Source organism: Duganella sp. Root1480D1 (assembly GCF_001427305.1).
In the GTDB taxonomy this organism is placed as follows: domain Bacteria; phylum Pseudomonadota; class Gammaproteobacteria; order Burkholderiales; family Burkholderiaceae_D; genus Rugamonas.
On record NZ_LMFZ01000048.1, the window covers coordinates 112,452 to 343,137 of the forward strand.

A 230,686-nucleotide genomic window follows, 5' to 3' on the forward strand; every position below is an offset into this window, starting at 1 on the left:
CGAAAATGCACGCGGCATCCACGCGGTGCGCGTGCTGCAAGGGAAAAAGGACTTCACTATCGACAGCCTGATCGCAGCCGCTTACGACAGCCAGTTGCCGGCCTTCGAACCGCTGCTGCCGTTGCTGGTGCGCGCCTATGACGAAGCACCGGCCAGCGACCTCAATAAGGCTGCCGTGATCGAGCAAATCACGCTGCTGCGCGACTGGGATATGCGCTATTCGCTGACGTCGGTGCCGACTTCGGTGGCCATCTACTGGCTGCAGGACCAGGTCAAGCAATATGGGCCGGAGGCGAAGGAAAAGGGTATGCCGGTCCTCGACTACCTGGCGACCCAGCTTACGCCGAAGCAACGGCTGGAAGCGCTGGTGCGCGCCTCGAACAAGCTGGCTTCCGACTTTGGGAGCTGGAAAACGCCCTGGGGTGAAATCAACCGTTTCCAGCGCCTGACCGGCGACATTGTGCAGCCGTTTGACGACAACAAGCCAAGCATCCCGGTGCCTTACGCTTCCGGAAATTTCGGCGCGCTGGCCGCCTACGGCATGACCTCGCAGCAGCGCACCAAGCGCATTTATGGCGAGCGCGGCAATAGCTTCGTGGCAGCCGTTGAATTCGGCCCGAAGGTGAAGGCCAAGAGCATCCTGGCCGGCGGCGAAAGCGGCGACCCGGCGTCGCCGCACTTCAATGACCAGGCCGAGATGTATGCACGCGGCGAATTCAAGGATGTGCTGTTCTATAAAGAAGACATCGAAAGGAACCTGGAGCGCAAGTACCATCCGGGCGAATAAGGTACACGTTTGAGATAGCGCAAAGTCTTCCCCGCATTAGCTGGCGCACAATGAAGTGACAAACTGCTAATGGGAGGCGGCCATGTCTTCCGATCCTGACGACAACGGCAGCACTGCATGCCAGCGGATAGAAGAATTCATCTTCGTTCGCGAACTGAATGAAGTCTTCCTGCTGCTTGACCACATCTCCGGACGCTGGGACAAGAGCCTTTACAACTTCCACGACCACGACGATGGCGAACCGCACATCGATGAATTGTGCGCCATCGGCTTGTCGCCGCCCGGAAGCGACGAACAGCGCGTGGCGCAGGCGGTCAAGGTGCTGTGCGCCAAGGACAAGCTGAATGCCGCCGCGCGCCCGGCGACCGGGCTGACCATCGCCTTCACCTTGCTGGTGGTGGGCGAGGACAACCGGCGCGACTGGCGTAACTGGCTGCGCGACAAAATGTTCGGCAGCGGGGCCGGCGAGAACGGCTCCGCGCACAGCCCTTACTGGGACAAGCCAACGCGCCTTACCTTGGCCCGCAATGCCTTCCCGGGCCTGGTTCGGGTGGCCTCCAGTTTCAACTTCCGCATGAAGCTGGTGGTCTACCTGCTGCTGGTTGGACTGGTGTTGACCTGCGTCATGTCCTGGCACGTTGCCGGCGGCAGCGCAATCCTGCAACACCTGGATGCGGTCCAGGCGGCGCAAGCCGCACTTTCCAAGGAAATCGAGGAAGCGGAATTCAAGCACGCTGCCAGTGCCACTGCATCGCCCATGCAGTTTTGCACCGAAGGCGAACGCGCCGGCGTGCCGCAATACCGCAGCACGGACGAGTACCAGCTTTGTACCCGGCGCAGCCAATTGACGGCGCAGGCCGCCTCGATCAGCATGAACCTGCGCGACTGGCTGGTGCCCTGGCAGGCCTGCTATAGCATGTTGGCCCGCCCGTTCGGCCGCATGCCGGAAGGCGGCGTGGTGCAGGCGGTTGCCGCGCCCGCCGAGAAAGAAAGCCGCGTGCAGCGCGCACTGGAAGAACAGGCGCGCTTGGTCACGCTGGTGGTGGGAACGGCCGTGCTGCCGCTTTGCTACGGCGTGTTGGGCGCAGGCGCCGCCGTGGTGCGGGGCTTATGGGCAAAGATGCGCGAAAGCCTTCTGTCGCCGCGCGACTTCACGCTGGCGTTGTTGCAGCTTGCGCTCGGCGCCACGATCGGTGCCTGCATCGCGCTGTTCGTGAACCCTTCCGGCCAGACGCCAGGCAGCGAAATCGGCTTGCTGGGCAATTGGGCGCTCAGCACGTCGGCGCTGTCCTTCATCGCCGGCTTCGGTGTGGAAGGCGTGTTCGTGGCGCTGGAAAGCCTGGTGCGCCGGGTGTTCAATATTTCCGATCCAGCGCGGCGGCCAAGCGATTAGCGGGCTTCCAGCACCTCGATGATGTGAAAGCCATCTTCCGCCAGGATTGGCGGGCTGATTTCATGGACCGGCAGGCAGAAGGCGGCGCGTTCTACGGCGGCTAGCGCTGTGCCACGGCGGAAGAAGCCCGGCGGCATGCTGCTTGGGGTTGCGAAAGGATTGCTGAATTGGGGTTCCAGCAATTCAAAGTCGATGCCGTTTTTCCAGTCGTTGCGCAAGGTCACGGCACGCTGGTAGGCCAGGCGCAAGGCGCCGTAGCTTGCGGTGGCCGGGCCGGGACCTGGTGCGCCTGGCATCACAATCAATTGGCGTATCCTCACTTCGCGGCGTACCGCGGAATGCAGGTCGCATTCCATTCGATCCTCGCGGAAGCGTGGGCTGTATGAAATCACGGGAGCCACTTGCATGATCCCGTCGATCGGTTGCGTTGACCGCCAATTCCAGGCGCCGATCCAGAACGCAATCGCCGCCACCAGGAAGCCGACCGCGATCCGGAACGCCCGGTTGATTCCGCGCTGCGATCCACGCTCCGAGCTGAAGTCGACCATCGCCAGGTCTGCTGCCGTCATCGGTGCGCGGCCGGTCGCCGCCTGGTGGCGCTCATCGGCGGTCGGCACAAAACGGGGCGCAGCCGCGGTGGCATCGGCCGTCTCGGGGACTTCATGGCGCAGCACCGGCGCATGGCAATGCGGACACCGGATATCGTGGGTCGGGTCGACAGCGCCACCACAAGCATGGCATTTGTGCTGCCGGACCTCGGTCGCGACATTCCTGACGATAGTGCCGCCGTCGGCAGCGTGGGTTGCGATGGCGAGGCGCGCCGGATCGATTACGCCCATCGCCGAATGGCAAGCGGGGCATGCCTCGGCCGGCCGGGCCGGCAAGGGAAAGCCGCAATCGGCGCAAAACAACTCCTTGCCGGCGCCGGCCAGGGAACGGATGTCGGCCCAGGCCAAAGGGCGGACGAACCCTTTCTCGGCCAAGTACAGGATATAGGTCTGGTAATAGCCGTGTCCATGAGGGCAATCGAGCTGGCTGGTACGGCCGAAGCGCGTCATATTGACGACGGGCTTCAGGGCGGCGCCGCAAACCGGGCAGGATTGCACACTCGCCAGCGAAACGGCATGCGCGTGATCGCCATCCGCCTGCATCGCCCCATGGATTTCGCGCACGAATTCGCTGATGCCGGCGCCGGCCAGCCTCACCGATTCGGTGTCGTCGAACCACACCAGGCAGCAGTGCGAACAGGTGTCGATCTGCACCCGCCGCTGGTAGTGGCCGGACAAGTCAAGCACCCGCATCGGGCGCTTGCAGTTGCTGCAATGACGTTCAGATGGCGTCAAGTGCATTGCGCAGGTCTTGGCGCAAGTCCTCGATATCTTCGATGCCGACGGAGAGCCGGATCAGGCCATCGCCGATGCCCAGCGTGGCGCGCTGTGCCGCGGGAATCGATGCATGGGTCATCAGGGCAGGGTGCTCGATCAGCGATTCCACCCCGCCCAGGCTTTCCGCCAGCGCAAACACCTCGCAACGTTCGAGGAAGCGGCGGGCGCCGGCCAGGTCGGTGTCGAGGTCGATCGAGATGATGCCGCCAAAACCGTCCATTTGCGCCTTGGCCAGCGTGTGCTGGGGGTGCGACTCCAGGCCCGGATAGAACACCTTTTTCACCTTTGGCTCGCGTTCCAGCCAGCGAGCAAGTTCCAGGGCGCTCTTGCAGTGGCGCTCCATGCGGATCGCCAGCGTCTTCACGCCGCGCAGGGCCAGGAAAGCGTCGAACGGGCCGGCAATCGCGCCCACGGAGTTCTGCAGGAAACCTAGTTGCTCGCGCCAGGCCGACTGGCGCTCTTCGCCGCCGACCACCGCGATGCCGCCGATGATGTCGGAGTGCCCGTTCAGGTATTTTGTCGCCGAGTGCACCACGATGTCGAAGCCCAGCTCCAGCGGGCGCTGCACGATCGGGCTGGCGAAGGTATTGTCGGCCACCGCCAGGATGCCGCGTTCGCGGCAGATGCGGGCGATTGCCGCCAGGTCGGCCAGCTTCAGCATCGGGTTGGTCGGGGTCTCGACCCACACCATCTTCGTTTCGGGGCGCAGGGCGGCCAGCAGGTTTTCTGGATTGGTCAGGTCGGCGTAGGTGAACTCATGCCCTGCGCTGCGGCGGCGCACGCGTTCGAACAGGCGGAAGGTGCCGCCATACATATCGTCGCCGGCGACGATGTGCGAACCTGCATCGAGCAGTTCCAGCACGGTGGAAATGGCGGCCAGGCCCGAAGCGAAGGCGAAAGCTTGCGAGCCGCCTTCCAGGTCGGCCACACAGCGCTCCAGCGCCCAGCGCGTCGGATTATGCGAACGGCCGTAGTCCAGGCCTTTGTGGACGCCCGGGCTTTGCTGGACGAAAGTGGAAGTGGCATAGATCGGCGGCATGATGGCGCCGGTCGATGGGTCCGGGTGCTGGCCCGCGTGGATGACGCGCGTGGCCAGGTGGGCTTTGGTCTTTTTGTCGGTCAAGATAAGGTCCTGCGCAAGTGGTTGAGTAAGTCGTAGCGGGTGATCAGACCATAGAATTTGCCGCCTTCCGCGATCACGGCGGTCAAGCCGCGGTCCAGGGTATCACGGAGGGCGGGCATGCCGGCAGAGGGCGCCAGGGTTTCGACGCGGCTGGTCATGGTGGCGCCGACTTCGCCCTTGAACTGGGCGGCGTCGTTTTCCACCTTGAGCAGGATGTCCGATTCATCGATGATGCCTGCCAGCTTGCCGTTGTCGATCACCGGCAACTGCGCCAGGTCCGCTGAACGCATGCGGTTGAAGGCGATCAGCAGGGTGTCGCCCGGCGCTACGCTGACCACGTCGCCGTGCTCGAACAGGCGGCCGATCAGGTCGCGCATGTCGCCCAGTTTCTGGCGCTGCAGCAGGCCCTGGTCGAACATCCAGCTATCGTTGTAGACCTTGGACAGGTAGCGGGTGCCGGTGTCGCAAACGAAGGTCACCACGCGTTGCGGCTTGGCCTGTTCGCGGCAGTATTTCAGTGCCGCGGCCAGCAAGGTGCCGGTCGACGATCCTGCCAGAATGCCTTCAGCGCGAAGCAGGGCGCGTGCACTGTCGAAGCTTTCCTGGTCGGTGATGGTGTAGGCCTGCGAGATCGCATCCATGTTGGCGATGGCGGGAATGAAGTCTTCGCCAATGCCTTCCACTGCCCAGGAGCCGCTGGTGTCGGACACTTTGCCGGTGTCCACGTATTCCTTCAGGATGGAACCCTTGGGGTCGGCCAGGATGAATTTGACGTGCGGCGCGACCTTGCGGAAGTAGCGCGCCAGGCCGGTCAGGGTGCCGGAAGAGCCGACACCGACCACAATGGCGTCGATCTCGCGCGCCATCTGCTCCCAGATTTCCGGACCGGTAGTGGTTTCGTGGGCCAGCGGGTTGGCCTGGTTGTTGAACTGGTCGGCGAAGAAAGCGCCGGGGATCTCACTGGCCAGGCGGGCCGCGTAATCCTGGTAGTACTCGGGGTGGCCTTTGCCCACGTCGGAACGGGTGATGCGCACGTCTGCGCCCAGCGCCTTCAGGTGCAGGATCTTCTCGGTCGCCATCTTGTCCGGCACCACCAGCAGCACCTTATAGCCTTTGATGGCGCCGACCAGGGCCAAGCCAAGGCCGGTGTTGCCGGCGGTGGCTTCGACAATGGTGCCGCCCGGCTTGAGCAGGCCATCGCGTTCGGCCGCCTCGATGATGGACAGGCCGATGCGGTCCTTGATGGAGCCGCCGGGGTTCTGGGATTCGAGCTTGAGGAACAGCCGGCACGGGCCGGTGTCGAGACGAGTGACTTCGGCAAGCGGTGTATTGCCGATCAGGCTGAACAAAGCTGCAGGACGGGTATTCTGCATTTTCTCTCCTTGCGAAAAACGCGCATTGTGTGGCGATCCGATTAAACCAAGAAGGAATATCTTTGCGCTAGCTTATACCTTTTTTGGTGGATGGCGGCTCGCGTATAATCCTGCAGCGACTTTTAAATTAATTTCCACCGTGGCAAAACTCTACTTCCGCTATTCTGCGATGAACGCAGGCAAATCGACCTCCATGCTGCAGGTCGCCCATAACTACGAAGAGCAGGGCCTGATCGTGCGCCTGTTCACCGCGGCTATCGATGACCGCTATGGCGTGGGCAAGGTGACGTCCCGCCTGGGACCGCAGCGCGAAGTCGAGCTGTTCTCCTCCGAAACCAGCTTCCTGCAGGATATGCAGAAGGTCGCTTGCGTGCTGGTGGACGAGGCGCAGTTCCTGTCGCCGGAGCAGGTCAAGCAGCTGCACCAACTGGCGCAGGCCAAGGGCGTGCCGGTGATCTGCTACGGCTTGCGCAGCGACTTCCGCGGCGAGCCGTTCCCAGGTTCGGCCTACCTGCTCGCGCTGGCCGACGACATCGAAGAAATCAAGAATATCTGCACCTGCGGCAAAAAAGCCACGATGAATATCCGGGTGGACGAGAAGGGTGAGCGTATTCGCGAGGGCGAGCAAATCAGCATTGGCGGCAACGAGGCCTACCGCCAGGCTTGCGGCCGTTGTTTCTACACGGGCTAATTGGATAAACTGTTTTACCTGACGCCGTCGCTATGCCTGGCGGTGGCAATCTGGGTGCTGTCGCGGCGCTATGTGGTATTCACGCTGCTGCAGCTTCCTGGCACCTTGTGTCATGAACTGGCTCATTTCCTGACTGGGCTGCTCACGCTTGCGCGGCCGGTTTCAATGTCGATCGTTCCGCGCCGCGAGGGCAAAGGGTACCGCTTGGGGGAGGTCCAGCTCGCCAACGCCAGCTGGTACAACTCCGCGCTGACCGCGCTGGCGCCGATGCTGCTGGTATTGATCCCGTGGTGGATTGCGGTGCTGCGCACGCGCGGCGCGTGGCACTTTACGCCCCTGGACGCCGGCCTGGCTTTCCTGATCGCGCCGCAGTTCCTGGCCTGCTGGCCGTCTGCGGCGGACTGGAAACTGGCCATGCGTTCATGGCCATTGGCGATTATTGCAGGCGCAGGGTGGTACGTCTGGATGACATACCCCGGGCTGCATTCGTGGCTGTCGTGGCATTGGCCGGCAGCTTGAAGGCGCGCACTTCGCGCGCCAGCGCTTCCGCCTGGTCCTGCATGGCTGCCGCCGCAGCCGCAGCTTCCTCGACGAGGGCGGCATTCTGTTGCGTCACCTGGTCCATCTGGCCGATAGCCTGGTTGACCTGGTCGATGCCCGCACGCTGCTCTTCGCTGGCGGCGCTGATTTCACCCATGATGTCGGTCACGCGGCCGACGCTGTTGACCACTTCTTCCATCGTCGCGCCGGCCAGTTCGACCAGCCTGGCGCCGGCTTCGACCTCGCCGGTGGAGTTGGCGATCAGGCCTTTGATCTCCTGCGCTGCCGCGGCACTGCGCTGGGCCAGGTTGCGTACTTCGGTGGCCACCACTGCAAAGCCGCGGCCTTGTTCGCCGGCGCGCGCCGCCTCGACTGCCGCATTCAAGGCCAGGATATTGGTCTGGAAGGCGATGCCGTCGATGACCGAGATAATGTCTTCGATCTTGCGCGAAGCTTGGTTGATGGCGCCCATCTTTTCAACCACTTGCGCCACCTGGGCGCCACCGCGCGAGGCCACGTCCGATGCTTCGCGCGCCAGCGCGTTGGCCTGGCGCGCGTTGTCGGCGTTCTGGCGCACGGTGGAAGTCAGTTCTTCCATCGATGCTGCGGTTTCTTCCAGGCTGGAGGCCTGCTGCTCGGTGCGGGCCGACAAATCCTGGTTGCCGGCCGCGATTTCCGACGATGCGGTGGCGATCTGGTCGGCGCCTTCCCGCACGCCGCCAACCACATTGGCCAGGCGTTCGCTGATGCCGTTCATGGCGCCCAGCACCTTGCCGATTTCATCGCCGGTGGTAACGTCAAGGCGCACGGTCAGGTCGCCGCCGGCAATACGGCCGGCGGCATCCTGTACCTGCACCAGCGGGCGGGTCACGATGGCGCGCACCAGCAGCAACAGGCTGGCGGCGAAGGAGAGCAGGGCGACGATGCCGCAAACCGCATAACGGTTGCGCGCGGTAACGGCGTCCCTGGTGATTTCATGGACGTAGGTGCCGCCGGCGACAATCCATTTCCAGTCGTTGAAATGGCGGTACACCAGCAGTTTTTCCTGAGCGGCGGCTTTGCTGTCGGCATCGGCCCACATGTAGCGGATCTCGCCCGTTTTCTTCTCCAGCATCTCCTGGATGAAGGACTTGCCGTTGCTGTCCTTCGAATCGAGCATCGAAGCGCCTTCCTTGGATGGGTGGACCAGCAGCGTGCCGTAATCCTTGCCTGCAGCAGCATTCAGCACGTAGACATAGCCGGTTTCACCAATGCGTATCCCCTTGATCTTCTCTTTCAGGGCGGCGATGTTCTTACTGATATCGAGGCCGATGAACAGCACGCCAACCACCTTGCCTGAGGCATCCTTGACCGGGTCGTACTGGGTGATGTAGGGCTTGCCGAACAACTGGGCCAGGCCGGTGTAGGAACGGCCTTCGCGCAGCAGGGCGTAGCTTGGGTTGTTGTGATCGAGCTTGGTGCCCACTGCGCGCTGTCCGTCTTCCTTCTTGACCGAGGTGGTCACCCTTACGAAATCCGCGCCATCGGCGGCGAAGATGGTGGCAATGGCGCCAGTCTGCGTGGTGAAGTCGTCGGGGATGCTGAAGTCGTTGTTGACGGCCTTGCCGTTGGCGGACAGTTGGCTGCCATCGAGCGCGAAGGGGCCGGGCACGTGGGCCGCAAACTGGCGCGCATAGTTGCCGGCATCGTTCACCATGGCTGCATTGAACACGTCCAGCATGTTCGCCACGCCATTCAGGTCCGCCGCGACCTGGTCGCGGGCGCGTTGCTCCAGCATGGTGGTGCTGTTCCAGTTGATGAAGGCGATAAGTAGCGCTAACAGCGTGCTGACAAGGACAAAGGTGAAGGCGGCAATCTTGGTGCCGACGCTCCAGCTGCGCGCAGGGGACTTTGGATGGGCCATGGTTTCTTGATCTTTTCGGGGAAGGGCCGATATGATAACTCGTTGCCGCATGGAAATTCCACTTGTTACAAAATGTTTCTCAGTAAATTCAATGACTTAGCGTAAACCTTGCCAGGAAGCTCAGCCTTCAGTCTGGCTTAAGTGAAGCGCAGCACACTGGCCATCATCCCCTCTCCTATAGAGTGTCCTATCCTGTAGAATGGGATTAGCACTATCCTTATAGAATCACTACGTTCGGAGCAAGCCGATGAAGAAGCACACCCTGTTGGCCACCATGTCCCTGGCACTGATCACCGCTTACGCAAGCGCGGCCCAGGCAGACAAGGCGACAGATGTAACCGTCAAGCCTGCAGCACAGCAGACCCAGGCCGCCCTGTGGGCGTCCCGCGTGCTGTCGCGCTACCATTACAAGGCCATGCCGCTGGACGATGCGATGTCGGAGAAGATCTTCGACCGCTACTTCAAATCGCTCGACGGCGAAAAATTGTTCTTTACCCAGGCCGATATCGATTCCTTCAATAAGGAAAAGTCCCGCCTGGACGACGCGATCACCAGCGAAAACCTGCAAACGCCTTTCGCCATCTACAACCTGTACCTGCAGCGCTTCACCGATCGCATGGCCTATGCCCGCGAGCTGCTGAAATCCAAATTCGACTTCGCGCAGGACGAGAGCTACCAGTTCGACCGCGAGAAGGCGGAATGGCCGAAGTCCGAAGCCGAGGTGAAAGACCTGTGGCGCAAGCGCGTGAAGAATGACTGGCTGCGCTTGAAGCTGGCCGGCAAGGACGACAAGGCGATCCGCGAAACCCTGGACAAGCGCTACGAAAACTACGTGACCCGCTCGCGCAAGCTGAATAGCGAGGACGTGTTCCAGATCTTCATGAATGCCTATGCCATGTCGATCGAGCCGCACACCAATTACCTGGGCCCGCGCGCTTCGGAGAACTTCGACATCGCCATGCGCCTGTCGCTGGAAGGCATTGGCGCCGTGCTGCAGAACCGCGACGAATACACCGTGATCCGCGAAATCGTGCCGGGCAGCCCGGCCGGCCTGTCCAACAAGCTGAAGGTGGGCGACCGCATCGTCGGCGTGGCGCAGGGCGAATCCGAAAAGTACACCGACGTGCTGGGCTGGCGCATCGACGACGTGGTGCAGTTGATCCGCGGTCCGAAAGATTCGACCGTCAAGCTGCAGGTGCTGGGCGCCGATGCCGGCCCGGACGGCAAGCCGATCATACTGTCGCTGGTGCGCAAGAAAATCAGCATGGAAGAACAGTCGGCCAAGCGCTCGATCCTGGAAGTCAAGGACGGCGCCGTGAAGCGCCGTATCGGCGTGATCTCGCTGCCGACCTTCTACCAGGACTGGGATGCGCGCCGCAAGGGCGACAAGGACTACAAGAGCGCCACGCGCGACGTAGCCCGCTTGCTGGGTGAGCTGAAGAAAGAGAAGGTCGACAACGTGCTGATCGACCTGCGCAACAACGGCGGCGGTTCGCTGACCGAGGCGGTCGAGCTGACCGGCCTGTTCATCGATCGCGGCCCGGTGGTGCAGCAGCGTAATGCCGAAGGCCGCGTGGAAGTGGAAGCGGACAACGTGCCGGGCCTGTCGTGGGACGGTCCGGTCGGTGTGCTGATCAACCGTGGATCGGCATCGGCTTCCGAGATCTTCGCAGCGGCGATCCAGGATTACGGTCGTGGCCTGGTGATCGGCGAGCCTAGCTTCGGCAAGGGCACCGTGCAGACCCTGGTCAACCTGGACCGCTTTGGCCAGAGCGACAAGACTCGCTTCGGTGAACTGAAGATGACCATTGCCCAGTTCTTCCGCATCAATGGCGGCACCACCCAGCTGCGCGGCGTTACGCCGGACATCAAGCTGGCCTCCACCAGCGATGCCGACAACTTTGGCGAATCGAGCTACGACAATGCGCTGCCATACACCCAGATCAAGCCTGCGGTGTACATTCCGGCCGGCGAGTTGAAGGAAATCGTGCCGATCCTGGACAAGAAGCATGAGGCACGCGTTGCCAAGGATAAGGACTACCAATACCTGCTGGACGACATCAGCTACGTCAAAAAGCAGCGCCAGGACAATGTGGTCTCCCTGAATGAAGCCGTGCGCCGCAAGGAGCGCGACCAGCAGGAAGCCCGCGCCAAGCTGCGCGAACAGCGCCTGGCCGCCGGCCCGTCGCCGGATGATCCTATCCTGGTGCCGGACCCGAAAGACGCGCTGAACAAGGCAATTGCCGCCAAACCTGCCAACCCGCGCGCCGCCCAGCGCCAGGCCAACCAGGTACGTGGCGCGATCCGCACCGACGATGGCTTGCAGGCGGATGAACGTTCCCTGTCTGCTGAACTGGATGCCGAAAAGGCCGCCAAGAATGCCAAGGACGTACTGCTGAACGAGGCAGTCCACATCCTGGCCGACGAGGTAAGCGTGCTGCGCACCGATACCCGCCTGGCCAGCCGTGTGCTGCCTTACGTCAGCGACAAGTGATATAGCGGTTGGTTATATCTAGTATTACTACAATAAAGTAGACAGATATACCGCGCCGCAGCATACTTACACCTGTCTCCTCTATTCTCCTCCAAGGAAATAGACTTCAGCCCGCTCTTGAGCGGGCTTTTTTTTTCTTAAGCCATCTGGTGGGGCAGAGTTAAACTTTGCTCGGCATCCGTAGAATTTCCCGGAATCCGTCTTTGGTTGTCACTTGACAACCGCTGTGGATATTTCTAGAATCGGAGACTAGAGATGGCTCGCCGGAACCACCCAAACAAAGAGGTCGAGGAAGCACTTAAACACGCGGAGGAACTGGGGTGGCGTGTTGAAGTTGGCGGAAGTCACGCTTGGGGGAAACTATACTGCCCTTACAACGACGACGAATGCCGCTGCGGAGAGTTCTGCATCACGTCGATCTGGAGTACTCCCAAGAACCCGGGGAATCACGCCCGTGCCATTAAGCGAGTAGTTGGAAATTGCACGACTCGCAAAAAGCAAAATGAGGATTCCGCAAAGGAATAATCATGGAATTTACCTTTAAACTCAAATATCAATTAACGTCAGATGACTCGAATCATGACGAACTCATCGAACGGCTTGGTGAGGCCGGCTGCGACGACGCGTTGATTGGTATTGGACAGCCCGGTCGAGTCGCGCTGGAATTTACGCGAGAAGCAGAGAGCGCATTTGCTGCGTTGATTAGCGCGTTAGCAGATGTAAAGCGAGCAGTGCCCGCTGCAAAGCTGATCGAAGTTGGCCCAGACCTCGTAGGTTTGACGGACGTTGCTGATTTCGTCGGGGTCACCCGCCAAAACATACGCAAGCTTGCTGTCACAAATTCGACAAGCTTTCCCACCCCAGTCCACGAAGGTAGCTCCTCACTTTGGCATTTGGCCGATGTGCTTGGATGGCTAATGAAGAAGGGGACATACAAACTGGCGCCAGGCACGATCGAAATTGCTAAGACCGCCAAGCAATTGAACATTGCCAGGCAAGTCTTGCATCTTGAGCAAAACATCTCGGATGAGTTGCGGATGCTGATTGCCTAGTTCGGTTTATCGTTACCCCTATGCGTCCCACAGGACGGTAAAATCCTGTCCGTGCATACATCTATCAAATTGACCGTTATTGGAGCTGCGGTGCTGGCGATTGCCGGCGGGGGCAGCTATTTCTACTATTCTTCGCCGGAGACCAGTGTGGCACCGCGTTTGCCGGAGCTGGTCAAGCGCGGGCCGGTGCCTACTGAGCGGGCGTGGCCGGCGCGGCTGGAGACTTTGCTGGAGGGCGGGCTGGCGGATCCATACGGCGTGGCTGCCGACAAGCAGGGCAATGTCTACTACTCCGATGGCGGCGAAAAGAATACGGTATCGGTGCTGGCGCCGGATGGCAGGGTGCATGTGCTGGCTGGAGGGATCGAGGGCTACCGCGAGGGCATCGGCGCGGCCGCCGCCTTCAACACACCTTCCGGCATCGCTTTGGACAAGCAAGGCAATGTCTACGTCGCCGATACAGGCAACCATGCCATCCGCAAGATTGCCGCGGATGGCACGGTGTCGACCCTGGCCGGCAATGGCGTTGCCGGTTTCGCGGACGGGCAGGGCGCACAGGCGCAATTCAATGGGCCCGTGGCCGTGGCGGTCGATGAGGCGGGTGTGGTGTACGTCGCCGATACCTATAATGACCGGATACGCAAGATCGCTCCCGATGGAACCGTGACCACGCTGGCAGGCAGTGGAAAGCCAGGCTTCATGGACGGCATCGGCGAGGCCGCGCAGTTCGATACGCCATGCGGCATTGTCGTCGGCAAGGACGGCATCTATATTGCCGACACCAGCAACGACGCCGTGCGCCGCATTAATGCGGACGGTTCGGTAGTGACCCTTGCCGTAGCGCCCGAACTGGAAAAAGAGCCGCTCCTGCGCCGTCCGATGGCGCTGGCGGTGACGCATGATGGTTTTATCTACGTGGCCGTATCGTCCCGCGGCCGTCTGCTGCAACTGGCGCCGGATGGCAGCCTGGCTGGAATGCCTGATGCTGCGCGGCCCGCCGACCCCGCAACGGGCATCGATGGCAATATCCAGGTCTACGGACCGCGAGGACTTGCGCTGGCATCGAACGGCACGCTGATCCTCTCCGACGGCGCTGCACAGCGCCTGCATCGCGTGGTGCACGCCAGTGCGGGCCAGACTCCGGCCATGGCGCAGCCAACGGCAGTTAACGGTTCCGCACCCGGAGTCACGGCGCCATTGATCGCCACCGCGCACGCAGCGGAGAAGGCGCCGGTGGCCGGCGCGCCGGCGCTCGCCCCAAGCGAAATCATGACCCTACGCACCCAAGGTGCGATGCCCTGGCCCGTCCTGCCGCAAAACCAGCCGCACGAAGTGGTTGGCCTGATGGGGGAGGTGAGGGGAAGCTACGACGGCGACAGTCGCCACCACTTCCACGCCGGTCTGGACGTGCAGGCCGATGTCGGCAGCTCCGTGCACGTGGTGGAAAAGGCCAAGGTCAGCGACCCGCTTCCCAACTGGGCGTTTGCTTCGCTGGGCGAAGGCATCAACCTCGGCACGACCAGCTACATCCACATGAAGGTTGGCCGGGACAAGAAGAACCGGGCGCTGGACGAGCGCTTCCAACTCCTGTTGAACGACAAAGGCAAGCCTGAGCGCGTGCGCGTTCGCCGTGGCACGCGCTTTTATGTAGGCGAACAACTGGGGGTGGTGAACCAGATGGCCCACGTCCACCTCAACCTGTACGACCGCGGCCGCGTGGTGAACCCGCTTGCGTTGCCATTCCCCGGCCTGCGCGATAGCATTGCACCGGTGATCCAGGGCATCACCCTGTACGACGCCAACGACAAGCGCTTGCCGGGCAAGAAAGGCAAGCGCCTGGAAGTGTCGCGCAGCCTGGGGGAAGTGAACGTGGTGGTCGACGCTTTCGACCAGATGGACGGCAACCTTGCGCGGCGCCGCCTCGGCTTATACAAGCTTGGCTACCAGTTGCTGCAAGCGGACGGCACGCCACTGGCGGGCTACGAAAAGCCTCGCATCATGCAAACCTATGACGAGCTGCCAAAACAGCGCGAAGCGGTGAAAGTGGTGTACTCCGCCGATAGCGGCATTACCGTCTATGGCAGCAAGTCCACGCGCTTCACCTACTCACTGTTAAGCCACCTGTCGCAAGGCGAAGTCACGCCCGGCCGCTGGCAGGTCAGCGAGCTCGCGCCGGGCGACTACACCTTGCGCATTTACGCGGCAGACTACGCCGGCAATACCGCCGCAACCGGCCGCGACCTCGCACTGACGATCAACTAACAAGTCGGGGTCAGCTCCGGCAATCGGACATTCGCTGCGCGAATGTCCGATTGCCGGAGCTGACCCCGACTTTCATTATTGGATCGAGGTGTTGCGGCCGTACAGGCTGCGTTGCGATGGGTTGCCGGTAACGGCGATGCGTCCGGAGCCGTTGGCGCGGGCTTCGACCTTGTGCTGCACCCACGCTTGTACGCCACCGGAGCCGTTGCTGGTGATATTGGCTTCATCGGCGCGCAGGTCGTTCAGTTGCGCGCTGCCCGAGCCTTGCACCTGCACATCGAGCGTGTGCACGATGCCGCGGGCGTAGAAGCTGCCGGAGCCCGAAGACGATACGCGCAGCGAATCGCCGCGTACCGAGCCGATATTCACGCGGCCAGAGCCCACCATGTCCACTGCGGCGGATTTGCTTTCCAGCCCGTCCCCATACAATTGGCCCGAGCCAGCGTGGTGCACGTCAAGGCGGTCCACGTGGCCGCGCAGTTCGAGGTAGCTGGACCCAGTGTGGGAAACGCTTAGCGGACCGCCTGCCAGGCCTTGCACGTCCGTGCGCACGGAGCCGTTCGACTCCAGGTTGTCCAGCCGCTGTACCGTGTAGCGCACATGGATCGGTGTGCGGCTTTCGATGCGTTCGTCGGTCCACACGCGCAGCGTATCGCCGCGCACTTCAGTATGCACCAGCGGCACCAGGTTGTTGTCGCCCTCGATGACCAGCGATGGCGCGCCCCCTACCTTGACCTCAACGTCCATGTCGACACGATGGCGGTTTTCGATGCGCAATCCAGTGGCGCTGGCGATGCTGCGGGTCTCGGTGGTAGTGGTTCCATTGCCCTTGACGTAGTCGCCGCTGTCATTCAACACCACCACGCAGCCGGCCAGGCTGAGTGAGATCAGGGCAGCGAGAGTAAGCTTGGTGTGCATGTTGTGTCCTTGTTGTGCGGGCTGTGGGATGTGAGCATCCTAGCGGCCCACGCCCAAGCGTATGGCAGGAATGCGACGAAATGCAGAAATTGGGTGCTGGGTTGTAAAAATTGATAAGATGAAAGTGTCGGCTTCGTGCCGGCCCGGCAGCTCCGCTGCTGAGAACAATCTAGTTACATACCCCTTATTTACGCCGCGGATAGGCCATCTGCGGCGTTTCTTTTTGCATGGCCGTGCTTTTCCCTCCCTTCCAGGCTTGTGCCCGCACAAACCCGCAACTGCCGGGCTACCTAAGCTGTTGAAAGGTTCGGTCTTTTTCAGAAGGGAGGACGACATCATGTGCGCAATTGCAAGAAAGCTGGCCCTGACCGCCACCAGCCTGGTAATGGCGGCAAGCGCTTTTGGCGCGACGGGCATTGGCAATACATCGGCCGACGATGTCCAGCTCGGTGGTTTCGATGCGGACGCTTTTGTATTTTCCGCAGGCTGGAACCCGCATGCGGGCTTGAACGGCGACACCAGTGGCTTCGGTACCGCCTTCGATGCGTATGGCAGCGGGCCGTGGAGCCTGCTCGATAAATATGACCTGAACGCTGTCTTCGGCGGCGTCGGCGTGCTGCAGTTCGGTTTTGCGATGAGCAGCGGCACGGCGGGCACCTGGTCCGTGCACAACACGGGTGCGGCGAATATGGTGCTTGACCTGGTCTTCGCCATGCATGCGGCAGATGCCGGGGCGGGCTTCCTGTTCGATAACCAGGCCATCAACGCCGGCCAGACCTTGAACGGAACCTGGCGCATCGAATGGTTCACGGGGAATAACAATGCCTATCCGGACTTTTCCAATCTCGCCCTGTTTGCGCGCGATGTGTCCGCGGTGCCCGAGCCGGGCGAATATGGCATGCTGCTCGCGGGCCTTGCAGGGCTTGGTCTCCTTGCCTGGAGGCGCAAGGAACAGTGACTATATTTCGGAAAGGTAATGAACGCCGTCGAGGTCGCTTAACCGCTACAGTGAGGTGGCAGTCTTAACTTCACAAGAAGGGGAATCGGAATGGAACCAATTGCAAAGAAGTTTGCATTGGCTGCCAGCAGCATGCTCCTGGCGGCAAGCGCCTTCGGCGCTACAACCATCGGTAATACCTCTGCAGACGACGTCACGCTCGACGCGCAAAGCGCCGACGCCTTCGTCTTCACTTCAGGCTGGAACCCGCAAGCCGGGCTGAACGGCAACACCAGCGGCATGGGCAGTACTTTCAACAGCTATGGCAGTGGCGACTGGACGTTGCTGGGCAAGCAGGAGGGCGGTTCCAGTACGGGCTTCAGCCTGTACAGCGGGCTGAACTTCAGCTTCGACGTCGGCGACGGCAAGACCGGCACCTGGACCATCGCCAATACCAGCGCGAACCAGAACGTCTCCCTGGACCTGGTGCTGTCGCTCAAGGCTGCCAATGGTGCCGCTGCGTTCCTGTTCGATAACCAGACCATCAACGCTGGCCAGACCCTGAGCGGTACCTGGAATATCGATTGGTTCACCGGCAATAATCAATCGACTCCGGGTTTCTCGAACCTGACCATTTTCGGGCGCGAAATGGATACCATTACTACGCCTGTCCCCGAGCCTGGGGAATACGCCATGCTGCTGGCTGGCCTGGGCCTCATCGGCTTTGTAGCGCGGAGACGCAAAGCGCTGTAGACTCTTTGAAACGGTCGTGCTATTTTGCTGGCGCGACCTTTTCGAGGAGATAGCATGGACCTGAATTACTCTGCCGGGGAAGAAGCCTTCCGCGCCGAAGTGCGTGCTTTCCTGGCAGCGAACCTGCCAGCCGACCTGCAAGCCAAAGTCCGCAAGCACTTGCGCCTGAAGCGCGAAGACTATGTGCTCTGGCATAAGATCGTCGCCAAACAAGGCTGGGCTGCACCGGCCTGGCCAATTGAATTCGGCGGCCCTGGCTGGGATGCTACTCAACGCCACATCTGGGAAGAGGAGTGCGCCATTGCCGGCACCCCGCCCATCCTGCCGTTCGGCGTCAATATGGTGGCGCCGGTCATCATGGCTTTCGGCAGCCCCGAGCAGAAAGCCTATTACCTGCCGCGCATCCTCGATTGCACCGATTGGTGGTGCCAGGGCTATTCCGAGCCGGGCTCCGGCTCCGACCTGGCCTCCTTGAAAACCACGGCAGTGCGCGAGGGCGATCACTACGTCGTCAACGGCCAGAAGACCTGGACCACGCTGGGCCAGCATGCCGACATGATCTTTTGCCTGGTACGCACCGACCAGAACGTGCGCAAGCAGGAGGGTATTTCCTTCCTGCTGATCGACATGAAAACGCCTGGCATTACGGTACGGCCGATCATCATGCTGGATGAAGACCATGAAGTGAATGAAGTCTTCTTCGACAATGTGCGCGTGCCGGTGGCCAACCTGGTCGGCAAGGAGAACAAGGGCTGGACCTATGCCAAGTACCTGCTTGGCCACGAGCGCACCGGCATTGCCGCGGTGGGACGCTCCAAACGCGAACTGCTGTTCCTGAAGAAGGTCGCGAACCAGCAGCAGAAGAACGGCAAGCCCTTGCTGGAGGACCCGCTGTTTGCGGCGCGCGTGGCGAACCTGGAAATCGAGCTGATGGCGCTGGAAGTCACCGTGTTGCGCACCATCGCACAGGAGGCACATGGCCCGGGGCCGCAGGCGTCGGTGCTGAAAGTGCGCGGTTCCGAGATCCAGCAACTGCTGACGGAGCTGATGCTGGAGGCCCTTGGCCCGCAAGCCTTGCCTTTCGATCCCGCTTACCTGGACGGCGAACGCGAACATGCATTGTCAGGCGATGACGATGCGGCGCCGTTGGCGGGATATTACTTCAACTTCCGCAAGACCTCGATCTACGGCGGTTCGAACGAAATCCAGAAGAACATCATCACCCAGATGATCCTGGGGCTTTAAAGGGGGCGGCATGGACTTCACATTCAAGGAAGAGCAACAGCAATTCGCCGATGCACTGCGCCGCTGGATCGACAAGGATTACAGTTTTGAGGCGCGCAAGAAGATCATCCATTCGGAGGCTGGCGTTTCCGAGCAAGCCTGGGCCACGCTGGTGGAACTGGGAATGCTGGCGCTGCCGGTGCCTGAGGAGCAGGGCGGTTTCAATGGCAGTACGGTCGACATGTTGGTCGTGATGCAGGAACTGGGGCGCGGCCTGGTGGTTGAGCCGTACTTCGCCACCGTGCTGGGGGCGCAGTTGCTCAAGCTGGCCGGCGGCCACGAGGGCGCGCTGGAGCGCGTCGCGGCGGGCGAGCTGAAACTGGCATGTGCACTGGGTGAGCAGCAGTCGCGCCACGCGCTGAATGACGTACTGGCAACGGATAGTGCCGGCGCCGGCCGGATTTCCGGCCGCAAGACGGTCGTGCTGCACGGCGGCCAGGCCGGTGCGTTCATCGTGTCTGCACGCAGCAGCGATGGCCAGCGCGCTACCGATGGCATCTCACTATATCTGGTTGCGCGCGATGCTGCAGGCGTGCAGGTCACCGACTATCGAACCATAGACGGCCAGCGCGCCGCGACGATTGAATTCAATGATGCCCAGGGCACGCTGCTTGGCGAGCAGGGCAAAGGCTGGCCGCTGCTGGAAGCTGCCGCCGACTACGGCGCTGCGCTGCTCTGCGCGGAAGCAATTGGCGCCATGGATGCCATTTTTGCCGCCACGCTGGAATACCTGAAAACCCGCCAGCAGTTCGGCGCCCCGATCGGGAAGTTCCAGGCATTGCAGCACCGCATGGCCGACATGTTCATCCACCTTGAGCAGGCGCGTTCGATGGCCATGCTGGCCGCCGTTAAAGTGGGCTCCAGCGACGAGGAAGAACGCCGCCGCGTGGTGTCCGCCGCCAAGGCAAGGGTTGGACAGGCTGCGCGCTTTGTCGGCCAGCAGGCGGTCCAGCTGCACGGCGGGATGGGCGTGACGGACGAACTGCCGGCGGCACACTATTTCAAACGCCTGGCGATGATCGAAGTCACGCTGGGCGATGCAGACCATCACCTGGAGCGCTTTATCGCGCAGCCAGGATTCACGGAGGCGGCTTAATGGCACGATTGGTACGCAACGTAGCAGAACTGGAAGCTTTGGCAGGTCAGGAAGTCGGCGTCTCCGGCTGGGTTGATATCACGCAGGAACGGGTCAACACGTTCGGCGTCTCGACCAACGACGAGCAGTGGATTCACACCGATCCTGCGCGTGCCGCCGCCGAATCGCCCTACGGCGGCACGGTGGCGCATGGCTTCCTGACTTTGTCGCTGTTGCCTGGCCTGCTGCAGGACGCGGTGTTCATGGAAGACATGCGCATGGGCGTCAATTATGGCCTGGACAAGGTGCGCTTCCCGGCGCCGGTGCCGGTCGGCAGCCGCGTGCGCGGCCGTGTGATCCTGCGCAGCATCACGCCCGTCGCGGGCGGCCATCAATTGGCATGGGAAGTGACAGTGGAATGCGAAGGCAGCGAAAAACCTGCCTGCGTGGCCGAATTCCTGATGCGCCGCTACCCCTGATCGCAGTCCTCGACGCAGAAACGGTTGCGGCCATCCTTCTTGGCCCGGTATAGGGCATTGTCGGCGCAGCGTACCAGCGCTTCCGGATCGCTGCCTTTTGCCGGCATCAGCGTGGCGATGCCGAGGCTGACGGTCACCGTATCGCCGGCCGAGGACATGCGGTGCGGGATCGCCAGCGTGCGCACGCTGGCCAGGATGCGTTCGGCCACGGTCTGCGCTCCCGTCTCGTCGACCTGGGGCAGCAGGATCACGAACTCCTCGCCGCCGTAGCGCGCCAGCAGGTCCGGCGAACGGCCGGCGCATTGCAGCATGGTGTCGGCCACTGCTTTCAGGCAGGTGTCGCCGGCCTGGTGACCGTAAGCGTCGTTGTAAAGCTTGAAGTGATCGATGTCGATCATGATGACCGACAGCGGCGCGGCCGAACGGGCGCAACGCCGCCACTCGTTCTGGATCGCGTCGTTGAAGCTGCGCCGGTTGGCAATGCCGGTCAGCGCATCGGTCAGCGTCAATTCACGCATGGAGTCGGACTGGCGCTTCAGCGTAAGATGGGTGCGTACCCGGGCGCGCACCACGGCGACATTGAATGGCTTGGTGATGAAGTCGACCGCACCGGCTTCCAATGCCCGCGTCTCGTCTTCCGGCGTGGTCAGTGCGGTGACGAAGATGATCGGGATATCGCGCACGTCCGACGAGGCGCGCAGGGCGGCGCAGACTTCATAGCCGTCCATGCCCGGCATCACGGCGTCCAGCAAGATCAGGTCGGGCTGGTGCTGGTGGGCCAGTTCCAGCGCCTTCTCGCCATTCATTGCAAACAGCACTTCATGCTCTTCGCCCAGCACGTGGTTGAGGATCTGGATATTCTCCATTGCGTCATCGACGATCAGCAGGCGCCCGTTGCGCGCCTGGTCGGTCCAGGTCATGCGGTTTCCTCCCGCTTCATGATTTCCTGCAGCCGTTGATCTGCGCTGCTGAAGTCGAGCGTTTCGATGGCATTGGCCAGGCCGGGCAGCAGGTCGGGGCAGCGCTGTTCGAGGACGGGGCTGAGCGCCTTGAACGCCGCCAGCGCGCGCATATTGCTGTTCCTGAGCAGCGCCTGCAGGTCAGCCAGGGCTTGCGGCAGGTTGGATACTGCCGCACTGCTGGCGGCCGCGAGTACCGGCAGCGGCAGTTCGCGTGCAGCATTGATGACTACGGCCAGCGCCTGTTCCAGCGACAGCAGCAGGGCGGCGGCCGAGCTGTCCTGCCCTTCCGCCAGGGCGGCTTCGGCCTGGGCGCTAAGACGCGCGACATCGGTTGCGCCAAGGTTGGCTGCCACGCCCTTCAGGCGGTGCAGGACGCGCGTGGCGGCATAGCGTTTATCCTGCGCCAGGCAATCGCGTACTTCCCGCACGGCGTCGCCCTGCGAGTTTTCGAAGCGTTTGAGCAGGCCGGCGAAGGCGGCATAATTGCCTGCCACGCGCCGCAGCGCCGCTTCCAGGTCGATGCCGGGCACCGAGGATGGGCGCCCGTCGCTGCGCGGCTCCCCGCGCGCAAGGGCGGCCTGCCCATTGGCGGCCAGTTCAGGGTGCAGCGGAGCGAGGCGCGTCAGCGTGGCGATCATTTCATCGACGTCGATAGGCTTGGCGATATGCGCGTCCACGCCTGCCTCGATGGCGCGGATGCGGTCTTCCGGCATGACGTTGGCGGTCATGGCGATGATGGGCAGGGTACGCAGGCCCATGGAGCGAATCGACTCGGTGGCGCGGTAGCCGTCCATCACGGGCATCTGCAAGTCCATCAGCACGGCATCAAAGCGCTGCGGGTCGTCGCGCAGCATGTCCAGTGCAATCTCTCCGTTGGACGCCACTTCCACCAGCGCGCCGCAGTGGAGCAGGATGTAGCGCGCCATCTCCTGGTTGATCTCGTTGTCTTCCACCAGCAGCACGTGCATGCCGGCCAGGCTGCCGGAAAGGGCCGCATGGCTGCTGCGGTGCTCGGGCTGGCTGGTGCCGGTGACGGCCGCCAGGACGGCATCGCGCAGGCGCGATGGCGTAAATGGCTTGGCCAGCACGGCGTCGATCTGCAGGCTGTCGGCCAATTGCTGCAAATCGTCGCTGGAACGTTCCGGCGCCATCATCACGACTTTGGGCACGGCCAGGTTTTCGTCGCGCGCCTGGACCAGCATGGCAATGCCGTCGGTGGCCGGCATCGCACTGTCTACCAGCAGCAGGTCATACTGCCGCTGGCGCAGTGCCTGCAGGCAGTCGCCCGCATTGGCGACTGCCGTCATGGTCCATTGCAGGGACTTGCCGGCCCGCTGCAGGGCCTGGCGCACGGTGGCGTTGTCGTCAACGGCCAGCACGGCCAGGCTGCGCAGGCTGGCCGGCGCCTCCGGTTGGCCGATGCCGGCAATACGCTGCAGGGGGCAGGTGAAGCGGAAGGTTGAACCGCGGCCCAGCGTGCTCTCCACCTCGATGACGCCGCCCATCAGGTCCGACAGGCGGCGCGCGATGGCCAGGCCCAGTCCTGTGCCACCGTAGCGGCGGCTGGTGCTGCTGTCGCCCTGCGAGAAGGCGTCGAACATATGGTGCTGCTGTTCGACCGGGATGCCGATGCCGGTGTCGCGCACGGTGAATTCCAGCGTCAGCGAATTGGCGCTGCCTTCGGTTTCGCGCACTGTCAGCACCACTTCGCCGCGCTCGGTGAATTTGATGGCATTGCTCAGGAGGTTCAGCAGTACCTGCTGCAGGCGCATGGCATCGCCTACCATTTCCGGCGGCAGCGCAGGGGCAATATCGAACACCGGTTCCACGTCTTTGTCCCAGGCGCTGTTTGCGACCAGCACGGCGGTCCCGGCCAGCAACTGTTCGAGATTGAAACGGGCCTGTTCGAGCTGAAGCTGTCCTGCCTCGATCTTGGAGAAATCGAGCACGTCATTGACCACGCCCAGCAGGCTTTGCGTTGCAAGCTGGATCTTGCTGACATAGCTGCGCTCGCGCCGTTCCAGCGGCGCTTCTTCCAGCAGGCGGGCCAGGCCGGTGATGGCATTCATCGGCGTGCGGATCTCATGGCTCATATTCGCCACGAATTCGCTTTTGGCCCGGCTGGCCGCTTCGGCGCGGTCGCGTGCCCGCATCAGTTGTTCATTCAGCTCCTGCAATTTCAATTCGCCGCGCTTAAGTTCAGTAACATCGGAGCCTAGGGCATAGAAGCCGCGCACGGCGCCCGATTCGCCGCGGTCGGGAATGAAGTTGATCCATGCATAGCGCGGCTCGCCCGACGGCAGCTCCAGTTCGCGCAGGAAGTGCTGCGGGCTGCCCTCCAGCACGGCATTGATGTGGGGCCGGATCTGCTCCAGCAGCGCGGCCGGCAGCACGCGCTCGATCGGCTCGCCCATGGCCTGTTCCAGCGTCTTGCCGAACCAGGCCAGGAAGTACTTGTTGGCGAAGTGGCAGCGCAGCTCGGCGTCCCAGTAAGCGACCAGGCCCGGCAGGTTCTCCGTCACCGTGTGCAGGAAGCTGGTGCTGCGGGCCAGGCTCAGGGAAGTTTGTTGCAAGGCTTCGTCGGCACGCTTGCGGTCCGTTACATCGAGCGAAATGCCCAGCAGGTGGGTGGCGATGCCTTGCTCGTCGCGCAGGGCCACTTTGCGGGTAGTCAGGTAGCGCATTTCGCCGGCGGCAATGCGTACTGCTTCCTCGGGGATTTCCATCACCTGCTCGGATGCCAGCACCCGGCGGTCCGCTTCCTGGAAAGCCGCAGCCTGCTCGGAAGGGAAGAAGTCGCGGTCGCTCTTGCCGAGCAAGTCCTCGCGCGGGCGCCCGAGCAGCAATTCGCCCTGGCGGTTAAGCAGTTCGAAGCGCAGGTGCTGGGCGTCCTTGACGAAGACCATGGCTGGCATGTTCTCCAGCACGGACTTGAACAGGGTCCTGGACTGGCGCAGCGCCGCTTCGGTCTCCTTCTGCTGGGTGATATCCATCAGGACCGCGGTGATGCCGACCATGGCGCCGTCGGCGCCGAAGACCGGGTAATAGCCGGCGAGGAAGTGGCTGCCGCGGCCGGGCCGTGAAGCGGTACTGCCAGTGATCTCCGTGCTTGGAACGGCCTCGCCGGTCGCCAGCACCTTGCGGTAGGCCTGGTTCACCTGCGCTACCAGGCTGCGATCGCTGATCACTTCATCGAAGCGGCGGCCGATATGGTCGTTGACAGCCATGCCGTTCATCGAGGCCAGGTAATCGTTGATCATCAGGATGCGCAGGCGGGTGTCGACAAAACTCAGGCCGACCGGAGCAGTAGCGTAGATGGTTTCCAGCAGGGCGTTGGAATTTTCCAGTTGCTGCGTGCGTTCCTCGACCACGCGCTCCAGGTCTTGCCGGTGGCGGGTCAGGTCGCGGTCGAGCCGGAGCAGGGTGTCGCCGATCTGGCGCGCCTCCTGGAACGACACGCGCGGCGCTTCAATGGGCGCGCCGCTGCCAATGGCCTGCGCTGGCGCATGCAAGGCTTCGATCGAGTTTGCAATGCGCCGCGCCGCCAAAGCCGCTGCAGCAAAGCCGGCCAGGACCAGTGCCGCCAGCGCGGCGGCAAGGCCAGGGAACAAACCGTCGAAGGCAAGCAGCGTTCCGGGCTCGGGCGTGGCGACGGCCACGCTCCATGGGCTGTCGGCGCCACGCAGGTAGCCTACCTGCAGCGCCAGGCCATGCAAGGCATCGGCCCCGGGCTGGCCACTGGACCGGCCATCGTCATTGCTGCGCGCCGCAACGTTTCCATCGGGCGTCAGGACGGCGATGACGGTGCCGGATGGAAGCTGCATCTCCTCGGCCACCTTGTCCAGCACGTCGCCGGGCAGCAGGACGCTGAGGGCAGCCGGCTGCTTGCCGGGGCGCTGGACCGGCACGTCGATTGCCAGGTGGGCCGGCTCCTTGCCATTCGCCCGCAGCAAGCTGACGGCGGATCGGGCGCTTGGCGACAACCTGATGCGGGCTGCGTTGGCGGCGCGGTCGATCGGCAGGACACTGCCGGCAATGACTTGCGTGGCGCCGTTTTCGGTGAAAAGTACGTGGGAGTGGTAGGGCAAGGTTGGCGGCAGGGCGCCGGCAGCCTGGCTGCGCAGGGCCACCAGGTCGCCACTGCGGGCGCTGGGGCTGCTGGCCAGTGTGATGGCGACTGCTTCCGCCGCCAGCAACTGGCGATCCACGATGGCCGCGGCCGCGCGTTCGATGCGCTGGACCTGCAATTCCGCCCGCCCCAGGTCGCGCTGCTGGAAGTACACCAGCAGCAGCGCCAACGCCAGCAGCGCCGGCGCGGCGCAGGCCGCAGCCATCAGCGCGATCTGCGACCGCAACGGCGGCAAGGGCTTGCTGGATTCGTCCTGCACGGCACATCCTTTCGGAAGAGTGACTGCAGGATGATGATAGCTTAGCTTGACTTGGACGAAAAGCGCGCAATCTCCAGCTTGGCAATGGCGTTGCGGTGCACTTCATCCGGGCCATCGGCCAGGCGCAGCGTGCGGTTGCCTGCCCACTGGTAGGCCAGCGGGAAATCGTCCGATACGCCGGCCGCGCCATGGGCCTGGATGGCCCAATCGAGCACCTGCTGCGCCACATTGGGCGCCAGCACCTTGATCATGGCAATTTCGGACTGGGCGACCTTGTTGCCCACGGTGTCCATCATATAGGCGGCTTTCAGGGTGAGCAGGCGCGCGGTATCAATCCTGATGCGCGCTTCGGCGATGCGTTCGCGCCACACACCCTGGTCGGAAAGACGCTTGCCAAATGCAACCCGTGAGGTCAGGCGCTGCACCATCAGTTCCAGCGCCCGTTCGGCCACGCCGATGGCGCGCATGCAGTGGTGGATGCGGCCCGGTCCCAGGCGGCCCTGAGCGATTTCGAAGCCGCGCCCTTCACCCAGCAGGATATTCGACACCGGCACGCGCACATTCTCGAACACCATTTCGCAGTGGCCGTGCGGCGCATCGTCGTAGCCGAACACCGGCAAAGGACGCAGCACGGTCAGTCCGGTCGCATCGGCCGGCACCAGGATCATCGATTGCTGCGCGTGGCGTGGCGCTTCGAAGTCGGTCTTGCCCATGGCGATATAGACCTGGCAGCGCGGATCGCCGGCGCCGGAAATCCACCACTTGCGGCCATTGATCACGTAGTGGTCGCCATCGCGCTCGATGCGCGTTTCGATATTGGTGGCATCGGACGATGCCACCGCCGGTTCTGTCATCGCAAAGGCCGAGCGGATCTCGCCGCGCAGCAGCGGTTCCAGCCAGCGCTGCTTGTGTTCTTCCGTGCCGTAGCGCTCCAGCGTTTCCATATTGCCGGTGTCCGGCGCAGAGCAGTTGAACACCTCCGCAGCCCAGGGCACGCGGCCCATGATTTCGCACAGCGGCGCGTAATCGAGGTTGCTCAGGCCTTCCGGTGCGCGGCTCGAACGCGGCAGGAACAGGTTCCACAAGCCCTGGTCCCGGGCCAGCGGCTTGAGGCGCTCAATCAGCTCGGTGGGAATCCAGCGGTTGCCTTTCTCGCGGCCGTTGCGCTCCACCTCTTCGTGGAATGCCTTTTCGTTCGGGTAGATGTGCTGGTCCATGAAGGCCAGCAGGCGCGCCTGCAATTCCTTGGTGCGCGCGGAGTAGTCGAAGTCCATGCCGGTTCCTTATTCGATTGACTTGCCCTGGGCGTAAGCCCAACCCATGGCCGCCATCGGGCGCGCCAGCTTGCCCGACTCCAGCGCCTGCGCACTCGAAGCCGTCCCGTCCACATAGCGCTTCATGATGCCCTGCATGATGCTGGCCAGGCGGAACATATTGAAGGCGAGATAGAAGTTGAAGTCTTCCAGGCGGATTGCCTTGCCGGTGCGTTCGGCATAGCGCGCGATGTATTCGCGCTGGGAAGGAATGCCGAGCGCTTCCAGGTCCAGGCCTGCGATGCCGCGGAACTTGCCCGGCTCGATGTGCCAGCTCATGCAGTGGTAGCTGAAGTCCGCAAACGGGTGGCCCAGCGTGGATAGTTCCCAGTCCAGCACCGCCAGGATGCGCGGTTCGGTGGGGTGGAAGATCATGTTGTCCAGGCGGTAGTCGCCGTGCACGATGGCGGTGTCTTCGCCGGGCGGGATATTGGCCGGCAGCCAGGCAATCAACTGGTCCATCGGTTCGATGGTTTCGGTTTCGGAAGCCTTGTATTGCTTGCTCCAGCGTTCGATCTGGCGCTGGAAGTAGTTGCCCGGCTTGCCGTAGTCGCCAAGGCCGATGGCGTTGTAATCGACGCTGTGCAATTGCGCGATGACGCGATTCAGTTCATCGTAGATCGCTGCACGCTCGGACGGTGTCATGCCGGGCAGCGCCTGGTCCCACAGCACCCGGCCTTCGACAAATTGCATGACGTAGAAGGCACGGCCGATAACGTCTTCGTCCATGCACAGGCAGTATTGGCGCGCGGCAGGGAAACCGGCCTTGTACAGCGCATCCATCACGCGGAATTCGCGTTCGATCGCATGGGCGGACGGCAGCAGCTTGGCTGCCGGCGCAGGCTTGGTGCGCAGCACATAATCCTGTCCGCCTATCGACAGCTTGAAGGTGGGATTCGATTGGCCGCCCTTGAACTGCGCGATCTTCAATTCGCCTTGCGGATAATCCTCTACGTGCCGGCGCAGGTATGCGTCCAGTGCGGCCGTGTCGAAACGGTGGCGCTCCGCCACCTCCTTGGTGCCCATGAATTCTTCGAACATAATGCCTCCTTCCGAACGATCGTACTATTTTTGTGGGCGGGAAAGCAAGCGTGATTTGGAATATTCGTTAAACAGCTGTTCCATCGTGGTAGTGCGGGTCGCCGCTTGCAGGGGAGCGGGCGGGGCGTAGTTTGAAAAGCGCACGATCCAGTCATGTCGCTCCTTGCCCACGTCAAGGGCGTTGATGCAGCCGGCGGCCTGCGACAGGTTACCGAGGAACAGGCGCTGGCCGCCGGTCAGGGCATAGGACAGGATGGCGCGATTGACGCCGCCATGCAGTACCAGGAGCACGGTGTCCCAGCCATCGTCGGCAAGCAGATTGGCGATGGCGGGGTGGATGCGGTCCATCAATTCACCCACGGATTCGCCGCCGAGGAAGCGGCGCTGCTCCGGCACCACGCCTTCGAATGCGCCGGTGAAGGCCTCGCGCAGCTTGTCATCCGGGATGCCGGACAGCTTGCCGCCCCGGATTTCGGCCAGTTCCGGCCAGGTTTCGAGCTGGACCTGCTGGCCGGTTTCCGCCAGCACGCGCATCGCGGTTTCCACGGTGCGCGGCAGGCCGGAGACGATGACGCGGTCGAATTGGATGCCGTCGACGGCAAAGGCCTGGCCGGCGGCTGCAGCTTGCGTGCGGCCGGCTTCGTTCAGGGGTACGGCTTCCGGGAGATGGGGTTTGCCGGCTTGGTCGAAGTAGGTGACGCTGCCATGCCGCATCAGGAAGACGCGGCGCCGTTCAGGGTTTGCTGTCATAGGCTCTCAGAAGAAGATTGCTAGGCGCGTGATGATGGTTCCATTATTAGTATAAGGCCCAGTTGCCCGCACGTTGCCGGAATCGGGTTTGCCGTCATCCAGCTTGGCGTCGATCTGCTCTGCAAACGTGTCGGGCAGGTTGTCGAAGCGGATGCCGTTGCCGCCCCGGCCGCCCACCACGTCGTTGTAGATATACACTGCGCCACCCTGGGCGCTGGTCATGAAGTCCGTGGTGCCGTTGTAGGAGCCGGTGATCAGGCCCGCCAGCGCCAGGTGCTGCGGCGCCAGCTGGTATTCCGTGATCTGGCCATCGCCGTTGCCGTTGCCGGCTGCACCGGGGACATGGGTGGTGGCGAGGACATCGTCGCCGGGCAGGGCGCGGAAACGGTCCTGGTAGGCGTTGACTGCCGCCTGCAGGGCGGTGGCCTGCTGGATGATGCTTTTGACCTTGGCGCTGTCGATCAGGGCCTGGCCTTTCAATACGCCGCCGAGCAAGAGGCCGATGATGACCAGGACGATGGCGATTTCAACGAGGGTAAAGCCGCGGTGTTTCATGGCGCTCTCCTTTGCTTGCATGTCATGGCAGCCTCTGGGCTGCGAGCATTCGGTTGAACAGGATATTGGGCGATAGCCAGACTACGATGTCGTCATAGGCGCCGCCCGCAGCGGCGGGGTTGTCGGCACGGTCGCGCGCGATGAACATGCGGCCGTCGGCCTGGAAGTTGGCTTTTTCGTCGACATTGCCCTGGCCCATGTCGGCGGCCTGCACGCCGACGTCGCTGAAGGCGCCGAAGCCGTTGCGGCCTTGCGACAGCACCACGGCGGGAATATCGTTCTGGGCGCTGGCCGGCACAATGTTGCCGCCCGCATCGCGGCTGGTGATCGTGATGTCGCGCGGAGTGTTGAGGCGGAACGGGGCGCCGCTGTCGCTGAAGGCCGGCGTCACGCTATACAGGTAGATATGCTGCCAGGCGTCGAGCTTGGGCAGGCCCAGGGTCGCCCACGGCAGGAAACCGAGGCGGCGCTCGTTGCTGCAGCGGGTGCCGCTTCGGTCCTCCAGGCCGTTCGATGCCGAGATGGCGGGACAGGGCAGGTAGCCGTTGCGGGCCGCGAATCCGGCCAAAGCGTCGCGCGCTTCTTCCAGCGCCTTGCTCGTATCGGCGGCGCGGCGCTGTTCCATTTGCGCCGACAGCGGCGCCAGCATGCCGCCCAGCAGCAGGCCGACGATGACCAGCACGATCGCCATTTCAACCAGGGTAAAGGCCGTTTGGTTTTTCATGGCAGGGTCTTGGCGGCGGCCATCCTTTCGTACAGTGTGTTCAGCGGGACGATGGCAAGCAGGTCGTCAAAAGCTCCGCCGGGGGCGCCCGCTTCCGCGCTGCGCGGGCGCTGCATGAAGTCGGTGCTTGCCAGCAGGTTGCCGGCTTCGTCCTGGCTGTCGGGCGTATCGCTGCGGCCGCGCGAGAGGATGACGGCCGGTGCACATTGGGCGGCCAGCGAACAGGCTTCCTGGCCGGCGACGAAGAACAGTGTGCCGCTTGCGTCGCGCGAGAGCACCCGTTTGCTGGCGACGAGCGCTGTCCGTGCCAGGGGCGCTACGGTGAATGCGGGCGTTACGCTATAGCGCAGTTGGTGGCCCCAATTGTCCTGCGCCGGGAGCCCGAGTTCGGTCCAGGGCAGCAGGCCGGTGCAGTCGGCCTCGCTGGTACAGGGCGCAGCCCGCTCCCGTCCCGCCTGGTCCGAGGCAGTGTTGGCATCGGCGCCTGCCGCAGGGCGCGGCAGGCGGCCGTGGGTCGCCGCAAAGCCGATCAGCGCTTCGTTGGCTTGCGCAAGCAGGGCGAAGGTGCGTTGTTCGCGCGCGCGCTCCACGCCGCTGCCGCTGAATGCCGACAGCAGGACCGCCGCCATTGCCACCGTCGCAATCAGGAGGAGCGTCAGCAGTGCCGCACCCCGCTGTTTAGCGTGCGGCTTCATGGACTTCCCCGGTAGCGGGATCATAGCGCTGCCCTGGCTTCAGCACGACAGAGCGGCCGTCGGCCTGCAGGGTGACCGTGCCGCGCATTACGCCACCCGGCGGTGCCGGTTGCGCTTCGCCATTGACGATGATCATGGCCGGCCCATTGCTGCGGCGGATAAAGCCGCCCAGGCGCAGTCCCGGCGGCTCGGGCTCCCCCACGTCCGGCGTTCCCGCCATGCCTGCGGCGCCGGCAGACCCGCCGCCGGCTTCCGCTGCGCCGCCCGCACCGGGCGTGCCTGCCGGCAGGCATCCCGGTGCCGCCCCGGGAGGGCAGCCCGTTGAGGCGTCCATTGCCGGCGCTGGCGCAGCGCCGACCGTGCCGGGCGCAGCGCCTGGCACGCCTCCTGCCGGTGCCAGGCTGGCTGTCGTTGGAGCCAGGTTGCGCTGCGCATCAAGTTGCGTGCGTTCATCCGGCGTGGTGAACAACCTCCCCATGCTGATAAAACTCTGCGCGCCAGCCTCGAACGCCAGCAGCAGAAGCAGCGCTGGCAGGCCGACCTTCACAATGCCCCTCGCATCGGTTTGCCCGGCGCAGGGACAGGCGTCAAGGTCAGCCAGTTTAGGGTGCAATCGGCATTCAATGTCGGCGCCAGCACCCCAGCCACCGGCGCTGCGCCCGCGGTGCGGCGGATCACGCAATCCTGTACCGCAAAGGTCCCCGCCAGCCGCAAATCGGCAAGGAAGTTCAATAAATCCAACTCATGCAGCAAGTCCATATGCAAGGCCATGCGGCTGCCGAGCAAGGCGTAATCGCCGGTCGGCAAGGTAGTCTCCAGCCGATACGGCTGCTGGACTTCGATCTCGTATGTCAAAGGCAGCAAGCGGCGCTGTTCCTGGATCTGGCGGATCGCTTCCACCCAATCCAGCCGCCGCTCCGGACCGACCAGCCCACGGCGGCGCAATTCCACGAATTGCGGCTGGTACTGCCGGATTTCTTCCTTCTCCGTCTCGGCATGGGCCAGCCGCAGCCGCGCGGCGTCGCGCTCCAGCAAAGCCGCCGCCTCCTCGAAATGAGCGCGTTTCAAATGCCATGAACTCGCAAACACCAAGGCCAGCGAAGCTGCCAGCGTCGCAAGGAACACCAGCACCGCATTGCGCAGCAATGAGAACTCGCGAAAGAGAATCATGGCGCCCACCTGAGATTCAAAGTAAATTTCGACCGCTCGCCCAAGCCGGCCGGCGAGCCAGCCTTGCCACTCAGCTTGACGTTCGGCCTGATATCGAACGGGAGCTGCTCGATCTCCACCGCCATGCCGGGCGTGCGTGCCAGTTCCTGCGCAAAACGGTTCATGCTCAGCAGGACGCTGCGATAGTCGTCCTGCTCGACCAGTACCTCGGCCTGCAACCGCACCTGCTGCGGCGGCGCCTTGGGGATCCCGATCAGCATGGACGATTGCGGCGCCACCAGGGCTGGTGTGGTGGCGGCCCCCGGAAAGGCGCTGCTTGCGTTCACCGGCAGGACGCCGGGAGCATTGGCCCGCCAGTCGAGCTGCGTGAGGCGGATTTGCGGCGAACGTTCAAGCGCCTCGCTCAAGATGGCCAGTACCGCCTGCGGCCAGGGGCCCTGGCGCGCCACCATTTGCGCAATCTGCACCGCGGCCTTCATATTGGCAGTCTTGTCGACGGCTGGCGGCATGCTGGACATGCTGCCTTGGTACGCCGTCGTGAACCCATGCGCCTCTTGCTGCAATTCCCGCGTGTGCCCGCGCGCCAGCGAGTAACCGATGATATTTGCACCGGTCCACAGCAGGCAGCACGCCGCCATGACCGCGCTCGATGCATATAGGGATTTGCGCGCGCGCCACAGGCTGTAATAGCGCTGGCGCGGGCCGAGGGGATAATGGCTGGCCGGCGAAGCGCGTGCCGCCAGGCCGAGAAACAGCTGATCGGGATTGTCGGAAGCGGCCAGCCGCTGCCGGGCCGCTGCTTCTTCCAGCGGCATGACACGCCAGTCAAGCAGTGGCGCAATATTGGCTGCCGCCGGCGGCGAAGCAATGCGCGCAAGCGGCAGCAGGGCCAGAACCTGCAAAGGCACGTCGCGTTTCAACAGGTGCGCGCCGACCAGGAACTGGCGCGTGCGTTCCGCTTCCTGCTCGGCGTTTGCCGCTGCCTGCGCCAGCCGCGAAAAGCGTACTTTGCCGTGCTGGAAAAAGGTCTGCCGTATACCGCTGGCGTGCTCCGTCACCAGCAACAGCTGCGGTTCCTGCCGCGCCTCTTCGGGCAGCAACGCGGCGCTGAGCAGTGCAGGCGTATAGAGCGCTGCCAGCGGAATGCGCTGGCCTTCCAATGCTTCGAGCCAGGGCGCCAGGATGACCGGATTGGTCAGGGCCGCCAACAGCACGATATCGTCACGCCGCCCCTCGTCCTCGCGGCCCTGCACATGCGCGCAGCGGAAAGGCGTGTCGCGCCAGGCCTGGGCCAGGCGCCGGTCGCGCATGGTCATGCCGGCGCGGCCAGCCACATGGGGCAGCAGGTGGCGCTGGAAATCTTCCTCCACCAGGTCGGCCAGCATCAGGGCCGGCGTATCTTCGCGGCCTTCCAGCCAGGCGGAAAATTGCTGCAAGCCGCCGGGCGTGTGGTCGAAACATGGCCCGGTCCCGAGGCTGGCGCGTTCCCAGAGCCAGCAACAAAGCCGCTCGCCGGTCAGGTGCAGGAGAAGTTTGCGGGTCATGGCCTCAGATCCTGATTGAACTGATGGTGTCGTAAATCGGCCCGAGCACGGAAAGCATGATCCAGCCCAGCAGAATGCCCAGGACCACCGTCATCGCCGGTTCGATCATGGACTGCATGCGCTCGATCCGCTCGCGTACTTCGCGGTTGTAGAAGTAGGCCACGTTGCGCAGTGTCGCATCGAGCGCGCCGGTCGATTCCCCAACCCGCAGCATGCGCACCACCAGCGGCGGGAACAGTTCGACCTGTTTGAAAGCGGCAGCGACGGTGTGGCCTTCGGAAATCAGTTCGCGCGCCCGGCGCATGGCGGCCGCCACCACGCGGTTGCCGGCAATGCCCTCCGACAGGCGGATGCACTCGAGGACCGGAATGCCGGCGGCGTACATCAGCGCGAAGTACGTCGCAAAGCGGGCCATGATCAGCTTGTGCAGCACTGGCACGGCGCGCAACATCAGGCGGTCGAAGGCAAAAGCGCTGCGTTCATTGTGCCGCAACTGCCAGCGTAGCACCTGCCAGGCGGCCACGGGCGCAGCCAGCAGCAGATACCAGTAATGGATGAAGACATCCGACAGCGCGATCAGGGCGCGCGTATGCATCGGCAGTTCCTGGCCCATATTCTTGATGAAGGCCGTCAGTTGCGGCACCAGGTAGATCATCAGGAAGAACAATACGCCGCTGACGATCAGCAGCACAAAGGCGGGGTAGGTGATGGCCTTGCGCGCCTGGGCAGCCAGCTCGTCCTGCCATTTGAGGTTTTCCGCCAGGTCGCGGAACACTTCATTGACTTTGCCGCTTTGCTCGCCCGCGCGTACCAGGCTGGTAAAACTCTGGTCGAAGACTTCCGGGTAGGCGGCGAGCGCGCTGGAGAGCTGCAAGCCGCCCTCGATCTTCTCTACCAGGTCGGTGATGATTTCCCGCAGCCGCAGGTTATCGGCGCTATCGCGCAGGTCGCGCAGGCCGTCCAGCATCGGGACGCCGGCGCTGCTCATTTGCTCCAGGTGGAAGCAGAAGTTGATCAGGTCGCGCCGCGTGACGCGCTGGCTGCCAATGCGCAGGCTGCGCTGGCGTGTTTCGCGGTAGTCGATCAGGTCCAGCGCCATGCGCTGCAGGCGCAGTTCCAGGTCCGGCGCGTTATGCGCGTCCATATTGCCCGGCACGATGCTGCCGTTGGCGTCCATGGCGCGGTAAATGAACTGTGGCATGTCAGGTCAGCCTGTCCGTGAGGTCCACCACGCGCGATACTTCGTCCAGCGTGGTCAGGCCTTCCATCACGCGGCGCATGCCGTCGTCGACCATTGTGCGCAGGCCGGCGGAACGCGCGGCATTGCGCAGCTCCCGTGCCGGGGCGCGGCGCGCCACCATCTCATCGAGTTCGCCGGTCATGCGCAGCAGTTCCATGATGGCCATGCGGCCCTTGTAGCCCTGGTGCGCACAGCGGTCGCAGGCGCTTGCCCGGTAGATCGTGGCAGGCGGGTGCTCGGCCGGAAGCCCCAGCAGCCGCCGTTCCAGTTCATCGGCTTCCACCGCTTGCCGGCAGTGGGGGCACAGCTTGCGCACCAGCCGCTGGGCAATGATGCCGATGATATTCCCGGCCAGGACGTCGGCGACCACGCCCAGGTCCAGCAACCGCGGTATGGCCCCGACGGCGGAATTGGTATGCAGGGTGGAATAGACCTGGTGGCCGGTCATGGCTGCGGCCAGCGCCATGTCGGCGGTTTCCTTGTCGCGAATCTCGCCGACCAGGATCACATCGGGGTCCTGGCGCATCATGGAGCGGATGCCGTCTGCAAATCCCAGCTTGGCGGACTCGTTGACCGACGTCTGGCGGATCATATGCATCGGGTATTCGACCGGATCTTCCATCGTCATGATGTTCACCGATTCGGTATTGATGTGGTTCAGGACCGAATACAGGGTGGTGGTCTTGCCGCTGCCCGTGGGGCCGGTGACGAGGATCAGTCCATCGGGACGCGCGATCATCAATTTCAGTACATCCAGTTCGTGTTCGGCCAGTCCAAGCATGTCGAGCGGGACGATGCCTTTCTGGCGGTCCAGCACGCGCAGCACAATGTTTTCGCCGTGGGTAGTGGGCTGGCTGCTGGCGCGGAAGTCGATCTGGCGGCCGGAAAACTGGATCGAGATGCGGCCATCCTGCGGTGCGCGCGTCTCGGCGATATTCATCTGGCTGATCACCTTCAGCCGTACCGCCATGGCCGGCCAGTAGGAGCGGTGCAGGCTGCGGATCTGGCGCAGGATGCCGTCGATGCGGTAGCGTATGCGCAGGAAGCTGTGTTCCGGTTCAAAGTGGATGTCCGAAGCGCTGTTCTGCACCGCATCGGCCAGCAGGGCGTCGATCAGGCGCACCATGGGCTGGCTGTATTCGTCGGAGGAGGCATCCAGCGTCACCTCGCCGGTTTCGATCTCGTGCAGGATGCCGTCGATCGACAACTCGAAGCCGTAGTAGTGGTCGATCGCGTGCGCGATGTCGGAGTCGTTGACCAGCAGCGGCACCAGCGTAATGCCCTTGACCAGCATGGCGCTGATCTGGTCCAGTGCCACGATATTGGTGGTGTCGGACATGGCCAGCACCAGTTCATCGGTGGCGCGTTCGTACACGATGGGGAAGACGCGATAGCGCTTGGCCACCTCCTTGGGGATCAGCTTGAGCGCGACGGCGTCGACCACCAGGCTTTTCAAATCGGCCGAGCGGGTATTCAGCTTTTCGCTGAGAGCCTGGCGCATTGTCGCTTCGGTCACGAAGCCGAGCGCGATCAGCAACTTGCCCAGGGGTTCGTTGTTGCGCGTTTGCTCGGTCAGTGCGATCCGGAGCTGGTCCTGGCTGATGACACCTTTCTGGATCAGCAGTTTGCCGAGCGGGATTTTCTGCGTGTCGGCCATTGTGCTTTATTCGGGCGGCGTGTCGAGGACTTGTAATCGCTTGCGGACGGTGTCGATGTTGAAGCTTGGAGGGCTGGCTTGGGCCAGTTCCAGCGCGCGGCGGTAATAGGTTTGCGCCAGGCGCGGTTGGTTCATGCGGTCCAGGCCGACACCGAGGTTGAAGGCGTAGTCTGCGTTTTCGGGCATGGCGCTGAAGGCGCGGAAGTAGCTTTGCTGGGCTTCCGGCCAGCGGCCCTGGCGCGCGAACAGGTTGCCGAGGGCGAATTGCACGGGGCCGGAGTCGGGATGCTGGCGCGCCAGGCCGCGCAGCCTGATTTCGTTGGATTGCAGGTCGCCGGGGCGCAGTTCGGCCAGGCCGGCCAGTGCGTCCGGGTCGTTCGGGTCCAGCTCCAGCAGGCGCAGGTAGTTGTCGGACGCCTGCCGGCCATCGTGTTCGCGCAGCGCCACCGCCGCAGCGCCGAGCAGGGCGTCGCGATTGTTGGGTTCCTGCAGCAGGGCGAGGTCGTACTGCTGGTGCGCCCTGGCCAGGTCGCCGGATTGCAGCGCGGCGTAGCCATTCTGCACTGCGGGCGCCACCTGAACCGAGGCTGCGCCGCGCACGAACTGGACGTTGCCGGTGTCGCCGATTGCGGTCTTCAGCGCAGGCGAACTTGCGTTGCGATTGGCGTGCGCGATGGCCTGTTCCGTCGGAGCCGAACGAAGCGTCTTTGGCGATGGCGCGGGCGCCTGCGCCACTGGCGTTGTTGTGGCTGGCGGCGCTGCGCCTTCCGCACGCACTTGCCGTGCTGCGCGCTCGCTGGCATCGCGCATGGCTTCTGCGCGTATCGCCGGATCGGTGATCGCAGCCAACTGCTCGGGCGTTGGAATTGTCACGTCGACATTCGGCCGGGAGGGGGCAGCTTTTGCAGTTGCCGCCCCTGAGGCTGCCCCGGCGCCGACCAGCCCCGCAGTCCCGTTGGCACCGGCAGAGCCAAGCGCAGCTGCGCCACTCGCGTCGCTTGCTGCCACAGCTGGCGTGCCGCCCGCACCCGTGGCCCCGGCGCCGGCCATCGCTCCTGTAGCGGCGCCTGGCCCCGTTCCACCCCCTTCGGCAGCGCCGGCAGCGCTGCCCGGTGCCGTGGCCAACGGACCTGGATCATTGCCGGGCGGTGTAACGTAAGGCGTCACCGGGATCGGCACTCCTTGCTGCGTGCCGCCTTGCGCCACTGGCGATGCTCCGGGCGCCGGCATGGGCACCATAGGTAGCGCAGCACCTGACCCCGGCGCAGATACGGCGCGCCAATAGATAAAAGAAAACAGCGCAAGCAAGGCAGCCAGCGTCGCTCCCAGGATCGCGAGCCGGCGTTGCGGCGAGGCGATCGCCCGCTGCAATCCCGGCCTTCGTGAAGCTCCAGTCTCCGGTCCCAGGCTGCTGGCCGCCGTGCGGGAGGATGCCGATGCGCGGGGAGTGCCCGTTGTACTGCCGGGTGGCAGTTCATGGTTCCCGGCAGGCGGAAGGGGCGCGGTACGCGTGCTGGCTTTAGGCGGAGCGGCCGGCGTGGGCCTCGGCTCGTGGCGTGCCTGAGGCGGAACCGGGTCATGCGCCGCCTCTTCAGCCGCGACAACCGGCGGCTCCGCATCGAGAGGCTCAAGCCGCCATGCATCGGGCATCACGGCAAACGCCGGGCCGCCCTCGACTGGTGGAGGCGAAGGGACGGACTCGGCGCCAAACTGCGGTGGTTCCTGGTCGCCATCGTGCCCGGCCTCGTGCCCATTCTGCGCACGGGCGCGTTCAGCCTTGCGCAAAGCCTGCATGAGCAAACTCATAGTCCCCCCGCCGGCCGCGCGGGCATCAGGTAGCGATAGTTGCGGTAATCGCCCGCCAGGCTGGCATCCTTCACAACTACCGGGCGCAGGAAGATCACCAGCTCGGTTTTGCTGGCCGTCTCGTTGCGGTAGGAGAACAGGTTGCCCAGTACCGGGACGGAGCCGATCAGCGGAATGTTGTCTTTCTTGTTGTCGACCGAGTCCTGCATCAAGCCGCCCATCACGGCTACCTGTCCGCTCTGGACTTTCAGGATGGATTCCATTTCGCGCGCCTGGATCACCGGTACCCGGCTCTTGACGCCTTGCTTGCTCAGCTCGGGGTTGGGATCATCGACGTAATCGACAATGCGCGTAATCGTCGGCCGCACGTTCAGCGTCACTTCATCTTCCGCGGAAATCTGCGGCGTCACGCTCATGACGAAGCCCACGGGCACGGTCTCCACCTTGGACTCATAGGTCGCCGGCGTTGCGATGGTGCCGGTGGAGGTGAGTACGGCGGGCGTCACTTTCAGCGTAAAGAAGATGCTGTTGTCGACCACCTTCAGCAAGGCGGTCTGGTTATTCAGCACGCTGATCTTGGGGCTGCTCAGCACCTTGACTTTGCCGAACGATTCCAGCAACTGGATGGTGGCGGTGATATTGCCGAAGCGTGTGGTCGGGTTGGCGTAATCGAAAATGAAGATTCCCGCCGAACCGTTTGGCGCGACGCCGGAAGGCAACGGCGCAGTGCCGACCTGACCTTGTCCCAGTTTGCCGTTGCCATTGATGCGCGCCCAATTGATGCCTTGCTGGTACTGGTCGCTGAGCTTCACTTCGATGATGGTCGCCTCGATCAGCACCTGCCGCTTGGCGGTGGACATGATGATATCGAGGAATTCCTGCACTTTTTCATGCTGCCGGCTGGTGGCGCGCACCGACAGCAGGCCGCCTTCCGGATTGGCGATCACGGATGGCGAGCTGCGTCCCTGCGGGGCGCCGCCGGCGCTGCCGAACGCGGTATTTGCCGCCGGTCCGCCGACTGGGGCACGTGCTTGCACGGCGGCGGCCTGCGCGCCGGGATAGTTGGCCTCAGCCGGCGCCGCCCCGCCGGCCACCTGTATCTGCTGCACCATGGCATTGGCCTGCTCGCGCATCTGCGCCAGCGGATCGGTAAGCTGGTCATTGAGCGTGGTTGGGCGCAGCATGTCGCGGATATTTTTTTCCAGGCTGTACCAGAAATTGTTATCCGAGCGATTGGCAACCGAGGTCGTCGAATTATTGTTGCCGCCATTGCCCAGCGCACTGCCGGCGGACGGCACCGGGTTGGAAGGCGTGCCGCCACTGCCATACGCCGAGCCGCCGGTAGTGGAGATCTGCGTCGCGATGTTCACGCTGCTGTTGGTGCTGCGCGCAATATTGACGTAATCGATCTTGTAGTGATTCCAGTAGGGCTGGTCGGGCAGCACCACCAGGTTATTGCCCTGCAACTCATAGCGCATATCGACTTGCTTGCCGATGCGTGCAAGCAACTGCGGCAAAGTCTGATCCAGCGCATTGAGCGTCACTGTTCCCTCGATCGCAGGATGCACGTCGACGTTCAGGCCGGCGTCGCGCGCCAGCGCAAACAACACGGACTGCACCGGCACGCGGTGCACCGACACGCTATAGGTCTCCTGCCGCGCAACTGGACGAGGCGGCGGAAGCGCGGCGCTTTGCTGCACCGGTTCCGGAATCGCACCAGCCACCGGCTCGGGTTCGGCCACATGGCTGGGAGACAAGGGGAGTTTCGGTGCAGCGCAAGCCGCAAGCAGGACGCATAACAGGGAAGCCGCAAGGTTCTTCATGTCGTTCGCCGCCTGAAGCAAGTTGCCAGGAGTTTATCGAAAACGATCATACTGCGATTGCCCGGAACCGCCGCGCACGAATAACGGCTGTCCTCAATTGCCTGGCGCACATGGTAGGAATTTACAAAAGGCAAATCTTCGGCATAGGCGGCCATCAGCGATTTGTCGGCCAGTACATTGATGCGCCGGACGATGCCCTGCGAGCCTCGCGCGATCAGCTTCACCGCGCCACGGCTGAATAGTTCGGGCCCATGGTAGCCGGCAGCGCGCAGGCGGTGCGAGAGGAAGTAGGGGATCTGCTCGCGTGGCATTGGCGGCACATTGAAGCTGTGCGTGATGCGTTCCCGCAGTTGGCGCATGCGCGGCAGCGCCAGGTGCTGATCAAGTTCGGGCTGGCCGAACAGCACGATTTGCAACAGCTTGCTGCTGGCAGTCTCGAGATTGGTCAGCAGGCGCACTTCTTCCAGTGTTTCAAGCGGCATGGCCTGGGCTTCTTCGACCAGCAGCACCACGCGATGGGCGGCCGCATGGCGGGCGATCAGTTCCGTGTGCAAGGCGCGCAACACTTCATCGGCGCGTTGGCCCCTGGTGTTGAGACCCAGCTCGGCGGCAATGGCATGCAATACTCCCTGCGGGCCGAGCGTGGGATTGACGAGGTAGAGCACGTCGACGCCGCGCGGCAGGCGCGACTCCAGCATGCGGCACAACATGGTCTTGCCGCAGCCAACCTCGCCAGTCACCTTGACGATGCCTTCGCCTTGGGTGACAGCGTAGAGCAGGGCGGACAGGATCTCCCCGCGCGTATTCCCGCTGTAAAAAAAAGCGGGGTTCGGCGTGATGCCGAATGGGGCCTCGTGCAGGCCAAAATGTTGCTGGTACATGGCGGCGTGCAGGCAGTGGGTGGCTAGGAATGGGCCCTGCAATTGGAGCACGTATCGCAAGAATTCGTCGCCCTCCAGCCACGCGTTTGCGCCGTGGTGAATCTGACAACTGGATTTGCTATGCTTGCACGATTCGTTCGCATACAATGCCAGCAAATAATGGATGCGGGGAAGCGGTATGACGAGACCGGAAAAGGTTCGTTTGGGTGAAATCCTGGTGCAGCAGAAACTGCTGTCGGAAGAACAGTTGGGCATGGCGCTGGCGGAGCAAAAGCGCAGCGGCCGCAAGTTAGGGCGCGTGTTCGTTGAGCATGGCTTTGTCACCGAAGAACAGATTTCCGGCGCCCTGGCGCGCCAGCTCAACATCCCCTACATCAACCTCAAGTTCTACCAGATCAGCTCCGATCTGGTGCGCTTGCTGCCCGAGACGCAGGCGCGCCGCTTCCGCGCCCTGGTGCTGGAAGACCGCAAGGGCACGATGCTGGTCGGCCTGTCCGACCCGACCGACCTGTTTGCCTACGACGAGATTTCGCGCCTGCTGAAGCAGACCATCGAACTGGCCGTGGTCAACGAGACCGAGGTGCTGGCCGCGATCGACCGCATCTACCGCCGCACCGAAGATATCTCCGGCCTGGCGCGCGAGCTGGAGCAGGAGATGGGCGAGGGCTCGGTGGACTTTGGCGCGCTCGCTGCCGCCAGCCCGGGGCTGGAAGAAGCGCCGGTGGTCAAGCTGCTGCAGTCGCTGTTCGACGATGCCGCCCAGGTGCGCGCGTCCGACATCCACATCGAGCCGCAGGAAGGCCGGCTGCAAATCCGCTTCCGCATCGACGGCGTGCTGCACCTGCAGACGGAAGCCGATATCAAGATCGCGCCGGCACTGGCGCTGCGCCTCAAGCTGATGTCCGACCTCGACATATCCGAGAAGCGCTTGCCGCAGGACGGCCGCTTCGCCGTGCGCGTCAAGAGCGCGCGGATTGACGTTCGTATCTCCACCATGCCGACACAGTACGGCGAATCGATCGTGATGCGTTTGCTGAACCAGAGTGGCATGACCTTGCGCCTGGACGCCATCGGCATGCCCAAGCCACTGCTGGACCGCTTCCGCGCGATTGTGGCGCGTCCGAACGGCCTGGTGCTGGTGACCGGCCCAACCGGCAGCGGCAAGACCACCACGCTGTACTGCGCGCTCGCTGAACTCAATTCGATGGAGAAGAAACTGATCACCGTCGAAGACCCGGTCGAATACCGCCTGGCCGGCATCAACCAGGTACAGGTCAACGAGAAGATCGAGCTGGATTTTGCACGCGTGCTGCGCTCCGCGCTGCGTCAGGACCCGGACATCGTGCTGGTCGGCGAGATGCGCGACCAGGAGACCGCCCAGATCGGCCTGCGCGCCGCAATGACCGGCCACCTGGTGCTGTCGACCCTGCACACCAACGATGCCGCCAGCACGCCGCTGCGCCTGATGGACATGGGCGTGCCGCGCTATATGGTGGGCAGTTCGCTGCAGGCGGTGCTGGCGCAACGATTGCTGCGCGTGATTTGCGAGTCCTGCACCACGCCCTATACCTTGACGCCAAACGAACATGAATGGCTCAGCCTGGAATTGAAGGACAAGGTCGACATGGGCCACTACTTCTACGGCAAAGGCTGTTCCCATTGCAATGGCCTTGGCTATCGCGGGCGCACCGGGATTTACGAATTGCTGGAGATGACGCAGTCGGTGGTCGATGCGGCCAATGACCCGGATCCCGCCACCTTCCTGAAAGCCGCTACCCAGCAGATGGCGGGACAGACCTTGCGGCGCCAGGCGGTGCAACTGGTGGTGCAGGGTCGAACTACCGTCTCGGAGGCGATGCGTATCAGTAACCAGTTAGAGGATTGATTTGCCTTACTTCGCGTACAAGGGCCGAAATGGCCGTGGTGAATTGCTGGCCGGCGTGCTGGAAGGCGCGGACAGCGGGGCTGTTGCCGACCAACTGTTTGCAACCGGGGTGACCCCGGTCGAAATTACCGAAACAACCGACCGGGCACCGGGCAAGTCGGCCTGGAGCCAGTTGTGGGAACGGCTGACCGAAAAAAGCGTCACTTCGATGGACGTCCAGTTATTCAGCCGGCAGATGTACACCTTGCTGAAATCGGGGGTGCCGATCATGCGCGGCCTCGCCGGCTTGCAGGAGTCGGCAATCAGCAAAGCCTTTGCCCGGGTGATCGCCGACCTGCGCGAGTCGCTCGATGCCGGTCGCGAGCTGTCGGCGTCCATGCGGCGCCATCCGGAAGCGTTTACGCCGTTTTACCTGTCGATGATACGGGTCGGCGAAATGACCGGCCGGCTGGACGAAGTTTTCCTGCGCCTGTTCGATCACCTCGAGTTCGAGCGCGACATGAAGGAGCGCGTGCGCACGGCATTGCGTTATCCGACCTTCGTGATGATCGCCATGGCAGTGGCCATGGTGGTGATCAATATGTGGGTGATCCCCGCCTTCGAGGGTGTGTTCCGCAGCCTGAATGCGGAGCTTCCGCTGATGACGCGCATCCTGCTGGCGACGTCGGGCTTCACTGTCAAGTATTGGCCCTTGTTTGCGGGTTTGCTTGTGGTTGCGGGCTTCGGATGGCGCTCCTGGATCGCAACCGAGCCGGGGCGCTATGCCTGGGACCGATGGAAATTGCGCCTTCCGATCGCCGGCAAGATCATCCACAAGGGAACGATGTCACGCTTTGCCCGCAGCTTCTCCCTCTCGGCCCGCAGCGGCGTGCCGATCGTGCAGGCGCTGACGGTGGTGTCGCAGACGGTCGATAACGCTTACCTTGCAGCGCGTGTCGAGCAGATGCGCGACGGGGTCGAGCGCGGCGAAAGCATTCTGCGCACTGCTGTTGCGGCAAACGTCTTTACGCCCGTAGTGCTGCAGATGATCGCCGTCGGGGAAGAGACCGGCTCGCTCGACGACCTGATGGAAGAAATTGCCGGGATGTACGAGCGCGAAGTCGATTATGAACTGAAGACCTTGTCGTCGCAGATTGAGCCGATCCTGATTACGTTCCTGGGCATCATGGTGCTGATCCTGGCACTTGGCGTGTTCCTGCCGATCTGGGACCTGGGGAAAGTCGCCTTCAAAAAATGACAAAGCCAAGCAGGTTCCGGCGTTTCGAGGCATTGGTGTGGCTGATTGTTGGTTTGGTGCTACTGACGGTTTTCCTCAGCAAGGTTTCGTTCTACACTAAAAGTGCAGAGGAGCGGGCAATAGATGTGACGCTGTCACAACTGCGCGCCGCAGTGGAAATGCATCGCCTAAGATCAACTGCAGCAGCTACTACTCTCGAGGGTAGCAATCCCATGCAATTGCTGGCGGTGAAGCCTGCCAATTACCTGGGAGAGTTCGCGAGCCGTGACAGCGCTCCGGTCCAACCGGGGACGTGGTTTTTCGACAGGCAGTCAGAAGAGCTGGTTTATGTATTACTTGCTCCAGAGAAATCTTCATTGAAGCAACAACAAATGCTGTATTTCAAGTTAGAATTGCGGCGCTTGCCCGAACCAACCGTCAGGCCTTCAGAGCCGCCCGCAGCAAATGCCGGTGTTGTTCTGAATCAACTAGATGACTAGCCACGCTGCTGGTCCGTATGATTTTTGAACTCATGGGAGAAGTGATGAAAAAGTTTTCTAATTCGATGCGCCGCTCGCAGCAAGCAGGTTTTACCCTGATCGAATTGATCGTAGTGATTGTGATCCTCGGCATCCTGGCCGCCACCGCACTGCCGCGCTTCATGGACGTAGGCACCGAGGCCCGCGCTGCAAGCGTATCTGCAGTACGTGGTTCGCTGAACGCGGCAACCGCGATGGTCCACAGCCGCTGGCTGATCTCCCAAACGTCTCCAGTGAAGATGGAAGGCCTGGACGTCACGGTAGATGCTGCGGGCTACCCGACTATCGCGACTACCCAGATTGCAAGCATGGCGGGCATCAACAGTACCGATTACACGACCATTGCCCCAAATTCGTCGGTAGCCACTGCTCCTACGACCGGTGCTTCTGAGACTGCATTTGTACCGATCAGCGTAGCGGGTACGAGCAAGGCGGCCAAGTGCTACGTGAAATATGCGGCAGCCGTGATCAGCTCAGCAACTCCACCTGTCGTGACGCCGCCGGTCATTTCGCAGGACACGTCCGGCTGCTAAGCCGCCAGGCACCATAAGGGAGCGATGACAACCGGCGGAGCTTCGCCTGGGCGCGGCTTCACAATGGTCGAACTGATCATTGTGCTGGTTGTTATCGGCATCTTGTCGGCGGTTGCGTTTGGCCGCTTCTTCATGCGCGGCGACTACGATGCCGCCGGTTTTGCAGCGCAAGCCAGGGCAACGCTGCGCTACGGCCAGCAGCTGGCCATCGCGCAAAACCGGCCGATCTATGTGTACCTCGACAGCACCAGCGTGGCCCTTTGTTTTGCCGCCGACTGCAGCGCGGCCAATCATGTCCGCGATCCCGGGGGCGGTAATAGCTTTAACGGCGGCCAATGCGGCAGCGACCGCTCGTGGGCCTGTGTTGCGCCACCGACCAATGTCACCCTGGCACTGTCGCCAGCCGGCGCGGCAAATAACCACTTCTTTTTCGACGCTTCCGGCAAACCGCAGCTGTCTTCGGGGGCGGAGTTCAACTCCCTCAACCTTCAGGTGAGTGCCGGCAGCGTACAGCAGGCGGTCAGGGTCCAATGGGAAACCGGCTATGTCTATTAGACGCCAACGCCAGTCCGGCCTGACTTTCATCGAACTGATCCTGTTCATCATCATCGTTGGCATCGCAGCTGCTGCCGTCCTGCGCACGCTGGCCAATACCAGCAACGCCAGTGCGGACCCGCTGCGCCGCAAGCAGGCATTGCTGATCGCCGAAGGCTTGCTGGAGGAAGTCCAGCTTGCGGCGTTCACCTTCTGCGAACCAAGTGACACCACCGAAAACCCCGCGGCGCCTGCCAACTGCGTCACGCCGGAGGCTGTCGGTCCTGAGACCGTGCTCGGTAATTTGCGGCCTTTCGACAACATCAACGATTATGTGCTGAACCTGGGCGTACCGTATGCCGCCTTCAATAACGCAGCGGGCAAGCTGGTCGATGCCGCCGGCAACGAGCTCGGTGTGAGTGGCTACGCGGCCACGCTGACGCTGCGCGCGGAACCGCTGAACGGAATCCCGTCGACCGCTGCCGTGGCGACGCAGGAAGTGTTGCGGCTGACTGTGCGCGTGACGCACGGCCCGCTGGCGAACGACTTCGTCGAACTCGATACCTACCGCACCCGTCACTCACCGCAGGTGGCGCAATGAGGCGGGCAGGGGGCTTCACGCTGATCGAGATGATCGTCGTGATCGTCCTGACCGGCATCGTGGCAGGCATGGTGGCCGTCTTCCTGCGCGCGCCGGTGCAGGCCTATGTCGACAGCGCAGCACGCGCCGAGTTGAGCGATGCCGCCGATATCGCCGTGCGCCGTATCGCCCGCGAGGTGCGGCGTGCACTGCCCAATAGCGTGCGAGTCACCGGCGGCGGGAGCACGGTGGAATTCTTTCCGACCAAATCCGGCGGGCGCTATCTTGCCGAAGAGGATGACGAGGGCGCCGGCTATCTCGATTTTACCGACAGCACCGACCTCACTTTTACCGTGGTCGGGCAGATGCCGTCGCCTGCGATCGTGCCGGGTACCGACTCCATCGTGGTGTACAACCTGGGACCAGGCATCGACCGTGCGGACGCTTATGCGGGCGACAATATCGCCCTGGTCAGTTCGGTGGCAGGCAATGTCGTCACCCTGGCCAGCAATCCGTTCGCCAGTACGGGTGCCACTGCGGCGGTGCTGAGTTCGCCGGCGCGCCGGTTCCAGGTGGTGACCGGCCCCGTCAAGTTCGTCTGCGACCTGGCAAATCGCCAGCTGGTGCGGCAATGGAACTACACGCCGCCATCGACGGCACCGGCTACGGCAATACTGGCCAGCAACGTCACCGCCTGCCGCTTCGCGTATGACGCGAATATCGCCAACACGCGCTCCGGCTTGCTTGGCATTAGCCTGACGCTGGCACGGCCGGATATGCCGGCCGAATCGGTGCAACTGTTCCACCAGATCCACGTGGACAATCCGATATGAAGAGCATGCGCCAATTTTCGCGGCAGCGCGGCGTGAGCCTGGTAGCGGCCATTTTCCTGGTCGTGGTTTTGGCCTTCCTGGCCGTTGCGATTGTCACCGTCACTTCCACCCAGCAGGCTGCCTTCGGGCTCGATGTACAGGGAACCCGCGCCTACCAGGCGGCCCGCTCAGGCGTGGAGTGGGGCCTGCACCGCCAGTTGCGCAGCGCCGCTTTGTGCCCGGCAGCGAGCGGCGCTTCGTCCACGTCGAGTTTCGCCATGCCGGCCGGCACCACCCTCAGCCCCTATACTGTTACTGTGAGCTGTACCACCACGGTGCTGGGGGCGATCAGGCGCTATCGTATGCGTTCGGTGGCCTGCAACCAGCCTGCCGCAGGCGCGTGCCCGAATGCGAACAACAGTTCCGATTATGTGCAGCGGGTCATCCAGGTCGATTTCGGAGAATGAAGAAGTGAATAGCCTGTTGCGCCTCTGCCGCTTCCTGCTGGCTGCCGCCATGTGCGTGGCGCTGGTGGCGCCTGCGCAAGCGGATACCACCATTTCTCTGTTCAAGAGCTTTGCCGGCAATGTCAATTTCGTCGGCGCGGAAAGGACGCTGCGCAAGGCATCCAATACGACCGATCCGTGCAGCGTCTATTCCGCCAGCGATACCACGGACCTGACGCTGAGCGGCATTCCGACGACCGCCAAGATCCTCAGCGCCCAGCTTTACTGGGCCGCGTCCGGTACCACTACCGACTATGCCGTGGTATTTGAAGGCAAGGCGGTTACGGCGCCGACTGCACGCCAGTACAAGAGCGCGACCGTGGGCTACGACTTTTTCAGCGCTGCCTACGATATCACGGCCGAGGTCACCGCCAAGCGCAATGCCAAATATACGTTTTCGGGCCTGACCATCAACAATTCATCGAAGTGGTGCGACGTGCAGGCCGTGCTTGGCGGCTGGGCAATCATGGTGGTCTATTCCCTGCCGAGCGAAACCTTCAGGGTGCTGAACATCTATGAAGGCTTCCAGTACATTCAATACAGCAGCGTGAGCCTGTCGCTGTCGAACTTCAAGATTCCACCGTTGACGACCCAGACCGGGCGCGTGGCCCATATCACCTGGGAAGGGGATGCAACGCTGAGCAGTACTTCGAGCGGCGAATTCCTGACTTTCAACGGTTATTCGATGTCGAACAGCGTGAACCCACCGGGCAACCAGTTCAACTCGGTCAGTACCATTGCCGGAACGGACTCAGCCTCCTATGGTATCGACTACGATGCGTACACGGTCAGCAGCCCGGTGATCCAGGCCGGGCAAACCAGCGCGACGACGGTGTACCGCTCCGACCAGGACCTGGTTTTGCTGAGCGCAGAGATCATCGCGGTGCCGAATACGCCCGTGACGGACCTGGGCATCACCATCTCCCGCGACCAGGCGCCGACGCTTGGCCAAACCATGGTGTACACGGTGAACGTCACCAACTATGGGCCCGCAGCCGAGCCGGGGACCGTCCAGGTGGTTGACAACCTGCCGTCGCAAGTGAGCCTGGTGTATGCCGGCGGCGACGGCTGGAGCTGCACCCAGTCTGGCCAGAAAGTCACGTGCAACTACAACGCGCCGCTGGACGTCGGCGCCAGCGCGCCGCCGCTGCAGCTGACTGTCATGGTCAACGCTGTCACGAATTCGCTCAGCAACACGGTCACCGTCAGCGGCAGCGAGTTCGACAACCAGATGGCGAACAATACGGCGACAGATACGGCTTCGGTGGACGTGGCGCCTTATGTGTTCACGCAATCGAAATGCACCAAAGGCGTGGCGTTCGGCAGCACCGGGCAATGCCTGTTCATCGACTGGAAGAGCGTGGTTGCGGGTGATGACATCCCCGTGTACGTCACGCTGGTCAACGCTTCCGGCGTCCCGACCGCCCCAAGCGCGACCTTGCCCACTACGGTGTCGATGCGCTTTGGCATGTCCTGCCAGAATCCCGTCAAAGGATCGTCGGAGTTTGCGTCCTTCCCGGACCGTTCTTCGCTGCTGCCGAAGTGCGCCGAGAGCAGTGCCACGCCGAGCGGCGCGCAATGGTCGTCGTACCGCGCGCTGGTGGTCGCTGCCAACCAGGCCAGCATCAGCACCCCTCTGACGTTCAATTATTTCGATGTTGGCCGCATCAAGCTGTTCATGCAGGATTCAACAGGCAAGACCGGAGCCAGCGGGCCGGTGGTCATGCGTCCATACATGCTAGAGATGGAAGTTTTCAAGACCGCTGCAGACGGAACGCGCACCGATAATCCCGGCGCCAGCGCCGCCACTGGCGCAATGTTCGCTGCCGCCGGCGAACCGTTCACCATCCGCGTAGGTGTCCGGACGCGCGACAAGACCCCTGGCACCAAGTACTTCGCTCAGAACTTCGGCAACGAGACATCGCCGCGCAGCGTGAATTTCGACCCGAATCCCAGCGATGGCCTGAATTTTGCCGACATGGTGGCGCAACCGGACCTGGAGGGCAGCCTCAATCCATTCTCGCTGGGCCGTTCAAGCGGTACGTTCAATTATCCGGAAGTGGGCATCATTACCGTAAAGGCGACCCTCGCCGGCAACGATTACCTTGGCAGTGGCGGTATCAGCCCGGCCACCACCAACATCGGCCGCTTCGTGCCCGATCATTTCAATACCAAGCTCGAAGCTCCGGATTCGCTGGGCCCCATCCTGCCTTGTCCGTCCGACGTGCCTTGCTCCGCCAGCAGCGGCATGGTGTATTCGGGACTGCCGTTTGCCACCACGGTGACGGCCCATGATGTCGACGGCAACCTGCTGAAGAACTACCGCGGCGCGTTTTCCAAGGCGCTGTATATGTGCGGCGCAGGCAACCAGACGCTCGCGCCGCCAAGCGGAGGCGTGTGCCCGGCACTGGTCTTTGGCGCCAGCGCACCCGATAACTCGCTGCGAAGGGACAAGAAAGCGGCAATGGTGAAAGACAGTGGCGACATCGATTTCGATAACGACGACGGAACCTTGTCCCTGTCGGTCGACTACAAACTGGCGAACCCCTATTCGATCGCCGGCACCGCGAACGCCGGCCGCCAGGCGCCTGTCCTGGTGTACGTGCGCGCGACCGATGCTGACGGAGTCAATTCGCTGTATGGATACAACGCCGCGCGCGAACTGGTGGAGGGCCAGGTGGTGCTGGTCAATGCGCGGCTGCAGCTGCCGAATCTTTTCGGCTCGGAGCTGCAGTACCAGCCGGTCAACGCGCGCGTGCAATACTGGAACGGTACGCGCTGGGCCACCAGCGCCGGCGACTCGATGGCCGACGTGGTCAACCCTGCCTTGCTGCGATTCACCAACTGCAAGAAAAACCTGCTGTCGGGCGGCGCCTGTAAAGCAGCGGTATTGGGCGCCACCTCGAACGCGCTGCGTTCCATCAGCAGTGGCCAGACGCGCTTCCTGCTGAAGGCGCCGGGCGACGGCAATAGCGGCACGACGGATTACTACTTCGACCCTCTGCTGGCGCCGGAATGGCTGCCAAGCACAGTGGGCAGGGCGACGTTTGGCATTTATCGCAACACACCTGTCACCTATATAAGGGAATTGTACTGACAGTGAGGCTGAACAATGGCAAAATATGGCATATTAATCAAACAATTACGATTGTTTCTTCATCTAAAAGTTTGAAGACAGGGCGCAATGCGATTCTTTTCGAAAGCTAAAAAAGAGAAAGACGCCTGGCTGGTGTTTGCGCCTATGCCGCAAGGCATGGCCCTGGCGACGATGCGCCGCCACGGCGCCAGCACGCCCGTACTGCTTGGCTGTGTCGAGGCGGTACTCGAAGGCCAGGGCGCAGACGACGCGCTGGCGCGCGCTGCGCGTTCGCGCAATGCCGCGCGATTCCGTTGCAGTACGCTGCTCGCGCCGAGCGATTACCAATTGCTGACGCTGGAGGCACCCAACGTTCCGCAAGACGAATTGAAAACGGCGGTGCGCTGGCGCATGAAGGACATGCTGGACTTCCACGTCGACGATGCGACCTTCGACGTGATGGCAATTCCAGTTGAGCGCGCCAGTGGCCGCACACCGAGCATGTTCGTGGTCGCTGCACGCAACAGCGTGATTCGCCAGCGCCAGGAACTGTTCTTCGGCGCCGGCATCGACCTGGAAGTGATCGAAATTCCTGAGACTGCCCAGCGCAATGTATCGGCCTTGCTGGAGCAGGACGGGCGCGGCCTGGCCATGCTGTCGATCGGTCCGCAGGGGGGCTTGCTGACCGTAACCTATCAGGGCGAGCTTTACCTGGCGCGCCGTATTGATGTCACGCCGGCAGTGCTGGACGAAGGCGATGCCGATCGCCGGCATGCCGCACTGGACCGGTTGATGCTGGAAGTGCAGCGTTCGCTGGACCACTTCGAGCGCCAGTTCGGCTTTGTTTCAATCTCCAAAATGGTACTGGCTCCCGGCTGCAGCGAGTCGCTGCTGAACTACCTGTCGTCAAATATGTACATGCCTGTTGTCCAGTGCAACCTGGCGGAAGTGATCGACCTGTCGGCCGTGCCTGAACTGCAGGACAGCGCGCAGCAGGCGCAGTATTTCTTCGCCCTTGGTGCAGCATTGCGCCAGGAGGTGATCGCGCCATGAGCCAGCAGATCAACCTGTTCAACCCGATCTTCATGCGGCAGCGCCACAGTCTCGGCGCGCGCGGCATGGCGCTCGCCCTGCTGGCTTTGGTGGCCGGCACTGTTGCGATCGTCCTGTTCGCTGGCCAGCAGCTGCAACCCTTGCGCAACCAGGCTGCGCTGCAGGAAACCCGCTTGAAGGATCGGCAGGTCCGTGTACAGGCGGTAGCGGTGGAGTTCGCACCAAAGCCCAGCGACCCGCTGCTGAAAGCAGAGCTTGAAACGAAGGAAGCGCGCCTGAAATCGCTGCAGCAGGCGATGCAGATGCTGCGCCAGGCGGAAGGCGAAGGTGGGCAGGGCTTCGCCGAGTATTTCCGTGCGCTTGCACGCCAGAGCGTCAACGGCTTGTGGCTGACGGAAGTGGCGGTGCAAGGCGAACGGCGCGAAGTGAGCATGCAAGGCCGGGTGCTGCAGGCGGCGCTGGTCCCTGCCTACCTGTCCCGCCTTGGCGGCGAGCCTGTCCTGCGCGGCAAATCCTTCCAGACCCTGGAATTGGGGCCGGCGGCAGTGCAACTGCCGGCCGCCGACGCGGCTGGACGCATGCCGCTTGCAGCGTTATCGCCCGTCGCGGGCAGTACGGCCGCCAGCGCAGTTGCCGCCGCTACGCCAGCCGAGCCGCCGCAGGCGAATTTTCTTGAGTTCAGGCTGCGCAGTACGGCCTCCGCGACAAGCGGGGTGAACCCATGAAGGCCGCGCTGCTGAAGCTGGAACAACGCATCGATGCCATGCCGCTGCCGCGGCGTATCGCCTTGTTCGCAGCGGGGATCGTGCTGGTCGCAGGCATTGCGTGGTTCGGGAAATTCGGACCCATGCTGGCTGAACGCCAGTCCCTGCATGCCTCCGTCCAGCAAGGGCAGTCCCAGGTCGATACGCTCGATAGGGAAATTGCTGCCACGCTGAAGGCCTACGAGTCGGACCCGAACGCCGCCATGCGGCGCCGCCTGGCCACAGTGCAGGAACAGGCTCGTGCGACCAGCGAAGACTTGCTGAACCGCAAGCAGGGCATGGTGCAGCCACAGCGCATCGTGCCGCTGTTGCAACAAATGCTGGCCGGACATCCCGGGTTGAAAGTGGTCGGCATGAAGACCTTGCCGGTCAGCGGCTTGCGCGACGGGCAGTTCGACCAGGGCAGCTCAGCGGCGCCGGGCACGGCGCCGCAGTCGGCCAGCCAGGCGCCAGCGATCCTGTACCGTCATGGGGTCGAGGTGGTAGTGGAGGGCAGCTATGCCGACCTGCTGGGCTACATGGCAACGTTAGAGAAAGTCACGCCGCGCCTGATATGGGGCAGTGCGCGCCTGAGCGTCATCAAGCATCCTCAGACCAGCTTGACGTTGACGGTGTACACATTGAGTCTCGACGAAACCTGGGTGCAGTTATGAGAAAGATCCTGGCCGCCCTGGCGGTATTTGCCGCAATCCCGGCGCTGGCGCAAACTGCGCTGCCCGACCCGACCAGGCCGCCCCCGGAAGTGCTGGCGCCGCAAGCCGAGCGCAACGGGCCGGCAGTGGCAGTCGCCGCCGCCGGCCCTCAGCTGCAGTCGGTGCTGGTGGCGCGCCGCCCGGGCGGGCGCAAGCTGGCCGTGATCGACGGCGCAATTGTCCCCTTGGGCGGGAAGGTAGGCGGCGCCGTTCTGGTGGAAGTGCGCGAGAGTGCCGTTGTCCTGCAACGCGGGAAGCAAAAACAAGTATTGAAATTGGTATCATCGGGACAGGATAAGGCGCGACAGCCATGACAGAGAAAACGAGCATCTCGAAAGCTTCACAAATTTGGCGGCTGGCGGTGGGCGGCGGCGCATTCGCGATGCTGGCCGCATGCACCCAGACACCGATGCGCGACACCTACAGCAGCATCAGCAACGAGGTGAAATCCGCGGCGCAATCGGCGGCTGCCGCGCCGGTGCCACACCAGGTGTCAGACGCCTTGTTGCCGTCCGCCGAACAACTGGCAGGACAACTGCCGAAAGCACGTCCGGTGCTGGAAGAACGCTTCAACGTCGCCTTCAACGATGTGCCGGCGAATCAGTTTTTCAATTCGCTGGTGGCGGGTACGCGCTACAACATGCTGGTGCATCCGGAAGTCAGCGGCAATATCACAGCCAACCTGAAGGACGTCACGATTGCGGAAGCGCTGGAGGCGGTGCGCGAGATGTATGGCTACGATTACCGCATCGAGGGTACCCGCATCACGATCAAGCCGCTGACCATGCAAAGCCGCATGTTCCAGGTGAATTACCTGACCGGGTCGCGCCGCGGCTCGTCGAACCTGCGCGTGACGTCGACTTCCGTGCAGAATGCGGGCAACAACGGTAACAGCAATAACAACGGTGACTCCAGCAATAACAATCGCCAGAACCGCAACAACAATAATGGCGACCCGAATTCACCGAATGCCAATGTGCTGGATGAAGCGGCCAACGTCACCACGCGTTCGGAATCCGATTTCTGGGCCGAATTGAAGATGTCGCTGGAAGCGATTGTCGGTGCCGGTAAGGATGGCCGCGTGGTGGTCATCAGCCCGCAATCGGGCCTGGTGGTGATCCGTGGCATGCCGGAGGATTTGCGCAACGTCGACCGCTACCTGAAGGCGACCCAGCTGGCGGTGGCGCGGCAGGTGATCCTGGAGGCGAAAATCCTTGAGGTGGAGCTGAGCGAAAAAGCACAGTCCGGCATCAATTGGGCTGCATTCGGATCGCGCATTTCCGCCGGCATGGTTGGCCCAGGCACGGCGCTGGCGCCGCGCATCAATGGCGCCACCTCCCTGATGGGCCAGCCAAATGGCTTGTTGGGCACGCCTGGCAGCGCACTGGCTGCGGCCACCGGCGCGCCCGGTTCGCTGTTCGGACTGGCGTTCCAGAACTCCAATTTTGCGGCACTGATTTCCTTCCTCGAGTCGCAGGGCACGGTGCACGTGCTGTCCAGCCCGCGCATTGCCACGCTGAACAATCAGAAGGCGGTGCTGAAGATCGGCACCGATGAATTCTTCGTCACCGGCGTCAGCACCACCACCAATACCAATGCGACCGGCAATGGCACGGTGTCGCCGAACGTCACGCTGCAGCCGTTCTTCTCCGGCGTGGTGCTGGACGTCACGCCGCAGATCGATGAAAAAGGCAACATCATCCTGCACGTTCACCCATCGGTGAGCCAGGTCTCGACGGTGAACAAGAATATCAACCTTGGCAATGCCGGCAGCCTGAACCTGCCGCTGGCGGCATCCGCTACTTCGGAAATGGACAGCATGGTGCGCGGCGAGAACGGCAGTGTGGTGGCAATCGGCGGCCTGATGCGCCAATCCACCAGTGCCGACCGCTCGCAGATCCCGCTTGCCGGCCGGATTCCCGTGGTCGGCAGCTTGTTCCGCAGCACTGCCGACTCCATCCAGAAGCGCGAGCTGGTGGTCCTGATCAAGCCCACCATTGTCGATACCGCCAGCGACTGGAGCCAGGACCTGATGGAAAGCAGCCGACGCATCGAGCTTCTCGATCCGAAGAATTCGACGGGGCGCCGCTGATATGTACGAGAGCCACTTCGGCTTGCGCGAGGCGCCGTTCGGCATTACGCCGGACACCAGCTTTTTCTTCAAGAGCCCGCACTCGCAGGAGGCATTGAACACCTTGCTGGTTGCGGCGCGCAGCGGCGAGGGATTCATCAAGATAACCGGCGAGGTCGGCACCGGCAAGACCTTGCTCTGCCGAACGTTCATGAAAACGCTGGGCGACGATTTCGTCACGGCCTATTTGCCCAATCCACTGCTTGAGCCGCGCACGCTGATGCTGGCTTTGGCTGACGAACTGGAACTGCCGCTGCCAAGTGACGTCGACCAGCACCAGTTATTGAAGTCGCTAACGGCGCGCCTGCTGGAGCTGGCGGCGCAGGGCAAGCGTGTCGTGCTGTGCGTCGATGAGGCGCAGACCATCCCGCGCGACAGCCTGGAAGCGCTGCGCCTGCTGACCAACCTGGAAACCGAAAAGCGCAAGCTGCTGCAGATCGTGCTGTTCGGGCAACCGGAGCTCAACGAGCACCTGCAGGCGCAGTCGATTCGCCAGCTGGCGCAGCGCATAACGTTTCAGCATGACCTGGGCGGCCTGACGCGCGACGATATGGAGTATTACCTGGCGCACCGCCTGCGGGTGGCCGGCTTTACCGGAGCGCGCCTGTTCAGCAAAGGCGCGGTGCGCAAGCTGTTTACTGCCAGCCGTGGCATCCCGCGCCTGGTCAACATCATCGCGCACAAGGCCATGCTGGCCGCCTACGGCGAAGGGCGCCAGCGCATTGATACGCACCACGTGAAGCTGGCCGCCAGGGATACCGCAGTGGCAAGCCGGCGCGGCTGGCCGTGGCTGGCTACGGGGCTTGCCCTGGCAGCGCTTGCTGCCGCGGGCGCATTGCTGTCTTATCGTTTGAGCTTATGAGCCTGATTAACAAAATGCTGCAGGACCTGGATGCCAGGGGCGGCGCTCCAAAAGGGAGCGGCCTTTCCGATTCCGTGCAGGCAGTCCAGTACGGGCCTTCACGCAACCGCATCGCCTTGCTGGCGGTTGCGGCGGTTATCGCCATCGCAGGCGTGGCCGCTTTTGCCGGCTGGCGTTATTTGCGCAGTGCGCCCGTGGAGGCGGCCTCGGGGCCTGCCGCAGGAGTTATCCGGCAAGCGCAAGTCGTGGAAAAACCGCAAGCGACGCCGCCTGAACAAATGGTCGATGGCTTGCAGCTGCCGGGCGCGAACGAGGTTCCGGCTGTTGCTGCACCTGCTCACGACGGCAAGACGGATGTGGCGGCGCCGGTTGCATCGGTGCCGGCCAAGCAGACTGGCGAAAATCAGGCGAAGCGCGAAGCTGCCAGTGGCGGCGCCAAGGCTCCTGCTAGCAAGAGCGACAATGTCGCCAAGGCGGCTGCCAAGGCGCAACCGCGCGCCGCAGCCAATCCTGGCGGCGCAGTGTCTCCTGCATCGCGCGAACCGGGCGCGCAGGCATCGGCGACAGCGCTTTTCCAGCGTGCGCAAGACAGGCTGGCGTTCGGGCGCGTGGCGGAAGCGATTGTCGACCTGGAAGCGGCGCTCGAGCTGGACCAGCGCTACCTGGCTGCGCGCGAGACACTTGTAGGTGTGCTGGTGGAGACCGGCCAGCAAGCCGATGCAATGCGCCATTTGCGGCATGCGCTGGCGCTGAATCCGGAACAGACCGGCATGGCCATGCTGCTGGCGCGCCTGCAACTGGAACATGGCAACGGTGCCCTTGATACATTGGAAAAGAGCCTGCCTTACGCCCAATCGAACGCAGAGTATCGGGCGTTGATGGCGGGCGTGCTGCAGCGGGCGAACCGCCACAAGGAAGCAGTCGAGCATTACCAAGCGGCGGTACGCCTGCAACCGTCCAACGCGGTGTGGTGGATGGGAATGGGCATTTCGCTGCAAGCCGATAAGCGCAATGCGGATGCAAAAGCCGCGTTCCAGCGCGCTGCCGAAAGCGGCCGCCTGACGCAGGAGTTGCAGTCCTTCGTCGAGCGTCGCTTGCAGCAGTTAAATTAAGTGCAGAGCCTTGCACCCGACTGAATCCGCTGCCAGTGGCCGACGAAGATGCCCAGTGCGTGGGCGACAGTACGAGCAAAAGGCAACTACAAGTCAAAGCGCGGCCTGGGCGCCCCAGATCTGCTTCATGCTGAAGCGCAGTTCCGCCTGGTCCTCGGTGAGTGCTTCGAGGATTGCGCATTCCGGCTGGTCGGTGCGGCGATGGAGCCAAGTCGGCAAGGCCTTGCCCGCGCCATCGCGCATGCAGTGCACCTCCAGCACGCCGTCGCCACTGTCACGGCCCGTCACCACGCCCAGTTCGCCGTTCGCCAGGCGCACCAGCACGCCGGGAGGGAACTTGCCGAGCTGGCGGTGGAATTGTTCCTGCAAGGCCGGATCGGCTGGATGCAGCGGATCATGCAGGAGCTTTTCGAGCGCTTCGTCCGGCAGCATGGAGCAGCGGTAGTTGCGCGCCGAAACTCGGGCGCAATAGCGGTCGGCCAGGCTTAGCAAGCGCGCATTGTGCGTGATCTGTTCGCGCGTCATGCCGGCGGGGTAGCCGGTGCCGTCGTCATTCTCATGGTGCATCAATACGCAGGAAATCCATTCATCGTCCTCGATGCCCGCGTACTTCAGCATTTCCGCGCTGTCTTCAGGGTGGCGGCGCACGATCGCCATTTCCTCGCTATTCAGCGTGCCCGGCTTGCACTGGAAGTTATCGTGGTGGCGCAGCATGCCCACGTTCATGGTCAGTGCGGCCGCTGTCAGCGAAATCACTTCATCGGAAGCCTTGTCAAGGCCGCGCGCCACCAGGATCACTACAATGGCGGTCTCGATGCAATGGCGTACCGCGTAAGTACCGGCAATCTGGTTCAGGAACAGGCAGGCCAGCGCGATCTCGGGGTTCATTTCGACCGCACGCACCACTTCGCGGGCGATATTGCGCAAGTCGGCGTCAGCGTTGCGTTCGTTGCGCAAATCGCCCAACAGCTTTTCCAGACGCTTGTTGGCCAGGTTGAGTTCATGCAGCACGGAGGGCGGCGGCTCCAGCCGCGATCCGCCTTCCGAGCCAAGGTCCTGCAAGCTGTTGAGGTACTGGTTCATGTTTTGCTCCCCTCGTATTACACGCGCGCAAGCCGCTCCAATGCGAGCGCCAGCGTCTCGTCTTTCTTGGCAAAGCAGAAGCGCACAATGCCCGAATCCTTGCCGTTGCGGTAGAACGCCGATACCGGGATGGCAGCGACCTTGATCTCGCTGGTCAGCCATTCGGCGAAATCAGCTTCCGAATGCGACGATATGCGGTCATAGCGCACGCACTGGAAGTAGGTACCATCCGCCGGCAGCAGTTCGAAGCGGCTGCCCTCCAGGCCTTTGCGGAACAGGTCGCGCTTGCGCTGGTAGAAGGCGGGCAGCCCGATGTACGGCGCGGGATCGGCCATATAGCTGGCAATCCCATGCTGCATGGGCGTATTCACGGAGAACACGTTGTACTGGTGGACCTTGCGGAATTCGAGCGACATCATCGCCGGCGCGGCGACATATCCGACCTTCCAGCCCGTGACGTGATAAGTCTTGCCAAAGCTGGAAACGACAAACGAGCGCTCGGCCAGGTCCGGGTAGCGGCACATGGATTCGTGGTGCTGGCCGTCGTAGACCATGTGCTCATAGACTTCGTCGGACAGGATCAGGATTTCGGTGTCGCGCACGATCTCGCGCAGGGCTTCCATGTCGGTGGCACGCAGCACGCTGCCGGTTGGATTGTGCGGCGTGTTGATAATGATCATGCGGGTGCGCTCCGTGACGGCAGCGTCGACCCGCGCCCACGGCACACTGAAGCCGCCGTGCGGAGACACTTCCATCTGCACCAGCACGGGCACGCCGCCAGCCAGTTCAATGGCTGGCAGGTAGCTGTCGTATGCCGGTTCGATGACGATTACTTCGTCGCCCGGATGGACGCTGCACAGGATGGCGGTGGTCAAGGCCTCCGTCGCGCCGGGCGTGACGGTGATCTCGGTGTTGACGTCGTAATGGTGGCCATAGATGCGTCTGACCTTTTCGACGATGGCCTGACGCAGTTCCAGCGCACCGACGCCCGTCGGGTATTGGTTGAACCCCTCGCGCATGGCAACGGTGACCATGTCAACCAGCTTGGGGTCGCAGGCGAAATCGGGAAAGCCCTGGCCCAGGTTGACCGCGCCGTACTGGCCAGCCAGGGCCGACATGCGCGAAAAAATGGTGGTGCCGATATGCGGCAAGCGGGAAGTCAGTTGTTTCATTCTGCTTAGGAAAAGGACATTTTTTCCATTCTAGCGCAGCCGAATAAAACAAGTGTTGCCCCGAGGGTAAAACTGGAAAGTCAAGCGTCCAGGCTCCATTTTTCCGGTTGCATGACTTTGAACATGCCGGCTTTCGCCAGCCGCTTGGCCAGCTTGAGCAGGGCCTTGTCCTTGGTGATCAGGATGTCGGCCTGCGCGTCGCGCGCCAGTTCGAGGAACTTCTGGTCGTCGCGGTCAGTGCAGACCGGAAGCCGCGCGCCGGATTCCGGCGGCTGCACTACCTTGATGTACTGGTCGAAGCGGGCCGCACTGGCGGGACGCGTGCTTTCGTCCAGTGGCAGGTGAGGGTAGTTCAGCACGAACAGGTATTCGGCGCGGCAGTCGGCGCGGGTGATCGCTTCGACCGCACCGCTTTCAATCGCCGCCAGCAGGGGAGCCCAGCGCGGGTCCTGGAAAACGAACAGGTCGAGGCAGACATTGGTGTCGATGACGATGCGCTTCGGTGCAACTTGTGTTGGAACAGGTATCATATCGGGGTTTTTCGTTTTGAATTTTGAATCTTATGCTGATTGTGCTGTCGCCTGCAAAAAGTCTTGACCTGGAAACTCCGCCAACCACCAAACTGGCAACACAGCCAGCGTTCCTCGATCATTCGGAGCAGTTGATTGAGCGCCTGCGCGATTTTTCACCAAATGAGCTGGGTGAATTGATGGACCTGTCCGATGCCTTGTCGACGCTGAATGTGGCACGCTACGCATCCTGGACCAAAGACACCAGTGAAGCGCGGCAGGCAGTGATGACCTTCAACGGCGACGTTTATGATGGCCTGGACGCGCGTTCCATGTCGGCCAGGCAGCTCGATTACACCCAGTCGCGCATTCGTATCCTGTCCGGCCTGTACGGCATGCTGAAGCCTTTGGACCTGATCCATGCGCACCGCCTGGAAATGGGCACCCGCCTGCAAAACCCGCGCGGCAAAAACCTGTACGAGTTCTGGGGCGACATGATTACGGAAGCGCTGAACAAGGAAGGTTCGCCAGTGCTGGTCAACCTGGCTTCGGACGAGTATTTCAAGTCGGTCAAGCCGAAGAAGCTGGATATGCCGGTCATTACGCCGGTCTTTGAGGACTGGAAGGGCGGCAAATACAAGATCATTTCCTTCTTCGCCAAACGCGCACGCGGCATGCTGGCGCGCTTTGCGGCGGTGAATAACATCACCGATCCGGCAAAGCTGAAGAAATTTGATGTGGATGGCTATAAATTCGAAGCCGACGCCTCGAACGATACTACCTGGGTCTTCCGCCGCAAGATCGCAGCCTGATGAAGGGTTGGGGTCTGACCCTGTGGGTCGGACCCCGCTTTACCGGTTTACCAGATGTTGTACCAGGCCTTCTTCTTGATGCCGTCGTCTTCCAGCATCTTGCTGTCAGGGAAGTTTTTCGCGAACACGCGCTTGGCATCGTCGCGCAGGGTCACGTTACCCATCTTGTCGTAGCCACGGTACATGATGGACAGCGCTTCTTCGATCGACGGCGAATCGGCGTAATCGGTCAGGACGGCCTGGGCACGATTGATTGCTGCCAGGTAGGCGCCGCGGCGGTAGTAGTAACGTGCCACGTAAACTTCATACTTCGCCATTGCATTGATCAGGTACTTCATGCGATCAATCGAATCCGGCGCGTATTTGCTGTCGGGAAACTTTTCAACCAGTGCCTTGAAAGCGGCGAACGCTTCGCGGGTCGCTTTCGGATCGCGCTCTGCCGGGTCTTGCTCGTAGAGGAAGTTCAGCAAGCCGATCGAATCGTTGAAGTTCACCAGGCCACGCAGGTAGTACATGTAGTCAACGCTCGGGTGGTTCGGGTGCAGCTTGATGAAGCGCTCCACGGCAGCCAGGGCCTGGGCCTGGTCTTGTGCCTTGTAGTGGGAATAGGCGATTTCCATCTGCGCCTGCTGCGCATACGTACCGAACGGGTAGCTCGATTCAAGGCGTTCGAAGAGCTGGACGGCACGTTCATAGTTGCCACTAGCCTGTTCTTCCTTGGCCTCCGAGTATAATTTCGTTGCGGACCAGCCCCGAGTCTCGTCTGCACGTTCTGGTAACAGGCCACAAGCTGACAAACTAAACAGTACGACTGTTGCTGCAACTACTGATAATTTTTTTTGCATGTTGATGTGCAAGGAATCGTTAACCAAAATACTAAACTTGGCTGATTATAGCCGATGGGAATGCTGTGATATTGAAACCTGAGATGAATTCGGCAGAACAATTGCCTGATAACGATTTTGACGCCGATTTTGAAGGTGATTTAACGGCCGATCCCCTCGCGCCGATCGAACTGCAACTGAGCAAATCAGACTGCGGCGAGCGCCTGGACAAGGTGGTGGCACGCATGGTGCCCCAGTTTTCGCGCGGCCGCCTGCAATCCTGGATCGAAGAGGGCCATATTACCGTTGATGGCAAGCCGGCCAAAGTCCGCGCCACCGTGTATGGCGACGAAAAAGTCCTGGTAAACCCCCAGCCGGCCCCGGAAGACGTGGCATTCGCCCCGGAAGACGTGCCGCTGGATATCGTTTTCGAAGACGACAACCTGCTGGTGATTAACAAGCCGGCTGGCCTGGTAGTTCACCCGGGGGCCGGCAACTGGTCCGGAACCATGCTGAATGGCCTGCTGTTCCGCTGGCCGCAACTGGGCGGCGTGCCGCGTGCCGGCATCGTGCACCGCCTGGACAAGGACACCAGCGGCCTGATGGTGGTCGGCAAGGACCTGCCGACCCAGACCGACCTGGTGCGCCAACTGCAATCCCGTACCGTCAAGCGCGTTTACTGGTGCATCGTATGGGGTACCCCGCGCATGAGCGGCACCATCGATGCTTCCATGGGCCGCGACCAGAAAGACCGTGTGAAAATGGCGGTGTCGACCAGCATGGGCTCGAAACCTGCAATTACCCATTACCAGCGCCTGGCGGAAGGTGTGCTGGACGGCCGTCCGGTCTCGCTGGTGCAGTGCCGCCTGGAGACTGGCCGCACGCACCAGATTCGCGTCCACATGGCGCACCTGGGCTTCTCCCTGATCGGCGACCAGGTGTACGGCAAGCAGCATATGGCCAGCGTATTCCCGCGCCAGGCGCTGCAGGCGCGCCGCCTCGGCCTGGTGCATCCTGTGACCGGCCAGCAGGTGGAGTGGCTGGTGCCACTGGCGGACGACTTCAAGGAATTGATGGAGCGCGCAGGCATCGAGGAGCCGGATGAATCGGTCCTGTCGGCCGCCGCCGCCGAGCACGGCGAGTACGAAGACTACGATATCTACGACGACGAATTCGACGACGAATAAATGCAGCAATCTTTCCAAGGGGCGCAATGGCTGGTGCCTTACTGGCCCAGCGCGCCGGCCAATATCGGTTTTGTCTGCACCACGCGGCGCGGCGGCGTGAGCCCGGAGCCTTACGGGCCCGGCCCGCAGGCTATCGCCACTACTGGCGGCGGCCTTAATCTCGGCGTTCACGTTGGCGACGATCCATCCAATGTGGCGTTCAACCGGGCCATCCTGCGCGGGCGTTTGCCGACCGAACCGGCCTGGTTGTCGCAGGTCCACGGTACAGCCGTGGTGCGCGCCGACCGGCTTGGCCGGGGCGAAGTGCCGGAAGCCGATGCCAGCTTTGCGGCCATGCCGGGTGCCGTGTGCGCCATCCAGACGGCGGATTGCCTGCCAGTCCTGCTGGCAAATCGCGCGGGAAGCGTGGTCGGCGCGGCCCACGCGGGCTGGCGCAGCCTGGCGGGAGGCATCCTGGAGGCGACAGTGGATGGCATGCGCGCCGAGGCCGGCACCGGCGGGGATGGCAGCGAAATCATCGCCTGGCTTGGCCCGGCGATCGGCCCGCAGGAATTTGAGGTTGGCGAAGATGTTTTGGCGGCCTTCCTGGACGGGGCGGTCGCAGCGGGCGAGGGCGGGGCGGGCGAATCCGCAGTGCGCGCAGCCTTCGTTGCCAGACCCGGAAAGCCTGGTAAATACCTTGCGGACATTTACGCGCTGGCACGGCTTGCGCTGCGGAGGGTGGGCGTGGGCGACGTGGCGGGCGGCGATTTATGCACGGTTACCGACGCCAGCCGCTTCTACTCCTACCGCAGGGACAAGGTCACGGGACGCCAGGCGACTTTGATCTGGATCAAGGAGTAGGTGGTTCATTACGACGGGCGGCTTCGGCTGCCCGTTTGCGTTTGCGGCGTTTGCCGCCAGTTAGATAAAATAGTATTCCTAATGGCAACAAGCCATACAGCAGGAAAGTCATGATCCCGGCAACCACGGTCGGTTCCGTGAACGCCATCAGGATGGTGACGTAGAGCCAGGCAACAGCAACAATCAACATAAGTAGTCTTTTTAAATTCTGAATGGACTCAACAATGAACATGCCCGACCCGCAAGCCTTCGCAAACGCATGGATGGCGCAAATCAGCGATCCGAACCAATGGCAATCCTGGATCAAGATGATGCCCGAAATGGATGCTGTCCCAGGCGCCGCACTGCTGCGCGATGCAGGTGCTACCGTCCGCCCTGAGGCGATGGAGCAGCTGCGCAACGAGTACATGGGCGAGTTCGGTGCGCTGTGGCAGGAATTCCTGACCACCGGTAAAGCGCCGTCCCTGAAGGACCGCCGCTTTTCGTCCGAAGCCTGGCAGGGCAATCCGGTGTCCGCGTTCAATGCGGCATCATACCTGCTAAACAGCAAGTTCCTCATGCAAATGGCGGAAGCCGTTGACGCGAGCCCTCACCAGAAACAGAAAATCCGCTTTGCCGTGCAGCAGGTGGTTGACGCCATGTCGCCGGCCAACTTCCTGGCTACGAACCCGGAAGCGCACCAGAAACTGATCGAAACCAAGGGCGAAAGCCTGACCAAAGGCCTGGCCAACCTGCTGGGAGATATGCAGAAGGGCCATATTTCGCTGTCTGATGAAAAGGCGTTCGAAGTGGGCCGCAACCTGGCCACGACCGAAGGCCAGGTGGTGTATGAGAATGAGCTGTTCCAGCTTATCCAGTACACCCCGCTGACCAAGACCGTGCACGAGCGCCCGCTGCTGATGGTGCCGCCTTGCATCAACAAGTACTACATCCTGGACCTGCAGCCGGAGAATTCGCTGGTGCGCTATGCGGTGGAGCAGGGCAATACCGTGTTCCTGGTCTCCTGGCGCAATCCGGACCAGTCGCTGGCCGGCACGACCTGGGACGACTACATCGAGAAGGGTGCGATCAACGCGATCAATATCGCCCGCGAGATTACCAAGCAGGACAAGCTGAATGTGCTGGGCTTCTGTGTCGGCGGCACCTTGCTGTCGACCGCGCTGGCCGTGCTGGCTGCGCGTGGCGAACAGCCCGCGGCCGGCATTACGCTGCTGACCACCTTCCTGGACTTCAGCGACACCGGCGTGCTGAACGTATTCGTCGACGAGCCGCAGGTGCAACTGCGCGAGCAGACCCTGAAGTCCGGCGGCCTGATGCCGGGCCGCGACCTGGCCAGCACCTTCTCCAGCCTGCGGCCGAACGACCTGGTGTGGAACTATGTGCAGTCCAACTACCTGAAAGGCAACGAGCCACCGCCGTTCGACCTGCTGTACTGGAATTCCGATTCGACCAATTTGCCGGGGCCGATGTTCTGCTGGTACCTGCGTAACACCTATCTGGAAAACAGCCTGAAAGTGCCGGGCAAGCTGATCGTGGCAGGCGAGAAAGTCGACTTGACGAAAATTCACGCGCCGGCCTTTATCTACGCTTCGCGCGAAGACCATATCGTGCCGTGGAACGCGGCCTACCAGTCGACCAAGCTCCTGAACAACAAGAATCCGGAGCTGAACAAGTTCATCCTGGGCGCCTCCGGCCACATCGCCGGCGTGATCAATCCGGCCGCCAAGAAGAAGCGCAGCTACTGGACCAACGATGCCCGCCCAGCCTCGCACGACGAATGGTTCAGCGGTGCGGTCGAACATCCGGGAAGCTGGTGGGGGGAATGGTCCGAGTTCCTGGCTGCGCATGGCGGCAAGGACGTGAAGGCGCGCAGCAAGCTTGGCAGCGCCAAATACGAACCGGTCGAGCCGGCACCTGGTCGTTATGTAAAAGCTAAGGCTGATTGATTTTTGGTAATGTTAAGTTGCAATGCAATATTGTCGTGCCAAAAGCTTTTTTTTCGCCCTATAATGGGCTTGCAAATATTATCAACGGGACACAGCGATGAGTAGTGCAAAAAAAAGTACAGAACGTTTGATTAAGAAATATCCAAATCGCCGTCTTTACGATACCCAGACCAGTTCCTACATTACCCTGACGGACGTGAAGCAACTCGTGCTCGATGCCGAGGAATTCACTGTCGTTGACGCCAAGACAAATGAAGACCTGACTCGCAGCATCCTGCTCCAGATCATCCTGGAAGAGGAAGCGAGTGGCGTTCCGATGTTCTCTACCGATGTACTGGCACAAATCATCCGTTTCTACGGCCATGCAATGCAGGGCATGATGGGCTCTTACCTGGAAAAGAATATCCAGGCATTTACCGATATCCAGCGCAAATTCACGCAAGGCGCCGCAACTTTCGATGGCAAGACTTTTAGCCCCGAAATGTGGACGCAGTTTATGAATGTGCAAGCGCCTATCATGCAGGGCATGATGAATAATTACATCGACCAGTCGAAGAGCCTGTTTGTGCAAATGCAAGAGCAAATGCAGAACCAGAGCAAGAATATCTTCGGCAGCTTCCCGTTTGCTGCACCGCCAACGGATAAAAAGTAAGCGAAAAATAGGGACGTACCCCGTTTTTCGCAATGCGGAAAAATGGGGTACGTCCCCATTTTTTTTGTCCTTGATTTTGCTATAATGGTGGATTGCCCTGAATCATCATCAGCTCTCTGCCATGCAATCCAAGCAAATCACCCGCATCACTCCCGCCGACGGCGCACCAGCTCCAAAAGTAGGTTTTGTTTCCCTCGGCTGCCCGAAGGCGTTGGTCGACTCCGAACAGATCCTGACCCAGCTTCGCGCTGAAGGCTACGAGACCGCCAAGTCTTACGACGGCGCCGACCTCGTGATCGTGAACACTTGCGGCTTCATTGATGCGGCAGTGCAGGAATCGCTGGACGCGATCGGCGAAGCGCTGGCCGAAAACGGCAAGGTCATCGTGACCGGCTGCCTGGGCGCCAAAAAGGACAAGGACGGCGAAGACATCATCCAGAAGGTGCACCCGAAGGTGCTGGCCGTGACCGGACCGCACGCTGTGGGCGAGGTGATGGCACAGGTCCACACCCACCTGCCTAAGCCGCACGAGCCGTTCATCGACCTGCTGCCGCCACAGGGCATCAAGCTGACCCCCAAGCACTACGCTTACCTGAAGATTTCCGAAGGCTGCAACCATCGCTGCTCGTTCTGCATCATCCCATCGATGCGCGGCGACCTGGTATCGCGCCCGATCGCTGAGCTGATGCTGGAAGCCGAAAACCTGTTCAAGGCCGGCGTGAAGGAACTGCTGGTGATTTCCCAGGATACTTCTGCCTACGGCGTGGACGTGAAGTTCCGTTCCGGCTTCTGGAATGGCCGTCCAGTGAAGACCCATATGACCCAGTTGACCCAGGCCCTGGGCGAACTGGCCAAGCAGTATGGCGCCTGGGTGCGTTTGCACTACGTCTATCCTTACCCGCACGTGGATGAGATCATCCCGATGATGGGCGACGGCCATATCCTGCCTTACCTGGACATCCCGATGCAGCACGCACACCCGGAAGTGCTGAAGCGCATGAAACGGCCGGCGTCCGGCGAGAAGAACCTGGAGCGCATCTTGAAGTGGCGCGAGATGAATCCGAACCTGACGATCCGTTCGACCTTTATCGCTGGTTTCCCCGGTGAGACCGAGGCGGAATTTGAGTACCTGCTGGACTTCCTGAAAGAGGCGCAGATCGACCGCCTGGGCTGCTTTGCCTACTCGCCGGTGGAAGGCGCAACCGCCAACGAACTGGCAAACCCGGTGCCGGAAGAAGTGCGTGAAGAGCGCCGCGGCCGTGTGATGCTGCTGCAGGAAGAGATTTCGCGCAATCGCTTGAAGGCGAAGGTTGGTACCACCGTGAAGGTGCTGATCGATGAGCTGACTCCTAGCGGTGCGATTGGCCGCTCGGCTGCGGATGCGCCGGAGATTGATGGTGTGGTTCACGTCAAGCGTCCGTTTGATCCGAAGAAGAAGCTGGCGGTTGGGCAGTTCTACGACGTTGAGATCACGACTGCCGATGCCCACGACCTGTGGGGCGAGGCTCAGTAAAACCGGTAAACCTGTGTCAGACCCACGGGGTCTGACCCCGCACTACCGGTTTTGGTTAGAATAGGTGCCATGACCAAAAAGCACCTCCAAACCCAAATCATCCACACGGACTACGTGCCGCCCGAAGGCTTCGCCGCTTTCCCCAGCGCCATCCACCACGCGTCCACCGTCCTGTTCAAGAACGTCGCCGCGATGCGTTCAGGCGACTGGAAAGAAAAGAACGCCTATACCTACGGCCTGCACGGCACGCCGACCACCTTCACCCTCGAGGCGCGCCTGTCCGAAATCGAAGGCGGCAACCACTGCCTGCTGGCGCCCAGCGGTCTGGCTGCCATCGCCATGTGCGATTTCGCGCTGCTGAAGTCCGGCGACGACGTGCTCTTGCCCGATAACGTCTACAGCCCCAACCGAGACCTCGGCAAATGGCTGACCGCCGATTTCGGCATCACCGCACGCTTGTATGACCCGATGATCGGCGCCGGTATCGCGGAACTGATCCAGCCCAACACGAAACTGATCTGGACCGAAGCTCCCGGCTCGGTTTCGATGGAGGTTCCCGACCTGCCTGCGATCTGCGCTGCAGCAAAACAGAAGGGTGTGCTGGTCGCACTGGACAACACCTGGTCCGCAGGCCTGGCCTTGCGCGGTTTCGACCTCGGCGTCGATATCGTGATGCAGGCGCTGACCAAATACCAGTCCGGCGGCTCCGATGTTCTGATGGGCGCCCTGGTCACCCGCGACCCGCTCCTGCACGAGCGCCTCAGCATGGCCCATATGCGCCTGGGCATGGGTGTCAGCGCCGACGATACCTACCTCGTGCTGCGCAACCTGCCCACGCTCAAGATCCGCTTCGAAACGCACGATGCCTCCGCGCGCAAGGTAGCGAGCTGGCTGAAAGCGCGTCCTGAGATCCGCAAAGTCCTGCATCCAGCTTTTGACGATTGCCCTGGCCACGACAACTGGAAGCGCGACTTCACTGGGGCCGGCGGCCTGTTCTCCGTTCTGTTCGACGAGAATTTCACTGAAGAGCAGACCGACCGGTTTGTCGACTCGCTCAAGCTGTTTGGCATCGGCTATAGCTGGGGTGGTGCGCACAGCCTGTGCATTCCATACCGCATCCAGGCCATGCGCAAGAGCTGGAAGGAAAAGGGCACGCTGGTTCGTTTCAACATCGGCCTCGAAGATCCCGACGACCTGATCTCCGACATCGAGCGCGCACTGGCAACGATGTGAATCGGGCTCACTTTCATCCTGAAGCCCGAAAATTCGCCTGGCACGACAGAGCAGTGGCTGGGAAATCTTTGGAACAACTGCGACTGGTGCGACGATAGCTGGACTCATGAAAATTCCCCATCATTAGTCGATGAGGGGCGAAGGGTCGCGGCATTGCTCGCGAAGCGCTAGTTAGCTATCTATGCGATTGATCAATACAATGGCGTGCGCGTATTGATCGATCTTCCCTGCTTGCTTACATTGGTCGGACATTTAGCAGGGGAGACCGACATGCAAATTCTGAAAATTGCTGCAGGCGCCGTGCTGTGTGGCGCTACGTGCTTGATTTCAGCGGCGCCGCCAACAAGTTACATGCCCGTGGTGGCGAAGGAAGACTTCCAGGCCACGTTTGAAAGGATGAAGGCAGCGCGGGCGGGTCTGTTACGCGAGCAGGCCGCCTTCCTCGAAAGCCGCTATGACCTGTCGAACCGGCCAGCGGCTGGCGTTACCATGTTCCGCGGCAAGCCGGTGCAAGAAGGAATCCGGGTCAAGCTGCCACGCGGCACAAGCTGGGACAAGCTCGGCGCAATGAGCCCTGATGAGATCCGCGAGAAGGGCTTGTATCCGCAAGGCTTCCTGCCGCTGCCACACCCGAATCATCCCGAAGGCGGCATGCTGTTCCCGCAATTCCACATCGATGAAATCAAGAAGCAGGAACAGCGCGATCTTAATCGCTTCGACCTTGCGTTCGACTTTCCCGATCACCTGCTGCCGGAATTCCCGGCGCCGATGTTCCTGACCACGCGCCCCGACCTCGGCGATGTTTCGAAGGGCAAACTGCTGACCATCGATAACTTCCACCAGATGTTCAACGGCATACTGAATCCCAAGCAGCTTGAAGGCTTGCGGCTGTTGCTGACGCCTTTCCCGCAGCAGCAATTCAACCAGACCGAGGATCGCCGCTCGGAACGCCCTAGCCGCGGCGTCACCTGCTTCGACTGCCACGCGAATGGCCACACCAATGCCTCAACCCATTTGGCAGGGGATGCGCGGCCGCAGGCGTTCCGGCACCGCATTGACACGCCTTCGTTGCGCGGCGTGAACCTGCAAAGGCTATTTGGCTCGCAGCGCGCATTGAAGTCGGTGGAGGATTTCACGGAGTTCGAGCAGCGTGCCGCCTACTTCGACGGCGACCCGGTGATCGCGACCAAGAAAGGCGTCAACGTATTGGAGCGCGGCAGTCAGGTGCATTTCATGGCCGAATTCCAGGAACTGCTGGACTTCCCGCCTGCGCCAAAGCTGGGTGTTACCAGCAAGCTCGATCCGCGCAAGGCGAACGAACAGGAGCTGCGCGGCCAGGCGCTTTTCTTCGGCAAGGCCCAGTGCGCAACGTGCCACACGCCGCCACACTATAGCGATAACTTGATGCACAACCTGCATACGGAGCGGTTCTTCAAGCCGCACGAAGTGAAGGGCGCGATGATGGTGGGCGATGGCCCGATCAAGACGTTCCCTCTAAGGGGGATCAAGGAATCGCCGCCCTACCTGCATGACGGGCGGCTGCTGACGCTCGAGGATACGGTGGAATTCTTCAACCTGATTCTCGAGACGAAACTGACAACGGCAGAGAAGGCCGACCTGGTGGCCTTCCTTCGCACTTTATGAGTCGCCGACCGGGACGTTGTTATTGAGGGCGGTAATGCCGCGAATCAGGCGATAGATCTTCCACAACCAGGCGCCGCCCCATACCATCCACGCGAACAGGATACCGATGAAGGTGATGAAAAGAAGCCAACCGACGACTATCCACACCAGGTACCACCAGAACGAGCGGATCATCCAGCCATGGTGGCTGTGGACGAAGGTGCCGGCACTGTCGTCGCGTTTGATGTAGTTCAGGATCAGCGGGATAAATGACGCGGCGCCGAGCGTAAAAAAAATGCTCAGCCCGTGGCCGAGGTAAAGCCAGAAAGCCCAGTCTTTGGCGGAGCGGGTCTGGTTGTCCAATACGAGTTCTTGTGCCATCTTGGCCCCTTACAGTTTGCGTCCGTCGTAATGCTGGACAGGGTGGGGTTCCAGTTCAATGTCTTCCAGCACGCGGGCATTCACGGCTGCCATGGCATTGCCTTTCGGATCCGTGCCTTCGCCGTAGGTGTGGATGCCGCACTTCGGGCAGAAGCGGTGTTTGATCACGTGCTTGTTGAAAACGTAGGTCGCCTGGTCTTCTTCGGGCGTCAGCAGTTTCAGGCTGGCACGCGGAATGAACCACATCAATGCGCCTTTGCGCTGGCAAATGGAACAATTGCAGGCTACCAGGCCTTCGATCGTGCCTTCTGCTTCAAACTTCACATTGCCGCAATGGCAGCTTCCCTTGTACAGCATTTTTCGCCTCCGGTTAGAATAATTGGCTTGGCGCTAATGATAATGTAATTGCAAGAGGAGTGGGCAAAATGGCGGGTCCGTTGCAGGGAATTAAAGTTATCGAAATTGGGACGCTGATCGCAGCGCCGTTCGCGGCGCGGCTGATGGCGGAATTCGGGGCGGAGGTCATCAAGATCGAGGCACCGGGCGAGGGCGATCCGATCCGCAAATGGCGCAAGCTGCATAAAGGGACTTCGCTGTGGTGGTACCTGCAGTCGCGTAACAAGAAGTCCATTTCCATCAACCTGAAGGCGCCGGAGGGCATCGCACTCGTCAAGCAGTTGTGTGCCGATGCCGATGTGCTGATCGAGAATATGAAGCCGGGCGCGCTGGAGAAGCTGGGGTTGGGCTGGGATGTGCTGCACGCGCTGAACCCGAAGCTGACGATGGTGCGCATTTCCGGGTACGGGCAGACTGGCCCTTACAAGGACCGCCCGGGCTTTGGTGCTATCGGCGAGGCGATGGGAGGCATTCGTTACACCACGGGCGAGGCGGGTGGCGTGCCGGCTCGTGTCGGGGTGAGCCTTGGGGATTCTCTGGCCTCCCTGCATGCAGTGATGGGCGCGTTGATGTCGGTGTTGCGCGTGAAGATGGGGAAGGGCGATGGCCAGGTGGTTGACGTGTCGCTGGTCGAAAGCGTGTTTAACCTGATGGAATCGCTGGTGCCGGAATATGACTTGCTGGGACACGTTCGGGAACGTAGCGGCGGCGCGTTGCCGGGCATCGCGCCATCCAATACCTATCCGACCCGCGACGGTTCATATGTGGTCATCGCCGGCAACAGCAACCCGATCTACAAGCGTTTGATGCACGCAATCGGCCGCGCTGACATGGCGGAAGACCCTCAGTTCGCCCAGAACGACGGCCGTGCCGCCCAGGAAAAGCTGATCGACGCCGCAATCGCCGGCTGGACCTCGGCGCACACTATCGACGAAGTGCTGTCGGTGCTGGAACGCGCCGAAGTACCGGCGGGCCGGATCTATTCGGTCAAGGACATTGTCGCTGACCCGCATTACCAGGCGCGCGATATGCTGCTGGATACCGAGCTGCCAGACGGCGTACACGTGAAGATGCCGGGCATCGTGCCAAAGCTGTCCGAAACGCCGGGCGAGGTGCGCTGGCAGGGGCCGACGCTGGGCGAACACACAGATAGCGTGTTGTCAGCCTTGGGTGTCGCCGCCGCCGCAATCGCGGCGTTGCGCGAACGCGGGATCGTGGCCTAAGACCCAGGGCCGAATCTGTCTTTGCCACCAAGCCAGGCAATTGCCCTGAAAATTAACCACAATAGAGAACATCAAGTTGCAAAAGCCTTTCCCGTATCTTAAGGCCCTGAAGAAGATCTCCTTTGTTTTCTTGTTCGGCACTCTTTCCGCGTGTGTCACCAGCTTCTCTGTAATGGATGAAACCTTGCCCAAGCTCGTTGGGCAGAATTCGTCGGAAGCAGTGAAATATCTTGGATTCCCATCCGAGGAGCGGTCGATCATGGGTAGAAAAGTCTATGTCTGGTCGAATCGAGTCTGGATGCCGGACTCCGCTACCACAACCAACATGACCGGAAAGGTTGGAGGAAAGCCTTTCACCGCCACGTCAACGACGTATGGCGGCAATGGTGGGCACGATGTCATTTGCGAGCTAAGGCTCATCGTACATCGGCTGCTTCGTGCGCGTGCGCGCATTGATGCAAATATGGTGGACGAAGACGATTTTGATGAAGATCGGGAAGGCTGGACGGCAGAACAAGTTTGGGATGCGATGCGAGGCTCGCTGCCGCTAGTCCCCGATCTGGTGGCCAGCCATGGAGATTTTTCGTTGGATAATGTTCTTATTTGTGATGGTGAGGTGGCAGGCTGTATCGATGCCGGGCGAGTCGGCATTGCCGATCGCTACCAGGACCTTGCGGTCGCCTGGAATTGCCTCGGCGAGTTCGGCGCGTCACTTCAGGAGCGATTCCTGGCGCAGTATGGGATCCATGACCTGGGCCGAAGAAAGCTGCAGTTCCATTTGATGCTGGATGAACTGTTCTAAATGAATGAGGAAAGATGTTCAACGCAACCAGCTTGCTTACAAATGATAATCGCGAGTGCCTAATGCGCTCGCTGGAAATGCCTGGCGCAAGCATCCTGGACGTTTGCGCCGTTCAGGCGAGCTACGGTCATTTGCTGGTGCTGAAATCCGATGGCGAGATATGCGGCGTGAACCTCGACGACGGGTTGATGACGAGTTTGTGCTCAGTCGAACTGCCCGAGTTACCAAGTGATGCGGGGCATAGTCATTTTGGTGCCCCGGCTTGGCGGTTGCACTCGAATATAAGCGGAAGGTATTGCGCAATCGTCGTTGACAGGGGGCGCAAGGGCCTCGTCGTGGACACGTCATCCGGTGTGATAACAATGATGCTCGATGGTGGGGATTACTACGAAGAGACGGTCCCTTTTAGCGCATGCTTTCTTCTTGTAGACGGCAAGGACGTTCTTGTCCATCGCAGCGCTTGGAACCGGCTCGATGCCGCGGATCCTGCGACTGGAATTCCGCTCACCGATCGACATATCGCACCGTATGAGGAGGCAGGTGCAAGGCCAGCGCACTATCTGGACTATTTCCATGGCCGGCTATGGCCCAGCCCCGATGGGGGGCGGGTTCTTGATGATGGGTGGGTCTGGCATCCAGTTTCCGTTCCGCGCATCTGGTCTGCTTCGGATTGGGTTCGTCTCAATCCCTGGGAAAGTGAAGACGGTGCGTCCGTTGTTGATCTCGTGTTTCGGGACGATTGGAATACTTCCACTTGCTGGATTGACGACAGCCATGTCGCGATGTGGGGACTGGTGGATTCGGACGACCCGGAAGAGAGCGGGAAACGACCCGGCGTTCAAATTTCTGATGCGGCGTCGAAGGACCGTTCGTCGGATGTACAGTGGCCGATAGAGGCGGACCAGGCGCCGCGAGACCTATTCAGTGATGGAAAGCGTCTCTTCATCGTTGATGAAAAGAGTTTCGCAGTTTGGGATATCGCGTCGCGTACAAGGATTGCCACCTTGCCCAATATTTCGCCCCGAATATACGATGCGAAGCGCGGAACGCTTGTTGCAATTGGAGAAAGCGCCGTGGCTGAAATTGCGCTTCCCTGGCTTGCGGATCAATCTGATTAAAAATGTTCATATCTGACGACGAAATTTCGGCGCTGCTATCGGAGCGCTCAATCTCGCAAGAGTATCCCTGGGTAACAAATGATTTTCAGGAGATCGAGAAATTCTTTAAGTTTCTTTTTGCCGAGACGAGACGGAAGACTCAAGTCAAGTCTCTGGTCGAATGGCAGAACTACGGATCCGGTTATGCTTCTTTCGTAGACGCTTGGTTCTACAGGGAGTCCCCTGATTTTTCCGCCAGCTTTGAACCAGATCGAGGAGAGTCCTACACTGGCTTAGTGGTGGTTCTAAGCCGCCTTTCTCCATACTTCGTTCTGATGGAAGGTGAAAAAAGCTGGAATGCCGAAGGCGGAGGAAGTAGTTATCTGCCGAATCTGGGTTCAGTCGACAAATTCCGAAGCCAGGCGGTGCTTGATCTTGCGAGCGAAGTTCAGGCTATCCTCGAGATACATGGATTAATTCGCTTGAGCCATGAGATGTTGGATAAGCCTATCGACCCTGAATTCGATGTACCTACTGTGCTGTCAGACAGGCCGTTTACCCTATTTGATGCGCTGTTTCATTGGGAGGACTGAGGCCGGGGCCCTTTAAGACGGCCTGACAAGCGAACAAAATGTCCGATTGCCGGACCTGACCCCGACTTTTAATGCGCTAGCAGGTTGAGGATGCCGTCCAGGCCGACGAAGTTGAGGGCTACGTTGGCTTGTTCGCGCACCACTGGCTTGGCGCGGAAGGCGACCGACATGCCGGAGATGCCCATCATCTTCAGGTCGTTGGCGCCGTCGCCCATCACGATGGCTTGCTCCGGCAAGATGCCAATGGCGGCGCAGACGTGTTCGACGGTGTTGCGCTTGACGGTGGCGTCAATGATTTCGCCGGTCACTTTGCCGGTCAGCTTGCCGTCGACGATTTCCAGTTCATTTGCACGGGTGAAGTCGAGGCCAAGGCGCGTTTTCAGGCGCTCGGTGAAGAAGGTGAAGCCGCCCGATACCAGCAGGGTTTTCAGGCCGGCGGCTTGCACCGCTTTCAGCATGTTCTCGGCGCCCATCGACAGGCGCAAGCGTTCTTCGTAGACGCGCTCCAGGGCCGAGGCTTCCAGGCCTTCCAACAGCGCCACGCGGCGCTTCAGGCTTTCGGAGAAATCAAGTTCGCCGCGCATGGCTGCTTCGGTGATTTCCGCCACCTGAGGCTTCAGGCCTTGCATGTCGGCGATTTCGTCGATGCACTCGATGGTGATCAGGGTCGAATCCATATCCATTGCCACCAGCTTGAATTCGTCCAGGCGGCGCACGCCCATCATGTAGGTGGCGTCGAGCTGGGCCGCCTGGGCTGCAATCTCGATGGTCTGGCGCAGGGCCGGTGTGAAGCTGATTCCTTCGCAGCGCACGGCGTTGTCGGAAATCGTCACTACATTCTTCGGCGCGGTCAGGGCGGCAATGCGCTGCAGTCGTGCGGCGCATTCGCCGACGCCTTGCAGCACAAGGTTCATGGTCATGTCGTTGTTCATGTCAGTTGTTTGATGGCGGTCTTGATCTGATTCACGCGGGCCGCCAGGTCAGGCATGTTCGCTGTGATCTTGAGCTTGTCCTGTCCATTCAGCTTGATGTGACGCTGGTTCTGGATCAGGTGGATGATGCGCATCGGGTCGATCGGCGGCTGGGGCATGAACTGCAGGTTGACCGCTTCCGAGTGGGCATCGATCTTGATGATGCCGACGGTCTTGGCGGCGATGCGCAGGCGGTGGGTTTCCACCAGTGCCTTGGCCGGATCGGGCAGTTTGCCGAAGCGGTCGATCAGCTCCTCTTGCAGGTCGTCGATTGCGTTCTGGGTTTCGCAATTGGCCAGGCGTTTGTAGATCGACAGGCGTTCGTGCACGTCGCCGCAGAAGTCCGCTGGTAGCAGGGCCGGCGTGTGCAGGTTGATTTCGGTAGTGGTGGCCAGCGGGGCGGCCAGGTCGGGCTCTTTGCCCGCCTTCAGCGCCCGCACGGCTTCGTTCAGCATATCGGTGTAGAGCTGGAAGCCGACTTCCAGCATTTCGCCGGACTGGTTTTCGCCCAGCACCTCGCCGGCGCCGCGGATTTCCAGGTCATGCATGGCGAGGTAGAAGCCGGAGCCCAGTTCTTCCATCTGCTGGATGGCGTCGAGGCGGCGTTGCGCCTGCTTGGTCAAGCCTTGCACGTCGGTCACCAGCAGGTAGGCATAAGCCTGGTGGTGCGAACGGCCGACACGCCCGCGCAACTGGTGCAACTGCGCCAGGCCGAACTTGTCGGCGCGGTGCATGATGATGGTGTTCGCGGTCGGCACGTCGATACCGGTTTCGATAATCGTGGTGCAGAGCAGGATGTTGTAGCGCTGCGCCACGAAGTCGCGCATCACTTTTTCCAGGTCGCGCTCGTGCATCTGGCCGTGGGCGACTGCGATGCGCGCTTCCGGCAGCATTTCGGTCAGCTTGGCCAGGCGGTTCTGGATGGTTTCGACTTCGTTATGCAGGAAGTAGACCTGGCCGCCGCGTTTCAGTTCACGCAGGACTGCTTCGCGGATGATGGAGTCGTTTTCGCTGCGCACGAAGGTCTTGATGGCAAGGCGTTTTTGCGGCGCCGTTGCGATCACGGAGAAGTCGCGCAGTCCTTCCAGCGCCATGCCCAGGGTACGCGGGATCGGCGTTGCCGTCAGGGTCAATACGTCGACTTCGGCGCGCAGGGACTTCAGCGCTTCTTTCTGGCGCACGCCGAAACGGTGTTCTTCGTCGATGATGACCAGGCCGAGGCGGTCGAATTTGACATCGTCGGACAGCAGCTTGTGGGTGCCGATCACGATGTCCAGCGTGCCGTCCTGCATGCCTTTGATGGCGTTGGCGATCTCTTTGCCGGTGCGGAAGCGCGACATCTCGGCAATGCGCACAGGCCAGTCGGCGAAGCGGTCGGCGAAGGTCTGGGCGTGCTGTTCTGCCAGCAGGGTGGTCGGTGCGAGGATGGCGACCTGCTTGCCGCCCATGACGGCGATGAAAGCTGCGCGCAGGGCGACCTCGGTCTTGCCGAAACCGACGTCGCCGCACACCAGGCGGTCCATCGGCTTGCCGGAGGTCATATCCTTGATCACGTTCATGATCGCGGCTGCCTGGTCGGGTGTTTCGTCGAAGCCGAAGCTGTCGGCGAAGCGTTCGTAATCGTGCGAGGAGTATTCGAATGAGTGGCCCTGGCGCGCGGCGCGGCGGGCATACAGGTTGAGCAGCTCGGCGGCAGTGTCGCGTACCTGTTCGGCAGCCTTGCGCTTGGCCTTGTCCCATTGGCCGGAGCCGAGGGTGTGCAGCGGGGCGTCGTCGGGCGAGGCGCCGGAGTAGCGCGAGATCACATGCAGCTGCGAGACCGGAACATACAGCTTGCTCTCCTTGGCGTATTCCAGGTGCAGGAATTCGGTCTCGCCTTCGCCCAGGTCCATGCTGACCAGGCCCATATAGCGGCCAATGCCGTGGTTGATGTGCACCACCGGGTCGCCGATCTTGAGCTCGGACAGGTCGCGCACCATCGATTCGACTTGCGTGACCGCTTCCTGTTTCTTGCGGCCGGCGCGGCGGCCGGTGCCGGCATACAGCTCGGTCTCGGTGATGAAGGCAATGCCTTCATCCAGTTCGAAGCCGGCGTGCAGCGGCGAAACTCCCAATACAAACTTGGCGTCGCTGGCGAGGAAGCCGTCGAAGCCTTCGATCAGGGCCGGCGACAGGTCGAATTCGGCGAAATACTGTTGCAGGGTCTCGCGGCGGCCGTTGGTTTCGGCGCAGATCATCACGCGGCGGCCGGACTTCATCAGGTAGGCGCGCAGGTTGGTCAGCGGGTCGTCCAGGTGGCGGTTGACCGCGATGTTCGGTACCGGTGCCGACAATTCGGACGAAGGCAGCGACATGTCGCGCGAGATGGCGATCCTTGGGTGCGGCTTGGCCAGTACGAAGAACTGCTCGTCGCCAAGGAAGATGTCTTGCGGCGGCAGGATCGGGCGCTCGCGGTCCGCCTTCAGGAATTTGTAGCGCGATTCGGTATCGGCCCAGAAACGCTTGATGGCGGCGTCGATGTCGCCAACCATCGCCACGCTGGCCTCGGCCGGCAGGTAGTCGAAGAAGGTGGCGGTTTCGTCGAAGAACAGCGGCAGGTAGTACTCGATGCCGGCGGAGGCGATGCCGCTGCTGATGTCTTTATACACCACGGCACGCGACGGGTCGCCTTCGAATGTCTCGCGCCAGCGGCTGCGGAAAGCCGTGCGCGAGGCTTCGTCCATCGGGAACTCGCGGCCAGGCAGCAGTCGCACTTCCTTGACCGGGTACAGCGAGCGCTGGGTATCGGCGTCGAAGGTGCGGATGGTTTCGATGGTGTCGCCGAACAGGTCAAGGCGGTAAGGCAGGGCGGAACCCATCGGGAACAGGTCGATCAGGCCGCCGCGCACCGAATATTCGCCGGGCGACATCACCTGGGTGACGTGGGTGTAGCCGGCCAGGGTCAGTTGCGACTTGAGCCTGGCCTCGTCCAGCGACTCGCCCTGCTTGAAGAAGAAGGTGTAGGCGGCCAGGAACGAGGGCGGCGCCATGCGTACCAGGGCGGTGGTGGCCGGGATGATGGCGACGTCGCACTGGCCGGTCTGGATCTCGTGCAGGGTTGCCAGCCGCTCGGACACCAGGTCCTGGTGCGGCGAGAACGCATCGTAGGGCAGGGTTTCCCAGTCGGGCAGCAAATGGCAGCGCAGGCCGCCGTTGGCAAACCATGGGATTTCGGCCAGCAGGCGCTGGCCGTCGCTGGCCTGCGCTACCACTACGGCCAGCATCTGGCCGCGTGCTTTCAATTCGAGTGCCGCATGCGCCAGCGCGTAGGCGTCACCGGAGCCGAACAGGTTGGGCAACGCGAAGCGGTTGCCGGGCTTGGGAAGTGCTTTTTTGAAGTCGAAAGGCATGCAAACGTGGCGCTAACTGAGGAGACACTAATATGCTGGCCCCACATTATAGTGCAAGCACCTATTCGTAGGCGCCCAGCCGTTTTTGCTCCGATGATGTAAAAAGATTATCGCGCAGTTGCTGGACGGCGGCCTGGTATTCGCTCAGGCCGGCGCTTGCAGAACGGTAGGCAGCGACCCTGCGCAGCCATGCGGCCTGCTCCTGGTCCAGCAGGGCCAGACGGCTGGCGGCTTGCGGGTCGAATGCCGCTGCGCGCAGGCGGAACACGTCATCGTCGCTGGCGCCGCTGCCGCGTGCTGCCGAGACCTGCTGCTCGACGCTCAGCACCCGCAGCGGGGCGCTGCGTTCTTCCCGCAGCGCGGGCGGCAGGTTGCGGTCAAGCTCCGCCATCCGTTGCAGGCGTTGGGCGGGCGTCAGGTTTTTATCGTCCATTAGCGCAAGGCGGGCGATGGCGTCCTGGTCGCGGGCGTCGGTATCGCCGAACAGGCCGGCGGCTTCCGCAGCGGAGAAATAACGCTTGCGCAGCTCCTGCATGGCGAGCAGGCGGCTGCGGGCGGCGGCTGAGAATGAGGCGCTGGATGCTGGGGCACCCTGGCTCCGCTCCGCCTCGGCCAGGGCACGCTTGTAGGCCAGGTATTGGCCGAGCAGGCGCTTGGCTTCGGCGGCAGCGGCGGGTTTCAGGCGCCGTTCCAGCTCCTTCTCGATACCGGCACGGATGGCAGGCAATTGGGCCTCGCCTAGTGCCGACAGGTAGTAGTCGAACAGGTGGCGCAGTTCTGCGTCGACATTCAGCGCGCCACCTTCAGCGGCAACCAGGCGCCCGTCGGGCTGGGTGCCGGCCATCGAGGGGACGAATGGGAGCGCGGTGACTGGCGCCGGCGCTGGCAGCACCGGCTGGGCGCCGGAGCTGGGCGGCTGCGCTCCTGCCACATAAGCCCAGAGGGCCAACGCGCCGGCTGCCGCCACGGCGCACGCGGTCAATCCCGCCCGTCCCCGGGCGTTCACAGGCCCATTCCCTGCAGGCGGTTGGCGTGCTGCCGGAACAGCGTCACCGGACTGGTTTCGAACAGGTGCGTGATGCCGACCATCTGGTTGACCTCATCGAGATGGTTCATCCAGTAGTCGTCGCGGATCACGCGGCCCAGGTGGGAGGAGCAGCTCGCCACCAGGCCGTCGTTCCTGGCGCCGCCAAATGCGATCGAGGTCACGGCCAGGAAGGGATCGGCGGGGTCGAAGATGTTGGTATACGGCGTGCCGCCGCTCCAGGAGAAGTAGTACACGCCATTGGCCTGGTGCGCGCCTTCGCCGCAGGCAGTCGAAGGCAGGCCGGCGGGATGGCGCGCGTTGAAGGCAGCGGTGCCGGCAGTGCTGAGCGATTGTGCCGCGGCGTAGGCATCCTGGGGCAGCGAAGAGCTGCCGGAAATCAGACCGAGGAAGCCGCCCAGCGCGTTGCCAATACTGTACACCAGGTCCGGCGCAGCACCGACCAGGACATCGGCCACCCTGGAGCCTTTATTCACGCCGCCAATGCTGGTCACGGAGGCCACCAGGTCCGGCCTCACCGAGGCGACATAGCGCGAGGTCGGGCCGCCGTGGCTATGGCCAATCAGGTGGACCTTTTCCGCGCCAGTGGCGGCAAGGACCTGGCGCACCTGGAACAGAAGCTGCTCGCCGCGCACTTCCGTACTGTTGGCCGCTGAAACGGAGGTCACATAAACCTGCGCGCCGCCGCTGCGCAGCGCACCCGGGATGCCATAAAAGTATTCGAGTGGCCCCAGGCTGTCGAACCCGAACAGGCCGTGGACCAGGACGATGGGATAGCGGGTCTGCGTGTAGCCGGTTGCGGAAGCGGGGAGTGCGGTGATCGCGATGAACAGTACCGATAGCAGCTGCCAGACGAACTTCTTCATAAAGCCTCCTGTGCTGATTGGTTGTTGGAGAGTCCAATCTAGCACCGGCGACGCGCTGCGCGACAAGATTGCGGAATTAGCACGGTGGGTTCCTTCAGTGCCAAATCACTTTGTTGCACGAATGGCGCACGGGCATGCGATTCCGTTGACGCACGGGAATTTAAGTCCGATGCCGGGAAAAGTTTCAGGCTGGGCAGAGCAGCAGGATGGCCGTGATGTTGTCGCGGCTGCCATCCAGCTTGGCTTTTTCGATCAATGCGGCACAGGTTTCAGGCAAGTTATCCGGGCCGGCGTTTGCCAACAGTGCGGACAAATCCTCCTGCGTCGAGGCCCCGTACAAGCCATCACTGCATAGCAAATAAAGGTCGCCGGGCGCCAGCTTGTGGGTGAACACGTCCGGACGCACCTCTTCGCCTGGTCCAATGGCCTGCAGCAGCAGGTTCCGCGGCGGCAGAATGCCTTTCATGCCAGCCTCCAGCGCCTGCTGGTACAGCGTCTGATCGTGGGTGAGCTGCGCCAGGTGCCCGTCGCGATAGCGATAGATACGGCTATCGCCGACGTGGAAGATGAACGCGGGGCCGTCTGCCTGCGGCTGCCACATGCCGGTCAGCGTAGTCCCCATCCCATAGCCGTCTGCCAGGCCGGCGGCTGAATTGTTGCGGAACAGGGTACTGTTGGAAAACAGGACCGCTTCATGCAACTGGCGCAGCGCCTCCGTATCGCTGCCCGGCACGTGCTGGGCGCGCAGGTGCTTCCACACCAGCAGCAAGGCTTCGGTGCTGGCGATATCGCCACCGACATGGCCCCCCATGCCGTCGGCGACGGCGACCAGGTTCGATTCCGGCAGCAGCAGCAGGTTGTCCTGGTTGCTGGGGCGTACTGTGCCCACGTCAGTCAATCCATAGGCCAGGCCCATGGCCATCTGCTGCAATACCGGCGGCGACAGCGGGATCATTTGATTTGCTCCGCAAACTGCAGCACGCGGGCCGGCGGCATCATGCCGAGCTGGCGTGCCACGTCCATGTTGACGAGGTAAGAGTAAGTACCCGGCGTTTCAATCGGAAGCGCGGCGGGCTTGACGCGATGGTACAGGATCTGGGCCGCCTTATGGGCGGTCAGGCGCCCGACATTCTTATAGCCGGCCACCAGGCCAAACAAGGCGCTGCCGTCGCGCAGCGCTACCTCGGCGGCGGAAAATACCGGCAGGCCGAGCGCCAATGCGGTTTCCGTGACCAGGATGCGCTGGGAAGCGATGAAGCTGTCGGGGCCGATATAGATCAGTTGCGTCTTGCGTTCCGCGAACTCCTGCAGCATTTCAGGAATTGCGTCGGGGCGCGGTTGACCGGTCTCGTCCAGCGGTACCGCATGGGCTGTGAATTCAACCCCGATGTGTTCCGATTCCGCGCGCATTTCGCGCATGGCGACTTTGGCATTCACTTCGTTCGGGCTGAAGATGGCGCCAATGCGGTCGAAACGGCGGTAAGTCTGGATCGCGTTCATTTGCTGGCGCGCCGGCACCACGTGGCTGACACCCGTCAGGTTGCGCCGGGAAGTGGCCAGGCCTGGCACCAGGCCGGCCGCAATCGGCGCGGAAACCATGGTGAACACGATGGGAATTTCAAACTCCTTGGCAGCCACTGCCAGGCTGACCGGAGTGCCCCAGGTGTAAATCAGGTCTGCGTGCCAGGCGCGGGCTTCATCCAGCAAGGCTGGCACGCGGCTGGCGTCCATGTCCACGCTGCGCACCATGATCTCCGCGTCAAGGTGCTTGTCCCTGAACCATTGGTGAAAGCCGGCTTCAACGTCGGTCTCGCCGCGGAACAGGATCATGTAGATGCGCGGGACATGTGGGCTGGCACCGTAGGCGCTGGCGGCCGGGGCGATGGCTGCCAGCGGTGCAAGCACCGCGGCAGCGCCGAGCAGGCGCCGGCGCCGGAACGATGGAGCCCGTTGGCCCGGCATGCTCAGGTACCCACCGGGGCTTGCTGTTGCGGGACTTGCTGAAGCGCAGGCTGGCTTGGCGGCATGGGTTGCGCTGGCGCCGCCGGCGTGGCTGGCGGCTGCTGCGTGCCGTCGGCCGGCACTGGCGGCTCGCCTTCGGCAGGCACGTCGCCCATGTCGATTGCCAGTACGGTCGGATCGTTGGCGTATTCCTCCAGCAGCCAGTCGCCGTTCATCTGCACCACACCTTCCGGTACTGGACGGTCGATCGGCGGATGCTTTGGCAGCGCCGAGCGCATATAGTCCATCCAGATCGGCAGCGACAGGGTGGCGCCGAACTCGCGGCCGCCGAGCGACTTCGGTTCGTCGTAACCCATCCAGGCCACGGCTACCACGCCGCCGCCATAGCCGGCGAACCAGCCGTCGAAGGAATCGCTGGTGGTGCCGGTCTTGCCGGCCAGGTCAGGGCGGCCAAGGCGGCCGGCCGCAGCGCCGGTACCGCTGCGGGCGACATCGCGCATCATGCTGTCCATGATGAAGACATTGCGCTCGTCAAGCACTCGCTCGCCGGAAGTGGCCGGCGCCGGCGGCTGGATGTCCATGATCGGCACGCCCTTGGAGTCGGTCACGCGCGAAATCAGGAATGGCGTAGCCTTGTAGCCGCCATTGGCAAAGACCGCATAAGCGCCCGCCAATTGCAGCGGTGTGACAGCACCGGTGCCCAGCGCCATGGTGAAGTTCTTCGGATGGCGCGACAGGTCGAAGCCGAAGCGGGCCAGGTAGGTGTGGGTATCGTCCAGGCCCGAGGCGCGCAGGATACGCACCGAAGGCACGTTTTTCGACGCGGCCAGCGAGCGGCGCATGGTGACCTGGCCGTCGAACTTGCCGTCGTCGTTCTGCGGTTTCCAAGGCTGGCCAATCGAACTGCCCGGCAGTTCCAGCGGTTCGTCGGCGACCACCGTGCCAGGGCCGAAGCCCTTGGCAACAGCGGCGGAGTAGATGAATGGTTTGATCGAGGAACCCGGCTGGCGCCAGGCCTGCGTCACGTGGTTGAACTTCTGCAGGCCGTAGTCGAAGCCGCCCACCATGGCCTGGTAGGCGCCAGTGTTGGCGTCCAGCGCCACGAAAGCCGCGGCAACTTGCGGCACCTGGGTGATGGCCCAGGCCTTCTTTTCGTTTTGCATGACGCGGATCACGGCACCGGGACGGATCGCCGAAGCCGGCTTGGCCTTGCTGGACAGTGCCGCTGCGGCCAGCTTCAGGCCGTCGCCGCTGATCGACAGCACGTCGCCGTCCGAAGTCTCGGCCTTGACCTGGGTAGGGCTGGCATCCAGCACCACGGCCGGGATCAGGCCATCGCTGACCACGCGCTTGCCCAGCACCTCATCGATTGCGTCGCCGCGTTCTTCCTCGTCGGCAGGCAGTTCGATATAGGCTTCCGGGCCGCGGTAGCCGTGGCGCTGGTCGTAGGCCACCACGTTGCGGCGCACGGAATCGTAGGCCGCTTCCTGGTCGCGCGACTGGATGGTGGTGTAGACGTTGATGCCCTTGGTGTAGCTCTCTTCCTTGTACTGCGCGAATACGGCCTGGCGCGCCAGTTCGGCCACATATTCGGCATGGACGTCGAATTCCTGTCCGCGGTGGTTGACGTGAAGCTGTTCCTTCTTCGCTTTTTCGTACTGCGCTTCAGTGATGTATTCGAGCTCGAACATGCGTCGCAATACGACCTGCTGGCGCGAGCGGGCTTTCTTCGGATTGACGGCAGGGTTATTGCGCGAAGGGTTTTGCGGCAGGCCGGCCAGCATCGCCATTTCGGCAATCGACAATTCCTTCAGCGACTTGCCGAAGTAGGCCTGGGATGCGCTGGCAAAGCCGTAGGAGCGCTGGCCCAGGTAAATGTTGTTCATGTACAGCTCGAGGATCTTGTCCTTGTCCAGCGCGGCCTCGATGCGATAGGCCAGCATCGATTCGGCGATCTTGCGCGTGATGAACTTGTCCTTGCTGAGGTAAAAATCGCGCGCTACCTGCATCGTGATGGTCGAGCCGCCCTGGCGGAAGCTGCCGCGCAGGTTGGCACGCGCCGCGCCCAGCACGCGCCGCCAGTCGATGCCGCCGTGTTCGTAGAAGCGCGAGTCTTCAATTGCCAGCACGGCTTGCTTCATCAGCTCAGGCACTTCGGCGATCGGGGTGAAATCACGGTGCTCTTCGCCGAATTCGCCGATCAGCACCTTGTCCGCCGTGTAAATGCGCAGCGGGATCTTGGGCCGGTAATCGGTGACCGCTTCCAGCGTTGGCAGGTTAGGGCGGATCACGAAGGCGGCATAACAGACCAGGGCGATGCCGCCAGCGACGGTGGCGAGGCCTGCGCCGACACCGGCGCGGATAACGTTGCGGCGGTTCAGCCAGGAAGGACGATTGATCAAATCAGCTCTCTCGGTTGCTAAGTCGGGGAATTATAGACTACTCGCCAGTTGCTACTTCATTGCTATATATGCCATAGTCCTAGGTGTTTTAGTCTAAAAGGATTTACGTGTTCCGTCCCTATATACCCGACGAGGCGCGGCTGCCGGAGATGACTTTCCGCGCCTTGTTCCTCGGAACCCTGCTTGGCATGGTGTTTGGCGCTTCTTCGCTGTACCTGGTCCTCAAAGTCGGCTTGACTGTCAGCGCATCGATTCCCGTAGCGGTAATTGCGATCACTTTCTTCGGCCTGGCAAAAAAAATGGGCGGCAAGGATGCCAGCATCCTGGAGAACAGCATTGCGCAGACTGCCGGATCGGCGGGCGAATCGATTGCCTTCGGCCTTGGCGTAACCATGCCCGCCATCCTGATCCTGGGCTTCGAACTGGAAATCTGGCGCGTGATGCTGGTCGGTGTGCTGGGCGGCCTGCTTGGCATCCTGATGATGATCCCGATGCGCCGCACCATGATCGTGGACCAGCACCATGAGCTGAAATTCCCGGAGGGGACTGCGTGCGCCGAAGTGCTGAAGGCGGCAGCCAGCGATTCTTCGCGCCAGGCGGCAGGTGAGCCGGTACAGGGCGAATCGGAAGCCGCGCGCGATGCACGGCGCCGCGCGCGCCTGATTTTCGGCGGCTTTGGTATCGGGTTGCTGTACAAGGCGCTGAACGTCTCGTTCAAAGGCTGGAAGGATACGCCGGAAGTAGTGCTGGGGGCGCCGCTGAAGGGGGGCTCGATCGGGGCCGAAGTATCGCCGGAGTTGCTGGGCGTGGGCTATATCATCGGCCCGCGCATTGCGCTGACGATGACGGCGGGCGGCGTGCTGTCCTACCTGCTGCTGATCCCGATGATCAAATTCTTCGGCGACCCGCTGACCACCATCCTGGCCCCGGCCACCATGCTGATTTCCGACATGGGGCCGGACGATGTGCGCGGCGCCTACATCCTGTACATCGGCGCGGGCGCGGTGGCGGCAGGCGGCCTGATTGCACTGCTGCGTGCCATGCCCATGATCTGGCGCAGCCTGGCCGCCGGCCTGGCCGGTGTCGGCAAGGGCAGCAAGGCCGATGCCGCGCGCCGCACCGAGCAGGATATTCCGATGAAGTGGGTGGTGATTGGTTGCCTGGGACTGATTGCAGTGATCACGGCATCCGCGCCCTTGCATATGAATCTGCTGGGGGCCTTGCTGATCCTGGTGTTCGGCTTCCTGTTCTCCACTGTTTCCTCGCGCCTGACTGGTGAAATCGGTTCGTCTTCCAATCCGACTTCGGGCATGGCCGTGGCGACCCTGCTGTTCACCTGCCTGATCTTCCTGATGGTCGGCTGGACCGGCGGCCAATATTACGTGACGGCGCTGTCGGTGGGCGCGATTGTCTGCATCGCGTCGGCCAATGCCGGTACGGTGTCGCAGGATTTGAAGACCGGCTTCCTGGTCGGCTCCACGCCACGCCTGCAGCAGTACGCCATGCTGGTTGGCTCGCTGGCTTCGGCCTTGCTGCTTGGCCCGATCCTGCTGCAACTGAATAGTTCCAGCACGGTCTACGTGCCGGCGGCCCAGGTTGCACCGGGACTGGCGACCGATGCCGCACGGCTGACCGCTACGGCACGCCTGGATGGCCCGCAGGCGGCCAGCGACACTGCCACCTACAAGGTGTGGCAGAAGCCGGACGCTCAGGGCGGCCCGGAAGGCAAATACCTGGTCGCGCCGGACGGCAAGGCGGTCTGGTTCGTCGATCCCGGGATTAACGGCACCCACCACAAGCGCCCCGACGGCACCGAGGTGCGCAAATACGATGCCCCGAAGGCAGTGCTAGTGTCTTACATCATCAAGGGCATCCTCGACCAGCAATTGCCGTGGACGCTGGTGATGCTGGGCGTAATGATTGCGGTGGTGCTTGAAATGTCGGGCGTGCAGTCCTTGTCGTTTGCCGTAGGAGTCTACCTGCCGCTGTCCGCCACGCTGCCGATTGCGGTGGGCGGTGTCCTGCGCTGGCTGGCCGACCGCCGCAACAACAAGCTACCGGAATATGCCGGCATGAACGAGGAAGAATTGCAGGCGGCAGGCGACCGCAGCGAGGGCGTGCTGCTGGCTTCGGGCTATATCGCAGGCGGCGCGCTGGCCGGCATCGTGATTGCGATCACCGCCGGCGTCATGACCAACTTCGATGCAGCGGTGACTGCGTGGGCAGAAAGCAGCAATCCATTCTTCAGCGGCCCGACGGCCGATTTGCTGTCCTTGCTGCCTTATGCTGTAATCATGGCGCTGCTGCTGTGGGCAGCGCGGGAAAAATCCACACGTTAAAGGAGGCTGGGCGATGAGGAAACTGGGTGCGGCGGGCCTGTTGTTGACAATGGGAGCGGCAAGTGCCGCCACGCAAACGGTCGACTGCGGCCGGCTGCTGGACGTCAAAGCCGGCATCTGGCGCGAGAAAGTCACGGTGCACATCGAGAATGGTTCCGTGAAGGCGATCGAGCCGACCAGAGGCAAAGGCGACGTGGACCTGAGCGCCATGTCCTGCATGCCCGGCTTCATCGACATGCATGTGCACCTGACCAGCCAGACCCAACCCCAGGTCGAAGCCCTGCGCGGCCAGATGACGCTGGACGCTATCGACCGCGCCTATGATTCGGTGGCCTTTGCCGAGCGCACGCTCAAGGCCGGCTTTACCACGGTGCGCGACCTGGGCGCCAACGAAGGGCTGAACATCGCCATGAAGCGCGCCATCAATACCGGTGCGATCGTTGGCCCTCGCATGTTCACGGCCGGCAAGTCCATTGCCACCACCGGCGGCCATGCCGACCCAAGCAACGGCCAGTCGCGCGAACTGCGCCACCTGCATGGCACGCCTGGCCCGGACGAAGGCGTGGTCAATAGCCCCGACGAAGCCCGCCAGGCCGTGCGCGCCCGCTATCAGGAAGGTGCGGACGTGATCAAGATTACCGCCACCGGCGGGGTCCTGAGCCAGGCCAGCAGCGGCATGAACTCGCAATTCGTTGAGGCGGAACTGAAAGCGCTGGTCGCTACCGCCAGGGACTACGGCTTCAAGGTCGCGGCGCACGCCCACGGCGCTGAAGGCATGAAGCGCGCCTTGCGGGCCGGCGTGGACTCGATCGAGCACGGCACCTTCATGGACGACGAAGCGATTGCCCTGTTCAGGAAAACCGGTGGCTGGTACGTGCCAACCATCAGCGCCGGCCGCTATGTCGCAGACAAGGCGAAGGAAGCGAATTATTATTCACCACTGGTACGTCCGAAAGCTGCCGCCATCGGTCCTCAGATCCAGGGGACTTTTGCCCGTGCCTACAAGGCGGGCGTAAAGATCGCTTTCGGTACCGATGCCGGCGTCTTCCCGCATGGCGAAAATGCCAGGGAATTCGCCTATATGGTGGAAGCGGGCATGCCGGCGCTCGAGGCAATCCGCTGCGCCACGCTCAGCGCCGCGTCGCTGCTGGGCCAATCCAGCCGCCTTGGCTCGCTGGAGCCGGGCTTCGCGGCCGACATTGTGGCGGTGGCGGGCGATCCATTGAAAGACATCACCCTGCTGCAGAAGGTAGGATTCGTGATGAAGGAAGGCGTTGTTTATAAACAGTAGTCGGGGAGCGCATGGCGGACGTAGATTGCGATGTACTGGTAGTTGGCGGCGGGATTAATGGGGCGGGCATAGCGCGCGATGCTGCGGGCCGCGGCCTGTGTGTCGTCCTGTGCGAGAAGGATGACCTGGCCTCGCACACCTCGTCGGCCTCGACCAAGTTGATTCATGGTGGCTTGCGCTACCTCGAATACTATGAGTTCCGGCTGGTGCGCAAGGCGCTGGCCGAACGCGAAGTGCTGCTGCGCAGTGCGCCGCACATCATGTGGCCATTGCGCTTTGTGATGCCGCACGATGCTGGCCAGCGTCCGGCGCTGCTGATACGCGCCGGCCTGTTCCTCTACGATATGCTGGCCAAGCGCGAGCTGCTGCCTGGTTCGCGCGGCATCAACCTGCGTTCTCATCCGGCGGGACGGCCGTTGAAAGAGACCTTCAGTGCCGGCTTCGAATATTCCGATGGCTGGGTCGACGATGCCCGGCTGGTGGTGCTGAATGCGATGGACGCTTGCGCCAAAGGCGCTTGTATCCTGACCCGTACCACCTGCGTTGGCGTCGAACGCCTCGCCGATCATTGGGTAGCCACGCTGCGCAAGGCCGATGGCACCGAAAAGCGCATCACAGCGCGCACCATTGTTAACGCGGCCGGTCCGTGGGCGCAGTCTTTCATCCAGTCCGCGGGGGCCAGGCAGGAGTCGCGGCACCTGCGGCTGGTCAAAGGCAGCCATATCGTGGTACGCCGCATATTCGAGCATGACCAGGCCTATATTTTCCAGAACAGGGATGGCCGTATCGTGTTTGCCATCCCGTATGAACGGGACTTCACGCTGATCGGCACCACCGATCTGGAATACAAAGGCGATCCGCAGCGGGTCGCAATCGACGAAAGCGAAATCCGCTACCTGTGCGAACTGGCCAGCGATTACTTCCGCGAGCCGGTGCGTCCGGCCGACGTGGTGTGGACCTACGCCGGGGTGCGTCCGTTGCTGGAAGATGCCGCAGCCGACGCCAAGGCCGTGACGCGCGACTACTTCCTGGAGCTGGACAAGGAAGGCGCGCCGCTGCTGAATGTCTTTGGCGGCAAGATCACAACCTTCCGCAAGCTGGCGGAAGATGCGGTGGACATCCTTTGCAAAACGCTCGGCAGGCCGGAGCAAGGCTGGACCGAGAGGGCATGCCTTCCCGGCGGCGACCTGTTCGGCGCCATGCCGCAAAACCGCTCGGTGCTGGAGTTTTGCGACTGGGCCGCGGCCGTGCAGGTGAAATATGCCTGGCTGCCGCAGGAGCTGGTGAGGCGTTATGCACGCGCATACGGCACGCGCGTGCACACGCTGCTCGAAGGCTGCGCGTCGCTGGCCGATATGGGAGAGGAAATCCTGCCAGGCCTGTACGCTGCGGAAGTAAGCTACCTGCGCCGCAAGGAGTGGGCTGTTACGGCTGCCGACATCCTGTGGCGGCGTTCCAAGCTCGGCCTGCACTTGCCGGCAGGAGCAGAAGCCAGGCTCGATGCCTGGCTTGCAGCAAATTAAAAGAAAGGCAGCCGAAGCTGCCTTTTTTGTTGCTTGAAAAATGGGGACGTACCCCATTTTTTTATTTCACGCCGTGCATCAGTTTCTGGATGAACGGGGCCAGGACGAAAAGCAACACGCCGCCACCGATCAGGATCCAGAAGCCCTGGGTGTAGCCGATCAGTGCCGATTCGACGGTCATGCCGTGCTCGCCGGACATCATCGAAGCCACGATACCCGACAAATTGTTGCCGATGCCGGTGGACAGGAACCAGCCGCCCATGCCCATGCCAACCAGTCGGGTCGGAGCCAGCTTGGTCACCATCGACAGGCCGATCGGGGACAGGCACAGCTCACCAATGGACTGGATCACGTAGACCATGAACAGGGTCCAGAACGGGATCATTTTCTTGTCGTCGACCAGGTGGGTCAGCGCGTACATCAGCAAGCCGAATGCCAGGCCATTGCCGATAATACCCAGTGCGAACTTGCGCGGGATCGATGGATTCTGGCCGCGCTTGCCCATCCAGACCCAGATCGCCGCCACTACCGGCGCGAAGAAGATGATGGCGAGCGAGTTGACGGACTGGAACCAGGCAACCGGGAAGTTCATGAAGCCCAGGTCGCGGTTCACGATCTGGTCGGCCAGGAAGGTGAAGGAGGAACCGGCCTGCTCGAAGAAGCACCAGAACATGATGTTGAAGGCGAAAATCACCATCATGGCGATGGTCTTGTCGCGCGCCACAGGGCCGTTACGAACGCCTTCGACGATCAGCATTACCACCAGGATCAGGAACAGCACGGTCAGCACGCCTTGCAGTTTTTCTGCGCCCAGCGCCAGCAGGCTGTACACGACAGGGATCATGACCAGTGCGCCCAGTGCCACGTAGGCAATGCGCATCGGGTTCTTGGCTTCCGGTGCTGGTTCGCCAATGCCCTTCAGGCCGCGGCGGCCCAGGTAGAACCAGAACAGCGAAATGATCATGCCGATACCGGCGGAGATGAACACGATCTTGTAGGCAGGGATGTCGCCGTCGGAGAACACTTTCTGTGCCAGCAACTGGGTCAGGATCGGGGCTACGAAGCCGCCGACGTTGATGCCCATGTAGAAGATGGTAAAGCCGGAATCGCGGCGGGTGTCGCCCAGCGAATACAGCTTGCCGACCATGGTCGAGATGTTCGGCTTGAACATGCCGTTACCGACGATGATGGTCGCCAGGCCGAACTTGAAGATCGTCGGATCCGGTATGGCGATCATGAACAGGCCGGCCGCCATGAAACTCGCACCGACCAGGATGGAACGCTGGTAACCCAGCACGCGGTCAGCGACATAGCCACCGAACAGTGCTCCGGCATACACCAGCGCCAGGTAGGAACCGTAAGTCAGGTTGGCCGCTGCCTGGCCCGATGCGTCGCCGTGATAGAACTGCGAAACGATGTACAGCACCAGTGCCCAGCGAATCCCGTAAAACGCAAAGCGTTCCCAGAACTCCGACATGAACAGCATCCAGAGCGGAGCAGGGTGACCCATGATCTGCCTGAACTCAGGGATTTTAACCTCGGTGGTTTGCGTGGTAGGACCGCTCATGCGGTTTCTCCTGGTCGAAAAAAAGTCGCATTTTAATCTACCCGCGCGGTTGAAGGGCAATTTCGCGTGCTGCACAGCAGCATTGTGGTATGTTTGCCAAGCTTGCGTCTGTGAATCGGCATAGCAAGAGCGTATATTGAAGGTGCAGTCCCCCAAAAGTTAAATAAAAGGATTTATGTATCATGGACAGCAACGTTGTCGATACTCTCATTGCTCCGGAGGGCAGGCTGGAAGTCCTGTCCAAGGCGGAGGTGGTCCAATTGCTCGACTCGGGCAAAGGCGGCCTCTATAACATCTTTCGCAACTGCGCCCTGGCGGTGCTGAATTGCGGCAGCACGATCGACGATGGAAAGGAATTGCTGGATCGCTTCAAGTCGTTTGACATCAACATCCTGCAGCGCGAGCGCGGGATCAAGCTGGAAATCAAAGGTGCGCCGGCCATCGCTTTCGTCGACGGCAAGATGATCAAGGGTATCCACGAGCACCTGTTTGCGGTGCTGCGCGATATTGTCTTTGTCAGTAACGAAGTCACGGGGAATCCGAAGTTCGATCTGGCCCGCAGCGAGGGTATTACCGATGCGGTGTTCCATATCCTGCGCAATGCGAATGTGCTGAAGCCGCAGCTCAATCCCAACCTGGTGGTGTGCTGGGGCGGACATTCGATCAACCGCGCTGAATATAATTATTCGAAGGAAGTCGGCTACCAGCTTGGCCTGCGGGGGCTGGACATCTGTACCGGTTGCGGGCCGGGCGCGATGAAGGGGCCGATGAAAGGCGCCACCATCGGCCATGCCAAGCAGCGTTTTACCGGCGGGCGTTACCTGGGCATTACGGAGCCGGGCATCATCGCGGCGGAGTCGCCGAACCCGATCGTGAATGACCTGGTGATCATGCCGGACATCGAGAAGCGGCTGGAGGCCTTCGTGCGCGTCGGCCATGGCATCTGCGTGTTCCCGGGCGGTGCCGGCACGGCGGAGGAGATCCTGTACATCCTCGGCATCCTGCTGCATCCGGATAATGCGGAGATCCCGTTCCCGCTGATCTTTACCGGTCCGGAAACGGCGCGCGAGTATTTCGTGCAGATCAATGAGTTCATCGGCCTGACCCTGGGCGCGGAAGCGCAGAAGCGCTACAAGATCATCGTCGACGGTCCGGAACTGGTGGCGCAGGAGATGCAGGAAGGGATGAAGCAGGTGCGCGAATTCCGCAAGTCGCGTTCGGACGCCTATTACTTTAACTGGGCGCTGAAGATCGATGATGAATTCCAGCGCCCGTTCGCGCCGACCCACGAAAACATGCGCAACCTGAGCTTGCACAAGAACCAGCCGGTGCATGTGCTGGCAGCTAACCTGCGCCGGGCGTTTTCGGGCGTGGTGGCGGGGAATGTGAAGGAAGAGGGCATCCGTACCATTGAGAAGTACGGCCACTTCGAGATCCACGGCGACAAGGAAATCATGGGGCCGATGGATGCGCTGCTGGCTTCTTTCGTGGCGCAGAGCCGGATGAAGCTGGCGGGCAAGGCATACACGCCTTGCTACCGCGTGATCCAGTAAAACAGTTGAGCCCGTGTCACACTTGGGGTGTGACCCCAGGGTGTGACACGGGCTCGGCCGTATGGCTGTTTTTAGTCTTCTTTACGCAGGTGCGGGAACAGCAGCACGTCGCGGATGTTTGGCGAGTCGGTCAGCAACATCATCAGGCGGTCGATGCCGATGCCGCAGCCGCCGGCTGGCGGCATGCCGTATTCCAGGGCACGGATGAAGTCTGCGTCGTAGTACATCGCTTCGTCGTCGCCGGCTTCCTTGGCCTTCATCTGGGCCAGGAAACGGGCCGACTGGTCTTCGGCGTCGTTCAGCTCGGAGAAGCCGTTGGCGATTTCGCGGCCGACCATGAACAGTTCGAAGCGCTCGGTGATGCCTTCGCGGGTGTCGGAAGCGCGGGCCAGCGGCGACACTTCGATCGGGTAGTCGATGATGAAGGTCGGTTCCCACAGTTGCGCTTCGGCGGTTTCTTCGAACAGCGCCAGTTGCAGCGCGCCCAGGCCGGCGGTGGCGAATGGCTTCACGCCGAATTTCAGCAGTTCGGCTTTCAGGAAGTCCATGTCGTTCAGCTGCGCTTCGGTGTAGCCTGGCGCATACTTGTTGATGGCGCCGCAGATGGTCAGGCGCTGGAATGGCTTGGACAGGTCAAGTTCGCGGCCGCCGTAGGTCAGCACGGCAGTGCCCTTGGCGTCGACTGCGGCCTGGCGGATCACCTTCTCGGTGAAGTCCATGATCCATTCGTAGTCGGTGTAGGCCGCGTAGAACTCCATCATGGTGAATTCAGGGTTGTGGCGAACCGACACACCTTCGTTACGGAAGTTGCGGTTGATCTCGAACACGCGGTCGAAACCGCCCACCACCAGGCGCTTCAGGTACAGCTCGGGAGCGATGCGCATGAACATCTGCATGTCCAGCGCGTTGTGGTGGGTAATGAAAGGCTTGGCCGATGCGCCGCCCGGGATCGGGTGCAGCATCGGGGTCTCGACTTCCATGAATTCGTTGGCTTCCATGAAGCGGCGGATCGAGGAGATCGCGGCGGTACGCGCCTTGAAGGTGCGGCGGGTTTCTTCGCTGGTGATCAGGTCGACGTAGCGCTGGCGGTACTTGGTTTCCTGGTCGGCCAGGCCGTGGAACTTGTCCGGCAGCGGGCGCAGGGCCTTGGTGATCAGGCGCACTTCGCTGACTTTGATGGTCAGTTCGTCGGTCTTGGTCTTGAACAGGGTGCCGGTCACGCCCAGGATGTCGCCCAGATCCCAGCCGCGGAAGGCTTCCATTGCTTCTTCGCCGCTGGTGTCCACGGTGACGTAGATCTGGATGCGGCCGTCGGCTTTCTGGCCGGAGGAGTCCTGCAGGGTTGCGAAGGCGGCTTTCTTGCCGGCTTCGCGGCGCAGCATCATGCGGCCAGCCAGGACCACGGTCACAGGCGCGGCTTCCAGTTCTTCGCGGGTCTTCTCGCCATACTGTATGTGCAGGTCGGCGGCCTTGTGCTGAGGGCGGAAATCGTTAGGGAAGGCGACGCTCTGTTTTTCGCGGATGGCAGCCAGCTTGGCGCGGCGCTCGGCGATGATCTTGTTGTCGTCCTGGCCTGGTGCCTGGTCTTGCACTTGGTTTTCCGTAGTCATGGTTTGATTAGTTTGTCAGTGTATTGATATTGATTTCGCTGAAGTCGCGTGCAATGCAGATCACATTGTCGAAAGTACTGAACGCTTCAGCAGGCAAAGTGGTTGTCAGGACGACGCAGCGCATGCCGGCTCGGCGCGCTGCTTCCACGCCCAAAGGCGCGTCCTCGAACACGATGCAGTGCGCCGGATCGGCGCCGCAGCGTTCGGCTGCCAGCAGGAATACGTCGGGTTCCGGCTTGCCGCGTTGGACGTCGGCGGCGCCGACGACGGTGTCGAACAGTTCGCGCACACCCAGGCCATCCAGCGTGAAGTCCACGTTGGATGGCGGCGCGGCGGTGCCGACTGCCAGGCGGATGCCGGCAGCCTGCGCTGCGCTCACCAGCGCGCCAAAGCCTTCGGCAGCGCGCAGGTGTGGCGCGTAGATTTCGCGGTACAGCACTTCCTTCTCGTCGATCAGCGCGGTCACGTCGTCATGCGCCAGGCCCTCGCCGAGGTATTGGCGCATGATTTCGTGGCCGGTGCGGCCGGCGGTGGCGGCAAAGAATGCCGCTTCGTCGACAGCATGGCCGCGGCGGCCGAAGAACTCCAGCCACGAGCGGGTGTGGAAACCCATGTTATCGACGATGGTGCCGTCCATGTCGAAGATGAAGGCGCGCTGCTGCGTCATGCTTTAGATGCCTTGCTTCAGGGACGCGGAGATGAAGTCGTCCAGGTCGCCGTCCAGCACGCCCTTGGTGTTGCCGGTCTCGAAGTTGGTGCGCAGGTCCTTGATGCGGGACTGGTCCAGCACGTAGGAACGAATCTGGTGGCCCCAGCCCACGTCGGTCTTGGAGTCTTCCAGCGACTGCTGCTCGCTCATGCGCTTGCGCAGTTCCAGTTCGTACAGCTTGGCCTTCAGCATGTCCATCGCTTCAGCCTTGTTGCGGTGCTGGGAGCGGTCGTTCTGGCACTGCACGACGATACCGGACGGGCCGTGGGTAATACGCACCGCGGAGTCGGTCTTGTTAATGTGCTGGCCACCCGCACCGGATGCGCGATAGGTGTCGATACGCAGGTCGGCAGGGTTGATCTCGATCTCGATCGAATCATCCACTTCCGGATAGACGAACAGCGACACGAACGAGGTGTGGCGGCCGCCCGAGGAGTCGAACGGGGACTTGCGCACCAGGCGGTGCACGCCAGTTTCGGTGCGCAGGTGGCCATAGGCGTATTCGCCGTCCACTTTCAGGGTGGCGGTCTTGATGCCGGCAACTTCGCCCTCGGACTCTTCCATCACCTCGACCTTGAAGCCCTTGCGTTCGCAATAGCGCAGGTACTGGCGCAGCAGCATGGAGGCCCAGTCCTGGGCTTCGGTACCGCCGGCGCCGGCCTGGATGTCGATGAAGCAGTTGTTCGGGTCCATCGGATTGCTGAACATCCGGCGGAATTCCATCTGTTCGATGGTCTTCTGGATTTCTGCAGTATCCGCAATCACGGCTTCGAGCGTATCGTCGTCGCCTTCTTCCTTGCCCATCGCGAACAGTTCATTCATGTCGCGCAGGTCGCTTTCCGCCTTCTGCAAGGTCAGGACCACGCCTTCAAGGGCTTTTTTCTCGCGGCCCATGTCCTGGGCTTTTTTCGGGTCATTCCAAACGGCCGGATCTTCGAGTTCGGCGTTCAGTTGTTCCAGTTTCTCCGACTTCTTATCGAAGTCAAAGATACCTCCGAAGTTCGGCTTCGCGGTTGGTCAGGTCCGCGAGCAGGTTGGCGAGGGAATTGATGCGTTCAGCTTCCATGGTTTTTCAGGTCTGATAGTTGTTAAATCGAACCTGAAATTATACCTCAGAGGCTGGCGCATCGGGCAGCTCATACAAGCAGGCTGAATTCGGCGCGGTAGAGGGCGCCCAGGCCGGTTGCCGGGCCACGGCCGGCCGGCTCCATGAAGATGGACATACGGCCGGAAAGCGGGTTGTCAATTTCGTAAATCCCGGCATCCAGTCCCGGCGATCCGCTGAAAAGCAGGGTGAATTGCTCCTGGTGCGGCGCCTCCTTGCCGGCGCGAACCGAATGCAGGTCGAGCGAGGTTCCGCGCTTGCCCTGGTAGGCGATGAATTGCTGGCCCACCAGGTCGCGGAAGCCAGCCATGCGCAGGGTGGACGGGGTTGGCGGCAGGGCGGCCAACGATGCAGCGCGGGCGACGGCCGGGGCGCCGACCAGGCTTCCTGCGGCGAGAATGAAATTGCGACGTTCCATGACTTATTCCTTTAATAATATAGGGTGCCATTCCATGGCCTGGTACATCCCGTCTGCCTGGCCCGGCTGGAAACCGAGCCGCCGGTACAGGGCGCCTGCGGGGTTGCCTTGTAAAACATGCAAGCGCAAGGGCAGGGCGGATCGCTGGCTTTCGTCCTGCAGCCGGGCCAGCAGCCGGCTGCCGATTCCCTGGCCCCGGAATGTGGGAAGCAGGCTGATGTCGACCAGGCGGATCTCGTCCCGGCTGCGCGCCACATAGAGGCGTCCAGCCGCGAACCCATCGGACAGTACGATGCTCTCCGCCATCGCGGGGAAACGGCGGCGGTATTCGGTGAGCTGGGCTTCGTACTGCATGCGAACCAGCATGCCTTTGACTGAGCGATCGAGGATGGCGAGGTCCTCGCGCGTGGTATCCACCAGCGCCAGCAGGAATTCCTGGTCGCCGGCATCAACGGACCGCAAGGTGAGGTGGCTGCTCATCGCTAATCAGCTTCGGGGCGGGAAAATGCCGCTCAGGGCAATGATGAAGTTGAGCACCAGGTAGGGCTGCAAGTTGTTGTGAGGGCTATTGCCGCCGGCAGCGCCCAACGGTCCCGTTGGCGAAGGCGCCATCGCCGCCGCATCGTGATAAGGCGCGCTAACCGTCACCGGTTTGGCAAGCAGGGCATTGGCTGGGGATTGCACTGAGGCTGTTGCGTTGGATGCCGACATGCCGTGGCTGTGCGATGGCATTTGGAGGGCGGTCAGCGTGCTGGTGGCCGCGCCCCCTTGCTCGCCCAGGTCGCGCAGGGTGAGGCCAGGGCCGGCGCCGGCGTGCATGGGTATGCGCTGGCGCAGGTTTGGCAGCGCGAACGTGGTTTTGCCGTCGCCGCCATAGGTGGTGCCGAGAATGGAAAACAGTGCCGTGTTCTGCGCAATGGGAAGCAGCTGGCCATTGCACATTGCCCAGCCAACGGGTGCGAAATTACCGCTGAACATGCGGATTTCGCCGATATAACGCTCTGCCATGCTGGACTCCTCGGCTAGTTCTGGGAGGGGAAGATGCCTTCAATGGCGATGATGAAGCTGACCGCCAGGAAAGGAGCCATATTGTCGTGCGGCTGGTTGCCGCCGGCCGGCTGTATCGCCTGGGCCGACATGGCGACCGTGGCGGAACCGGCAGGCGCGTAAAACTTCGGCTTGGCGGGCGCGGCAGGCACATAGACGGCAGGCCCCGTGAGGGTGATGCCGCTGCCGGTGGCGGGCGGCACGGCCGTGCTGGCGCTTGCGCTGTGACTGTGCAACGGGATCTGGTTGCTGGTCAGGGTCACGGTTTCGGCACCCGCTTGCTGGCCCATGACATAGTTGTTCGCGGTGCCCGGCTGCGTACCCTGGTGCAGCGGCACGCGGCCGCGCAGGTCGGGCAGGGCAAACGTGGTTTGCCCGTTGCCGCCATAGGTGGTGCCAATCAGGGCAAACAAGGCGGTGTTTTGTGCGATCGACAGCAGGCTGCCGTCGCAAAACGCCCAACCGAGGGGCGGGAAGTTGCCCGCGAACAGGCGAATCTCGCCGATGAAGTTATCCATGCGCCGGCTCCGGTCTGGTCTAGGACTGCGAGGGGAAGATGCCCTGCAGCGCGATGATGAAGTTGATGGTCAGGTAGGGCTGCATATTCTCGTGCGGCTGGCTGCCGCCGGAGTTGGCCACGGTGTTGGGTGCCAGCGTGGCCGTGCCGTCCAGCGGGGCGTAGTAATTGAGTGCCCCGGCTTCGACATTGCCGAGCACTCGCCCGCTGGGGTCGGCCTGGTGGCTGGCAGCCGTGGAGATGCCCAGGCTGTGGCTATGCGACGGCATTTCATTGGCGATCAAGGTGTGGCTGGCTTCGCCTCCCTGCTGGCCCAGGTTGAAACCGGCATCCATGTGGATTGGCACGCGGCCGCGCAGGTCGGGCAAGGCAAAGGTGGTCTGGCCGTTGCCGCCGTAAGTGGTGCCGAGAATGGAAAACAATGCCTGGTTCTGGTTGATCGGCAGGATCTGGCCGTTGCACAAGGCCCATCCCTTGGGGGCAAAGCTAAATCCGGTCATCCGGATTTCTGCGAGATACGGTTCGGACATGCAGCCTCCTTGCAGGTGCAAGCGCCCCTGCCGGGGCGTTGCGGCCGTTTCGATGGAAAGAGAAAATCAGGAAAGTGTCTTGCGGCGGCTGAAGCGCATGGCCATCAGGCCGCCCGCCAGCAAGGCCAGCGTGGCAGGTTCGGGGACGCCGGGATCGCCCGGGTCATTCGGTCCGCGCAGGAACTCAAGGCTGATGTTGTCGAGCTGGTTCCAATAGATCGGGTCGTTGTTAAAATTGCCGAATTCAAGGAGTGTGCTGGCCGTGAGCGCGGTGACGATCAGGGTGTGCGTGCCCCAGTCGCCGGTAATATCGGATTCGTCGAAGACGGTGGTGGCGCCGAATTTGACCTGGGCCTGGTTATCGGGCGGGAATTGCGGATCGGTTGTCCAGCGCTGCAAGTCGAATTTGAGCTGGTAGGTCGCACCGGCGATGGTGCTGACGGTCTGGCGCAGGTAGCCAAGCTCGATGGTGTTGAAGTCGCCGAAGACGTGGTTGAAGGCATCCGATAAGGGCGAAGCAGTAGGGTCGGTGCCGAAGGCCTGGCCGCCGCCACCCGGGCTGACCAGCGTCCACATACTGTAATCGAGGTTTTCGAAATCGCCGTTCGAGATCAGGTTGGGACCCGCTTGCGCAAGTGAGGCTGTGAGGAGCAGGATCGCGGTCAGCGCAGCACGGATTTTCATGGCTTTTTCCTTTTGGCGGATGGCTGAAAGTTGAGATGGATCATACGTCCGGGTATTGACAATCAAACATTTATTTGCGTCAACGTGGCGCTTTTGCAAAGATTCCATATAATTTTGCAAGTTAGTTTGCGGTGCCCCAGAGTGCAATGTGCAATTCTTTGAATTGCAAGGACGATATCAATGGCGCATGGCAAATATTCATCAGTAAATTTCAATTCAAAAGACAGTTAATGCGCATTTTTTTCACCGCGACGGTGGCGGCCTTGCTTGCAGGCTGCGGCTGCATTCCAGGGAAGCCGCCGCAAGGCGCGCAAGCCACCCTCGTCATCCTCGAGACGACAGACCTGCACGCCAACGTTCGCAGCTACGACTACTACAAGCTGGCGCCGGATGCCTCGCTGGGGCTGGAACGCACCGCGACCCTGATTCGCCAGGCGCGCAAGGATTTCCCGGATTCGCTGCTGCTCGATAACGGCGACACCATCCAGGGCACGGCGCTGGGCGACTACCAGGCGCTGGTTGCGCCGGTCGGGTGCGGCCAGCCGCTGGCCATCTACAAGGCGATGAATGCCTTGGGCTTTGAAGGCGGTTCGGTTGGCAATCATGAATTCAATTGGGGCCTGGACTTCCTGGGCCAGGTCACCGCCAGCCGCTTCGGCACCGAGGGCGCTTCGGTTCGCGCACAGCCTTGTGCAGGGCCGGCGTTCCCTGTGGTGCTGGCCAATGTGGTTGATGCGCGCACGGGCACGCCACTGTTCGAACCTTATTGCATTCTCGATAAGCGCGTGAGCGCGACCGGACCGGATGGCAAGCCGCTAACAGCTATCGTCAAAGTGGGCATCATCGGCTTCACGACTCCCGCCATCATGGGCTGGGACAGGCGCTGGCTGGAGGGCCGTGTGCGTACCGAAGGCTGGCGCGAGACCGCCCAGCGCTACGTTCCCGAGATGCGCGCCAAGGGCGCGGAAGTGATCGTCGCGATCTCGCACGCGGGGCTGGATGGCGCGGCCTATGCGCCTTCCATGGAGAACGGCAGCTGGTACCTGGCGCAGGTGCCGGGGATCGATGCGTTGTTGCTGGGGCATTCGCATGACGTGTTCCCGAACCCGGCCAGCAAGTCTGCCGGATTCAACCTGGCAGGCGTCGACAAGGTCCGGGGACGGGTGCATGGTGTGCCGACGGTAATGCCGGGGTTATGGGGCAAGCATCTCGGCGTGATTCAGCTGGCGTTGCGCCATGACGGAACGCGTTGGGTTGCCGATGCGGGCGCGGCGAAAGTCGAAACGCGCAGCATCCAGCGCCCTGACCGCAGTTTCGTTGAGCCGGACCCGGAAGTCGCCGCGCTGGTCAAGGCCGAGCATGAGGCGACCATCGCCTACGTCAAGACGCCAATTGGCGATACGGACTTCCGCATGTCGGCTTACTTTGCCGATGTGGGCGACGTATCTGCGATCCAGGTAGTGAACCAGGCCCAGGCCGACTATGTGCGGCGCCACATCCAGGCGAACATGCCGCAATATGCGCACTTGCCGGTGTTGTCGATGTCTGCACCGTTCAAGACCGGTGCAGCCGGCGTAGCCGACTACACTGACGTCGCCCCTGGGAAAATGGCCCTGAATAACGCCGCCGACCTTTACCTGTACCCGAACGACCTGCATGCCGTGAAGGTCAACGGAACGACGCTGCAAGCCTGGCTGGAGAAGGCCGCCGGCCGCTTCAACACAATCGACCCGGCGCGCAGCGAACCACAAGAGCTGATAAATGCCGGCTTCGCCGGCTTCAATTTCGACATGCTGACCGATTCGGATGTGCGCTACGAAATCGACGTGACGCAGGCACCGGGCCAGCGCATCAAAAACCTGTCATGGCGTGGCAAACCGGTGCGGGCGGAGCAGGAATTCATCGTTGCGACCAATAACTTCCGCGCCAGCGGCGGTGGCGGCTTCCCGGGACTGGATGGCAGCAAGACCATTTTCGCTTCGCCGGACAATAACCGCGCAGTACTGGTCGCCTACATCAAGTCGGTGCAGCACCTGACCCGGAATGTAAATGGTTCCGCGCGCAGTTGGCGATTCGCGCGGATTGGAACAAAGGGGGCGGTGGTGTTCCATTCAGCACCAAACAGATTGGCGCTGGCAAGGCAATCCGGACTGAATGGCGTTTCGATCCAGGAAGAGTCAGATGGCAAGGGGTATTCCATTTATGCAATTGATTTATCAAAATGAAAATGTTTTATAATTGCCGCAAATAAATTTCGGGATAATTATGCGTTTAGCCCTTGCCGTATCGGCCTGCCTCATCGTCGCGCCAATCCACGCCGGAGCGGCAGTATTCAACCCGGCAACGGTAAGCACCGTCAACCAAGCCAGTTTTGTCAGGGGGGCACCGATGCCCAGGTGGGCACAGACGCTGCCTGAAATTCCTTCTAGCGAAAGGCCGGATCCTGTCCTGATTCGAATGGCGGACACTCAGGTTTCATTAACCGAAACCCCAGCCGTCTTATACAGCCGTGCAATCCAGGTTAACGATTCAGGCTCACTGGCAGAAATCGGGCAATTTTCGATTACCTATGCACCCGCCTACCAAAAGCTACTGGTCCATAAAGTAATCATTCTGCGCAATGGAGAGCTGATCGACCGCACCGCTAGCGTGAATATGCGTGCATTGGAACGCGAGCAACAACTTGAGCAAGGTATGTATGGCGGCGAGGTTACCCTGCAGATGCTGATGCACGATGTGCGCGTTGGCGACACCTTGTGGGTGACCTACACAATCGAAGGGCACAATCCGGTGTTCGGCAAGCGCTGGTCACAAATCTTCGGCTGGGATTCCGCTGGCCCGACCGAACTGCGGCGATTGGTTGTGTCTTATCCCAAGCGGCGGCCTGTCTATTGGCGACAGTTGGGGGATTTCCGAACAACAGAACTGAAACCGAAGCGCGAACAATTTGGAGCTGAAGAGCGCCTCGTGTTCACTGAGAAGGCGATCGATGCGTTGGAAAATGAGATTTCGATTCCGTCCGATTACGTGCCTGGTCGCATACTCCAGTTCAGCGAATATGAGAACTGGGGTGACGTGGCCCAATGGGCAGTTTCCATGTTCCCCGAAGTAAAACCGTCGACCGCATTAAGGTCGGTTGCGAAGTCGCTTGAAGGTGGTGCTACGCCAGCATTGCGTGCAGCTGCGGCTCTTCATTGGGTGCAGGACGAAGTCCGCTATTTCAGCGTGTCAATCGGAGAAAATTCGCATCGACCGCAGGCGCCGGATGCAGTGCTTTCACGCCGCTATGGCGATTGCAAGGACAAGAGCTACTTGCTGACTTCCCTGTTACGGTTGTTGGGAATCGAGGCGCGGCCCGTGTTGGTTTCTGCTCAGTCGCCAAAGCTTCCGGCGCGCATGCTGCCGTCCCCAAAATGGTTCGACCATGTGATTGTGAAGATCTCCATTGATGGCGCCGACTATTATGTCGACCCGACCCAGACCGGACAAACTGAAAGCCTGGCGGAACTGCCGGTTGCGCTTGCCGGGGGCGTTGGCTTGGTGGTTGATCCGAAGTCAGTCAGTTTGCTGACAATTCCTGAAGATCCAAGCGTTGCTCCGCATCTGGAAATCCAAGAGGACCTCAAGCTGGACGGGTTCGATACGCCGGCTGAACTGACCTCACGCCGCTATTACCGTGGCAAGTATGCTGCTTGGGCGCGGCGCCTTTACACTGGCAGTGCGCAGGCCAACCTCAAAAAGCTGGCGCTGGAGCATTATGAGAAGACTTATCCTGGGATCAAGCTGGTTGAAGGTCCGAAGTTCGCCGATGTTGCGGGACGCATGGTTGTCACATCGCGCTTCGAAGTTCCGAAACCGGCTGAGCTGAAGGATGGTCGGTATGCGGTAGCGTTCGACAGTAAGGTGATGGACGGCACGTTGGGTATTCCGGACAAATTGGTACGCAACTTCCCATTTGCGCCAGTGTCAGGTCGATACAAGGCCCGCTATCGCATGCGGCTTCAATGGCCGGAACAGTTTCGCAGCAATAACGAGCAAACCTCGAAGTTGCTTGATACTGCCCAGTTCAGTGCAAGCGAACACTTGATTCAACGCGGCTCGTTCCTGGACTACACACTGGACTATAAGATTAAGACGAATCGGGTGGAGGCGGAGGACTTGCCAGAAATGCAGCAACAGGCCAAAGGTCTGAACCAGTTCGCGCAAGGTAGTTTTCGGGTCAACGCAGATTGGGCGACGAGCAAGGAGCGGATGTCTTTGACGACAAGGCAACTGAGCTCTTTCTTGCTACATGAGCAGCTGAACTACTATCGGGCGACGCTAGATGGGGCGACTTTGGCGAATCTTCCGCCCGAGCGGTTGTGCGGCTATTTGTCGACGCTGTATATGCAACAGGACCGGTTGACGGATGAGGGAAGGCATCGCCTGACTACCGTGGATCAAGCTTTGCCTGACCTGTTATCGCGTGCTGAAGTCGCTCCTTGCATCGCTTATGCCTATTTCACGCGAGGACGGTTCAAGGAGAGTGTTGCCAGTTATCGCGCCAGTAAATTCGATGAGTCCAGTTCCGCGCAGGTAATGCTGGCCTGGTCCCAGTTGCTTTCCGGCGCCCCAAAAGATGCCTTGGCTGCGATGGAGCTCTATTACAAGGGGCGCAAGAACGCTGGCCTGGCAACCATGTCGGACGTTGCAAACCTAGCCGCTTTTTCCCTTCGCGCAGGCAAACCACTTCCACCTGACCTGATCTCAATGGCCGAATCGGACGCGGAAGCGCAGTGGCCGCGTCCGATACTGGCGATGTATGCGGGCGCGCTCACGGCGGAACAATTGCTAGCGATCGCTGGCAAGTTGCCGCGCGATGCAGGCATCCATGCTTTGAACGACGCCTGGTTCCATATCGGCCAGGTTCGGCTATCCGAGGGGGACAGGGCTGGCGCGAAGGCGGCGTTCACCTGGTTCCGGTCGCAAGGGCTGGTTTCGTCGATGTATTATCAGGTTGCACGCGCAGAGCTGGCTGTACTCGATAACGGAACCGCTTTACGCGAGGCGATGGAGGCTTATCGCAGAAAGGATCAGCGCGCAGGATTGGCGTTGTTGCAGCGGGCCGCTGCCGGCGGCGACCCGGCGGCGGAGTTTGAGCTGGCTGTCGTATACCATTCGGGAACAGGCGTAAAACAGGACTTTGTCCTTGCGCGGGACTGGTATGCCAAGGCGGCTGAGCAAGGCCACTCTCAGGCGCAGCGTGAGCTTGCTGTATTGCAGGGACAACCGGCGGGAATGTCATGGTTGCAAAAGGCTGCCGATGGCAATAATGGCGATGCGCTGTTTGACTTGGCAGTAATGTATGCGCGAGGTGATAACGGGCCGCAGGATTTGCGGAGGGCCTTTGATTTTGCGCTTCGTGCAGCAGAGGCTGGACAGGTTCAAGCACAGGCTTTCGTTGCCTCGGCCTATGGCTTGGGCGTACCGGTCGAAGCGAACTGGATGCAGTCGATGTACTGGGCAATGCGTGCCAGAGCCGCCGACCTGTATGACATTGAGCCGATGTATAGCGCTCTGGCTGAGGATAAGGCAGCGGCTCTCGGGACATTGTTTGTGCCCGACCAAGCGTCTGAATCCGGAGCGCCGCGCGTACCGGTAGCACTGAACAAAGCAAGCCGTGTCGAGCAGGCAATCTCCAACAAGTATCTGCTTGCGTTCATGTATCAGAATGGTTTTGGAATGCCGAAGGACGCTGCGCTTGCACGCAAGCTGTATCAAGAGTGCGCAGCCGGCGGGCTGCCCCAGGCTTGGTACTACCTCGCATTGATGAATAAGAACGGACTTGGTGCTCCGGCTGACAAGTCACTGGCCTTGGAGCAGATGACACGCGCCGCCAAAGCGGGTTTGCCGGAAGCGCAGTTTTTACTTGCTCGTTTTTACGTGGAGAGTAGCGTGGTGGCGACGGATCTCCACGCGGCCGCACGCTGGTTCAGCGAAGCAGCGGCCCAAGGTGATAGCGCTTCCATGAACGAGCTGGGGGATTTGTACGAGCGTGGCGCTGGTGTTGGCATCGATTTGAAGCGCGCATATGAACTGTACAGTTCGGCGGCACGTGCTGGCAATTCAATGGGGTTCTACAGCCTTGGTGCGCTTTTCGAGAAGGGGATCTACGTTAAACGCGACCTATCGCTCGCATATACGTATTATCTCCTTGCTGCGAGGCTCGCCCCACGGGTGCTCAAATGGGAAACTGTGCAGCGCATTTCGAAAGAGTTGTCTGTTGAGAGCAAAAAGATGGGCGACTTTGTTGCCCTCGATTGGAAACTAGGACAGCCACTGCCAGGCCTCAATGAGGCTTCCGCTTCTCCTGCTGGACGAGAATAAACGGGCTGACGACGCTGGCCCACAGGTTGGCGTCGCTGGCGATCCATTCCTGGCATTGCTGGTCGGAGACTTTGGCGACCTGGCCGGCCTCCATCCAGGCCGAAATGCTGGACTTGTCGTCGTGGGCGATGCGCACGGCGACGTCCACCAGGTCCAGTTCATCGGCCACCCACACCACATTGCCCTGGGCGAAGTGCTTGAGCAATTCGCTCCACGGGATGCGCGCGGTTTCGCGGTTCACTTTGGCGCGGAGTTCCGCGTCTTTTTCAGGCTTGAGCTGCATTTTTTCTACTCTTAAATCGTGGGAATCTGCTCGACGATGGCCGCCGGCGAACCCCGCCATGTTAACCGATACGCCGGGCCTTTGCGAACATTGCCCACCAAGGCGGGGCGGAAGCAGGCCAGGTTGGTGCCGCCTTCGCGGCGCGCGCTCGGGTAGATGATGCCGGTCGAACCCTCAGCCAGCAGGCTGCGCGCCAGGCGCTGTGAGGCGACGTAACTGTCCGGGTCCAGGCAATCGGCATATTCCGGCAGGCCGCAGATGTCGTGGAACTGGGCGCTGAAGTCCGAGAGCAGGGCCTGGTAGCTGACGGAGTCGTCGAAGCGGTCGATTTCGGCGTATTCCACGGTTTTGTGGAAGATCACTTCGGCCAATGCCGTTTCGTGTTCGAAGGCGCAGTACCAGGCGCCGCGCTGGCCGTCGTTGAAACGGCTGCCTTGCGGGCGGGCGTAGGTGAAGGCGGCATTGATGCTGCGGTAATTGGGGACGTAATAGACCAGTTCTTCGATGCCGATGCCGATGGCGCCGCCGTGTTCCGCGCGCAGGCGGGCATTGGTGGCGTTATCGAGTTCAAACAGCTGGTGCAGCTCGGCGTCGTTTTCGGCGAGGGCGGCCAGCACGGAATCTTCTTTATCGACGAAGCGCGACGGGATCAGGCGCACGGTGTCGAATTGGCGCAGCAGGCGGAATGGCGGCAATTACAGGCCTCCGCGACGAGCGTCAAGTAATTGGCGCACGGTCTGCATGGCGAGCAGGCCGCCCGCTTCCATATAGTCAAGTGGGGTGCGGCCGCCGAAAATACTGTTGCGGTTGGCCAGGCTGACCCATTCGTCGGCCAGCTTGTCGCCGTAAATGATGTGCAAGGACTTGTAGATGCCCAGCAGGTAGGAAATACGCGTGATACGGTCGACTTCCAGCACGCGGTCCGGGTGCTTTTTCCATTCGTAGAAGGCGCTGCTGGACAGGCCGCCCAGCAGTTCGCGGGCATCGTCGTCGCGCAATTTCCAGGCTGCTGTCAGTTTGAAAAAGCCCTTGAGGGCAGCGTGCGACAGGCGTTCACGTTCCTCTTTGCGGCTCAGGTCGACCGGTTGGGGGATGGTGTATTCGCTGTTGGGGTAGGCAAAGGCGGGATTCATATTTCCTCCGTTTATGGATTAGTTATACTCCATTTCCGCATCTATTTCAAGTTGAATGTATTTGTGCGGTGTCAAAACGGGGATTGCTGCCTGCTGCCAATATTGCACTAAATCATCGAACAGGGGCGCGCGATGGAGAGGATTCTTCCGGCGCTGGAAGGGCAATTGCGGCGCTTCAAGGCGAATGCTGGCGTCATGGCTGAGAGACACCCGGGCCTGGCGCGGCAGCTCGGGCCGCTGGATTGGCCGCCGGATGCTCATGTCGATCGCCTGGTGCAAGGCGTCGCCAACCTGCACGCGCGCACGGCAATGGCCCTGCAGCGAGCACGCTGCCAGCAGGATGAGCATTTGCTGGAGATGCACTTTCCCGAGCAGTTGCGCCCGTTCCCCGCATGCCGGATCGGGCCGGCGCTGGATGGCGCGATCGTCTCGGCACGCTATAGTCCCGGGCCGCCAGCGTCGATCGAGCTGGCGGTCGACCCCGGTCAGCGGCTTGGCGGGACACTGGACATCTTGATTGACGGTGACGCTGCTTTCAGCGCCGCCTTGCGCAGCGCCCTGTTGGCCGGCGCGGGTACAGCTTGCGCTGCCGACGGTGAGTGGCGCCCCCTTGCGCGCTGGCCATTCGCGCCGACCGGCCTTGATCCGGTGGAAGCGCTGCTTCCGCGCGCGCCAGGCGCGCATGCCGGGCTGGCGCTGCTGCGTGAGTATTTTATCTTTCCTGCGCGCTTCAATATCCTGCGGCTCGATCTTTGCCAATTCGCGAACGCCGGACGCGGGACGGTAAGGCTGCCAGTGCCTGCAACGCCACTTCTGGAAACGCTGCAAGCGCGCCACCTGCGCGCCGGTTGCACGGTACGCGCTTGCTTGCAGCGTGTCGCCGCAGCACCGGTAAGGATCGACGGGCGCCAAAGCGAATACCTGCTCTCAGTGCCGCCCGAACTGGAAATTTTCAGCATCGACCGGGTCCACGTGGGCGGAGCGGAGGACCTTGGATGGGTCGCGCGCCGGGTCGATGGTGCGCCGGCTGGCCACGAGTGGCGCATTGCTTTCCATGGCGAGCGGCCTTGGCCGGTGGGTACAGTCGCATCAATCGACGCAACATGCTGCGAGCGGGAAGCCGTGCTGGCGCGTCCCGCGCGGGGCGAGGGTTGCCGCTGGCAGCTCAATTCCTTGTTGGCGCTTGACCACCTGCCGCTCGATGCCAGTTCACTACGGGAGCAGATGGCGACGCAAGCCATCGATAATTCTCTTGCGAGTCGGGCAATCATCAGCGCAGTACGTGGCGTGAGCGCCCAGCCGGCGATGTTGGGCCGGGGCCGCGCTACGCCACTGGTGGGTACCGAAGTGCGGTTGCAAGTCGATGAAGCGGCATTCGCAGGCAGCGGCCTGCTGCTGTTCGCACAAGTCATGGACCGCTTCTTCGGCGAATGCGCGCACATGAATTCATTTACCCGGCTGGTGCTGGCATCGGCCGATACAGGCGAGGAGCTGATGCGATGCAAGGCAAGGAATGGCGGCACGCTGCTGGAGTAAGCCCCGCAGACGCGAACGGATTTGCCATTTTCCATTTGGCAGGCCTGCTTGGCGTGCCGGAGTGGCGCAACAGCCTGTCGCTGGCCTTTCCCGCGAGCGACGTCACTGCACTCGATGGCCGTGCCATCACGCCCGGCTGCATAGGCTTGCTCGGCATGGCTGGAGCGCTGCCTTATTACTACACCGAGGCCGTGGCGCGGGAAGGCGGAACCGCCGCGCGCGCCTTCCTCGACCTGTTGTCGGCGCCGGCAATCGATGCATTTTTCGCTGCATGGCGGGAAGCTCGTCCCGAATACATGCCGTTGCCGGCAATGCCGGCCCAGCGGGGGGCGCTGAGGGCGCGGGCGCTTGGCGAGCAGCTTTCACATGCTTTGGGCGCGCCAGTGCGAATCGAGCAATTCGCGGGGCGTTGGGAAAGCCTGCCGAAAATACAGGCCAGCGCACTCGGAAGCGGAAATGCATGCTGCGGGACCGGGGCGCTGTTGGGAGAGCGCTTGTGGCGGATCGACGGCGCTGTGCTGATCCACGTCGGGCCGCTGGGCCGGCAGGCGGCCCAGGCCTTCCTGCCTGGCGGCCGGGATGCGCTGGCGCTGGCGCAGCTATGGCAATCGTTCGCGGGTGATAGCGGCATCCAGGCGGAGGCACGCATCCACCTGGCGCCTGGCGCAAGCGCAGGCGCAATGCTGGGCGTTGGCGCGCGACTGGGACATGACGCGCTGCTGGCCACGCACCCAGCTGGCGAAAGGGATGACTTGCGTTATCAGCTTTGCTAGTATTGGCCACCCATTAAAGCGCGGAGACGAAATGAAAAAACTGATCGTGTTGGCGGCGGCGATGGCATGCGCCAACGTGTTTGCGGTGCCGGGCAACGCGGAATTGAAGCAGCAAGTGGCCGACACCGAGCGTGCCTTTGCGGCCACCATGGCCAAGCGCGACCACCAGGCTTTCGCTTCGTTCCTGGCAGATGAAGCGATTTTCTACAACGGCCCCAAGGTCCTGCGCGGCAAGGATACCGTCGCAGCGGAATGGAAGCCCCTGTATGAAAAGCCGGAAGCGCCGTTCAGTTGGGAGCCGGACCAGGTTGAGGTACTCGATTCGGGCACCCTGGCGCATTCTTCGGGGCCGGTGCGCGACCCGCAAGGCAAGGTCACCGGACGTTTCAACTCCGTCTGGCGCCTGGAATCATCGGGGAAATGGCGCATCGTGTTCGACAAGGGCGAACGTGTCTGCGACTGCAAAAAACCGTAATCAAGCCGATTCGGCGTGCTCCACCAGCAACTGGACGCGGGTCACGCCGTTGTATTCGTTGGCGTCCAGGCGGAAAGCCACGCGCGCCCTCTCGCCCAGTGCATCGGTGTGGCCGAACCAGATGGCGTCGTAGCGCACGCCTTTCTTTTCCAGCATCAGCTTGAGGTGGCGGTCTTTCAGGATGCGCTGGCTTAGCACGCGGAATTCATCGCAGAATACCGGTGGCGCAAAGCCCTGGCCCCATACCTGGCCATCCAGCAGCTCGATGAACTGGGTCGTGTAGCAGGTATCTTCCAGCGGGCCGTCGGTTTCCACCACGCGCTCCAGTTGCGATTCGGTCAGCCAGGCCTGGCCGATCGCTTCGAAGGCGGCGCAGAAGTGTTCAAAGGCTTCGGCGCGCAGGCTCAGGCCCGCTGCCATGGCGTGGCCGCCGAATTTGTCGATCACGCCCGGCGCGCGCTTGGATACCAGGTCCAGTGCGTCGCGCAGGTGGAAGCCGGGGATCGAGCGGCCAGAGCCCTTGATCATGCCGTCGCCAGCCGGGGCGAAAGTGATCGTCGGACGGTAGAAGCGTTCTTTCAGGCGCGAGGCCACGATGCCGATCACGCCCTGGTGCCAGCTATCGTCGTAGACACAGATCGTGGTGCGGTCGGCTGGCTGGAAATCGTCCAGGTGCAGCAGGGCGGCATCCTGCATTTCCGCCTCGATCTCGCGGCGTTTCAGGTTAATGTCGTTAAGCTGCTGCGCCAGTTCCCAGGCGCGGCTTTCGTCGTCCGTCAGCAGGCATTCTATGCCGAGCGACATGTCTTCCAGGCGCCCGGCTGCATTCAGGCGCGGGCCGAGGGCGAAACCAAGGTCGAATGGAGATGCCGTGCGCGCGGCGCGTCCGGAAACGCGGAACAACGCCGCCACGCCGGGGTGCATGCGGCCGGCGCGCATGCGCTTCAGGCCCTGGGCGACGAGGATGCGGTTATTGCTATCCAGGCGTACCACGTCGGCCACGGTACCCAGTGCGACCAGGTCCAGCAGCGAATCCAGCTTGGGCTGGGTCTGGGCGTCGAACACGCCGCGGCGGCGCATTTCGGCTCGCAGCGCCAGCAGCACGTAGAACACCACGCCCACGCCTGCCAGGTGCTTGGACGGGAAGCCGCAAGCCGGCTGGTTGGGGTTCACGATGACCCGGGCATCCGGCAGGCTGTCGCCAGGCAGGTGATGGTCGGTGACGACCACGTCGATACCGCGCCGCCGGGCTTCTTCCACGCCTTCGATGCTGGCGATGCCATTATCGACGGTGATGATGATGTCGGGCGATTTCTCGCGCGCGGTCAGCTCGACGATCTCCGGCGTCAGCCCATAACCGTATTCGAATCGGTTTGGGACGATGAAGTCCACGTTGGCCCCCATGGCGCGCAGGCCGCGCATGGCGGTAGCACAGGCGGTGGCGCCGTCGCAGTCGTAGTCGGCCACGATCACCATGCGTTTTCCGGCTGCGATGGAGTCGGCCAGGAATTCCGCCGCGCGGTCGATGTGCAGCAGCCCGGAAGGCTGGATCAGGGCGGCCAGCTCGCTGGAAAGTTCTGCCGGGTTGTTCAGTCCTCGCGCGGCAAACAGGCGGGCCAGCACGGGGTGGACGCCGCCCTGGCGCAGCAGTTCGGCTTCCTGCGATGGGCAGGGACGGATGGCGATACGGGTCATTGCGTGAGGTTCTTCAGGTTCGGTGCGCGCCAGAATTTGCGCAGGGCAGGTTTGCTGGTGCGGATCTCGGTCCAGCCTTCGCGACTGGACAGGATCAGGGTCAGGTCGCTGGTGCGACCGTCGCGCAGGGCGGCCAGCAGGGGGGCAAACCAATCGTGTTCGAGCTGCTGCATGGCGCCAAGCCAGGCTCCCCAGTCATTGCCGGCGCCCGCCGGGATCAGTTGGGGCAGCACGACGGTGCCGGCTTCTCCCGGGGTTGCTTTCCCACCCGGCGCTGCCAGGGCCGCCAGCCAGGAAGGCGCGGCGCCGGCAACGGACAAGGCTCGTGCCGGGGCGCCAGCTTTGGCTGCCGGGCCGGCGCTGGCGCCGCCCCACATCCAGAACGAATTCACCGGGGGCAGGCCGCGCTGCTGGCGGGCCTCATTGACAGGGTGCTCATGCCAAAGCATCTGGATTTCATTCTGCAGCTTTTTGAAGGCCAGGGAAGTCGGGCCGAGGGGCATCCAGTCGGCCAGGTTGCTGCCCATGGCGGCATCCGGCGAGGCGGCATCCAGGCCATGCCAGTCATCGGCGCGCATGAACCAGGTCTCGGCATCGCCCCATACCAATTCGTCGAAAAACGGCTTGGAAAGCTCGAACAGGACCCGTGCGTCTGCCTCGTCCAGGCGCAGCCGGCGCGAATCGGCCAGCACCAGGTGATTGCGGGCGAGCTGGATGTGGACCGGGTGGACGACGAACCAATATCCTTCCTTCGGCGCGAGGCCAAAGCCTTGCATGACAGCTGCGGCGAGGCCGCCGCGCTCGCGGGCCAGCCACGCTTCGTGCGGCAAAATGCGGCTATCGTCGCCGATAACATGCTTTTTCAGCCAGTTATTACGCGAAAGTAAAGTCGCAAGGGCGGGAGCCTGCAGGTTGCGGGAGAGTTCCGGGGCCAGTTCGGCGGGCGGTAATGCGAAGGGGAGGACGACAGTCGTGGAAGCCATGCGGCATTGTAGTGGAATCTCTTTATATGGCAAACTGCGGGCTTTACTGTGTCAATTTAATAAAAATGCCGTTCGAATGGCTGGTTGGCCTGCGCTACACACGCGCTGGCAGGCGCAATGGGCGCAATAGCTTCATCTCTTTTATCTCCGCGATTTCGATGGCAGGCATCGCTCTTGGCGTCACCGCCTTGATCGTGGTGCTGTCCGTTTATAACGGCTTCCAGACGGTGGTGACCGAACGCATGGTGTCTGTGCTGGGCCATGTGGAAGTGTATGACGTGGGCGGGCCCGGTCCTGGCGACTGGCGCGCCACGGCGGCTTCCGCGGCCCGCAACCCGCAGGTGAAGGGCGCCGCGCCTTTCATTGAACTGCAAGGGATGCTGGTACATGGCGGGGACTTCATGCGTCCTTCGATTGTGCGCGGCATCCTGCCGGGCGAAGAACCCAAGGTGTCCGATATCGGCAAACAGATGAAGGAGGGCACGCTGGAGGTCTTGCAGCCCGGCTCCTTCAGCATCATCCTCGGCGCGGAACTGGCAAAAGAGCTGGAGGTGAAGCCGGGCGACAAGGTGGCGCTGGCGATGGCGCAAGGGAACTCCACCTCGAATATGGCGCCGACCATGCGCTCCTTCACCGTGGCCGGCACTTTCGAGTCCGGCCACAACGAATTCGACTCGGGGCTGGCGCTGATCCACCTGAGCGACGCACAGGAACTGCTCAACGGCAGTGGCCCGTTCGGCCTGCGCCTGCGCCTGCAGGATATGCAGAAAGCCCCGGCCGTGGCAGATGAACTGCGCACCACCATGCCGGGCCGCCTGGTGATTCGCGACTGGACCAGGCTCAATTCGGCCTGGTTCGCGGCCGTGAAGTCGCAAAAGAACATGATGTTCATTATCCTGACCCTGATCATCGCGGTCGCGGCGTTCAACCTGGTGGCCACGCTGGTGATGACGGTGACGGACAAGCAAGCCGATATTGCGATCCTGCGCACGCTGGGCGCCTCTCAGTTCTCGATCATGAAGATCTTCGTGGTGCAGGGCGCGCTGGTTGGCGTGTTCGGCACGGCCATCGGCGTTGTCTGTGGAGTGCTGCTGGCACTGAACGTAGGCAGCATTGTCGGCGGCATGGAAAGCCTGTTCGGTATTCACTTCCTGTCCAAGGAAATCTATTTCATCAGTGCCGTGCCATCGGACCTGCGCTGGGGCGACGTCGCCTCGATCGGCCTGACGTCCTTGCTGCTGTCACTTGTCTCGACCCTCTACCCAAGCTGGTGGGCCGCGCGCGTCAAACCTGCGGAGGCCCTGCGTTATGAGTAAAAACCTCCCATTTGAATGGATCGTCGGCTTGCGCTATACCCGTGCGGGAAAGCGCAATAGCCGCAATAGCTTCATTTCCTTCATTTCGCTGATCTCGGTCGGCGGCATCGCGCTGGGTGTCGGCGCCATGATCATCATCCTGTCGGTGATGAACGGCTTCCGCAAGGACGTTACCGGCCGCATGTTATCGGTGCTGGCCCACGTCGAAGTGTTTGAGCGTGGCACCAGCTTGCCGGACTGGCAAGGCCTGGCCAAAAAACTGGAAGCCAATCCCGAAGTGAAGGGGGCGGCCCCGTTCGTCCAGGCCGAGGCCATGCTGTCGCATGGCGGCGAGGCGCTGCGTCCGGCTGTGGTGCGCGGCGTGCTGCCGGAGGTCGAGCCGAACGTGTCGGAGTTGGCAAAGACCACCCGTTACGGCAGCTTCAATGACCTGAAACCGGGCGAATTCCGTATCGTGCTGGGTATCGACATGGCGCGCGCCTTGCAAGTCAATCTTGGCGACAAGGTCACCATGGTGCTGCCGCAGGGGACTGTCACCCCGGCCGGCATTGTGCCGCGCATGCGTACCTTTACCGTTGCCGGCGTGTTTGTTGCAGGACACCAGAAGTTCGATGAGAGCATGGCCTTCATCCATATCGAGGATGCCCAGAAGTTACTGCGGCTGGATGGGCCGGCCGGCCTGCGCCTGCGCCTGGAAGACATGCACCGTGCTCCCGAAGTGGCTGGCGAGCTGCAAAAGCTCGTCCCGAAGGAAATGACTGTACGGGATTGGTCAAAACTCAATGCGACCTGGTTCGCAGCAGTGCAAACTGAGAAACGCATGATGTTCGTGGTGCTGGCGCTGATCGTGGCGGTAGCGGCTTTCAACCTCGTGTCGACCCTGGTCATGACGGTCACGGACAAGCAGGCCGATATCGCCATCCTGCGCACGATCGGGGCCTCGCCGCGCTCGATCCAGAAGATCTTCGTGATCCAGGGCGCGCTGGTTGGCCTGCTTGGCGCCATCCTTGGCGTGGCCGGCGGCGTGCTGGTGTCGCTGAATATCGACGTCATCGTCCCATTTATTGAAAACCTCCTGGGAGTCCAGTTCTTGCCTAAAGATATTTACACAATCAGCTCCGTGCCATCGGACATGCATTGGTCCGATGTTGGCGTGATCGGCGTAGTGGCCGTGCTGCTGGCGTTCGTGGCGACCTTGTACCCGAGCCGCTGGGCGGCTAACGTCAAACCTGCGGAGGCGCTGCGCTATGAGTAATGTATTGAGCTGCCGCGACCTGGGCAAAACCTTCACCCAGGGCAGTTACAAGGTCAAGGTACTGGAAAGGATCAATTTGTCGGTGGCGCGCGGCGAACGGGTGGCGATTGTCGGGGCCTCCGGTTCGGGTAAATCGACGCTGCTGCACCTGCTGGGCGGCCTGGATACGCCAAGCACTGGCAACGTCGTCCTGAAAGGCAGCGACTTTGCCTCGATGAACGAGGCCGCACGCGGAGACCTGCGCAATCGTGAACTAGGCTTTGTGTACCAGTTCCACCACTTGCTGCCTGAATTTTCGGCGTTGGACAATGTGGCAATGCCGCTGCTGATCCGCCGCGTCAAGCGCTCGGAAGCCGAGCAGCAGGCGCGCGAAATGCTGGCACGCGTGGGGCTCGAAAAGCGCGTGACGCACGTTCCGGGCGAGCTGTCCGGCGGCGAACGCCAGCGCGTGGCCCTGGCCCGTGCGCTGGTGACGAAGCCGGCCTGCGTGCTGGCCGATGAACCGACCGGCAACCTGGATCATTCGACCGCGGAAAAAGTGTTCGACCTGATGCTCGAGTTGTCGCGCACCCTGGGTACGGCCTTCATCATCGTGACCCACGACGCAGGCCTGGCCGAACGTTGCGACCGCATGTTGCGCCTGACCGACGAAGGTTTGAATCCTGCCTGAGGACTGCGCCATGTGGATCGATACCCATTGCCACCTTGATGCCCACGAGTTCGGCGGCCAATCGCTGGCGCTGGCGGCACAGGCGCGAGAACGCGGCGTGGGAATGGTGGTGATCCCGGCGGTCGACCGCGCCAATTTCGCTGTGGTGCGCGAGTTGGCGCACAGGGCTACCAACGCCAGTTACGGGCTGGGCATCCATCCGATCTACGTGCCGCATGCGGTAGAGGACGACCTGGTCTTCATGCGCGAGGCGGTGGCGCAGGCGATGGACGATCCGCGATTCGTGGCGATCGGCGAGATTGGGCTGGACTTCTTCATTCCCATGCTGTCAGAGCCGGAGATGCGCGAAAAGCAGGTGTTCTTCCTGCGCGAGCAGCTCAAGATTGCGCGGGATTTTGACTTGCCGGTGCTATGCCATGTGCGCAAGTCGCAGGACCAGGTGCTGAAACACGTGCGGCAGGTGGGGCCTTCGGGCGGCATCGCACACGCGTTCAATGGCAGCTTCCAGCAGGCGCAAGCCTATATCGACGCCGGTTTCAAGCTGGGGTTTGGCGGCAACCTGACTTTCACCCGCGCGCTGCAGATCCGCCGGCTGGCGGCTGAATTGCCGTTGTCGTCCATCGTGGTCGAGACGGATGCGCCGGATATCGCGCCTTCCTGGGTGCATCCGGGTGTGAATACGCCGGCCGAGGTGGCGGGGATCGGCGAGGCATTGGCCGGCCTGCGTGGCGAGGAACCAGGCGGCGTCGCTGCGGCGACGACTCAAAATGCGTTGGATGTCATGCCGCGCTTGCGGGCCTTGATGGCCGCCTGACCGGCCAGCTAACCGGGGAGGGGAGATGCGTTGCGCAATCCTCGGCCTGGTTGGCGGCGTGGCGTGGCTCCAGGCGCAGGCGGTTTTGCCAGGAGCAAATGCCCAAATAGCCTGCGCACTCGGTGCGGCGCTGGCCGCCTTGGGCTGCTTTGCAGCCGCGCGGGTTGCGTGGCGCCCGGCCCTCGCTACGGTCTTGCTTCGTGCGGGACTAGCCGCCATCGCCGGAGCTCTGGCAGGTTTCGCCTGGGCCGCCTTCATCGCGCAAGGCATACTGTCTACCGAACTGGCAAAGCCTGACGAGGGCAGCGACTTCGAAATTGTCGGCACCGTCGACAGCCTGCCAAGCCGGCAGGACGGCAGCATACGCTTCAATTTTGCGGTGGAATCCCCTTCGCCGGTCCCGCCGCGCATCGTGCTTTCCTGGTATGCCGGGACGCGCGCAGGCAGTGGCGCGCCGCCTCCGGAACTGCTGCCTGGCGAGCGCTGGCGGTTGAAGGTGCGCCTGCAACGGCCGCATGGCAACGCCAATCCCTATGGATTCGATTACGAATTGTGGCTGCTGGAGCAGGGCATTCGCGCCACCGGCTACGTGCGGGCCGAGGGGCGCAGCGAGCGTTTGTCCGGCTTCGTGCCGACTGCGCACAATGCGGTTGAGCGCACCCGTTACGCGATTCGCGAGCATATCAACGCTGCGCTGCCGGAGGCCCGTTATGCAAGCGTGATTGCCGCGCTGGCGATGGGCGACCAGCGGGGGATTTCGCAGCAGGACTGGCAGGTTTTCAGCCGGACGGGGATTTCGCACCTGGTCTCGATCTCCGGGCTGCATATCACCATGATCGCCGGGCTCGCTGCGTGGCTGGTCGGCTGGTTGTGGCGCAAATCGTTCTTCGTGCCGGAATGGCAATTGCCCTTGCTGCTGCCGTCCGCGCGGCTGGCGGCAATTGCGGGCTTCCTGGCGGCGTGGGCGTATGTTGCGCTGGCGGGATTCGGGGTCCCGGCGCAGCGGACCTTGTACATGCTGGCGGTGGTGGCGCTTGCCGTGTGGCTGGACCGGCTGTCTGCAGTTTCGCACGTGCTGGCGCTGGCGGCCGGCGTGGTCGTGATCCTCGATCCGTGGGCGGTGATGTGGCCTGGATTCTGGCTATCGTTCGGCGCTGTCGCGGCGATCCTGTATGCGACGGTCGGCAGGATGGCGCTGGCAGGTGACGCCGCTGCGGTTGCGCTGGCGAGCGCACCGAGGGACCTGTCGCCGGCCGCGATTCCCGCCGCCGCTGCAAGTCCGGGCAGCTGGAGAAACGCCGCCTGGCTGGCCGGCACGCGCGAAAACCTGCGCCTGGCCGCCGTAACGCAGCTCGCGGTGACGGTCGGCCTTGTACCGCTGACAATGCTGCTTTTTTCGCAAGTTTCGATCATCAGCCCTGTCGCGAACGCCATTGCCATCCCCGTCGTCAGCCTGCTGGTTACGCCACTTGCGTTGGCAGGCAGCGTGCTGCCGGACCCGTTGGCGGGGCCGCTGCTGCAATGCTCGCACTGGATGCTGGAAATGCTGCTCGACCTGCTGCAGCGGCTGTCGGCCCAGCCCCTGGCTGTCTGGACCGCTCCCACGCCAAGCTGGCCGGTATTCGCCTTCGCCCTGGCGGGAACTGCCTGGATGCTGGCCCCGCGCGGTTGGCCGCTGCGCTGGCTGGGCCTCGCCTGCTGGTTGCCGCTGCTGTCGGCGCAGCCGGACTGCCCACCGCCTGGCGTGGTCCGCGCAATTGCCTTCGACGTGGGGCAGGGCATGGGCATCCTGATCGAAACCAGCAGGCATCGGCTGCTGTACGACACCGGCCCCGCGTACTCACCAGAAACCAACGGCGGCAACCGTGTCATCCTGCCGTACCTGCGGGCGCGTGGCATCAACTCGCTGGAAGGCATGGTCGTCACCCATAGCGACACCGACCATTCCGGCGGCGCCCTGGCGATCCTGCGCGAGATCCGGACCGGATGGGTGCTGTCCTCGCTGCCGGATGGCCATCCAATTGCCGCCGCTGCGCCGCAGCACGCGCATTGCGTCGCTGGGCAGGCATGGGAATGGGATGGCATCCGCTTCGAGATGCTGCACCCCACGGCCGCAAGCTACAGGGACCACAGCCTGAAACCGAATGCGCGCGGCTGCACCTTGCGCATTACGGCGAATACCGGCAGCATGCTGCTCCCCGCCGACATCGAAGCCCCGCAGGAGGCAGCCCTGGTCGCGGCCATGCCGGAAAAGCTGCGCGCCGGGGTACTCCTCGTGCCGCACCATGGCAGCGGCACCTCTTCGACGCCGGCGTTCCTGGCCGCGGTGCAGCCGCAGCAGGGGATTTTCCAGCTCGGCTACCGCAACCGCTACCACCATCCGCGTGCCGACGTGCTGCAACGGTACGTGGAAATCGGGGCCGGCATCTGGCGCACGGACGAACTCGGGGCCATTTCAATCGAAATTGGCGGCGTTCCACAGCTCAGTGCCTATCGAAGGCAGCATGCTCGCTACTGGCATGGCCGCTAATCCTGAGCGATAATTAGAAGCTTTGTACGAAACACTTGTTGCCATTGCTTTTAGAATAAGTTGATGACGAAACCGAAAGTCCATTTCGCTCACGCGAACAGTTATCCGGCGGGAACCTACCGCCAATTCTTCGAGTACCTTGGCCGGGATTTCGAAGTGCAGGCGCTCGACATGCACGGCCATAACCCGCGCTATCCGGTGGAAGACGGCTGGGCCAGGCTGGTCGATGAATTGATCACCGAGCTGGAAGCGCGCTACCAGAAGGAGCCTGTCATCCTGGTTGGCCACTCCCTGGGCGGCCTTCTTAGCCTGATGGCTGCGGCCCAGCGCCCGGAACTGGTGCGCTGCGTGGTGATGCTCGATTCCCCGGTGGTTGCCGGCTGGCGTGCCAATGTATGGCGCCTGTTCAAGGGCACCCGTTTCTCGGACCGCTATTCCCCGGCGCGCTTTTCGGTCAAGCGCCGCAACGTCTGGGCCAGCCACAAGGAAGCGCTGCGCCACTTCGCCAGCAAGGAAATGTTCGGCGCCTGGGCGCCGGGCGTCCTGCTGGACTACCTCGAGCACGGCCTGGTCGAACATCCGGAAGGGGTGCAATTGCGCTTCAGCCGCGAAACCGAAACGGCCATCTATCGCAGCCTGCCGCACCATATCGGCACGCTGGTGAAGGGCCAGTTCCCGGTGCCAGTCGGCTATGTGGCGGGCGATAACTCGATGGAGAACCGCCAGGCAGGCCTGGAACACACCCGCAAGCTGGTGGGGCGCAATTTCCGCATGATGCGCGGCTCCCACCTGTTCCCGATGGAGATGCCGCGCATTGCGGCGGAAATGACACGTGATTTGATCCGCCAGATGCTGGGGAGCGAGCTCCAGGCCGGCGAAGCGCCCCAGCGCATGCGCGCCTGATGTAAAATCCGCACCATTATTTAAACCAGAAAGCACCTGCGATGACGATTAAAAGCGACAAATGGATACGCCGCATGGCGGAACAACACGGCATGATCGAGCCGTATGAGCCCGGCCAGGTACGCGCCGTGGACGGCCGCAAGGTGATTTCCTACGGCACGTCTTCCTACGGCTACGACATTCGCTGCGCTGACGAATTCAAGGTCTTCACCAACATCAACAGCACCATCGTCGACCCGAAGAACTTCGATTCCAATTCCTTCGTCGACATCAAGAGCGACGTCTGCATCATTCCTCCGAATTCCTTCGCACTGGCCCGCACCATCGAATACTTCCGTATTCCACGCAATGTGCTGACCGTTTGCCTGGGCAAGTCGACTTACGCGCGTTGCGGCATCATCGTCAACGTGACCCCGTTCGAGCCCGAGTGGGAAGGTTATGTGACCCTGGAGTTCTCGAACACCACCCCGCTGCCCGCCAAGATCTACGCTGGCGAAGGCTGCGCCCAGGTGTTGTTCTTCGAAAGCGATGAAGTCTGCGAAACCTCGTACAAAGACCGCAACGGCAAGTACCAGGGCCAGCACGGCGTGACCCTGCCAAAGGCTTAAGCGTCAGGCGCTGGCCAGCGGGAGCGAAAGCTCCACACAAAGCCCGCCGCCAGTTCGATTGGCGGCGGCGATGCGGCCACCGTGCTGCTGCACCACCTGCTGGGCGATTGCCAGGCCCAGTCCATGCCCGTCCACATCCTTTTCCGTGTTGCTGCTGCGGTAGAAGGGCTGGAAAATCTTCCCCAAGTCGTCCTGTGCTACGCCAGGGCCGCTGTCCATTACACGGATGCGGATGAAGCGCGCGTCGAGCACGGTTTCCACGTCGACCTTGCCGCCGGCGGGACTGTGCTTGATGGCGTTGCGGATCACGTTTTCGATGGCCCGTGCCAGCAGCTCCGGCTGGCCGTTGACCTGCGCGTCGGCGCTGCTGCTGAATGCGACTTCGCGGCCGTTGGTGGCGGCTTCGAATCTGGCATCCTGCAGGATGTCGTCGAGCAGTTCTCCAATGCTGAAGTCCTGCCTGGGCGCATCGAAGGCGCCGGCTTCAAGGCGGGACAGCGTGAGCAACTCACCAACCAGTTTGTCCATGCGCACGCTTTCGCGTTCGATCCGCTCCATCGAGGCTGCTGCCTTTTCGGGCTGCTGGTGGGCCAGGCCGATGGCTGCCTGCAAACGGGCCAATGGCGAGCGCAGTTCGTGCGAGACGTCGTGCAGCAGGTTCTTTTGACCGTCCAGCAAGCTGCGCAGGCGGCCTGTCATGCGATCGAAGTCGCGGCCCAGCGTCGTGAGTTCGTCGCCGCCGGCCCGTGGCTTTGCGGTGAAACGCGGGGCAAGGTCGCCGCTGGCTGCGGCGTCGAAGGCCTGCCGCAACTCACGGATTGGACGCGCGAAATACCACGCAAGCAGGGCTGCGAACAGCAGGCTTGCCAGCACCGCGGCGCCAATCGGGATGAAGGGCGTCAATGGGCGGAAGCGCGGCGGTGGGCCACCGGGCTCGACGCGGCCGGGGTCGGGGCCGGCGCCCGGAGCGGGGCCGGGGCCTGGACCCGTTAAGGCGCGCGCATCGTTGCCGGATGGCGGTGGGGGCGGGTGCGTGCCCGCAGCGTCCATGCGGGGAGCCAGGCCAGGATCGCGAGTGTTGCCGGGCCCGTCAAGCAGCGGCGCCGGAGGGCGACGGCTTTCCTGGCGGCGGAAGGCGCGCGGATCGAGGCCGGGGATGCCCGATCCTGCAAGCAGGGCACGGGAATCCGGCGCTTCGAGCGCGCCCTGGTGGCGGCGGGAAGGCAGGAACAGCAGGTAACGCTGGCCGTTTGGCGCAGTGACCTGGCGCACGCCGCGCGGGTCGGGGCTGGCCAGCATCTTTTGCGCCTCCGACAGCATGCTCGGGGTTGCGATGCGTCCCAACAGCTCCTTGCCGTCGTCGCCGACCGCATACACGCGGTGCCGCGGCATATTTTCCAGTAGCTGGCGCAGGCCGTCGGTGCCGCCGAAGGCCAGTGTGGCTGCGGCCGATTCAATCGACATTTCCGCCGGCGGGCCGGTCTCGATATCGGAGGGACGCGCTTCAGTAGCGGCGCGCGCCTTGAGCCATACCGCGCCGCCAATCGCTGCGGTTGCCGCTACCTGGGCGAGCAGGATCGAAAAGAAGAACTTCCAGAACAGGCGGCCCACGGCTTACTCCCGAATCAACTGGTAACCCAGGCGGTATACGGTCTGCAGGCACGAGCGTCCGTCCGAGATGGCGCCCAGCTTGTGGCGCAAGCTGCTCATATGCACGTCGATATTGCGGTCGAAGCGCGCCATCGGGCGCCCCAGCCCCTGCTCGGACAGTACGTTCTTGCTGACCGGCTTGCCCGCATTGCGCGCCAATACCTCGAGCAGGTTGAATTCAGTGCTGGTCAGTTCCAGCGGCATGCCGGCCCAGGCGGCGCGGCGCTGTTCCGGCCACATGGTGAGCTGGCCGACCACCAGCGGCCCGCTGCCTGTATCCGGCACCGCTTGCGTGCGGCGCAGGATGGCGCGAATGCGGGCGGTCAGCTCGCGTGGCGTGCATGGCTTGGTGACGTAATCGTCCGCACCCAGTTCCAGGCCGACAATGCGGTCGGTATCGTCGCCGCGTGCGGTCAACATCAGGATCGGCATCTGGCTCACGGCGCGGATGCGGCGCAGCGTTTCGAGGCCGTTCATGCGCGGCATCATCACGTCGAGCACTGCAATGGCGAAAGCCCCCGTCAATGCGGAGGCGGTGCCGGCTTCGCCATCGTGGGCGGTGCCGACTTCGAAGCCTTCCTGCTCCAGGTATTCCTGGAACATGCCGACCAGCTCGACGTCATCGTCAATCAATAGGACCTTGTTCATGGCGCCCATGATAGCAAATCGCCCCTGCCGGGTTGCTCCATCTTTACACGTTTTTACCTGCTACTTACGGCGCTTTACAGGCTGTAGCCAGAGAATGGAAGCTCACCATCACCACTGGAGATTCACAATGAACAAGAGCAAACTGACCCAGCTCCTGCTGGCCGCCGCCATGGCATTGCCGCTGCTGGGCCGCGCAGAGGAAGCCATGCCGCCGGATGGCGACCGCCCGCCGCTGGCCGGCCCGCAAGGCGATGGTCCACGCGGTGAATTCCCGGGCGGCCATCCAGGCGGCCGTGCTGGCGGCCATTTCGGCGCGCCAGGCCTGCCATTCCTGCACGGCCTGGAATTGTCGGAAAACCAAGAGGACAAGTTGTTCCAACTGATGCACAACCAGGTGCCGTATCTGCGCGAACAGCAGCGTGCCCGCGACAAGGCCATGCGCGCCTTGCATGAAATGCGCAATGCCGAGAAATTCGACGACGCAGCTGCCGTCAAGCTGGCGCAAGCCGCGGCGCAGGCGGAAGCCAACCTGACCCTGTCCCACATCCGCACGCACCAGAAGGTGCTGGCCCTGTTGACCCCCGAGCAACGCCTCCAAATAACTTTCCGCCAAAAACAGGGAGGCTTCAATGAACGTTAATTCGATCAGTTACAGCAGCTACACCAGCCAGCTTTCCAGCAGCGGCACGGAGCAGGCGCGCCAGGCGCCGCCGCCACCGCCACCAGGCCCGCCACCGGGCGAGGGCGGTTTCGTCAGCGCTATCGGTTCTGCGCTTGAATCGTTGGGAGTGACCGATGTCGCCTCCAGCGACAAGGAAAGCGCCGCGTCTTCGCTGGGCAGCTTCCTGCAGGAGCTCATGACTTCCCTGCATGCGCAGGGTGCAGCCAAGGGCGCGCAGGAAGACCGTGTTAGCGGCTCTGGAGGTCCGGGCCGGCTGGCGGAAGACTTGCAAAGCCTGATCTCCTCGCTGCAAGGCGATTCGTCGGGCAGCGGCGAAACGTCTTCGCTTGAGTCCTCGTTCTCGTCGCTGCTATCGTCGCTCGGCGCCGACAGCAGCGAATCCAGGACCAAGCTGACCAGCTTCCTGCAAGCGCTGGCGGACAAGCTGCCGCAAGCGGGCAGCAGCGGCAACCTGATCAACACCACGGCATAACAAGGAGAACCCTATGGACGCGCATGACCACGGCCTGGCAGCGGACCTGGAAGCAATGATGAATATGGGCAGCAGCCGCCGTCGCTCGCTGCGATGGCTGCTGGCCGGCGCGGCCACGCTGCCGCTGGCCGCTTGCGGCGGCGGCTCGGGCAGCAGCAGCACCGATAGCAGCGGCAGCGGCACAGGCACCGTCGGCATGGGAACCGGTACCACCACCACCACCGGAAGCTGCACCGTCATTCCCGAAGAAACCGGCGGCCCTTATCCAGGCGATGGCACCAACAGCAATGCCAGCGGCATCGTCAACGTGCTGACGCAAACCGGCGTAGTGCGCAGCGATATCCGCAGCAGCTTCAATGGCGCCAGCGGCACGGCGGCCGGCATTCCGCTCACGATCAAGCTGAAGATCGTCAACGCCAACAACAGCTGCGGCGCGGCCGGCGAATTCGCTGTCTACCTGTGGCATTGCGATCGTGAAGGCCGCTACTCGCTGTACTCCAGCGGCGTGACGGACCAGAATTACCTGCGCGGCGTGCAGGGCGCGGACGCCAACGGCGACCTGTCCTTCACCACCATCTTCCCCGGCTGCTACGACGGCCGCATGCCGCACGTGCACTTCGAGGTGTATCGCAGCCTGGCGCAAAGCACCAGTGCCTCCAACCGTATCAAGACCTCGCAATTCACCTTCCCGATGGCGACGCTGAACGAAGTCTATGCCACCACGGGTTACAGCAGTTCCGCAAGCAACTTGTCGCGCATCAGCTACGCTACCGACAATATCTTCAGCGATGGCTATTCACTGCAGCTTGGCACCATGAGCGGCAATGTCGCCGACGGCTATGTCGTGACCCTGACGGTGGCAGTGGCTGCCTGATTCACCCGGGGCGAAGCCGCTTTCGCCCCAAATCCCCCTTTTTTCGCCATCACCGAAACGGCTTTCGCCGCAACCGGCGCCTGCCCCAGTGGCAGCGCTGGCACGCGCCTTGCACTAATCCTTGCATGGTTTAGGCATTGGAGAAAGCATGGATCGTCTGCTCAGCTATCGGCCGGAACTGGAACTGTCCCCGGCGGCGCCACAGGCAGTGTGGCGCGATGAAAGCCTGCCGCAAGCAGCCGAACTGCTGGCGGCGCGGCGCGAAGGGCGCTTGCCGGCCTGGTTCCGCCATGTGGCCCCCGGCCTTGATGGCGTGTTGCCCAAGCTGGCCGACCAGGTGCTGTCCGCTGGCCCCAGGGCTGGGCGCATGCTCGGCATGGAGCTCGAAGGCCTCAGCGCCGAAGACCGTGAATTCGAAACGGCGCGCCAGTTCATGCGCTTTGCCGGGCTGGCCGCACGCCGCGCAAGGCAGGCCGCGCGCGGCGACCCGCGCCACGTAAGGCGCGCCGCCCTGAACCTCGCAGCGCGGCAGTACGCGCCCGGGCTGTTGCCCACCATCGTATCCATCATGGAACGGCATCCCGTTCCACCATCCGCAGCATCACATCAAAGGGGGCTAATCATGCATGACATCGACCGTACCACCCTGGAATTCGGCAACGAAACTTCCTATGAAGGCGAGTATGAGTTTGGCGAATCGGAATGGGGCGGCGAAATGGGCCAGCAAGGGATGCTGACCGAAGCCGAGGAAATGGAACTGGCCAGCGAACTGCTGTCGGTGACCAATGAAGCGGAACTGGAGCAGTTCCTGGGCAGCTTCCTGAAAAAGGCAGCTTCGTTCGCCGGCAACGTGATCCGCTCGCCGGTCGGCAAGGCCATTGGCGGGGCACTGAAAGGCGTGGCCAAGAAAGCGCTGCCGCTGGCTGGTGGCGCCATCGGCGGCTACTTCGGCGGCCCGTTGGGCGCCAAGATCGGCAGTGGGCTGGCATCGGCTGCCGGCAGCGCCCTGGGCCTGGAGGCGGAGGGCGAAATGTCGGGCGAGGACCGCGAGTTCGATGGTGCCCGCACCTTCGTGAAAGTGGCAGCCGATACCGTCAACCGCGCGGCCCAGGCACGCGGCGGCGACCCGCGCCAGATTGCCATGCAGGCGGCGACTGCGGCAGTGCGCCAGCACGCGCCGGGCTTGCTGGCCAGGGCTGGCCAGCAGGGCGGCCAGCAAGGAGTGGCCGGCCGCAACGTGGGCGGGACGGGCGGAGCGGCGGGCGCCATGCACGGCAACGCCGGGCGCTGGGTGCGCCAGGGCCGCAAGATCGTCCTGTACGGAGCTTGAACCAAATGAGCCCGTATGCCGCCTGGATGCTGGCGCAGGAGGCGCGGTCCTTGCTGACGCGCCTGGCCCGAGTGCTGCCATTCGCCCTGATCGAGCCGATGGTGCCGGCTGCGGCCTTGCTGCCACGTGCGCAGCTTGGCATCGAGCGGCAACTGGTGGCGGGGCGGCGCGAATTGCGGGCCATGGTGCGCGGCTTCCTGCACTGGCTGCACAGCCCCGGCGGGCGGCGCGCCAGCCCGGCCCATGCCCAGCGCCGCTTCACCTTCCTGCGCATGAAGTTCAACGCGGCCCTGATCCAGTTCGACATGTTCAACGACGTGATCACGCAGCGTAGCGAACATCGGAACGGCGTGTGGCTGGCAGGACTGGACATTGCGTCGGCCGATGCCCTGGCCCTGCGCGGCGGCTATTACACGGCGCCGCCCGTGGTGTGCTACCTGGACCGCGGGCCCGGCGCGGCGATCCGGCGGGCGCGCACGCGACTGCCCGGCGGCGGCGACAACCCGGTCGCCATCATCCGGGTGCCGCGCGAACGAATGGTCGGCGCCAGCATTGCGTCCTCCCTGTTCCATGAAGTCGGGCACCAGGGCGCTGCGCTGCTGGACCTCGTCAACTCCTTGCGGCCGGTGCTGCAATCGCTGCAATCCGGTGCTACCGGGCCGGCACAGGTGTGGAAGCTGTGGGAACGCTGGATTTCCGAAATCGTCGCCGACTTCTGGTCGCTGGCAAGGGTGGGAGTGGCGGCCACCCACGGCCTGATCGGCGTGGTCAGCCTGCCGCGCATCTTCGTCTTCCGCATCAATATCGACGATCCGCACCCGGTGCCGTGGATCCGGGTGCTCCTGAGTTGCGCGATGGGCGAGCGGCTCTATCCGCATCCGCAGTGGCAGCGCATGGCACGCCTGTGGGAATCCTACTATCCCCTGGATGGCGTGCCGGAGGCTGACCGGCAGTTGCTGATGGCACTGCGCGACTCGATGGCAGCACTGGCAGGCTTGCTGGCCAGCCATCGTCCGGCCCTGCTGCGCGGGGCTTCGCTGCCGCAAGCGCTGCAAGTGGAGCAACGCCAGCCGACCTACCTGGCTCTGTTGTTCCGGCTTTGGCAACGCCAGCCGCAACGCATGTACCAGGCGTCGCCGGTGCTGGTGTTCGCAGTGATCGGCCAGGCGCGCGCGGACGGCATCCTGAGCCCGGAACATGAAAGCACCCTGCTGGGACGCCTGCTGACGCACTGGGCACTTCGCAACACATTGACTGATATTTGAGGAGAGTTCCATCATGACGAAAACGAGTGCGGCAGCCGCTGGTGCAAGCGGCAAGATCGATGTCAACGTGCGGGCCCGGATATCGGACAATCGCTGGGTCCCGGTGGTGCATGCGCATCTGTTGCTGGTTCAACCTTCAGACGCACAACTGAAGCAGCTGCAGTTGCTCAATGAGGACAAGGGCACGCCAGAGGAAGCGCGCAAGATGATGGCGGCATGGCCTTGCCTGCGGCCCACCCATACCGGGCCCAATGGGCATGCGCGCTTCGACGGGTTGGGAATCGGCACCTACTATGTCGTGTACAACAACGTCACTCCCTTCGACCAGGATTTCGTGCGCTTCAACCGCATCGATATCCTGGCATCCGACACGCGCGGGGAGACCGAATTCGTCCTGGATCCTCCATTCCGGCTCGATCCGGTGTTCTTCGCCAATGGCGACAACCAGGACCGTCCCCACGGGCTGGTGGGCGACACCGTCTGGGTTTCGGTAGCGCACGACCTGCCGGGACAGCCTAATCCAATGGAAGGCATGTACTATGTGCCGGAACCCCCGCTGCAAAGCCAGGCGCAAAAGGGCGTAAAGTCCAGCATGCGGCTGAACTCGACCGGCACCACAGAGGCGGCGGTCAACGTCTACATGGCCGCGCTGGAGCCGGACGGCGTTACACCCGACCCGAACGACGCTGCCCACTTCCGCGCCTCGGAGCCGATCATCGTCGACGAGGGCAGCGCGACGAAGGTGAGCGGTACGATCACCACCCAGGCCTCGCGCACGGAAGCCGAATTCCGGCCCGTACTCGCACACTGGACCCTGATCCGGAACAGCGCTGAAGCCCTGTCATTCAACACCTATAAGCTGTTCATCGACCACCTGTTCTGCAACGACGCCGGCGGCGAGGTGCCGGAATTCGAGCGCGGCCGCTTCAACGAAAAGGAGCGCGCCTTCCGGCTGCTTGAGAAACGGCGCACCTTGCCATTCAGCGACTCGGACTCCTATCGCGTACTGAAGGCCGCGACCGAAGCGTTTGTGATGGTCAATTGCGGCGTGTTGCGCACCCCGTATGCCTTCCGTCCCCAGGAAGACGCCGACTACCTCGACCGGCGCGACCTGCCGGCCGACCGCAAGCTGGAGGATGAACTGGTCAAGCGCTACCTGACGTCGCTGGACCAGAATACGCGCATCCTGCCTTACCTGGCCCTGATCCGCAGCAAGCTGCCGGACGTGCGCATCCACATTGGGCACAAGGAGCACCACGACGCCGAGCTGTGCGCGGGCTTCATCCGCGACCGCCTGGTCAATCCCTGCATGATGGAACTTATCTGGTCTTACTGGCAGGAAGAGGGCATGCTGGTGCAGACCATGAACGCGGTCACGCGCCGCTTCCAGAACGTGCGCTCGCCGGCCAACGGCAACGGGCCGGATCCGCTGGCCAATATGGAAGTGGACATGCTGCGGCCGCTGAATAACCTGCTGTGGGGTTATGTGCAGGACGAACAGCACCGCTTGAGCGTGGTGCGCCGCAATTACGAGTACGACCACCATTACGGCATCCACCTGGACGGCAAGGCCGTGCGCGACTTCCGTCCGGCTGACAGCCGCTCCAAGTTCATCGAAGCCTTCCACAACCTGCTGCGCCAGCTCATGCCGTTCTATCGCCAGGACGACGACACCACGGTCAAGGCCGATGCCTTCCCGATCCTGAACGCGCTGAAGGAGGTACACCTGATCCTGTCGCAGGGCGCGCACAACCAGTTCGGCGACCTGCCGTCCACCGCGCGCATCGAAATGCTGATGCAGCAATGGATGCTGGCGCGGCCGGAATTCCGCGAGTTCCTGCCAACCCGGCTGATGGTGGCACACCCCGAGCCATGGATGGACCGGGTCGACGCCATGAAGAAGGTGCAGGGCTGGAGCGACACCAGCATCGCCCATTTCCGCGACCTGGCCATGTTCGGCGAACAGTTGCTGCTGTCGGTGCGCTACACGCACTGGAGCGATGTGTACGATCCGACCGAGGCCTTTGCCTGGGCGCGCTTCTGGCGGCCGCAGGCGCAAGGCTATATGCACGCTTACCGGGCCGTGACAGGCGTGGACATGGCGTCGGAAACCCCCAACCAGAAGTTGGAAGCCACCATGCCTTCGGTTCTGCTGCGGCAGCGCCTGGAGGCCATGCCGCGCACCGCGTGAGGCGGCGGTGCGCGCCGACTTCACCAGCGCCCTGTACCTGGGCATGCGGCATCCTGCGCAATCGCTGCCGGCCTGGGATGAGCTGACGCTGGGGAAGCCGGCCGTGCTGGAGCCGGTGCCGGGCGAACCGGAACTGGGGGCCGCCCTGGCGCGCCTGATGGATTGCGAAGCGGCTTGCCTGCTGCCTTCCAGCCTGCACCTGTTCTGGGACCTGTTCGGCTGGCTGGCGAGCGCGCGTGTGGCATTGCTGGTCGACAGCGCGGCCTACCCGGTAGCACGCTGGGGCGCCGAACGCGCCAGCGCGCAGGGCGTGCCGGTGCAGTGCTTTGGCCACTGCAATGCAGCACAGGCAGCGGCGATGGCGCAGCGTATTCGGGAAAGGGGCCGGCGGCCGGTGATCCTGACCGACGGCTACTCGCCCGGCGATGCCGCCGCGCCGCCGCTGGCGGCCTACGCCGACATCGCCGATTCCAGCGGGGGCATGCTGCTGTTGGACGACACCCAGGCGCTTGGCGTGCTGGGTGTGGAGGGCGGCGGATCGGTGGCCGAGCATGGCCTTGGCGGCGGGCCGGTATTGGTGGGCGCCTCGCTGGCGAAAGGCTTCGGGGCACCGCTGGCAGTACTGGCGGGGCCGCGAAAGATGCTGGGCAGCTTCATGGCGGCCAGCGCGACGCGGGTGCATTGCAGCCCGCCATCGGTGGCGGCGATTGCGGCAGGCCGCTGTGCACTGGAGGCCAATCGCAGGATGGGGCGCGCGCTGCGCAAACGCTTGCGGGAGCGGATAGCGCAATTGCAGGCGGCGCTGGCTGCCCGCGGGATAGCGTGCATGGGCGGCGAGTTCCCGGTCCAGCGCATCCTGCTGCCGCCTTCATGCGATGGCGCTGCCTTGAGGAGCGGGCTTTCGTTGGCAGGAATCGAAGTGCTGTTGCAAGGAACACCGGCCAGGCAGATCCTGACCTTGCTGCTGCGGGCCGACCACAGCGCACAGCAGGTTGCCTGTGCCGCCCGCTCAATTGGACAACTGATGGAGGTGCTGCATGTTTGAGACGATGGAATTCGAATGGCGCCCCAAAGGCGGCCGCGCAATGGGGCGCCCGCGTGTACGCCCCACCCGCAAAACCCGCCCGGCGCCGGTATACGGAAGCGGCTGGCCTTACCGCGTGCCAGTATTCGAACCGCTGCCGCTGCTGGAACCTCCGGCCGGCGACGAGCCGGGCCCGGACGAAGGGGACAGCGATGGCGACAGCGAGCTGCCGCCGACCATCGCCCAGGCCGTGGGGCAGATGCCGCGCGCCCTGCAGCCAGCCTATGCGCCGGTCGCCACGCTCGACCGCGCGCCCGGCGATCCGCGCACGCACGGGCCAGGCTTGTATTACCTGGAATTCACCGTCAACGGCCAGCGCCGGGGGTACAGCGGACAGGCCAGGCATATGGGGCAGCGCCTGGCGCAGCACCGCATCTGCGCCGGCATGATGGGTATCCGGCCATCGGAAGTCAGCGTCTACGTTGCTGCCAACCTGGCAGACGACGCCGACCGCAGGCGGCGCGAACGGAGCTTGCACGACACGATGTTCCGGCATCACCAGGGCGTGCTGACCAACCAGCGCCGCGAGCTCGAATTCGAAGTGCTGGGAGAAGAGCACGAAGCCCCCTGCGGTTGCAGGCGCTGCCAGCACGGCCCGTTCAGCCCTGAGCAGGAGATGGAGCTGGCGATGGAGCTGTTGGGCGTGCAAAACGAGGAGGAGCTGGAACAATTCCTGGGCAAGATGTTCAAAGGCGTGTGGAGTGGGATCAAGAAGGTCGCCAAGCCCCTGGGCGGAATCCTGAAGGGAATTGCGAAGAAGGCCTTGCCGTTCGTCGGCGGTGCGCTGGGATCGTTTATCCCGATTCCCGGTGTAGGAACGGCGCTGGGGCGTGCGCTTGGCGGTGCGCTGAGCAATGCGCTCGAAATGGAATTGCAGGAGATGCCCGATGTGGACCGCGAGCTGGAAGTGGCGCGCCGATTTGTGCGCATTGCCGGCAGCGCCGCGCAGTCGGCAGGTGACAGCGATGGCAGCCCGCAGGCGGTGCGGCGTGCCGTGCTGGAGGCCCTGCGTACCCACGCACCGCATTTTGGCCAGTCATGATCATCGACTGCCACTGCCACGCCGGTCCCGGCGACGGCTTGACCGGGCCTTGGGACAGCAACGCCGCGCTTGGCCGCTACGCCCGGCGCGCGCGTGAAGCAGGCATCGACCGCACGGTGCTGCTGGCAGCTTTCCATTCCAATTACGGCGCCGCCAATGCCGGCGTGGCGCGGCTGGTTGCAGCGGAACCGGAGCGCTACCTGGCCTTTGCCTTCGTGCATGCCAGGCGCGACGCGGGGCGGATTGCTGCGCTGGTCCGGAGGGCGGTGGAGGAATACGGCTTCGTTGGCATCAAGCTGCACCGGCACGACGCAGCGATCACAGGCGAAGTGTGCGAGGCGGCGCGGCACTTCGGCCTGCCAGTGCTGTACGACCCGGTCGGCGTCGCATCGGTGGCCGAGCTGCTGGCAGCGCAGTACCCGGACGTGAACTTCATCTTGCCCCACCTGGGCAGCTTTGCCGACGACTGGGCAGCGCAACTCGCATTGATCGACCACCTGGCGCGGCATCGCAACATCTATACCGACAGCGCCGGTGTACGCCGCTTCGACCTGCTGGAGCAGGCGATCCGCCGCGCAGGTGCGCACAAGGTCTTGTTCGGATCGGACGGACCCTGGCTGCATCCCGGCGTGGAACTTGAGAAGATCCGTTTGCTGCGGCTGGCGGCAGGGGACGAAGCCTTGGTCCTGGGCGGCAACCTGTTGCGGCTGATCGGCCGGGATTAGCAGGATCTATGCTGGCGCATTGCGCGCCTTGCGGCGCAGTTGCAAAGTGCGATCGGTCACACCCAGGCGCAGGGCCGCGCGCTGGTTGTTGTCGTCTTCCTGTTGCAGCACAAGCTGGATCGCAGCGTCGGTTGCCGCCTGGCCGATGCGTGCAAGGTTGACGCCAAGGTCCACGGCGCGGCCTATGGCGTTCATGAAAGCTGCATCTGGCCAGCATGAGGCGCCGCCGCACGGCCGATCTTCCGGCGGGACATCGCCGATGGTGAGCGGCCCGGGACCGATATGCCGATGCCACATGCGTGCGACGGTCTGCCGTAGGTCGCGCACATTGCCCGGATAGCTGCGGGTGAGCAGGTATTGGCGCACGGCCGGATCGAGGTCGACATCGTGGCCGCTCAACTGGCGCAGGAAGTGCTGCACCAATGGCAGGATATCGCCCTGCCGTTCTCGTAGTGGCGGCGTGCGGCAGCGCCACGCCGCGATGCGGTAATAGAGGTCGGCGCGAAACGTACCGCGCTGGACCTCCGCCTCCAGGTCGCGGTTGGTTGCGCATACCAGGCGGAAGCGGGTTGGATGCCAGTCATTACTGCCGACGCGGCGATACTGCTGCTCCTGGATGACGCGTAGGAGCTGCGCTTGCAGCGGCAGCGGCAATTCACCCACTTCGTCGAGGAACAGCACGCCGCCGTTGGCTGCGGCGAATGCGCCGTCGCGCGCGCTGTAGGCACCAGTGAAAGCACCACGTTCATGCCCGTACAATTCGCTGCCGGCCAGCTCTGGCGACAGTGTGGTGCAATCGACCACCGTGAGCAGTCCCGGGCCGCCGTGCAGGCGATGGATGGCCTGCGCCAGCAAGTCCTTGCCGGTGCCGGTTTCACCGGTGATCAGGACGGGGGAGTCGGTGAAGGCCGCCACCTCCACCAGGCTTTGCAGCATGCGCCGCCAGGCCGCGCTTTGCCCGACCAGGCAGGCGCGTATGCGATCGGAAGACATGAGCTGCGCGACTTCGTGCCAGCGCTCCAGGCGGGCCAGCACCTGCGGCAGGATCGCCTCGCCGTTGCGCCACAAGAGCAGGTCGGAGGCGCCCGCCGCGAGCACTTCCCACATGGCGTCGGCGGCAAGTTCGGCAGGCTCGCAACAGATGGCCAGCATTTGCGGCGCGCCCGCCGCTTGCAAGCTCGCGGCCAGTTCTTCGTCCCACTGCTTGAATAAGAGGATGGAAGCATGGCTTTCCTGCGGTGCATCGAGGAGTGAAACGCCAGCGTCGCACAGATCGGTCCGCAGTTTGTTATTGGCATTTGCTGGTGCCTTCCCGGCCGCGAGAATGCAAGCTGAAAGCGCCATATATTCGCCCCTCAATTAGGACTGGAAGTCCACTATAGAGCGAAATCAGTCCATAGAGTTGAGCTTGCTCAATCGCGCATCGCAGCTGCCGCCCTGGCGGCGACAGCATTGTCTGCACCACCGTCGGGCGCTAAAATCACCTCTATGTGATATCGCCTTTTGCGTGGGCTTCAGACGTTTATGAATTCTGAGTCGTTCAATGCAAACTCTATGGCTGGCCTCAGCTATGCGGAGCAAATACAATGTTGTTTCCCGGATGAACCGGATTGGGATACTGTACCTGATGACACTTTGATTGAGCTGATAGAGAAATTTCCCGGAGAACTAAGCTGCGCCAGTATTGCGTTCACCAATTTGCAATTTCGGGGCAATCAGGAGGCCAACCGTTTGGCCCGGTGGCTGCTTGGTGAATATTGTCCGGACCGATGGTTGAGATACCATGCATTCGAGGTCCTGACCGGCTTGGAAATCAATGAAAAGGTTATTTTCAAGTGTCCTGCGCCGCAAACTGCGATTAACGCATTCCTGGATCAATGCTGTGACGGTTGGGACAGGACGTCGCTGGAGTTCTTCTTCCACGTGATTGGAAATGAACGCATAGGCTGGATCTCAAACTACCTGGACGCGGACGCGGTACTCAATTATCTGGTGGTTACGCAGGCAGCATCCCCTGAACGCCCAGAGATCTATGTAATTGACCGAGTGTTGGCGTGCCGCGCCGACGATGAACCGATTGAAGTTCTGAGCATGCTGCGAAATGCCGGGTACCTATGATAGTAACCAGTAAAAAGCCCGCAGGGACTTGCGTCCGTTGCGGGCTTTGTTTTGCCGGCAGGGCTTACTGCCTGACGCAGTCGACGAAGTAGTCTTTGCGGCCATTCACTTCGCGCTTCACCAGGCCGTGCACGTCGGTTTCGAAACCAGGGAAGCGTTCATTGAAGTCACGTGCGAAGCGCAGGTAATCCACGATGGTCTTGTTGAAGCGCTCGCCCGGGATCAGCAGCGGAATGCCCGGCGGGTAAGGCGTCAGCAGGATCGAGGTGATGCGGCCTTCCAGATCGTCCAGTGCCACGCGTTCGATTTCGCGGTGTGCCATCTTGGCGAAAGCGTCGGACGGCTTCATTGCAGGCACCATGTCCGACAGGTACATCTCGGTGGTCAGGCGCGCCACGTCGTAGGCCTTGTAGAAATCGTGGATCTGCTGGCACAGGTCGCGCAAGCCCATTTGCTCGTAGCGCGGGTTGGCCGCCGAGAACTCCGGCAGGATGCGCCACATCGGTGCGTTCTTGTCATAGTCGTCCTTGAACTGTTGCAGTGCGGTCAGCAGCGTGTTCCAGCGGCCTTTGGTAATGCCGATGGTGAACATGATGAAGAAGGAGTACAGGCCGCACTTCTCGACGATCACGCCGTGTTCCGCCAGGTACTTGGTCACGATCGAGGCCGGGATGCCGGTCTCGCCGAACTGGCCGTCCAGCGACAGGCCGGGGTTGACGATGGTGGCCTTGATTGGGTCGAGCATGTTGAAGCCCGGCTTCAGGTCGCCAAAGCCGTGCCACTTCTCGCTGTCTTCAGTGAAGATCCAGTCTTCCTGGGAACCGATGCCTTCTTCGGCGAAGCTGTCCGGACCCCAGACCTTGAACCACCAGTCCTGGCCCCATTCCTCGTCGATCTTCCTCATCGCGCGGCGGAAGTCCAGCGCTTCCAGGATCGATTCTTCCACCAGGGCGGTGCCGCCCGGCGCTTCCATCATGGCCGCCGCCACGTCGCAGGAGGCGATGATCGAGTATTGCGGCGAAGTCGAGGTGTGCATCAGGTAGGCCTCGTTGAAGGCGTCCTTGTCCAGCTTGACGGTTTCGGAGTCGCGCACCAGCACTTGCGACGCCTGCGACAGGCCGGCCAGCAGCTTGTGGGTCGACTGGGTCGAGAAGATCATCGACTCCTTGGCGCGCGGACGGTCCTTGCCGATCGCGTGCATGTTCTTGTAGAAGTCGTGGAAGGTGGCGTGCGGCAGCCAGGCTTCGTCGAAGTGCAGGGTGTCGATTTTCCCGTCCAGCATTTCGCGCAGGGTTTCCACGTTGTAGACCACGCCGTCGTAGGTCGACTGGGTGATGGTCAGGATGCGCGGCTTCTTGTTCACCGCAGCTTGTGCGAACGGGTTGTTGGCGATCTTGCGCTCGATGCTCTCCATGGTGAATTCTTCGAGCGGGATCGGGCCGATGATGCCCAGGTTATTCCGGGTCGGCATCAGGAATACAGGGATGGCGCCGCACATGATGATCGAGTGCAGGATCGATTTGTGGCAGTTACGGTCCACCACGACGATGTCGCCCGGCGCCACGGTCGAATGCCACACCATCTTGTTGGAGGTGGAGGTGCCGTTGGTAACGAAGTAGGCGTGGTCGGCATTGTAGATGCGGGCGGCGTTGCGCTCGGAGGCGGCGACCGGGCCGGTGTGGTCCAGCAGCTGGCCCAGTTCTTCCACCGCGTTGCAGACGTCGGCGCGCAGCATGTTCTCGCCGAAGAACTGGTGGAACATCTGGCCGATCGGCGACTTCAGGAACGCCACGCCGCCGGAGTGGCCAGGGCAGTGCCAGGAGTAGGAGCCGTCGTTCGCGTAATGCACCAGGGCACGGAAGAACGGCGGCGCCAGGCTGTCCAGGTAGGACTTGGCTTCGCGGATGATGTGGCGCGCGACGAATTCCGGGGTGTCCTCGAACATGTGGATGAAGCCGTGCAGTTCGCGCAGGATATCGTTAGGGATATGGCGCGAGGTGCGGGTTTCGCCGTACAGGTAGATCGGGATGTCGGCGTTCTTGTGGCGGATCTCGGAAACGAAGGCGCGCAGGGAGGCCAGCGCGAAGTCGGTTTCTTCCGGGGTGCCGCCGCCGAACTCTTCGTCGTCGATCGACAGCACGAAGGCCGAAGCGCGCGACTGCTGCTGCGCAAACTGCGCCAGGTCGCCGTAACTGGTCACACCCAGGACGTCCATGCCTTCGTTTTCCATCGCGGCGGCGAGGGCGCGAATGCCCAGGCCGGACGTGTTCTCGGAACGGAAATCCTCGTCAATGATGACGATGGGGAAGCGGAATTTCATCGATGTTCTCCAGGCGCGACCAAGCGCCTCAAAAAAATAAGACCGGGAGTATCGCAGAAATTCGGCTCCCGGGGGAAATTAATTTACAACATCGCAAGGGCACCCAGGCCCAAGCCGATTGCTGCCACGCCGTAGGTGGCATACATCAGCCACTTGCGGTTGGTGAGCAGGGTAATCGCAGCCAGGGCGATGGCGATTTGTTCGGCCGTGGTGGCCAGCGCCCATTGGTGGTGCTTGTGCAGGGCGTGGTCGGATTTATGGTCCCACTCGGTCGATTTGGCTTCCCATTCCTCGGCATCCTTCTTGATGGCGTCTTTCTCTTCCTTGTAGCGCAGTACTTCGGCCTTGAACTTCTCTACATCGGCGTTCGGCAGCAGCATGGCCAGTTCGGCCAGGTTCTGCTTGGACGATTTGGCCTGGTAGTAGTTCCAGCGATTGGACGCCTCGGTCTTGGCGATGGCGGCATTGTTTTTGAACAGTGCTGCATCGTTCTGCGTGGCGCCGCCCTGGTAGCCGAAGATGGCGCCCACGGTGGCCAGGATGGCCGTTGTCACGGCGATATTGCCGGAGAATTTGTCGTTGCTGTGTGCTGCGTGTTCCACGGCGTGGTCATGCGGGCCGTGGACGTGGAAACCGTGTCCGGACATGTTTTAGTTCCTGGTAAAGCTGATGAAAGAATAAGGCAGCCCGGCTGCCGATACGTGCTCTTCACGCGCTACTTCCTGCCATTCGCCCGCTGCCAGCGCCGGGAAGAATGCATCGCAGTCGTATGTGCGGCCGATGCGGGTGATTACAAGCTTGTCAACCAGCGGCAAGGCTTGCTGGTACACCTGCGCGCCGCCGATCACGAATGCCTCGGCGGTACCGGCGATCAAGGCCTTCGCTTCTTCCAGCGATCCAACTCGCTCAACGCCTTCGTGCTGCCAATCCGCATTGCGGCTGATGACGATATTGCGGCGGTTCGGCAAAGGGCGGCCGATCGAATCGAAGGTCTTGCGGCCCATGATAATCGGATGGCCGGAAGTGAGGCGCTTGAAGTGCACCAGGTCTTCCGGCAAGTGCCATGGAAGAGTGTTGTTGATGCCTATGCCATTGTTGGAATCAGTGGCAACGATGATGGTCAAATTTGTCATGGCCGACATTATATATCGGAGCACTTTGCTATTCGGTCACGTTGCGGAATTGCGCCACCGCAATTTATTTTGGCCCTGGAACGGGGCCTTGTGACGTTTGGAGAGTTTTGGCGGGGGTGTGCCGGCGTATCGTAGCTTCCAGCGCGCTAGGAATTACTGCTGAGTAATTCTGTTTGTTGGTTTTATAACGATACGGACCCCAGGAGAACCCCTGATGAAACACCCACTCAAGCATCCCCACGGGAATGCCGGGCGCGCTATTCTCGCATTGGCTGATGGCACCCTGTTTGAAGGCATCTCGATCGGTGCCGACGGCTCCACGGCTGGCGAAGTCGTATTCAATACCGCCATGAGCGGGTACCAGGAAATCCTGAGTGACCCAAGCTACAGCCGCCAGATCGTCACGCTGACTTATCCGCACATCGGCAATACCGGTGTCAACCGCGAAGATGGCGAAGCGCCTTTGATCCACGCAGCAGGCCTGGTGGTGAAGGACGTGCCTTTCCTGGCATCGAATTTCCGCAGCGAGCAAGACCTGTCGTCGTGGCTGGCGGAGCAGGGCGTGGTGGCAATCGCCGGCATCGATACCCGCAAGCTGACCCGCATCCTGCGCGAGAAAGGCGCCCAGTCCGGCGCCATCATCGCCGGCGGCGCGGCGGAGGAGGCACTGCGCCTGGCGCGTGAATTCCCCGGTTTGTCGGGCATGGACCTGGCGCAAACCGTCAGCACCGCTGCACAGTATGAATGGACCGAGACCGAATGGATGCTGGGCCAGGGCCATGGCCGCCAGATGCAGCCGCGCTGCCACGTGGTGGCTTACGACTTTGGCGTGAAGGCAAACATCCTGCGCATGCTGGCCCAGCGCGGCTGCCGCGTGACCGTGCTGCCTGCGAAAGCCGGCGCCGCCGCTGCGCTGGCGCTGAACCCGGACGGGATCTTCCTGTCGAACGGGCCGGGCGATCCACAGCCTTGCGATTACGCGATTGAAGCGGCGCGTGAACTGATTGAACGTGGCGTGCCGACCTTCGGCATCTGCCTTGGCCACCAGATCATGGCGTTGGCCTCCGGCGCCCGCACCCTGAAAATGAAATTCGGCCATCACGGCGCCAACCACCCTGTGCAAGACATTGAAAGCGGACGTGTAATGATCACCTCGCAGAACCACGGCTTCGCCGTCGATCCCGATTCGCTGCCGAATAACTGCGCAGTCACTCATATCTCGCTGTTTGACGGCTCATTGCAAGGCTTCCGCCGCACTGACAAGCCGGCCTTCTGCTTCCAGGGCCACCCCGAGGCGTCGCCCGGGCCGCACGACCTGGCGCCGCTGTTCGACCGCTTTGTCAGCATGATGGAGGGCGCGCGCCATGGCTAAGCGTACCGACATCAAGCGCATCCTGATTATTGGCGCCGGCCCGATCGTGATCGGCCAGGCCTGCGAGTTCGATTATTCCGGCGCCCAGGCCTGCAAGGCCCTGCGCGAAGAAGGCTACGAGGTCGTGCTGGTTAACAGCAATCCCGCCACCATCATGACCGACCCGGGCATGGCCGATGTGACTTATATCGAGCCGATTACCTGGGAAACCGTGGCCCGCATCATCGAAAAAGAGCGCCCACAGGCCGTGCTGCCGACCATGGGCGGCCAGACTGCGCTCAATTGCGCGCTGGACCTGCATCGCCACGGCGTGCTCGATAGCTTCAATGTGGAGCTGATCGGGGCGACGCCGGAAGCGATCGACCGCGCCGAAGACCGCGCCAAGTTCAAGGCAGCGATGGAACGCATCGGCCTGCAGTCGGCCCGTTCCGGTATCGCCCACACCATGGCTGAAGCCTGGCAGGCACAGGAGCGCCTCGGCTTCCCGGTCATCATCCGGCCGTCGTTCACCATGGGGGGCAGCGGCGGCGGCATCGCCCGCAATGCCGACGAATTCACCGCCATCTGCCTGCGCGGCCTGGAACTGTCGCCGACCTCCGAACTGCTGATCGAAGAATCCCTGATCGGCTGGAAGGAATTCGAGATGGAAGTGGTGCGCGACCGCAAGGACAACTGCATCATTGTCTGTTCGATCGAAAACCTGGACCCGATGGGCGTGCATACCGGCGATTCGATCACCGTGGCGCCGGCCCAGACCCTGACCGACAAGGAATACCAGATCATGCGCGACGCGTCGCTGAAGGTGCTGCGCGAGATCGGCGTGGATACCGGCGGCTCCAACGTGCAGTTCGCCGTCAACCCGCAAGACGGCCGCATGATCGTGATCGAGATGAACCCGCGCGTGTCGCGTTCTTCGGCGCTGGCTTCCAAGGCCACCGGCTTCCCGATTGCGCGCGTCGCCGCCAAGCTGGCGGTCGGCTTCACGCTGGACGAATTGCAGAACGATATAACCGGCGGCGCCACCCCGGCCTCTTTTGAGCCTGCGATTGACTACGTAGTCACCAAGATCCCGCGCTTCGCTTTCGAGAAGTTCGCCGGCGCCAACGACCGCCTGACCACGCAGATGAAATCCGTGGGTGAGGTGATGGCGATGGGCCGCACCTTCCAGGAATCGTTCCAGAAAGCGCTGCGCGGCCTGGATATCGGCGTGGACGGCCTGCAGCGCATCGCCACCGGCCGCGACGTGATCGAGCAGGAACTGCGCCTGCCGGGCCCGCAGCGCATCTGGTATGTCGGCGAGGCCTTCGCACAAGGCATGTCGCTGGTGGATGTGCACCGCCTGTCGCACATCGACCCATGGTTCCTGTCCCAGATCCAGGATTTGGTGGAAATCGAGGAATGGGTGGCCACGCAGCAGTTGGGCGGCTTTGACCATCACGTTCTGCGCCGTCTCAAGCAGCAAGGCTTCAGCGACCGCCGCCTGGCGGACTTGCTGGGCGTGCATGAAGACGCAGTGCGAAAGCAGCGCCATGCCCAAGGTATCCGTCCGGTATACAAGCGCGTCGACACTTGCGCTGGCGAATTCGCAACCCGCACCGCCTATATGTATTCAACCTATGACGAGGAATGCGAAGCCCAGCCCACTGGTGCGCGCAAGATCATGGTGCTGGGCGGTGGTCCGAACCGCATCGGCCAGGGTATCGAATTCGACTACTGCTGCGTGCACGCCGCGCTGGCTATGCGCGAGGACGGCTACGAGACCATCATGGTCAACTGCAACCCGGAAACCGTATCGACCGACTACGACACCTCCGACCGCCTGTATTTCGAATCCCTGACCCTGGAAGACGTGCTCGAAATCGTCGCCATTGAAAAACCGGAAGGCGTGATCGTGCAGTACGGCGGACAGACTCCGCTCAAGCTGGCCCTGGCGCTGGAGGCAAACGGCGTGCCTATCATCGGCACCTCGCCCAACATGATCGATGCCGCCGAAGACCGCGAGCGCTTCCAGAAACTGTTGTTCGAACTGGATCTGCGCCAGCCGTCCAACCGCACCGCCCGCAATGAGCAGCAGGCCGTGGCGATGGCCGAGGAGATCGGCTATCCGCTGGTGGTGCGCCCCTCCTACGTGCTGGGCGGCCGCGCCATGGAAATCGTCCATGAGCGCGCGGACCTGGAGCGCTATATGCGCGAAGCGGTCAAGGTTTCTCACGATTCGCCGGTGCTGCTGGACCGCTTCCTGAACGACGCCATTGAAGTGGACGTGGATTGCGTCAGCGACGGCACCGAGGTTGTGATCGGCGGCGTGATGGAGCACGTGGAGCAAGCCGGCATCCACTCCGGCGACTCGGCCTGCAGCTTGCCGCCTTATTCGCTGTCGGAAGCCACCGTGGCCGAAATCAAGCGCCAGACTGTGCGCCTGGCACGCGGCCTGAATGTGATCGGCCTGATGAACGTGCAATTCGCGGTGCAGCGCCAGAAAACCGATGGCCGCATGCTGGACCGTGTCTTCGTGCTGGAAGTCAATCCACGCGCCTCCCGCACCGTGCCATTTGTTTCGAAGGCGACCGGGGTACAGTTGGCCAAGGTGGCGGCACGCTGCATGGCAGGCCGTTCGCTGGCCGAGCAGGGCGTCACCGCGGAAGTGATTCCGCCTTATTACAGCGTCAAAGAGTCTGTTTTGCCGTTTGCGAAATTCCCCGGTGTCGACACCATCCTCGGGCCGGAAATGAAATCGACCGGCGAAGTGATGGGTACCGGAACCACCTTCGGCGAGGCCTTCCTGAAGGCGGAGCTGGGCGCCGGCGTGCGCATACCGCAGGCAGGCTATGTTTATATGCGGGTCCGCAAAGCCGACCAGGCGCGCGCCGTGGCGCTGGCCCGCGAACTGGCCGAAGCCGGCTATTTGCTGTGCGCCAGCGAAGTGACGGCCGCCGTGCTGGAAGCCGGCGAAGTGCCTGTCAATGCCATCGAAGATGAAACCCTGCTTGGCCTGCTGGCCCTGCGCGAAATCGCCATGGCTGTGGTTACGGTGGACGAGAAGCGCGTGGCCATTGCCGCTACACGCAGCCTGCGCATGGCGGCGCTGGCTTCCGGCACGGTGATGTTTACCACGATTGCGGCAGCAGAAGCCGCCGCGGAAGCCCGCAAGCATGCCGGCAACACTATCGTGCGCTCGTTGCAGGAACTGCACGCGATGGTCGGTGCCGAACTGCGCCAGGCGCCGCCGCCGGCGCCGCGCCCTGTCCCCGGTGCAGTGGACCTGGCGGCGGCAGCCTGGCAAATGCCGGAGCGCCGCGCCCAATCGCGTCAGCGCAGTGTCGGCGTGGAGCCGATCAAGGTCTTCATTCGCCAGCCGTTCACCGAATCGAACGAACATGAGCAGCGCATGATCAGCGAGATCATGCAGATGATCGACAGCGCCAACGGCCTGCCGCACGCGTTCGACTACCTGACCGGCTTGCAGGCTGAGAGCGCGGAAACCTTCCGCGCCTCATTCGAACGCAGCCAGGGGTTGCCGTTCACGCCGCAGAACTTCCGCCGCCACCGGCTGACATTGCTGGACCAGGCGGACGTGATGGTGAACATCCGTGTCGGGATGAGCGAGAGCAGTGCATTCGAGTTGAGCTATCACATATTCAAAGGCCGCCGAACGCCTATCCTGTTCCTGGTGTGGAAGGGCGCGCCAATCAAAACCACGCTGCTGCGCGAACTCGATGACCTGGTGGACATCACCTATATCGAATTCGACGACGTTTCGGAGTTGCGTGGCCGGTTGCATCAGTTTTTCAAATGTTTGGTAAAGGAGTGAGCGATGTTCAATAATTTCAAGATCAAGACCCTGCTGGTTGGCGTGCTGGGTTTGCTGATTGGCCTGCTGGCGATTATTGGCGGCCTCGGAATCCTGAGCGCTGAGCGCTCGGTCGGACTGGTGAAGGACGTCACGGTCGCCAACCAGAAGAATGTCGCGGAGCGCAACGCCATCCGCCTGGACATGGAAACAGGCCGCAGCCAGATCCTGCAAGCCTTGCAGCACAATCCAGACCTCGGCTGGAGCAAGCTGCATGACCACCCGCTGACCAACCACTTCAACATCGTGGACGACGTCACGGCACGGGTGAACAAGCGCTGGGAAAGCTACCTGGCCAGCATCAAGTCGCCGGAAGAGCGCAAGCTGGCCGAAGACTGGTTCGCCAAGAGCGATGGCCTGGGCGTGGAGCACATCCGCGCTGCCACGGTCGCTGTGAAGGAAAACCGCTGGGACGATGCGGAAACGGTGCTGATCAAAAAGATCAATCCTTCCTACCGCCTTGGCGACGGCGCGTTGAAGGCGCTGTCCGAGCACGCCGACAAGCGTATCGAAGCCGATGCCGCCGCAGTTGCCGCAGGCCTGAGCCGCAACAGCACCACGGTGACCGTAGTCCTCATCTGCGGCCTGGCCCTGAGCGTGTTCGCCGGCCTGGTCCTGATGAAGGCCATTTCCGAGCCGCTGGCAGAAGCAATGGATGTGGCCCACCGCGTTGCCGATGGCGACCTGAAAGGCCAGGCCACCAAGCACGCCGACAACGAATTCGGCGAGCTGCTGCGCGCGCTGGACAAGATGCGCGACAACCTGGCCGCCATCGTGACCGAGGTGCGTGGCGGCAGCGACACGATTTCCAGCGCTTCGGCGCAGATCGCGGCGGGGAATATGGACTTGTCCGACCGCACCGGCGAACAGGCCGCGTCGCTGGAGGAAACCGCCTCCTCGATGGAAGAACTGACCAGCACCGTGCGCCAGAACGCCGACAACGCACGCCAGGCCAACCAACTTGCCGTTTCGGCATCATCCGTCGCCACCAAGGGCGGCGAAGTGGTTGAGCAGGTGGTGGCGACCATGGGTTCGATCAATGAATCGTCCAACAAGATCGTGGACATCATCGCGGTGATCGACGGCATCGCCTTCCAGACCAACATCCTGGCCCTGAATGCGGCTGTGGAGGCGGCACGTGCCGGCGAGCAGGGCCGCGGCTTTGCGGTAGTGGCCAGCGAAGTGCGCAACCTGGCACAGCGTTCGGCCGCCGCAGCCAAGGAAATCAAGCAGTTAATCGACGATTCTGTTGGCAAAGTGGAAAGTGGCGCCAAGCTGGTGAACCAGGCCGGGCACACGATGAAGGAAATCGTGACGAGCATTCAGCGCGTGACTGATATTATGGGAGAAATTACCAGTGCTACGCAGGAACAAACTGCGGGTCTGGAACAAATCCACCAGGCCATCAACGAGATGGATACAATCACCCAGCAGAACGTGGCGCTGGTGGAGGAGGCAGCTTCGGCGTCCGCCGCTTTGCAGGACCAGGCCAACGGCCTGTCGAAGATTGTCAGCGTGTTCCAGGTTGACGGCCAGCGCCGCGAGCATCCCGCCGCGGTGCAGGCGCGCGCGGTGATCCAGGCGGTACGCACCAAGCCGGCGTTGCCGGGCAAGGCCAAGCCTGCCCAGCGTGACAGCAAGGCGGCGTCGCGCAAGGTCGCCAATAGCGAGGTAGGAGATTGGGAAGAGTTTTAATGAAGGAGCATGATTGGAATACAAAGCATTTGAGCACTTAGTCCGCCGGCTGGAGCTGGATTCAAATGCCAGCCCGGCGGCATTCCGCCGCAAAGTGTTTGCGATCGGCCTGGCCGCATACGTCATCCTGTTCGGATTGCTGGCCGGGCTGCTTGCGTTATTTGTCATGCTCATGCAATGGGCGGTCGAGTCGCATCGCGCCTTTGTGATGGTCAAGGCGGGCCTGGCGGGCCTGTTCCTGTTGTCGCTGATTTTCGTCGTCCTGCGGGTAATGCTGATGCGCCTAGATCCGCCGCTCGGGCGTGAGCTGGTCCGGGACGAAGCGCCCAAGCTGTTCGATATCCTGGACAAGTTGTACGGCAAGCTGAAAGGTCCGCACATCCAGCACGTCCTGGTGACGGACGAATACAACGCAGCGATCGTGCAGCATGCACGCTTCGGCATTTTCGGCGGCTACCGCAACTACCTGCTGGTCGGCCTGCCATTCCTGCTCGGCTCCACGCCCAAGGAAATGCTGTCTGTGCTGGCCCACGAATACGGCCACCTGTGCGGCGACCATGGCAAGGGCGCGACCCGGATCTATCGCCAGCGCCGCCTGTTCGTCGCCATGTACCAGCACCTGGAGAATACCGCGGACGAGAACGTGCTCAGCGCAGCAATTGTGCGCGCGCTGAAGCGCTTCTTCCCTTATTACAGCGCCTACACCTTTGTGCTGTCGCGCCAGGAGGAATACGAGGCCGACCTGATCGCCGTCGACATGGCCGGACACACGGCGACCTCCCAAATGCTGATACGCGCCCGTTTGCTGGGTGACTGGATCGCCCGCGATTTCTGGCCCAGCATGTATGAGAATGCGGATCGCCTGGAAAAACCGCCGTTCATGCCGTTTTCCTCGATGCGGATGGCGATCAAGGTCAATTACGACGAGTGGGCCACCAAGAACGCGCTGGATGCGGCATGGACCAAGCGTTCGGATCTCGACGACACCCACCCCTGCCTGCGCGAGCGGTTGGACGCAATTGACATGGCGCCGGTGCTGCCGCCACCGGTGGACGCTTGTGCGGCCGACGTGATGCTGGCTTCCGGCGTGGGCAAGAAGCTGGAAGCGGAGCTCGACCAGGACTGGTGGGAAGTCAACTCACGCGGCTGGGTCCATCGCTTCCGCCACGTGCAGAATTCGCGCGGCCGCATCGGGGAGCTGTCGGCAATGCCGCTGGCCAAACTCTCGGTACAGGACTTGCTGGAGCTGGCCTCGTTGAAGCTGGAATTCGAGGAAACCGTTTCCGCCAAGCCGGCGCTGGTCGAACTGATGAAGCGTAGCGGCGGGCCGTATCCGCGGGCATCGCTGATGTACGGGCGTGTGTTGGTGGCGGAAGGCGACCGCCGTGGCGTCGACCATCTGCGCGAAGCGGCGCTGAACGAGCCGCGGCTGCTGGAGGAAGCCGCACAACGCGGCTACCAATTCCTGCTGGAGAGGGACGGTGAAGCCGTGGCAAAACGCTGGTGGGGCAGCGTAGTGCCCCAGGACGAACCGGCTTAGACCGCCATTGGCGCCGTCAGCGGCGCGTGGTGCTGGTAGCCTTCCAGCGTGAAGTCGGAAGGCTCGATCTTCTCCAGCCATTCGGGTTCGTACTTGCCGGTTACGGCGAACGAAGGCACGCGGCTGTTGATCAGCAGTTGCGGCAGCGGCAGCGGTTCGCGCTTCAACTGCTCTTGCACCATTTCCATGTGGTTTTCGTAGATGTGGGCGTCGCCGATAAAGTAGCTGAACCAGCGCGGCTTGTAGCCCGTCAGGCGCGCCACCAGGTGCAGCAGGGCGGCGCCCTCCGCGATGTTGAACGGCGTGCCCAGGCCGATATCGTTGCTGCGCACATAAAGGCACAGCGAGATTTCGCGCGTGGTGGCGTTCGGGATGAACTGGTACAGCAGGTGGCAGGCCGGCAGCGCCACCTGGTCCAGTACGGCCGGATTCCAGCCATGGAACAGGATGCGGCGGCTGGATGGATTGTTGACGATGGTGTCCAGGCATTCGCGTAACTGGTCGATGGCCTTGTACATCAGGACTTTCTGCACGCTGTCTTCTTCCAGCGGAGCGACCTGGCGGTAGCCGTTGCGTTCCGCATCTGCGATCTGCGCCGTCGCGGCGGCGTCCAGTACCTTGTAGCCCGGCCACTGGCGCCATTGGACGCCGTACACCGGGCCCAGGTCGTCGGTGCCGGTGCGGTGCGGATTGGCCAGCCACTGCGCATTTTCGTTGGCATTCTGGTCCCACACCTTGCAGCCCAGGGCGCGGAAGTCGGCGGCGCTGCGCGAGGCGCGCAGGAAGGCGCACAGCTCGCCAACCACCGATTTGAAGGCCAGTTTCTTGGTCGTCACGGCCGGGAAGCCGTCGTTCATGTCGAAGCGCATCATGGCGCCGGGCACGCTCAGGGTGCGGATGCCGGTGCGGTTGTCCTGCCAGCTTCCTTGTTCCAGCACGGTGCTGATCAATTCTTTGTACTGCTTCATGCGTTTCTCCGTTTATCGTTTGTTGCCACGGCCACCGGGCTTGGCGGCGGCGCGGCCTGCAGCGCGCGCGGCCGATTTGGCGCCGCGCGTCGCGGTCACCACGACTTTGCCGCCTTGAGCGCCGGCGCCAGACCGGCCACTGCCAGTGCCCGCGCTGCCGCCGCCGGGGCTACCAGCCCGCGCGCCATAGATCGGTCCGCGCGAGCGCTGTCTATTTTCTTTCGGCGGAAGCTCTTCCTTCAGGCCGCCAAACCCGCCGGCGGGGCGCGGCGTGTCATCCCGTGCCGGGGCCATTTGCTTGGCCGGCGGCCGTGGCGCCTTACCGGCCGCAGCACCTTTCGCCGGCTTGGCGGGGCGGGCGGACTTGGCGCCGGTGGCCTGCACGGCGGGCGCGGCCGGCGTGCCGGTCGATGGCACTCGGTGATCCGCCTCGAAGCCGGCTTCTTCCCGGCGCGGCAAGACGGTGCCGGTCAGCTTTTCGATTGCCCGCAGCAGTTCGACTTCATCCGCGCACACGAGTGACACTGCCTCGCCTTCCGCGCCGGCGCGGCCGGTGCGGCCGATGCGATGCACATAATCTTCCGCCACGGTCGGCAAGTCGAAATTGACCACCAGCGGCAGGGCTTCGATATCCAGGCCGCGCGCCGCCACGTCGGTCGCTACCAGAATCTGTACATCGTTCGCCTTGAAACGCTTCAGCGCCTTGATGCGGGCCGGTTGCGGCTTGTCGCCGTGGATCGAATCGGCCGAGAGGCCTTCGCCCTGCAACAGACCTACCAACTGCTCGACGCCTTTGCGCGTCTTGACGAACACCAGCACCTGGCCCCAGCCTTCCTTGCGCAGCAGGTGCACGAACAATTCGGCCTTATTGCGCTTGTCGGTCGTGAAGACCACCTGGCGCACGGTGCGCGCCGCCGTATTGGGCGCGCTGGCCTGTACGGTAAGCGGGTCGCGCAACAATTGCCTGGCCATGGCGCGGATCGAGTCCGGCATGGTGGCCGAGAAGAGCAGGGTCTGGCGCTCGGCCGGCAGCACGGCAAACAGCAGGTCCAGGTCGGCGGCAAAGCCCAGGTCCAGCATGCGGTCCGCTTCGTCCAGCACCAGGGCGGTTAACTGGCCGAACTCCAGCGCGCCCTTGCGATGCAGGTCCAGCAGGCGGCCCGGCGTGGCGACCAGGACGTCCAGGCCCTTGCGCAGTTTTGCCAGTTGCGGCTCCATCGGCACACCGCCGTAGGCAACGGCGCAACGCAGCGGCAGGTGGAACCCATAGCTATGGAAGCTCTGGTATACCTGTTCGGCCAGTTCACGCGTGGGGACCAGCACCAGGCAGCGCACATGGTTCGGCGCAGCCTGGTCGCCTTCCATGGTCAGGCGCTGCAACAGGGGCAGGGCAAAAGCGGCGGTCTTGCCGGTGCCGGTCTGCGCGGCGGCCAGCAGGTCGCGGCCCGACAGGATGGCGGGAATGGCTTGTTTCTGGATTGGCGTCGGTGTGTTGTAGCCAATCGATTCGAGTGTGCGTAGGAGCCCGTCAATCAGGTCCAGCGAAGCAAAACTCATAGCGCGTCGCTCCATAAAGTGAGGGCATGGCGGACTTGTTCGTCCGAAAGGGCAAGCAGGTTGTCGCCGACGTACCATTCGGTGTAGCTGGTGCCCGGCAATTGGGCATGGCCCGCACGGTTCAGCAGCCAGACGCCGTGATGGGCAGCAACTTCATTCCGGATCTGCAGCAGGCGGTCGCGATCGACCGGCACATGGATATGCAGCATGTTCGCATGCGGTTGCGCAGGATTGGCGCGCAGTCGGGGGTAGTCGCGCAAGGTGTCGTAAAGCCAGTGCGTGCGGCGGAAGTATTCGGGCATGGCTGACAGGCGCGCGTCGAATTGCATTGCAGCGGCGACCACGTAAGGCGTGCGGTGGATGACATTGCCGCCCTGGCGGCGGAACCATTCCTGGGCGTGCGCGATGAAGGCGCGGCTGCCCAGCAGCATGGCGCCACCCAGTCCGCCGATGCCCTTGTACAGTGATACATAGACACTGTCGAAACCTGCCGCCACCTCGGCCGGCGAACGGCCATAGCCTGCGGCAGCTTCCCACAGGCGTGCGCCATCCATATGCAAATGGACGCCTTGTTCGCGGCAGTGGGTCTTGATGGCTGCCAGTTCGTCCCAGCGCGGCGATTGGCCGCCCAGTTCGCGCGCCGGCAATTCGAGCGATACGGCAGCCAGCCGGTCAGGCACAGCCTGCAGTTCGGCCAGGGTGAATGGACGGTGCAGGTCGCCCAGTTGGATCGACTGGAAGTGGTCCAGCAACTGGTGGTTGCTGCGTTCGTGCTTGAAGATATGGGCGGTCGGATGCAGCGCCACCAGGCGGCTGCCGCGTTGCATGCAGGCCAGGCGCAGCGCCGTGACCTGGGTCATGGTGCCGGTGATGCAGAAAGTCGCCGCTTCGAATCCCAGCAGGTCCGCAACTTTCTGTTCGAAGGACTGGATCAGCTCACCTTCGCCATACACGTCATGGGCAATGCCGTTGGCTTCGCACCATGTGGCCATCGCGGCGAAAGTCTCCGCCGGCGAGGGTTGGCGATGGCCCGGCAGGACGGTGTGGCAACCCTGGCGCAGTTCAGCATCGGTCACGTTGCGCCTCAATGCGTCACATGGACGCTGTGGAACTGCAGCGCCGCCAGGTTGGCGTAAATGCCGCCCAGTGCCACCAGCGACTGGTGGGTGCCGGTTTCGACGATCTTGCCATCTTCCATGACGATGATGCGGTCGGCACGTTGTACAGTGGCCAGGCGGTGCGCGATGATGACCGTGGTGCGGCCAACCATGGCTGCTTCCAGCGCGCCTTGCACCAGGCGTTCCGACTCGGCGTCCAGCGCACTGGTTGCTTCATCGAGCAGTAGCAGCGGCGGGTTTTTCAGCAGTGCGCGGGCAATTGCAATACGCTGGCGTTGACCGCCCGACAGGCGCACGCCACGCTCGCCGAGGAAGGACTTGTAGCCGTTCGGCAGGCGTTCGATGAATTCGTGTGCGGCAGCCAGGCGTGCGGCCTGGATCACTTCCTGGTCGCTCGCGTCGGCACGCCCGTAGCGGATGTTTTCCATCGCGTCGGCGGAGAAGATCACCGTATCCTGCGGCACGATGCCGATGGCGCCGCGCAGGGTGTGCAGGTCCAGCAGGCGGATATCGGTGCCGTCGAGGCGGATGGCGCCGGATTGCGGATCGTAGAAACGCAGCAGCATCTGGAACAGGGTGGTCTTGCCTGCGCCGGAAGGACCAACGACCGCGATGGTCTCGCCCGGCTTGATATCGAGCGTCACGTGGTCGAGTGCCAGCGTGTCCGGGCGCGAAGGGTAGTTGAACGACACCTCGGCCAGGCTGAGGGCCGCGCCGTTGGCGGCGCGCGGCGGCAGGGCCTGTGGTTGCGCGGGGCTCTGGATATCGGAGCGCACGGCCAGCAATTCGAGCAGGCGCTCGGTGGCGCCGGCGGCGCGCTGGGCTTCGCCCATGACTTCGGACAAGGCGCCAATCGCGCCGGCCACGATGGAGGCGTACAGGATGAACTGTCCGAGGTCGCCGCCCGTCATGGTGCCCTCCAAAACGGCGTGGGCGCCTAACCACAGCACGAACACGATGGTGCCGAACACCAGCACGATGGCCAGCATGGTCAGGAAAGCGCGCGCCTGGATGCGGCGCATGGCGGTGCTGAAAGCGCCTTCGACCGAGCCGCCGAAACGCTTGGCTTCCAGCCCTTCATGGGTGAAGGCCTGCACCGTCGGCATGGCGTTCAGGATTTCGCCGGCCATGGCCGAAGCATCCGCCACGCGGTCCTGCGAATCGCGCGACAGCTTGCGCACGCGGCGGCCAAACATCACGATCGGCAGCACGGTCAGCACCAGCAGGCCGATGATGATGGACGACAGCTTGGGGCTGGTGATGAACAGCATGGCCAGGCCGCCGAGGAACAGCAGCACATTACGCAAGGCCATCGAAATACTGGTGCCAACCACGCTCTGGATCAGGGTGGTGTCGGTGGTCAGGCGCGAAAGTACTTCGCCGGTCTTGGTGGTTTCGAAGAATTCCGGGCTTTGCTGCACCACGTGCGAATACACGGCATTGCGGATGTCGGCAGTGACACGTTCGCCCAGCCAGGACACGCTATAAAAGCGCGCCGCCGTCGCCAGTGCCAGCACGGTGGCGACCGCGAACAGCGCCAGGAACACCTGGTTGACGTGGGCCGCGCTGCGCACGCCGGCATCGGCGCCGAAGCCCAGGTCGATCATCTGCTTGAAGGCGTAAGGAATCGCCAGCGTGGAAGCGGCAGCGACCACCAGCGCGACGCCGGCAATGGCGAAACGGTTGCGGTAAGGCTTGAGGAAGGGCAGCAGGCCCCTGAAGGCGGCCAGGCTGCCTTTCTTGAGTTCTCGGGCTTCAGGCTGGCCGTTATTGGTGGTGCTCATTGCGTATTCTACGTTCTTGTTCAAAGTTTCATAGGACGGACATAGCCCGTCAACTCCAGGTAGCCGCGCCCCGCCGGCTTGCCGTTTCGCGCGACTGTCACCGCGCCTTCCCAATACACCGCACCGGTCGAGCGGCGCGAATCGAGTTCCTGGTCCTGTTGCAAAGGACTGGCCTGCCACTGTTCGGGGCCGGTGGAAATCAGGGTGGCGACGGGATACTCAGCTTGGGTGCGCGGGGATTTCCATCGCACCTGCGGGGTAAAACTGACCTGGTCCTGCGAATAGTGCGTGATCTTACCGGATGCATCGCGCCATGTCGCGTGGGCCCATAGTTTACCACCTTGGCGGTCCCTTATCTGGAATGCCATGAGGGCGCCGCCATCGGCCAGGTTGATACCGGCCCAGTCCCAGCCCGCGGCAGCCGGATCGAGCACCTGGCTTGACCACTCGTGATCGAGCCAGGTCACGCCCTGTACCGCTTGTGCGGCGGCATTGCGGCGGGCCAGGGTGCCGCTGGTGCGCAGCTGGGGCTTGCTATAGTAATAACTTGCCTGCTCGGGCTTTGGGCCTTTGCGCGAGAAGCCGGCGTCGCCTTGCAGCAGGACGGGCTGGGTCGGCTGCAGCTTCAGTGCCAGCGTGAATTCGGCGGCATCTATATCGATCTGATAAGTGCCGTCGGCGTCGCGCTGCATGCGCCAGCCATCCAGTTGCACCCTGGTGTCGTCTGTGGCGGCGCTGGCCAGGCCAAAGCCGGCGCGCGCTGTGCGCTGGTCGTGCAGCAGCTTGCCCTGCGACGGGTCGGACAGTGCGACGTGGGCGACGATGATGTCTCTGGGCGCGAACTGGCTTGGGTTGTCGCGGCCATGGCCGGTGCTGCTGCGGAAAAAGGTAACCTGGTAGCCAAGCTGGCGTCCGTCGGCGGTGTCGAGCCAGCCGGTGGCATACCACCATTCCGTCTTGAAGCCGGGATGGGCGCCGAAGTCGCGCGGGAACTGGAGCTGGACGCCTGGCGTTACCGGCGTGAAGTCGGCGGCGTGCAGCGGCAGGTTGAAGGCCAGCGCGAACAGGAGGCAAAGCAGGGCGCGCATTACCAGTCCTCCCTAACGGCACGGATTGGACCGCCGGACAGGGCCTGCCGGCCGGCGATGAGGGCGGTGGCCGCCGACGACAGCAACAGCGCCAGCGCCACGGTTGCCAGCAATGGCCAGGGATAGTGCATTTGCATCGTCCAGTGGAAGGATTGCGGGTTGATGACGTGGACCAGCACCAGGCTGATGACCCAGCCGAGTGCGAAGCCGGCCAGGATGCCCAGGGTGGTCAGGGCGGCGCCTTCCAGCGCAAGGATGCCGAGCACCTGGCCGCGTGTCACGCCGACGTGGCGCAGCATGCCGAATTCGCGTGCCCTTGCCAGGGTCTGGGCGGAGAAAGTGGCTGCGACGCCGAACAGTCCGATGACGATGGCAATGGCTTCCAGCAGGTAGGTGACTGCGAAGCTGCGGTCGAAGATTTTCAGCGTCAGGTTGCGGATTTCGGAGGGGACGCTGGTCTCCAGCAGCTCGCCGAAGGGCAGCTTGCGGATATCGTCCTGCACCTGGACTGCGCTGGCGGTTTTGGCGAGCCAGATGGCGGCATCGCCGGCATCGCGGTCGCCGGTCAGGTCGATATAGTCGGAGCGGCGCACGATCACGGCGCCGCCGGCGCGGGCGTAATCGCGCCAGACGCCGGCCACGCGGAATTCGCGTTGCCGGCCTTGCAGGGGCAGGCGCAGTGTGGCGCCGGGCTGCAGGCCGTACAGGTCGGACATGGCTTCCGACACCCAGGCCGGAGGCAGCGCGGCGGGGGCGCCCGTGGACGGCACCGCCGCGGCCTGCGCCGGGCCATCGACCAGGACCATGGCGCGGCCCGGATCCGCTGGGTCGACGTCACGCGCCAGCACGGCTACGTTGGCACGCTCGGGTGCCAGCGAAACTGAGCGTATGCGCAAGAATTCAATGCGGGCGACGCCGGGAACTGCCCGCAGCGCGTCCTGCTCCGCGGGCGAAAGGCCGCCAGTGGCACCGGCCGATGCGGCGCGCGCATACACGTCGGCCGGCAGGATGCGCAGCACCCATTCATCGACCGAAGTCCGGAAGCTGGCCACCATGATTGCCATCGCCACCATCAGGCTGAAGCTCGCCAGCACGCCGCCTAGCGCGATGCCGGCCTGCCCCGACGCATTGGCAAGCCGCGCCAGCGCCAGCGCGCGCACCGGACTCGCGTCCGCCCGTGGGCGCGCGGCACCGCCGGTAGTGGTGGTGCGGCGGGAGAGGGCGGTGAACGTCATGCCGGACAGCCGCGGCATCAGGGAGATGGCGCCAACCAGGAGCAGGGCGATGGAAAGATATCCGAAGATTGGCAATTCGAGCACTGGCGGCGCAAACGTCAGGCCGCCGGCCAGTGCGAGGCAGGCCAGGCCCGGCCACGGACGCGAGAGGGGCCGCAACGCGGTTTCATCGGTACCCGCCTTGAGCGCGACAGCTGGCCGTGCGCGGGCTGCGTCGAAGGCCGGCGCCAGGCCGCCGAGCAGAGCGACGCCCAGGCCGAGCGTAAAGTAGCACAGCGCTGCGACTGGCGCCCACTGCACGCCTGGCTGGACGCCGGCAAAATAGCCTGCGCCAAGATCGCCGCCAAACAGGCGCAGTACGGCGGCGGCCAGCGCATAGCCGCCAGCCACGCCAAGCGCCGAACCGATGCTTCCCAGCAGGGCGCCTTCCAGCAGCACCTGGCGAATCAACTGGCGGCGCTCCAGCCCCAGCACCCGCAACAGTGCAAACTCACTGCGACGACGCAACACGGACAGTGCTTGCGACGAGAACACCAGGAAGGCACCTGTGAACAACGCCACCAGTGCAAGCACGCTCAGATTGACGCGATAAGCCCGGCTCAGGTTCGCGTTGCGGCTTTCCTGTTCCGCGTCGTTCGGCTGGCCGACCCTGAAACGGCCAGGAAAATCATGCTCCAGCCGCGCCGCCAGGGAACGTTCGAACGCGCCACGATCGACGCCATCGCGCAGCTTCAAGTCTACGCGCGACAGCTTGCCCAGGCGCTGGAATTGCCACTGCGCCGCTGCAATATCCATCACCGCAAAGCGTTGGCCCACGCGTGCTCGCTGCAACGAACCGGCCACGCGAAGAACCGCCACTTTGCTGCCAGCCTGCAGGCGAAGTTCGCCGCCGGGCCGCCCCTGCAGCCAGTTCATTGCAGCAGGCGACAGGAAAATCGCGTCGTCGGCCAATGTGTCGTAAGGGAGATCTTCTTCGGGGGCACCGATCAGGTCCGGCGTAATGAAGCCGGCACGGAACACGTCCAGGCCGATGATTTTCAGGGCCTGACGTGCACCTGGCATCGAAGCATCAAATTCAAGCACCGGAGACGCCACCGCGGCTTCCGGCAGGCGCGCAAGGACCGGATAGATCGCCTCGTCAAAAGTCGCCTCGGTGCCGCTCACCTGGATATCGGCTTGTCCCGACAGGCTATGGACGGCAGTCGTGAATTCGTTCAGTGCCGCCGCGTTGACCAGGTGAATGGCAAACCCCAGCGCCACGCCGATCGCGATCGCCGCGATGGCGGTCAGTGCGCGGACCGGATGGGCGCGCCATTCGCCAATGGCCAGCCAACGGGTCAGCCGCCGCATTCCAGCTGGTACATGTCCGCGGCGCGTTTGGCCTTCTGTTTCGCGCGTTCGGTATTCTGGAGCGTGGCGCCGCGCGCGTCCTCCTCTGCCCATTTGTGCTGCATCTGGAGCTTCTTGCATTTCTTGTTATGGCTGGCGACGGCCCGCGCTTCGGCCAGGCTCTCGCGCTCCTCGCGTGCTTCGCGCTTGCGGCGCTGGCTGGCGAGTTTTTCCGCATCGCGTTCCTGGCGTTTGAGATTGGCCGCCGCGGCGGGATCGGGTGCGGGCGCCGCAGGCACTTCGATTGTGCTGGCGACGCCTTTCTCGCATGGCTGCTGCGAGTAACTTACTTTCCCATCGATGGTGCACTTGTGCAGGGCTTGCGCCCCCGCAGGAAGCGCCATCGCCAACAGCAGCAAGGGCAGGGGTTTCATAGGATTTTCCCTGGATTCATCAGGCCCAAAGGATCCAATGCGGACTTGATTGCCCGCATCAGGCTCAACTCCACCGGCGACTTGTAGCGCGCCAGTTCGTCACGCTTTAATGCTCCAATCCCATGTTCGGCCGAAATCGAGCCGCCAAAGGCAGCCACGGCATCGTGGACCACGCGATTAACCGCTTCCTGGTTATGCAGGAAGGTTTCGTTCGCCACGCCGGCTGGCGGCGCAACATTGAAATGCAGGTTGCCATCACCCAGGTGGCCAAAACACACCAGCTGGCAGCCGGGGAAGGCAGCTTGCAATTGCGGTTCCGTGCTGGCGATGAAGTCGGCAATCGACGATACGGGCAGCGAAATATCGTGCTTGATGTTCTTGCCGTCGGCCGCCTGTGCCAGTGGAATATGCTCGCGCAAGTCCCATAGCCCGCGCGATTGTGCTGCGGAGCTGGCAACTACCGCGTCCTGCGCCACGCCTTCGCCAAGGGCCGCGCCAAGGGCCCTTTCGAGCAGCGCCGCTGCATGGGCTTCCGATTCACTGCTCGAAAGCTCGAGCAAGGCATATTGCGCATGGCCGTCGGCCAGCGGCTGCGGCAGGGCCGGGAAATGCTTGCCCACCAATCGCAGGCAAAAAGCCGACATCAATTCGAAGCCGGTCAGGCTCGCCCCGCAATGATCCTGCATGATCGACAGCAGCCGCAATGCCGCGGCCGGCGACTCCATCGCAGCCAGCGCCGTGACGGAAGCTTTCGGTTGCGGATAAAGCTTGAGCACCGCGCCGGTGATGATGCCAAGCGTGCCCTCGGCGCCGATGAACAGGTCGCGCAGGTCATAGCCGGTATTGTCCTTGCGCAGCCCGCGCAGCCCGGACCAGATTTCGCCTTGCGGCGTGACGACTTCCAGCCCCAGGCACAGCTCACGCGTATTACCGTAGCGCAGCACGGCGGTACCGCCGGCATTGGTGGACAGGTTGCCGCCAATGGTGCAACTGCCTTCGGCGGCCAGCGAGAGCGGGAACAGGCAGCCTTGTTCGGCAGCCGCTTCCTGCGCGCGCTGAAGGATGACGCCGGCATCGACCGTCATGGTGCGGTTGACCGGATCGACCAGCCGCACCTTCTGCATGCGCGCCAGTGAAAGGACTACAGCCGTTGCGCTGGCATCGGGCACGCTGCCCAGCACCAGGCCCGTATTGCCGCCTTGCGGCACGATCGGGACGCGGGCCTCTACGCACAGTTTGACGGCGGCGGCGACTTGTCCGGTATCGGCCGGGCGCAGGACAGCCAGGGCGCGGCCGGTGAATCGCCCGCGCCAGTCGCGCAGGAACGGCGCCATATCCGCTTCAGAGGAAATGACGTGCGCATCGCCAAGCAAGGCGCGGCAAGCGCCCAGGAAAGCGGAATTGTCCATAATTACTTGGTCTTGCTGGTGTTGACCTTTTCCAGCAATTCGCGGGCCGCCTGCCTGGCTGCCTTCTTATACGGCTGTACATACAGGATGGCGCACAGGAAGTAGACCACCACAATGGCCACTTCGCCCCAACCCAGCCACGGGGTGACCTTGTCGCCGTATGCGCGCACCACGCCTTCGATGAAGTAGATCAGGATCATCATCGAAGTCCACTGCAGCGTGTAGATATCGCGCTTGATAACGCCCAGTAGCGGGAAAAGGAGCGGCACCGCTTTCAGCACCAGCCAGGAACCGCCCGGTTTCAACGGCGACAGCCACATTTCCCAAGCCACGCTCCAGATGATGAGCAAGGCCAGGCTGGCGATGGCGCCCCAATGGAAAAGTTTATGCTTCGTGCTATTCATTTCGTCCCCGCAGCTTGACGGCCGCTTCGGCCAGCCGGCGACCCATCGCGATCGCCAGGCGTTTCTCATCTTCCGTGAACGGCTTCTTGCCGTCCAGCCCCGACCAGTGAGTGGCGCCGTAAGGCGAGCCGCCGCTGGTTGTCGTCATCAGTTCGGGATGGGTGTAGGGCAGGCCCATGACCATCATCCCATGGTGCAGCAATGGCACCATCATCGTCAGCAGCGTCGACTCCTGCCCGCCGTGCTGGCTGCCGGTCGACGTGAAGACGCAGGCCGGCTTGCCGGACAGGGTGCCGGACAGCCACTGCGCCGACGTCCCGTCCCAGAAATACTTCATCGCCGCAGCCATATTGCCGAAGCGGGTGGGGGAACCGAGCGCGAGCCCGGCGCATTCCTCCAGGTCCTGCAATTCGACATAAGGCGCGCCATCCGGCGGCACTTCCGGTTCGGTCGCTTCCGTTACGGTGGAAACGGCCGGCACGGTACGCAGGCGGGCGTCGCAGCCCGGCACGGATTCAACGCCCTGGGCAATCATCTCTGCCAATTTACGCACGGATCCGTGCCTTGAATAATACAAAATTAGAATTGTGAGGTGAGTTCTGTTCATCATTGCTATTATATGGCCCTTTACACAAGTTGCATGACTAATAAGCTTCACTGATGGTGTTTAAGTCCCTCTATACCAACGTTGCCCGCGCCTGCTCCAAAGGCGTGGCCGAACTGCGCGCGTTGTCCTGGACCGAGCTGCATGACCTGATCCAATTCGGGCGCCGCCGCCTGCGCGAAGAAAGCCTGCCCCAGGTGGCCGGCGGCCTGACCTTTACGACGGTGTTTGCGCTGGTGCCGGTGCTGACGATCGCACTGGCGATTTTCACCACCTTCCCCATGTTTAATACCTTCCGCACCGCGCTGGAAGCGTATTTCATCAAGAGCGTGATGCCGAAGGCGATTTCCAGCACGATCCTGGGTTACCTGACCACGTTTGCGGCCAAGGCCACTCGCCTGTCGGCAGTGGGTGCCGTGACGCTGGTGCTGACGTCGGTGGCGATGATGAGCATGATCGAACGCGCCTTCAACCGCATCTGGCGCGTCAAGACCGAGCGCCGGCTGGTGCGGCGGGTGCTGGTGTATTGGGCCCTGATCACCCTGGGGCCGTTGCTGATCGGCGTGTCGATCAGCCTGTCGACCCACTTGTTTGATGCCACCAGCGGCTTGGTGGGCTCGGTGACCGGGCCGATTTTCTATACCTTGTTGTCGGTCCTGCTGACCACACTGGCGTTTACCTTCCTGTACATCACCGTGCCGAACCGGATGGTGGACTGGCGCGATGCCATTTGCGGCGGCGCGCTGGCGGCAGTTTCTTTCGAATTGGCCAAGCGCGGCTTCGCGATCTTCATTACGCAGGCGCCGACCTATTCCAAGATCTACGGCGCCTTGGCGGCCTTGCCTTTGTTCCTGCTGTGGATCTACGTTTCCTGGCTGATTACGCTGCTGGGCGCCTTGCTGACCGCGGCGCTGCCGGTAGTGAAATATGAACGCTGGTGGCACGAGGCGGTGCCGGGCGGCGAATTCGTCGACGCCATGGCGGTGCTGAAAGTGCTGCACGAGACAAGGGAGAAGGGCGATAACGCCGCCGTCAGTTCAGCGGAAATGCGCGGGCGCACCCGCCTGGGTTTCGATGAAATGGACGCCTTGCTGGAGAAAATGCTGGTGCCGGGCTGGGTGGCGAAGGTGAAGATCGCGCCGCCGCCGCGCGTGCAGTTCGGGAAACGGGTCAGCGAAGGGGCCGACAATTGGGTGCTGCTGGCCAACGTCCATAAGATCACGGTGGCCGATGTTTACCGCCTGTTCGTGTTCGGCGGCATGTCGCTGAATGCCGGCGTGCTGGCCGATTCGGACGATGAAATGGATCGCCAGGCCAGTCGTGACGCGGCCGTCCTGGCGCGCCAGGTCGAGACCGCGGTGGAGTCAGGCCTGGGCAGCACGCTGGCGGAGCATTTCGGCGCCGCCTGAGGGGCTGGGGTCAGCGCAGGAAGGCCAGCAGCGCGTCCAGCACCGCGTCGGGCTGCTCAGCCATCATCTGGTGGCCGGCGTCGACCGTCACGGTCTTCGCGCCCGGCAGCCCTGCCAGTAGTGCCTTGGTGCTGCGCGGCGGCGTCATCATGTCCTTGCTGCCAAAGATGAATTGCACCGGGCAGCGCAGGCTTGCCGCCGCGGCATCGCCATTTGCATAGCTGTTGCAGGCCGTGAAATCGGTATGGAACAGCAGGTCCTCGCCTTGCGCAGAGATGCGTTCCATCAGCCGTTTCGACATCCCGCTCACGTAGAATCCCGGCCCAGGGCAGGACGGCTTCTGCGCATAGGAACTGTGCGACCAGATATTGACCATGTCGATGGCCTCGCCCTCTGCTTCGCGAGCGGCGTTGAGCAGCGCGTCGGAAACCTTCATGGGATAGGTGGCGCCAAGCAGTGCCAGTCGCGTAATGCGGTCCGGCGCACGGTGCGCGGCTTCCAGGGCGATCAAGGCGCCCATGCTATGCCCAACCAGGGCAGCCTGGTCGACACCCGCTGCGCGAAGCAGCGACAGCAGCCAGTCCGCCATTTCCACCACGCTGCGCAGTGCGGCGCCGCGGCTGCGGCCATGGCCCGGCAAGTCGACGGCCAGTACGCCAAAGCCATGGTGCGCCAGGTAGCGCGATTGCAATGCCCAGACCGAATGATCGTTCTGTGCGCCGTGGAGCATGACGACGGTGGGCAGCGCCGGGTCAAACTGCTTGCCGCCCGTGTAGCAATACGAATCACCGAACATCATGCTCAGGCCCCTTTCTGCGAGGCTTTGAGCCCACGCGCCAGGTCTTCGAGCAGGTCGCCGGCATCTTCCAGGCCGACCGAGAGCCGCATCGTGCCTTCCGCGATCCCCGACGCCGCCAACTGGTTGGCCGGCACGCGGAAATGCGTCGTCGAAGCAGGGTGGATCACCAGCGAACGCGCGTCGCCCACGTTGGCAAGGTGCGAAAACACTTTCAGGCTGTCGACGAAGCGCTTGCCGGCCGCGCGGTCGCCTTTCAGCGTAAACGACAGCACCGCACCTGCGCCCTTCGGCAGCAGTCTGGCCGCCAGCGCCCGGTCCGGATGGCTCTCCAGTTCCGGATAGATCACCGACTCGACTGCCGGATTGGCGAGCAGGAATTCCGCCATGCGGCGGGTATTGGCCACGTGCCGGTCCATGCGCACCGCCAGTGTTTCAACGCCCTGCAGGATGGCGAAGGCATTGTGCGGGCTCATGGCCGCGCCGAAATCGCGCAAGCCCTCGCGCCGGGCCCGCAGCGCAAAGGGCGCCACGGTCGATTCTTCAGCGAAAACCATGCCATGGAAGCCGTCATACGGTTCGCACAGTTCGGCAAAGCGGCCCGTTGCCTCGTAGGCTGCCTGCCAGTCAAAGGTGCCGCCATCGACCAATACGCCGCCGATCGCCGTGCCGTGCCCGCACAGGAATTTGGTGGCGGAGTGGAATACCAGGTCGGCGCCATGCTCGAAAGGACGCAGCAGGTAGGGCGTGGTGAAGGTTGAGTCGACCATCAGCGGCAGGTGGGACTCGTGCGCTATCGCAGCCACGCCGGCGATGTCCAGCACGTCCAGGCCCGGATTGCCCAGCGTTTCGCCGAATAGCACCCGGGTCTCAGGCCGGATCGCCGCACGCCAGGCATCCAGGTCGCGCGGATCGACAAAAGTGGTCTCTATGCCGAAGCGTTTCAGCGTATATGCGAGCAGGTTGTGCGAGCCGCCATACAGCGCCCGCGATGCGACGATATGCGAACCCGCGCCGGCAATGGTGGCCAGCCCGAGGTGCATGGCCGCCTGGCCGCTGGCAGTGGCGATGCCGGCGACGCCGCCTTCCAGCGCCGCCATGCGTTCTTCAAGCACCGCATTGGTCGGGTTGGAAATGCGCGAATACACATGGCCGGCCCGTTCCATATTGAACAGGGCAGCCGCATGGTCCGAGTCGCGGAAAGCGAAGGAGGACGTGAAATGGATCGGCGTAGCGCGGCTGCCGGTGGCCGGATCCGGCGTGGCGCCCGCGTGCAGGGCGAGGGTATCGAACCCGGGATAATTTGGCGTTGTCATGGATGCCATGCTATCGTGTTATTTAGCTTGTGAATACTGTTGCGTTTTGATTAATCCAACTCTGGATTTTTCGCTTGGCATACGCTAAATTCGATGGTAAGGCTTACAATAAAACCATAATCACCACCGGACAGGACGGCCCAAAATGAAAGTATCTGAAATCCTCCAAGTCAAAGGGAACATCCTCTACACGATCACTCCGGACCAGCCGTTGGTCGAAGCGGCAAATACCATGGCCGAAAAAGACATCGGCTCGCTGGTGGTGATGGAATACGGTGACCTGGTCGGCATGCTGACGTTCCGCGAAGTGCTGAAGGCGCTGCACGCGAACCAGGGCTCGGTCGGCGGCGGCACCGTGCGCAAGCACATGGATGACCACCCGATCACCGTCACCCCGGATACCGAAGTCAATGAAGTGCGCCGCATCATGTTGGAAAAGCACGCGCGCTACCTGCCGGTGATGAATGCCAAAACCCTGCTGGGCGTGATCTCGTTCTACGACGTGGCGCGCGCCGTCCTGGAGGCGCAGAGTTTCGAGAACCGCATGCTGAAGGCATACATCCGCGACTGGCCTGCAGAAGAAGAGGAAAAGTCGGAAGGCTGATTCCGGCCAGCTCCAAATAAAAAAATGGGGTACGTCCCCATTTTTTTATTTATGCGACGCCGGCCAGTGCATCGTCGCTGAGCCACCCGACCAGGGCTTCGCCGGTCATCGGCCGCGCAAACAGGAAGCCCTGGCCCAGCGGGCAGCCCAGGGTGTGCAGGATTTGCGCCTGGCGTTCGTCCTCCACGCCTTCTGCGATCACGGCCAGGCCCAGGTTGCGTCCCAGTTGAACCACCATTTCGGCGATGCTGCTGCCGCGGGCGGAGTTGGTAATCTCGGTGACGAAAGCGCGGTCGATCTTCAGGCGGTCCACTTGCAGGCGCTGCAGGTAGGAGAGCGAGGAGAAACCGGTGCCGAAATCGTCGATTGCAATGGTCACGCCGGTCTGCTTGATCTGCGCCAGCATCTTGATCAGCATATCCGGTTCTTCCATCGCCATCGATTCGGTGATCTCAAGTTCCACATATTCCGGCGGCGCGCCGGTGTCGTGCAGCGCATTGCGCAGCATCTCCAGGAAATGCGGGTGGCGGAACTGCACCTGCGATACGTTAATCGACATGGTGAACTCGGTATAGCCCGCGGCGCGCAAGGCGACCAGTTCCTGCATCGAGGTACGCATCACCCATTCGCCCAGGTCGATAATCAGGCCGGAATATTCCGCGATCGGGATGAATCGGTCCGGCGACACGAATTTGCCGTCCGGCGTTTGCCAGCGCAGCAAGGCTTCCGCGCCCATCGGCCGGCGCGTATCGAGGTCGACTTGCGGTTGGTAGACAACAAAGAGTTGGTTCTGGCTGAAACCGGTGCGCAACGCGTGCATCATGCGCACACGCTCGCGGATTTCCACGCCCATGCTGCGCGAGAAGTAGAAGTGGCCGGCGCGCTGCTGGGTCTTGGCGCGCTTCAGGGCGATATCGGCATCCTTCAGTGCATCGGCGCCGCTGCCGTCGTGCTCCAGCAGCCGCACCAGGCCAAGGGTGGCCGATAGCTGCACGTCCTGCCCGTCTATGCTGAAAGGCGTGGTGAACAGGGCGATGATATTGCCTGGGTTCACCTGGCCTGCGTCGCCCAGCACGCAGAAAATATCGCCGCCGATGCGGGCTACGGTCAATTGCTTGCCGAGGCTATTCTGCAGGCGCGCTGCCACGGCGGACAGCAGCAGGTCGCCAAATTCGTGGCCCAGTGCGTCGTTGGTTTCGGCAAAGTGGTCAAGGTCAACCAGGCAAAGCGTGGCGTCCTGCTTGGCAGGCCCAGCCAGTGTGGCATCGAGGATCTCGACCAGGCGCGTGCGGTTCGGCAGCTTGGACAGGTTGTCGTAGAAGGCTGCGGTGTGCAAGTGCGACACCAGTTCCACGTTATCGAGGCCCACCGCCACATTGCTGCAAAAGACGTCCAGCAGGCTTTCTTCCAGCGCGCTTGGTGCGCGCGAAACATCCATGAACGCGACGAAGGTGCGGCTGGCCTTGCCGGCGAAGTGCAGCGCAATGCTGTCGGTGCAATAGAGATTCCGGCGCGCAGCCAGGCATTCTTCCATCGCCTTGTGCACACGCGGATCTTCGTTTGCGGTGAGCTGGGAATTGGACAGGTTATGGTGGCTGCCGGTGGCTGCCATCACGACCAGCTCATGGCAGCCTGCGTCCGGGCACTCCTGCACGCACAGGACACCATGCGGTTCCTGTCCCAGCAATTCGGCGATCTGCGACAGCACGCCGGAGGCAAAATTCTGCACGCCGTGCAGCGCCATCAATTCAGTACTGGAATGTACGATGCGTGCCAGGCCGCGCCGGCTCTCGTTGATATTGCGGATTTGCTCGTAGGAGCGGATCGCGGCGGTCACAGTCGTGAACAGCTTGATGCGCGTCAGCTCCGACTTGGTCTTGTAATCGTTGATGTCGAAATCGCGGATCGCATCGATCTCGGGGGCGTAGCCGGGCTGGCCGGTGCGCAGGATAATGCGCACGTCGGCAAGCTTGAGGGTTTCGCGGATATAGCGCACCAGGTGCAAACCGGCGTCATCCTGCTCCATGACTACGTCGAGCAGGATCACGGCGATTTCCTGTTCGTGCTTGAGCATTTCGCGCGCCTGGGCGGCGGAATAAGCGTGCACGAATTCCAGGGGGCGGTGCTGCATGTCCAGGTTGCCGAGGGCGAACGTGGTCGTCGAATGGACGTCTTCGTCGTCATCGATAATCATCACGCGCCAGACATTGCGCTGTGTTGGGAGAGCTGGCTGAGCCGTATGCTCTTCTAAGAAAACCAGATCGTCCTGATCGTCGTGGCCGCCATCCGGCGCCGTGATCGAAGGGGGCATGTGTCGCTTCTCCAAGGGGTCTCGGTGTTCTTACAACTTAGTATATAGCGAATTGTTCTTGAGAACGACCATTAAAACACTTTCATGGAAGTTAACGAATAGCGGTGTGCTAGTTTCGCAAAAGTTGTAGTTTAAAAAGCTACTTCCTGCGAGATTTGCCATATCGGGTTAGAATGGGTAGTTTCCCCCTGCTACTACTCATCGTCTCCATCATGTCCGGCAATTCCTTTGGCAAGCTGTTCACCGTCACCACCTTTGGCGAATCCCATGGTCCTGCAATTGGCTGCGTCATCGACGGTTGTCCACCGGGCCTGGCGCTGAGCGAGGCCGACATCCAGCCGGAGCTGGATCGCCGCAAGCCTGGCACTTCGCGCCACGTGACGCAGCGCCAGGAGCCTGACACGGTGCAGATCCTGTCGGGTGTATACCAGGGCGTTACCACCGGCACGCCGATCGCGCTGCTGATCAAGAACGAAGACCAGCGCAGCAAGGATTACGGCAATATCGCCGAGAGCTTCCGCCCAGGTCACGCTGACTATACCTACTGGCATAAATATGGCGTGCGCGATCCGCGCGGCGGCGGCCGTTCTTCGGCGCGCCTGACTGCTCCGGTAGTGGGTGCGGCAGCCGTCGCAAAAAAATGGCTGAACGAGAAGTACGGCACCGAATTCGCTGGCTGCATGAGCCAGTTGGGCGAAATCGAAGTCCCGTTCGAGAGTTTTGAACACGTGCCTTCCAACCCGTTCTTCGCTGCCACTTCCGACGCGGCGCTGATCGAGCGCATGGAAGACTATATGGACGGCCTGCGCAAGGATGGCGATTCCATCGGCGCCCGCATCGATGTGGTGGCGCGCAATGTGCCGGTCGGCCTGGGCCAGCCAATCTATGACAAGCTCGATGCCGATATTGCCTACGCAATGATGGGCATTAACGCGGTGAAGGGTGTTGAGATCGGCGCCGGTTTCGACAGCGTCTCGCAGCGCGGTTCCGAGCACGGCGATGAACTGACGCTGGAAGGGTTTGTCGGCAACAATTCCGGCGGTGTGTTGGGCGGCATTTCAACTGGCCAGGACATTACTGTGTCGATCGCGATCAAGCCGACTTCTTCGATCCGCACGCCGCGCCGTTCGATCGACAAGGAAGGCAATCCGGTCATGGTGGAAACCTTCGGCCGCCACGATCCCTGCGTCGGCATCCGCGCCACCCCGATTGCGGAAGCGATGCTGGCCCTGGTGCTGATGGACCACGCGCTGATGCACCGGGCGCAGTGCGGCGATGTCGAAGTCTCGACCCCGGATATCAGTAAAGCGCGCAGTTAAGTGCTTCCGGCCCAGGCTTTCGGATTCGCGCTTTTCCTCTTCTGTTATTACGCTTACGCCGGTACTTTTTCGACTTACGCCAGCCTGTATTTCCAGGGCAGGGGGATGTCGGTAGCGCAGATCGGCGTCCTGATGTCGCTGATCCAGGTACTGCGTATCTTCGGCCCCAATGTCTGGGGCTATGTTGCTGACCATTCCGAACGGCGCGTATTTGTATTGCGCCTGACCGGCGTTGCGGCACTGGTATCGTTTTCAGGTTTCATCTTCGGTTCCACGTTCGCGCACTTCTTTGCCGCGATGGTGCTGCTTAACCTGTTCACCAGCGCGCAGGGCCCGATGTGCGAAGCCTTGATGCTGTCCGAAATGCGTGGCGACCTCACTTACTACGGGCGCATTCGCCTGTGGGGCTCGATCGGCTTTATCGTCACCGTGATGCTGTCATCCTTCCTGATGGATTGGCAGGGCACTGGTGCCTTGATCTGGTTTTGCGGCGTGCTGCTGGTATGCGTGCTGGGCGCGGCGTTCCGCCTGAAAGACGTACCGCGCCTGACCCATGCCGGCAAGCCGCCGGCCTTGCTGTCCGTGCTGCGCAAGAAAGAAGTGCTGGCCTTCTTTGCTTCCACCGCGCTCATGGTCTCGGCCCACGCTTCGCTGTACACCTTCTATTCGCTGTATTTGGAAAAGCAGGGCTACAGCAAGACCGTCACCGGCATGATGTGGTCCGTCGGGGTGGTGGCGGAAGTGCTCTGCTTTTACTTCCAGGCGCCGCTGTTCAAGCGCTGGGGCGCCAAGCGCCTGATGTATGCCTGCTTTGCTTTCGGCGTACTGCGTTTCGCCATGATCGGGGCCGGCGCACAGTCGCTGGCCTTGCTGGTTGCCGCGCAGTTGATGCATGCGGCGACCTTTGCGCTGCATCACTCTGCGTCGGTGCAGACCATGCAGCGCTGGTTTGGCGGGGCTTTGCAGGCGCGCGGACAGGCGCTGTACATCAGTATTTCCTATGGCGTTGGCGCCAGCATCGGCAGCCTGGCGCTGACGCAGGTCTGGCAAAGCGCCGGGCCGCAGTTCATCTATTACGTGGCATCCGGACTGGTGGCGGCTGGCTCCGTGGCCGCTGCGCTAAGTTATCGCTGGCAGCGATAGCCATCCCCGGAACAACCTTCGGCCAGTGCGGTCAACGCTAGTTCAAAATGCATGCCGTCGATTGACGTACCGCTGAAATGGCCGCCCCACGCAAAACCATGCTTGGCGAAGACTGGCACAAGTTCACGCACGCTGCCGATGGCTCCTTGGGGTGCGGGCGGTTTATGGTAAGAATTCCATTGGGAATTGAGATCGATGGCAATGCCCCAGCTGTGTGAACTGTAGTCTTTGCTGGGGTTGAAGCCCACGTGCCTGGGCACGAAAGTACCCGCGCACGTGCGAATACAATTCTGCAGGGCCGGGTCAGCAGCAATTTCGTTGAAAACAGCTTCGAAGTAGGGGATGGCATGCTGGTGCAGCTCGACGCTTTTCACTCCAATGCCTTGTAACACTGGGTGCTGAAAGCTCGCAATGTTCTGCTTGACCCATGCGGGGTCGATTGAAATATAGCCATTCGCCAGCTCTTTGGCATCGAACATCCCGAAAACGGTTCGCAGGTCTTGTCCAAGCAGGGGCAAGATGGTGCCGTTGCTGCGGCGCTTGACCGGCAAGGGTCCGAGGGCCGGCAAGTCCGGCAGCACCGGCTCCACGCCCCCGCTCCAGAAAAACTGATTCGGATTGTCTGCGTTACAGTACCAATGGCTATTGTCGTTCACCGCTTCACCATCGACCAGGGTGAGGGCGCGCAACTGCGCCGGTGGACGGACCCCGTCTACGCGCCGGCCCTTTGTCGTTGCCGCGTCGCGAATATTCAGTGGCCGCCGTACTTGCAGCAGCAGGGGGGCCGCGGCGAAATTGGCCAGGACCGTGTAATTTGGAATTTCAGCCGACATAGTCATCTTCCTCACCTGGATGCAATAACGTGCGAATCTGGATCTCGGTGAGCTCGCCGTTCGGATCCGCCCCTTTGCTTTCCTGCCACTTCTGGATAAAGCTCCGGGTCGCACTATCGAGGCGGCCCGTTTGTGCGCTTGGCGGCAGTTCCAGCGCTCGCTGGATGCGGATGATTTCTTCAAAGCTCAAGGCATGCTCCGCCTCGTTGACTGCGTCTGAGAACGGAATGAGCTTCTGGTCCGGCTGCGGCAACACCGGTAGCGCTGTTTGCCCGGGAAGTTCAGTGACGGTAGTTGGGCGCGCCAGGACGCTTACCGCTGGTTCTGCGGCGCCGTCGGATTTGCTGGTGACGCTGGCCGCTTCCGGCTTGGCGCCACTGCCGCGAACCTTGACCAGCCTGCCGAGCAGATCGAACCAGAACGGAGCGCCCAGTGAGACTGCCAGAGCGGTCATGAACCACCCGCCCAGTGCAATTGGCAGGTTTTTGTAAGTGCCGCTGTCGGACAACATGCCGGAAAGGTTGCCGGGGCACTTGGTCGATTCCAAGCCGCTGCCAGCGGTTTCGAGCTCGCAGTCGAATGCCGCTACATGCGGCCAGTTGTTATAAGACCATCCGATCGGCAAACTGACTTGTTTGAATGCGCCTGCATCTTTCAGTCGCAAGCACAGGGCCTTCTGCGCCTTGTCTTCGATGGCGCCACAACGTTCTTCCAAAAGCAGGGCGAGGCTGTTGCCGGCGTCCGCCTTGCCAAGGCGTTTGGCTCGTTCGTTGTCCAAGGCTGTACTGAAGCGCTTGGCAAGAATTGCAAGCCTTTCGCCGGCGACCTTCGGCTGAAACCCGCTGTGCGCGAAATCAGGCAGATTCATCACCAGCGCATCCAGCTCGGATCGCGCCTGGGGATGCGGGTCACCTATGCCGGCTTTGCGGTCGCGCCCAAGGTAGGTCTGTGCTTCGGTCAAACTTTTTTGGGTGTTAATGATCAGAGTAACCAGTGGATCATCGGGCGCGGTGGATGTGCGCTCCAGCTGGTGATACCAGGCCTCGAGCAGGGCACGCAGTTCCGCCAAAGCTGAATCGGTTGCAGCCATTTCTTTGGCCGCAGAATCCAGCGCTTTGGAGTTGGTCTCACGCGGCGCGACGTTTGGATCGGATTTGTAGGCATTGACGGCAAGCTCGGCTTGGGCCACCATGTTTTGGCGCAAACCCGCATCGTTCCATAAATTGTCGCTGATGGCGATTGGATTGATATTCAAGGCCGCGGCAACAATGAATCCGTACACCATCAAGCGAACCTGGTTCTGACGCACGAACCAACCGGTCGCCCGCTTCCCCACTTCGTCATACCACGCAACCAGCCGCCCCTCGAAAGCCGGCCAATCCTGCTCGACGCCCTTGCTCAGTGCCTGCAGGTTGGGCACGATGCCTCTGAATGCATCGCTTGCTGCCGATCCCAATTGCGCTATCAGGGCGGAGGGACTTGCGGCGCGTTCGTTACCGGTCAGTCCGTCCATCCGTTCAAGCAGGGCCGCGACAAACATCTGGCCGCTGATATATGAAGGTGCCCGCTGTTTGGACTCGTCGTCCTTGAACTGGCTGATGCTCTTCAGGAGCGGCGACTCAAGCAATGCACCAGAGAACTTGGGATTGTCGCCGCCGATTGAGTTTAGTTGCTGTTGCAGGGTTTTGCCGCGAGACCCAAGCAGACTGGCATGCAATTCCGAGAGGATTGTCACCACCAGGCTCGCCAGGGCAATGACCAGCACTAATCCGATAATGACATCGATCATACGTGTGTCCATATTGCCTCACGCGATATCGTTGTAGAAAATGTGATTGCCGATGATGGCGCAAGGCCGATGATTCTCTGCCCAGCGTGGCGGTTTGGGTATATTGCGTGCGTAATAATGCGTCGCGCCCCCTGTAATGTCCGGCAACTGCAATGCAATTGCGGCGCGGGCCAGCGACAGCGGCTGGAGAAGATCGGGAGCGTTCAATTTCTGGAGCTTGCGCAAGTTGGGATCGCCCTGGTTCCAACAGCTGAACTGATAAGGTTTCAGGCAGACTTCATCGACGTTGCGTCCCCAATATCGGGGCCGTTTGACCCGGTTCATTACCACATTCGCCACGGCGGTCATGCCATCCTGGCCTTCGCCGCGTGCTTCGCCCCAGATGGTGCGAGCAAGTGTTAATTCAGTAGAGGCAGCCGGCGCTGGAATTGGCGAGGCGGGCTGGCTGGCCGGCTTTTCAAGCGTGGCAAGGTCGGCTGTGCTGAGAACCAAATCCGCTTTGCACCAGTCGAGGATACGTACCATCGGTACCGCCAGACCAGCCCAACCTGTGACGCCCAATAGGCCCGAAGGGGCTGAGCCGATATACATCGCGGCGAGGCGATTTCCCTCCATGACCGGCGCGCCGCTGTCTCCCGCGACCAGTGATTGCTGCCCGGCCGCGAACACCATGGCATCAATAATCTGGTAATCCAGTACCCCTGTATTCCCTTCGAGCTCCATCCAGGCGCTTGCGAATCCCTGGGCGATTGCGGTGACGGGAGCGCTGTCGCCGCAAGTGCGGACTTCCATCAAACGCTGAAGGTTGATCCCAACTGCACCGTCAGGCAATTGCAAGTCTTGCTCGGCCAGTTCATGGGCTTGGGCAAGATCCATCCTCGCGAGGCCCGCATCAATTCGGGACTCGCGCGGTCCGCTGAAGAAACCCGGCATCCAGTGGTCGAGAATGGCATCGCGTACAGGGCCACCCTGGCGCCAAATGCTGATGCGGTCGCCGATCCTGGTATCGGCTGCAGCTGCAAGCACGTGGCCGGCGGTCAGCGCATAAAGGCCACGGTTTTCCCGCCCGCGCAGCAGGCCTGTCAGGGTGCCACTTCCGCTGTTGCGGACCGCATTGCCTATCCTTGCACCGTGCATTTTGCCTGGCGCTATCCGAATTGCATGGATGGGAAGCGTCGCCCCGTCGGCCAGGCGGACGCTGTGCGGAAGGGGCGTACCGTCGGCGAAACCAAGCTGTAGTTCTGCCCGCGAAATGGCGTTTTGGCGCGGCAACCAGGCGACCATCCGCAAGGAATGCAATTGCAGGGCGCTCAAACCCCAGTCATAAGCTGCGGGGCCTGGGAGAAGGTGCGGGCGTAGACGGCAGCTCAGCCCGAGGTACGCCAGACGCGAAGATTGAGAGGGACTCATGAGTATTTCACAGCCTTGCATTCGCCATTGACGATACGCTGCTGGATGGCATCGGTTATGTCGCTGTCGGCCACTCCTGGCAGCTTCAATCCTTCCGTTTTGCACAACTTGACACGGCGCGCGAACTCCGGGAAATCCTTCTGCTGAGGATTGAGGCCCAGCGCCATCCATAGTTTGTCGTCGACGCTATCCGGCGGAATCGTTCCAATTGGTCGGTTGCTGCTTGCTGCGGGAGCCGTTGGCAGCGTTTTTGCGCGAGGCATTGGACACGTGCCGGAATTGAGCGTTTCAGGCTTCGGCCGGCTTTGGTAGCGGGCGAGCAGTGCGTTCACCTTTGCGAACTGCTTCCGCGAGTTCAATACGGCACTGTCCAGCGTATTCAATTTTTCCCGGTCATCCATGTTCAAGGATTTGATTTCCTTCCCCGCAGCGCGTGGAACTTCGATGGTTCCCGAATGGAGAGCGCCGACGTCTGGCTTTGTACTTTCAGTGACAGGCTGGCTTGGCGGTGGCTTGATTTTCAAGGCCAGCTTTTCCATGATTGAGTCGAGATCGGGGCCCGCGTTTGCCAGGTCCTGGTCGGCCTGGCCCTTGACCCAATGCGTTTCGATCCACAGCCAGAGGCCAGCCTGGTAGCTATCTTCAAGACGGGTTTCGAGCGCCAGGGTTGCCTTTTGGACTTGATCGATGTGAGTCGTGGCCGCCGCTATGGCCTGGCCTATCAAGGGATCGGGGTAGCTGCGGCGCTCGGCTGTCATGGTGCCCCGGCAGCGCAACTCAAGGGCCTTTTTAGCCGCCAGGCAGCGGCCCATGAAAGGATCGTTCTTGCCGGCACCAAGCGGTGGAGTGCATGGTTGGCTGGCGGCCGCACAAGCCTGCTTGTCTGCGGGCACGCGTGTGGAGGCCGGGACGACAGTTTCGGCATTCAAGGCCTGGACCGGGATCAACGCCGAATAAACCTTGGCGAGTTGGTCGTGGGCTTCGACTAGTACGTGATTCGGTTTGCTGCCGCCGGCGCTTGCCGGATCGGTCAAATATGGCCGGGCCAAGTCCAACCGGCAGTCCAGTGCCTTGATGGCCGTGCTATAGACCTGTACGCGGGTTTCCCACGGAGTTGAGGAGCCATACACGTATGCCCCCAATCCCAGTGCCGCCAGCCCGCGCGTCATTCTTGGTTCCGGATCCACCGCTTCCCGCAAGAGGCCGAGTGTACCGAAGGTGGCCAGGGCGGTTGCCACATGGGGCTTCACATTGCTTGCGCGCTGGCTGGCCAGGGAAAATTCGCGCATGAGGTCTTCAGTCCAGATGAACGACTCTTCGATTGACTGCGGCGGTTTCAGGTCTGGATAAACCGGTAACGGCGTGCTCGATGGCTGCGGTTTCTCCTTGAAACGACTGGGGTTTACCTGGGGCGAATCAGTGGCGCAGGCCGATAACAGCAGAACGAACAAGGCAATGTACGTTTTGCAGTGTGAGTCGCGCATTGAAACCTCCGCAGTTGTTTCTGCACAGTAGGATTACGCCCCATTTTGAAGGATTATTCCTACAACGTTTCGCGCGGATGACCTAAAAATTGCTAAGTTCGCTATCAAATAGCAAAAAAGCAACAAGTATTATCGTGAAAGTAACGGATATCGTTTTGACAGCCGGCCGCTACGCTCGACTGCCAATTGCAGCGAAAGCGCTCAGGCAGCGCGGTTGACGGTGCTGGTGCCTGCCGGATGGCGGCGCTCGGCTGTCTTCATCACCAGTGAACGTATGTCGTTCAGCAGCGAGAATTCGGTCGGGCTGAGATGGATGGTCGGGAAAGAGTCATCCCAATCGCCGTACAGGAAGCCTGTCGGCTGGCCGTTGGAGCACAGCGGCAGGATGACGAAGCTGCGTGCATCGCTCAGCGTGTCGCGCCACCAAGCGGGCAACTTGGCCGCGAATTTCGGATCTGCTGCATTTTCGATGAAGATCACGCGGTCGCTGCTCAGGGCGGCATGGAACACATTCGGCTCGTAAGTATCGGCAAAATGCATGGCTGCCAGGTGCTCGCGCACCCCGTCGCCCAGGCACATGCGGGCGGCGTATTTGTTTTCGCGACGGTTGCGCACGAAGGCTACCGCGCGGCTGAACTGCAAGCCCTTGAACACGGTTTCCAGCGCGATCGAAGCCATTTGGCCGGCACTTGCGGTATCGAGCGAATCGCGCATGTCGGCCAAGCCGCTCAATAGGATATTGTTGCCGGCTGCGCGCTGGCGCGTTTGTGCCAGCGCTTTGGCGCGGCGTTCGGCCGGCTTGGACAGTGGAGCAATCGACAAGTCGGTTGCTGCAACAACCTTGGCCTGTTCGATGGCCAGCGCCAGCTTGTCGGTGCTGACCCCGATCATGGACGAATAGCGGGCGGTGATGCGCTGGACTTCCGCGGCGCCTTCTTCGCTGTCATTCCATAGTGCACCGGCACAGATGCAGGACATGGTCGATACACCGGCTACCCAATCGTCAGGGCTGAGCGGCTCGGCCGGCATATCGTCGGCAGGCGGCACCAGGGTGCGCATGCCGGACAGCAGGTTCTCGGGCAGCCCCCAATGCACGGCAGCTGCACGGCCGATGTCCTGCAGGCTCAGGCCCAGCATTTCGACGGCGGCGCTGTCTTCCTTGCCTTCGCCGGTTGCCTTCTGCAGCTCGGTCCAGCGTTCCGGCATGTAGAAAGTGATCAGCATGCGGCCCAAGGTTTGCAGCATGGAGCAGACCACGGCTTCCTCGCCGTGGCGATTTTCCGCGGTGGCGGAGACCTCGCGCGCAACGATTCCCGCAAGGACGGCCTTTTCCATTTCAATATGGGCCAGGCCTGAATCGGGCGATATCACGGACAGTTCTTCGATCAGCTTCAGGCCCAGCGCCAGGTGGCCGATGGCTTCCGTACCCAGCACCAGCATGGCCTTGCTGACGGTATTGATTTGCTGGCCGAAGGCGGAATACATGCCGCTATTGGCCAGGCGCAGTACTTTCTGCGTCAGGACAGGGTCCGACAGCACGGTACGCGCCATATCGAACTCTTTATCGTCCTCACCGCGCATAGCGCCCAGGATGGCGGTAATCGCCTTGGCGAAGCCGGGCATGTCGCCTTGCTGGCGCGTGCGTTCCCACAAGGTAGACAGGGTTTGTTCGCTCAATGCGTTCATTGGGCCACCTGCCGCGGTTCTTCGGTCATCAGGGCGGCGTAGGTTCGTTCCTTGAGCGCCGCCATGGCGGTGTGCGCTGCCATTGGACGGCCGGTCAAGAATCCCTGGACGTACTGGCAGCCGCGCTGTGCGACGTAATGCATTTGCTCTTCGGTCTCCACGCCTTCCGCCACGACGGACAAATCCAGGTGCTTGGCCAGGTCCAGCACTGCATTGCAGATGGCGCCGTCCTTTTCCGAACCCGGCAGGTCGCGGATGAAAGTGCGGTCGATCTTCAGTACGGAAATCGGGAAGCGTTTCAGGTAGGACAGTGAGGAGTAGCCGGTGCCAAAGTCGTCGATCGCGATACGGGCATGGCGCTCGGCCATCCTGGCAAGAATCGTCTCGGCATGTGCCGGATCGATCATCAGCGTGCCTTCAGTAATTTCCAACACCAGCTGCTCACCAGCCAGGCCGGAGAACGCCAATGCATCGTCAAGGACATCGAGGAATTTGTCGTTGCGGAACTGGCGAGGGCTGATGTTGACAGAGATGTATAGCGGGCGTTTGGCGACTTCCTCGAACTGCTTTAGCTGCACGCAGGCCGACTTCAGTGCCCAGGCTCCGAGCAGGTTGATCAAGCCATTGGTTTCCGCGATCGGGATGAAACGCACCGGCGGCACCATGCCCAGGGTAGGGTGCTTCCAGCGCATCAGTGTCTCAAAACCTTCGATTTCGCGCGTGCCGGAGTTGACGATCGGCTGGTAGTACAGCAGGAACTCACCTTCGCGCACGGCCTGGAACATGGCCGCTTCCAACGAAATATCATGCTCCGGCGGACCGCTCTGGCGCTGGCTGTAAACCACGCAACGCGCTTTGCCGGTTTCCTTGGCGCGCGACATGGCGGCATCGGCCAACGCTACCAGGCGCACCTCATCTTCCGCGTGTTCCGGGTAGACCGATACGCCGAGCGATGCGCTGACGTAAATGATGTGCTGTTCAACTTCAAATGGCGACTGCAGCGTAGCGAGCAGGCGGCCCGTAACCAATTTGATCTGCGCCTCATTGTAGGTGCCGGGCAGCACTGCCACGAATTCATCGCCGCCGACGCGGGCCAGGGTATCGCTGTCGCGCAGGGTTTTGCGCAAGCGCACCGCGGCCATTTTCAGGACAGCGTCGCCTACCGGATGGCCCAGCCCATCGTTCACTTTCTTGAAGCTGTCGAGGCCAATGGTGGCCACTGCAAAACCCTGGCCGGAGCGGCGCGCCTGGGCGATGGTCATGCGCAGGCGGTCCGACAGCAGCAGGCGATTCGGCAGTTCGGTCAGGCCATCGTGGGTGGCCATGTGACGGAGGCGTTCTTCGGTCGCATGCTGGGCCGTCATGTCGCGCCCGACAACCAGCAATTCATAAGCCTTGTTGGCGGTGGCGTAGCTGCTGACCCGCAGTTCAAACCAGATTTCGTGCTCGGGAGTTTTGAGGCGGATTTCGGCGCGGTGAGCACCACGGGCCTGGATGGATTCCGAGAGCGCAGACTTCAGTGCCGCATGGTCCAGTTCACAGATAAAGGCGAGGAGAAGCTGGCCTTCCAGTTCCTGTCCATTACATAACAAATTGGCTGTGCGCTGGCTGGCGAAGAGAATTTGACCCATCAGATTCAGCCTGAACACTACATCGCCCGCTTCCTCTAGCAGGAGATTTGCCTCATGGTGTGTTGATGTCAGGGGCACTGTCTGGGAGCTGGAAAGCATTGTTGCGCTCGATTCTTTCTCTTCGGGTCGAAACCAGAGAGAAATGTATCACTTAAACCTCATGTTTCACATGAAAAAGAGCAACATTAGTCCATGTTTTTAGGAAATTTGTTGCCATAGATCAGTTTCGAATGAAAACAGCAGAAGTTTGATGCTTTAGTAAGCAATGTTTCATTATTACGCTAACCTTGCTACAGCTGAAAGTTTGCGCTAGCCTCGCGTTACAGAGGAAGCCGAGGAGGGCGAAATGAACCGTTTCGACACGCACGAGGTTTTCAACCAGGTGAGCCCGTTTGTGAACGTCAATCTGTTCACTTGCGACACCGCCTTGCGCGAAGCGCTTGAACGCGAAGGCGGCGCTTTCGCCACCGCTTCGCTGATGGAACTGGGGGCGGAATTGGGCACCGCAGAGATGCAAGAGCTGGCCCGCCAGGCTAATGAACATCCGCCCGTCCTGAAGAATTTCGACCGCGCCGGACATCGGATCGACGAAGTCGAATTCCACCCGGCCTGGCACAAGCTGATGGAGCTGATGGTCGCGGCAGGCGCGCACGCATCGCCATGGGAAGGCAAGCACCCGCATCATGGCGCGCAAGTGGCGCGGGCGGCACGCTACATCCTGTTCGGTCAAGTCGAAAACGGTGCGCAATGCCCGATTACCATGACATATGCCAGCGTGCCGGCGCTGCGCCAAAGCCCCGGCATTGCCGCGCGCTGGCTGCCGAAAATCCTCTCGCGCGTATACGATCCAAGCCCGCTGCCGATTGACGAAAAACGCGGCGCGCTGATCGGCATGGGGATGACGGAGAAGCAGGGCGGTTCCGACCTGCGGGCCAATACCACGCAGGCTGAATCCGTACCCGCTGACGAAGTGCGCGCGCTGTTTGGCGCCGACAGTGAGCCCGTATATCGTTTGACCGGTCATAAATGGTTCTTTTCCGCGCCCCAATGCGATGCCCACCTGGTGCTGGCGCAAGCCGGCGATGCGGGATTGAGCTGTTTCCTGGTTCCCCGCTTCCTGCCGGAGGGCGCGCGCAACCAGGTGCGCGTGCAGCGCCTGAAAGACAAGCTTGGCAACAAGTCCAATGCCTCGTCCGAAGTCGAATTCACCGGCGCTTACGGATGGCTGCTTGGCCCGCTGGGCCGCGGTGTGCCGACGATTCTCGAAATGGGAAATCACACGCGCCTTGATTGCGTGCTGGGTACGGCCGGCATCATGCGCGCGGCATTGACGCAGGTGCTGCACCATGCGCGCCGCCGCAGCGTTTTCGGCAAGCCACTGGCCGAGCAACCGCTGATGCAGAACGTGCTGGCTGACCTGGCGCTGGAATCGGAAGCGGCGACCGTGTTTGCCATGCGGCTGGCACGCTGCTTCGACCATATGGACAATCCGTCTGAAGCCCTGCTCGCGCGATTGTTAACCCCTGCCGGCAAATACTGGATCTGCAAGCGCGGCCCCGGTTTTGGTGCGGAAGCGATGGAAGTGCTGGGTGGCAGCGGCTACGTTGAGGAAAGTTCACTCGCCAGGCTGTACCGCGAATTGCCGGTCAATTCAATCTGGGAGGGATCGGGCAATGTGATGTGCCTGGATTTGCTGCGCGCCTTGTCGAAATCGGGGCAGGCTTTGGAAGTGCTGGCGGCGGAGCTCGGCGAGGGCAGCCATGCCGACCCTGATTATGTGCGTTTCACCAGCCAGCTGCTGGCCGACCTGCCGAAAGCGCGCGAAGACGAATTCGGGGCGCGGCAGTTGGCGGAGCGCCTCGTGCTGGCGATACAGGCAGGTTTGCTGCTGCGGCATGCACCGGCCTTTGCCAGCTCTGCCTTTGTCGCCAGCCGCTTGGCGCGTGAGCCGGGCGGCGCCTATGGGCGCTTGCCGCCAGGAACTAACTGTGAAGCAATTCTACAGCGGGCGCTGGTGGAAAACGCCTGAGGCTGGGATAATGCGCGCAATTGACCGAATTTATTCCTGATTAACATGAAACAAGATCCGCGCTTTCCCAACCTGTTCATCACTGATCACCCGCTGATCCAGCACAAGCTGAGCCATATGCGCGACAAGTCAACGTCCACGCGCACTTTCCGCGAACTGCTGAAAGAAATCACGCTGCTGATGGGTTACGAAATCACCCGTGACCTGCCGCTGACCACCCGTGAAATCGAGACACCGCTGCAAACCATCCAGGCGCCAGTGATCGCCGGCCGCAAGCTGGCCGTGGTGCCGATCCTGCGTGCAGGCGTAGGCATGAGCGACGGCCTGCTGAACCTGGTGCCATCGGCACGCGTGGGCCACATTGGCGTATTCCGCGACCCGGACACCCACCAGCCGGTGGAATACCTGGTGCGCCTGCCTGACCTGGTCGACCGTACCTTCATCCTGTGCGACCCGATGGTGGCCACCGGTAACTCGGCCGTTCACGCGGTGGACGTGCTGAAAAAGCGCGGCGTTCCGGACGACCAGATCATCTTCCTGGCCCTGGTGGCCGCACCGGAAGGCATCGAAGTGTTCCAGAAATCGCACCCGAACGTGAAGATCTTCTGCGCATCGCTGGACTCCCACCTCAACGACCACGCCTACATCATTCCAGGCCTGGGCGACGCGGGCGACCGCATTTTCGGGACCAAATAAGCCATGGCCACGCCGGTCGACCCTGCCTTCCACGACCGGCTGCAAGTCCTGCGCGACAAATATGCCGCCAGCGTTCCCGAACGCATGGCTGCAATCCGCGACGCCCTGGTGCTATGCCAGGGCAGCCTGATCCCTTCCCACATCGAGCAATTGCACCACGCATTGCACAGCGTGGCCGGCTCCGCCGGATCGTTTGGCCTGGCCCCGCTGGGCGACGAAGCGCGCCGCATCGAACAGATGGTTCGCGGCGTGCTGGAAGCAGGGGCGCCGTGGTTCGGCATTGAAGCTGCCATTCATACATTGTTGCAATGGGCCGACAAGGATTTTGGCGCAGGGAAAATTGCCGCGCACGATTGATATTTATCAAACAAGATTGATAAATCTTGTCTATAGTTAGTCATACATGTTCGGGACCTGTTGGGCACGAAGTGAATTAATTTTCATTGCGACGTGCTTTTAGCAGGTATTTCGGTATAATGGCGGATCGTTTAGATTCAGGTGACTGGGTTCAAACGGTATCACGGGCGTAAAGCTCATTTAACTGTAATAGGAATTGTAATGGCAACTGGTATCGTAAAATGGTTCAACGACGCAAAGGGTTTTGGCTTCATTACCCCTGATGAAGGCGGCGAAGATCTGTTTGCTCACTTCTCGGCTATCCAAAGCGCCGGCTTCAAGTCGCTGCAGGAAAACCAACGCGTGTCCTTCGACGTGACCTCCGGCCCAAAAGGCAAGCAGGCGTCGAACATCCAGCCTCTGTAATCGAGACGGATCAAAACGATAAAAAATCCTCCGAATCGGAGGATTTTTTTTCGCCCTTTCACTTTTTCGCCCTTACACCCCAGCTCGTGTCACTCCCTGGACTCCCTGGGGTCACACCCCAAGTGTGACACGGCCTCAGCCCTTGCGCCAATAGCCCGGCTGGGCGTATGTGTGGCGCAGGAAATCGACGAAAGCGCGGATGCGGTATGGTAGGTGGCGCCGTTGCGCGAATACGGCGTAAATATCGTTCCCTGGCGCTGAATATTCGTTGAGCACAGGTTTTAATCGGCCCGCTTCAATATCAGCACCGACTTCCCACATCGAGCGCCACGCCAGGCCCTTGCCAGCCAATACCCAGTCGTGCAGCACCGCGCCGTCGTTGCAACTCATATTTCCCGCAATTTTCAGCGTCACGTTTTTGTCGCCTTCGCGGAAAGTCCAGCCGCGCTGGCTGCCTTCGCTGCTGATGGTCATGCAGTTGTGCCTGGACAGGTCGTCCAGCGTCTTCGGCACACCGTGGCGCTTGAGATAGGCCGGCGTACCGACCACCACGCGGTGGTTATCTGCCAGCTTCACGCTCACCAGATTGGAATCCGACATCGAAGCAATGCGGATCGCCACGTCCACCCCTTCGCCAATCAAATCCACCACGCGGTCATTCAGGTTCAATGTCACCGCAACGTCACGGTGTTCCGCTAAAAAGGAAGGGACCAGCGGCGCGACATGCAGGCGTCCGAAGCCAGCCGGAGCGGAAATCATCAGGTGCCCCGTGGCGCGTGCGCTACGTTCTGCAACTGCGGCTTCCGCGCTTTCCAGGTCGACCAGGATGCGTTGGCAATCCTCAAGGAAGGCCGCGCCTTCGTCCGTCAGCGCCAGCTTGCGCGTGGTACGCTGGAGTAGTTTGACGCCGAGCCGCTGCTCCAGCGCGTCCAGGCGGCGCCCAATAACGGCGGGCGCTATGCCTTCCGCGCGAGCTGCCGCCGACAGGCTGCCGCGGTTGACCACTTCTACAAAGGTGGAGATTTGCCTGAACTGACCCATAAGACCTCATTTATGACTAAAACGCACAGATGAAGTGCTTTTTAGTCTTGTTTCTCTATGTTTTTAGTCAATATACTGGAAAACATCGAATCACAACACTAATCATCAATCACGGAGAAAGACTATGAGCATCACTCTGCCAGCAGGTATGCAAATCACAGGTGAAATCAAGCCAGGCTTCGAACGCGCGCTGACCCCGGAAGCACTGGCCCTGGTAGCCAAGCTGAGCCGCGAATTCGAACCGCGCCGCCAGGAGCTGCTGGCCAAGCGCGTCGAGCGCGCCAAGCGCCTGGATGCCGGCGAGCGTCCGGACTTCCTCCCTGAAACGGCCCATATCCGCAACGGCGACTGGAAAATCGCCCCGATTCCCAAGGCACTGGAATGCCGCCGCGTGGAAATCACCGGCCCGGTCGACCGCAAGATGGTCATCAACGCGCTGAACTCCGGCGCGGATTCCTACATGACCGACTTCGAAGATTCCAACAGCCCGAACTGGGACAACCAGATCTCCGGCCAGATCAATATGCAGGACGCGGTCCGCAAGACCATCTCGCTGGAACAGAACGGCAAGTCCTACAAGCTGAATGAAAAGACCGCCACCCTGGTAGTGCGTCCGCGTGGCTGGCACCTGGACGAGAAGCATGTAACCGTCGATGGCAAGCGTGTTTCGGGCGGCATTTTCGACTTCGCCCTGTTCATGGTCCACAACGCGAAGGAGCAATTGGCACGCGGCGCCGGCCCATATTTCTACCTGCCGAAGATGGAATCGCACCTGGAAGCCCGCCTGTGGAACGATATCTTCGTGATGACCCAGAATGAATTGGGCCTGCCACAAGGCACCATCAAAGCCACCGTGCTGATCGAAACCATCCTCGCTGCCTTCGAGATGGATGAAATCCTGTATGAACTGCGCGAGCACAGCTCCGGCCTGAACGCCGGCCGTTGGGACTACATCTTTAGCTGCATCAAGAAGTTCAAGCTGGATAAGGACTTCTGCCTGGCCGATCGCGCCAAGGTCACCATGACTGCGCCTTTCATGCGCGCCTACGCACTGCTGCTGCTGAAGACCTGCCACAAGCGCAATGCCCCGGCGATTGGTGGCATGGCTGCGCTGATCCCGATCAAGAATGATCCGGAAAAGAACGAAGTGGCGATGGGCGGCGTGCGCAACGACAAGGCGCGCGATGCGACCGACGGCTATGACGGTGGCTGGGTGGCTCACCCAGGCCTGGTGGAACTGGCGATGGGCGAGTTCAGGAAAGTGCTGGGCGATGCCCCGAACCAGATTTCCAAGCAGCGTCCGGACGTGGAAGTTTCCGCTGCCGAACTGCTGGACTTCAAGCCGGAAGCGCCGATCACCGAAGCCGGCCTGCGCTACAACATCAACGTCGGCATTCACTACCTGGGTAGCTGGCTGAATGGCAACGGATGCGTGCCGATTCATAACCTGATGGAAGATGCGGCGACTGCTGAAATCTCACGCTCGCAGGTGTGGCAGTGGATTCGTTCCTCGAAGGGCGTACTGGAAGACGGCCGCAAAGTCACTGCCGACATGGTGCGTGCCATGATTCCGGAAGAACTGCCAAAGGTGAAAGCAACGGCTCCGGACGGCGCTACCCCGGCATACGATCGCGCTGCGCAGATCTTCGAGAAGATGTCGACTTCGGAAGCGTTTGAAGAGTTCCTGACGCTGCCGCTGTACGAGGAAATCTAAACCGGTACACCGGGGTCTGGCCCAAGGGTCAGACCCCGAATGTTTTATCGGTTTTGACGGGAAGCCAGCGGCGGTCTGTCGAGAAATTCCTGCAAGCGCGCCTCATCGATACGATGGCCAGCTATCCTGCGCAGCAGGCTCTCGATCCGGTCCGCGCCCCAGAACAATTCGCCCTCATAAACAAAACTCGGCACGCCGAAAATGCCATCGTTGATGGCCTGCTCGGTTGCACGCGCCAGTTCCGCCTTTACTTCAGGCGTTCCCGCCGCAGCAACAAGCGCCTCGCCATCCAGTCCGCAATCACGGGCCACGCGCGCCAGCACCTCGAAATCCTGCGCATCCTGGCCCAGCTCCCAAGTTGCCGCCATCACCGCAGTGACGAACGCGATCCGTTCCGACCGCCCGCCAATCGCCGTTGCCATTCGCAGCATAGGCAATGGATTGAATGGATGCCCCGGCGGCCCCGCAAATTCCAGCCCCTGCGCAGATGCCTGCCGCATCACGTCGCGGAAAGTCAGAACACGTTTCGCCGGCACCTCCGCCGGTCCCACCAAGCCATGCTTGTTCAGCATTGCCGCAAACAACACAGGAACCATTTCAAGCTGCACGCCCGCCGCTTCAATGCGGGCAATCTGCTTGGTTGCCAGCCACACGAAAGGGCTGATGGGGTCAACGTACATGCGGACGGTTTGCATAGAACTCCTTAGGTCAGAAGGTATTCTTCCACTCCCTTAGCGCAGCGAAAACGGCAACCGGCGGCTCATCGCCACGCAATTTGCCGGCTTCACGCAACTGGGCGGCGATTTCAGGCTCACGATAACGCAGGAAAGGGTTGGTGGCGCGTTCCAGGCCGATGGTGCTTGGCACGGTCGGCTCGCCGCGCGCGCGGGTCGCGGTATCGGCGGCCACCCGGGCGGCCAAGGCTGGATTTCCAGGTTCCACCGCACTGGCGAAACGCAGATTGGACAAGGTGTATTCATGGGCGCAGAACACCTTGGTGGCTTCCGGCAGTGCTGCCAGCTTGCCGAGCGAACTGACCATCTGCTCTGGAGTGCCTTCGAACAGGCGCCCGCAACCGCCGGCAAACAGGGTGTCGCCACAAAATACCCAAGGCACGGCGCCATCGCGGACATAGGCGATATGGCCGCGCGTATGGCCCGGCACATCCAGCATGCGCAGCGACAAGTCCAGCCCGGGAACCTGCACCCGGTCGCCTTCGCCCAGCGGCACGGTCACGGCTGCGATACCATCATGGCGCGGGCCGAAAACCGGTACCTGGAAACTGGCCAAAAGCCCCGGCACGCCCCCAATATGGTCAGCATGGTGATGGGTGAGTAGAATGGCGGTAAGCGTCAGGCTGTGCTGGCGGAGGGCGGCAAGGATAGGCGCCGCGTCGCCGGGATCGACTGCTGCTGCGTTACGGCCATCGTGGACCAGCCATAGGTAGTTGTCCTTGAAAGCGGGGACGGTCAGGACGGAAACAGGTTTGCTCATGGGCTCAATAGAGGGAATGCATGGATAGCGCAACATCCGACGAATCCATTATAGCGTTCGACAAATGGCTTGAAACACCGCCGGGTGCATATGTGCGCGCCTGGGAGCAGGCATGCCTGGACAAGATGGTAGCCGATATCTTCGGCTTCAACGCCGTGCAGATTGGTATGCCGCAGATCGACGCGCTGGCGGCCAATCGCATGCCGCACCAATGGCTGGCTGACATCCGCCTGCGCCCGCGCCAGTCCGGCAGTGGCCGTGCGGTGGCTGTTACATTGGACAGCGTAGAGCTGCCATTCGCCACCAACAGCATGGACCTGGTCGTGCTGCCGCACGTTCTGGAATTCTCGGCCGAGCCGCACCAGGTGCTGCGCGAGGTGGAAAGGGTGCTGATCCCGGAGGGACAGGTCATCGTCTGCGGCTTCAATCCGGCCAGCCTGTGGGGCTTGCGCCAGTTAAGCGGGCGCCTGACCGGATCGCATTACCTGCCCAAAGCAGGTGAGTTCATATCCATGCCGCGCATCAAAGACTGGCTAAAATTGCTGAATATGGGTGTCAGCCACACGCACCTGGGATGCTATGCGCCTGCCTGCCGCACCGAGCGCTGGCTGGCGCGCTACAACTTCATGGACCGCGCCGGCCCCAATTACTGGCCATATTTTGGCGCGGTGTACATGGTTCAGGCGATCAAACGCGTGAAAGGCATGCGCCTGATCGGCCCGGCCTGGAAACAGAAAACGGCCAAGGCGGGCGTACCCGTCCCGGCCACCAACAAACACAAAGAAAGATTCGATGGATAAAGTAGAGATTTATACGGACGGTGCGTGCAAAGGTAATCCCGGCACGGGCGGCTGGGGCGCGCTGATGATCGCGGGCGACGCCAAGAAAGAACTGTTCGGCGGCGAGCTGAATACCACCAACAACCGCATGGAACTGACCGCGGTAATCGAATCGCTGAAAGCCCTGAAGCGGCCATGCGAGGTGGTCCTGCACACCGACAGCCAGTACGTCCAGAAGGGCATCAGCGAATGGATCCACGGTTGGAAGGCGCGCGGCTGGAAGACTTCAACCAAGGAGCCGGTCAAGAACGCCGACCTGTGGCAGGCGCTCGACGCAGCGCAAGCCCTGCACACCGTCGATTGGCGTTGGGTGCGCGGTCACAACGGCCACCCGGGCAATGAGCGCGCCGACCAACTGGCCAACCTGGGCGTGGAATCGGTCCGCCGCAAATAAGGCCTGTTATACTTCGCCGCTTGCTACGAACTTATTCGTCAATTTATGCGTCAAATCGTCCTCGATACCGAAACCACCGGCATTAACCCTAAACAGGGTAACCGAATCATTGAAATAGGCTGCGTTGAGCTGTTTGAGCGCAAGCTGACCGGGAATAACTTCCACGTTTACATCAATCCTGAGCGTGATTCGGAAGAGGGCGCATTGGCCGTTCACGGCCTGACCACTGAGTTTTTGCGCGATAAACCGCGCTTCCATGAGGTAGTGGAGGACCTGCGCGCGTATATCCAGGGCGCCGAAGTCATCATCCACAATGCGCCATTCGACCTGGGTTTCTTGAACCACGAGTTCAATCTGCTCAAGCTGCCGACGTTCGACTCCCACATCGGCGGTGTGATTGATACGCTGGTGCAGGCGAAGGAAATGCGCCCTGGCAAACGCAACTCGCTGGATGCACTGTGCGAACACTTTGGCATCTCCAACGCCCACCGCAAACTGCACGGCGCGTTGCTGGACGCGGAGTTATTGGCTGATGTTTATTTGGCAATGACTCGTGGCCAGAACAGCCTGGGCATGGACATCGTCATCGAGGAATCGGGCAGCGGTATTGCCATGGCGGAAATCGCCTTGGCCGACGTCATTGTGCTGCGCGCGAGTGAAACCGAAGAAGCTGAGCACATCGCATTGCTGGACGGCCTGGACAAGGCAGTCAAGGGAACTTGTGTTTGGCGCAACCCTAGTCTATAATAGCGCCACTTCGGGAGGTTAGCTCAGGGGTAGAGCACTGCATTCACACTGCAGGGGTCACAAGTTCGAAACTTGTACTTCCCACCAAGTTTCACCAATCAAATCAAAGGCTTGCGCATTCACGTCGCAGGCCTTTTTTGTTTGGTGTGGAAAAAGTGTGGAAAAGTGGATTTGACCACTTTTTTCGATTCGATGTTCGCTGCCTCTCGCGCATAGAATGAAGAAGCACGGTGACATCGCTTACGAACTCGGGGTCGTGCAGTGCGTGCGCTCGGTCGAGGAGGCAGAAGAGCACACGTGGGCGGAGATTTCGCAATATCTTCACTCAATGAGTCCGTATGATTTTCAGGAGCTGATCACAGACTTGCTGAGAGCGATGTCAACGTGAGCTGGGTTTCGCCATCTGGCAAGAATGGTGGAGTAGACATTCTCGCTCGTCCGGACGCGCTTGGAACTCGTCCGCCTCGCGTTAAAGTGCAGGTAAAGCGGTAGTAGAAATCGGTTAGCGTTGACGGATTGAGATCTTCCTCGCATTGTTGGAGGCGATGACGTTGGACTATTAGTGTGCACCGGCGGCTTCACGAGAGACGCTGAAACCGAATTATGATCGGCTCCTGACCAGGCGCGACGCGGTTTGCCTCTGCGACCGATTCAGTTCGTATCGTCCGCCGGTTAGCTTGCAAAATATGCCAGCCTAAATTAGGCTTTTGCTTTGCACTACAGCCGGTCGTCGCCAGCTTCGTAATCTTCTCATTTGGGACACACGTGAATTTGAAAGAAAGACTTGTCGCGCATTTTCAGGCCGCGCCATCCACACCATTTCTGTTTATAGGCTCGGGCTTTTCCCGACGTTATCTCGGGCTTGAAGGTTGGGAGGAATTGCTTCGGAAGTTCTGCACCAATATAAAGAGTTTTGAGTACTATTTGGCTTCCGCGAACGGTGATCTTGCGGGTGCCGCTTCTGCAATGGCAGAGGACTTTCACGAGATGTGGTGGAATAGCCCTGCGTACGAGGCGAGCCGCGAGCGTAACAAGGCGAAGGTAAGGGATAAGACGTCTGCACTAAGGATTGAGATCAGCAACTACTTGAATTCGATCTCATTGTCAGATTTGATGGCCTCCGAATATCGAAAAGAGATTGAGCTTCTGTCCAAGCTTAACGTGGACGGTATTATCACAACGAACTGGGATCTTTTGCTCGAAAAATTGTTCCCCGACTATAAGGTGTACATTGGGCAGTCGGAACTCCTTTTCTCGAACCCGCAGTCGATCGCTGAGATCTACAAAATTCATGGATCATCCACACGTGCGGCATCCTTGATTCTAACTCGCGAGGACTATGAAGATTTCGAAAGCAAGAATCCATATCTCGCTGCAAAACTCATCACATTGTTTGTCGAGCATCCCATCGTCTTTATCGGATACTCCTTGACTGACCGCAATATTGCGGCGCTGCTCAAATCGATCGTAGCTGTGTTGGGTCCGGAGAATATTAAAAAGTTGCAGAACAATCTGGTCTTTTTACAGCGCTCGGATAAAGAGGACGGGGAGTACAGCGAAACATATTTGACGATCGATGGAGGTCAGATCCCGATTACAATTGTCAAATCGAAGAGCTTTGTTCCAATGTATGAGGCATTGGACCAGGTTAAGCGAAGGATTCCAGCTCGTGTGTTGAGGTTGTGTAAAGAGCAGCTTTACGAGCTTGTGAAATCGGGTACTCCTGAGGCCAAACTATGCGTGGTTGATATCGATAAAATTGAAAAGAAGGAAGACGTTCAATTCGTCGTGGGGGTCGGAGTTGCAAGTGAACGAACCAATGAGATCGGATACCAGGCGATATCAATGGTTGACCTATTCAAGGATGTGCTGAGCGCGGAAGGAAAGTTCGACGCCCAGAAGATACTGATGAATACAGTGCCTTCCCTGGGCAAGGGCGCGACTTACGTGCCTGTGTTCAGGTACCTCAAGGGATGCGGGATATCGAGTGCTGAAGAATATGCGGCCTCTCAGTTCAAAGTGGAAAAGCACATACTGCCAACGCTGGCAAGTTACGCGTCCTCGGGTTATGCCAAAGCGTTTCTTCGTTCAGAGAAGCATAAAGATGCTGCTCAAATAATAAGCACAAATCCGCCAGAAAAAGCGGCGATCTTCTTGGCCTTCTTGCCTAAAGAACGCTTCGATGCCGAGCTGGTGCGACAGTTCTTGCTGGATAATATTGATCGTTTCGACTCTGCAAGTTATTCCACCTTCTTCAGAAAACTCGCATGTTTGCTTGATCGCATCTCGTTCGGCTGGGATAGCGACGATGCGCATGCGAAATCAAGGAAACCATAGCGAAGAAACGGCCATTCACAGATGGAATTCCTAAAAAGAAGGGCACGCATTTATATGTGCTAATCCTAACTGTACCTGACACTAGGGCGCCTCGAAAAACCTCCCCGTTGATGGCATGATGTTGACTCCTTCGATCTGAACCGAATTTGATGATCAAAATCAGCCTGTTTGCCGATCAAGAGCGAGAAGCGAAGCTGAACAAGCTTGGCGATGCGCTGCAGGTGCTGGAACAGCATGTGGACTTCCAGGCACTGGCCGCCGAAGTGGACCGTGCAGCACCACGTCCAGGCCGCGAGCGCGGCGGTCGCCCACCGTTCCCGACCGAGTTGATGGTGCGGGTGCTGCTGATCCAGCAATTGTTCAACCTCTCCGACGAGCAGATGGAATTCCAGCTGCTTGACCGCCTGAGCTACCAGCGCTTTGTCGGCTTGCGCAGCAGCAGCCAGATTTCGGACCGGACCACGATTTGGACTTTTAAAGAACGTCTGATCGCGGCTGGTGCCAGCGAGAGCATCTTCGAGGCAGTCAATCGCCAATTGGCCAAGCACGGTTTTATCGCGCGCGGCGGGCAGATGATCGACGCCAGCTTTGTGCAAGTACCCAAGCAATCAATGGATAAAGAGGAAAGGGGCATCGTGGCACAAGACGCGATGCCTGCCGACTGGACGCCGGCCAAGCGCCGTCAGAAGGACACCGATGCGCGCTGGACCAAGAAGCATGGCAAGTCCTACTTTGGCTATAAGCTCTCGGCCAACGCCGACAAGCGCTACAAGTTGATCCGCAAAATCAAGATCAGCACTGCCAGCGAACACGACACCCTGCATTTTGATGATGTACTCGATCCGACCAACACCAGCCGCGATGTCTACGCCGACAAAGGCTATGTCGATGGCGGGCGCGAAGCCCGTCTACGCAGCCAGGGTTGGCGCGTGCATATCCAGCGCAAAGGGCACAAGGGCAAGCCGCTGTCGGAAGCGCAAGAACGACGCAACCGGCGGATCGCTTCGCCGCGCGCCCGCGTCGAACATGTATTTGCCGGTCTGGCGCAGATGGGCGGCAAAGTGATGCGTTCGATCGGCCTGGCACGCGCCACGCTGCATCTGAACTGGAAGGCCGCCGTCTATAACTTGCAGCGTCTTTCCTACCTGAAGGAGGCTCGCATCGAGGCGTTCTAACGCCCGAAGTCCGTCCGCGTTGTCGAAAACGGCACCGGCGGACGTGAAAAACTCCGAAAGGGGCGCTGCCGACGACGCCCCGGCGCTCTATGCCGACTTTTTCTTTACCGGCGCCGAAAATTCCGCAGTTATTCGAGGTGCCCACTAGTTATCTGCACTAACTCAGTCTTGACCAGACACGATGCGTCAGGTGTGTTGGGGTTCCGATTCAGTTGTCCGCCGCATGCGGATGTTGATGCTCAATGTGACAATGCGTGAGTTTTCCGTGTGGAAAATTTGCTATTGTTGACTGCAACATGCGTCGAAGCGACGAAAGCGCTTTCACTTATCAGTACTATCTGCTGCAGTACGCTGCATCCCGTGAAGACAACTTAAAGGGAGAACATAATGAAACTGCAGGCGTACCGGCTGCAGAACTATCGTCGCCTGCGAGACGTTGTCATTGAACTCGATGACGAAATTTCCATCTTCGTCGGTGCCAATAATAGCGGGAAGACCTCTGCCGTCCAGGGGCTGTACTCAATGCTTCGGGGTGATGCGAAAAAGTTCGAGCTCTTCGACTTCAGCGCGGCCCTGTGGGGCGAAATTGACGCCGTCGGCAACACGGCTGAAGAGGAAGATGAATCGCACAAGAGGTTGCCGTCCATTCTCTTGGATCTCTGGTTCCGCGTTGGTGAAGATGACCTCGTCACCGCGATGCAGCTTCTTCCGAGCACCGAATGGGATGGCAAGTGTGTCGGGATCCGTGTGGCATTCGAGCCGCGCGATGCCTCCGAGCTCGTCCGACGATTCCGTGAATTGCATGAGAAGGCCAACAACGCGGCAATCGCCCTAGCCGAAAAGCGCAAAGCAGCCAGTGAACCTGCCGCCGAGGCGGGTGCGGGGGATGAGGTTGAGGCGAGTGTCGAGGCCAGCGATTACAAGCCTTGGCCAGAAAGCCTGACGAAGTACCTCGCCAAGGAACTGAGCAAGGAATACACTTTCCGCTACTATGTACTTGATGAGCGTGCCTTTATCGGCTACCGGGCAAAAGAGGCCGACTACGAGCCGCTACCACTAGGCAAGGAGCCCGGCGGTGCGGCAATTCTCAAGTCGCTGGTGAAAGTGGACTTCCTGCGCGCGCAGCGGCACCTTGATGACCCCGACGCCGGCGGTTCCGACCGCGCCGAGAGCCTCTCGCGGCGCCTCAGCCGTTTCTATCACCGCAACCTTGAGAAGCGTGGCGACGACCATGCCGCTCTCGAAGCGCTCGATACCTCGGAGAAAGAACTGAATTTCCACTTGGTCGCCACACCGATGGCGTCCAGCCGCGTTTTCACACGGCCTGGCCCCAACGCCGAAGTTCGGCATTAGAGCTTCGAAAGCGTATACCGAGCCCTTACGCCGGACTTTCGCGTTACCGAAACAATATTTCCGTCAATTACTGGGTCGCGAAGCTCTTCAACAATTTCGGCGTCCGGAAATACTGAAAGTTAATCTGCCCCACTTCGCGAGCGAAAGCACAGTGAACGCGCCGGCGATTGCATAAAGCACGAATCGCGCGATCCTGATGTGACCCGAGGTCTTCGCGCCTTGGCGATCAGAACGGAGCACATGAACCGACATAAACATCGCGAAAATCCATGCCACACCAGCACAAATCCATAGTTCCATCACTTTCCTAACCTCTCGTCTAATTCATCTAGTACTTGGAGAGCTTCCTCGCCATTCAACGTCTGTTGCCGCCGACCGAAAATTGACCCACTTTGAGGGCTGATGCCGACTGAAAATTGACCTAGGTGTTCTACTACTCCCGCCTAATTCTTGGGCAGGAGATAACAAGGTGATCACCATGGAAATGTTAGCTAAAGTTCGACGGATGTACCTGCGCGACAAGCTGTCGCTGCATGAGATCGCGAAGCGTACGGGCCTGTCCCGCAACACGCTGCGCAAGTGGCTACGCAAGCCGGAAGACGCGCCACCGCCGCGCTATCGGCGAGAATCGGCACCCACCAAGCTGAGCGAGTTCCACGCCACGCTGGAGCAGGCGCTCAAGGCTGACGCCCACCGCAACAAGCAGAACCGGCGTACCGGCAAAGCGCTGTTCGCCCAACTCAGGGCCCAAGGCTACGCCGGCAGCTACAGCCGGGTTACCGACTTCATCCGGGAATGGCGTGGTCGCGAAGGCAAGGCGGCCGAGGCTTTCGTCCCGCTCAGCTTCGAGCTGGGCGAAGCGTTCCAGTTCGACTGGAGCGAGGAAGGCATGGTGGTCGGCGGCATCTACCGGCGTCTGCAGGTGTCGCACATGAAGCTGTGCGCCAGCCGCGCCTTCTGGCTGGTGGCCTATCCCAGTCAGGGACACGAGATGCTCTTCGACGCCCACACTCGCTCGTTCGCGGCGCTGGGCGGCGTGGCCCGGCGCGGCATCTACGACAATATGAAAACGGCGGTGGACAAGGTCCAGAAAGGCAAGAGCCGGGTGGTCAACTCGCGCTTCACCGTCATGTCCGCGCACTACCTGTTCGAGCCCGATTTCTGCAACGTGGCCTCTGGCTGGGAAAAGGGCGTGGTGGAGAAGAACGTGCAGGATAGCCGGCGCCGGATTTGGGTCGAAGCCCAGGATCGCCAGTTCGGTTCTCTCGCTGAATTGAACACTTGGCTCGGCGAGCGCTGCCGGGCGCTGTGGGACGAACTGCAGCACCCGGAGTACGAGGCGCTGAGCGAGATTCTTCGTAATGGCCATGCTGGTATGTTTGTACAGCTTTGAGAGCAGGTCTTCACTTGTGCCTTTCGGGCGGCTTACTGGCCAGGCGGGACGAAAGTGACGATAACGCGTCGGTAGCGCGTCAGAGCCGGACTCCCCTTGTCGATAACCTTCACGATGAAGTGGGCGGTCTTGGGCCGGGTTGCCACAGGCGCCTGCCCCCAAACGGTGTGATGATTTTCCGCGAACCCCAGCTTGATCTGGTCCTTGCAGCTGCCGGCTTCGGGATACTGGAACCACAGGTAGCTCAAGCTGTCTCCGTCGGGGTCGGAGCTGCCGGCGGCGCTCAGCATGAAGCTTTCGCCGGATTTGACGGTGAGCCGCTCCTCGTGGCCAAGCTTGACGATTGGCGGATGATTCGCTGCCTTGTATGGCTTGGTGGTCCAATCCATTCTTGCGGCGAAATCGTTCTGGAAGTCTTTGCGCCAGCGCCATACGGTGGTTCTGTACCCGGTGGAGGCCTTGTCGTGGGCGTGTACGTTGCGGCCATAGTCGTTGTAGACCATCGGTCGGTAACTATCGATGGCGTTGGACCAGATGGCACGCGGCTCTTGCAATACGGGTACGTCGCCGGTGAAGCCTTTCGGGTCGGTATTCTCCAACGCTGGCGTGTACAACTCGTAGCGCCCACCCCAGCCGCCCCAGTCCGGATGCTCGGGGGCGTTCAAACCGTTTGGTATCAAGGACAGGAAGGATGGCGTATCGCCCTCCATGCCAAAAGCAACATCCGGATATATCGCACCCAGTGGTCCATGCCCCTGTTGAATATTGGCGGCGAGCCAATTGTTGCTTACCTCCGTGCTGTCGAAGCCCGGTTCTGTCGCGTGGATGCCAGTCCAAGTGCCATTGCCGTACCCGCCGGGGCTAACGATGTAGAACAGATCGGGAAACCGGGTGCGCATCCAGATGCCGGAATCGTCCTGGTCGGAGATCGTATAGACACGCAACTTGTTCACCAGGCGAGCGGCCTGTTCCGGCGTCCTGTCGTGGCCAATCCGATACAACGCTTGAGCAAGCGTATTGGCACCGCCCCACACCGTAACCCATAGCGGCCGCGTATCGTTTTTTTCCAGGGCCTTGATGATGGCGTCCGATCCCGGCGAGTCCTTGTCGTCGCCGACACCTTGCATGCCGTAGTGCTGCGAGCCGGAGCGCACCACCGCTTTGAGCGCCTCCGCTTTCGGAAAGCCCGGTTCGTGCTTCAACAGATTGGCTTGTACCCGCCCGTAAGCATCGATGATCGCACGCATGGACTCGGGTGCGATATGCGACTTCTGGTGCGTGGAGGTCGTGGCGATGATGCCTTCGATATCGATCTGGTTGGCGTATAGCAGCAAGCGCACGAGCGACTGGCTGTCATCGGGATCCGCCTCGATATCGCTGAGGACAATCAGACGTTGTTTTGCTTCGGCGAGGCAAACGGCTGGCGCACAGAGCAGAAACGCCGCCAACATGGCAGTGATTGGAAGTAGTCGCATCATGTCTCGAGTCAGTGGGGCGAGCCCGCAAGCAAGGATTGTGATTCATCAGGAGGGACAAGACAATTATGAAAATCACCGATGGCAGCAATGATTTACTCTCGCCAATCGAGCCATTGGACATCCGTCTGCGGCACGCAACAGCATCGCGGTGACAGACGGCACGACATGTTGTACATTGCGAGACCTGACGACTACCGCCGCACGTGTCTTGCGGCTTCGCTGCTGTCCGACATCAAATTTGATCTATATGCACGCGTTATATTCAAAGGCACTGTTTCGGCTGGTCCTGCTTCTCGGCGTGAGCATTCTGATCGGGTATCTGTGCGTCAGCCGCAGCTATCACAGCGTCGCGTTGTTTGAGCAAGAAGACTTTTCCTGGGAGTTACGCACGCACAGCACCAACGACGCGACAACCAACCTTCACGCGAGGGTCGATGCGGCGCGCCTGATCATGGAATTCGTTCTATCAGGCAGCAATCCCCACCCTTATGTTTCGAGCGGCCTGTTCTTCACGGACCGCAACGGCAGGCCGGCGTTGTTCGACTGGTCCAGGTTCGGCAAGATCAGTTTCGAGGCGCGCTGCTTCCCCGCCGGGACCATACGGGTCGGCTTGGCCACGTTCGATGACAAGCTGTCCAAGCCGGGCGATTTGATGACGTACCGTTCGCCACTGGCATACGTCAACTGCAATCAGGACGGGGCCCGCGTCGAACTCGATCTGGCGCATTTGGCCATTCCAGAATGGTGGGTCGACATGAACAAACTCAATCCGTCCGACCTGGGCTACTCGTTGGATAAGGTAGCGCAGATCGAAGTCGGCACCAGCAATGCCAGCCGTGTCGGCACCCCGTCGCGTATCGAAATCGCGGGTATTGAAATGCACGACCGGAAGTACGGCTACTTATATTTCCTTGCCGCGTTCCTGGTACTGAGCTGGGCTGCTTTCGGGTTTTGGTTCATCAGGCAGTACGCGCTGGCCTTGACCAACGACCTGCAGGGGCGGATGCAGAAAGATCTGCCGTTGGTGGCGTACCAGCAGCTGGCGCTGGAGCCGCACAGGGAAAAGGGAAAGTCGGCCATCTTGAAATTGCTGGCGACACGTTATGCGGATTCAGAACTCGATCTGGAAACCGTGGTGTCGGAAACCGGCGTCAACCGTAATAAGGTCAACGACATCTTGAAGGCGGAAATGGGCTACACCTTTATTGGGTACCTGAACAAGCTCAGATTGACCGAAGCATCGCGCCTACTGGTGGAAAACACCAGCGCCAGCATTGCGGAAATCGCCTATTCGGTCGGGTACAAGAATTCCTCGTATTTCAATAAGCTCTTCAAGGAGGAATACCAATGCACGCCCAAGGCATTCCGGGATGCGTGCAAGAAGGAGGCGCGGGAACCCGCGCTATAAGCCTTTATTCCGCCGGCTGCGTTGAGCGCAGCCGCGTTCACGGATGTCCCCGCCAGCGCCTGCGTTCGCATAGCGCCACAATGCTTCCATTCCCTCCGCGTGCGCTGCCAGGCTTCGCGCAGCACTTCGCGTGCGACGCCCGACTTCTCCCGAAATTTAAGGTAAATCGGTGTGCGTGCTGCTCCCGCGCGCCGGGCCGGAATAGCGCGAATGGTGAAGATAGTACAAAGGTGCAGATAGTCGCATAGATGCTGCACTTCCTTGCATCCGTCGTGCGGCGACGGCGTTGCGGCCGCGGCGCCCCAGGTGGTTGGGCCGATCGAACGGGCGACCGTTAAGAGATCAATAGCAAAATCTGCACGAGTACCGATACTCGCCGTGCAGCTATTTTTATTCGCGGCCGTTATGCCAGGCCGCGCCCCATTTCAGCAGGTATTTTTGCCGCAATTTTCGGGATACACTCCGCCGACTTGCTGGACAGGCAGGACCTCAATCCGGCCAAGCCGGCGCCGTTCGCAGCGAAAGCGGTCGAGGGCTAATGCACACCTCACGGCCGTCTTACGCCCCACGTTTTCGGCCGCGGTGCCGGTGACAAGCAAGCCCTAGCAAACGCAACAGAGCAGACGCATAAAATCCTTAGGAGACACCAAATGAGATTCCAGTATACGGCTATCGGGTTGGGCTGCGCCACGCTGCTGGCCGCCTGCGGTGGCGGTGGCGGTGGCAGTGGCGGCGAAGGCGGGATGGCGCAATCGGTTTCCTTCCCGTTCCCGGGCGGGGAGACGGTAGCGGTTCCCCCGACCGTCGCGACGATCACGCTGAAGGCCACTGCCAGTTCGGGCGGGCCTATCACCTACGTGTCGAACACACCGGGCACCTGCACCGTCAGCGGCGACACGCTGTCGCTGTTGAAAGCAGGCGAGTGTTCGGTGAACGCCAACCAGGTCGGCGGCAACGGCTACGCCCCGGCCACGCAGCGCCAACTCTTCGTCATCCCCAAGCGGCCGGCAGCAATCTTCTTCCGTAACCCGGGGGCGCAGCCGCTGGACTCGCAGCCGTTGCAACTGGTGGCTGAGTCGAGCGTGGCCGGTTTCGTCCCCGTCTTTACCACCAGCACGCCGACGGTGTGCTCGGTCAGTGGAACCACGCTGCAAAAGCTCGCCGATGGGCTGTGCACCGTCACCGCCGCTATTGACGGCGGCGATATCTACGAGTCGGTGAAGGTAGTCAAGACCATGCCGATCGGTAGCGCGCTTTCGCCTGAAATCAAGTTCTTGAGCGGCTACAAGAACACAACCACCACCAGCGAGGATGGGAAAGGCGACCCGCGTGGCGGCAGCAGCGAGACCGGTTGGTGGTGTAACGGCTGGTGCGATGTAAGCGTTTCGGCAGACGGCAGCAGCATCAGCAATACCTACACCTATAAGAACGAGCCCTATACCGACGGACGCTGGTGGAGGGTTTGGTCGGAAATAGACCTGTACGCGCCCCACGTGACGAATTTGTTGGAGACCAAGGACACGCCGGACGGCGTGCGGATCGATGCCCAGGCGGCGCTGAAGTTCAACTTCTCGCAGAACCAGGAATGGTTCGCCACGGGCGATAACCAGGTCGAAGTCGACTTGATCCTCGGCCACTTCAACCGCAAAGCGAACAACGACAAATGCAACGTGCATTTGCGGGCGACTTTCAAGCCAAGCTCACCGGCCCCGGCGAACTACAGCCTCAAGCTCCGGGACTTCACGGTCGCGGATTCGTGCGAGTTGACGGATCTGAACCCCTGGTTCGAGCTGCAGGATTATCCGATCGTCGCGATCAGGTTCGCCTCGCCGGTCGGCAACTTCAAAGTCCCGAGTCCGACCGCCCCCGCTCCGAATTACCCGACCACGATCACGCTGTCCGGGCCGATCACCTTCCAGTGAGGGCGCGACCGTTTGCTGGCCTGGTGCGGCGCGGCGGGCAGCCAAAGAAAAACATGATTTCAAGAGGATGGAGACAATGAGCAGAATCGAAGAGATGACCAAGCGGAACCCCTTGAAGATGACCGCGTTGGCGTTCGCCGCGGCGCAGCTCGCGGCGTTCCATAGCGGCGCGGTGCAGGCGCAATCGTCCCCATCGGCGCCGGCTTCGAAGGAAGAGGAGGGCGTGACCGTGGTCGTGAGCGGCCAGCGCGCGGCGATGCAGTCGGCCGCCAAGCTCAAACAGAATGCCGAGGAGGTCATCGACGGCGTCGTCGCCGAAGAGGCCGGCAAGCTGCCCGACAAGTCGATCACCGAGGTGCTGCAGCGCGTCGTCGGCGTGACGATGGACCGCAACCGCTCGCGCGGCGACCCGGAGCATTTTTCGGTCGAGGGCTCCGGCATTTCGGTGCGCGGCCTGACTTGGGGTTCGTCCACCCTGAACGGCCGCGAATCGTTTTCGGCCGGCTGGCCGGGACGGGAACTGAGCTGGGGCGACATTCCGGCGGAACTGATGTCCGCGGTGGTGGTGCACAAGAATCCGCCGGCCGAGTTGATCGAAGGCGGCGTCAGCGGCCAGGTCGACCTGCGCACCGCGCTGCCTTTCGACTACAAGGGCGATAAATTCGCGGCGTCGACCTACGTGAACTACAACGAGCTCGGCTCGAAAACCTCGCCGGCCCTGTCCGGCCTGGTCTCGAAACGCTGGGAAAACGATTTCGGCCAATGGGGGGCGCTGCTCAACCTGTCCGCCAACGAGAGCAATGCCCACAACGACACGGTGCAGGTCGACGCATACTTTCCGCGTACCGACATCGTCGCCGGACAAACCGTGTGGGTGCCGAAATCGGCCTCGTGGCGCAGCAACCTTAGCAAGACCGACCGCGTCGGCGCGTATGCGGCGCTGCAATGGAAGAAGGATGGGGCCACGTCCGCGCTGACTTATTTCCACTCCGGCTACAAGGAAACCGGCACCGAGAACGCCCTGTTCACTGGTGTGGAGGACGCCTACAAATCCACGCTCATCAATCCGGTATTCGACAGCAAGGGAATCCTGCAGTCGGCGCGGTACACCTATCCCATTGGCGGCCGCGGCGCGAATAATTTCGTGGACGGGGGACTGGGTTTCAATTCCAACCAAACCTATAACGACAGGCGCTCGCAGACCCGCGAGATCGCCTGGAACGTCAAGTGGAACATCGACGAGCGGTGGTCGGTCCAGAACGACCTGCAATGGGTCCATGCCACCAACAAGAACAGCGGCAGCAACATGACGCTGGCCACGTTCGTGCCGAGCATGAATATCGACCTGAGCAAAAATATCGGGGAGATTACCTTCGATGACAAGGCGAAAGCGTTCCTGCGGAATCCGGCCAACTACTACCTGGAAATGTTTGGGCCGGTCAGGGAGAAGGCGGACGCCGACCTGTATGCATGGAAGACTGACGTGCGCTTCAAGTTCGACCATCCTGTCATGCGCGACGTGCGCTTCGGTGTGCGCCTGACCAAGCGTACGGCGAACCGGGTCGAAGCGAGCGGCTCGCAATGGTACAGCATCGCCAGGCCATGGGAAGTCAGGAATTCGTCCACGCCGGGGCAGCCGGCCGCCACCACGGACGAACCAACCTGGGGTTCGCGCGCCAATTTCACTTACCTGAGCGATCCCCGGGTCGCGGCGCTGGTGCCGACGAACCTCTACACCTTCGACAACTTCTTCAACGGCAAGATCCCCAACCCGGGCGCCCTGGTGGTGCCGAGCCTCGCCGCGGTCAAGGACTACCCCAATGCTTACGCGCAGGCGGCGAGTGCGATCATGAAGATTCAATGCGAGCAGGGCAACGCGCAGTCCAATACCAACAATGACTGCTCGAACATACCGGACCCATGGAAGCCGCTCGTCTTCGACGGCGACCCGGCCAAAACCTCCCGCCAGTCGGAGAGAACGGAGGCCGCCTACCTGATGACGCGTTTCGGCTTCGACGACCTGCGCTCCCCGATCGAAGGCAACGCGGGCCTGCGCGTGGTCCACACCAACACGCGGGCCCGCGGCTATACCGTCTTCAAGCCGGTCTACGGCGCCGGCTCGTTGCCGTCGGTGCCTCGGTTCGGACAGATCGACGAACCGATCGTCGAAGGCCGCAGCTCCCTCGACCTGCTGCCCAGCGTTAACCTGAAAATGGAAGTTACGCCCCAGCTGCAAACGCGCTTCGCGTTCGCGAAGTCGATGTACCGGCCGAGCTTTGCCGACCTGAACGAGTACATCAAGCTGGAGCAGCAGGTCATTCTTGCTCCCACTGGCGGCGCCGTGCAGACCGTCAATTACAGGGGTGAAAACAAGGGCAACGTCCACATGAAGCCGACCAAGGCCGACAGCTTCGACGCGACGCTCGAATGGTATCCAGGCAACGGCACGTCGCTGACTGGCGCGCTTTTCCACAAGCGGGTGACCGACATCATCATGCGCTCGGCCTATACCCGCGACTACAAGGACCTGGCCGGGAATCCGCAAACCTTCATGATCACCGCGCCGGACAATGCGGCAGACGGCAAGGTGACCGGACTGGAGCTGGCTGGCCAGACCTACTTCAATAACGTGCCAATGTTGGCGAACGTGATGCCGGAATGGGCCAAGGGCTTCGGGGTCTCGGCAAACTACACCTACATCAAGAGCAAGCAGACGCTGCACCACCCGTACAATCTGCAGTACTGCCCGGCCGCCAGTTCGTTCAACAACAGTTCCTTGAACTTGCTTGGCTGCGACACCAATGGCATGCCGTTCACCGATATGCCTTTGCAGTATTTGTCGAAGAACGCCTACAACTGGATGCTCATGTACGACCGGGGGGCGATGTCGATGCGCCTGGCGTACAGCTGGCGCGGCCGCTTCCTGCAGGGCGTGTCCGTCAACGGCACGCAGGGCCAGGACGCCACCAGTGCCGATCCGACCCGGGCCACGGTTGTCGATGGCAAGACGGCCTATCCGCGGGACGTGGGCTGGGGCTTGCCGACCTGGCAGGAAGCGGCTGGACAGCTGGACTTCGGGTTCGACTACCGGTTCAACGATCATATCCAGGCCAGTTTCAACGCAAGTAACCTCCTGGATACCGTCGTCAAGCAGACCCAACAGCAGGGTATCGGCAACATGACCCGCTCCTGGTTCGAACCTGGCCGCAGTTATCGCCTGGCGCTGCGCTACACGTACTAAGTCGTTTCGCTGTCCCGACATGTGGTCGATCGCGACGTAGGCGCGATGGACCGTCCATCCTCTCCTGCCGCGTTGGCGGCAGTTTCAGGGGCGGCTCCGGCCGCCTCTTTTTTTAGGTTTATCGCAGTTGGGTCTGACCCCGATTTACCGGTTTTGACGCGTGACGCCGCGGTTGAGATTTCGTTGGTGATCTAAGCACGACCCGGTAAACCTGGGGCAGACCCAAGGGTCAGACCCGGCGAACGCAGCCGCTATCGACAGACGTCGGCTTTTCCGATAATCCGTGAAGTACCTTTTATTACATCCACATAGTGATAGGATTCGAAATGAACACCAAACGTACGGCGCAGCTCTTGTCAGGCTTCTTGCTGTGTATCGCCGCTTGCTGCAATAGCTGGGCGCAAAAGTCTGAAGGCCTCGCCAGCACCCCGCAAATGGGCTGGAATAGCTGGAACAAATTTGCCTGCGAAATCGACGAGCGCCTGATCCGCGAGACCGCCGATGCCATGGTCCAGCAGGGCTTGAAGGACGCCGGTTTCCAGTACGTGAACATTGACGACTGTTGGCAAGGCCAGCGCGACGCCGACGGCAACATCCAGCCCGACCCCAAGCGCTTCCCATCCGGCATGAAGGCGCTGGCGGACTATGTACACGGCAAGGGACTCAAGCTGGGCATCTACTCCGACGCCGGCGCGACCACCTGCGGCGGCCGTCCCGGCAGCCGCGGCCACGAGTATCAGGATGCCCGGACCTATGCGCGCTGGGGCATCGATTACGTCAAGTACGACTGGTGCGATTCCCCGGGCTTGAACGCCGAAGCGGCCTACACCACGATGCGTGACGCGATCGCCAAGGCGGGCCGTCCGATGGTGTTCAGCGTGTGCGAATGGGGCATGAGCAAGCCGTGGGAGTGGGCCGGCAAGGTCGCCCATTCGTGGCGCACCACGCCCGATATCTATAATTGCTTCGACTGCGAATTCAGTCCCGGTTTCTCGACTGGCCTGGGTGTGCTGCGCATCCTCGACAAGCAGGCAAGCCTGCGCAAGTTCGCAGGGCCCGGCCACTGGAACGATATGGACATGCTGGAAGTGGGCAACGGCATGAGCGAGGATGAAGACCGTGCCCATATGTCGATCTGGGCCATGATGGCCTCGCCCCTCATCCTGGGCAACGACCTGCGTTCCATGTCCGAGTCGACCCGCCGCATCCTGACCAATCCCGGCGTGATCGCAGTGAACCAGGACAAGCTGGGTGTGCAGGCGCTGCGCGTCCTCGCCGACGGTCCACTGGAAGTCTATGCCAAGCCGCTCGATGGCGGCCAATGGGCACTGATGTTCCTGAACCGCTCCAACCAGGCTGCCGATGTTCGCCATGATTGGAAGAAGCAAGTCCTGGTCGATGACCTGAGCCAGCGGTCGGTCGATTTCAAGCAGACTATCTACCGCTGGTCCGACCTGTGGAGCAAGAAGACGGGCGACACCAGCACCAAACTGGAAGCGCGGCTGGCGCCGCACAGCGTGCTGATGCTGCGCCTGTCCGGCCCAGCGAAACCATAGGGCGTGCGCGGCCGCCTCGGCATGTCGCTTCAGCGCCCAAGCATGTTGCGCAGGAATGCTTCGTGGGTCGGCATGGCTGCCACGACGGCGGCGTAATGGTCGCGCCTCTGGTGCAGGGCGTGCAACGCCTCTGCGAGCGGCACTTCGGCCAGCACGGGGGCGGCGCGTACGGGCCAGCTCTCCATGCCGGCGTGGATCGCCAGCCAGCTGGTGGCTTCAAAACCTTCTTCCCCGTTCATGTTCAGCCAGCCGGTCTGGCGCCAGGCGTGCAATTTGAAGGCCAGCGTCTCCGGCAGTTCCATGCTGGCCACGTCGCGCCACAGCGCGCTGTCGCGGCGCCCGGTAAGGCAATAGTGGAGGATGATGAAGTCGCGAATGCGCTCGAACACCCTTGTCATGCCCCTGTTGTAGTCCGCAACGGCGGACGCGGTGGGGCGCGCACCTGGCCGCAGCAGTTCGATCATTTTGGCCAGGCCGCGCTGGATCAGGAGGATGCTGGTCGATTCGAGTGGTTCCAAAAAGCCCGCCGACAATCCCAGCCCGACCACGTTCTGGACCCAGAAGCGCTCGCGGTGACCGGTAATGAAGCGCAGCAGCCGCGGTTCGGCCAGGACTGGTCCCTCCAGCTGTTCGAGCAATTGGGCGCGTGCGTGCTCCTCGTCGATATAACGGCTGGAGAACACGTAGCCGTTGCCGATGCGGTTGCGAAGCGGAATCCGCCAGGCCCAACCCGCTTCGAGCGCGGTGGCCACGGTGTGCGGCGTGAGCCCGGGTCTGTCCGGCTCGCTGGGCACGGCCCAGGCCCGGTCCACCGGCAGCCAGCGGCTGAAATCGACAAAAGGCTCTTCCAGGGCGCGGCCCAGCAGCAGCGAAACGAAGCCGGAACAGTCGATAAACAGGTCGCCGGCCAGCACGCGGCCATCTTCGAGCTTGAGCTGCTCGATGCCGCCGTCGGCGCGGCGCTTGACCTCGACGATACGTCCTTCAGTGCGTCGCGCGCCCCTGCCAAGCGCGATGTTGCGCAGGAAGCCTGCGTACAGGGTGGCGTCAAAATGATAAGCGTAGCTATACAGATTGGGGTGTTCCCTGGGTGGCATGGCGAAGCGGCCCTGGCTGGCCATCACGCTGGGAAGGCATTGCTCGCCCAGCGGGCCAAGGGCGGCGTCGTTTACCCGGCGGTACTGACCCCACAGGCAGGCGGGGCCGGTCAGGTCGTCGAAATTGCCGAAGGTATGGAAGAAGCAGTGGCCCTTGGCGTGTCAGTCGCGAAATTCGATGCCCAGCTTGAAGGTGCCATTGGTGGCGCGCAAGAACCCGGCCTCGTCAATGCCGTTCAACTTGTGATAGTCACGCAGCATGGGAAACGAAGCCTCACCCACGCCGACGATGCCGATCTCTTCCGATTCGACCAGTTGCACCGTGCTGCCCGGTAGCGCCGTGGCCAGTGACGTGGCTGCCATCCAGCCGGCAGTGCCGCCGCCAACCACGACGATGCGTTTGGATGCGGGGCTCATGGATTTCTCCTTAGCGGGCGGCGGTCGGTTGGAGCCGCCCGCGTTGCCCGATCCGGTAATAGTCAAAGTCGACACGGCCGCCGGCGGTCTTGGTCGAGTAAAAGAAGAGCGCGTAGCGGTAACCCATGAAGTGCGGGAACGTGTAGGCGAGGCGCGAAGGACGCCCGATGGGAGTCCAGGATTTGCCGTCGAGGCTGTAGGAGAAACGCGCGACTTCAGGCGCAGGCTGGAATTCGCATGCGACCTTAAGGTGAACGGTGTTGCCGGAGAGGGGAATGGCGACGATCTCCTCGGGATGGTCGGAGTCGGCGCTCACCATGACGAGCGACTTGACGCCGCCGCTCATCTTTACGCCAACAAAACCATACCGTTTCTGAAAAGCCGCCAGGCCGGCCCAGTCGCCGTCCTTCATGCCGCTCACGTCTATGCTGGTGGTGGCGAAACTGTCAGGCCCAAAGGTGCGCTGGGTAAGCGTATTCCGGGCCTCAAGCAGACTGGAGTCGACCCGGCTGGTCACGAAGCTCAGGTAGCCCGGGCGCTTGGTGAGCGACCAGTTGCGAGGATCGGGATTGTGGTTCCATTGCCAGGCGAGGGGCAGATCGGGGGCGCCGGGCCGGCGCCCGAATTCGTCGGAGGCGACGATGCCCGAAGCGCCGGAGGCGCCCTGTGCGCCGGCGGGGATGTCGAGCGTCATCGGCACCTCGCCGTCTGCGCCGAGCACGGGCCAGCCATCCTTCCAGGTCACGGGCACAAGGTAGGGGACGCGACCCACGGCGTCGTTATCCTTGAATAGATAGGCATACCATTTGCCTTCCGGGGTGTCGATGAGGCCGCCCTGGGCGATACCGCGGTCATCGAGCGCGATGCGGCCCTCGTAGGGACCGACGATTGCATCGGCGCGGTGGACGATGACGGTACGCGCCCAACGGGTCTTGGGCGAGGCGATGTTGAAGAGGTAGTAGCGGCCGTTGATCTTGGACAGCTGCGAGCCCTCGGCTTTGAGCCCGCCCTGGTCGGCGCCGAAGAGCGCGTTGACGTTGTCGACAATGACCTTGTTCACGCCGCCCGGCTTGATTCCGGAGAGGTCGGGCTTCAACTCGATGAGCGAGATGCGACTGCCGCCGTACACCATGTAAACGCGACCGTCGTCGTCGAAGAACAGGCTATGGTCGCCCAGGGCGGGCTCGAAACTCGTTTCTTTCCACGGTCCGCGCTCCGGATCGCGCGTGGTATAGATATGAGTGCGCCCTCCGTTGTTGGCGGCGAAAGTCGAGGCATGGAACACGCCGTCGTGGTAACGCAGGCTGCTGGCCCAGGAGCCTTCACCGTAGGCGTTTTTGCCGTTTTCGAGGCGGAAGGCTTCGTTGTCGGCCAGCGTTTCATAGGCGTAGGAGGCCATGCTCCAGTTGACCAGGTCCGTCGACTTCATGATCGGCAGGCCGGGGCTCATGTGCATCGTGGTGCTGCTCATGTAGTAGGTTTTTCCTACACGGATGATTGCGATGTCCGGGACGTCAGCCCAGATAATGGGATTGTGGGCAAGCTTCGCGTGGGGCGCGGCGGAGGCGCGGTCCGTGGCGGAGTCGCGCTGGAAAAATCGCCAGTAATCGAACTTGAACAATTCTTCGCCGGCCGCGCCGCGGAATACGAAGAATAGATCGTGGACGCCGGAGGTGCCGGAGATCCGGGCCCGCTGAGGCTTCCATTCGCCGCCGGTGCCCGCGACCGGCAGCGTGCCGATCAACTGGCCGTCGAGCTTGCCTAAACGAATCTCGATCTTCGCCCCCGTGGCCGCGTCGGTTTTGGCCGTGCTGGAGAGGCTGGCCATGAAGGCGCGCGCGCCGGTCGCGCCGAAATCGACATTTCGCACCTGGATATGGTCGCCGTCGTGGATGTCGCGCACGTTCTGGCCTCCGGCGCTGCTGGGTTCGATTTTCACACCGGAAGACCGGGCGATGGTTTCGGCTTCCACGCGCTTGTAGGGATCGAGGGTGGCAACCGGTGCCGGCCCTTCCCTGGTTGGTTGCACCATCGGGACCGAGCCATCCGGGTTGAACTTCAGCTCATCGACGGACACGGAACGTTTGAAGCCGTCGCCGCCCGGAAGCGCGGCGTTGTGATAGAACAGGTAGGTCTTGCCCTTGTAATCGACCACGCCCGGGTGATTGGTAAAGGCGCTTTGCGGGGTCATGACGACGCCGCCGTAGGTCCATGGGCCTTCGGGAGTGGGGCCGGTGGCGTAGGCGAGATGCTCAGGAATGGGACCACCGGCAAAAAACAGGTAATTGAGATTTTTGCGCCGATAGAGCCAGGGGCCTTCTTCGTAGGATGTGCCGCGCAGCGCAGGCACTGGAAGCGTCACACCCTGTGTGTCCGACGGGTTGCGCTCGCCCAAGGCCTTGACGGTCATCGGATGGCGGATGATGCCATTCTCCCCCACGCTGGTGTCGTAGGAAATCATGTCCTTGTTCAGCTTCACCGACCACAGATTGGGATTGCCCCAGGCCAGATAGGCCTGGCCCTTGTCGTCGACATACACGGTGGGATCGATGCTGTCGTACAGGCCGCCGGCGTGGCCGGCGATCAGCGGCTTCTTGAGCGGATCGATGTAGGGCCCCAGCGGATTATCGGCCACCAGCACGCCAATGCCACGGCCCTGCACCGGGGCATAGAGATACCATTTGCCGTCCCGCTCGATCGCCTGGGGTGCCCAGGCGCCGTTGTCAAAACCGTCCCAGCCGGAGATCTCCTTGGCGGCCCAGGGAAAGTCCCGCAGCGAGGCGATCACGCCATGCTGGGTCCAGTTCACCATATCCGTCGTTGTGGCGAGCACCCAGTTCTTCATGTTGAAATTGTTCTTTTCCCCGGCATCTTCGTCGTGGCTGGAAAACAGGTAAAGCGTGCCCTTATGGACCATGGGGGCTGGATCGGCGGTATGCATCGTTTGAATCACCGGATTGAGCGCGAACGACACGGCGGGCAGCGAAGCCAGTACGGACAGGAGAGCGAGGGCGTAGCGGGATGTTTTTTTCATGTGGGACACTCCTTCTAATGGATCGGCGGCAGCGTGCCGGACGGCGGCCGCCCTATCAGGCTGCGCGGTACGTAGGCGTAATCCGCCGCGCCGGGCTTTTTCCACGCAAGCATCAACGCGAGATCTGGGCCGGGCCCCTGGAAGTAGCGCACGCGGAAATTGCGCAAGCCTTTTTCCAGCTTTACCCGGGTCGCCACGGGTGTCGGGGCGTGGATGCCATCGTTGTCGATCACGTTTTCATCATCGATGCTGAGAACGGCGCCGTCATCGGCCAGCAGCATCAGTTCCCACGTGGCGGTTTCCGCAACATTGACGGTGAAGCGAATATCCATTCCAAACCATTCGACTGTCGAGCCTATGCCGGGAAAGCCCTCGCGGAAGGAACGCGGCGTGATATCGAGCTGGGCCAGGCAAACGCGCTTGATCGGTTTGCGCCGGCGCATTTCAGACACCGATTGGCTGCCGACAGTCAGGCGATAGACGTCAGCGACCATCTGCCGATCCGACGCATCGCCGCATTCTTCGAACAGCTTGGGCGGCGCGCTGGCCACAGTCTCCTTCACGGGCGGGCTCGGGGCCGACTGCGGTGTCGGCGCTGGGGGCGACGCTGGGGCCGGTGCCGGGGCAGGGGACCGGACTGCGTCGGGCGCGACGTCAAGCGGTGGTAACGGCGGCACGGCGACTGGTGGCGGCGCGATGGCGGCAGGGACGATATTGCTCGCGTTGGGCGACGGCTCGGGAGTCCTTTTTTCCGGCACCTTCTCCTGGAACAGGACCACGTCGACGCTGGGTGGCGGTGGCGTGGGACGGTGCACGCGCGACAGCAGTATAGCGACCAGCGCGGCCACATGGATGAGCACCACAATGACCAGCGCGTAGCGCCGGTTCCAGCGCCGCGGCGGCGACTGCCCTTCGGTTGGCGACGCGGGCAAACTGGATTCGGGCATTGAACGCATACTTTTCCAAATACGATGTCAATTGATTGAAGTTTGGCGCCCTTGCGGCTGCGGGCACACCTGTCATGGATGGGCCACGCGCCTACTCCGCTAAAGCGAGCACCATCACAGCCTTTGCAGGCAGCTTGATCGACAGCTTGCCGCCAGCGGCGCGCGCGCTGAACGCCGCCGGCTTGATGGCCTGCGGCTGCTGGAACGTGTTGTGCGCATCCATCGCGGCCGAGGTCAGCACCTTGCCGGACGCACCTTTCAACTTCATGTCCGCGACGCTGACGGTGACATCGACCGCCTTGGACGGATCGGTATTGACCAGCGCCAGGTACACCTTGCCGTCCTTGGCGCGTGCCGCTGAAGCGCTCACGCCCGGAACGGTTGTAGTGCCCAGGGTGTAACTGGTGTTGTCCTTGATTGCCAGCGGCAGCGACCTGGCATCCTGGAATGGCACATACATCTGGAACGCGTAGTAGGTTGGCGTCAGGACCATCTTTTCCTTGTCGGTCAGGATCATCGCCTGCAGGACATTGACCATCTGGGCGATGGTGGTCATGGGCACCCGCTCCGTGTGCTCATGGAAGATGTGGAAGTTGAGCGCCGCCACGAGCGCGTCGCGCATGGAGTTCTGCTGGAACAAAGCGCTTCTGGCGCCCGTCTCGTCATACCAGGTGCCCCACTCGTCGATCATCAGCCCGATTTTCTTGTCGGGATCGTTTTTGTCCAGCACGGCCCCGTGATCTTTGATAATCTGATCCATTTTCAAGGTATTGGCCAGGGTTGAGATCCACTCGCCTTCTTTGAAGCCGAGGTCCTTGCCTTTGACCTCCCAGCTGCTGCCCGGGATGGTGTATTGGTGGACGCTGATGCCGGCCGTGCGGCCCTTCAGTTCCTTGCTCAGGACGTCGGTCCACGTGGTGTCGCCGCCGCTGGCGATCATTTTCGGCCTGGATTTTTCAGGCGCCCTCAGGAAATGTTCGTAATTGCTGTACAGGTTCGCGTAGTAGTCGGGCTTCATGTTACCGCCACAGCCCCACAGCTCGTTGCCGATACCGAAGTAGGCGACTTTGAACGGCTTTTCATGCCCGTTCTGTGCGCGCAGCCTGGCCAGGGGCGAACCGCCGTCCGAAGTCATGTACTCGACCCAATCGGACATCTCCTGCACGCTGCCGGTACCAACGTTGCCGTTGACGTAGGCCTCAGCACCCAGCATGTCGATCAGGTCGAAGAATTCGTGGGTGCCGACGGCGTTGATCTCGTTGACCTCCGCTACGCCGGCCGCGTTGGTATTGATCACGTTGGGACGCTCGTCCTGTGGTCCAATGCCGTCGCGCCAATGGTAGGTGTCGGCGAAGCAGCCGCCCGGCCAGCGCACCAGCGGCACGTGCAACTCCTTGAGCGCACCCACGACGTCATTGCGCCAGCCCCTGGTGTTAGGGATGTCCGACTTGGGGCCGACGTACAGGCCCTCGTAGACGCCGGCCCCGAGATGTTCGGCGAACTGGCCGTAGACGTTCTTGTTGATGACAGGGCCGGGTTTACCGGCGTCGATGCTGATGCTGACTTCGCCCGCAGCAAAAGCCGGTGCCGCGAGCATGCCGAGAACGGCGAGGCTGTGTTTGATGATGTTCATACAGGCGTATTCAGAGAGTTGTTAGAGACCAGTGAGGCGGGGCACGGGATCAGCGGCAAAGCGCGCTTACCGGGTTTGCACCCTTTGCCGTGATAACACCTAAGCGGTACGGAACTTTGATGTAATCGTCCACACGCACTGCGGGATCGTTCCCCTGGAACAGGTATTCGAGCGGCCGGCACGGATCGATCGTCATCGTTTGATCGGCATTCATTCGCACCATTTCGCCGTGGGAAATGCCTTCCGACCAAATCCGTTCAACGTTGTCGCGCGCCGCGAAAGCATTCATCGGCGCGGAAGATAATGGCTCCCATGTGCCGCCCAGGCCATTGCTTTTCCAAATCCGAAAGTATCGTCCCTGTGGCGAAATTGCCTCCACCAAGGTTATGTAGGTATTCGTGTTGGCAATCTTGTAGGTATTGCTCGCTTCAAACACGTCTTCCTTTTTTTCGCTCAGGACGGCGACGGTGTTATGAAAGCCATTCGGGAACTGGCCTATGTCGGTTTCGGACCGGAGCAGACGTCCGTTATCGTCGGTGCCGAACATATAGCATTTCTTGTCATCGCAGATCACCCAGAAGTCCAACCAGCCAACGCCAAGCGGGGCCTTGACGATGTCGGGTACGATTGGAAAGAACGGCTTCGGCGCGCTCCAGGACATTGGATCGCCGATATCCTTCGACGTCGAATAAAGCGGATCGGCGCCTTGATAGACCAGATACCACGTCTTCTGGGGAGCGAAATAAAATACTTGCGGCGCTGCGCGATAGCCCGGCCCCATGGGAGATTTGTCAAGTGGAACGATTTTCGCAGCCGACGCGTTCGACCATTTGTCAAAGCTGGTGTATCCAAGACCCCAGCCAGCAGACCCGGCCAGCGTGACAAATACGTGATATTTGCCCTCCGCGTAAACAATCGAAGGATCTTTTACGGCATAAATTGTCTGTTTTGGATCTGCTTGAGGCGTAATGAGCGGCAAGCTCGAAGTCCAGTTGAATGCCAGCGCCGCGGGCTCGGTAGAACTGTTCGCAATTGCGTTGTTCCCGCCACAACCAACTATTGCCAAGGCTGACCACAGCGCCATCCCCATACCGCATTTTTTTAGTCTCATTAATATCTTCCTTTTTTTTCTGCTTGCGGTATGGGGCGCCGGCTCCGCCTTTCCCGCAATCCGGCGGAGTCTATCTCAAAAAAAGCGGCAAAAATACACGCTGAAATGTGTCGCCGCCGGGCCTGACGGCCTCATTGAAAAATTCTGCACGGACCGTATCGGTACTTGTGCAGATTTTGCTATTGGTCGCTTGAAAGTTCGCCGTGCGATCCCACGGCCGCCAGTGTGCCGCAGGCCGCGCCGTACGCGAGTGCCAGGAATTGCAGTATCAATGCGAATATCTGCACCTTTGTACGATCTTCACCATTCGCGTTAATCCGGGAACCGCGACCCCGAGCCGCATCGATGCTTGAACACCGGCGCTTCATCTGCCGACCCTGCTTGAAGCGAACCGAAAATCCGGAGATACTTGTGAAGGCGGCCTTGGAACTGCGGTACTTTCTCAAACGAGGCCATGCATGAAGTGACTGAGGCCGGCGCGGCAGTGCCGGAAGTGTGGCCAGCCGGGCCTGCGCCGGGCGTTTACCTGACAACGTCGCAGGGGGCAATCGACGCATTGATCGCCCAGTACGAGGAAGCCACGGACGGCGCATTGATGTATGCGGAGCGCGCCGGCAACCGACACGACGGCGCGATCGATCTGGGCGACTCCGGCTTATGGTCGAGCGGCATGGACCGGGTACCCAGCGGGGCGTTGCTGGTGGTCGGACCGATCGAGCTCGATGAAGAATCCTGGTCGGATGCACGCGAGCGGGTGATCATGGCGTGCTATCGCGCTGCAAACACCCGCCACCGAGTGGCCATCTTGTTTGACACGCCTGCGCCGGAGCACCTGGGCGCTGATGCGACGCTGCTCGCCAGTACCGAAGATGATCCAGATCTCGGAGACGAAATCGTCGGCATGGTCATGGAAGATGGGGCGTTGCTGGCTGGCGTCGAGCGGCGCTACGGACCTCTTGTACATCGCAGGTCCAACAGCAGCAAAATCGATTGCCTGCCGGCGCGCGTGACGGAGCAGCTGCGCGGGGCTTTGGCGAAGAGGCAGACAGGCATCCTGGCTTTTGGCTCGATGGCCGATGTGGAGAATCCGGGCACGGACCTGGCCGTCGCCGGGCTGTTATTGACGGATCACCTCGGGCCGGCGGCGCGCATCATGCCGAGGCACCGCAGCACCATGAGCAAATTCGACCTGGTGCCTGAGTCTATCGGGCAGTTACCTTTCCTGCCGTCGTTGGAAAGCGCTTATGCGCAAGGCTACCGTCGCTTCATCATCGACCCAAGGTACAGCAAACCTGACGTTTCCTCGGGCTATGTGCACGATTGCTTGCTGATCGCCTGCTCGTTTACGCTCTCCGTCGACCAGTTGGCAATGTGGACGGTCGACTCACCTCGCCGCAAAAAGTCGCTGTTACCGTCTCTGATCGCCGCGGTCGTTGTGGCGCCGCTTCCGGTCGCCGAAGACAAGATGCTTATCGACCTGTACATTGGACCGGAAGACACCAGTCTGGCCGGCGATGCAGAATGTTACGAGTTCGTCCGTGCGCACCGCATTGAACGCATCGAAGAGCAATTCGCTCGCCTGGTGGAACTGGGTGTAGTGGATCTTGAGGCGGCGGGCGAGCCGGGAGGTAGTGATCGTACGTTGCGATTCCTGGCCAGGGCCGCATAAATTCAAGGGTTGGCGAACTGAGGTCCGCGCCGGTGATCGGTAGCCGTGTGCAAGCCGAAAGCCGTCAGCCCTTATGAAGCCATAGTCACAATTGTTAAAATGATTGCATCGACTATTCAGTCCGCTCTGAACAAATCAAAATCAGCCGCAAGCCGGCAGCATACAGGGCTGCGGCTTGACGGCGAAATCAAATGGCGAGGTTAGGCCGGCGGCGATCAAGGCCAAAAGAAGCCGCAGCTTCCGCAGGATCATGCGCAGGTTGTGGCCGCAGCCGCACAGCAGCGCATGGAACGCATCGCCATCCGTTCCTTTCAACCAGTTCCGTCGCAATCGGCCATCATTTTTCATGTGCCCAATCGCCGGCTCGATGGCGCTGCGGCGCCGGATGTCGCGCCGCAGGCGCTGCGTAATGTTGCGCTTGAGTTTGGGGTGGTAAACCTTGGTGCCAGGCTGCACCTCAACGCCGCGATAGCCCAAGTCCACAAAGACTTCTTTGGGCTGGCAATCCGTCAGGATCGCGACTTGTTCCAGCGCTTCAAACAGCGTATGCCCATCGTATGGGTTGCCAGGCATACTGCGCATGCCGACCACCAGGCCTTGCGTGCGTGAAGACAGAGATGAGCCTGCACGTGCTTGCCTATAACCTCAAACGCTTAATGACCCTGCTTGGAGTCAACAAAGTGATGGATGCCATCAGGGCATACGCCCTTTTTTCCGGGCTTAAACGCATGCTCTGCGCGTTTACTTGGCAGCCCCTGCCGAAAGTGCTGAAGAAGTGGCGATGCGCCCACAACGCCCTTGGAGACTTCCACATTGATCCATGCGGGTAAAATTACATCGCCGGTTCACATTAATGAGTTTTTACACGGCCTGGCCCCGAAGCGGACGTACAACGTTGACTGATAAGCGGCGCCCCGCTTGCTGCGCAACGTCCTCTAGATGGATAGGTTGGACGAAGCCGCTGCGCGGCAGGAGTGCGTGCGCACGATCCGATTCAAAATACGACCTCGTCCCTTCTTGGGATTGTTTATCAATAGACATCGAGGCCATCTTAATATGGAACTACCCGTCAACGCAATTTTCGCCATCCAATATCGGCAGCATTTGCAGCACCTGAAACTGAAAGGCCTGCAGCCAAAGACGATCGACGCCTACGCGCGCGCCATTCGCCGCATCGGTGAACGCTTCAATGGTGATCTTGATGGATTAACTGCACAGCAGCTCACGGACTACTTCACGGACTTGTTGTCGACGCACTCATGGAGCGCTGTCAAACTCGACCTGTACGGCCTCAAATTCTTCTACACCCATGTCCTGCGCAAGCCCTGGGCCGCACCCGGCCTGATCAAGCCGCCGAAGGCGCAGCGCCTGCCCGACATCGTTACCGTCGCTGAAGTCCAGCGCATGATCGCCGCCACCCGCATCCTCAGCTACCGCGTGTTTTACTTCACGTTGTACAGCCTTGGCCTGCGCCTGGGCGAGGGGCTGCGCCTGCAGGTATCTGACATCGACGCGGTGCGCGCCCGTGTGCATATACGCGACGCCAAGGGCAACAAGGACCGCTTCGTGCCTTTGCCGAGCGCCACGCACCAGGTGCTGCGCAACTTCTGGCGGCTGCACCGCAATCCTGTCCTGCTGTTCCCAAACCGTGCGGGCGGCTTGAAAGGCAGTGCCAGCGCTACCACACCGCTCGATCGCGGCGGCGTGCAAATCACCCTGCGCCAGGTGGCGCAGGATTGCGGCCTAAAAAAAAGATCACGCCCCACTGCCTGCGTCATAGCTACGCCACGCACCTGATCGAAGCCGGCGTCGACCTGATCGAAGTCCAGAAATTCCTCGGCCACCACTCCATCCTCACCACCGCCCGCTACACCCACCTGACCGACCAGACCAAGCACCACGCCATCGACACCATCAATGGATTGATGAACGGCTTCCACGTCGACTGGAAAGGCGTCAAATGATCCGGCTTGCCACGGTCATCAGCGCCTTCAAGGCAGACTTCCTGGCGCAATATGGACACCGGCTCGGCGACGACCACCTGCGCGCGCTATTGGCCATGGCCCGCTGCCGTAACCAGGCCAGCCCCAAGATGCAAGTACGCTGCGAAGGTGAAGCTTGCGCCCATCAGATGCTGGTGCCCCATTCCTGCGGCCACCGTCATTGCCCGCACTGCCAGCACCACGAAAGCCAGCAGTGGCTGGAGCGGCAGGTACGCAAGCAGCTGCCCGCCGAATATTTTCTGCTCACCTTCACCTTGCCGGCCGAGCTGCGGGCGCTTTGCTGGGCAAACCAGACAGCGGCTTACGACTTGCTGCTGCGCGCCAGCTGGGAAACCGTCCAGTGCTTCAGCCAGAACGACAAGAGGTTGAAGGGAGAGCCCGGCGCCATCGCCGTACTGCACACGCATTCGCGCCGGCTCGATTATCACCCACATGTTCATCTGGTCATGCCAGCGGCCGCTGTCGATGCTGCGCACAAACGATGGCGGACCAAGCCAGGTCGCAAAGGCTACCTGTTCAGCCACAAGGCACTGGCCAAGGTATTTCGCGCCAAGATGCTGGCTGGCTTTGCTGTAGCCGGGCTAAAGCTGCCGGCGCGCTGCCCAAGCCAATGGGTGGTCGACTGCAAATCCGTCGGTAGCGGCGCGAAGGCATTGGTGTATCTCGGGCGCTACCTGTACCGCGGCGTGGTGCGCGAAAAGGACATCGTCGCTTGCGGCAACGGTCAGGTCAGCTTCCGCTTTCAGAATGCCAGGACCGGCAAGGCCGAAGTGCGCACTGTGAGTGGTGCCCAGTTCCTCTGGCTGGTGCTGCAGCACGTTCTTCCGAAAGGCCTTCGACGCGCGCGTAACTTCGGTTTCTTGCACCCAAACTGTAAGCGCTTGATCGCACTGCTGCATTTACTGCTTAAATTCGTGCCGCCGCAAGGGCCGGCATTGCTCAGGCCTCGGTCACCGATCAAATGCCCTTGCTGTGGTGCGGCGATGCAGATCGTTAGAACGCGGATTCCGGCGGTGCCAATACCGATCTCGGATCGAGGTCAGGCATCCACCATGTGAGCGCGCCCACAGCTCGGTAAAGGATGGAGTTCAGTTCCCGTAAGCTGAGAATGACGCTCGCCTGAAAGCAGAGCGGAACGCTCCGCATACCAATCGAATGACTGCTCCGACGACGGGAGTGGATCATTTCAAAAGGCAGCGCGCCTTATTTCATAAGGTTCGCTGACCATCGCGGTGAAATCCAAAGGAGATATTTTCTATACGCCGTGCCCACGGCTCACGGGGCGGGCTCGTCCAACAAACGGTTCAGATCGTGGCTCGCTTCGCTCGCACGATCTAACCTTAATCGTTAGATGTCAGAAGGCTCTGCATCGACTGGCTTCTTCGCGAGGGCCATGAACTTATGGAAGTGTGGGACGAAGACGCCCTCTAGCACGCGTGACTTGACCCGTCTTTTTGGAAGCTGAACGTAGCTGGCAAGAGCGTCTCCTGTGCTGCGAGCGGATGACTCCAGGGCCAGCGTCCAACGTCCGAGAAGTGGAAACAAAGGCGTTCTCGTTATCCAACCGCGCCTAGGTGAATGAACCCAAAGCCGGTATGCCTTGCGGTTGGTGAAGATATTTGCGTGTAGCGCCGTCTTGAGCGCTGCGCTACTTTGATCGAAGATGCTCCCAACACCGCTGGGAAGCGGAGTTTAAACGCCGGCGAATTTGTCGGCGCAGTTCCAGGGCAGGAAGTCGTCCACCCGATTCACCGGATGGTCGGCGATATGGGTCAGCACGTAGCGCAGCCAGGCCTCGGGGTCGACACCGTTAAGCTTGGCCGTTCCGATCAGGCCATACATGGCGGCAGCGCGTTCGCCGCCACTGTCTGCACCTGCAAACAGGAAGTTGCGACGACCCAGGGCCACGCCGCGCAAGGCTCGCTCGGCGGCGGAGTTGTCGATCTCGATGCGGCCGTCATCGCAGTAGCGTGTCAGCGCCGGCCACAGTTTGAGCGAGTAAAGAATGGCGGCCGCCGTATCGGACTTGCGCGACAGCGTAGCGAGCGTGGCGTGCAGCCATCGTTCGAGGTCGTCGAGCAGTGGTCTGGCATGTTGCTGGCGAGTGGCGCACCGCTCGTCGGGCGGTTTGCCCCGTATGCTGTCCTCGATGACATATAGCTCGCCAATCCGGCGTAGCGCTTCGGTCGTTACGGCCGATGGCCGCGCTGCGTGCAAGTCGTAGAATTTGCGGCGAGCATGAGCCCAGCATGCGGCTTCGCTCACTTTGCCGGTCTCGTAGATGGCATTGAAGCCGGCATACGCATCTGCCTGCAAGAGGCCGCTGAAGTTGGCCAAGTGCGCTTGCGGGTGCTCGCCTTTGCGGTCGGGAGTATAGGCAAACCATACCGCTGGCGGCGTGCTGTCGCCGCTGGCGCGGTCGTCGCGCACATAGGTCCAAAGGCGCGCCGTGCGCGTCTTGCCATTGCCTGGCGCCAGTACCGGCAGCGGCGTGTCGTCGGCGTGCAGCTTGGTCGCCGCCAGCACATGCCGGCGCAACGCATCGACCAGTGGGCGCAGCAGCGCTCCGGCGACGCCGACCCAGTTGGCCAGCAAGGCGCGCTCCAATTCCACGCCTTCGCGCGCATACATAGTGCTTTGGCGGTACAAGGGAATGTGGTCGGCGAATTTGGCCACCAGCACATGCGCCAGGAGGCCGGGGCCGGCCAGACCGCGCTCAATTGGGCGGCTGGCGGCCGGGGCCTGTACGATGGCATCGCAGCAGGCGCAGGCCAGGAGGGATCGATAGAATAGCACCGCCAATCAGGAATTGGTACGCCCCGGCCTCCAAAGGCCTCATCTCTGCAAGGAATAAGAATGTCCGTGAAATCCGTAACCCACATCAACCTGCGAGGCGCCGCGCGCCAAGCATTGGAAGCCTATCACTCGGTCTTTGGCGGCCATCTTGCCTTGGTCACTTACCGTGATGCCGGCAAAGTCGCCGATCCATTGGAAGCGGAGCAAATCATGTGGGGCCAGGTAATATCGGAAAGCGGATTTCATGTGATGGCATATGACGTGCCAAGCGCCATGAATTGGGACCAAGGCCAGAACTCCTTTTTCGTATCGGTACGCGGGGACACGGTTGACGAGATCTCGGCCTATTGGGAAAAACTGTCACACGGTGCCAATGTCATTCAGCAGCTGGCGCCTGCAATGTGGTCGCCGCTTTACGGCATGCTCAACGATCGCTTCGGCGTGACTTGGGTGTTCGATGTCGCTGCTGCCGAATGAGCGAGATTATCTTCTTCGAAGGCGCTTCGCAATTCCGCGCATGGCTTAGCGAGAAGAAGGGCGCGTGACGCCAGCAGGCTACAACCCTTGGCGCGTCTTGTCTGCTTGGACTTATCCCCGTTAGGATAGGTGTACCGATTGCACAGGCGATCCCAACACGGAGATGCTTATGAAGTGGAATTTTTTGCCGGTCTCTTTATTCTTGCTTGGCGGCGTTGCCCATTCCGCTGAAATCTGTGACGCGTTTCCTGAAAACACCGTCTCGATACAGGAGCTGGCCGCCAAGATTGTCGCTGGGCGGGCCGACTTGCTCGTTACAGATATGCCGCCAAACGAATGCGCACCGAAATCAAAAGCGATTGGCATCATCAGTGCCGGTGTTCCGGTTTGCATGTTCCGAGGGAAGCTTCCTGTCAAGGCCATGATGCTGGGCGAGGTCGAGAAAGGAGCCGGCGTCGAAGCGATGGGCTTGATCATGCGCGGCAGCAGGGAAGACATCGATTTCGCTCGCGCCGCTTTCAAGGACGGGAAGGACATCACGGCGGAATATCAAACAAACCGGATCGGAACGCATTTCTTTGGCGAAGCCTATGCATGGCAACGCGGCGATACCTTCATTGTCCTGGGAACCCACGAGCCGGGATACGACCCTTTGGAAATGGCTTTGCACCTTGAGATGGGTACGAAAAGAGGGCTAACCGAGCTGGACAAGGACTCGAACTCATGTGAAAAGAAAAAGTAGCAGGCGATTCGCTTACCCCGCCAGGTCACCGCAAGTGACCGCGTTGGCGGCCGAAAAATAGGGGAGCCGTCGCCTGAAAACTTGGTACTAGCCTCCATGCGCGACACCCGCCGCCAGCGATACAGTGCTAACTCCCTTTACACACTTTCTGGAGGAAGCATGTGCGAATCGACCAAAGTGGCGCGCCATCTGACACGGCCGAGCATGCCGGCTAACAGTTACGGCGAGCATGATTCCGAACGACGCCAACTGCTCGTTCTGGATGACATTTCCGCAAATGAGCTGGCACAGCGTGCGGCTGTCCGGCTCGATGTTGCGGCCCAAGCGATGGAAGCCGATGGCAATCGGCGCTTGCACGATGCATGCAGCCAAGCGGAGCAGGAGCGCCTGCTGATGGATTTGCGCAAGGTCTATGCCCAGGCCAGCCGGATCGAAGAAGAGGCACTTCATATTACGGACGTATGTGTCGAAAAGGCGGTGCTGAGCAATCGTCCTTTCGAGCTTCGCATCCGGTTCCAGAACTTCGGCCGCGCGCCTGTAGCGTTGGCTGCGGTGAGAACCAATTGGTCCGGTGAATCATTTGTGATCGAGCAGCTGGTTGATTGCGCCGGGCGGGATGGGGAGGTCCTGCTGACTTTTGACCAGGACCATACTTTGCCGATTGGACAGGCAGAGTTTGAAGTCTGCCTGTTCCGTGAAGACGGTGCGATGTCCGGCTTCACGCGCAACGTGTACGTACTGCCTTCAAATCCGCTGTCGCTGGGACTTTCGCCTGCGGGAGCACGGGTCACCGGCACGTGGAGCGCGCGTGGCGACTACCACCCCGAGTCCGATACCTTTCTCACCGAGTGCATGATCACGCTGGCCAACGGGGATGCATGGCCGGTGTCGATGGGCCGGAATGTCGCCTGGGAGTTTTGGGATGGCCCGGTTGGCAACGGCACCCGTATTGAAGTGGGCGGCTTCGACTGGTTTGAAGCGATCACAGTCCCGGCTTATGGTGTCTGGAACGGCAGTGTCTGGTTCAGTTCGCCGCGCGGCAGTGGCATCTTCAATGTGCTGGATCGCAAGGAAGACATGGCGCTGTCCATCACCATGCGCGCCAATGACGGCCGCGTCGTCCGTGGCGAAATCACGGTGCGTACCATGCTGTCGTTCGGCGTCAACATCATCAAGGTCGGCAATTTCGGCTGGCAGGAGCACGTCGACCTGTATGCTGCCGTCGACCGGATGCGGCAGATCTATGAGCGGCGCGACATCACGCTGCGCCAGGTGAACCGCTTCATCATTCCGCCTGATTTGGCAGGAGGCTACCAGACGCTGGACAGCGAAGATGAAATCCGTGACATGTGGGAAGACTGGTCCTGCGCCAACGATTCCATCGATGTCTTTGTGGCGCAGGACTTTAACTGGGCTAGCTACAACGGCCTTGCCGGCGGGATTCCGGGGCCTGCCTCAAAAGGCGGCCGGCGCGATGGGGTGGCGGTGGAAAAGACCGGTTATACGGATGGCAGCGGGACACAGCGGCTGGATGTGGCCACCCTGGCGCAATTGATTGGACACGAAGTGGGCCACTACCTGGGGCTGGAGCACCTGGAAGACGCCAACAACATCATGCGCAGCAATACCGGTGTGCGTGGCCCGGATATCAACTACGACCAATACCGCCGGATGTTCCCGCATGGTTTCATGCACTACGAATAGGAGTCAGGTCATGTCAAATGCTAAACAAACACCGCTCGTGCGAAGCTCCATAACGGCTGACCTGGGCAAGCTGCCGCTAGTGCAATTGCGGCGTGAAGTGAACCAGAAGCTAATGGCCGCCACCTGCGCATTCGGCAAGCCAGCCAAACCGGAATTCGATGCAAGGGAAGTCGGATTGCTATTGAGGGTTGCCCGCGAGCGGTTTAGCGGCGAAGGAGCCCTGCTGCGCCGCCAGGCCGTGCGCGCCCTGGCGGGTATCAATGCGGATGACGCCGCCCCGCTGCTGGAAGCGCTGGTGCTGAACCAGGCCGAGCACGACAGTGTGCGGATTGCGGCGCTTCACGCTCTCGGTCGCCGGGGTACAAAGTTGATCGAGAGGTTGAGACTGGATTTGTCGCCGATGATGGCAAAACATGCGCATCGGCTGTGCGAAGGTACAGAAGGGCGCAAGCGCATGCGCATGAACGGACATATCCCTTACGATCAAAGCGGTGCCGATGGTGCTTGCCGGGGGTAGTCGCTAACTGCCTACGCTTGACCTGGCAGGGTAAAGGCTTGCGGGCATAACAGCCGCAAGCCTTTTTTGTTGCAGCGCGTCCGTCCAAGGCAATCTATTGCCAATGTGACATTTCATCGAAACTTTTTCACACATGTTGATAGTTTTGGTGAGAATCTTTACAACTCTAGCATGTTATATTTCCAGCTAGTAAGTTGCGTTAATAAAAATCATGTAATTCATTCTGCAACTGTTCGGTGCCGCTAAAACTGCGCCCGCATGGACAGGCTTGCATCCCAGGCTCCGGTTCGAAAAGATCCACCTGAGGCACCGCTCGGCGTCGCCGCATCACGCGCGCCCTGATGTTTCACGTCCGTAAACGTATAAAGAAACAAATGTTAACTGCAAGAATAAGTATCATCGCGGCAGCTTGTGCCGCCATGGCGTTTAGCCCAATGGCCCGAGCACAGGCGAGCAAAGATATCGACACCGATCAATTGCGCCGGACGCAAGAACGGGAAGCGCAGCAACGCAAACAGCTTGAAACGGCGCCCGACGTGCACTTGCCACAGCCGGCCCAGTCGGCTGCCGCATTGCCATTGACCGACGAAAGTCCATGCTTCCCGATCAAACGCATTGAGCTCGATGGGCAGGAGACCAGCCGATTCAACTGGCTGCTCGATTACGCCGATGGCCATGCACAACTGCCACAGCCTGACCCGGTCGTGGCCCGCTGTGTCGGTGTGCAGGGCGTCCAGATTGTTATCGATCGCCTGCAGAACGCTTTGATCTCGCGCGGTTTTGTGACGAGCCGCGTCTTGGCCGGCCCGCAAAACCTGCAAAGCGGCTCCCTGGTCCTCACGGTAGTGCCGGGTCGGGTAGGCGAAATTCGCTGGGCGAAAGATACTGGCGCGCGCGGCAGCCGTTGGAACACTGTCCCCAGCACCAGTGGCGAATTGCTGAACCTGCGCGATATCGAGCAGGCGCTGGAAAACTTCAAGCGGGTACCGACCGCCGAGGCCGATATTCAGATCGCTCCAGGCAGCGAGCCCGGGACCAGCGACCTGGTGATCGCGCACCAGCAGCAGATGCCGTTCCGCCTGTCCGCCACTGCGGACGACAGCGGAACCCGCAGCACTGGCAAGTACCAGGGCAGCCTTACCTTCAGCTACGATAACTGGTGGACCATCAGCGACCTGTTCTACTTCACCTGGTTGCACGACCTTGGCGGCAGCGACCCGGGTGCTCGTGGCACGCGCGGCCACATCGTCCATTACTCGGTTCCGTTCGGCTACTGGCTGGCAGGCTTCACGCAAAGCAAGAATCGCTACCACCAGACCGTGGCCGGCGCCAACCAGGATTACCTGTACAGCGGTAACAGCCGCAACACGGAGTTCAAGCTCTCGCGCGTGGTGCTTCGCGATGCGGTAAGCAAGACCACCCTGAGCCTCAAGGGCTTCCAGCGTACTTCCAACAATTTCATCGACGATGCCGAAGTTGAAGTCCAGCGCCGTGTGGTCTCCGGCATGGAGTGGAGCCTGAACCACCGCCGCAGTTGGGATAACGGCAGCCTCGATGCCGGTGCCAATTTCCGCCGCGGTACCGGTGCTTTCGATAGCCTGCCGGCACCGGAAGAGAAGTTTGGCGAAGGCACATCGCGTATGCGCATGTGGCTGCTGGACGCCACGGTCTCGCAGGGCTTTGTTTTAGGCGGGCAGCGCCTGCAATACACCGGCGAATGGCGCGGCCAGTTCAATCGTTCGCCATTGACGCCGCAAGACCGTTTTTCGATCGGCGGGCGCTTCACGGTGCGCGGTTTTGACGGCAAATCGGTTCTCAGCGCAGAGCACGGCTGGTTGCTGCGCAACGAAGTCTCGATGCCGGTCCCGGGCGGGCTTCGCGCTTATGGCGGCATCGATACCGGGCACGTAGGCGGCGCCTCTGCGGAGACCCTGGTCGGCACCAGCCTGACTGGCGCGGTAGTTGGTTTGCGCGGCCAATTGCCTCACCTGCAGTACGAGGTATTTGTAGGCGCGCCATTGAACAAGCCTGAACACTTCAAAACTTCCGGCTATGCCGCAGGTTTCAGCCTGGCCATGAGCCTGTAACCATCATGTCGAAATCCCTGATTGTCATTTGTCCCCGGGTCGCGCCCAGCCAAAAGAGCGAAGCCGAACTGTTTGGTGCCATGGTCTGGCTGTGGATGCATTCGTCGACCCATCGCCGCTGCCCATTGGAGGACTTGCAGCGGCTGTTGATGCCGGCGATTAAGACCGGCCAGTTCGTGCTGGCACTGCAGAACGATGAACAGCAGCAGCCGGTCGGCCTCATGACCTGGGCCAATCTCACGCCGGAAGCGGAACTGCGCTACCTGCAATCGCTGGACCGGACCTTGCAGCCGCGCGATTGGGATGAGGGCGATCGCCCCTGGGTACTGGATATCGTGGCGCCGTTCGGCGACACCGCGACGGTGGTGTCGGCCATCCGCCGCGCGCTGCCGATGAGCAGCTTCCGCAGCCTGTATCACCGGGGCCACGAAACCGGCCTCAAGGTCATGCATCTCAAGGGCATAGCCGTCACCAAAGCCGAACAAGCACATTACTGGGCCAGCCGCCCGTTGCCGCAGAACTTTAATAAGTAAAAACCATGAACAAGCAAATCTATCGTCTCGTGTTCAACCAAGCCCGCGGCTGCCTGATGGTGGTGGCGGAAACTGCAACCAGTTCCGGCAAGTCCGCCAGCGGCGAGCGTGTCAGCCGGGGCGCGAAGAAGCAGGGCGGCCAGCGTGGCCGTGCTGCCCTGGCAGCCTGCGAATCCATACACCGGGCCATGCTGCTCGGCGCTGCTTCGCTGTGGCTGGCGCCGATGCAGGTAGACGCGCAGACGGTAGCAACGCGCATCGTGGCCGACCCGGCGGCGGCGCGCGCCCAGCAGGCGACGGTATTGAATGCTTCCAATGGCGTAGCGCAGGTCAATATCCAGACCCCGAGCCAGGCCGGCGTCAGCCGCAATACCTACAGCCAGTTCGACGTGGGTGCGTCGGGTGCGATCCTGAATAACAGCCGCAACAACGTGCAGACGCAGTTGGGCGGTTGGGTGCAGGGCAATCCATGGCTGGCTACAGGCGCGGCACGGGTGATTCTGAACGAGGTCAACTCCAACAATCCGAGCCAGTTGCAAGGCTACGTGGAAGTGGCAGGCCAGCGCGCGGAAGTCGTGGTGGCCAACCCGGCCGGTATTGCCGTCAACGGCGGCGGCTTCATTAACGCTAGCGGCGTGACACTGACGACCGGCACGGCGGTCATGAACAACGGCAGCCTCGAGAGCTACCGCGTACAGGGCGGCAACATCAGCGTCAGTGGCGCCGGGCTCGATACCCGCGGCGCGGATTACACGGCCATCCTGGCCCGCGCCGCGCAGGTCAATGCCGGCATCTGGGCCAACCGACTGCAGCTGGTCACCGGCAGCAACACCATCGAGGCTGGCAGCCTGGGTTCGGACTCGGCGCCGCAATCCCAGCGCATCGACGGCGATGGCAACGTACCCAACTATGCGCTCGACGTTTCCAGCCTTGGCGGCATGTACGCAGGCAAGATCACACTGATCGGCACCGAGGCTGGCCTGGGTGTCCGCAACGACGGCGTGGTGCAGGCTAGCAGTGGCCCGCTGACGCTGACACAGGATGGATGGCTGGCCAATAGCGGCACGTTGCAGGCTAGCGGCGGCGATGTCAAAGTCCAGGTCCAGGGCACGATCAACCAGAGCGGCATTGTGTACGGCAGCGCGAATGTGCTGGTGGCTTCGCAAGGCAGCCAGGCGCATAGCGGCACTGTCGCTGGACAGGGCGATGTGCGCATTGAAGCCATTGGCGATGGCGCCGCGGTCCAGGCAAACGGCAACGCAGTTTGGGCTGCAGGCCTGCAGATGGACGGCAGCCTGACCGGCCGCCAGAATCTCGACGTGCAAGCAGCGGCGCAGTTGCAGAGCGCCGGCAAGGCGCTGGCGAGCCAGAACCTGGCGCTGCGTGGCGCCAGCCTGGATCTCTCGCAGTCCGGCGTTCAAGCCAATTCGATCCAGCTTCAAGCCAGCAGCGGCGAACTGAATGCCCGCGGCAGCCAGATCCTGGCGACGGACACGCTGCAATTGCAAACCCCGCGAGCGCTGACAACCGACGGCGCACTGGTGCAGGCAAATACGATCTCCACGCAGGCGCAGAGCCTGAGCAATGTGCGCGGTCAGGTCATTCAGACTGGCAGCGCCGACCAGGCCATCGCGCTGCAAGGCAAGATCGACAACACGGCGGGCGTGATCCAGTCTGCAGGCCAAAACCTCACCATCAGCGCGCGGGACATCGAGAACACCGCCGGCCAACTGCTTCACGCCGGCCAGGGCACGTTTAAGCTGGGCAGCCAGGGCCTGTTGCAAAACAATGCTGAAAGCGCCTCGCAAGGCGCGCTCGCCGATGGCGCCCGCGTCGTCAGTTCCGGCGCATTGCAAGTGCAAGCGCAGGCGATCAGCAATACCGGCAGCATCAATGCAGGAGGTGAGCTGAACACCAATGCTGCTACGCTGGACAACAGCGGCGTGATGTATGCGGCGAGCGCACAAGCCCTCTCGCTTACTTCCGGCATGGCCAACCGCGGCACGATTGCCGCAGGCAAGGACCTGAAGATCAATGCGGCCAGCTTCACGGGTAGTGCCTCCAATATGCTGGCGGCGGGCATGGGCGCCGATGGCAGGCTGACCGGCATTGGTGCCTTGACCGCCAACACCACCGGAGCGCTGCAAAGCGCCGGCCAGTTGCTGGCCACCGGCAACCTGAACCTGACCGCTGCCAGCCTGGACCTGACTGGCAGCAGCGCCGGCAGTACCACAGGCAACGCCAGTCTTGCAGCGCAGGGCGGCAACATCCTGACCCGCAACGCGGAAATCAGCACGCCGGGGCAGCTCTCCATCACTGCCAACGCCAAGGCCGGCCAACTGCTGGACAACACCGGCGGCCAGCTCAGTGGCCGCCAGTTGCAGGTGCAGGTCGGCCAACTGGATAACACGCTCGGCTCCATCCAGCAAACCGGCACCGGATCGCAGGCCGCCAGCATCCAGAGCGCTGGCGCACTGAACAATACCAGCGGCCGCATCGTGGGCAATGCCCAGGACTTCGCCCTCACTGCCGGTGGCGCATTGACCAATACCGACGGCCTTGTTTCGGCGATCGGCAACCTTGCCATCAGCACTGGCGACCTGTCGAACGCGGGGGCTGGCAGTGGTAAAGGCATCCAGAGCCAGACGGGCAATATCGTCCTGAACGCGCAGATGCTGGATAATTCCGGCGGCATTTACGCCGCCAGGAACCTGGATACCACTGCTGCTTCGGCCAGCAACAGCGGCACGATGTATGCAGGCGCACAGCAGCGCCTGGCCGTGCGCGATGCCCTGGCCAACAGCGGCACGATTGCCGCTGCCAAAGACCTGACGATCAATGCTGCGAGCCTGGCGGGCAGCGCTTCCAGCGTGCTGGCAGCGAGCATGACCACTGGCGGGCAACTGACAGGTTCCGGCAGTGTAGCCATCACGACCACCGGCATCATGCAGAATGCCGGGCAATTGCTGGCCACCAGCAATGTAGTGCTCGATGGTTCCGCCCTGGACCTGAGCGGCAGCACCACTGGCAGCACGGCGGGGCAAGTTCACTTTACGGCGCAAAGCGGTAATGTGCTGACCCGCAACGCGCAGGTCAGCACCCCTGGCGAACTCTTCGTCAGCGCGAACCAGAGTGGCACCCAGACCCTGGACAACACCGCCGGCCGTATCAGCGCAGCAAAGCTCGACTTTGACGTGCGCAATATCGACAACTCGCAAGGCTCGATCCAGCACACCGGAAATACCGACCTGGCGATCGACCTGCACGGTGGCGCCTTCAACAACAGCTCCGGCAGCCTGGTGGCCAATGCTGCGAACCTTAGCTTGAGTACCGGCGCGCTGACCAACACGGCTGGCGAAATCGGTCATTCCGGGACTGGTCAACTGAGCCTGAACGCCGCTTCCATCGAAAATACGCGCGGCCAGATTGTAGGCAACGGTGCGGTGCTGTTGTCCAATACGGGCAACCTGACCAATGCCGATGGCTTGATCTCGGCCCATGCCGACCTGACCGCCACCAGCAAAGACGTAGCAAATACCGTCAGCGGAACGGCCACCACGGCGACCGGTATCCAGAGCCAGGCAGGCAATGTAAGCCTCGATGTACAAAAGCTGACCAACAGCGGCAGCATCCGCTCGGGCCAGGACCTGAGCACCCATGCTACTTCGCTGGACAACAGCGGCACGATGTATGCGGCAGGCGCCCAGACGCTCGCCGTCGGCAATGCAATCGCTAGCAGCGGCACCATCGCTGCGGCGAAAGACCTGACGGTCAATGCCGGCAGCCTGACTGGCGCAGCCGGCAATGTGCTGGCGGCCGGCATGGCAGCCGACGGCCAGCTCACCGGCACCGGAGCCTTGTCCGTGACCACCTCTGGCGCGCTGCAAACGGCAGGCCAGGCGCTGGCCACTGGCAACGTGAACCTGGGTGGCGCGAGCGTGGATCTGGCTGGCAGTACCACGGGCAGCACCACGGGTGACGTTCAGCTGACTGCGCAAAGCGGCAATGTGGTCACCAGTCACGCGCAGGTCAGCGCACCTGGCAACCTGACCATCAACGCCAACGGCAATGGCAGCCAACTGCTGGACAACACCGGTGGCCAGCTGAGCAGCAAACAATTGCAGATCAAGGTTGGCCAACTGGATAACACGCAGGGCTCGATCCAGCAGACCGGCATTGGCGCGCTGCCTGCCAGCATCCAAACTAGCGGTGCGCTGAATAACACCGGCGGCCGCATCGTCGCAAACGCGCAGGACGTTACGATCGCCAGCGGCGCCCTTACCAACAACAATGGCCTGATTGGCCACGCAGGTACGGGTACGCTGGGGATCACGTCCGCCAGCGTCGATAACGGCCACGGGCAGGTCACCGGCAATGGCGTCGTGACGATCACCAGCGCCGGCAATATCGACAACAGCGCCGGCCTGATTGCCGCGCAAAACGACCTGACACTGAGTGGTGCGGACCTGACCAACACCAGCGGCACCAACGCCGGCATCCAAAGCCAGGCGGGCAGCGTCAACCTCGATGTCCAGAACTTCACGAACAGCGGCAACGTAAGTGCGGGTCAAAATCTCGACACCCATGCCGCCTCATTGAACAACAGCGGCACGATGTACGCGGCCGGCTGGCAGACCATTGCTGTCGTGAACGGCATGACCACCAGCGGCGCAATCGCCGCCGGCAAGGACCTGACCCTCCATGCCGGCAACCTGTCCGGCACCGGCGCCAACGTGCTGGCAGCCGGCATGGCGGCCGATGGCCAGCTCACCGGCAATGCCGCGTTGGCAATTACCACCACCGGCGGTCTACAGACCTCTGGCCAGGCGCTGGCCGCAGGCAATGTCAACCTGCTCGGCGGAAACGTGGACCTGAATGGCAGCACCACTGGCAGCACCAAAGGCGACGTCAACCTGACCGCAACCAGCGGCAATGTGTCGACGCGTAACGCCAAGGTCAGCGCCCCAGGCCTTCTCAATATCACGGCGAATGCCAATGGCAGCCAATCGCTGGACAACACAGCAGGCCAGCTCAGTGGCCAGCAACTGCAGGTCAAGGTCGGCCAACTCGACAACACCCAGGGTACGATCCAGCAGACCGGCAGCGGCGCGCAAGCGGCTAATATCCAGAGCATCGGCTCATTGAACAACAGCAGCGGCCAGATCGTTGCGAATGCGCAGGACTTCACGATCAGCAGCGGTGCGCTCACCAACACCAGCGGCGTGATCGGCCATGCCGGCACCGGCTCGCTGGGCATCAACGCAGCTGGCGTTGGCAACAACAATGGCCAGATTACCGGCAATGGCGCAGTCACGCTCAGCAGCACCGGCAATATCGATAACAGCGCCGGCCTGATTGCCGCACAAAACGACCTGGTCCTGAACGGCGCCGACCTTGCCAGCACCAGCGGTGCGACTGTCCAGAGCCAGTCCGGCAATGTCAGCCTGAACGTACAGAACTTCGTCAATAGCGGCAGCGTGCGCGCCGCACAGAACCTGGTTACCCACGCCGCTTCCTTGAACAACAGCGGCACCATGTATGCAGCCGGCTGGCAAACTGTGACCGTGGGCAATGCCCTGAACAGCAGCGGCACGATTGCGGCAGGCAAGGACCTGACGGTAAGCGCCGGCAGCCTGGCAGGAACCGGCACCAACGTGCTGGCTGCGGGCATGGCAGGCGACGGCAAGCTGGCTGCCACCGGCGCTTTGAGCATCAGCACTTCCGGCACGTTGAACGCTGGTGGCCAGATGCTGGCCGCCGGCAACCTCAATTTGACCGGCTCCAGCCTGGACCTGAGTGGCAGTACCACGGGCAGCACCAATGGCAATGTCAGCCTTACAGCGCAAAGCGGCAACGTGCTGACGCGCCAGGCGCAGGTCAGCACGCCTGGCCAGCTCACCATCACCGCCGCAAACAATGCCGGCCAATTGCTGGACAACACCAACGGCCTCCTGAGTGCACAGCAACTCCAGGTCCAGGTAGGGCGGATGGACAACACCCAGGGCGTGATCCAGCAGAGCGGAACGGGGGCGCAGAGCGCGAGTATCCAAAGCTTCGGCGCAATCAATAACAACGCGGGCCGCATCGTGGCCAACGCCCAGGACTTCACCCTCAGCGCCGGCGGCGCGCTCAGCAACGTCGACGGCCAGATTGGCCATGCTGGCACTGGTTCGCTGAATGTGTCTGCTAACGGCCTGGACAACACGCGCGGCCAGGTGGTGGGCAACGGCACGACCACCGTGTCCAGCTCCGGCTTTGTCGATAACAGCAGTGGCCTGGTGTCGGCGCAGCAGACACTGACGATCGGCGCGGCGGGTGTCGACAACGATCAGGGCAAGCTGGTGGCGATGCAGGGCAACCTGTCGCTGAACAGCACACAGGGCAGCATCAACAATGCTGCTGGCCTGATCCAGGCGGCACAGGACCTGGGACTAACCGCCAACGGTCCAGGCAACAGCCTGCTGAACGCCCAAGGCAAAATCATCGCCGGGCGCGACGCCAATCTGTCGACGGGCAGTGTGGGCAATGATAGCGGCTTAATCGCATCGGGCCACGACCTGCACGTGGATACCCACGGACAAACCCTGAGCAACCTCGACGGCACCGCCAATCCCGGCAGCGCTCTCGGGCTGGTCGCG

The 230,686-nt window shown here is 61.8% G+C and carries 183 protein-coding genes, 1 tRNA gene and 6 pseudogenes (2 of these 190 only partly in view); 104 read left to right on the plus strand and 86 right to left on the minus strand.

Annotated features, from left to right (window positions below; genetic code table 11):
* Positions 1-787, plus strand: partial view of a penicillin acylase family protein gene (locus tag ASD58_RS26970; protein WP_057265025.1) — the 3' portion only. Its footprint begins 1,415 nt before the window's first position; the window shows 787 of its 2,202 coding nt (coding positions 1,416-2,202); the start codon falls outside the window, past its left edge; its stop codon occupies positions 785-787.
* Positions 788-869: 82 nt separating this feature from the next.
* A complete protein-coding gene (locus tag ASD58_RS26975) occupies positions 870-2,180 on the plus strand; it encodes a hypothetical protein (RefSeq protein WP_057265027.1) in 1,311 nt (436 codons plus the stop codon).
* Here ASD58_RS26975 and ASD58_RS26980 read toward each other — a convergent pair.
* The 3 genes from ASD58_RS26980 to ASD58_RS26990 are packed head-to-tail and all read right to left on the minus strand — an operon-like array spanning position 2,177 to position 6,061.
* Positions 2,177-3,523, minus strand: a complete 1,347-nt coding sequence (locus ASD58_RS26980; RefSeq protein ID WP_162253069.1) for a peptidylprolyl isomerase — start codon at positions 3,521-3,523, stop codon at positions 2,177-2,179. The genes ASD58_RS26975 and ASD58_RS26980 overlap by 4 nt on opposite strands.
* The gene (locus tag ASD58_RS26985) at positions 3,510-4,688 is read right to left on the minus strand and encodes a PLP-dependent aspartate aminotransferase family protein (protein ID WP_057265031.1); all 1,179 of its coding nucleotides are present in this window, start codon (positions 4,686-4,688) and stop codon (positions 3,510-3,512) included. The genes ASD58_RS26980 and ASD58_RS26985 overlap by 14 nt, the downstream gene beginning before the upstream one ends.
* Entirely contained in the window at positions 4,685-6,061 is a 1,377-nt protein-coding gene (locus ASD58_RS26990) for a pyridoxal-phosphate dependent enzyme (protein WP_057265033.1), read from the minus strand. Before ASD58_RS26990 ends, ASD58_RS26985 begins: the two co-directional genes overlap by 4 nt.
* 139 nt (positions 6,062-6,200) lie before the next feature.
* Here ASD58_RS26990 and ASD58_RS26995 point away from each other — a divergent pair, with 139 nt between their 5' ends.
* Complete coding sequence (locus ASD58_RS26995; protein ID WP_057265035.1) at positions 6,201-6,752, plus strand: thymidine kinase; 552 nt, start codon at positions 6,201-6,203, stop codon at positions 6,750-6,752.
* Complete coding sequence (locus ASD58_RS27000; protein ID WP_057265037.1) at positions 6,753-7,271, plus strand: hypothetical protein; 519 nt, start codon at positions 6,753-6,755, stop codon at positions 7,269-7,271.
* Here the strand turns inward: ASD58_RS27000 and ASD58_RS27005 are convergent.
* Positions 7,189-9,195 carry a methyl-accepting chemotaxis protein gene (locus ASD58_RS27005; RefSeq protein WP_057265038.1) on the minus strand — a complete coding sequence of 669 codons (2,007 nt, stop codon included), beginning with the start codon at positions 9,193-9,195 and terminating at the stop codon, positions 7,189-7,191. The genes ASD58_RS27000 and ASD58_RS27005 overlap by 83 nt on opposite strands.
* 247 nt (positions 9,196-9,442) lie before the next feature.
* Here ASD58_RS27005 and ASD58_RS27010 point away from each other — a divergent pair, with 247 nt between their 5' ends.
* The 4 genes from ASD58_RS27010 to ASD58_RS27020 all read left to right on the plus strand — a co-directional run bounded on the left by ASD58_RS27010 (position 9,443) and on the right by ASD58_RS27020 (position 15,003).
* On the plus strand, positions 9,443-11,689 hold the full coding sequence (locus ASD58_RS27010; RefSeq protein ID WP_057265040.1) for a carboxy terminal-processing peptidase: 2,247 nt from the start codon (positions 9,443-9,445) through the stop codon (positions 11,687-11,689).
* 255 nt (positions 11,690-11,944) lie between these two features.
* On the plus strand, positions 11,945-12,214 hold the full coding sequence (locus ASD58_RS32405) for a hypothetical protein (protein ID WP_082565709.1): 270 nt from the start codon (positions 11,945-11,947) through the stop codon (positions 12,212-12,214).
* 2 nt (positions 12,215-12,216) lie between these two features.
* Positions 12,217-12,741: an AlpA family transcriptional regulator gene (locus tag ASD58_RS27015; protein WP_057265042.1), complete on the plus strand. Its 525-nt coding sequence runs from the start codon at positions 12,217-12,219 to the stop codon at positions 12,739-12,741.
* 90 nt (positions 12,742-12,831) lie between these two features.
* Positions 12,832-15,003: an NHL repeat-containing protein gene (locus ASD58_RS27020; RefSeq protein ID WP_229210121.1), complete on the plus strand. Its 2,172-nt coding sequence runs from the start codon at positions 12,832-12,834 to the stop codon at positions 15,001-15,003.
* Positions 15,004-15,078: 75 nt separating this feature from the next.
* Here the strand turns inward: ASD58_RS27020 and ASD58_RS27025 are convergent, their stop codons facing one another.
* Positions 15,079-15,921: a GIN domain-containing protein gene (locus ASD58_RS27025; RefSeq protein ID WP_057265046.1), complete on the minus strand. Its 843-nt coding sequence runs from the start codon at positions 15,919-15,921 to the stop codon at positions 15,079-15,081.
* Between the two features lie 337 nt (positions 15,922-16,258).
* Between ASD58_RS27025 and ASD58_RS31725 the strand changes: the two genes are divergently transcribed.
* The 5 genes from ASD58_RS31725 (at position 16,259) to ASD58_RS27050 (ending at position 20,449) form a co-directional block, all read left to right on the plus strand.
* A complete protein-coding gene (locus tag ASD58_RS31725; RefSeq protein ID WP_057265048.1) occupies positions 16,259-16,879 on the plus strand; it encodes a PEP-CTERM sorting domain-containing protein in 621 nt (206 codons plus the stop codon).
* A 90-nt stretch (positions 16,880-16,969) separates the two neighbouring features.
* Positions 16,970-17,611: a PEP-CTERM sorting domain-containing protein gene (locus ASD58_RS32010; RefSeq protein ID WP_057265050.1), complete on the plus strand. Its 642-nt coding sequence runs from the start codon at positions 16,970-16,972 to the stop codon at positions 17,609-17,611.
* A gap of 54 nt (positions 17,612-17,665) precedes the next feature.
* A complete protein-coding gene (locus ASD58_RS27040) occupies positions 17,666-18,856 on the plus strand; it encodes an acyl-CoA dehydrogenase family protein (RefSeq protein ID WP_057265052.1) in 1,191 nt (396 codons plus the stop codon).
* 10 nt (positions 18,857-18,866) lie between these two features.
* Positions 18,867-19,991 (plus strand): acyl-CoA dehydrogenase family protein, encoded by a 1,125-nt coding sequence (locus ASD58_RS27045; protein WP_057265054.1) that lies wholly within the window; start codon positions 18,867-18,869, stop codon positions 19,989-19,991.
* Complete coding sequence (locus ASD58_RS27050) at positions 19,991-20,449, plus strand: MaoC family dehydratase (protein WP_057265056.1); 459 nt, start codon at positions 19,991-19,993, stop codon at positions 20,447-20,449. The genes ASD58_RS27045 and ASD58_RS27050 overlap by 1 nt, the downstream gene beginning before the upstream one ends.
* Here the strand turns inward: ASD58_RS27050 and ASD58_RS27055 are convergent.
* From ASD58_RS27055 to ASD58_RS27135, 16 genes are read right to left on the minus strand one after another with little or no spacing between them, the layout of a single operon-like run.
* Entirely contained in the window at positions 20,440-21,369 is a 930-nt protein-coding gene (locus ASD58_RS27055; protein WP_057265058.1) for a diguanylate cyclase domain-containing protein, read from the minus strand. The two genes, ASD58_RS27050 and ASD58_RS27055, sit on opposite strands and share 10 nt — an antisense overlap.
* Positions 21,366-25,799, minus strand: a complete 4,434-nt coding sequence (locus ASD58_RS27060; RefSeq protein WP_057265060.1) for a PAS domain-containing protein — start codon at positions 25,797-25,799, stop codon at positions 21,366-21,368. The genes ASD58_RS27055 and ASD58_RS27060 overlap by 4 nt, the downstream gene beginning before the upstream one ends.
* Positions 25,800-25,840: 41 nt before the next feature.
* On the minus strand, positions 25,841-27,073 hold the full coding sequence (locus ASD58_RS27065) for an acyl-CoA dehydrogenase family protein (protein ID WP_057265062.1): 1,233 nt from the start codon (positions 27,071-27,073) through the stop codon (positions 25,841-25,843).
* Positions 27,074-27,082: 9 nt separating this feature from the next.
* Entirely contained in the window at positions 27,083-28,153 is a 1,071-nt protein-coding gene (locus tag ASD58_RS27070) for a phosphotransferase (protein WP_057265064.1), read from the minus strand.
* A gap of 24 nt (positions 28,154-28,177) precedes the next feature.
* The gene (locus ASD58_RS27075) at positions 28,178-28,903 is read right to left on the minus strand and encodes a histidine phosphatase family protein (protein ID WP_057265066.1); all 726 of its coding nucleotides are present in this window, start codon (positions 28,901-28,903) and stop codon (positions 28,178-28,180) included.
* 6 nt (positions 28,904-28,909) lie between these two features.
* A complete protein-coding gene (locus ASD58_RS27080; RefSeq protein WP_229210122.1) occupies positions 28,910-29,458 on the minus strand; it encodes a prepilin-type N-terminal cleavage/methylation domain-containing protein in 549 nt (182 codons plus the stop codon).
* Between the two features lie 22 nt (positions 29,459-29,480).
* Positions 29,481-30,182, minus strand: a complete 702-nt coding sequence (locus ASD58_RS27085; RefSeq protein ID WP_057265073.1) for a prepilin-type N-terminal cleavage/methylation domain-containing protein — start codon at positions 30,180-30,182, stop codon at positions 29,481-29,483.
* On the minus strand, positions 30,179-30,877 hold the full coding sequence (locus ASD58_RS27090) for a hypothetical protein (RefSeq protein WP_057265075.1): 699 nt from the start codon (positions 30,875-30,877) through the stop codon (positions 30,179-30,181). The genes ASD58_RS27085 and ASD58_RS27090 overlap by 4 nt, the downstream gene beginning before the upstream one ends.
* Positions 30,861-31,424 (minus strand): hypothetical protein, encoded by a 564-nt coding sequence (locus tag ASD58_RS27095; RefSeq protein ID WP_057265078.1) that lies wholly within the window; start codon positions 31,422-31,424, stop codon positions 30,861-30,863. Before ASD58_RS27095 ends, ASD58_RS27090 begins: the two co-directional genes overlap by 17 nt.
* Complete coding sequence (locus ASD58_RS27100) at positions 31,421-32,047, minus strand: hypothetical protein (RefSeq protein ID WP_156401518.1); 627 nt, start codon at positions 32,045-32,047, stop codon at positions 31,421-31,423. The genes ASD58_RS27095 and ASD58_RS27100 overlap by 4 nt, the downstream gene beginning before the upstream one ends.
* Entirely contained in the window at positions 32,044-33,591 is a 1,548-nt protein-coding gene (locus ASD58_RS27105; RefSeq protein ID WP_057265082.1) for a hypothetical protein, read from the minus strand. The genes ASD58_RS27100 and ASD58_RS27105 overlap by 4 nt, the downstream gene beginning before the upstream one ends.
* 4 nt (positions 33,592-33,595) lie before the next feature.
* A complete protein-coding gene (locus ASD58_RS27110; protein WP_057265084.1) occupies positions 33,596-34,792 on the minus strand; it encodes a type II secretion system F family protein in 1,197 nt (398 codons plus the stop codon).
* Position 34,793: 1 nt separating this feature from the next.
* Positions 34,794-36,488 (minus strand): GspE/PulE family protein, encoded by a 1,695-nt coding sequence (locus tag ASD58_RS27115; protein ID WP_057265086.1) that lies wholly within the window; start codon positions 36,486-36,488, stop codon positions 34,794-34,796.
* A gap of 6 nt (positions 36,489-36,494) precedes the next feature.
* Entirely contained in the window at positions 36,495-38,294 is a 1,800-nt protein-coding gene (locus ASD58_RS31550; RefSeq protein WP_156401519.1) for a lipopolysaccharide assembly protein LapB, read from the minus strand.
* On the minus strand, positions 38,291-40,117 hold the full coding sequence (mshL, locus tag ASD58_RS27130; protein WP_057265092.1) for a pilus (MSHA type) biogenesis protein MshL: 1,827 nt from the start codon (positions 40,115-40,117) through the stop codon (positions 38,291-38,293). Before mshL (ASD58_RS27130) ends, ASD58_RS31550 begins: the two co-directional genes overlap by 4 nt.
* Positions 40,114-41,049 carry an ExeA family protein gene (locus ASD58_RS27135; protein WP_229210129.1) on the minus strand — a complete coding sequence of 312 codons (936 nt, stop codon included), beginning with the start codon at positions 41,047-41,049 and terminating at the stop codon, positions 40,114-40,116. Before ASD58_RS27135 ends, mshL (ASD58_RS27130) begins: the two co-directional genes overlap by 4 nt.
* 127 nt (positions 41,050-41,176) lie before the next feature.
* Here ASD58_RS27135 and ASD58_RS27140 point away from each other — a divergent pair, with 127 nt between their 5' ends.
* The 16 genes from ASD58_RS27140 to ASD58_RS27215 all read left to right on the plus strand — a co-directional run bounded on the left by ASD58_RS27140 (position 41,177) and on the right by ASD58_RS27215 (position 57,293).
* Positions 41,177-42,883, plus strand: coding sequence for a GspE/PulE family protein (locus tag ASD58_RS27140; RefSeq protein ID WP_057265096.1), 1,707 nt, complete (start codon positions 41,177-41,179; stop codon positions 42,881-42,883).
* A gap of 1 nt (position 42,884) precedes the next feature.
* Positions 42,885-44,120 (plus strand): type II secretion system F family protein, encoded by a 1,236-nt coding sequence (locus ASD58_RS27145; RefSeq protein ID WP_057265098.1) that lies wholly within the window; start codon positions 42,885-42,887, stop codon positions 44,118-44,120.
* Positions 44,117-44,599 carry a hypothetical protein gene (locus ASD58_RS27150; RefSeq protein ID WP_057265100.1) on the plus strand — a complete coding sequence of 161 codons (483 nt, stop codon included), beginning with the start codon at positions 44,117-44,119 and terminating at the stop codon, positions 44,597-44,599. Before ASD58_RS27145 ends, ASD58_RS27150 begins: the two co-directional genes overlap by 4 nt.
* A gap of 44 nt (positions 44,600-44,643) precedes the next feature.
* On the plus strand, positions 44,644-45,171 hold the full coding sequence (locus ASD58_RS32675) for a type II secretion system protein (protein WP_304438523.1): 528 nt from the start codon (positions 44,644-44,646) through the stop codon (positions 45,169-45,171).
* A gap of 24 nt (positions 45,172-45,195) precedes the next feature.
* Positions 45,196-45,726 (plus strand): Tfp pilus assembly protein FimT/FimU, encoded by a 531-nt coding sequence (locus ASD58_RS27160; protein WP_082565712.1) that lies wholly within the window; start codon positions 45,196-45,198, stop codon positions 45,724-45,726.
* The gene (locus ASD58_RS27165) at positions 45,716-46,306 is read left to right on the plus strand and encodes a hypothetical protein (protein ID WP_057265107.1); all 591 of its coding nucleotides are present in this window, start codon (positions 45,716-45,718) and stop codon (positions 46,304-46,306) included. The genes ASD58_RS27160 and ASD58_RS27165 overlap by 11 nt, the downstream gene beginning before the upstream one ends.
* A complete protein-coding gene (locus tag ASD58_RS27170) occupies positions 46,303-47,118 on the plus strand; it encodes a type II secretion system protein J (RefSeq protein ID WP_057265109.1) in 816 nt (271 codons plus the stop codon). Before ASD58_RS27165 ends, ASD58_RS27170 begins: the two co-directional genes overlap by 4 nt.
* Positions 47,115-47,564, plus strand: a complete 450-nt coding sequence (locus ASD58_RS27175; protein WP_057265111.1) for a hypothetical protein — start codon at positions 47,115-47,117, stop codon at positions 47,562-47,564. Before ASD58_RS27170 ends, ASD58_RS27175 begins: the two co-directional genes overlap by 4 nt.
* A gap of 4 nt (positions 47,565-47,568) precedes the next feature.
* Positions 47,569-50,700, plus strand: coding sequence for a DUF11 domain-containing protein (locus ASD58_RS27180; protein WP_057265113.1), 3,132 nt, complete (start codon positions 47,569-47,571; stop codon positions 50,698-50,700).
* Positions 50,701-50,787: 87 nt separating this feature from the next.
* Positions 50,788-51,732: a type IV pilus biogenesis protein PilM gene (gene pilM, locus ASD58_RS27185; RefSeq protein ID WP_057265115.1), complete on the plus strand. Its 945-nt coding sequence runs from the start codon at positions 50,788-50,790 to the stop codon at positions 51,730-51,732.
* Positions 51,729-52,457, plus strand: coding sequence for a hypothetical protein (locus ASD58_RS27190; RefSeq protein WP_057265117.1), 729 nt, complete (start codon positions 51,729-51,731; stop codon positions 52,455-52,457). The genes pilM and ASD58_RS27190 overlap by 4 nt, the downstream gene beginning before the upstream one ends.
* Positions 52,454-53,149: a hypothetical protein gene (locus tag ASD58_RS27195; protein WP_057265120.1), complete on the plus strand. Its 696-nt coding sequence runs from the start codon at positions 52,454-52,456 to the stop codon at positions 53,147-53,149. Before ASD58_RS27190 ends, ASD58_RS27195 begins: the two co-directional genes overlap by 4 nt.
* A complete protein-coding gene (locus ASD58_RS27200) occupies positions 53,146-53,502 on the plus strand; it encodes a hypothetical protein (protein WP_057265122.1) in 357 nt (118 codons plus the stop codon). Before ASD58_RS27195 ends, ASD58_RS27200 begins: the two co-directional genes overlap by 4 nt.
* Complete coding sequence (mshL, locus tag ASD58_RS27205; protein ID WP_082565714.1) at positions 53,499-55,280, plus strand: pilus (MSHA type) biogenesis protein MshL; 1,782 nt, start codon at positions 53,499-53,501, stop codon at positions 55,278-55,280. The genes ASD58_RS27200 and mshL (ASD58_RS27205) overlap by 4 nt, the downstream gene beginning before the upstream one ends.
* A 1-nt stretch (position 55,281) precedes the next feature.
* Entirely contained in the window at positions 55,282-56,181 is a 900-nt protein-coding gene (locus ASD58_RS27210) for an ExeA family protein (protein WP_057265125.1), read from the plus strand.
* Positions 56,178-57,293, plus strand: a complete 1,116-nt coding sequence (locus ASD58_RS27215; protein WP_057265127.1) for a tetratricopeptide repeat protein — start codon at positions 56,178-56,180, stop codon at positions 57,291-57,293. The genes ASD58_RS27210 and ASD58_RS27215 overlap by 4 nt, the downstream gene beginning before the upstream one ends.
* Positions 57,294-57,386: 93 nt before the next feature.
* Here the strand turns inward: ASD58_RS27215 and ASD58_RS27220 are convergent, their stop codons facing one another.
* The 3 genes from ASD58_RS27220 to ASD58_RS27230 all read right to left on the minus strand — a co-directional run bounded on the left by ASD58_RS27220 (position 57,387) and on the right by ASD58_RS27230 (position 60,078).
* Positions 57,387-58,376: an HD-GYP domain-containing protein gene (locus ASD58_RS27220; protein ID WP_057265129.1), complete on the minus strand. Its 990-nt coding sequence runs from the start codon at positions 58,374-58,376 to the stop codon at positions 57,387-57,389.
* A 17-nt stretch (positions 58,377-58,393) separates the two neighbouring features.
* Positions 58,394-59,548 (minus strand): pyridoxal phosphate-dependent aminotransferase, encoded by a 1,155-nt coding sequence (locus ASD58_RS27225; protein WP_057265131.1) that lies wholly within the window; start codon positions 59,546-59,548, stop codon positions 58,394-58,396.
* An 80-nt stretch (positions 59,549-59,628) separates the two neighbouring features.
* Positions 59,629-60,078, minus strand: a complete 450-nt coding sequence (locus ASD58_RS27230) for a putative toxin-antitoxin system toxin component, PIN family (RefSeq protein WP_057265134.1) — start codon at positions 60,076-60,078, stop codon at positions 59,629-59,631.
* Positions 60,079-60,110: 32 nt separating this feature from the next.
* Between ASD58_RS27230 and yaaA the strand changes: the two genes are divergently transcribed.
* Entirely contained in the window at positions 60,111-60,869 is a 759-nt protein-coding gene (gene yaaA / locus ASD58_RS27235; RefSeq protein ID WP_057265135.1) for a peroxide stress protein YaaA, read from the plus strand.
* Between the two features lie 47 nt (positions 60,870-60,916).
* On the opposite strand, the gene ASD58_RS27240 is transcribed toward yaaA, so the two are convergent.
* Positions 60,917-61,714: an outer membrane protein assembly factor BamD gene (locus tag ASD58_RS27240; protein WP_057265136.1), complete on the minus strand. Its 798-nt coding sequence runs from the start codon at positions 61,712-61,714 to the stop codon at positions 60,917-60,919.
* A gap of 83 nt (positions 61,715-61,797) precedes the next feature.
* On the opposite strand from ASD58_RS27240, the gene ASD58_RS27245 reads away from it, so the two are divergent.
* Complete coding sequence (locus ASD58_RS27245; RefSeq protein ID WP_057265137.1) at positions 61,798-62,880, plus strand: RluA family pseudouridine synthase; 1,083 nt, start codon at positions 61,798-61,800, stop codon at positions 62,878-62,880.
* Complete coding sequence (gene pgeF / locus ASD58_RS27250) at positions 62,881-63,723, plus strand: peptidoglycan editing factor PgeF (RefSeq protein ID WP_057265139.1); 843 nt, start codon at positions 62,881-62,883, stop codon at positions 63,721-63,723.
* Here the strand turns inward: pgeF and ASD58_RS27255 are convergent.
* Positions 63,713-63,955, minus strand: coding sequence for a hypothetical protein (locus ASD58_RS27255; RefSeq protein WP_307178415.1), 243 nt, complete (start codon positions 63,953-63,955; stop codon positions 63,713-63,715). The two genes, pgeF and ASD58_RS27255, sit on opposite strands and share 11 nt — an antisense overlap.
* On the opposite strand from ASD58_RS27255, the gene phaC reads away from it, so the two are divergent.
* The 5 genes from phaC (at position 63,948) to ASD58_RS27280 (ending at position 70,711) form a co-directional block, all read left to right on the plus strand.
* On the plus strand, positions 63,948-65,669 hold the full coding sequence (gene phaC, locus ASD58_RS27260; RefSeq protein WP_057265141.1) for a class I poly(R)-hydroxyalkanoic acid synthase: 1,722 nt from the start codon (positions 63,948-63,950) through the stop codon (positions 65,667-65,669). The two genes, ASD58_RS27255 and phaC, sit on opposite strands and share 8 nt — an antisense overlap.
* 97 nt (positions 65,670-65,766) lie before the next feature.
* Positions 65,767-66,321, plus strand: coding sequence for a polyhydroxyalkanoate synthesis repressor PhaR (phaR, locus tag ASD58_RS27265; protein WP_057265143.1), 555 nt, complete (start codon positions 65,767-65,769; stop codon positions 66,319-66,321).
* Between the two features lie 121 nt (positions 66,322-66,442).
* Entirely contained in the window at positions 66,443-67,834 is a 1,392-nt protein-coding gene (rimO, locus tag ASD58_RS27270) for a 30S ribosomal protein S12 methylthiotransferase RimO (protein ID WP_057265145.1), read from the plus strand.
* A 69-nt stretch (positions 67,835-67,903) separates the two neighbouring features.
* The gene (locus tag ASD58_RS27275; RefSeq protein WP_057265147.1) at positions 67,904-69,067 is read left to right on the plus strand and encodes a cystathionine beta-lyase; all 1,164 of its coding nucleotides are present in this window, start codon (positions 67,904-67,906) and stop codon (positions 69,065-69,067) included.
* 270 nt (positions 69,068-69,337) lie between these two features.
* The gene (locus ASD58_RS27280; RefSeq protein WP_057265149.1) at positions 69,338-70,711 is read left to right on the plus strand and encodes a hypothetical protein; all 1,374 of its coding nucleotides are present in this window, start codon (positions 69,338-69,340) and stop codon (positions 70,709-70,711) included.
* Here the strand turns inward: ASD58_RS27280 and ASD58_RS27285 are convergent.
* Positions 70,706-71,071, minus strand: a complete 366-nt coding sequence (locus tag ASD58_RS27285) for a hypothetical protein (protein WP_057265152.1) — start codon at positions 71,069-71,071, stop codon at positions 70,706-70,708. The genes ASD58_RS27280 and ASD58_RS27285 overlap by 6 nt on opposite strands.
* A 9-nt stretch (positions 71,072-71,080) precedes the next feature.
* Positions 71,081-71,428 (minus strand): GFA family protein, encoded by a 348-nt coding sequence (locus tag ASD58_RS27290; protein WP_057265154.1) that lies wholly within the window; start codon positions 71,426-71,428, stop codon positions 71,081-71,083.
* 68 nt (positions 71,429-71,496) lie between these two features.
* Here ASD58_RS27290 and ASD58_RS27295 point away from each other — a divergent pair, with 68 nt between their 5' ends.
* The 4 genes and pseudogenes from ASD58_RS27295 (at position 71,497) to ASD58_RS27310 (ending at position 75,182) form a co-directional block, all read left to right on the plus strand.
* Positions 71,497-72,690: a CaiB/BaiF CoA-transferase family protein gene (locus tag ASD58_RS27295; protein WP_057265384.1), complete on the plus strand. Its 1,194-nt coding sequence runs from the start codon at positions 71,497-71,499 to the stop codon at positions 72,688-72,690.
* A 424-nt stretch (positions 72,691-73,114) separates the two neighbouring features.
* Positions 73,115-73,492 (plus strand): annotated as a pseudogene (locus tag ASD58_RS32980) (phosphotransferase); the annotation flags it as partial.
* Positions 73,493-73,506: 14 nt separating this feature from the next.
* On the plus strand, positions 73,507-74,610 hold the full coding sequence (locus tag ASD58_RS27305; protein WP_057265155.1) for a hypothetical protein: 1,104 nt from the start codon (positions 73,507-73,509) through the stop codon (positions 74,608-74,610).
* A 2-nt stretch (positions 74,611-74,612) separates the two neighbouring features.
* Positions 74,613-75,182 (plus strand): hypothetical protein, encoded by a 570-nt coding sequence (locus ASD58_RS27310; protein WP_057265156.1) that lies wholly within the window; start codon positions 74,613-74,615, stop codon positions 75,180-75,182.
* Between the two features lie 68 nt (positions 75,183-75,250).
* Here ASD58_RS27310 and serB read toward each other — a convergent pair whose 3' ends face one another.
* The 7 genes from serB to ASD58_RS27345 form a co-directional block, all read right to left on the minus strand.
* Positions 75,251-76,096, minus strand: a complete 846-nt coding sequence (gene serB, locus ASD58_RS27315; protein WP_057265385.1) for a phosphoserine phosphatase SerB — start codon at positions 76,094-76,096, stop codon at positions 75,251-75,253.
* A gap of 14 nt (positions 76,097-76,110) precedes the next feature.
* Positions 76,111-79,542 carry a transcription-repair coupling factor gene (gene mfd, locus ASD58_RS27320; protein ID WP_057265157.1) on the minus strand — a complete coding sequence of 1,144 codons (3,432 nt, stop codon included), beginning with the start codon at positions 79,540-79,542 and terminating at the stop codon, positions 76,111-76,113.
* 61 nt (positions 79,543-79,603) lie between these two features.
* Positions 79,604-80,548, minus strand: a complete 945-nt coding sequence (locus ASD58_RS27325; RefSeq protein WP_156401520.1) for a lipase secretion chaperone — start codon at positions 80,546-80,548, stop codon at positions 79,604-79,606.
* Positions 80,545-81,453, minus strand: coding sequence for a triacylglycerol lipase (locus tag ASD58_RS27330; protein WP_057265161.1), 909 nt, complete (start codon positions 81,451-81,453; stop codon positions 80,545-80,547). The genes ASD58_RS27325 and ASD58_RS27330 overlap by 4 nt, the downstream gene beginning before the upstream one ends.
* Before the next feature lie 184 nt (positions 81,454-81,637).
* Positions 81,638-82,408 (minus strand): PP2C family serine/threonine-protein phosphatase, encoded by a 771-nt coding sequence (locus ASD58_RS27335; RefSeq protein ID WP_057265163.1) that lies wholly within the window; start codon positions 82,406-82,408, stop codon positions 81,638-81,640.
* Entirely contained in the window at positions 82,405-83,415 is a 1,011-nt protein-coding gene (locus ASD58_RS27340; RefSeq protein WP_057265165.1) for an ABC transporter substrate-binding protein, read from the minus strand. The genes ASD58_RS27335 and ASD58_RS27340 overlap by 4 nt, the downstream gene beginning before the upstream one ends.
* A gap of 2 nt (positions 83,416-83,417) precedes the next feature.
* Complete coding sequence (locus tag ASD58_RS27345; protein ID WP_156401521.1) at positions 83,418-85,817, minus strand: penicillin-binding protein 1A; 2,400 nt, start codon at positions 85,815-85,817, stop codon at positions 83,418-83,420.
* Between the two features lie 107 nt (positions 85,818-85,924).
* Between ASD58_RS27345 and ASD58_RS27350 the strand changes: the two genes are divergently transcribed.
* From ASD58_RS27350 to glpD, 3 genes are read left to right on the plus strand one after another with little or no spacing between them, the layout of a single operon-like run.
* Positions 85,925-88,156, plus strand: a complete 2,232-nt coding sequence (locus ASD58_RS27350; RefSeq protein ID WP_229210124.1) for an OPT family oligopeptide transporter — start codon at positions 85,925-85,927, stop codon at positions 88,154-88,156.
* A gap of 13 nt (positions 88,157-88,169) precedes the next feature.
* A complete protein-coding gene (locus ASD58_RS27355; RefSeq protein ID WP_057265169.1) occupies positions 88,170-89,447 on the plus strand; it encodes an amidohydrolase family protein in 1,278 nt (425 codons plus the stop codon).
* Positions 89,448-89,458: 11 nt separating this feature from the next.
* Positions 89,459-90,970 carry a glycerol-3-phosphate dehydrogenase gene (glpD, locus tag ASD58_RS27360; protein ID WP_057265171.1) on the plus strand — a complete coding sequence of 504 codons (1,512 nt, stop codon included), beginning with the start codon at positions 89,459-89,461 and terminating at the stop codon, positions 90,968-90,970.
* 61 nt (positions 90,971-91,031) lie between these two features.
* On the opposite strand, the gene ASD58_RS27365 is transcribed toward glpD, so the two are convergent.
* Complete coding sequence (locus ASD58_RS27365) at positions 91,032-92,537, minus strand: peptide MFS transporter (protein ID WP_057265173.1); 1,506 nt, start codon at positions 92,535-92,537, stop codon at positions 91,032-91,034.
* Positions 92,538-92,719: 182 nt separating this feature from the next.
* On the opposite strand from ASD58_RS27365, the gene ppnN reads away from it, so the two are divergent.
* Positions 92,720-94,090: a nucleotide 5'-monophosphate nucleosidase PpnN gene (gene ppnN / locus ASD58_RS27370; RefSeq protein ID WP_057265175.1), complete on the plus strand. Its 1,371-nt coding sequence runs from the start codon at positions 92,720-92,722 to the stop codon at positions 94,088-94,090.
* 71 nt (positions 94,091-94,161) lie between these two features.
* Here ppnN and lysS read toward each other — a convergent pair whose 3' ends face one another.
* The 9 genes from lysS to ASD58_RS27420 form a co-directional block, all read right to left on the minus strand.
* Positions 94,162-95,700 (minus strand): lysine--tRNA ligase, encoded by a 1,539-nt coding sequence (gene lysS, locus ASD58_RS27375; protein WP_057265177.1) that lies wholly within the window; start codon positions 95,698-95,700, stop codon positions 94,162-94,164.
* A 7-nt stretch (positions 95,701-95,707) separates the two neighbouring features.
* A complete protein-coding gene (locus ASD58_RS27380; RefSeq protein ID WP_057265179.1) occupies positions 95,708-96,367 on the minus strand; it encodes an HAD family phosphatase in 660 nt (219 codons plus the stop codon).
* A gap of 3 nt (positions 96,368-96,370) precedes the next feature.
* A protein-coding gene (prfB, locus tag ASD58_RS27385) for a peptide chain release factor 2 (protein ID WP_156401522.1) occupies positions 96,371-97,475 on the minus strand; the annotation gives its coding sequence in 2 pieces (ribosomal slippage) (positions 96,371-97,393 and positions 97,395-97,475; 1,104 coding nt in all).
* 70 nt (positions 97,476-97,545) lie between these two features.
* Positions 97,546-97,932, minus strand: a complete 387-nt coding sequence (locus ASD58_RS27395) for a hypothetical protein (RefSeq protein WP_057265182.1) — start codon at positions 97,930-97,932, stop codon at positions 97,546-97,548.
* A gap of 3 nt (positions 97,933-97,935) precedes the next feature.
* The gene (locus ASD58_RS27400) at positions 97,936-98,412 is read right to left on the minus strand and encodes an N-acetyltransferase (protein WP_057265184.1); all 477 of its coding nucleotides are present in this window, start codon (positions 98,410-98,412) and stop codon (positions 97,936-97,938) included.
* Between the two features lie 6 nt (positions 98,413-98,418).
* On the minus strand, positions 98,419-98,940 hold the full coding sequence (locus ASD58_RS27405; protein ID WP_057265186.1) for a phage tail protein: 522 nt from the start codon (positions 98,938-98,940) through the stop codon (positions 98,419-98,421).
* A 14-nt stretch (positions 98,941-98,954) separates the two neighbouring features.
* Positions 98,955-99,497 carry a phage tail protein gene (locus ASD58_RS27410; protein ID WP_057265188.1) on the minus strand — a complete coding sequence of 181 codons (543 nt, stop codon included), beginning with the start codon at positions 99,495-99,497 and terminating at the stop codon, positions 98,955-98,957.
* Positions 99,498-99,516: 19 nt separating this feature from the next.
* Complete coding sequence (locus tag ASD58_RS27415; RefSeq protein WP_057265190.1) at positions 99,517-100,026, minus strand: phage tail protein; 510 nt, start codon at positions 100,024-100,026, stop codon at positions 99,517-99,519.
* Between the two features lie 66 nt (positions 100,027-100,092).
* Positions 100,093-100,710 carry a PEP-CTERM sorting domain-containing protein gene (locus ASD58_RS27420; protein WP_057265192.1) on the minus strand — a complete coding sequence of 206 codons (618 nt, stop codon included), beginning with the start codon at positions 100,708-100,710 and terminating at the stop codon, positions 100,093-100,095.
* 230 nt (positions 100,711-100,940) lie between these two features.
* Between ASD58_RS27420 and ASD58_RS27425 the strand changes: the two genes are divergently transcribed.
* Together ASD58_RS27425 and ASD58_RS27430 are read left to right on the plus strand one after the other, a co-directional pair.
* Entirely contained in the window at positions 100,941-102,935 is a 1,995-nt protein-coding gene (locus ASD58_RS27425) for a bifunctional 2',3'-cyclic-nucleotide 2'-phosphodiesterase/3'-nucleotidase (protein WP_057265389.1), read from the plus strand.
* A 40-nt stretch (positions 102,936-102,975) separates the two neighbouring features.
* Positions 102,976-107,076, plus strand: a complete 4,101-nt coding sequence (locus tag ASD58_RS27430; RefSeq protein ID WP_156401523.1) for a DUF3857 domain-containing protein — start codon at positions 102,976-102,978, stop codon at positions 107,074-107,076.
* On the opposite strand, the gene ASD58_RS27435 is transcribed toward ASD58_RS27430, so the two are convergent.
* Genes ASD58_RS27435 through ASD58_RS27445 form a run of 3 tightly spaced genes read right to left on the minus strand, consistent with a single transcriptional unit; the run spans position 107,039 to position 108,492 of the window.
* Positions 107,039-107,359: a DUF2288 domain-containing protein gene (locus ASD58_RS27435; RefSeq protein WP_057265200.1), complete on the minus strand. Its 321-nt coding sequence runs from the start codon at positions 107,357-107,359 to the stop codon at positions 107,039-107,041. The two genes, ASD58_RS27430 and ASD58_RS27435, sit on opposite strands and share 38 nt — an antisense overlap.
* 11 nt (positions 107,360-107,370) lie before the next feature.
* Complete coding sequence (locus ASD58_RS27440; protein ID WP_057265202.1) at positions 107,371-108,054, minus strand: RES family NAD+ phosphorylase; 684 nt, start codon at positions 108,052-108,054, stop codon at positions 107,371-107,373.
* Positions 108,055-108,492 carry an MbcA/ParS/Xre antitoxin family protein gene (locus ASD58_RS27445; RefSeq protein ID WP_057265204.1) on the minus strand — a complete coding sequence of 146 codons (438 nt, stop codon included), beginning with the start codon at positions 108,490-108,492 and terminating at the stop codon, positions 108,055-108,057. It abuts the gene before it with no gap.
* 132 nt (positions 108,493-108,624) lie between these two features.
* Between ASD58_RS27445 and ASD58_RS27450 the strand changes: the two genes are divergently transcribed.
* Genes ASD58_RS27450 through ASD58_RS27460 form a run of 3 tightly spaced genes read left to right on the plus strand, consistent with a single transcriptional unit; the run spans position 108,625 to position 111,276 of the window.
* Entirely contained in the window at positions 108,625-110,028 is a 1,404-nt protein-coding gene (locus ASD58_RS27450) for a type VI secretion system baseplate subunit TssF (protein WP_082565719.1), read from the plus strand.
* On the plus strand, positions 109,992-110,801 hold the full coding sequence (locus tag ASD58_RS31560) for a type VI secretion system baseplate subunit TssG (RefSeq protein WP_057265208.1): 810 nt from the start codon (positions 109,992-109,994) through the stop codon (positions 110,799-110,801). The genes ASD58_RS27450 and ASD58_RS31560 overlap by 37 nt, the downstream gene beginning before the upstream one ends.
* Positions 110,802-110,832: 31 nt before the next feature.
* Entirely contained in the window at positions 110,833-111,276 is a 444-nt protein-coding gene (locus ASD58_RS27460; protein ID WP_057265209.1) for a DUF4440 domain-containing protein, read from the plus strand.
* Here ASD58_RS27460 and recJ read toward each other — a convergent pair whose 3' ends face one another.
* Positions 111,277-112,971 (minus strand): single-stranded-DNA-specific exonuclease RecJ, encoded by a 1,695-nt coding sequence (recJ, locus tag ASD58_RS27465; protein ID WP_057265210.1) that lies wholly within the window; start codon positions 112,969-112,971, stop codon positions 111,277-111,279.
* Complete coding sequence (locus ASD58_RS27470; RefSeq protein ID WP_057265211.1) at positions 112,968-113,954, minus strand: hypothetical protein; 987 nt, start codon at positions 113,952-113,954, stop codon at positions 112,968-112,970. Before ASD58_RS27470 ends, recJ begins: the two co-directional genes overlap by 4 nt.
* A gap of 65 nt (positions 113,955-114,019) precedes the next feature.
* On the opposite strand from ASD58_RS27470, the gene ASD58_RS27475 reads away from it, so the two are divergent.
* The 7 genes from ASD58_RS27475 (at position 114,020) to dcd (ending at position 122,050) form a co-directional block, all read left to right on the plus strand.
* Positions 114,020-115,270: a lipoprotein-releasing ABC transporter permease subunit gene (locus tag ASD58_RS27475; RefSeq protein WP_229210125.1), complete on the plus strand. Its 1,251-nt coding sequence runs from the start codon at positions 114,020-114,022 to the stop codon at positions 115,268-115,270.
* The gene (locus ASD58_RS27480) at positions 115,263-116,525 is read left to right on the plus strand and encodes a lipoprotein-releasing ABC transporter permease subunit (protein WP_057265213.1); all 1,263 of its coding nucleotides are present in this window, start codon (positions 115,263-115,265) and stop codon (positions 116,523-116,525) included. Before ASD58_RS27475 ends, ASD58_RS27480 begins: the two co-directional genes overlap by 8 nt.
* Complete coding sequence (gene lolD, locus ASD58_RS27485) at positions 116,518-117,195, plus strand: lipoprotein-releasing ABC transporter ATP-binding protein LolD (protein ID WP_057265214.1); 678 nt, start codon at positions 116,518-116,520, stop codon at positions 117,193-117,195. Before ASD58_RS27480 ends, lolD begins: the two co-directional genes overlap by 8 nt.
* Before the next feature lie 10 nt (positions 117,196-117,205).
* A complete protein-coding gene (locus ASD58_RS27490; protein ID WP_057265216.1) occupies positions 117,206-118,009 on the plus strand; it encodes a TatD family hydrolase in 804 nt (267 codons plus the stop codon).
* 25 nt (positions 118,010-118,034) lie between these two features.
* Positions 118,035-120,539 (plus strand): DNA internalization-related competence protein ComEC/Rec2, encoded by a 2,505-nt coding sequence (locus tag ASD58_RS27495; protein ID WP_057265218.1) that lies wholly within the window; start codon positions 118,035-118,037, stop codon positions 120,537-120,539.
* Between the two features lie 63 nt (positions 120,540-120,602).
* The gene (locus ASD58_RS27500) at positions 120,603-121,442 is read left to right on the plus strand and encodes an alpha/beta fold hydrolase (protein WP_057265220.1); all 840 of its coding nucleotides are present in this window, start codon (positions 120,603-120,605) and stop codon (positions 121,440-121,442) included.
* Positions 121,443-121,483: 41 nt separating this feature from the next.
* Entirely contained in the window at positions 121,484-122,050 is a 567-nt protein-coding gene (dcd, locus tag ASD58_RS27505) for a dCTP deaminase (RefSeq protein WP_057265222.1), read from the plus strand.
* 3 nt (positions 122,051-122,053) lie between these two features.
* Here dcd and ASD58_RS27510 read toward each other — a convergent pair whose 3' ends face one another.
* Both ASD58_RS27510 and ASD58_RS27515 read right to left on the minus strand, forming a co-directional pair.
* Positions 122,054-123,661, minus strand: coding sequence for an ATP-binding protein (locus ASD58_RS27510; protein ID WP_057265224.1), 1,608 nt, complete (start codon positions 123,659-123,661; stop codon positions 122,054-122,056).
* Positions 123,662-123,664: 3 nt separating this feature from the next.
* Positions 123,665-124,348, minus strand: a complete 684-nt coding sequence (locus ASD58_RS27515; RefSeq protein ID WP_057265391.1) for a response regulator transcription factor — start codon at positions 124,346-124,348, stop codon at positions 123,665-123,667.
* A gap of 127 nt (positions 124,349-124,475) precedes the next feature.
* On the opposite strand from ASD58_RS27515, the gene ASD58_RS27520 reads away from it, so the two are divergent.
* The 9 genes from ASD58_RS27520 to ASD58_RS27560 all read left to right on the plus strand — a co-directional run bounded on the left by ASD58_RS27520 (position 124,476) and on the right by ASD58_RS27560 (position 134,013).
* A complete protein-coding gene (locus ASD58_RS27520; protein ID WP_057265225.1) occupies positions 124,476-124,988 on the plus strand; it encodes a Spy/CpxP family protein refolding chaperone in 513 nt (170 codons plus the stop codon).
* Positions 124,978-125,502 carry a hypothetical protein gene (locus tag ASD58_RS27525; protein WP_057265226.1) on the plus strand — a complete coding sequence of 175 codons (525 nt, stop codon included), beginning with the start codon at positions 124,978-124,980 and terminating at the stop codon, positions 125,500-125,502. The genes ASD58_RS27520 and ASD58_RS27525 overlap by 11 nt, the downstream gene beginning before the upstream one ends.
* Before the next feature lie 13 nt (positions 125,503-125,515).
* Positions 125,516-126,376 (plus strand): intradiol ring-cleavage dioxygenase, encoded by an 861-nt coding sequence (locus tag ASD58_RS27530; protein WP_057265228.1) that lies wholly within the window; start codon positions 125,516-125,518, stop codon positions 126,374-126,376.
* A 148-nt stretch (positions 126,377-126,524) separates the two neighbouring features.
* Positions 126,525-127,706, plus strand: a complete 1,182-nt coding sequence (locus ASD58_RS32015; protein ID WP_057265230.1) for a hypothetical protein — start codon at positions 126,525-126,527, stop codon at positions 127,704-127,706.
* Positions 127,707-127,711: 5 nt separating this feature from the next.
* Positions 127,712-128,971: a hypothetical protein gene (locus ASD58_RS27540; protein ID WP_057265232.1), complete on the plus strand. Its 1,260-nt coding sequence runs from the start codon at positions 127,712-127,714 to the stop codon at positions 128,969-128,971.
* Positions 128,972-128,984: 13 nt separating this feature from the next.
* Entirely contained in the window at positions 128,985-131,162 is a 2,178-nt protein-coding gene (locus ASD58_RS27545; protein ID WP_057265234.1) for a hypothetical protein, read from the plus strand.
* Positions 131,163-131,169: 7 nt separating this feature from the next.
* Complete coding sequence (locus ASD58_RS27550) at positions 131,170-132,207, plus strand: aminotransferase class I/II-fold pyridoxal phosphate-dependent enzyme (RefSeq protein WP_057265235.1); 1,038 nt, start codon at positions 131,170-131,172, stop codon at positions 132,205-132,207.
* The gene (locus tag ASD58_RS27555) at positions 132,200-133,288 is read left to right on the plus strand and encodes a hypothetical protein (protein ID WP_057265238.1); all 1,089 of its coding nucleotides are present in this window, start codon (positions 132,200-132,202) and stop codon (positions 133,286-133,288) included. Before ASD58_RS27550 ends, ASD58_RS27555 begins: the two co-directional genes overlap by 8 nt.
* On the plus strand, positions 133,285-134,013 hold the full coding sequence (locus ASD58_RS27560; RefSeq protein ID WP_057265239.1) for an amidohydrolase family protein: 729 nt from the start codon (positions 133,285-133,287) through the stop codon (positions 134,011-134,013). The genes ASD58_RS27555 and ASD58_RS27560 overlap by 4 nt, the downstream gene beginning before the upstream one ends.
* A 6-nt stretch (positions 134,014-134,019) precedes the next feature.
* Here ASD58_RS27560 and ASD58_RS27565 read toward each other — a convergent pair whose 3' ends face one another.
* Complete coding sequence (locus ASD58_RS27565) at positions 134,020-135,357, minus strand: sigma 54-interacting transcriptional regulator (RefSeq protein WP_082565720.1); 1,338 nt, start codon at positions 135,355-135,357, stop codon at positions 134,020-134,022.
* A gap of 210 nt (positions 135,358-135,567) precedes the next feature.
* On the opposite strand from ASD58_RS27565, the gene ASD58_RS27570 reads away from it, so the two are divergent.
* Positions 135,568-136,131 carry a hypothetical protein gene (locus ASD58_RS27570; protein WP_057265241.1) on the plus strand — a complete coding sequence of 188 codons (564 nt, stop codon included), beginning with the start codon at positions 135,568-135,570 and terminating at the stop codon, positions 136,129-136,131.
* Positions 136,132-136,195: 64 nt separating this feature from the next.
* Here ASD58_RS27570 and ASD58_RS27575 read toward each other — a convergent pair whose 3' ends face one another.
* The 3 genes from ASD58_RS27575 to ASD58_RS27585 all read right to left on the minus strand — a co-directional run bounded on the left by ASD58_RS27575 (position 136,196) and on the right by ASD58_RS27585 (position 139,584).
* Positions 136,196-138,451 carry an arginine/lysine/ornithine decarboxylase gene (locus ASD58_RS27575; protein ID WP_057265248.1) on the minus strand — a complete coding sequence of 752 codons (2,256 nt, stop codon included), beginning with the start codon at positions 138,449-138,451 and terminating at the stop codon, positions 136,196-136,198.
* An 83-nt stretch (positions 138,452-138,534) separates the two neighbouring features.
* Complete coding sequence (locus tag ASD58_RS27580; protein WP_057265249.1) at positions 138,535-139,098, minus strand: DUF4337 domain-containing protein; 564 nt, start codon at positions 139,096-139,098, stop codon at positions 138,535-138,537.
* 3 nt (positions 139,099-139,101) lie between these two features.
* Positions 139,102-139,584 (minus strand): dihydrofolate reductase, encoded by a 483-nt coding sequence (locus ASD58_RS27585; protein WP_082565740.1) that lies wholly within the window; start codon positions 139,582-139,584, stop codon positions 139,102-139,104.
* 214 nt (positions 139,585-139,798) lie between these two features.
* Here ASD58_RS27585 and carA point away from each other — a divergent pair, with 214 nt between their 5' ends.
* Genes carA through ASD58_RS27605 form a run of 4 tightly spaced genes read left to right on the plus strand, consistent with a single transcriptional unit; the run spans position 139,799 to position 148,041 of the window.
* Positions 139,799-140,956 carry a glutamine-hydrolyzing carbamoyl-phosphate synthase small subunit gene (gene carA / locus ASD58_RS27590; RefSeq protein ID WP_057265253.1) on the plus strand — a complete coding sequence of 386 codons (1,158 nt, stop codon included), beginning with the start codon at positions 139,799-139,801 and terminating at the stop codon, positions 140,954-140,956.
* Entirely contained in the window at positions 140,949-144,767 is a 3,819-nt protein-coding gene (gene carB / locus ASD58_RS27595; RefSeq protein ID WP_057265255.1) for a carbamoyl-phosphate synthase large subunit, read from the plus strand. The genes carA and carB overlap by 8 nt, the downstream gene beginning before the upstream one ends.
* A 3-nt stretch (positions 144,768-144,770) precedes the next feature.
* A complete protein-coding gene (locus ASD58_RS32680; protein WP_082565721.1) occupies positions 144,771-146,501 on the plus strand; it encodes a methyl-accepting chemotaxis protein in 1,731 nt (576 codons plus the stop codon).
* 13 nt (positions 146,502-146,514) lie between these two features.
* A complete protein-coding gene (locus tag ASD58_RS27605; RefSeq protein WP_057265256.1) occupies positions 146,515-148,041 on the plus strand; it encodes a M48 family metallopeptidase in 1,527 nt (508 codons plus the stop codon).
* Here ASD58_RS27605 and ASD58_RS27610 read toward each other — a convergent pair.
* From ASD58_RS27610 to wrbA, 10 genes are read right to left on the minus strand one after another with little or no spacing between them, the layout of a single operon-like run.
* The gene (locus ASD58_RS27610) at positions 148,038-149,009 is read right to left on the minus strand and encodes a thymidylate synthase (protein WP_057265258.1); all 972 of its coding nucleotides are present in this window, start codon (positions 149,007-149,009) and stop codon (positions 148,038-148,040) included. The two genes, ASD58_RS27605 and ASD58_RS27610, sit on opposite strands and share 4 nt — an antisense overlap.
* 12 nt (positions 149,010-149,021) lie before the next feature.
* On the minus strand, positions 149,022-150,566 hold the full coding sequence (locus tag ASD58_RS27615; protein WP_057265260.1) for a DEAD/DEAH box helicase: 1,545 nt from the start codon (positions 150,564-150,566) through the stop codon (positions 149,022-149,024).
* Positions 150,563-151,642 (minus strand): low specificity L-threonine aldolase, encoded by a 1,080-nt coding sequence (locus ASD58_RS27620; protein WP_057265263.1) that lies wholly within the window; start codon positions 151,640-151,642, stop codon positions 150,563-150,565. Before ASD58_RS27620 ends, ASD58_RS27615 begins: the two co-directional genes overlap by 4 nt.
* 8 nt (positions 151,643-151,650) lie before the next feature.
* Positions 151,651-153,468, minus strand: a complete 1,818-nt coding sequence (locus tag ASD58_RS27625) for an ABC transporter transmembrane domain-containing protein (protein WP_057265393.1) — start codon at positions 153,466-153,468, stop codon at positions 151,651-151,653.
* A 20-nt stretch (positions 153,469-153,488) separates the two neighbouring features.
* A complete protein-coding gene (locus ASD58_RS27630; protein WP_057265265.1) occupies positions 153,489-154,556 on the minus strand; it encodes a lipocalin-like domain-containing protein in 1,068 nt (355 codons plus the stop codon).
* Positions 154,556-157,141, minus strand: coding sequence for an FtsX-like permease family protein (locus ASD58_RS27635; protein WP_057265267.1), 2,586 nt, complete (start codon positions 157,139-157,141; stop codon positions 154,556-154,558). Before ASD58_RS27635 ends, ASD58_RS27630 begins: the two co-directional genes overlap by 1 nt.
* Positions 157,129-157,554, minus strand: a complete 426-nt coding sequence (locus tag ASD58_RS27640; RefSeq protein WP_057265269.1) for a DUF4124 domain-containing protein — start codon at positions 157,552-157,554, stop codon at positions 157,129-157,131. Before ASD58_RS27640 ends, ASD58_RS27635 begins: the two co-directional genes overlap by 13 nt.
* Positions 157,551-158,963, minus strand: coding sequence for an FAD-binding oxidoreductase (locus ASD58_RS27645; RefSeq protein ID WP_057265272.1), 1,413 nt, complete (start codon positions 158,961-158,963; stop codon positions 157,551-157,553). Before ASD58_RS27645 ends, ASD58_RS27640 begins: the two co-directional genes overlap by 4 nt.
* A gap of 2 nt (positions 158,964-158,965) precedes the next feature.
* On the minus strand, positions 158,966-159,367 hold the full coding sequence (locus tag ASD58_RS27650) for a DUF2069 domain-containing protein (protein WP_057265274.1): 402 nt from the start codon (positions 159,365-159,367) through the stop codon (positions 158,966-158,968).
* Positions 159,360-159,974 (minus strand): NAD(P)H:quinone oxidoreductase, encoded by a 615-nt coding sequence (wrbA, locus tag ASD58_RS27655; RefSeq protein WP_057265394.1) that lies wholly within the window; start codon positions 159,972-159,974, stop codon positions 159,360-159,362. Before wrbA ends, ASD58_RS27650 begins: the two co-directional genes overlap by 8 nt.
* Positions 159,975-160,027: 53 nt before the next feature.
* Between wrbA and ASD58_RS27660 the strand changes: the two genes are divergently transcribed.
* Positions 160,028-161,380, plus strand: coding sequence for a YihY family inner membrane protein (locus ASD58_RS27660; protein WP_057265276.1), 1,353 nt, complete (start codon positions 160,028-160,030; stop codon positions 161,378-161,380).
* Positions 161,381-161,390: 10 nt separating this feature from the next.
* Here ASD58_RS27660 and ASD58_RS27665 read toward each other — a convergent pair whose 3' ends face one another.
* Positions 161,391-162,179 carry an alpha/beta fold hydrolase gene (locus ASD58_RS27665; RefSeq protein ID WP_156401526.1) on the minus strand — a complete coding sequence of 263 codons (789 nt, stop codon included), beginning with the start codon at positions 162,177-162,179 and terminating at the stop codon, positions 161,391-161,393.
* A 2-nt stretch (positions 162,180-162,181) separates the two neighbouring features.
* Positions 162,182-163,492 (minus strand): O-acetylhomoserine aminocarboxypropyltransferase, encoded by a 1,311-nt coding sequence (locus ASD58_RS27670; protein WP_057265278.1) that lies wholly within the window; start codon positions 163,490-163,492, stop codon positions 162,182-162,184.
* A gap of 145 nt (positions 163,493-163,637) precedes the next feature.
* On the opposite strand from ASD58_RS27670, the gene ASD58_RS27675 reads away from it, so the two are divergent.
* Positions 163,638-164,096, plus strand: a complete 459-nt coding sequence (locus ASD58_RS27675; protein WP_028102561.1) for a CBS domain-containing protein — start codon at positions 163,638-163,640, stop codon at positions 164,094-164,096.
* Between the two features lie 49 nt (positions 164,097-164,145).
* On the opposite strand, the gene ASD58_RS27680 is transcribed toward ASD58_RS27675, so the two are convergent.
* Positions 164,146-166,407: an EAL domain-containing protein gene (locus tag ASD58_RS27680; RefSeq protein ID WP_057265280.1), complete on the minus strand. Its 2,262-nt coding sequence runs from the start codon at positions 166,405-166,407 to the stop codon at positions 164,146-164,148.
* Between the two features lie 212 nt (positions 166,408-166,619).
* Between ASD58_RS27680 and aroC the strand changes: the two genes are divergently transcribed.
* Both aroC and ASD58_RS27690 read left to right on the plus strand, forming a co-directional pair.
* Positions 166,620-167,726, plus strand: a complete 1,107-nt coding sequence (gene aroC / locus ASD58_RS27685) for a chorismate synthase (RefSeq protein ID WP_057265282.1) — start codon at positions 166,620-166,622, stop codon at positions 167,724-167,726.
* Positions 167,727-168,869: an MFS transporter gene (locus ASD58_RS27690; protein ID WP_057265284.1), complete on the plus strand. Its 1,143-nt coding sequence runs from the start codon at positions 167,727-167,729 to the stop codon at positions 168,867-168,869.
* On the opposite strand, the gene ASD58_RS32020 is transcribed toward ASD58_RS27690, so the two are convergent.
* The 6 genes from ASD58_RS32020 to ASD58_RS27725 form a co-directional block, all read right to left on the minus strand.
* Positions 168,851-169,702, minus strand: a complete 852-nt coding sequence (locus ASD58_RS32020) for a M15 family metallopeptidase (RefSeq protein WP_057265286.1) — start codon at positions 169,700-169,702, stop codon at positions 168,851-168,853. The two genes, ASD58_RS27690 and ASD58_RS32020, sit on opposite strands and share 19 nt — an antisense overlap.
* Complete coding sequence (locus ASD58_RS27700; protein WP_162253066.1) at positions 169,692-171,503, minus strand: hypothetical protein; 1,812 nt, start codon at positions 171,501-171,503, stop codon at positions 169,692-169,694. The genes ASD58_RS32020 and ASD58_RS27700 overlap by 11 nt, the downstream gene beginning before the upstream one ends.
* Positions 171,504-171,509: 6 nt before the next feature.
* The gene (locus ASD58_RS32025) at positions 171,510-172,805 is read right to left on the minus strand and encodes a cell wall hydrolase (protein ID WP_200951727.1); all 1,296 of its coding nucleotides are present in this window, start codon (positions 172,803-172,805) and stop codon (positions 171,510-171,512) included.
* 92 nt (positions 172,806-172,897) lie between these two features.
* Positions 172,898-174,385: a hypothetical protein gene (locus ASD58_RS27715; protein WP_057265294.1), complete on the minus strand. Its 1,488-nt coding sequence runs from the start codon at positions 174,383-174,385 to the stop codon at positions 172,898-172,900.
* A gap of 201 nt (positions 174,386-174,586) precedes the next feature.
* Positions 174,587-176,071 carry an HDOD domain-containing protein gene (locus ASD58_RS27720; protein ID WP_057265296.1) on the minus strand — a complete coding sequence of 495 codons (1,485 nt, stop codon included), beginning with the start codon at positions 176,069-176,071 and terminating at the stop codon, positions 174,587-174,589.
* Positions 176,068-177,702: a putative bifunctional diguanylate cyclase/phosphodiesterase gene (locus ASD58_RS27725; RefSeq protein WP_373994483.1), complete on the minus strand. Its 1,635-nt coding sequence runs from the start codon at positions 177,700-177,702 to the stop codon at positions 176,068-176,070. The genes ASD58_RS27720 and ASD58_RS27725 overlap by 4 nt, the downstream gene beginning before the upstream one ends.
* 346 nt (positions 177,703-178,048) lie before the next feature.
* Between ASD58_RS27725 and ASD58_RS27730 the strand changes: the two genes are divergently transcribed.
* From ASD58_RS27730 to ASD58_RS27745, 4 genes are all read left to right on the plus strand, one after another.
* A complete protein-coding gene (locus ASD58_RS27730; protein ID WP_057265300.1) occupies positions 178,049-179,731 on the plus strand; it encodes an isovaleryl-CoA dehydrogenase in 1,683 nt (560 codons plus the stop codon).
* A 45-nt stretch (positions 179,732-179,776) separates the two neighbouring features.
* The gene (upp, locus tag ASD58_RS27735) at positions 179,777-180,427 is read left to right on the plus strand and encodes a uracil phosphoribosyltransferase (protein ID WP_057265302.1); all 651 of its coding nucleotides are present in this window, start codon (positions 179,777-179,779) and stop codon (positions 180,425-180,427) included.
* A 3-nt stretch (positions 180,428-180,430) separates the two neighbouring features.
* Entirely contained in the window at positions 180,431-180,784 is a 354-nt protein-coding gene (locus ASD58_RS27740; RefSeq protein WP_057265304.1) for an Hpt domain-containing protein, read from the plus strand.
* 201 nt (positions 180,785-180,985) lie between these two features.
* Positions 180,986-181,189 (plus strand): cold-shock protein, encoded by a 204-nt coding sequence (locus tag ASD58_RS27745; RefSeq protein WP_057265306.1) that lies wholly within the window; start codon positions 180,986-180,988, stop codon positions 181,187-181,189.
* A 135-nt stretch (positions 181,190-181,324) separates the two neighbouring features.
* Here the strand turns inward: ASD58_RS27745 and ASD58_RS27750 are convergent, their stop codons facing one another.
* On the minus strand, positions 181,325-182,230 hold the full coding sequence (locus ASD58_RS27750; RefSeq protein WP_057265308.1) for a LysR family transcriptional regulator: 906 nt from the start codon (positions 182,228-182,230) through the stop codon (positions 181,325-181,327).
* Positions 182,231-182,354: 124 nt separating this feature from the next.
* Between ASD58_RS27750 and aceB the strand changes: the two genes are divergently transcribed.
* Positions 182,355-183,944 carry a malate synthase A gene (gene aceB / locus ASD58_RS27755; RefSeq protein ID WP_057265310.1) on the plus strand — a complete coding sequence of 530 codons (1,590 nt, stop codon included), beginning with the start codon at positions 182,355-182,357 and terminating at the stop codon, positions 183,942-183,944.
* A 44-nt stretch (positions 183,945-183,988) separates the two neighbouring features.
* On the opposite strand, the gene ASD58_RS27760 is transcribed toward aceB, so the two are convergent.
* Positions 183,989-184,639: a 2-hydroxychromene-2-carboxylate isomerase gene (locus tag ASD58_RS27760; protein ID WP_057265312.1), complete on the minus strand. Its 651-nt coding sequence runs from the start codon at positions 184,637-184,639 to the stop codon at positions 183,989-183,991.
* 13 nt (positions 184,640-184,652) lie between these two features.
* Positions 184,653-185,438: a hydroxyacylglutathione hydrolase gene (gene gloB, locus ASD58_RS27765; protein WP_057265314.1), complete on the minus strand. Its 786-nt coding sequence runs from the start codon at positions 185,436-185,438 to the stop codon at positions 184,653-184,655.
* 20 nt (positions 185,439-185,458) lie between these two features.
* Here gloB and ASD58_RS27770 point away from each other — a divergent pair, with 20 nt between their 5' ends.
* The 8 genes and pseudogenes from ASD58_RS27770 to istA all read left to right on the plus strand — a co-directional run.
* Positions 185,459-186,238: a class I SAM-dependent methyltransferase gene (locus ASD58_RS27770; RefSeq protein WP_057265316.1), complete on the plus strand. Its 780-nt coding sequence runs from the start codon at positions 185,459-185,461 to the stop codon at positions 186,236-186,238.
* Complete coding sequence (gene rnhA / locus ASD58_RS27775) at positions 186,231-186,671, plus strand: ribonuclease HI (RefSeq protein ID WP_057265318.1); 441 nt, start codon at positions 186,231-186,233, stop codon at positions 186,669-186,671. The genes ASD58_RS27770 and rnhA overlap by 8 nt, the downstream gene beginning before the upstream one ends.
* A gap of 45 nt (positions 186,672-186,716) precedes the next feature.
* Entirely contained in the window at positions 186,717-187,418 is a 702-nt protein-coding gene (dnaQ, locus tag ASD58_RS27780) for a DNA polymerase III subunit epsilon (RefSeq protein ID WP_057265319.1), read from the plus strand.
* 12 nt (positions 187,419-187,430) lie between these two features.
* Positions 187,431-187,505, plus strand: a tRNA-Val gene (locus ASD58_RS27785).
* 678 nt (positions 187,506-188,183) lie between these two features.
* Complete coding sequence (locus ASD58_RS27790) at positions 188,184-189,755, plus strand: SIR2 family protein (protein ID WP_057265321.1); 1,572 nt, start codon at positions 188,184-188,186, stop codon at positions 189,753-189,755.
* 149 nt (positions 189,756-189,904) lie between these two features.
* Complete coding sequence (locus tag ASD58_RS27795; RefSeq protein WP_057265323.1) at positions 189,905-190,930, plus strand: IS5 family transposase; 1,026 nt, start codon at positions 189,905-189,907, stop codon at positions 190,928-190,930.
* A 387-nt stretch (positions 190,931-191,317) separates the two neighbouring features.
* On the plus strand, positions 191,318-192,283 hold the full coding sequence (locus ASD58_RS27800; protein ID WP_229210126.1) for an AAA family ATPase: 966 nt from the start codon (positions 191,318-191,320) through the stop codon (positions 192,281-192,283).
* Between the two features lie 478 nt (positions 192,284-192,761).
* Positions 192,762-193,631: pseudogene (istA, locus tag ASD58_RS27805) on the plus strand (IS21 family transposase); the annotation flags it as partial.
* A 77-nt stretch (positions 193,632-193,708) separates the two neighbouring features.
* Here istA and ASD58_RS27810 read toward each other — a convergent pair.
* The gene (locus ASD58_RS27810; RefSeq protein ID WP_057265325.1) at positions 193,709-195,154 is read right to left on the minus strand and encodes a nucleoside hydrolase-like domain-containing protein; all 1,446 of its coding nucleotides are present in this window, start codon (positions 195,152-195,154) and stop codon (positions 193,709-193,711) included.
* A gap of 298 nt (positions 195,155-195,452) precedes the next feature.
* Between ASD58_RS27810 and ASD58_RS27815 the strand changes: the two genes are divergently transcribed.
* The 4 genes from ASD58_RS27815 (at position 195,453) to ASD58_RS27830 (ending at position 203,281) form a co-directional block, all read left to right on the plus strand.
* Positions 195,453-196,562 carry an AraC family transcriptional regulator gene (locus tag ASD58_RS27815; protein WP_156401527.1) on the plus strand — a complete coding sequence of 370 codons (1,110 nt, stop codon included), beginning with the start codon at positions 195,453-195,455 and terminating at the stop codon, positions 196,560-196,562.
* Between the two features lie 650 nt (positions 196,563-197,212).
* Complete coding sequence (locus ASD58_RS27820; protein WP_156401528.1) at positions 197,213-198,484, plus strand: hypothetical protein; 1,272 nt, start codon at positions 197,213-197,215, stop codon at positions 198,482-198,484.
* A 76-nt stretch (positions 198,485-198,560) separates the two neighbouring features.
* A complete protein-coding gene (locus tag ASD58_RS27825) occupies positions 198,561-201,725 on the plus strand; it encodes a TonB-dependent receptor (RefSeq protein ID WP_162253070.1) in 3,165 nt (1,054 codons plus the stop codon).
* Between the two features lie 326 nt (positions 201,726-202,051).
* On the plus strand, positions 202,052-203,281 hold the full coding sequence (locus ASD58_RS27830; protein WP_057265333.1) for a glycoside hydrolase family 27 protein: 1,230 nt from the start codon (positions 202,052-202,054) through the stop codon (positions 203,279-203,281).
* 29 nt (positions 203,282-203,310) lie between these two features.
* Here the strand turns inward: ASD58_RS27830 and ASD58_RS27835 are convergent.
* The 5 genes and pseudogenes from ASD58_RS27835 to ASD58_RS27860 form a co-directional block, all read right to left on the minus strand.
* Positions 203,311-204,795: pseudogene (locus tag ASD58_RS27835) on the minus strand (tryptophan halogenase family protein).
* A 10-nt stretch (positions 204,796-204,805) separates the two neighbouring features.
* Complete coding sequence (locus ASD58_RS32030; RefSeq protein WP_200951730.1) at positions 204,806-207,829, minus strand: family 43 glycosylhydrolase; 3,024 nt, start codon at positions 207,827-207,829, stop codon at positions 204,806-204,808.
* A gap of 14 nt (positions 207,830-207,843) precedes the next feature.
* On the minus strand, positions 207,844-208,776 hold the full coding sequence (locus tag ASD58_RS32685; RefSeq protein ID WP_057265339.1) for a PA14 domain-containing protein: 933 nt from the start codon (positions 208,774-208,776) through the stop codon (positions 207,844-207,846).
* A 91-nt stretch (positions 208,777-208,867) separates the two neighbouring features.
* Positions 208,868-210,409, minus strand: a complete 1,542-nt coding sequence (locus tag ASD58_RS27855) for an alpha-N-arabinofuranosidase (RefSeq protein WP_057265341.1) — start codon at positions 210,407-210,409, stop codon at positions 208,868-208,870.
* A gap of 49 nt (positions 210,410-210,458) precedes the next feature.
* Complete coding sequence (locus ASD58_RS27860; protein ID WP_200951733.1) at positions 210,459-211,388, minus strand: non-reducing end alpha-L-arabinofuranosidase family hydrolase; 930 nt, start codon at positions 211,386-211,388, stop codon at positions 210,459-210,461.
* On the opposite strand from ASD58_RS27860, the gene ASD58_RS31730 reads away from it, so the two are divergent.
* Complete coding sequence (locus tag ASD58_RS31730; RefSeq protein WP_162253067.1) at positions 211,378-211,836, plus strand: hypothetical protein; 459 nt, start codon at positions 211,378-211,380, stop codon at positions 211,834-211,836. The two genes, ASD58_RS27860 and ASD58_RS31730, sit on opposite strands and share 11 nt — an antisense overlap.
* A gap of 138 nt (positions 211,837-211,974) precedes the next feature.
* Positions 211,975-213,189 carry a hypothetical protein gene (locus tag ASD58_RS27865; RefSeq protein ID WP_057265343.1) on the plus strand — a complete coding sequence of 405 codons (1,215 nt, stop codon included), beginning with the start codon at positions 211,975-211,977 and terminating at the stop codon, positions 213,187-213,189.
* Between the two features lie 141 nt (positions 213,190-213,330).
* Here ASD58_RS27865 and ASD58_RS30890 read toward each other — a convergent pair.
* Positions 213,331-213,789, minus strand: a pseudogene (locus ASD58_RS30890) (IS5/IS1182 family transposase); the annotation flags it as partial.
* A 17-nt stretch (positions 213,790-213,806) separates the two neighbouring features.
* On the opposite strand from ASD58_RS30890, the gene ASD58_RS27875 reads away from it, so the two are divergent.
* The 3 genes and pseudogenes from ASD58_RS27875 to ASD58_RS27890 all read left to right on the plus strand — a co-directional run bounded on the left by ASD58_RS27875 (position 213,807) and on the right by ASD58_RS27890 (position 216,250).
* Positions 213,807-214,019, plus strand: a complete 213-nt coding sequence (locus tag ASD58_RS27875; RefSeq protein ID WP_057265345.1) for a hypothetical protein — start codon at positions 213,807-213,809, stop codon at positions 214,017-214,019.
* A gap of 226 nt (positions 214,020-214,245) precedes the next feature.
* Positions 214,246-215,153, plus strand: a pseudogene (locus tag ASD58_RS27880) (tyrosine-type recombinase/integrase).
* On the plus strand, positions 215,150-216,250 hold the full coding sequence (locus ASD58_RS27890) for an IS91 family transposase (protein ID WP_057265349.1): 1,101 nt from the start codon (positions 215,150-215,152) through the stop codon (positions 216,248-216,250). The pseudogene ASD58_RS27880 and the gene ASD58_RS27890 overlap by 4 nt, the downstream one beginning before the upstream one ends.
* 634 nt (positions 216,251-216,884) lie before the next feature.
* Here the strand turns inward: ASD58_RS27890 and ASD58_RS27895 are convergent.
* Positions 216,885-217,976, minus strand: a pseudogene (locus tag ASD58_RS27895) (IS66 family transposase); the annotation flags it as partial.
* A gap of 72 nt (positions 217,977-218,048) precedes the next feature.
* Between ASD58_RS27895 and ASD58_RS27900 the strand changes: the two are divergent.
* From ASD58_RS27900 to ASD58_RS31575, 7 genes are all read left to right on the plus strand, one after another.
* A complete protein-coding gene (locus ASD58_RS27900; RefSeq protein WP_057265351.1) occupies positions 218,049-218,465 on the plus strand; it encodes a VOC family protein in 417 nt (138 codons plus the stop codon).
* Between the two features lie 169 nt (positions 218,466-218,634).
* Positions 218,635-219,207 carry a hypothetical protein gene (locus ASD58_RS27905; RefSeq protein WP_057265353.1) on the plus strand — a complete coding sequence of 191 codons (573 nt, stop codon included), beginning with the start codon at positions 218,635-218,637 and terminating at the stop codon, positions 219,205-219,207.
* A gap of 159 nt (positions 219,208-219,366) precedes the next feature.
* A complete protein-coding gene (locus tag ASD58_RS32430; RefSeq protein ID WP_057265355.1) occupies positions 219,367-220,911 on the plus strand; it encodes a hypothetical protein in 1,545 nt (514 codons plus the stop codon).
* 10 nt (positions 220,912-220,921) lie between these two features.
* Entirely contained in the window at positions 220,922-221,428 is a 507-nt protein-coding gene (locus ASD58_RS27915) for a HEAT repeat domain-containing protein (protein ID WP_057265357.1), read from the plus strand.
* Positions 221,429-221,862: 434 nt separating this feature from the next.
* Positions 221,863-223,515, plus strand: a complete 1,653-nt coding sequence (locus tag ASD58_RS27920; protein ID WP_057265359.1) for a ShlB/FhaC/HecB family hemolysin secretion/activation protein — start codon at positions 221,863-221,865, stop codon at positions 223,513-223,515.
* Between the two features lie 5 nt (positions 223,516-223,520).
* Positions 223,521-224,048, plus strand: coding sequence for a toxin-activating lysine-acyltransferase (locus ASD58_RS27925; RefSeq protein WP_082565727.1), 528 nt, complete (start codon positions 223,521-223,523; stop codon positions 224,046-224,048).
* A 5-nt stretch (positions 224,049-224,053) separates the two neighbouring features.
* Positions 224,054-230,686, plus strand: the start of a protein-coding gene (locus ASD58_RS31575; RefSeq protein ID WP_057265363.1) for a hemagglutinin repeat-containing protein. Its footprint extends 8,037 nt past the window's final position; 6,633 of the gene's 14,670 nt are visible here — the first part of the coding sequence; it begins with the start codon at positions 224,054-224,056; the stop codon falls past the right edge of the window.

Excerpts from the sequence above, each read along its gene's own strand:
- ASD58_RS27890 (WP_057265349.1), top strand. The coding sequence starts at position 215,150 with ATGATCCGGCTTGCCACGGTCATCAGCGCCTTCAAGGCAGACTTCCTG.
- ASD58_RS27450 (WP_082565719.1), top strand. The coding sequence starts at position 108,625 with ATGGAGAGGATTCTTCCGGCGCTGGAAGGGCAATTGCGGCGCTTCAAG.
- ASD58_RS27725 (WP_373994483.1), bottom strand. The coding sequence starts at position 177,702 with ATGGGTCAAATTCTCTTCGCCAGCCAGCGCACAGCCAATTTGTTATGT.
- ASD58_RS32675 (WP_304438523.1), top strand. The coding sequence starts at position 44,644 with ATGAAAAAGTTTTCTAATTCGATGCGCCGCTCGCAGCAAGCAGGTTTT.
- ASD58_RS32015 (WP_057265230.1), top strand. The coding sequence starts at position 126,525 with ATGGATCGTCTGCTCAGCTATCGGCCGGAACTGGAACTGTCCCCGGCG.
- ASD58_RS27915 (WP_057265357.1), top strand. The coding sequence starts at position 220,922 with ATGTCAAATGCTAAACAAACACCGCTCGTGCGAAGCTCCATAACGGCT.
- ASD58_RS27925 (WP_082565727.1), top strand. The coding sequence starts at position 223,521 with ATGTCGAAATCCCTGATTGTCATTTGTCCCCGGGTCGCGCCCAGCCAA.
- ASD58_RS27530 (WP_057265228.1), top strand. The coding sequence starts at position 125,516 with ATGGACGCGCATGACCACGGCCTGGCAGCGGACCTGGAAGCAATGATG.
- recJ (WP_057265210.1), bottom strand. The coding sequence starts at position 112,971 with ATGACCCGTATCGCCATCCGTCCCTGCCCATCGCAGGAAGCCGAACTG.
- ASD58_RS27730 (WP_057265300.1), top strand. The coding sequence starts at position 178,049 with ATGAACCGTTTCGACACGCACGAGGTTTTCAACCAGGTGAGCCCGTTT.
- ASD58_RS27680 (WP_057265280.1), bottom strand. The coding sequence starts at position 166,407 with ATGCCCCCTTCGATCACGGCGCCGGATGGCGGCCACGACGATCAGGAC.
- ASD58_RS27565 (WP_082565720.1), bottom strand. The coding sequence starts at position 135,357 with ATGGCGCTTTCAGCTTGCATTCTCGCGGCCGGGAAGGCACCAGCAAAT.
- ASD58_RS26975 (WP_057265027.1), top strand. The coding sequence starts at position 870 with ATGTCTTCCGATCCTGACGACAACGGCAGCACTGCATGCCAGCGGATA.
- ASD58_RS27065 (WP_057265062.1), bottom strand. The coding sequence starts at position 27,073 with ATGGACTTCGACTACTCCGCGCGCACCAAGGAATTGCAGGCGCGCCTG.
- ASD58_RS27400 (WP_057265184.1), bottom strand. The coding sequence starts at position 98,412 with ATGAGCAGCCACCTCACCTTGCGGTCCGTTGATGCCGGCGACCAGGAA.
- ASD58_RS27610 (WP_057265258.1), bottom strand. The coding sequence starts at position 149,009 with ATGAAGCAGTACAAAGAATTGATCAGCACCGTGCTGGAACAAGGAAGC.
- ASD58_RS27420 (WP_057265192.1), bottom strand. The coding sequence starts at position 100,710 with ATGAAAATCCGTGCTGCGCTGACCGCGATCCTGCTCCTCACAGCCTCA.
- dnaQ (WP_057265319.1), top strand. The coding sequence starts at position 186,717 with ATGCGTCAAATCGTCCTCGATACCGAAACCACCGGCATTAACCCTAAA.
- lolD (WP_057265214.1), top strand. The coding sequence starts at position 116,518 with ATGAGTAATGTATTGAGCTGCCGCGACCTGGGCAAAACCTTCACCCAG.
- ASD58_RS27080 (WP_229210122.1), bottom strand. The coding sequence starts at position 29,458 with ATGAAACACCGCGGCTTTACCCTCGTTGAAATCGCCATCGTCCTGGTC.
- ASD58_RS27415 (WP_057265190.1), bottom strand. The coding sequence starts at position 100,026 with ATGTCCGAACCGTATCTCGCAGAAATCCGGATGACCGGATTTAGCTTT.
- ASD58_RS31730 (WP_162253067.1), top strand. The coding sequence starts at position 211,378 with ATGAGCGGCAAGCTCGAAGTCCAGTTGAATGCCAGCGCCGCGGGCTCG.
- ASD58_RS27395 (WP_057265182.1), bottom strand. The coding sequence starts at position 97,932 with ATGGAACGTCGCAATTTCATTCTCGCCGCAGGAAGCCTGGTCGGCGCC.
- ASD58_RS27540 (WP_057265232.1), top strand. The coding sequence starts at position 127,712 with ATGAGCCCGTATGCCGCCTGGATGCTGGCGCAGGAGGCGCGGTCCTTG.
- ASD58_RS27410 (WP_057265188.1), bottom strand. The coding sequence starts at position 99,497 with ATGGATAACTTCATCGGCGAGATTCGCCTGTTCGCGGGCAACTTCCCG.
- rnhA (WP_057265318.1), top strand. The coding sequence starts at position 186,231 with ATGGATAAAGTAGAGATTTATACGGACGGTGCGTGCAAAGGTAATCCC.
- ASD58_RS32010 (WP_057265050.1), top strand. The coding sequence starts at position 16,970 with ATGGAACCAATTGCAAAGAAGTTTGCATTGGCTGCCAGCAGCATGCTC.
- ASD58_RS27305 (WP_057265155.1), top strand. The coding sequence starts at position 73,507 with ATGTTCAACGCAACCAGCTTGCTTACAAATGATAATCGCGAGTGCCTA.
- ASD58_RS27825 (WP_162253070.1), top strand. The coding sequence starts at position 198,561 with ATGAGCAGAATCGAAGAGATGACCAAGCGGAACCCCTTGAAGATGACC.
- ASD58_RS27245 (WP_057265137.1), top strand. The coding sequence starts at position 61,798 with ATGAATTCGGCAGAACAATTGCCTGATAACGATTTTGACGCCGATTTT.
- ASD58_RS27715 (WP_057265294.1), bottom strand. The coding sequence starts at position 174,385 with ATGCGCGACTCACACTGCAAAACGTACATTGCCTTGTTCGTTCTGCTG.
- ASD58_RS27660 (WP_057265276.1), top strand. The coding sequence starts at position 160,028 with ATGGTGTTTAAGTCCCTCTATACCAACGTTGCCCGCGCCTGCTCCAAA.
- ASD58_RS27430 (WP_156401523.1), top strand. The coding sequence starts at position 102,976 with ATGCGTTTAGCCCTTGCCGTATCGGCCTGCCTCATCGTCGCGCCAATC.
- ASD58_RS27425 (WP_057265389.1), top strand. The coding sequence starts at position 100,941 with ATGCGCATTTTTTTCACCGCGACGGTGGCGGCCTTGCTTGCAGGCTGC.
- ASD58_RS27160 (WP_082565712.1), top strand. The coding sequence starts at position 45,196 with ATGACAACCGGCGGAGCTTCGCCTGGGCGCGGCTTCACAATGGTCGAA.
- ASD58_RS27230 (WP_057265134.1), bottom strand. The coding sequence starts at position 60,078 with ATGATACCTGTTCCAACACAAGTTGCACCGAAGCGCATCGTCATCGAC.
- ASD58_RS27140 (WP_057265096.1), top strand. The coding sequence starts at position 41,177 with ATGACGAGACCGGAAAAGGTTCGTTTGGGTGAAATCCTGGTGCAGCAG.
- ASD58_RS27070 (WP_057265064.1), bottom strand. The coding sequence starts at position 28,153 with ATGTTCGAAGAATTCATGGGCACCAAGGAGGTGGCGGAGCGCCACCGT.
- ASD58_RS27750 (WP_057265308.1), bottom strand. The coding sequence starts at position 182,230 with ATGGGTCAGTTCAGGCAAATCTCCACCTTTGTAGAAGTGGTCAACCGC.
- ASD58_RS27525 (WP_057265226.1), top strand. The coding sequence starts at position 124,978 with ATGAACGTTAATTCGATCAGTTACAGCAGCTACACCAGCCAGCTTTCC.
- phaR (WP_057265143.1), top strand. The coding sequence starts at position 65,767 with ATGAGTAGTGCAAAAAAAAGTACAGAACGTTTGATTAAGAAATATCCA.
- ASD58_RS27365 (WP_057265173.1), bottom strand. The coding sequence starts at position 92,537 with ATGAGCGGTCCTACCACGCAAACCACCGAGGTTAAAATCCCTGAGTTC.
- ASD58_RS27040 (WP_057265052.1), top strand. The coding sequence starts at position 17,666 with ATGGACCTGAATTACTCTGCCGGGGAAGAAGCCTTCCGCGCCGAAGTG.
- ASD58_RS31560 (WP_057265208.1), top strand. The coding sequence starts at position 109,992 with ATGCAAGGCAAGGAATGGCGGCACGCTGCTGGAGTAAGCCCCGCAGAC.
- ASD58_RS32430 (WP_057265355.1), top strand. The coding sequence starts at position 219,367 with ATGTGCGAATCGACCAAAGTGGCGCGCCATCTGACACGGCCGAGCATG.
- ASD58_RS27795 (WP_057265323.1), top strand. The coding sequence starts at position 189,905 with ATGATCAAAATCAGCCTGTTTGCCGATCAAGAGCGAGAAGCGAAGCTG.
- gloB (WP_057265314.1), bottom strand. The coding sequence starts at position 185,438 with ATGAGCAAACCTGTTTCCGTCCTGACCGTCCCCGCTTTCAAGGACAAC.
- ASD58_RS27820 (WP_156401528.1), top strand. The coding sequence starts at position 197,213 with ATGAGATTCCAGTATACGGCTATCGGGTTGGGCTGCGCCACGCTGCTG.
- ASD58_RS27015 (WP_057265042.1), top strand. The coding sequence starts at position 12,217 with ATGGAATTTACCTTTAAACTCAAATATCAATTAACGTCAGATGACTCG.
- rimO (WP_057265145.1), top strand. The coding sequence starts at position 66,443 with ATGCAATCCAAGCAAATCACCCGCATCACTCCCGCCGACGGCGCACCA.
- ASD58_RS27760 (WP_057265312.1), bottom strand. The coding sequence starts at position 184,639 with ATGCAAACCGTCCGCATGTACGTTGACCCCATCAGCCCTTTCGTGTGG.
- ASD58_RS27115 (WP_057265086.1), bottom strand. The coding sequence starts at position 36,488 with ATGGCCGACACGCAGAAAATCCCGCTCGGCAAACTGCTGATCCAGAAA.
- ASD58_RS27490 (WP_057265216.1), top strand. The coding sequence starts at position 117,206 with ATGTGGATCGATACCCATTGCCACCTTGATGCCCACGAGTTCGGCGGC.
- ASD58_RS27285 (WP_057265152.1), bottom strand. The coding sequence starts at position 71,071 with ATGGCACAAGAACTCGTATTGGACAACCAGACCCGCTCCGCCAAAGAC.
- ASD58_RS32030 (WP_200951730.1), bottom strand. The coding sequence starts at position 207,829 with ATGAAAAAAACATCCCGCTACGCCCTCGCTCTCCTGTCCGTACTGGCT.
- ASD58_RS27650 (WP_057265274.1), bottom strand. The coding sequence starts at position 159,367 with ATGAATAGCACGAAGCATAAACTTTTCCATTGGGGCGCCATCGCCAGC.
- glpD (WP_057265171.1), top strand. The coding sequence starts at position 89,459 with ATGGCGGACGTAGATTGCGATGTACTGGTAGTTGGCGGCGGGATTAAT.
- ASD58_RS27195 (WP_057265120.1), top strand. The coding sequence starts at position 52,454 with ATGAAGGCCGCGCTGCTGAAGCTGGAACAACGCATCGATGCCATGCCG.
- dcd (WP_057265222.1), top strand. The coding sequence starts at position 121,484 with ATGACGATTAAAAGCGACAAATGGATACGCCGCATGGCGGAACAACAC.
- yaaA (WP_057265135.1), top strand. The coding sequence starts at position 60,111 with ATGCTGATTGTGCTGTCGCCTGCAAAAAGTCTTGACCTGGAAACTCCG.
- ASD58_RS27770 (WP_057265316.1), top strand. The coding sequence starts at position 185,459 with ATGGATAGCGCAACATCCGACGAATCCATTATAGCGTTCGACAAATGG.
- ASD58_RS27380 (WP_057265179.1), bottom strand. The coding sequence starts at position 96,367 with ATGACGCAGCAGCGCGCCTTCATCTTCGACATGGACGGCACCATCGTC.
- mfd (WP_057265157.1), bottom strand. The coding sequence starts at position 79,542 with ATGCCTTTCGACTTCAAAAAAGCACTTCCCAAGCCCGGCAACCGCTTC.
- ASD58_RS27075 (WP_057265066.1), bottom strand. The coding sequence starts at position 28,903 with ATGACAGCAAACCCTGAACGGCGCCGCGTCTTCCTGATGCGGCATGGC.
- ASD58_RS27295 (WP_057265384.1), top strand. The coding sequence starts at position 71,497 with ATGGCGGGTCCGTTGCAGGGAATTAAAGTTATCGAAATTGGGACGCTG.
- ASD58_RS32685 (WP_057265339.1), bottom strand. The coding sequence starts at position 208,776 with ATGCCCGAATCCAGTTTGCCCGCGTCGCCAACCGAAGGGCAGTCGCCG.
- ASD58_RS27200 (WP_057265122.1), top strand. The coding sequence starts at position 53,146 with ATGAGAAAGATCCTGGCCGCCCTGGCGGTATTTGCCGCAATCCCGGCG.
- ASD58_RS27800 (WP_229210126.1), top strand. The coding sequence starts at position 191,318 with ATGAAACTGCAGGCGTACCGGCTGCAGAACTATCGTCGCCTGCGAGAC.
- ASD58_RS27855 (WP_057265341.1), bottom strand. The coding sequence starts at position 210,409 with ATGAACATCATCAAACACAGCCTCGCCGTTCTCGGCATGCTCGCGGCA.
- ASD58_RS27865 (WP_057265343.1), top strand. The coding sequence starts at position 211,975 with ATGCATGAAGTGACTGAGGCCGGCGCGGCAGTGCCGGAAGTGTGGCCA.
- aceB (WP_057265310.1), top strand. The coding sequence starts at position 182,355 with ATGAGCATCACTCTGCCAGCAGGTATGCAAATCACAGGTGAAATCAAG.
- ASD58_RS27220 (WP_057265129.1), bottom strand. The coding sequence starts at position 58,376 with ATGAACCAGTACCTCAACAGCTTGCAGGACCTTGGCTCGGAAGGCGGA.
- ASD58_RS27560 (WP_057265239.1), top strand. The coding sequence starts at position 133,285 with ATGATCATCGACTGCCACTGCCACGCCGGTCCCGGCGACGGCTTGACC.
- ASD58_RS27520 (WP_057265225.1), top strand. The coding sequence starts at position 124,476 with ATGAACAAGAGCAAACTGACCCAGCTCCTGCTGGCCGCCGCCATGGCA.
- ASD58_RS27105 (WP_057265082.1), bottom strand. The coding sequence starts at position 33,591 with ATGACCCGCAAACTTCTCCTGCACCTGACCGGCGAGCGGCTTTGTTGC.
- ASD58_RS27480 (WP_057265213.1), top strand. The coding sequence starts at position 115,263 with ATGAGTAAAAACCTCCCATTTGAATGGATCGTCGGCTTGCGCTATACC.
- ASD58_RS27545 (WP_057265234.1), top strand. The coding sequence starts at position 128,985 with ATGACGAAAACGAGTGCGGCAGCCGCTGGTGCAAGCGGCAAGATCGAT.
- ASD58_RS27010 (WP_057265040.1), top strand. The coding sequence starts at position 9,443 with ATGAAGAAGCACACCCTGTTGGCCACCATGTCCCTGGCACTGATCACC.
- ASD58_RS32020 (WP_057265286.1), bottom strand. The coding sequence starts at position 169,702 with ATGTCGGCTGAAATTCCAAATTACACGGTCCTGGCCAATTTCGCCGCG.
- ASD58_RS27900 (WP_057265351.1), top strand. The coding sequence starts at position 218,049 with ATGTCCGTGAAATCCGTAACCCACATCAACCTGCGAGGCGCCGCGCGC.
- ASD58_RS27585 (WP_082565740.1), bottom strand. The coding sequence starts at position 139,584 with ATGACAAATTTGACCATCATCGTTGCCACTGATTCCAACAATGGCATA.
- ASD58_RS27055 (WP_057265058.1), bottom strand. The coding sequence starts at position 21,369 with ATGACCTGGACCGACCAGGCGCGCAACGGGCGCCTGCTGATCGTCGAT.
- ASD58_RS27240 (WP_057265136.1), bottom strand. The coding sequence starts at position 61,714 with ATGCAAAAAAAATTATCAGTAGTTGCAGCAACAGTCGTACTGTTTAGT.
- ASD58_RS27635 (WP_057265267.1), bottom strand. The coding sequence starts at position 157,141 with ATGCGGCGGCTGACCCGTTGGCTGGCCATTGGCGAATGGCGCGCCCAT.
- ASD58_RS27335 (WP_057265163.1), bottom strand. The coding sequence starts at position 82,408 with ATGATCCCGCTGTCGCCGCCGGTATTGCAGCAGATGGCCATGGGCCTG.
- ASD58_RS27275 (WP_057265147.1), top strand. The coding sequence starts at position 67,904 with ATGACCAAAAAGCACCTCCAAACCCAAATCATCCACACGGACTACGTG.
- ASD58_RS27580 (WP_057265249.1), bottom strand. The coding sequence starts at position 139,098 with ATGTCCGGACACGGTTTCCACGTCCACGGCCCGCATGACCACGCCGTG.
- ASD58_RS27475 (WP_229210125.1), top strand. The coding sequence starts at position 114,020 with ATGCCGTTCGAATGGCTGGTTGGCCTGCGCTACACACGCGCTGGCAGG.
- ASD58_RS27190 (WP_057265117.1), top strand. The coding sequence starts at position 51,729 with ATGAGCCAGCAGATCAACCTGTTCAACCCGATCTTCATGCGGCAGCGC.
- wrbA (WP_057265394.1), bottom strand. The coding sequence starts at position 159,974 with ATGAACAGAACTCACCTCACAATTCTAATTTTGTATTATTCAAGGCAC.
- ASD58_RS27470 (WP_057265211.1), bottom strand. The coding sequence starts at position 113,954 with ATGGCTTCCACGACTGTCGTCCTCCCCTTCGCATTACCGCCCGCCGAA.
- ASD58_RS27675 (WP_028102561.1), top strand. The coding sequence starts at position 163,638 with ATGAAAGTATCTGAAATCCTCCAAGTCAAAGGGAACATCCTCTACACG.
- ASD58_RS27050 (WP_057265056.1), top strand. The coding sequence starts at position 19,991 with ATGGCACGATTGGTACGCAACGTAGCAGAACTGGAAGCTTTGGCAGGT.
- ASD58_RS31550 (WP_156401519.1), bottom strand. The coding sequence starts at position 38,294 with ATGAGTTTGCTCATGCAGGCTTTGCGCAAGGCTGAACGCGCCCGTGCG.
- ASD58_RS32405 (WP_082565709.1), top strand. The coding sequence starts at position 11,945 with ATGGCTCGCCGGAACCACCCAAACAAAGAGGTCGAGGAAGCACTTAAA.
- ASD58_RS27555 (WP_057265238.1), top strand. The coding sequence starts at position 132,200 with ATGTTTGAGACGATGGAATTCGAATGGCGCCCCAAAGGCGGCCGCGCA.
- ASD58_RS27210 (WP_057265125.1), top strand. The coding sequence starts at position 55,282 with ATGTACGAGAGCCACTTCGGCTTGCGCGAGGCGCCGTTCGGCATTACG.
- ASD58_RS27280 (WP_057265149.1), top strand. The coding sequence starts at position 69,338 with ATGCAAATTCTGAAAATTGCTGCAGGCGCCGTGCTGTGTGGCGCTACG.
- ASD58_RS27830 (WP_057265333.1), top strand. The coding sequence starts at position 202,052 with ATGAACACCAAACGTACGGCGCAGCTCTTGTCAGGCTTCTTGCTGTGT.
- ASD58_RS27090 (WP_057265075.1), bottom strand. The coding sequence starts at position 30,877 with ATGAAGCCGCACGCTAAACAGCGGGGTGCGGCACTGCTGACGCTCCTC.
- ASD58_RS27875 (WP_057265345.1), top strand. The coding sequence starts at position 213,807 with ATGAGCCTGCACGTGCTTGCCTATAACCTCAAACGCTTAATGACCCTG.
- ASD58_RS27330 (WP_057265161.1), bottom strand. The coding sequence starts at position 81,453 with ATGAAGAAGTTCGTCTGGCAGCTGCTATCGGTACTGTTCATCGCGATC.
- phaC (WP_057265141.1), top strand. The coding sequence starts at position 63,948 with ATGAACATGCCCGACCCGCAAGCCTTCGCAAACGCATGGATGGCGCAA.
- mshL (WP_057265092.1), bottom strand. The coding sequence starts at position 40,117 with ATGAAGAACCTTGCGGCTTCCCTGTTATGCGTCCTGCTTGCGGCTTGC.
- ASD58_RS27405 (WP_057265186.1), bottom strand. The coding sequence starts at position 98,940 with ATGGCAGAGCGTTATATCGGCGAAATCCGCATGTTCAGCGGTAATTTC.
- serB (WP_057265385.1), bottom strand. The coding sequence starts at position 76,096 with ATGAACCTTGTGCTGCAAGGCGTCGGCGAATGCGCCGCACGACTGCAG.
- pgeF (WP_057265139.1), top strand. The coding sequence starts at position 62,881 with ATGCAGCAATCTTTCCAAGGGGCGCAATGGCTGGTGCCTTACTGGCCC.
- ASD58_RS27720 (WP_057265296.1), bottom strand. The coding sequence starts at position 176,071 with ATGAACGCATTGAGCGAACAAACCCTGTCTACCTTGTGGGAACGCACG.
- ASD58_RS27025 (WP_057265046.1), bottom strand. The coding sequence starts at position 15,921 with ATGCACACCAAGCTTACTCTCGCTGCCCTGATCTCACTCAGCCTGGCC.
- ASD58_RS26990 (WP_057265033.1), bottom strand. The coding sequence starts at position 6,061 with ATGCAGAATACCCGTCCTGCAGCTTTGTTCAGCCTGATCGGCAATACA.
- ASD58_RS27745 (WP_057265306.1), top strand. The coding sequence starts at position 180,986 with ATGGCAACTGGTATCGTAAAATGGTTCAACGACGCAAAGGGTTTTGGC.
- ASD58_RS27435 (WP_057265200.1), bottom strand. The coding sequence starts at position 107,359 with ATGCAGCTCAAGCCTGAAAAAGACGCGGAACTCCGCGCCAAAGTGAAC.
- ASD58_RS27110 (WP_057265084.1), bottom strand. The coding sequence starts at position 34,792 with ATGCCACAGTTCATTTACCGCGCCATGGACGCCAACGGCAGCATCGTG.
- ASD58_RS27645 (WP_057265272.1), bottom strand. The coding sequence starts at position 158,963 with ATGGACAATTCCGCTTTCCTGGGCGCTTGCCGCGCCTTGCTTGGCGAT.
- ASD58_RS27640 (WP_057265269.1), bottom strand. The coding sequence starts at position 157,554 with ATGAAACCCCTGCCCTTGCTGCTGTTGGCGATGGCGCTTCCTGCGGGG.
- ASD58_RS27085 (WP_057265073.1), bottom strand. The coding sequence starts at position 30,182 with ATGAAAAACCAAACGGCCTTTACCCTGGTTGAAATGGCGATCGTGCTG.
- ASD58_RS32680 (WP_082565721.1), top strand. The coding sequence starts at position 144,771 with ATGTTCAATAATTTCAAGATCAAGACCCTGCTGGTTGGCGTGCTGGGT.
- ASD58_RS27625 (WP_057265393.1), bottom strand. The coding sequence starts at position 153,468 with ATGAGCACCACCAATAACGGCCAGCCTGAAGCCCGAGAACTCAAGAAA.
- ASD58_RS27495 (WP_057265218.1), top strand. The coding sequence starts at position 118,035 with ATGCGTTGCGCAATCCTCGGCCTGGTTGGCGGCGTGGCGTGGCTCCAG.
- ASD58_RS27225 (WP_057265131.1), bottom strand. The coding sequence starts at position 59,548 with ATGAAACAACTGACTTCCCGCTTGCCGCATATCGGCACCACCATTTTT.
- ASD58_RS27445 (WP_057265204.1), bottom strand. The coding sequence starts at position 108,492 with ATGAATCCCGCCTTTGCCTACCCCAACAGCGAATACACCATCCCCCAA.
- pilM (WP_057265115.1), top strand. The coding sequence starts at position 50,788 with ATGCGATTCTTTTCGAAAGCTAAAAAAGAGAAAGACGCCTGGCTGGTG.
- ASD58_RS27175 (WP_057265111.1), top strand. The coding sequence starts at position 47,115 with ATGAAGAGCATGCGCCAATTTTCGCGGCAGCGCGGCGTGAGCCTGGTA.
- mshL (WP_082565714.1), top strand. The coding sequence starts at position 53,499 with ATGACAGAGAAAACGAGCATCTCGAAAGCTTCACAAATTTGGCGGCTG.
- ASD58_RS27255 (WP_307178415.1), bottom strand. The coding sequence starts at position 63,955 with ATGTTCATTGTTGAGTCCATTCAGAATTTAAAAAGACTACTTATGTTG.
- ASD58_RS27665 (WP_156401526.1), bottom strand. The coding sequence starts at position 162,179 with ATGATGTTCGGTGATTCGTATTGCTACACGGGCGGCAAGCAGTTTGAC.
- carB (WP_057265255.1), top strand. The coding sequence starts at position 140,949 with ATGGCTAAGCGTACCGACATCAAGCGCATCCTGATTATTGGCGCCGGC.
- ASD58_RS27740 (WP_057265304.1), top strand. The coding sequence starts at position 180,431 with ATGGCCACGCCGGTCGACCCTGCCTTCCACGACCGGCTGCAAGTCCTG.
- ASD58_RS27920 (WP_057265359.1), top strand. The coding sequence starts at position 221,863 with ATGGCCCGAGCACAGGCGAGCAAAGATATCGACACCGATCAATTGCGC.
- ASD58_RS27150 (WP_057265100.1), top strand. The coding sequence starts at position 44,117 with ATGACAAAGCCAAGCAGGTTCCGGCGTTTCGAGGCATTGGTGTGGCTG.
- ASD58_RS27100 (WP_156401518.1), bottom strand. The coding sequence starts at position 32,047 with ATGATTCTCTTTCGCGAGTTCTCATTGCTGCGCAATGCGGTGCTGGTG.
- ASD58_RS27905 (WP_057265353.1), top strand. The coding sequence starts at position 218,635 with ATGAAGTGGAATTTTTTGCCGGTCTCTTTATTCTTGCTTGGCGGCGTT.
- carA (WP_057265253.1), top strand. The coding sequence starts at position 139,799 with ATGAAACACCCACTCAAGCATCCCCACGGGAATGCCGGGCGCGCTATT.
- upp (WP_057265302.1), top strand. The coding sequence starts at position 179,777 with ATGAAACAAGATCCGCGCTTTCCCAACCTGTTCATCACTGATCACCCG.
- ASD58_RS27810 (WP_057265325.1), bottom strand. The coding sequence starts at position 195,154 with ATGATGCGACTACTTCCAATCACTGCCATGTTGGCGGCGTTTCTGCTC.
- ASD58_RS27215 (WP_057265127.1), top strand. The coding sequence starts at position 56,178 with ATGAGCCTGATTAACAAAATGCTGCAGGACCTGGATGCCAGGGGCGGC.
- aroC (WP_057265282.1), top strand. The coding sequence starts at position 166,620 with ATGTCCGGCAATTCCTTTGGCAAGCTGTTCACCGTCACCACCTTTGGC.
- ASD58_RS27170 (WP_057265109.1), top strand. The coding sequence starts at position 46,303 with ATGAGGCGGGCAGGGGGCTTCACGCTGATCGAGATGATCGTCGTGATC.
- ASD58_RS31725 (WP_057265048.1), top strand. The coding sequence starts at position 16,259 with ATGTGCGCAATTGCAAGAAAGCTGGCCCTGACCGCCACCAGCCTGGTA.
- ASD58_RS27340 (WP_057265165.1), bottom strand. The coding sequence starts at position 83,415 with ATGCCGGGCCAACGGGCTCCATCGTTCCGGCGCCGGCGCCTGCTCGGC.
- ASD58_RS27165 (WP_057265107.1), top strand. The coding sequence starts at position 45,716 with ATGTCTATTAGACGCCAACGCCAGTCCGGCCTGACTTTCATCGAACTG.
- ASD58_RS27355 (WP_057265169.1), top strand. The coding sequence starts at position 88,170 with ATGAGGAAACTGGGTGCGGCGGGCCTGTTGTTGACAATGGGAGCGGCA.
- ASD58_RS27575 (WP_057265248.1), bottom strand. The coding sequence starts at position 138,451 with ATGAAATTCCGCTTCCCCATCGTCATCATTGACGAGGATTTCCGTTCC.
- ASD58_RS27290 (WP_057265154.1), bottom strand. The coding sequence starts at position 71,428 with ATGCTGTACAAGGGAAGCTGCCATTGCGGCAATGTGAAGTTTGAAGCA.
- ASD58_RS27615 (WP_057265260.1), bottom strand. The coding sequence starts at position 150,566 with ATGAGTTTTGCTTCGCTGGACCTGATTGACGGGCTCCTACGCACACTC.
- ASD58_RS27515 (WP_057265391.1), bottom strand. The coding sequence starts at position 124,348 with ATGAACAAGGTCCTATTGATTGACGATGACGTCGAGCTGGTCGGCATG.
- lysS (WP_057265177.1), bottom strand. The coding sequence starts at position 95,700 with ATGACTACGGAAAACCAAGTGCAAGACCAGGCACCAGGCCAGGACGAC.
- ASD58_RS27005 (WP_057265038.1), bottom strand. The coding sequence starts at position 9,195 with ATGGCCCATCCAAAGTCCCCTGCGCGCAGCTGGAGCGTCGGCACCAAG.
- ASD58_RS27500 (WP_057265220.1), top strand. The coding sequence starts at position 120,603 with ATGACGAAACCGAAAGTCCATTTCGCTCACGCGAACAGTTATCCGGCG.
- ASD58_RS27670 (WP_057265278.1), bottom strand. The coding sequence starts at position 163,492 with ATGACAACGCCAAATTATCCCGGGTTCGATACCCTCGCCCTGCACGCG.
- ASD58_RS27045 (WP_057265054.1), top strand. The coding sequence starts at position 18,867 with ATGGACTTCACATTCAAGGAAGAGCAACAGCAATTCGCCGATGCACTG.
- ASD58_RS27460 (WP_057265209.1), top strand. The coding sequence starts at position 110,833 with ATGAAAAAACTGATCGTGTTGGCGGCGGCGATGGCATGCGCCAACGTG.
- ASD58_RS27700 (WP_162253066.1), bottom strand. The coding sequence starts at position 171,503 with ATGGACACACGTATGATCGATGTCATTATCGGATTAGTGCTGGTCATT.
- ASD58_RS27570 (WP_057265241.1), top strand. The coding sequence starts at position 135,568 with ATGGCTGGCCTCAGCTATGCGGAGCAAATACAATGTTGTTTCCCGGAT.
- ASD58_RS27630 (WP_057265265.1), bottom strand. The coding sequence starts at position 154,556 with ATGCGCGCCCTGCTTTGCCTCCTGTTCGCGCTGGCCTTCAACCTGCCG.
- ASD58_RS27310 (WP_057265156.1), top strand. The coding sequence starts at position 74,613 with ATGTTCATATCTGACGACGAAATTTCGGCGCTGCTATCGGAGCGCTCA.
- ppnN (WP_057265175.1), top strand. The coding sequence starts at position 92,720 with ATGGACAGCAACGTTGTCGATACTCTCATTGCTCCGGAGGGCAGGCTG.